At 68.1% G+C, this 225,147-nt stretch carries 229 protein-coding genes, 2 tRNA genes and 1 riboswitch (2 of these 232 cut by a window edge); of the genes, 131 read left to right on the forward strand and 100 right to left on the reverse strand.

Features of this window, described 5'->3' with window-relative positions; translation table 11 throughout:
• The 4 genes from JK358_RS25965 to JK358_RS25980 form a co-directional block, all read right to left on the reverse strand.
• On the reverse strand, positions 1 to 164 hold the 5' portion of the coding sequence (locus tag JK358_RS25965) for a YoaK family protein (protein WP_201951913.1). Its footprint begins 1,345 nt before the window's first position; 164 of the gene's 1,509 nt are visible here — the first part of the coding sequence; it begins with the start codon at positions 162 to 164; the stop codon falls past the left edge of the window.
• Positions 161 to 2,146, reverse strand: coding sequence for a hypothetical protein (locus tag JK358_RS25970; protein WP_201951916.1), 1,986 nt, complete (start codon positions 2,144 to 2,146; stop codon positions 161 to 163). Before JK358_RS25970 ends, JK358_RS25965 begins: the two co-directional genes overlap by 4 nt.
• A gap of 85 nt (positions 2,147 to 2,231) precedes the next feature.
• Positions 2,232 to 2,852, reverse strand: a complete 621-nt coding sequence (locus tag JK358_RS25975; protein ID WP_307817747.1) for an MspA family porin — start codon at positions 2,850 to 2,852, stop codon at positions 2,232 to 2,234.
• A 68-nt stretch (positions 2,853 to 2,920) separates the two neighbouring features.
• Positions 2,921 to 3,136, reverse strand: coding sequence for a hypothetical protein (locus tag JK358_RS25980; protein ID WP_201951923.1), 216 nt, complete (start codon positions 3,134 to 3,136; stop codon positions 2,921 to 2,923).
• A gap of 97 nt (positions 3,137 to 3,233) precedes the next feature.
• Here JK358_RS25980 and JK358_RS25985 point away from each other — a divergent pair, with 97 nt between their 5' ends.
• Both JK358_RS25985 and ilvA (JK358_RS25990) read left to right on the forward strand, forming a co-directional pair.
• Positions 3,234 to 3,671: a nitroreductase family deazaflavin-dependent oxidoreductase gene (locus tag JK358_RS25985; RefSeq protein ID WP_201951926.1), complete on the forward strand. Its 438-nt coding sequence runs from the start codon at positions 3,234 to 3,236 to the stop codon at positions 3,669 to 3,671.
• A gap of 61 nt (positions 3,672 to 3,732) precedes the next feature.
• Positions 3,733 to 5,088 (forward strand): threonine ammonia-lyase IlvA, encoded by a 1,356-nt coding sequence (gene ilvA / locus JK358_RS25990; protein ID WP_201951931.1) that lies wholly within the window; start codon positions 3,733 to 3,735, stop codon positions 5,086 to 5,088.
• An 84-nt stretch (positions 5,089 to 5,172) separates the two neighbouring features.
• Here the strand turns inward: ilvA (JK358_RS25990) and JK358_RS25995 are convergent, their stop codons facing one another.
• Entirely contained in the window at positions 5,173 to 5,862 is a 690-nt protein-coding gene (locus JK358_RS25995) for a response regulator transcription factor (protein WP_201951933.1), read from the reverse strand.
• Between the two features lie 125 nt (positions 5,863 to 5,987).
• Between JK358_RS25995 and JK358_RS26000 the strand changes: the two genes are divergently transcribed.
• A complete protein-coding gene (locus JK358_RS26000; protein ID WP_201951935.1) occupies positions 5,988 to 7,181 on the forward strand; it encodes a T6SS phospholipase effector Tle1-like catalytic domain-containing protein in 1,194 nt (397 codons plus the stop codon).
• 22 nt (positions 7,182 to 7,203) lie between these two features.
• On the opposite strand, the gene treY is transcribed toward JK358_RS26000, so the two are convergent.
• From treY to JK358_RS26015, 3 genes are read right to left on the reverse strand one after another with little or no spacing between them, the layout of a single operon-like run.
• Positions 7,204 to 9,612, reverse strand: coding sequence for a malto-oligosyltrehalose synthase (gene treY, locus JK358_RS26005; RefSeq protein ID WP_201952623.1), 2,409 nt, complete (start codon positions 9,610 to 9,612; stop codon positions 7,204 to 7,206).
• Between the two features lie 11 nt (positions 9,613 to 9,623).
• Positions 9,624 to 11,747 (reverse strand): glycogen debranching protein GlgX, encoded by a 2,124-nt coding sequence (gene glgX, locus JK358_RS26010; RefSeq protein WP_201951938.1) that lies wholly within the window; start codon positions 11,745 to 11,747, stop codon positions 9,624 to 9,626.
• Positions 11,748 to 11,805: 58 nt separating this feature from the next.
• Positions 11,806 to 12,372, reverse strand: a complete 567-nt coding sequence (locus JK358_RS26015; protein ID WP_201951941.1) for a cupin domain-containing protein — start codon at positions 12,370 to 12,372, stop codon at positions 11,806 to 11,808.
• Positions 12,373 to 12,401: 29 nt separating this feature from the next.
• Between JK358_RS26015 and JK358_RS26020 the strand changes: the two genes are divergently transcribed.
• Positions 12,402 to 12,863 (forward strand): MarR family winged helix-turn-helix transcriptional regulator, encoded by a 462-nt coding sequence (locus JK358_RS26020; RefSeq protein ID WP_307817748.1) that lies wholly within the window; start codon positions 12,402 to 12,404, stop codon positions 12,861 to 12,863.
• Between the two features lie 9 nt (positions 12,864 to 12,872).
• Here the strand turns inward: JK358_RS26020 and JK358_RS26025 are convergent, their stop codons facing one another.
• Positions 12,873 to 13,835: a bifunctional helix-turn-helix transcriptional regulator/GNAT family N-acetyltransferase gene (locus JK358_RS26025; RefSeq protein ID WP_201951943.1), complete on the reverse strand. Its 963-nt coding sequence runs from the start codon at positions 13,833 to 13,835 to the stop codon at positions 12,873 to 12,875.
• Between the two features lie 244 nt (positions 13,836 to 14,079).
• Here JK358_RS26025 and JK358_RS26030 point away from each other — a divergent pair, with 244 nt between their 5' ends.
• Entirely contained in the window at positions 14,080 to 15,348 is a 1,269-nt protein-coding gene (locus JK358_RS26030; protein WP_201951945.1) for an adenosylmethionine--8-amino-7-oxononanoate transaminase, read from the forward strand.
• Positions 15,349 to 15,372: 24 nt separating this feature from the next.
• Here JK358_RS26030 and JK358_RS26035 read toward each other — a convergent pair whose 3' ends face one another.
• Positions 15,373 to 15,666, reverse strand: a complete 294-nt coding sequence (locus tag JK358_RS26035) for a hypothetical protein (RefSeq protein WP_201951947.1) — start codon at positions 15,664 to 15,666, stop codon at positions 15,373 to 15,375.
• A gap of 99 nt (positions 15,667 to 15,765) precedes the next feature.
• Between JK358_RS26035 and JK358_RS26040 the strand changes: the two genes are divergently transcribed.
• The 6 genes from JK358_RS26040 to JK358_RS26065 all read left to right on the forward strand — a co-directional run bounded on the left by JK358_RS26040 (position 15,766) and on the right by JK358_RS26065 (position 21,962).
• On the forward strand, positions 15,766 to 16,920 hold the full coding sequence (locus JK358_RS26040; RefSeq protein ID WP_201951950.1) for an 8-amino-7-oxononanoate synthase: 1,155 nt from the start codon (positions 15,766 to 15,768) through the stop codon (positions 16,918 to 16,920).
• Positions 16,917 to 17,612: a dethiobiotin synthase gene (bioD, locus tag JK358_RS26045; RefSeq protein WP_201951953.1), complete on the forward strand. Its 696-nt coding sequence runs from the start codon at positions 16,917 to 16,919 to the stop codon at positions 17,610 to 17,612. The genes JK358_RS26040 and bioD overlap by 4 nt, the downstream gene beginning before the upstream one ends.
• An 86-nt stretch (positions 17,613 to 17,698) precedes the next feature.
• A complete protein-coding gene (locus JK358_RS26050; protein ID WP_201951956.1) occupies positions 17,699 to 18,919 on the forward strand; it encodes a DUF1800 domain-containing protein in 1,221 nt (406 codons plus the stop codon).
• Positions 18,920 to 18,942: 23 nt separating this feature from the next.
• Positions 18,943 to 20,196 (forward strand): DUF1501 domain-containing protein, encoded by a 1,254-nt coding sequence (locus JK358_RS26055; RefSeq protein WP_201951959.1) that lies wholly within the window; start codon positions 18,943 to 18,945, stop codon positions 20,194 to 20,196.
• 37 nt (positions 20,197 to 20,233) lie between these two features.
• Positions 20,234 to 20,701 carry an SRPBCC domain-containing protein gene (locus JK358_RS26060; protein ID WP_201951962.1) on the forward strand — a complete coding sequence of 156 codons (468 nt, stop codon included), beginning with the start codon at positions 20,234 to 20,236 and terminating at the stop codon, positions 20,699 to 20,701.
• A 121-nt stretch (positions 20,702 to 20,822) separates the two neighbouring features.
• Positions 20,823 to 21,962, forward strand: a complete 1,140-nt coding sequence (locus JK358_RS26065) for an alpha/beta fold hydrolase (protein WP_201951965.1) — start codon at positions 20,823 to 20,825, stop codon at positions 21,960 to 21,962.
• A 3-nt stretch (positions 21,963 to 21,965) separates the two neighbouring features.
• Here JK358_RS26065 and JK358_RS26070 read toward each other — a convergent pair whose 3' ends face one another.
• Positions 21,966 to 22,550: a TetR/AcrR family transcriptional regulator C-terminal domain-containing protein gene (locus JK358_RS26070; protein ID WP_201951967.1), complete on the reverse strand. Its 585-nt coding sequence runs from the start codon at positions 22,548 to 22,550 to the stop codon at positions 21,966 to 21,968.
• 104 nt (positions 22,551 to 22,654) lie between these two features.
• Between JK358_RS26070 and bioB the strand changes: the two genes are divergently transcribed.
• From bioB to JK358_RS26090, 4 genes are all read left to right on the forward strand, one after another.
• Positions 22,655 to 23,692: a biotin synthase BioB gene (bioB, locus tag JK358_RS26075; protein WP_201951970.1), complete on the forward strand. Its 1,038-nt coding sequence runs from the start codon at positions 22,655 to 22,657 to the stop codon at positions 23,690 to 23,692.
• 17 nt (positions 23,693 to 23,709) lie between these two features.
• Positions 23,710 to 23,937, forward strand: coding sequence for a biotin synthase auxiliary protein BsaP (gene bsaP / locus JK358_RS26080; protein WP_232851905.1), 228 nt, complete (start codon positions 23,710 to 23,712; stop codon positions 23,935 to 23,937).
• The gene (locus tag JK358_RS26085) at positions 23,937 to 24,659 is read left to right on the forward strand and encodes a DUF2567 domain-containing protein (protein WP_307817749.1); all 723 of its coding nucleotides are present in this window, start codon (positions 23,937 to 23,939) and stop codon (positions 24,657 to 24,659) included. Before bsaP ends, JK358_RS26085 begins: the two co-directional genes overlap by 1 nt.
• A gap of 155 nt (positions 24,660 to 24,814) precedes the next feature.
• Positions 24,815 to 25,006, forward strand: a complete 192-nt coding sequence (locus tag JK358_RS26090; protein WP_201951972.1) for a hypothetical protein — start codon at positions 24,815 to 24,817, stop codon at positions 25,004 to 25,006.
• Positions 25,007 to 25,021: 15 nt separating this feature from the next.
• Here JK358_RS26090 and JK358_RS26095 read toward each other — a convergent pair whose 3' ends face one another.
• Both JK358_RS26095 and JK358_RS26100 read right to left on the reverse strand, forming a co-directional pair.
• Entirely contained in the window at positions 25,022 to 25,222 is a 201-nt protein-coding gene (locus JK358_RS26095) for a DUF5988 family protein (protein WP_201951976.1), read from the reverse strand.
• Between the two features lie 42 nt (positions 25,223 to 25,264).
• Positions 25,265 to 26,086 (reverse strand): NUDIX hydrolase, encoded by an 822-nt coding sequence (locus JK358_RS26100; RefSeq protein WP_307817750.1) that lies wholly within the window; start codon positions 26,084 to 26,086, stop codon positions 25,265 to 25,267.
• 78 nt (positions 26,087 to 26,164) lie between these two features.
• Here JK358_RS26100 and nadA point away from each other — a divergent pair, with 78 nt between their 5' ends.
• The gene (gene nadA, locus JK358_RS26105; protein WP_201951979.1) at positions 26,165 to 27,226 is read left to right on the forward strand and encodes a quinolinate synthase NadA; all 1,062 of its coding nucleotides are present in this window, start codon (positions 26,165 to 26,167) and stop codon (positions 27,224 to 27,226) included.
• A 31-nt stretch (positions 27,227 to 27,257) separates the two neighbouring features.
• On the opposite strand, the gene JK358_RS26110 is transcribed toward nadA, so the two are convergent.
• Positions 27,258 to 27,476, reverse strand: coding sequence for a cold-shock protein (locus tag JK358_RS26110; RefSeq protein WP_201951982.1), 219 nt, complete (start codon positions 27,474 to 27,476; stop codon positions 27,258 to 27,260).
• Positions 27,477 to 27,745: 269 nt separating this feature from the next.
• On the opposite strand from JK358_RS26110, the gene JK358_RS26115 reads away from it, so the two are divergent.
• Both JK358_RS26115 and nadC read left to right on the forward strand, forming a co-directional pair.
• Entirely contained in the window at positions 27,746 to 29,368 is a 1,623-nt protein-coding gene (locus tag JK358_RS26115) for an L-aspartate oxidase (RefSeq protein ID WP_201951985.1), read from the forward strand.
• A 112-nt stretch (positions 29,369 to 29,480) separates the two neighbouring features.
• Entirely contained in the window at positions 29,481 to 30,341 is an 861-nt protein-coding gene (gene nadC, locus JK358_RS26120; protein ID WP_201951987.1) for a carboxylating nicotinate-nucleotide diphosphorylase, read from the forward strand.
• 43 nt (positions 30,342 to 30,384) lie between these two features.
• On the opposite strand, the gene JK358_RS26125 is transcribed toward nadC, so the two are convergent.
• From JK358_RS26125 to JK358_RS26140, 4 genes are all read right to left on the reverse strand, one after another.
• A complete protein-coding gene (locus JK358_RS26125; RefSeq protein ID WP_201951989.1) occupies positions 30,385 to 30,564 on the reverse strand; it encodes a hypothetical protein in 180 nt (59 codons plus the stop codon).
• Between the two features lie 86 nt (positions 30,565 to 30,650).
• A complete protein-coding gene (locus JK358_RS26130) occupies positions 30,651 to 31,136 on the reverse strand; it encodes a tellurite resistance TerB family protein (protein ID WP_201951992.1) in 486 nt (161 codons plus the stop codon).
• 167 nt (positions 31,137 to 31,303) lie between these two features.
• On the reverse strand, positions 31,304 to 32,482 hold the full coding sequence (locus tag JK358_RS26135; RefSeq protein WP_201951995.1) for a winged helix DNA-binding domain-containing protein: 1,179 nt from the start codon (positions 32,480 to 32,482) through the stop codon (positions 31,304 to 31,306).
• 76 nt (positions 32,483 to 32,558) lie between these two features.
• Entirely contained in the window at positions 32,559 to 35,048 is a 2,490-nt protein-coding gene (locus tag JK358_RS26140) for an FtsX-like permease family protein (protein ID WP_201951998.1), read from the reverse strand.
• A gap of 94 nt (positions 35,049 to 35,142) precedes the next feature.
• Between JK358_RS26140 and JK358_RS26145 the strand changes: the two genes are divergently transcribed.
• The 11 genes from JK358_RS26145 to JK358_RS26195 all read left to right on the forward strand — a co-directional run bounded on the left by JK358_RS26145 (position 35,143) and on the right by JK358_RS26195 (position 45,316).
• The gene (locus JK358_RS26145; protein ID WP_232851906.1) at positions 35,143 to 36,102 is read left to right on the forward strand and encodes an NAD-dependent epimerase/dehydratase family protein; all 960 of its coding nucleotides are present in this window, start codon (positions 35,143 to 35,145) and stop codon (positions 36,100 to 36,102) included.
• 123 nt (positions 36,103 to 36,225) lie between these two features.
• Positions 36,226 to 37,140: an arylamine N-acetyltransferase family protein gene (locus tag JK358_RS26150; protein ID WP_201952005.1), complete on the forward strand. Its 915-nt coding sequence runs from the start codon at positions 36,226 to 36,228 to the stop codon at positions 37,138 to 37,140.
• A 229-nt stretch (positions 37,141 to 37,369) separates the two neighbouring features.
• Positions 37,370 to 38,971 carry a serine/threonine-protein kinase gene (locus JK358_RS26155; protein ID WP_201952007.1) on the forward strand — a complete coding sequence of 534 codons (1,602 nt, stop codon included), beginning with the start codon at positions 37,370 to 37,372 and terminating at the stop codon, positions 38,969 to 38,971.
• Between the two features lie 76 nt (positions 38,972 to 39,047).
• Positions 39,048 to 39,653, forward strand: a complete 606-nt coding sequence (locus JK358_RS26160) for a maleylpyruvate isomerase family mycothiol-dependent enzyme (protein WP_201952010.1) — start codon at positions 39,048 to 39,050, stop codon at positions 39,651 to 39,653.
• 133 nt (positions 39,654 to 39,786) lie between these two features.
• On the forward strand, positions 39,787 to 40,080 hold the full coding sequence (locus tag JK358_RS26165; RefSeq protein ID WP_201952632.1) for a DUF6412 domain-containing protein: 294 nt from the start codon (positions 39,787 to 39,789) through the stop codon (positions 40,078 to 40,080).
• 89 nt (positions 40,081 to 40,169) lie between these two features.
• Positions 40,170 to 40,934: a membrane protein insertase YidC gene (gene yidC / locus JK358_RS26170; RefSeq protein WP_201952013.1), complete on the forward strand. Its 765-nt coding sequence runs from the start codon at positions 40,170 to 40,172 to the stop codon at positions 40,932 to 40,934.
• A 97-nt stretch (positions 40,935 to 41,031) separates the two neighbouring features.
• Positions 41,032 to 42,369 carry a histidinol dehydrogenase gene (gene hisD, locus JK358_RS26175; protein WP_201952016.1) on the forward strand — a complete coding sequence of 446 codons (1,338 nt, stop codon included), beginning with the start codon at positions 41,032 to 41,034 and terminating at the stop codon, positions 42,367 to 42,369.
• Positions 42,366 to 43,523, forward strand: coding sequence for a histidinol-phosphate transaminase (locus JK358_RS26180; protein WP_307817751.1), 1,158 nt, complete (start codon positions 42,366 to 42,368; stop codon positions 43,521 to 43,523). Before hisD ends, JK358_RS26180 begins: the two co-directional genes overlap by 4 nt.
• 38 nt (positions 43,524 to 43,561) lie before the next feature.
• Positions 43,562 to 44,176 (forward strand): imidazoleglycerol-phosphate dehydratase HisB, encoded by a 615-nt coding sequence (gene hisB, locus JK358_RS26185; protein ID WP_201952019.1) that lies wholly within the window; start codon positions 43,562 to 43,564, stop codon positions 44,174 to 44,176.
• Entirely contained in the window at positions 44,173 to 44,811 is a 639-nt protein-coding gene (hisH, locus tag JK358_RS26190) for an imidazole glycerol phosphate synthase subunit HisH (RefSeq protein ID WP_201952022.1), read from the forward strand. The genes hisB and hisH overlap by 4 nt, the downstream gene beginning before the upstream one ends.
• A 52-nt stretch (positions 44,812 to 44,863) precedes the next feature.
• Positions 44,864 to 45,316, forward strand: a complete 453-nt coding sequence (locus JK358_RS26195; protein ID WP_201952025.1) for a MarR family winged helix-turn-helix transcriptional regulator — start codon at positions 44,864 to 44,866, stop codon at positions 45,314 to 45,316.
• 16 nt (positions 45,317 to 45,332) lie between these two features.
• Here the strand turns inward: JK358_RS26195 and JK358_RS26200 are convergent, their stop codons facing one another.
• The 4 genes from JK358_RS26200 to JK358_RS26215 all read right to left on the reverse strand — a co-directional run bounded on the left by JK358_RS26200 (position 45,333) and on the right by JK358_RS26215 (position 46,839).
• Positions 45,333 to 45,647, reverse strand: a complete 315-nt coding sequence (locus tag JK358_RS26200; RefSeq protein ID WP_201952028.1) for a hypothetical protein — start codon at positions 45,645 to 45,647, stop codon at positions 45,333 to 45,335.
• Entirely contained in the window at positions 45,640 to 45,855 is a 216-nt protein-coding gene (locus JK358_RS26205) for a hypothetical protein (protein WP_201952031.1), read from the reverse strand. The genes JK358_RS26200 and JK358_RS26205 overlap by 8 nt, the downstream gene beginning before the upstream one ends.
• A 72-nt stretch (positions 45,856 to 45,927) precedes the next feature.
• Positions 45,928 to 46,458, reverse strand: coding sequence for a hypothetical protein (locus JK358_RS26210; protein ID WP_201952034.1), 531 nt, complete (start codon positions 46,456 to 46,458; stop codon positions 45,928 to 45,930).
• 18 nt (positions 46,459 to 46,476) lie between these two features.
• Positions 46,477 to 46,839: a hypothetical protein gene (locus tag JK358_RS26215; RefSeq protein WP_201952037.1), complete on the reverse strand. Its 363-nt coding sequence runs from the start codon at positions 46,837 to 46,839 to the stop codon at positions 46,477 to 46,479.
• Positions 46,840 to 46,999: 160 nt separating this feature from the next.
• Between JK358_RS26215 and JK358_RS26220 the strand changes: the two genes are divergently transcribed.
• The 5 genes from JK358_RS26220 (at position 47,000) to hisF (ending at position 51,231) form a co-directional block, all read left to right on the forward strand.
• Positions 47,000 to 48,208, forward strand: a complete 1,209-nt coding sequence (locus JK358_RS26220; RefSeq protein WP_201952041.1) for a hypothetical protein — start codon at positions 47,000 to 47,002, stop codon at positions 48,206 to 48,208.
• A complete protein-coding gene (locus tag JK358_RS26225) occupies positions 48,201 to 48,833 on the forward strand; it encodes a hypothetical protein (RefSeq protein WP_201952044.1) in 633 nt (210 codons plus the stop codon). The genes JK358_RS26220 and JK358_RS26225 overlap by 8 nt, the downstream gene beginning before the upstream one ends.
• A 72-nt stretch (positions 48,834 to 48,905) precedes the next feature.
• Complete coding sequence (gene priA, locus JK358_RS26230; protein ID WP_201952047.1) at positions 48,906 to 49,637, forward strand: bifunctional 1-(5-phosphoribosyl)-5-((5-phosphoribosylamino)methylideneamino)imidazole-4-carboxamide isomerase/phosphoribosylanthranilate isomerase PriA; 732 nt, start codon at positions 48,906 to 48,908, stop codon at positions 49,635 to 49,637.
• 5 nt (positions 49,638 to 49,642) lie between these two features.
• Positions 49,643 to 50,461, forward strand: coding sequence for an inositol monophosphatase family protein (locus tag JK358_RS26235; RefSeq protein WP_201952049.1), 819 nt, complete (start codon positions 49,643 to 49,645; stop codon positions 50,459 to 50,461).
• Entirely contained in the window at positions 50,458 to 51,231 is a 774-nt protein-coding gene (gene hisF, locus JK358_RS26240; protein WP_201952051.1) for an imidazole glycerol phosphate synthase subunit HisF, read from the forward strand. Before JK358_RS26235 ends, hisF begins: the two co-directional genes overlap by 4 nt.
• On the opposite strand, the gene JK358_RS26245 is transcribed toward hisF, so the two are convergent.
• Together JK358_RS26245 and JK358_RS26250 are read right to left on the reverse strand one after the other, a co-directional pair.
• Positions 51,232 to 51,549, reverse strand: coding sequence for a DMT family transporter (locus tag JK358_RS26245; protein ID WP_201952054.1), 318 nt, complete (start codon positions 51,547 to 51,549; stop codon positions 51,232 to 51,234).
• A gap of 68 nt (positions 51,550 to 51,617) precedes the next feature.
• On the reverse strand, positions 51,618 to 51,977 hold the full coding sequence (locus JK358_RS26250; protein WP_201952058.1) for a DMT family transporter: 360 nt from the start codon (positions 51,975 to 51,977) through the stop codon (positions 51,618 to 51,620).
• Positions 51,978 to 52,048: 71 nt separating this feature from the next.
• Here JK358_RS26250 and JK358_RS26255 point away from each other — a divergent pair, with 71 nt between their 5' ends.
• On the forward strand, positions 52,049 to 52,459 hold the full coding sequence (locus JK358_RS26255; RefSeq protein ID WP_201952060.1) for a MarR family winged helix-turn-helix transcriptional regulator: 411 nt from the start codon (positions 52,049 to 52,051) through the stop codon (positions 52,457 to 52,459).
• Between the two features lie 10 nt (positions 52,460 to 52,469).
• Here the strand turns inward: JK358_RS26255 and mgtA are convergent, their stop codons facing one another.
• The 3 genes from mgtA to JK358_RS26270 all read right to left on the reverse strand — a co-directional run bounded on the left by mgtA (position 52,470) and on the right by JK358_RS26270 (position 56,258).
• On the reverse strand, positions 52,470 to 55,214 hold the full coding sequence (gene mgtA / locus JK358_RS26260; RefSeq protein ID WP_307817752.1) for a magnesium-translocating P-type ATPase: 2,745 nt from the start codon (positions 55,212 to 55,214) through the stop codon (positions 52,470 to 52,472).
• Between the two features lie 10 nt (positions 55,215 to 55,224).
• Positions 55,225 to 55,959, reverse strand: a complete 735-nt coding sequence (locus tag JK358_RS26265; RefSeq protein WP_201952063.1) for a DUF8020 domain-containing protein — start codon at positions 55,957 to 55,959, stop codon at positions 55,225 to 55,227.
• 110 nt (positions 55,960 to 56,069) lie between these two features.
• Positions 56,070 to 56,258, reverse strand: coding sequence for a hypothetical protein (locus tag JK358_RS26270; RefSeq protein ID WP_201952741.1), 189 nt, complete (start codon positions 56,256 to 56,258; stop codon positions 56,070 to 56,072).
• Between the two features lie 292 nt (positions 56,259 to 56,550).
• A riboswitch (M-box (ykoK) riboswitch) is annotated at positions 56,551 to 56,725 on the reverse strand.
• A gap of 107 nt (positions 56,726 to 56,832) precedes the next feature.
• Here JK358_RS26270 and hisI point away from each other — a divergent pair.
• A complete protein-coding gene (gene hisI, locus JK358_RS26275) occupies positions 56,833 to 57,201 on the forward strand; it encodes a phosphoribosyl-AMP cyclohydrolase (RefSeq protein WP_201952080.1) in 369 nt (122 codons plus the stop codon).
• Between the two features lie 18 nt (positions 57,202 to 57,219).
• On the opposite strand, the gene JK358_RS26280 is transcribed toward hisI, so the two are convergent.
• From JK358_RS26280 to JK358_RS26295, 4 genes are all read right to left on the reverse strand, one after another.
• Entirely contained in the window at positions 57,220 to 57,666 is a 447-nt protein-coding gene (locus JK358_RS26280; protein ID WP_201952641.1) for a MarR family winged helix-turn-helix transcriptional regulator, read from the reverse strand.
• Between the two features lie 225 nt (positions 57,667 to 57,891).
• A complete protein-coding gene (locus tag JK358_RS26285) occupies positions 57,892 to 58,503 on the reverse strand; it encodes a permease (RefSeq protein WP_232851907.1) in 612 nt (203 codons plus the stop codon).
• 105 nt (positions 58,504 to 58,608) lie between these two features.
• Positions 58,609 to 59,067, reverse strand: coding sequence for a peroxiredoxin (locus tag JK358_RS26290; protein WP_201952084.1), 459 nt, complete (start codon positions 59,065 to 59,067; stop codon positions 58,609 to 58,611).
• A 93-nt stretch (positions 59,068 to 59,160) separates the two neighbouring features.
• A complete protein-coding gene (locus JK358_RS26295) occupies positions 59,161 to 59,367 on the reverse strand; it encodes a hypothetical protein (protein WP_232851908.1) in 207 nt (68 codons plus the stop codon).
• 273 nt (positions 59,368 to 59,640) lie between these two features.
• On the opposite strand from JK358_RS26295, the gene JK358_RS26300 reads away from it, so the two are divergent.
• From JK358_RS26300 to JK358_RS26355, 12 genes are all read left to right on the forward strand, one after another.
• Positions 59,641 to 61,185, forward strand: a complete 1,545-nt coding sequence (locus tag JK358_RS26300) for an anthranilate synthase component I (protein ID WP_201952090.1) — start codon at positions 59,641 to 59,643, stop codon at positions 61,183 to 61,185.
• The gene (locus tag JK358_RS26305; protein WP_201952093.1) at positions 61,182 to 62,210 is read left to right on the forward strand and encodes a TIGR02234 family membrane protein; all 1,029 of its coding nucleotides are present in this window, start codon (positions 61,182 to 61,184) and stop codon (positions 62,208 to 62,210) included. Before JK358_RS26300 ends, JK358_RS26305 begins: the two co-directional genes overlap by 4 nt.
• A gap of 149 nt (positions 62,211 to 62,359) precedes the next feature.
• Positions 62,360 to 63,178, forward strand: coding sequence for an indole-3-glycerol phosphate synthase TrpC (gene trpC, locus JK358_RS26310; RefSeq protein ID WP_201952096.1), 819 nt, complete (start codon positions 62,360 to 62,362; stop codon positions 63,176 to 63,178).
• 8 nt (positions 63,179 to 63,186) lie between these two features.
• On the forward strand, positions 63,187 to 64,470 hold the full coding sequence (trpB, locus tag JK358_RS26315) for a tryptophan synthase subunit beta (RefSeq protein WP_232851909.1): 1,284 nt from the start codon (positions 63,187 to 63,189) through the stop codon (positions 64,468 to 64,470).
• The gene (gene trpA / locus JK358_RS26320; RefSeq protein WP_201952099.1) at positions 64,467 to 65,267 is read left to right on the forward strand and encodes a tryptophan synthase subunit alpha; all 801 of its coding nucleotides are present in this window, start codon (positions 64,467 to 64,469) and stop codon (positions 65,265 to 65,267) included. The genes trpB and trpA overlap by 4 nt, the downstream gene beginning before the upstream one ends.
• Before the next feature lie 43 nt (positions 65,268 to 65,310).
• Entirely contained in the window at positions 65,311 to 65,544 is a 234-nt protein-coding gene (locus JK358_RS26325; protein ID WP_201952102.1) for a hypothetical protein, read from the forward strand.
• A 117-nt stretch (positions 65,545 to 65,661) separates the two neighbouring features.
• Positions 65,662 to 67,023 (forward strand): glycerol-3-phosphate transporter, encoded by a 1,362-nt coding sequence (gene glpT / locus JK358_RS26330; RefSeq protein WP_201952105.1) that lies wholly within the window; start codon positions 65,662 to 65,664, stop codon positions 67,021 to 67,023.
• Between the two features lie 58 nt (positions 67,024 to 67,081).
• Positions 67,082 to 68,173 carry a prolipoprotein diacylglyceryl transferase gene (lgt, locus tag JK358_RS26335; RefSeq protein ID WP_201952645.1) on the forward strand — a complete coding sequence of 364 codons (1,092 nt, stop codon included), beginning with the start codon at positions 67,082 to 67,084 and terminating at the stop codon, positions 68,171 to 68,173.
• Positions 68,174 to 68,320: 147 nt separating this feature from the next.
• On the forward strand, positions 68,321 to 69,076 hold the full coding sequence (locus JK358_RS40430; RefSeq protein WP_201952111.1) for a transporter substrate-binding domain-containing protein: 756 nt from the start codon (positions 68,321 to 68,323) through the stop codon (positions 69,074 to 69,076).
• Between the two features lie 21 nt (positions 69,077 to 69,097).
• Positions 69,098 to 69,766 carry an amino acid ABC transporter permease gene (locus tag JK358_RS40435; protein ID WP_201952115.1) on the forward strand — a complete coding sequence of 223 codons (669 nt, stop codon included), beginning with the start codon at positions 69,098 to 69,100 and terminating at the stop codon, positions 69,764 to 69,766.
• Between the two features lie 90 nt (positions 69,767 to 69,856).
• Positions 69,857 to 71,278 (forward strand): pyruvate kinase, encoded by a 1,422-nt coding sequence (gene pyk, locus JK358_RS26350; RefSeq protein ID WP_201952117.1) that lies wholly within the window; start codon positions 69,857 to 69,859, stop codon positions 71,276 to 71,278.
• A 29-nt stretch (positions 71,279 to 71,307) separates the two neighbouring features.
• Positions 71,308 to 72,222, forward strand: a complete 915-nt coding sequence (locus tag JK358_RS26355; RefSeq protein ID WP_232851970.1) for an acyl-CoA thioesterase — start codon at positions 71,308 to 71,310, stop codon at positions 72,220 to 72,222.
• A gap of 59 nt (positions 72,223 to 72,281) precedes the next feature.
• On the opposite strand, the gene JK358_RS26360 is transcribed toward JK358_RS26355, so the two are convergent.
• From JK358_RS26360 to JK358_RS26370, 3 genes are all read right to left on the reverse strand, one after another.
• The gene (locus JK358_RS26360) at positions 72,282 to 72,683 is read right to left on the reverse strand and encodes a hypothetical protein (protein WP_201952122.1); all 402 of its coding nucleotides are present in this window, start codon (positions 72,681 to 72,683) and stop codon (positions 72,282 to 72,284) included.
• A gap of 230 nt (positions 72,684 to 72,913) precedes the next feature.
• The gene (locus JK358_RS26365; protein ID WP_201952126.1) at positions 72,914 to 73,606 is read right to left on the reverse strand and encodes an arsenate reductase/protein-tyrosine-phosphatase family protein; all 693 of its coding nucleotides are present in this window, start codon (positions 73,604 to 73,606) and stop codon (positions 72,914 to 72,916) included.
• Positions 73,607 to 73,684: 78 nt separating this feature from the next.
• Positions 73,685 to 74,320, reverse strand: a complete 636-nt coding sequence (locus JK358_RS26370) for a monooxygenase family protein (protein ID WP_201952128.1) — start codon at positions 74,318 to 74,320, stop codon at positions 73,685 to 73,687.
• A gap of 151 nt (positions 74,321 to 74,471) precedes the next feature.
• Here JK358_RS26370 and JK358_RS26375 point away from each other — a divergent pair, with 151 nt between their 5' ends.
• Positions 74,472 to 75,284: a thioesterase family protein gene (locus JK358_RS26375; protein WP_201952132.1), complete on the forward strand. Its 813-nt coding sequence runs from the start codon at positions 74,472 to 74,474 to the stop codon at positions 75,282 to 75,284.
• 32 nt (positions 75,285 to 75,316) lie between these two features.
• Here the strand turns inward: JK358_RS26375 and JK358_RS26380 are convergent, their stop codons facing one another.
• On the reverse strand, positions 75,317 to 76,126 hold the full coding sequence (locus tag JK358_RS26380; protein ID WP_201952135.1) for an inositol monophosphatase family protein: 810 nt from the start codon (positions 76,124 to 76,126) through the stop codon (positions 75,317 to 75,319).
• Positions 76,123 to 76,872, reverse strand: coding sequence for a DUF5919 domain-containing protein (locus JK358_RS26385; RefSeq protein WP_201952139.1), 750 nt, complete (start codon positions 76,870 to 76,872; stop codon positions 76,123 to 76,125). The genes JK358_RS26380 and JK358_RS26385 overlap by 4 nt, the downstream gene beginning before the upstream one ends.
• Before the next feature lie 127 nt (positions 76,873 to 76,999).
• Here JK358_RS26385 and JK358_RS26390 point away from each other — a divergent pair, with 127 nt between their 5' ends.
• A complete protein-coding gene (locus tag JK358_RS26390) occupies positions 77,000 to 77,362 on the forward strand; it encodes a hypothetical protein (protein WP_307817753.1) in 363 nt (120 codons plus the stop codon).
• A gap of 23 nt (positions 77,363 to 77,385) precedes the next feature.
• Here JK358_RS26390 and JK358_RS26395 read toward each other — a convergent pair whose 3' ends face one another.
• Entirely contained in the window at positions 77,386 to 77,841 is a 456-nt protein-coding gene (locus JK358_RS26395) for a nitroreductase family deazaflavin-dependent oxidoreductase (RefSeq protein ID WP_232851910.1), read from the reverse strand.
• A 191-nt stretch (positions 77,842 to 78,032) separates the two neighbouring features.
• Here JK358_RS26395 and JK358_RS26400 point away from each other — a divergent pair, with 191 nt between their 5' ends.
• Positions 78,033 to 78,398 carry a DUF732 domain-containing protein gene (locus JK358_RS26400; RefSeq protein WP_201952143.1) on the forward strand — a complete coding sequence of 122 codons (366 nt, stop codon included), beginning with the start codon at positions 78,033 to 78,035 and terminating at the stop codon, positions 78,396 to 78,398.
• A 149-nt stretch (positions 78,399 to 78,547) separates the two neighbouring features.
• On the opposite strand, the gene JK358_RS26405 is transcribed toward JK358_RS26400, so the two are convergent.
• A tRNA-Leu gene (locus tag JK358_RS26405) sits at positions 78,548 to 78,634 on the reverse strand.
• 218 nt (positions 78,635 to 78,852) lie between these two features.
• On the opposite strand from JK358_RS26405, the gene JK358_RS26410 reads away from it, so the two are divergent.
• From JK358_RS26410 to JK358_RS26435, 6 genes are all read left to right on the forward strand, one after another.
• Positions 78,853 to 79,476 carry an ANTAR domain-containing response regulator gene (locus JK358_RS26410; RefSeq protein WP_201952146.1) on the forward strand — a complete coding sequence of 208 codons (624 nt, stop codon included), beginning with the start codon at positions 78,853 to 78,855 and terminating at the stop codon, positions 79,474 to 79,476.
• Positions 79,477 to 79,754: 278 nt separating this feature from the next.
• On the forward strand, positions 79,755 to 80,933 hold the full coding sequence (locus JK358_RS26415; protein ID WP_201952650.1) for a branched-chain amino acid ABC transporter substrate-binding protein: 1,179 nt from the start codon (positions 79,755 to 79,757) through the stop codon (positions 80,931 to 80,933).
• 94 nt (positions 80,934 to 81,027) lie between these two features.
• Positions 81,028 to 82,077, forward strand: coding sequence for a branched-chain amino acid ABC transporter permease (locus JK358_RS26420; RefSeq protein ID WP_201952149.1), 1,050 nt, complete (start codon positions 81,028 to 81,030; stop codon positions 82,075 to 82,077).
• A complete protein-coding gene (locus JK358_RS26425) occupies positions 82,074 to 83,303 on the forward strand; it encodes a branched-chain amino acid ABC transporter permease (protein WP_201952152.1) in 1,230 nt (409 codons plus the stop codon). The genes JK358_RS26420 and JK358_RS26425 overlap by 4 nt, the downstream gene beginning before the upstream one ends.
• Positions 83,300 to 84,271, forward strand: coding sequence for an ABC transporter ATP-binding protein (locus JK358_RS26430; RefSeq protein ID WP_201952157.1), 972 nt, complete (start codon positions 83,300 to 83,302; stop codon positions 84,269 to 84,271). Before JK358_RS26425 ends, JK358_RS26430 begins: the two co-directional genes overlap by 4 nt.
• 47 nt (positions 84,272 to 84,318) lie before the next feature.
• Positions 84,319 to 85,014 carry an ABC transporter ATP-binding protein gene (locus JK358_RS26435; RefSeq protein ID WP_201952653.1) on the forward strand — a complete coding sequence of 232 codons (696 nt, stop codon included), beginning with the start codon at positions 84,319 to 84,321 and terminating at the stop codon, positions 85,012 to 85,014.
• A 101-nt stretch (positions 85,015 to 85,115) separates the two neighbouring features.
• On the opposite strand, the gene JK358_RS26440 is transcribed toward JK358_RS26435, so the two are convergent.
• Positions 85,116 to 85,373 (reverse strand): hypothetical protein, encoded by a 258-nt coding sequence (locus JK358_RS26440; protein WP_201952160.1) that lies wholly within the window; start codon positions 85,371 to 85,373, stop codon positions 85,116 to 85,118.
• 28 nt (positions 85,374 to 85,401) lie between these two features.
• A tRNA-Trp gene (locus JK358_RS26445) sits at positions 85,402 to 85,474 on the reverse strand.
• Between the two features lie 313 nt (positions 85,475 to 85,787).
• Between JK358_RS26445 and polA the strand changes: the two genes are divergently transcribed.
• On the forward strand, positions 85,788 to 88,523 hold the full coding sequence (gene polA / locus JK358_RS26450; RefSeq protein WP_201952163.1) for a DNA polymerase I: 2,736 nt from the start codon (positions 85,788 to 85,790) through the stop codon (positions 88,521 to 88,523).
• A 179-nt stretch (positions 88,524 to 88,702) separates the two neighbouring features.
• Here the strand turns inward: polA and JK358_RS26455 are convergent, their stop codons facing one another.
• Positions 88,703 to 89,035 (reverse strand): four-helix bundle copper-binding protein, encoded by a 333-nt coding sequence (locus JK358_RS26455; protein ID WP_201952165.1) that lies wholly within the window; start codon positions 89,033 to 89,035, stop codon positions 88,703 to 88,705.
• A gap of 419 nt (positions 89,036 to 89,454) precedes the next feature.
• Between JK358_RS26455 and JK358_RS26460 the strand changes: the two genes are divergently transcribed.
• Positions 89,455 to 89,877, forward strand: coding sequence for a 2-isopropylmalate synthase (locus JK358_RS26460; protein ID WP_201952168.1), 423 nt, complete (start codon positions 89,455 to 89,457; stop codon positions 89,875 to 89,877).
• Between the two features lie 54 nt (positions 89,878 to 89,931).
• Here the strand turns inward: JK358_RS26460 and trxA are convergent, their stop codons facing one another.
• Positions 89,932 to 90,297, reverse strand: a complete 366-nt coding sequence (gene trxA, locus JK358_RS26465) for a thioredoxin (protein ID WP_201952171.1) — start codon at positions 90,295 to 90,297, stop codon at positions 89,932 to 89,934.
• Positions 90,298 to 90,354: 57 nt separating this feature from the next.
• A complete protein-coding gene (locus JK358_RS26470; protein ID WP_307817754.1) occupies positions 90,355 to 90,876 on the reverse strand; it encodes a 2'-5' RNA ligase family protein in 522 nt (173 codons plus the stop codon).
• 93 nt (positions 90,877 to 90,969) lie between these two features.
• Between JK358_RS26470 and JK358_RS26475 the strand changes: the two genes are divergently transcribed.
• From JK358_RS26475 to JK358_RS26490, 4 genes are all read left to right on the forward strand, one after another.
• A complete protein-coding gene (locus JK358_RS26475) occupies positions 90,970 to 92,055 on the forward strand; it encodes an isocitrate/isopropylmalate dehydrogenase family protein (protein WP_201952174.1) in 1,086 nt (361 codons plus the stop codon).
• Between the two features lie 168 nt (positions 92,056 to 92,223).
• The gene (locus tag JK358_RS26480; RefSeq protein WP_201952657.1) at positions 92,224 to 93,105 is read left to right on the forward strand and encodes an ABC transporter substrate-binding protein; all 882 of its coding nucleotides are present in this window, start codon (positions 92,224 to 92,226) and stop codon (positions 93,103 to 93,105) included.
• A 6-nt stretch (positions 93,106 to 93,111) separates the two neighbouring features.
• Positions 93,112 to 94,065 carry an amino acid ABC transporter permease gene (locus tag JK358_RS26485; protein ID WP_201952176.1) on the forward strand — a complete coding sequence of 318 codons (954 nt, stop codon included), beginning with the start codon at positions 93,112 to 93,114 and terminating at the stop codon, positions 94,063 to 94,065.
• A gap of 53 nt (positions 94,066 to 94,118) precedes the next feature.
• Positions 94,119 to 94,871, forward strand: a complete 753-nt coding sequence (locus JK358_RS26490) for an amino acid ABC transporter ATP-binding protein (protein ID WP_201952660.1) — start codon at positions 94,119 to 94,121, stop codon at positions 94,869 to 94,871.
• A 73-nt stretch (positions 94,872 to 94,944) separates the two neighbouring features.
• Here the strand turns inward: JK358_RS26490 and JK358_RS26495 are convergent, their stop codons facing one another.
• The 4 genes from JK358_RS26495 to JK358_RS26510 all read right to left on the reverse strand — a co-directional run bounded on the left by JK358_RS26495 (position 94,945) and on the right by JK358_RS26510 (position 99,106).
• Entirely contained in the window at positions 94,945 to 96,129 is a 1,185-nt protein-coding gene (locus JK358_RS26495; RefSeq protein ID WP_201952179.1) for a hypothetical protein, read from the reverse strand.
• A gap of 69 nt (positions 96,130 to 96,198) precedes the next feature.
• The gene (locus JK358_RS26500) at positions 96,199 to 97,755 is read right to left on the reverse strand and encodes a hypothetical protein (RefSeq protein WP_201952182.1); all 1,557 of its coding nucleotides are present in this window, start codon (positions 97,753 to 97,755) and stop codon (positions 96,199 to 96,201) included.
• A gap of 83 nt (positions 97,756 to 97,838) precedes the next feature.
• Positions 97,839 to 98,678 carry an alpha/beta fold hydrolase gene (locus tag JK358_RS26505; protein ID WP_201952186.1) on the reverse strand — a complete coding sequence of 280 codons (840 nt, stop codon included), beginning with the start codon at positions 98,676 to 98,678 and terminating at the stop codon, positions 97,839 to 97,841.
• Complete coding sequence (locus JK358_RS26510; RefSeq protein ID WP_201952189.1) at positions 98,675 to 99,106, reverse strand: helix-turn-helix domain-containing protein; 432 nt, start codon at positions 99,104 to 99,106, stop codon at positions 98,675 to 98,677. Before JK358_RS26510 ends, JK358_RS26505 begins: the two co-directional genes overlap by 4 nt.
• A 141-nt stretch (positions 99,107 to 99,247) precedes the next feature.
• Between JK358_RS26510 and JK358_RS26515 the strand changes: the two genes are divergently transcribed.
• Positions 99,248 to 99,736, forward strand: a complete 489-nt coding sequence (locus JK358_RS26515; protein ID WP_201952192.1) for a DUF4383 domain-containing protein — start codon at positions 99,248 to 99,250, stop codon at positions 99,734 to 99,736.
• Here JK358_RS26515 and JK358_RS26520 read toward each other — a convergent pair.
• Entirely contained in the window at positions 99,702 to 100,616 is a 915-nt protein-coding gene (locus JK358_RS26520) for a LysR family transcriptional regulator (RefSeq protein WP_201952196.1), read from the reverse strand. The two genes, JK358_RS26515 and JK358_RS26520, sit on opposite strands and share 35 nt — an antisense overlap.
• 71 nt (positions 100,617 to 100,687) lie before the next feature.
• On the opposite strand from JK358_RS26520, the gene JK358_RS26525 reads away from it, so the two are divergent.
• The 3 genes from JK358_RS26525 to JK358_RS26535 all read left to right on the forward strand — a co-directional run bounded on the left by JK358_RS26525 (position 100,688) and on the right by JK358_RS26535 (position 103,267).
• A complete protein-coding gene (locus tag JK358_RS26525; RefSeq protein ID WP_201952200.1) occupies positions 100,688 to 102,058 on the forward strand; it encodes an FAD-binding oxidoreductase in 1,371 nt (456 codons plus the stop codon).
• Between the two features lie 139 nt (positions 102,059 to 102,197).
• Positions 102,198 to 103,082 (forward strand): SPFH domain-containing protein, encoded by an 885-nt coding sequence (locus JK358_RS26530; protein WP_201952202.1) that lies wholly within the window; start codon positions 102,198 to 102,200, stop codon positions 103,080 to 103,082.
• The gene (locus JK358_RS26535; RefSeq protein ID WP_201952205.1) at positions 103,082 to 103,267 is read left to right on the forward strand and encodes a type II toxin-antitoxin system antitoxin; all 186 of its coding nucleotides are present in this window, start codon (positions 103,082 to 103,084) and stop codon (positions 103,265 to 103,267) included. Before JK358_RS26530 ends, JK358_RS26535 begins: the two co-directional genes overlap by 1 nt.
• A 135-nt stretch (positions 103,268 to 103,402) precedes the next feature.
• Here JK358_RS26535 and JK358_RS26540 read toward each other — a convergent pair whose 3' ends face one another.
• Positions 103,403 to 104,977: a serine/threonine-protein kinase gene (locus JK358_RS26540; protein ID WP_201952208.1), complete on the reverse strand. Its 1,575-nt coding sequence runs from the start codon at positions 104,975 to 104,977 to the stop codon at positions 103,403 to 103,405.
• A gap of 39 nt (positions 104,978 to 105,016) precedes the next feature.
• Entirely contained in the window at positions 105,017 to 105,889 is an 873-nt protein-coding gene (locus JK358_RS26545; protein ID WP_201952211.1) for a class I SAM-dependent methyltransferase, read from the reverse strand.
• Between the two features lie 286 nt (positions 105,890 to 106,175).
• On the opposite strand from JK358_RS26545, the gene rpsA reads away from it, so the two are divergent.
• From rpsA to JK358_RS26560, 3 genes are all read left to right on the forward strand, one after another.
• Positions 106,176 to 107,636, forward strand: coding sequence for a 30S ribosomal protein S1 (rpsA, locus tag JK358_RS26550; protein ID WP_201952214.1), 1,461 nt, complete (start codon positions 106,176 to 106,178; stop codon positions 107,634 to 107,636).
• Between the two features lie 106 nt (positions 107,637 to 107,742).
• Positions 107,743 to 108,111 (forward strand): DUF5655 domain-containing protein, encoded by a 369-nt coding sequence (locus JK358_RS26555; protein ID WP_201952217.1) that lies wholly within the window; start codon positions 107,743 to 107,745, stop codon positions 108,109 to 108,111.
• Between the two features lie 27 nt (positions 108,112 to 108,138).
• Positions 108,139 to 108,771, forward strand: coding sequence for a TetR/AcrR family transcriptional regulator (locus JK358_RS26560; protein ID WP_201952220.1), 633 nt, complete (start codon positions 108,139 to 108,141; stop codon positions 108,769 to 108,771).
• On the opposite strand, the gene JK358_RS26565 is transcribed toward JK358_RS26560, so the two are convergent.
• Entirely contained in the window at positions 108,717 to 110,987 is a 2,271-nt protein-coding gene (locus tag JK358_RS26565) for an MMPL family transporter (protein ID WP_232851911.1), read from the reverse strand. The two genes, JK358_RS26560 and JK358_RS26565, sit on opposite strands and share 55 nt — an antisense overlap.
• 196 nt (positions 110,988 to 111,183) lie before the next feature.
• On the opposite strand from JK358_RS26565, the gene JK358_RS26570 reads away from it, so the two are divergent.
• Entirely contained in the window at positions 111,184 to 112,707 is a 1,524-nt protein-coding gene (locus tag JK358_RS26570) for a phospholipase C (RefSeq protein WP_201952224.1), read from the forward strand.
• Between the two features lie 101 nt (positions 112,708 to 112,808).
• On the opposite strand, the gene JK358_RS26575 is transcribed toward JK358_RS26570, so the two are convergent.
• The gene (locus JK358_RS26575) at positions 112,809 to 113,021 is read right to left on the reverse strand and encodes a hypothetical protein (protein ID WP_201952743.1); all 213 of its coding nucleotides are present in this window, start codon (positions 113,019 to 113,021) and stop codon (positions 112,809 to 112,811) included.
• Positions 113,022 to 113,313: 292 nt separating this feature from the next.
• Here JK358_RS26575 and coaE point away from each other — a divergent pair, with 292 nt between their 5' ends.
• A complete protein-coding gene (coaE, locus tag JK358_RS26580) occupies positions 113,314 to 114,267 on the forward strand; it encodes a dephospho-CoA kinase (RefSeq protein WP_201952227.1) in 954 nt (317 codons plus the stop codon).
• Here the strand turns inward: coaE and JK358_RS26585 are convergent.
• Positions 114,264 to 114,788: a ribonuclease FAU-1 family protein gene (locus tag JK358_RS26585; protein WP_201952231.1), complete on the reverse strand. Its 525-nt coding sequence runs from the start codon at positions 114,786 to 114,788 to the stop codon at positions 114,264 to 114,266. The two genes, coaE and JK358_RS26585, sit on opposite strands and share 4 nt — an antisense overlap.
• A gap of 184 nt (positions 114,789 to 114,972) precedes the next feature.
• On the opposite strand from JK358_RS26585, the gene JK358_RS26590 reads away from it, so the two are divergent.
• Complete coding sequence (locus JK358_RS26590) at positions 114,973 to 115,401, forward strand: hypothetical protein (protein ID WP_201952233.1); 429 nt, start codon at positions 114,973 to 114,975, stop codon at positions 115,399 to 115,401.
• A 135-nt stretch (positions 115,402 to 115,536) separates the two neighbouring features.
• Here the strand turns inward: JK358_RS26590 and JK358_RS26595 are convergent, their stop codons facing one another.
• Positions 115,537 to 116,121 (reverse strand): ribonuclease FAU-1 family protein, encoded by a 585-nt coding sequence (locus tag JK358_RS26595; protein ID WP_201952236.1) that lies wholly within the window; start codon positions 116,119 to 116,121, stop codon positions 115,537 to 115,539.
• Between the two features lie 245 nt (positions 116,122 to 116,366).
• Between JK358_RS26595 and uvrB the strand changes: the two genes are divergently transcribed.
• Positions 116,367 to 118,532 (forward strand): excinuclease ABC subunit UvrB, encoded by a 2,166-nt coding sequence (gene uvrB / locus JK358_RS26600; RefSeq protein WP_201952239.1) that lies wholly within the window; start codon positions 116,367 to 116,369, stop codon positions 118,530 to 118,532.
• Between the two features lie 142 nt (positions 118,533 to 118,674).
• Here uvrB and JK358_RS26605 read toward each other — a convergent pair whose 3' ends face one another.
• Positions 118,675 to 119,151: a VOC family protein gene (locus tag JK358_RS26605; RefSeq protein WP_201952242.1), complete on the reverse strand. Its 477-nt coding sequence runs from the start codon at positions 119,149 to 119,151 to the stop codon at positions 118,675 to 118,677.
• A 55-nt stretch (positions 119,152 to 119,206) separates the two neighbouring features.
• Between JK358_RS26605 and JK358_RS26610 the strand changes: the two genes are divergently transcribed.
• Positions 119,207 to 120,064 carry a helix-turn-helix domain-containing protein gene (locus JK358_RS26610; protein WP_201952246.1) on the forward strand — a complete coding sequence of 286 codons (858 nt, stop codon included), beginning with the start codon at positions 119,207 to 119,209 and terminating at the stop codon, positions 120,062 to 120,064.
• A 261-nt stretch (positions 120,065 to 120,325) separates the two neighbouring features.
• Entirely contained in the window at positions 120,326 to 120,778 is a 453-nt protein-coding gene (locus tag JK358_RS26615) for a universal stress protein (protein WP_201952249.1), read from the forward strand.
• Between the two features lie 55 nt (positions 120,779 to 120,833).
• On the opposite strand, the gene JK358_RS26620 is transcribed toward JK358_RS26615, so the two are convergent.
• Positions 120,834 to 121,727: a LysR family transcriptional regulator gene (locus JK358_RS26620; protein ID WP_201952251.1), complete on the reverse strand. Its 894-nt coding sequence runs from the start codon at positions 121,725 to 121,727 to the stop codon at positions 120,834 to 120,836.
• An 89-nt stretch (positions 121,728 to 121,816) separates the two neighbouring features.
• Between JK358_RS26620 and JK358_RS26625 the strand changes: the two genes are divergently transcribed.
• Entirely contained in the window at positions 121,817 to 122,458 is a 642-nt protein-coding gene (locus tag JK358_RS26625; protein ID WP_201952253.1) for a dihydrofolate reductase family protein, read from the forward strand.
• Here the strand turns inward: JK358_RS26625 and JK358_RS26630 are convergent.
• Both JK358_RS26630 and JK358_RS26635 read right to left on the reverse strand, forming a co-directional pair.
• Positions 122,351 to 124,669 carry a HelD family protein gene (locus JK358_RS26630; protein ID WP_372440730.1) on the reverse strand — a complete coding sequence of 773 codons (2,319 nt, stop codon included), beginning with the start codon at positions 124,667 to 124,669 and terminating at the stop codon, positions 122,351 to 122,353. The genes JK358_RS26625 and JK358_RS26630 overlap by 108 nt on opposite strands.
• Positions 124,670 to 124,809: 140 nt before the next feature.
• A complete protein-coding gene (locus JK358_RS26635) occupies positions 124,810 to 126,147 on the reverse strand; it encodes a diguanylate cyclase domain-containing protein (RefSeq protein ID WP_307817755.1) in 1,338 nt (445 codons plus the stop codon).
• A 172-nt stretch (positions 126,148 to 126,319) separates the two neighbouring features.
• Between JK358_RS26635 and JK358_RS26640 the strand changes: the two genes are divergently transcribed.
• Positions 126,320 to 127,507 (forward strand): beta-ketoacyl synthase N-terminal-like domain-containing protein, encoded by a 1,188-nt coding sequence (locus JK358_RS26640; protein WP_232851912.1) that lies wholly within the window; start codon positions 126,320 to 126,322, stop codon positions 127,505 to 127,507.
• 2 nt (positions 127,508 to 127,509) lie between these two features.
• Here the strand turns inward: JK358_RS26640 and JK358_RS26645 are convergent, their stop codons facing one another.
• The gene (locus JK358_RS26645; RefSeq protein ID WP_201952256.1) at positions 127,510 to 129,240 is read right to left on the reverse strand and encodes a sensor histidine kinase; all 1,731 of its coding nucleotides are present in this window, start codon (positions 129,238 to 129,240) and stop codon (positions 127,510 to 127,512) included.
• Between the two features lie 249 nt (positions 129,241 to 129,489).
• Between JK358_RS26645 and JK358_RS26650 the strand changes: the two genes are divergently transcribed.
• Together JK358_RS26650 and uvrA are read left to right on the forward strand one after the other, a co-directional pair.
• Positions 129,490 to 130,317, forward strand: a complete 828-nt coding sequence (locus JK358_RS26650) for a sigma 54 modulation/S30EA ribosomal C-terminal domain-containing protein (protein ID WP_201952257.1) — start codon at positions 129,490 to 129,492, stop codon at positions 130,315 to 130,317.
• A 120-nt stretch (positions 130,318 to 130,437) separates the two neighbouring features.
• Positions 130,438 to 133,455: an excinuclease ABC subunit UvrA gene (gene uvrA, locus JK358_RS26655; RefSeq protein WP_201952260.1), complete on the forward strand. Its 3,018-nt coding sequence runs from the start codon at positions 130,438 to 130,440 to the stop codon at positions 133,453 to 133,455.
• Positions 133,456 to 133,545: 90 nt separating this feature from the next.
• Here the strand turns inward: uvrA and JK358_RS26660 are convergent, their stop codons facing one another.
• From JK358_RS26660 to JK358_RS26670, 3 genes are all read right to left on the reverse strand, one after another.
• Complete coding sequence (locus JK358_RS26660; RefSeq protein ID WP_201952262.1) at positions 133,546 to 133,824, reverse strand: hypothetical protein; 279 nt, start codon at positions 133,822 to 133,824, stop codon at positions 133,546 to 133,548.
• Between the two features lie 54 nt (positions 133,825 to 133,878).
• Positions 133,879 to 134,091 (reverse strand): hypothetical protein, encoded by a 213-nt coding sequence (locus tag JK358_RS26665; protein ID WP_201952265.1) that lies wholly within the window; start codon positions 134,089 to 134,091, stop codon positions 133,879 to 133,881.
• 68 nt (positions 134,092 to 134,159) lie between these two features.
• Positions 134,160 to 134,759 (reverse strand): TetR/AcrR family transcriptional regulator, encoded by a 600-nt coding sequence (locus JK358_RS26670; RefSeq protein ID WP_201952268.1) that lies wholly within the window; start codon positions 134,757 to 134,759, stop codon positions 134,160 to 134,162.
• A gap of 115 nt (positions 134,760 to 134,874) precedes the next feature.
• Between JK358_RS26670 and JK358_RS26675 the strand changes: the two genes are divergently transcribed.
• Positions 134,875 to 135,651 carry an alpha/beta fold hydrolase gene (locus JK358_RS26675; RefSeq protein WP_201952271.1) on the forward strand — a complete coding sequence of 259 codons (777 nt, stop codon included), beginning with the start codon at positions 134,875 to 134,877 and terminating at the stop codon, positions 135,649 to 135,651.
• A 61-nt stretch (positions 135,652 to 135,712) separates the two neighbouring features.
• Positions 135,713 to 136,912, forward strand: coding sequence for an MFS transporter (locus tag JK358_RS26680; protein ID WP_201952275.1), 1,200 nt, complete (start codon positions 135,713 to 135,715; stop codon positions 136,910 to 136,912).
• Here JK358_RS26680 and JK358_RS26685 read toward each other — a convergent pair.
• From JK358_RS26685 to JK358_RS26710, 6 genes are all read right to left on the reverse strand, one after another.
• Entirely contained in the window at positions 136,866 to 137,645 is a 780-nt protein-coding gene (locus JK358_RS26685; RefSeq protein ID WP_201952279.1) for an SDR family NAD(P)-dependent oxidoreductase, read from the reverse strand. The two genes, JK358_RS26680 and JK358_RS26685, sit on opposite strands and share 47 nt — an antisense overlap.
• Positions 137,646 to 137,721: 76 nt before the next feature.
• Positions 137,722 to 138,573: a helix-turn-helix transcriptional regulator gene (locus JK358_RS26690; protein ID WP_307817756.1), complete on the reverse strand. Its 852-nt coding sequence runs from the start codon at positions 138,571 to 138,573 to the stop codon at positions 137,722 to 137,724.
• Between the two features lie 73 nt (positions 138,574 to 138,646).
• Positions 138,647 to 140,626, reverse strand: coding sequence for an ATP-binding cassette domain-containing protein (locus tag JK358_RS26695; protein WP_201952285.1), 1,980 nt, complete (start codon positions 140,624 to 140,626; stop codon positions 138,647 to 138,649).
• Between the two features lie 37 nt (positions 140,627 to 140,663).
• Complete coding sequence (locus JK358_RS26700; RefSeq protein ID WP_201952684.1) at positions 140,664 to 141,836, reverse strand: type III polyketide synthase; 1,173 nt, start codon at positions 141,834 to 141,836, stop codon at positions 140,664 to 140,666.
• A gap of 125 nt (positions 141,837 to 141,961) precedes the next feature.
• Complete coding sequence (locus tag JK358_RS26705) at positions 141,962 to 143,428, reverse strand: fatty acid desaturase (RefSeq protein ID WP_201952288.1); 1,467 nt, start codon at positions 143,426 to 143,428, stop codon at positions 141,962 to 141,964.
• Between the two features lie 224 nt (positions 143,429 to 143,652).
• Positions 143,653 to 144,495: an LppX_LprAFG lipoprotein gene (locus tag JK358_RS26710; protein WP_201952301.1), complete on the reverse strand. Its 843-nt coding sequence runs from the start codon at positions 144,493 to 144,495 to the stop codon at positions 143,653 to 143,655.
• 472 nt (positions 144,496 to 144,967) lie between these two features.
• On the opposite strand from JK358_RS26710, the gene JK358_RS26715 reads away from it, so the two are divergent.
• The 4 genes from JK358_RS26715 (at position 144,968) to JK358_RS26730 (ending at position 150,767) form a co-directional block, all read left to right on the forward strand.
• The gene (locus JK358_RS26715) at positions 144,968 to 145,882 is read left to right on the forward strand and encodes a class I SAM-dependent methyltransferase (protein WP_201952304.1); all 915 of its coding nucleotides are present in this window, start codon (positions 144,968 to 144,970) and stop codon (positions 145,880 to 145,882) included.
• A gap of 6 nt (positions 145,883 to 145,888) precedes the next feature.
• The gene (locus JK358_RS26720; RefSeq protein ID WP_201952308.1) at positions 145,889 to 146,515 is read left to right on the forward strand and encodes a TetR/AcrR family transcriptional regulator; all 627 of its coding nucleotides are present in this window, start codon (positions 145,889 to 145,891) and stop codon (positions 146,513 to 146,515) included.
• A gap of 161 nt (positions 146,516 to 146,676) precedes the next feature.
• Complete coding sequence (locus JK358_RS26725) at positions 146,677 to 148,071, forward strand: SWIM zinc finger family protein (protein WP_201952310.1); 1,395 nt, start codon at positions 146,677 to 146,679, stop codon at positions 148,069 to 148,071.
• The gene (locus JK358_RS26730) at positions 148,068 to 150,767 is read left to right on the forward strand and encodes a DUF7824 domain-containing protein (RefSeq protein ID WP_201952312.1); all 2,700 of its coding nucleotides are present in this window, start codon (positions 148,068 to 148,070) and stop codon (positions 150,765 to 150,767) included. Before JK358_RS26725 ends, JK358_RS26730 begins: the two co-directional genes overlap by 4 nt.
• 74 nt (positions 150,768 to 150,841) lie before the next feature.
• On the opposite strand, the gene JK358_RS26735 is transcribed toward JK358_RS26730, so the two are convergent.
• Positions 150,842 to 151,213, reverse strand: coding sequence for a DUF1844 domain-containing protein (locus JK358_RS26735; RefSeq protein ID WP_201952315.1), 372 nt, complete (start codon positions 151,211 to 151,213; stop codon positions 150,842 to 150,844).
• Positions 151,214 to 151,544: 331 nt separating this feature from the next.
• Here JK358_RS26735 and infC point away from each other — a divergent pair, with 331 nt between their 5' ends.
• The 4 genes from infC to JK358_RS26755 all read left to right on the forward strand — a co-directional run bounded on the left by infC (position 151,545) and on the right by JK358_RS26755 (position 153,840).
• Positions 151,545 to 152,240 carry a translation initiation factor IF-3 gene (gene infC / locus JK358_RS26740; protein ID WP_201952687.1) on the forward strand — a complete coding sequence of 232 codons (696 nt, stop codon included), beginning with the start codon at positions 151,545 to 151,547 and terminating at the stop codon, positions 152,238 to 152,240.
• Positions 152,241 to 152,305: 65 nt separating this feature from the next.
• Positions 152,306 to 152,500, forward strand: coding sequence for a 50S ribosomal protein L35 (gene rpmI, locus JK358_RS26745; RefSeq protein WP_033090982.1), 195 nt, complete (start codon positions 152,306 to 152,308; stop codon positions 152,498 to 152,500).
• Between the two features lie 121 nt (positions 152,501 to 152,621).
• On the forward strand, positions 152,622 to 153,002 hold the full coding sequence (rplT, locus tag JK358_RS26750; protein WP_043650578.1) for a 50S ribosomal protein L20: 381 nt from the start codon (positions 152,622 to 152,624) through the stop codon (positions 153,000 to 153,002).
• Between the two features lie 40 nt (positions 153,003 to 153,042).
• Positions 153,043 to 153,840, forward strand: a complete 798-nt coding sequence (locus JK358_RS26755) for a TrmH family RNA methyltransferase (RefSeq protein ID WP_201952318.1) — start codon at positions 153,043 to 153,045, stop codon at positions 153,838 to 153,840.
• A gap of 3 nt (positions 153,841 to 153,843) precedes the next feature.
• Here JK358_RS26755 and JK358_RS26760 read toward each other — a convergent pair whose 3' ends face one another.
• Positions 153,844 to 154,416 carry a TetR/AcrR family transcriptional regulator gene (locus tag JK358_RS26760; protein WP_232851914.1) on the reverse strand — a complete coding sequence of 191 codons (573 nt, stop codon included), beginning with the start codon at positions 154,414 to 154,416 and terminating at the stop codon, positions 153,844 to 153,846.
• 102 nt (positions 154,417 to 154,518) lie between these two features.
• Here JK358_RS26760 and JK358_RS26765 point away from each other — a divergent pair, with 102 nt between their 5' ends.
• Both JK358_RS26765 and JK358_RS26770 read left to right on the forward strand, forming a co-directional pair.
• Positions 154,519 to 155,973, forward strand: coding sequence for an MFS transporter (locus tag JK358_RS26765; protein ID WP_232851915.1), 1,455 nt, complete (start codon positions 154,519 to 154,521; stop codon positions 155,971 to 155,973).
• Positions 155,974 to 156,064: 91 nt separating this feature from the next.
• Positions 156,065 to 156,568, forward strand: a complete 504-nt coding sequence (locus JK358_RS26770; protein ID WP_201952321.1) for a DoxX family protein — start codon at positions 156,065 to 156,067, stop codon at positions 156,566 to 156,568.
• Here the strand turns inward: JK358_RS26770 and JK358_RS26775 are convergent.
• Entirely contained in the window at positions 156,525 to 156,908 is a 384-nt protein-coding gene (locus tag JK358_RS26775; protein ID WP_201952324.1) for a winged helix-turn-helix transcriptional regulator, read from the reverse strand. The genes JK358_RS26770 and JK358_RS26775 overlap by 44 nt on opposite strands.
• Positions 156,909 to 156,977: 69 nt before the next feature.
• Here JK358_RS26775 and JK358_RS26780 point away from each other — a divergent pair, with 69 nt between their 5' ends.
• The 8 genes from JK358_RS26780 to JK358_RS26815 all read left to right on the forward strand — a co-directional run bounded on the left by JK358_RS26780 (position 156,978) and on the right by JK358_RS26815 (position 165,733).
• A complete protein-coding gene (locus tag JK358_RS26780; protein WP_232851916.1) occupies positions 156,978 to 157,622 on the forward strand; it encodes a nitroreductase family protein in 645 nt (214 codons plus the stop codon).
• Positions 157,623 to 157,771: 149 nt separating this feature from the next.
• Complete coding sequence (locus tag JK358_RS26785) at positions 157,772 to 158,653, forward strand: potassium channel family protein (RefSeq protein WP_232851917.1); 882 nt, start codon at positions 157,772 to 157,774, stop codon at positions 158,651 to 158,653.
• A 91-nt stretch (positions 158,654 to 158,744) separates the two neighbouring features.
• Positions 158,745 to 159,806 (forward strand): phenylalanine--tRNA ligase subunit alpha, encoded by a 1,062-nt coding sequence (gene pheS, locus JK358_RS26790; protein ID WP_201952327.1) that lies wholly within the window; start codon positions 158,745 to 158,747, stop codon positions 159,804 to 159,806.
• Positions 159,807 to 159,841: 35 nt separating this feature from the next.
• Positions 159,842 to 162,343 (forward strand): phenylalanine--tRNA ligase subunit beta, encoded by a 2,502-nt coding sequence (gene pheT / locus JK358_RS26795; RefSeq protein ID WP_201952330.1) that lies wholly within the window; start codon positions 159,842 to 159,844, stop codon positions 162,341 to 162,343.
• Between the two features lie 420 nt (positions 162,344 to 162,763).
• Positions 162,764 to 163,528: an alpha/beta hydrolase gene (locus JK358_RS26800; protein WP_201952333.1), complete on the forward strand. Its 765-nt coding sequence runs from the start codon at positions 162,764 to 162,766 to the stop codon at positions 163,526 to 163,528.
• A 126-nt stretch (positions 163,529 to 163,654) separates the two neighbouring features.
• Positions 163,655 to 164,158, forward strand: coding sequence for a PspA/IM30 family protein (locus JK358_RS26805; RefSeq protein WP_201952336.1), 504 nt, complete (start codon positions 163,655 to 163,657; stop codon positions 164,156 to 164,158).
• A gap of 43 nt (positions 164,159 to 164,201) precedes the next feature.
• Positions 164,202 to 165,239: a hypothetical protein gene (locus JK358_RS26810; protein WP_201952339.1), complete on the forward strand. Its 1,038-nt coding sequence runs from the start codon at positions 164,202 to 164,204 to the stop codon at positions 165,237 to 165,239.
• A gap of 134 nt (positions 165,240 to 165,373) precedes the next feature.
• Positions 165,374 to 165,733 carry a DUF6188 family protein gene (locus tag JK358_RS26815; RefSeq protein ID WP_201952341.1) on the forward strand — a complete coding sequence of 120 codons (360 nt, stop codon included), beginning with the start codon at positions 165,374 to 165,376 and terminating at the stop codon, positions 165,731 to 165,733.
• On the opposite strand, the gene JK358_RS26820 is transcribed toward JK358_RS26815, so the two are convergent.
• From JK358_RS26820 to JK358_RS26830, 3 genes are read right to left on the reverse strand one after another with little or no spacing between them, the layout of a single operon-like run.
• The gene (locus JK358_RS26820; protein ID WP_201952344.1) at positions 165,734 to 166,141 is read right to left on the reverse strand and encodes a RidA family protein; all 408 of its coding nucleotides are present in this window, start codon (positions 166,139 to 166,141) and stop codon (positions 165,734 to 165,736) included. It lies immediately after the preceding gene.
• Complete coding sequence (locus JK358_RS26825) at positions 166,134 to 166,907, reverse strand: IclR family transcriptional regulator (protein WP_201952347.1); 774 nt, start codon at positions 166,905 to 166,907, stop codon at positions 166,134 to 166,136. The genes JK358_RS26820 and JK358_RS26825 overlap by 8 nt, the downstream gene beginning before the upstream one ends.
• A complete protein-coding gene (locus tag JK358_RS26830; protein ID WP_307817757.1) occupies positions 166,904 to 167,938 on the reverse strand; it encodes a sugar kinase in 1,035 nt (344 codons plus the stop codon). The genes JK358_RS26825 and JK358_RS26830 overlap by 4 nt, the downstream gene beginning before the upstream one ends.
• Positions 167,939 to 168,038: 100 nt before the next feature.
• On the opposite strand from JK358_RS26830, the gene JK358_RS26835 reads away from it, so the two are divergent.
• The 5 genes from JK358_RS26835 (at position 168,039) to JK358_RS26855 (ending at position 174,316) form a co-directional block, all read left to right on the forward strand.
• Positions 168,039 to 169,400: a type III PLP-dependent enzyme domain-containing protein gene (locus JK358_RS26835; RefSeq protein ID WP_201952353.1), complete on the forward strand. Its 1,362-nt coding sequence runs from the start codon at positions 168,039 to 168,041 to the stop codon at positions 169,398 to 169,400.
• 13 nt (positions 169,401 to 169,413) lie between these two features.
• Complete coding sequence (locus tag JK358_RS26840; protein WP_201952356.1) at positions 169,414 to 171,024, forward strand: N-acyl-D-amino-acid deacylase family protein; 1,611 nt, start codon at positions 169,414 to 169,416, stop codon at positions 171,022 to 171,024.
• Between the two features lie 8 nt (positions 171,025 to 171,032).
• Positions 171,033 to 171,641: a bifunctional 4-hydroxy-2-oxoglutarate aldolase/2-dehydro-3-deoxy-phosphogluconate aldolase gene (locus JK358_RS26845; protein WP_201952703.1), complete on the forward strand. Its 609-nt coding sequence runs from the start codon at positions 171,033 to 171,035 to the stop codon at positions 171,639 to 171,641.
• A 7-nt stretch (positions 171,642 to 171,648) separates the two neighbouring features.
• Positions 171,649 to 173,181 carry a GntP family permease gene (locus JK358_RS26850; protein WP_201952359.1) on the forward strand — a complete coding sequence of 511 codons (1,533 nt, stop codon included), beginning with the start codon at positions 171,649 to 171,651 and terminating at the stop codon, positions 173,179 to 173,181.
• 415 nt (positions 173,182 to 173,596) lie between these two features.
• Positions 173,597 to 174,316 (forward strand): helix-turn-helix domain-containing protein, encoded by a 720-nt coding sequence (locus JK358_RS26855; protein WP_201952362.1) that lies wholly within the window; start codon positions 173,597 to 173,599, stop codon positions 174,314 to 174,316.
• 4 nt (positions 174,317 to 174,320) lie between these two features.
• Here JK358_RS26855 and JK358_RS26860 read toward each other — a convergent pair whose 3' ends face one another.
• From JK358_RS26860 to JK358_RS26875, 4 genes are all read right to left on the reverse strand, one after another.
• Positions 174,321 to 174,809, reverse strand: a complete 489-nt coding sequence (locus JK358_RS26860; RefSeq protein WP_201952365.1) for a nitroreductase/quinone reductase family protein — start codon at positions 174,807 to 174,809, stop codon at positions 174,321 to 174,323.
• Positions 174,810 to 174,887: 78 nt separating this feature from the next.
• Positions 174,888 to 175,661, reverse strand: a complete 774-nt coding sequence (locus JK358_RS26865; protein ID WP_201952367.1) for an isocitrate lyase/PEP mutase family protein — start codon at positions 175,659 to 175,661, stop codon at positions 174,888 to 174,890.
• A 19-nt stretch (positions 175,662 to 175,680) separates the two neighbouring features.
• Positions 175,681 to 177,288: an LCP family protein gene (locus tag JK358_RS26870; RefSeq protein WP_201952370.1), complete on the reverse strand. Its 1,608-nt coding sequence runs from the start codon at positions 177,286 to 177,288 to the stop codon at positions 175,681 to 175,683.
• A gap of 99 nt (positions 177,289 to 177,387) precedes the next feature.
• Positions 177,388 to 178,095: a cytochrome P450 family protein gene (locus JK358_RS26875; protein WP_201952373.1), complete on the reverse strand. Its 708-nt coding sequence runs from the start codon at positions 178,093 to 178,095 to the stop codon at positions 177,388 to 177,390.
• A 64-nt stretch (positions 178,096 to 178,159) separates the two neighbouring features.
• Between JK358_RS26875 and JK358_RS26880 the strand changes: the two genes are divergently transcribed.
• The 8 genes from JK358_RS26880 to JK358_RS26915 all read left to right on the forward strand — a co-directional run bounded on the left by JK358_RS26880 (position 178,160) and on the right by JK358_RS26915 (position 185,849).
• A complete protein-coding gene (locus JK358_RS26880; protein ID WP_232851918.1) occupies positions 178,160 to 178,975 on the forward strand; it encodes an ArsR/SmtB family transcription factor in 816 nt (271 codons plus the stop codon).
• Between the two features lie 173 nt (positions 178,976 to 179,148).
• On the forward strand, positions 179,149 to 180,207 hold the full coding sequence (argC, locus tag JK358_RS26885) for an N-acetyl-gamma-glutamyl-phosphate reductase (protein ID WP_201952375.1): 1,059 nt from the start codon (positions 179,149 to 179,151) through the stop codon (positions 180,205 to 180,207).
• Positions 180,162 to 181,415: a bifunctional glutamate N-acetyltransferase/amino-acid acetyltransferase ArgJ gene (gene argJ, locus JK358_RS26890; protein WP_372440733.1), complete on the forward strand. Its 1,254-nt coding sequence runs from the start codon at positions 180,162 to 180,164 to the stop codon at positions 181,413 to 181,415. The genes argC and argJ overlap by 46 nt, the downstream gene beginning before the upstream one ends.
• Entirely contained in the window at positions 181,412 to 182,311 is a 900-nt protein-coding gene (gene argB, locus JK358_RS26895; RefSeq protein WP_201952380.1) for an acetylglutamate kinase, read from the forward strand. Before argJ ends, argB begins: the two co-directional genes overlap by 4 nt.
• Positions 182,308 to 183,528, forward strand: a complete 1,221-nt coding sequence (locus tag JK358_RS26900; protein ID WP_201952382.1) for an acetylornithine transaminase — start codon at positions 182,308 to 182,310, stop codon at positions 183,526 to 183,528. Before argB ends, JK358_RS26900 begins: the two co-directional genes overlap by 4 nt.
• On the forward strand, positions 183,525 to 184,466 hold the full coding sequence (gene argF, locus JK358_RS26905; RefSeq protein ID WP_201952385.1) for an ornithine carbamoyltransferase: 942 nt from the start codon (positions 183,525 to 183,527) through the stop codon (positions 184,464 to 184,466). The genes JK358_RS26900 and argF overlap by 4 nt, the downstream gene beginning before the upstream one ends.
• Positions 184,463 to 184,987, forward strand: coding sequence for an arginine repressor (locus JK358_RS26910; protein ID WP_201952389.1), 525 nt, complete (start codon positions 184,463 to 184,465; stop codon positions 184,985 to 184,987). The genes argF and JK358_RS26910 overlap by 4 nt, the downstream gene beginning before the upstream one ends.
• Before the next feature lie 43 nt (positions 184,988 to 185,030).
• On the forward strand, positions 185,031 to 185,849 hold the full coding sequence (locus tag JK358_RS26915; RefSeq protein ID WP_201952391.1) for an acyl-CoA thioesterase: 819 nt from the start codon (positions 185,031 to 185,033) through the stop codon (positions 185,847 to 185,849).
• Between the two features lie 28 nt (positions 185,850 to 185,877).
• Here JK358_RS26915 and JK358_RS26920 read toward each other — a convergent pair whose 3' ends face one another.
• From JK358_RS26920 to JK358_RS26930, 3 genes are all read right to left on the reverse strand, one after another.
• Positions 185,878 to 186,234 carry a hypothetical protein gene (locus JK358_RS26920; RefSeq protein WP_201952394.1) on the reverse strand — a complete coding sequence of 119 codons (357 nt, stop codon included), beginning with the start codon at positions 186,232 to 186,234 and terminating at the stop codon, positions 185,878 to 185,880.
• Positions 186,235 to 186,476: 242 nt separating this feature from the next.
• A complete protein-coding gene (locus JK358_RS26925; RefSeq protein WP_201952399.1) occupies positions 186,477 to 186,743 on the reverse strand; it encodes a type II toxin-antitoxin system RelE family toxin in 267 nt (88 codons plus the stop codon).
• Positions 186,740 to 186,997 carry a type II toxin-antitoxin system Phd/YefM family antitoxin gene (locus JK358_RS26930; RefSeq protein ID WP_201952402.1) on the reverse strand — a complete coding sequence of 86 codons (258 nt, stop codon included), beginning with the start codon at positions 186,995 to 186,997 and terminating at the stop codon, positions 186,740 to 186,742. The genes JK358_RS26925 and JK358_RS26930 overlap by 4 nt, the downstream gene beginning before the upstream one ends.
• A 484-nt stretch (positions 186,998 to 187,481) precedes the next feature.
• Here JK358_RS26930 and JK358_RS39455 point away from each other — a divergent pair, with 484 nt between their 5' ends.
• Positions 187,482 to 187,697 carry a helix-turn-helix domain-containing protein gene (locus JK358_RS39455; protein ID WP_307817769.1) on the forward strand — a complete coding sequence of 72 codons (216 nt, stop codon included), beginning with the start codon at positions 187,482 to 187,484 and terminating at the stop codon, positions 187,695 to 187,697.
• A gap of 89 nt (positions 187,698 to 187,786) precedes the next feature.
• A complete protein-coding gene (locus JK358_RS26940; protein ID WP_201952404.1) occupies positions 187,787 to 188,485 on the forward strand; it encodes a hypothetical protein in 699 nt (232 codons plus the stop codon).
• Here the strand turns inward: JK358_RS26940 and JK358_RS26945 are convergent.
• From JK358_RS26945 to JK358_RS26960, 4 genes are all read right to left on the reverse strand, one after another.
• Positions 188,374 to 189,210 (reverse strand): NAD(P)H-binding protein, encoded by an 837-nt coding sequence (locus JK358_RS26945; protein ID WP_201952709.1) that lies wholly within the window; start codon positions 189,208 to 189,210, stop codon positions 188,374 to 188,376. The two genes, JK358_RS26940 and JK358_RS26945, sit on opposite strands and share 112 nt — an antisense overlap.
• Positions 189,211 to 189,274: 64 nt before the next feature.
• Positions 189,275 to 189,919 carry a disulfide bond formation protein B gene (locus tag JK358_RS26950; protein ID WP_201952409.1) on the reverse strand — a complete coding sequence of 215 codons (645 nt, stop codon included), beginning with the start codon at positions 189,917 to 189,919 and terminating at the stop codon, positions 189,275 to 189,277.
• A gap of 28 nt (positions 189,920 to 189,947) precedes the next feature.
• Positions 189,948 to 190,109: a hypothetical protein gene (locus JK358_RS26955; protein ID WP_201952412.1), complete on the reverse strand. Its 162-nt coding sequence runs from the start codon at positions 190,107 to 190,109 to the stop codon at positions 189,948 to 189,950.
• A 118-nt stretch (positions 190,110 to 190,227) separates the two neighbouring features.
• Positions 190,228 to 190,998: a helix-turn-helix transcriptional regulator gene (locus JK358_RS26960; protein ID WP_201952415.1), complete on the reverse strand. Its 771-nt coding sequence runs from the start codon at positions 190,996 to 190,998 to the stop codon at positions 190,228 to 190,230.
• Between the two features lie 227 nt (positions 190,999 to 191,225).
• Between JK358_RS26960 and JK358_RS26965 the strand changes: the two genes are divergently transcribed.
• Genes JK358_RS26965 through argH form a run of 3 tightly spaced genes read left to right on the forward strand, consistent with a single transcriptional unit; the run spans position 191,226 to position 194,790 of the window.
• Entirely contained in the window at positions 191,226 to 192,428 is a 1,203-nt protein-coding gene (locus tag JK358_RS26965) for an argininosuccinate synthase (protein ID WP_201952419.1), read from the forward strand.
• Between the two features lie 37 nt (positions 192,429 to 192,465).
• The gene (locus JK358_RS26970; protein WP_307817759.1) at positions 192,466 to 193,365 is read left to right on the forward strand and encodes an SAM-dependent methyltransferase; all 900 of its coding nucleotides are present in this window, start codon (positions 192,466 to 192,468) and stop codon (positions 193,363 to 193,365) included.
• A 3-nt stretch (positions 193,366 to 193,368) separates the two neighbouring features.
• Positions 193,369 to 194,790, forward strand: a complete 1,422-nt coding sequence (argH, locus tag JK358_RS26975) for an argininosuccinate lyase (protein ID WP_201952422.1) — start codon at positions 193,369 to 193,371, stop codon at positions 194,788 to 194,790.
• Between the two features lie 31 nt (positions 194,791 to 194,821).
• Here the strand turns inward: argH and JK358_RS26980 are convergent, their stop codons facing one another.
• Positions 194,822 to 195,424 carry a DUF4291 domain-containing protein gene (locus JK358_RS26980; RefSeq protein WP_201952425.1) on the reverse strand — a complete coding sequence of 201 codons (603 nt, stop codon included), beginning with the start codon at positions 195,422 to 195,424 and terminating at the stop codon, positions 194,822 to 194,824.
• An 86-nt stretch (positions 195,425 to 195,510) separates the two neighbouring features.
• Here JK358_RS26980 and JK358_RS26985 point away from each other — a divergent pair, with 86 nt between their 5' ends.
• Complete coding sequence (locus JK358_RS26985) at positions 195,511 to 196,491, forward strand: dimethylarginine dimethylaminohydrolase family protein (protein ID WP_201952429.1); 981 nt, start codon at positions 195,511 to 195,513, stop codon at positions 196,489 to 196,491.
• Between the two features lie 64 nt (positions 196,492 to 196,555).
• Here JK358_RS26985 and JK358_RS26990 read toward each other — a convergent pair whose 3' ends face one another.
• The gene (locus JK358_RS26990) at positions 196,556 to 196,732 is read right to left on the reverse strand and encodes a hypothetical protein (RefSeq protein ID WP_201952432.1); all 177 of its coding nucleotides are present in this window, start codon (positions 196,730 to 196,732) and stop codon (positions 196,556 to 196,558) included.
• A gap of 282 nt (positions 196,733 to 197,014) precedes the next feature.
• Here JK358_RS26990 and JK358_RS26995 point away from each other — a divergent pair, with 282 nt between their 5' ends.
• Entirely contained in the window at positions 197,015 to 197,338 is a 324-nt protein-coding gene (locus JK358_RS26995) for a DMT family transporter (protein WP_201952435.1), read from the forward strand.
• 6 nt (positions 197,339 to 197,344) lie between these two features.
• Here JK358_RS26995 and ilvA (JK358_RS27000) read toward each other — a convergent pair whose 3' ends face one another.
• Positions 197,345 to 198,559 (reverse strand): threonine ammonia-lyase, encoded by a 1,215-nt coding sequence (gene ilvA, locus JK358_RS27000; protein ID WP_201952438.1) that lies wholly within the window; start codon positions 198,557 to 198,559, stop codon positions 197,345 to 197,347.
• A 162-nt stretch (positions 198,560 to 198,721) separates the two neighbouring features.
• Here ilvA (JK358_RS27000) and JK358_RS27005 point away from each other — a divergent pair, with 162 nt between their 5' ends.
• The 3 genes from JK358_RS27005 (at position 198,722) to JK358_RS27015 (ending at position 201,071) form a co-directional block, all read left to right on the forward strand.
• A complete protein-coding gene (locus JK358_RS27005; protein ID WP_201952441.1) occupies positions 198,722 to 199,249 on the forward strand; it encodes a hypothetical protein in 528 nt (175 codons plus the stop codon).
• Positions 199,250 to 199,376: 127 nt separating this feature from the next.
• Complete coding sequence (locus JK358_RS27010) at positions 199,377 to 199,835, forward strand: RrF2 family transcriptional regulator (RefSeq protein ID WP_201952444.1); 459 nt, start codon at positions 199,377 to 199,379, stop codon at positions 199,833 to 199,835.
• 9 nt (positions 199,836 to 199,844) lie between these two features.
• A complete protein-coding gene (locus JK358_RS27015) occupies positions 199,845 to 201,071 on the forward strand; it encodes a globin domain-containing protein (RefSeq protein WP_201952446.1) in 1,227 nt (408 codons plus the stop codon).
• A 57-nt stretch (positions 201,072 to 201,128) separates the two neighbouring features.
• Here the strand turns inward: JK358_RS27015 and idi are convergent, their stop codons facing one another.
• The 4 genes from idi to JK358_RS27035 all read right to left on the reverse strand — a co-directional run bounded on the left by idi (position 201,129) and on the right by JK358_RS27035 (position 204,585).
• A complete protein-coding gene (gene idi / locus JK358_RS27020; protein ID WP_307817760.1) occupies positions 201,129 to 201,710 on the reverse strand; it encodes an isopentenyl-diphosphate Delta-isomerase in 582 nt (193 codons plus the stop codon).
• Complete coding sequence (locus JK358_RS27025; protein WP_201952460.1) at positions 201,707 to 202,579, reverse strand: geranyl diphosphate 2-C-methyltransferase; 873 nt, start codon at positions 202,577 to 202,579, stop codon at positions 201,707 to 201,709. The genes idi and JK358_RS27025 overlap by 4 nt, the downstream gene beginning before the upstream one ends.
• Positions 202,580 to 202,735: 156 nt before the next feature.
• Positions 202,736 to 203,164, reverse strand: coding sequence for a hypothetical protein (locus tag JK358_RS27030; RefSeq protein WP_201952464.1), 429 nt, complete (start codon positions 203,162 to 203,164; stop codon positions 202,736 to 202,738).
• 14 nt (positions 203,165 to 203,178) lie between these two features.
• On the reverse strand, positions 203,179 to 204,585 hold the full coding sequence (locus JK358_RS27035) for a family 2B encapsulin nanocompartment shell protein (protein WP_201952466.1): 1,407 nt from the start codon (positions 204,583 to 204,585) through the stop codon (positions 203,179 to 203,181).
• 502 nt (positions 204,586 to 205,087) lie between these two features.
• Between JK358_RS27035 and JK358_RS27040 the strand changes: the two genes are divergently transcribed.
• Together JK358_RS27040 and JK358_RS27045 are read left to right on the forward strand one after the other, a co-directional pair.
• Complete coding sequence (locus JK358_RS27040) at positions 205,088 to 208,033, forward strand: AMP-binding protein (RefSeq protein WP_307817761.1); 2,946 nt, start codon at positions 205,088 to 205,090, stop codon at positions 208,031 to 208,033.
• Between the two features lie 111 nt (positions 208,034 to 208,144).
• The gene (locus tag JK358_RS27045; protein ID WP_201952472.1) at positions 208,145 to 208,393 is read left to right on the forward strand and encodes a hypothetical protein; all 249 of its coding nucleotides are present in this window, start codon (positions 208,145 to 208,147) and stop codon (positions 208,391 to 208,393) included.
• Between the two features lie 61 nt (positions 208,394 to 208,454).
• Here the strand turns inward: JK358_RS27045 and JK358_RS27050 are convergent, their stop codons facing one another.
• A complete protein-coding gene (locus tag JK358_RS27050; protein ID WP_201952489.1) occupies positions 208,455 to 210,374 on the reverse strand; it encodes a CocE/NonD family hydrolase in 1,920 nt (639 codons plus the stop codon).
• A gap of 118 nt (positions 210,375 to 210,492) precedes the next feature.
• Complete coding sequence (rffA, locus tag JK358_RS27055; RefSeq protein WP_201952492.1) at positions 210,493 to 211,632, reverse strand: dTDP-4-amino-4,6-dideoxygalactose transaminase; 1,140 nt, start codon at positions 211,630 to 211,632, stop codon at positions 210,493 to 210,495.
• A 192-nt stretch (positions 211,633 to 211,824) separates the two neighbouring features.
• Between rffA and JK358_RS27060 the strand changes: the two genes are divergently transcribed.
• The 3 genes from JK358_RS27060 to JK358_RS27070 all read left to right on the forward strand — a co-directional run bounded on the left by JK358_RS27060 (position 211,825) and on the right by JK358_RS27070 (position 215,218).
• Complete coding sequence (locus JK358_RS27060) at positions 211,825 to 214,062, forward strand: putative glycosyltransferase family protein (protein WP_307817762.1); 2,238 nt, start codon at positions 211,825 to 211,827, stop codon at positions 214,060 to 214,062.
• Complete coding sequence (locus tag JK358_RS27065; RefSeq protein ID WP_307817763.1) at positions 214,059 to 214,529, forward strand: GtrA family protein; 471 nt, start codon at positions 214,059 to 214,061, stop codon at positions 214,527 to 214,529. Before JK358_RS27060 ends, JK358_RS27065 begins: the two co-directional genes overlap by 4 nt.
• Before the next feature lie 89 nt (positions 214,530 to 214,618).
• Positions 214,619 to 215,218, forward strand: coding sequence for a class I SAM-dependent methyltransferase (locus tag JK358_RS27070; RefSeq protein WP_201952495.1), 600 nt, complete (start codon positions 214,619 to 214,621; stop codon positions 215,216 to 215,218).
• A 14-nt stretch (positions 215,219 to 215,232) separates the two neighbouring features.
• Here JK358_RS27070 and JK358_RS27075 read toward each other — a convergent pair whose 3' ends face one another.
• Positions 215,233 to 216,336: a glycosyltransferase family 2 protein gene (locus JK358_RS27075; protein WP_201952498.1), complete on the reverse strand. Its 1,104-nt coding sequence runs from the start codon at positions 216,334 to 216,336 to the stop codon at positions 215,233 to 215,235.
• A 274-nt stretch (positions 216,337 to 216,610) separates the two neighbouring features.
• Here JK358_RS27075 and JK358_RS27080 point away from each other — a divergent pair, with 274 nt between their 5' ends.
• Together JK358_RS27080 and JK358_RS27085 are read left to right on the forward strand one after the other, a co-directional pair.
• Entirely contained in the window at positions 216,611 to 218,890 is a 2,280-nt protein-coding gene (locus JK358_RS27080) for a hypothetical protein (protein ID WP_307817764.1), read from the forward strand.
• A gap of 108 nt (positions 218,891 to 218,998) precedes the next feature.
• Entirely contained in the window at positions 218,999 to 219,220 is a 222-nt protein-coding gene (locus JK358_RS27085) for a Trm112 family protein (protein ID WP_201952502.1), read from the forward strand.
• Positions 219,221 to 219,284: 64 nt separating this feature from the next.
• Here the strand turns inward: JK358_RS27085 and JK358_RS27090 are convergent, their stop codons facing one another.
• From JK358_RS27090 to JK358_RS27105, 4 genes are all read right to left on the reverse strand, one after another.
• On the reverse strand, positions 219,285 to 219,884 hold the full coding sequence (locus JK358_RS27090; protein ID WP_201952504.1) for a TetR/AcrR family transcriptional regulator: 600 nt from the start codon (positions 219,882 to 219,884) through the stop codon (positions 219,285 to 219,287).
• The gene (locus JK358_RS27095; protein ID WP_307817765.1) at positions 219,881 to 220,669 is read right to left on the reverse strand and encodes an ABC transporter permease; all 789 of its coding nucleotides are present in this window, start codon (positions 220,667 to 220,669) and stop codon (positions 219,881 to 219,883) included. The genes JK358_RS27090 and JK358_RS27095 overlap by 4 nt, the downstream gene beginning before the upstream one ends.
• Complete coding sequence (locus JK358_RS27100) at positions 220,666 to 221,397, reverse strand: ABC transporter ATP-binding protein (RefSeq protein WP_201952508.1); 732 nt, start codon at positions 221,395 to 221,397, stop codon at positions 220,666 to 220,668. Before JK358_RS27100 ends, JK358_RS27095 begins: the two co-directional genes overlap by 4 nt.
• Before the next feature lie 188 nt (positions 221,398 to 221,585).
• Complete coding sequence (locus JK358_RS27105; protein WP_201952510.1) at positions 221,586 to 223,106, reverse strand: multicopper oxidase family protein; 1,521 nt, start codon at positions 223,104 to 223,106, stop codon at positions 221,586 to 221,588.
• A gap of 218 nt (positions 223,107 to 223,324) precedes the next feature.
• Here JK358_RS27105 and JK358_RS27110 point away from each other — a divergent pair, with 218 nt between their 5' ends.
• Positions 223,325 to 224,494, forward strand: coding sequence for a low temperature requirement protein A (locus JK358_RS27110; protein WP_201952513.1), 1,170 nt, complete (start codon positions 223,325 to 223,327; stop codon positions 224,492 to 224,494).
• 62 nt (positions 224,495 to 224,556) lie between these two features.
• Here JK358_RS27110 and JK358_RS27115 read toward each other — a convergent pair whose 3' ends face one another.
• On the reverse strand, positions 224,557 to 225,147 hold the 3' portion of the coding sequence (locus tag JK358_RS27115; RefSeq protein ID WP_201952514.1) for a DsbA family oxidoreductase. Its footprint extends 129 nt past the window's final position; the window shows 591 of its 720 coding nt (coding positions 130-720); its start codon lies off the right edge, out of view; its stop codon occupies positions 224,557 to 224,559.

Below are 225,147 nucleotides of genomic sequence, written 5' to 3' on the forward strand. Positions count from 1 at the left end.
CCGATATCGGAACCCTGCCCCACATCCTCGGCGAGCTCGAGCCACATATTCCAGAACGCCCCCACCGTGGCGGCCACGACGAGGACGAACCGCACCGCGATGAGCGTGTGCTCGCGCCGGTTCGAGGCGGGGGAGTGGTCCGGGGCGGTCGCGGTGACCGTCATGGCCGTCGGCGGGAGCGCCTGCGCCGCAGCAGGATTCCGGCGGCGATCACGATCCCGACCCCCAGCGCCGCCAGGGCGGCGACGGTGAGCTTGCGGCCCAGCGCCACCGGCGACTCCGCGGTGCGGCCCGGTGTGTACTCCTCGGCGGTGTCCGCCGTCGGGTCGAAGAACTCCGGTTCGCGGTCACCGGCCTGCAGCAGCACCGGACCCGACAGCCGGTAGGAGCGGTCCGGATCGTCGAGCAGCCAGTTCAGCAGCCGGTCCAGATGTTCCGGGGCCTGGGTCGAGGTGGCGACCACGACCATCCTCTGACCGGTCCACACCGCTTGCAGTGAGCCGAAGGTCAGTGGCGGGCGCAGGTCGATCCGGGTGTCGAGTTCGGCGTCGTCGCCGTAGACGATGAGCGTGTCCCCGGTGCGGACCAGCGGCAGGTCGGGCGTTTCGGTCGTGGATCCGTCCGCGGCGATGAGCACGGCGGGCCGATCACCGTGCGCGGCGTCGTCGAAGGACACCAGTTCCGGGCGCAGCGGAACGGCGGTCAGCCGCTGGACGGCGATGAGCACCTGTGCGGCGCGCACGGTGTCGGCAAAGCCCGGCGTCCGCAGGCCGACCCGTACGTCGGGCAGCAGGCCCTGCGGCAGCGCGCCCAGCCCGCCCGGGACCGGCGGTTTCGCGGCCTCGCTGTCCACCTCGCCGTCGGGGTCGATGGTCAGGGTGACCGGTTGTTCGAGTCCGCAGCCGTGCGTCAGTCCCGCCTGCTGCAGGGTCACCGACACGGTGGTGAATCGGGACAGCAGCTCGGACGGGATGGTGACCCATTCGTCGAAGCGACCCGAGGGCCGCACCGGCCAGGCCGCGATCTGCCGGTCGCCGACCGCCACCGCGATCTGCCCGTTGAGGGTGTCGGGCAGCGGAGTGTGGTTGCCGAGCAGGTTGATTCGCACATTCGACGACGGCCGACCCAGCCGGGTCTGGTCGACGGCGAACTCGACCCGCACATAGCCGACGGCGGTGGCGCTGAGCTGATTCTGGCCGAGGGCGCCCAGCGTGGTGTGCTCGGGCGCGAGCTGCGGCGCGGCGGGCAGGCCCAGCACCGTGGCCGAGGGCGCGAGGGCGGCCCGCGCGAGATCGCTGGTGAGCAGGCGCATCTGGGTCGGCAGCGTCTTCTCGTCACCGGAGACGGTGAGCAGCGGGGCCGGTCCGCCGGACAGGCGCAAACCGGTATCGCTCGCCTCCTTGATCACCACCTGACGTTCCAGGAACGCCGGAGGATGGTCGGGAACGGTTGTGCCCGAGTCGATCCGGCGGAAATCGATGGCCACCGGCTGCCGGGTGTAGCGCGCGGTCACGGCGGTGCTGAGCGCGAGCACCGCCGCGCTCTCGGTGCGGCTCGGTTCGGCGGGGGTGTAGACGGTGAGCCGGTTCAGCACCGGCGGCAGGAATTCCGCGACGGTGGCGGGCTGCTGTTCCTCGCCGAAGTAGGTGACCGCGGCATCCGCGAGGGTCATCGGGCGGCCGGTCCAGTCCTCCGGGCACAGTCCGGGTTCGGGCACCAGCGACGAGCTGAGCGCCACGGTGGCCGTGCCGTCGCGAATCTCGGCCCCGGCCAAGGAGATCCGGACGTTCGCGCGGGGATCGCGCGGCAGTTCGACACGATCGAGCAGGCGATCCCCGGACCACGCCTCCAGCACCGCCCGCGCCGCGAGCGGGGGCAGCTGCACCGTCCCGGTGAGCGCGGTGGGCGCGAGTCCCGGCAGGACCGGCAGGTTCAGCGTGAGCTGGTGTTCCCGCCCCGGGAAGCGCAGCACCTTGCCCGCGCCGAGGCTCGGCAGCGACACGGTCTGATCCGCGGGCTCGGCCCAGGCCCTCGGCGGCGCGACGACCGTGGGCAGCAGCGTCAGCAGCGCGCAGGGGACGGTCAGCAGGGTGGCCAGGACGGCGGTGGACGTCCGCGGCCTCGTGCGCTGTGCGGGTTGTGGCATCGGAGCTCGTTGTGGCATCGGGGAACGCCGGGCACGCAGGGTCATCGCGGAGCTCCTGAGCTACGTCGGTGGGCGCGAATTCGCCCTACAGCCAAGTGGGTTCGCCGAATACCGCGCCGCTGTCGTCGACCGCGGGCGACTTCGTGAAGAGATAGGTGTAGTGCCGGATCGCGACCGGTCCGGTGCACTGGTTGACCACGATGTGGAAGTCCCGGATCACGATGTGGGCGGTCGCGCCCGCCATGATCTCCTTTTCGGCGACCGGGACCTCCTTGACCTCACCGGCCGTGAGATTGAGCGTCGCGACGGGATTGGGGTTGGCGCCCAGCACGATCGGCGGCGCGCCGCCCCCGCCCGGCGTGATGGTGGTGCCGATGGTGAGGTCCGGGGTGACGCCGAGGGTGCCCGCACCCGTATTGACCGCGCAGCCCACGTGATAGCCCGTTTTCAGGGTTCCGGTGGCCGGGCCGAGCAGGGTGCCGTAGGCGGTATTGCTGACCAGACCCTCGCGGGTGGTGCCCACCATGTTCAGCGGCGCGATGCGATTGACGCTCTCGTCGCGGTGACCCACGACGAAGCTACCGCTGATCGATTGGAAGGTGCGTTCGTGGGGCGGCAGCGCTTCGATATCGGCGTGCGCCGGCACGGGCAGCAGGAGTGTCGTTGCGGTGATGAACAGGCCGATGGTTCCGAGTTTGCTGTCCACCAGCAAAGGGTAGTAGCAAACACGCATCAAACATTGGTCGACACGCTGCGCTCGGAGGGGTGGGCGGCTCAGCCGCGGGCGAGGCCCACCATCCAGCGCAGCGCGGCCACGGTCGCGGCCGCCAGCACGGCGAGCTGCGCGGATCCGGTGACGAGCGCCAGTACCAGCAGGGCGGCCAGGCCCAGGCCGAGCGCCTCGAGTTTGAATACCGGCCAGGCGGTACCCGCGATGTCGACAGCGCGCGGGGCCGTCCGAGCCATCTTCTGGGGGTGAACCACTGCCATGCAGTCAGGCTACCCGGGCTCCGGAAGTTCGGGCAACCGAACTCTGGTGTGGCGTGGCCGGGGGAACAAGATCGCGGCCGCGCGCGTTCACCCCGGCATGCCACTAACCGGAGAGTACGAACCGAGTACCAGCGCCTGGGCCCGTGAGCAGGCCGAGAAGTTCGAGGCATCCAACGGCGCCGAAGCCAACACCATCCAGGGCAAGCCGATCATCCTGCTCACCACCCGCGGGGCCAAGAGCGGCAAACTGCGCAAGACCGCCCTCATGCGCGTCGAGCACGACGGCGAATACGCGGTGGTCGCCTCGCTCGGCGGAGCCCCGAAACATCCCGTCTGGTACTGGAACATCAAGGCCGATCCGCACGTGGACCTGCGCGACGGCGCCGAGGTCAAGGACTACGACGCCCGCGAGGTCACCGGCGACGAGAAGGCCCTCTGGTGGAAGCGCGCCACCGAGGTGTGGCCCGCCTACGACGACTACACCAAGAAGACCACTCGCGAGATCCCGGTCTTCGTGCTCACTCCGCGCGACTGACAGGCCGGACAAACCCGCCTCTGCTGACCGGGCGTCTCAGGCGTCCGGCTAGCATGTTCGGGTGTCTGATCCGCTTGCTGTAGCCGAGAAAGTGTCCGGTCCGCTGCCCGAACTGAGCGCGGACGAGATCGATGCGGCCGCCAAGCGAATTTCCGACATTATCGAGCCGACGCCGTTGCAGCGCATCGCACGGCTGTCGGCGCTGACCGGGGCCGAGGTCTACCTCAAGCGTGAGGACCTCACCGCCGTGCGCAGCTACAAGCTGCGTGGCGCGTACAACCTCATCGTTCAGCTGACCGAAGCCGAGCGGGCCGCCGGCGTGGTCGCCGCCAGTGCCGGAAACCACGCGCAGGGCGTGGCTTTCGCGTGCCGGGCCATGGGCATCAACGGCCGCATCTACGTACCCCGCACCACCCCGAAGCAGAAGCGCGACCGCATCCGCGTACACGGCGGCGACTTCGTGGAACTCATCGCCATCGGCGACACCTACGACGCCGCGGCGGCCGCCGCGGCCGAGGACGTCCAGCGCACCGGAGCGACCATGGTGCCGCCCTTCGACGATCCGCGCACCGCGGCCGGGCAGGGCACCATCGCCGCCGAATTCCTCGAACAGCTCGGGCACGCACCGGATCTGGTGATCGTGCCGGTGGGCGGCGGCGGCTGCCTGGCCGGTGTCGGCACCTATCTGCGCGAGCGCGCGCCCGGCACCGCGATCCTGGGTGTGGAACCGGCGGGCGCGGCCTCCATGACAGCGGCCCTGGTGGCCGGCGGCCCGGTGACGCTGCCGGAGATCGATCCGTTCGTGGACGGCGCGTCGGTCAAGCGCATCGGCGCGGTGCCGTTCCAGGCGGTGTCGCGGTTCGGCGGGCAGGTGCGCTCGCACGCCTCGCTGCCCCTGCTCACCGCCACCGAATCCGCTTCCGGCGCAGGCTCTTTCCGCATGATGCAGGTGGACGAGGGCGCCATCTGCACCGCCATGCTGGAGCTGTACCAGAACGAGGGCATCGTGGCCGAGCCCGCGGGCGCGCTGTCGGTGACGGCGCTGCCCGAACTCGATATCGAACCCGGTTCGACGGTGGTGTGCCTGCTGTCGGGCGGCAACAACGATGTCTCCCGCTACGGCGAGGTCATCGAGCGTTCGCTCGTGCATCGAGGTCTCAAGCACTACTTCCTGGTGGACTTCCCGCAGGAGCCGGGTGCGCTGCGCCGCTTCCTCGACGAGGTGCTCGGTCCCGACGACGACATCACGCTGTTCGAGTACGTCAAGCGCAACAACCGGGAGACCGGGGCGGCGCTGGTCGGCATCGAACTGGGTGCGCCGTCCGGGCTCGAGGCGCTGCAGAAGCGGATGGACGACGCGCCCATCCAGTGCGAGCGCCTGGATCCGGGTTCCCCGGTCTACCGCTACCTCACCTGATCGCCGGGCCCCGGGCGGGGCGGGGAAGGTGCCCCGCCCGGGACCGGCGTGCACGGTCCCCCCACTGGCAGGACCGTGAGTTCTTCACGCGTGCAGGAGATACCCGTCGGCGGTGTGGTGAATCAGTTGCGGCGCACCGAGTTTGCGATCCAGTCGCGTGATGGTGTCCGGAATCGTCCGCTCCTTGGCCGATGCGGAAGCCTGTGTGTGACTGCAGTATTCGGCGATGACAGCGGGGGAGACCGGGGTTCCGGCGCGGGCCGCGAGCAGTTCCAGCGTGCAGTACTCGCGCGCGGTCACCGTCAGCAGCACGCCGCCGCGCTGTACGCGCCGGCGCAGCCGGTCCACCACCAGATCGCCCACCGTCAGGATCGGTGACGGCCGCGTCCGGCGCGCGCACAGCGCCGACACCCGCGCGGCCAGCTCACCGAGCGAGAACGGTTTGCTCAGGTAGTCGTCCGCGCCGCTGTCGAACCCCGCGGCCCGATCGCCGGGGCTGTCGCGCGCGGTGATGATCAGGGCCGGGGTTTCGCGGCCCGATTCCCGTTGCCGCCGAACCAGATCCAGCCCGTCGCCGTCCGGCAGCCCGCGGTCGATGACCAGGCAGTCGTAGGCGTGGCTGCCGCAGTGCCGTCCGGCGTCGGCCAGGTTGCGGGTCAGGTCGACGGTGAACCCGGCTTCGCGCAGTCCGAGGGCGACCTGCTCACCCAGCCGGTCGTCGTCCTCGCACACCAGTACCCATACGCTGCGGGAGGTCGTTGGCTCGTCGGGCATGCTCTCCACGGTGCCACAGCGATCATGACGGAATCGTGAGCGTTAACAATCGTGCGCATCTCACACGATGAGTCGAGTAGTCCACTACGCGTGAAACCGAACAGTCTGGGCGGGAGGCTCGTTTCATGAAAAGGCTGGTGGTGTGTTGCGACGGCACATGGAAGGCCGAATCCAGCAACACCGTTTCCAATATCGTGAAGATCGCGCAGACGGTCTGCCTCACCGGTTCCGACCGGGACGGCAATACCGTCGGTCAACGCGTCTATTACATCTCCGGGCCCGGGGCGCGCGGGTTCACCACGGATCGGCTGCTGGGCGGGGCCTTCGGTCTGGGGCTGGAGGCCAATCTGTCCTCGGCGTACTGGCAACTGGCGCTGAACTGGGAGCCGGGCGACGAGATCTACATTTTCGGATTCAGCCGCGGCGCGTACACCGCCCGCAGCCTGTCCGGCATGATCGCCCGGCTCGGCATCCTCACCTACGAGGCGTTCATCAACGGCAAATACCCCGAGGCCCTGAAGATCTATCAGAGCAAGAAGGCCCATCCGGATGATCCCGATCCGCCGGAATGGGAGGAGTTCCGGAAGGCCAACTGCTATCCGGATCCGGTGAAGATCAACTTCCTGGGGGTGTTCGACACCGTCGGTGCCATGGGCATTCCCGGGGTCACCGCCTGGCGGCACCGTTTCCACGATGTGCGTCTTTCCCGCATCGTGCACTGTGCCCGCCAGGCGCTGGCCCTCGACGAACGCCGCCGCAATTTCGAACCCTGCCTGTGGGAGGTCCCGGTCGAGCTGGCCGAGAAGTACTACCGCGACGACCGGGTGAAACAGGTCTGGTTCGAGGGCGTGCACAGCGACGTCGGCGGCGGCTACCGCGAATGCGCGCTGTCCGATATCACCCTGCGGTGGATGGTCGCCGAGGCGCAGGCCGAGGGTCTGGCCTTCGACCACGAGCGGCTGGCGACGCTGCTCGAGCACTGCGCGGACGGGCCCGAGCACTACCGGCGCCACGACTCCCTGGGCGTTCCGTACCTGTGCCTGAATGCCCTTCGCCTGCTGCGCAATCCACGCAACCGGCGCTTCTACTGGGACTCCTGGCGGCGGGTGTTCGCCCAGGGCGACCAGAACAGTTTCGTGGCCTCCTCGGTGGACAGGGCACAGAACTACCATCCGGCCAATCTGGCTCGGCTGGAAGGCGAGTCGCTGCTGCCCTATCGGATCGAGCCGACCGATTTCCCGCCGCTGCACGCCGCGCCCGCGGTACTGCCGCGACCGGAGCACAGCGCCTGCCCGGAGGACGACGAAACCGCCGCGTAGGCAACGGTTTCCGCGAGGGCTCTCAGCGCACCAGCAGGGCGATGGGCAGGCGGGCGAACAGCTTCTCCAGCCGGGCACGGCCGGAGAAGGTGTGGCCCGTCAGCCGATCGGTCCAATGTCCCTGCGGCAGATCGAGGACCGTGTCACCCCAGCCGCCCGCCTCGTCCAGGCGCACGCTGTGGCGGGTCGCGGCCACGATCACCTCGGGGGATTCGCCGCCGCGCCCGCGCGCGTAGGAGATCAGGTGCTGGGCCTGATCACCGACCGCGAACAGCGGCGTGTAACTGCCGCCCACGAAGCATTCCGGGCGCTCGCGGCGCAGCCACAGGGCATAGGCCACGATCCACATCTTCACCGCGCCGGACGGATCGAGATCCGGTGTGCCGGTGAGGGATTGCAGCAGCAGCGTGCGATGGGTGAAATCGACCGGACGGCGGTTGTCCGGGTCGACGAGCGAGTCCTCCCACAGTTCGCAGCCCTGATAGATATCCGGAATACCCGGCCCGCACAGCTGCAGCAGCTTCTGCGCGAGCGAGTCCGACCAGGCGTGCGGGGCGAGATCGGTGACCAGCTCGGCCATTTCGGCGCCGACCGGCCCGTCGATGACGCTGTCGATCCAGCGATGGACGGCGGTCTCGAACTCGACATCCGGTTCCTCCCAGGAGGATCGGGTGCCCGCCTCGCGAACGGCCTTCTCCGCGAACTGGTGCAGGCGCTCCCGGAAGCCCGGCACGGTCGCGGCGGGGCGGCCGTCGGCGGGCCAGACGCCGAACATGTTCTGCAGTAGGAACAGTGTGGTGCCGCCGTCGGGGCCGGGCGTGATGTCGTGCCACGCGGTCACCGCGCGCGTCCAGATGGCGGGCACCTGCGACAGCACGCCGATCCGGGCCCGCACATCCTCGCCGCGCTTGGTGTCGTGCGTGGACAGCGCGGTCATGGTGGCGGGCCAGCGCGCCGCGCGCTCGGCGTTCGCCAGATGGAATTCGATCGGCGAGCAGCCGAACCGCGCCGGATCCGTGCCCATCTCCTGCAGCGACACCAGCCGCGCGGCGCGGTAGAACATGGTGTCCTCCACCGCTTTCGCGCTCATGGCCCCGCCCATCTGATGGAAGCGCACGGCGGCCTCGCCATTGGTGGCCAGCGCGGTCACCAGCACCTGCAGCGGCCCGGTGAGTTCACTGTTGCGCCGGGCCACCTCGGCCACCACCGCGCCGACCATGCCCGCCAGCGGCGTGTAGTCGGTGCGGTACACCGGCATGAACGACAGCACCTCGATGGTGGCGTTGGTGAGCGCCATGGCGTCGAAGTTCTCCGCCCGCGCATCGCGTTTGACGGCGGCCACCAGCCGCCGCGTCTCGGGCACCAGCATGGTTTCGGCCACCGCGCGTTTGATGCGGTGCTCCTGCTCGGTGAACCAGGCCCGGTCGCTGCCGTGCCCGGTGAACTGCCGCGACAGTTCGGTCAGCGGCTTCTCGCCCTCCGGGTCGATGAGGACGCCGCCCAGATCCGCGAGCGCGTCGTAGCCGGTGGTGCCGTCGATGGGCAGGGTGGCGTCGAGGGGTTCGCGATTGGACAGCACCTTCTCCACCAGCAGCAGCCGCTGCGGGCCGATGAGGGCGCGCAGCCGCTCCAGATACGCTGCGGGACGGGCCAATCCGTCCGGATGGTCCACGCGCACGCCGTCGATGAGATCGTGTTCGCACCAGGCCGCGAGCTCCCGGTGCGTGATCTCGAAGACGTCGGCCTCCTCCTGCCGTACGGCCGCGAGCTCGCCGACGGTGAAGTAGCGCCGATAGCCGCACAGTCCCGATTTCCAGTTGACCAGGCGGTAGTGCTGTTTGTCGTGGATGCGCAGCGCGTTCTCGCCGTCGGTGCCGGGCGCGATGGGGAAGCGCATATCGCGCAGCGCCAGCATGGGTTCGGGGCCGCTGCGGTCCACGGTGAGCGCCGCCGGATCGTTCTCGTTGGCCAGCACCGGCAGTGCGAGCCGCCCGCCCGCGCCGTTGCCCGGAGTCCAGTCGATATCGAAGAAATGCGCGTACTGGGAGGCTTTGCCGTGCCGCAGCACATCCCACCACCACGGGTTCTGCCGCGGATCGGCGACGCCCACATGATTGGGCACCAGATCCACCAGCAGGCCCATGCCGCGGCTGCGCACCTCGTCGGACAGGGCCTTGAGCCCGGCCGGGCCGCCCAGCCCCGCGGCCACCGTGGTCGGATCGGTGACGTCGTAGCCGTGCGTGGACCCGCGCACGGCGGTCAGCACGGGGGACAGGTACAGGTGCGAAATACCCAGCTGCTGTAAGTATTCGGCGATGGCGCGGGCATCGGCGAAGGTCAGCGCGTCGGGCCGCAGTTGCAACCGGTAGGTGCTGCGGACCGGCGTGGGCCGGGTGAGGGCATCGGTGCGGTGTTCGGGCGTGCTGGTCATGGCTTTCTCGATCATGCCGCACACCGCAGGACGAGCAGGCAGCGTGCGGGGATTTCCACGGTGGCGGAGGCGGGATGGGCGGTGTCGGCGGCCGGGCGGCCGGTGGGCGTGGAGCAGTCCAATTCCACCGACCAGGACGCGCCGTGATCGGTATCGGGCAGGGTGAAGGGCAGGGCGGCGTCGTGCGCGTTGAAACAGAGCAGGAACGAATCGTCGGTGATGTGCTCGCCGCGCGGGCCGGGTTCACGGATGCCGGCGCCGTTGAGGAAGACGGCCAGCGAGCGGCCGAATCCGGTTTCCCAGTCGGCGTCGGTCATCTCCGCGCCGCCGGGGGTGAACCAGGCGATGTCGTCGGGATGGTCGTGGGTGGGGGCGGGACGGCCGTCGAAGAAGCGGCGACGCCGGAACACCGGGTGCGCGGCGCGCAAAGCCACTGCGCGGCGGGTGAATTCGAGGAGGTCGGCATGCGTGTCCAGCAGTGACCAGTCCATCCAGGAGAGTGCGGAGTCCTGGCAGTAGGCATTGTTGTTGCCCTGCTGGGTGCGGCCCAGCTCGTCGCCGTGCAGCAGCATCGGGGTGCCCTGGGACAGCAGCAGCGTGGCGAGCAGATTACGAGATTGCCTGGCGCGCAGGGCGAGTACCTCCGGATCGGCGGTGGGACCCTCCACACCGCAGTTCCAGGAGCGGTTGTAGTTCTCGCCGTCACGGCTGCCCTCGCCGTTGGCCTCGTTGTGTTTCTCGTTGTAGGACACCAGATCCGCGAGGGTGAAGCCGTCGTGCGCGGTGACGAAGTTGATACTGGCCGACGGTCTTCGGCCGGTGGCCTCGTACAGGTCCGAGGAGCCGGTGAGCCGAGAGGCGAACTCGCCCAACGTCGCCGGTTGCCCGCGCCAGTAATCCCGCACGGTGTCACGGTATTTGCCGTTCCACTCGGTCCAGGCGACGGGGAAGTTGCCGACCTGATAGCCGCCCTCGCCCACATCCCAGGGTTCGGCGATGAGCTTCACCTGGCTCACCACCGGATCCTGGTGCACCAGATCGAAGAAGGTGGCCAGGCGATCCACATCGTGTAGTTCGCGGGCCAGGGTGGCGGCCAGGTCGAACCGGAATCCGTCCACGTGCATCTCCAGCACCCAGTAGCGCAGTGAGTCCATGATCAGTTGCAGGGTGTGCGGGTGGCGCACGTTCAGGCTGTTGCCGGTGCCGGTGTAATCCATGTAGTGCTGCGGATCATCGTCCACCAGACGGTAATACGCGGCATTGTCGATGCCCCGGAAGGACAGCGTCGGGCCGAATTCGTTGCCCTCGGCGGTGTGGTTGTAGACGACGTCGAGGATCACCTCGATCCCGGCGGCGTGCAGGGCGCGCACCATGGCCTTGAATTCGGTGACCGCCGCGCCCGGGGTGCGGGTCGCGGCGTATTCGGCGTGCGGGGCGAAATAGCCGAAACTGTTGTAGCCCCAGTAGTTTCGCAGTCCGCGGTCGAGCAGGACGCGGTCGTGCAGGAACTGGTGCACCGGCATGAGTTCCACCGCGGTGACGCCCAGGCCGCGCAGGTGCGCGATGATCGCCGGATGCGCCATGCCCGCGAAGGTGCCGCGCTGTTCCGGCGGCACGTCGGGGTGGGTCATGGTCATGCCCTTGACGTGCGCCTCGTAGATGACCGTCTCGTGATAGGGGCGCTTGGGCGCGCGATCGTCGGCCCAGTCGAAGTACGGGTTCACCACCACGCCGGTCATGGTGTGCCCCAACGTGTTCTGACCGTAGTTGTAGGGCGCGACATCACTGCCGAAATCGCCCTCGAAGGATTTCCCGTACGGGTCCAGCAGCAGTTTGCTCGGATCGCAGCGCAGCCCCGCGGCGGGCTCGAACGGCCCGTGTACCCGGTACCCGTACCGCTGCCCCGGCCCCACCCCGGGCAGATAGGCATGCCACACGTACCCGTCCACCTCGTCGAGCGGAATGCGCGTCTCGCGCCAGTTGTCCTCGATCAGGCACAGCTCCACGCGCCGCGCCGCTTCGGAGAACACCGAGAAGTTGGTGCCGGCCCCGTCGTAGGTGGCGCCCAGCGGATACGCCGTCCCCGGCCAGACACCGAGTGGTGCCGGAACCGGAGTCGCGGAGGGCGGAGCCATGCCAAGACCCTATCGGCCCCGCTGGCAACCCCGATGCGGTGGTCGGTGCCCGCGATGGTCAGTGCGCTCGCGCGCCACCCGTCGTATCGGTCGCGAAATCCGGCAACCAGCGGCGTTCGTATCCGCACCGCCGTGCCAGCCGTGCCAGCCCGCCCAGCACCACCCGCTGCGCCCCCGCCGGAATGCCCGCGAGGTACCCGTCCTGGTAATCCCACAGCAGCGCCAGCGCCAGCGGATTGCGTGGCACCCCGGCCGACGTGGTTTTCCCGGCCGCGTCGAGGGCATGCCACAGCCGGAACATCTCCCAGTGCCGCAGCGGGGGACGAATCACATGCCGTACGACCGTCTCCGGCGTCACACTCCAGAACTCGTGCACCACCCCGCCCGCCGCGACCGCTGAATCACCTTCCCCCGCAAAACTTTCCACCCCGTCGATCCGGAACCGCACGCGGCCCCGCAGCACCGTCCACTCCTCGGCCAGCACCGGATGCCAGTGCGGCCCCGCCTGCCGCTCCGCTCGTGGCAGCAGATGTTCGAGCACGAGGTAGGCCCCCTGCTCGTCGACGCCCTGTTCGACCAGGGTGACGCGTTTGCCGTTGCGGAAGGTCAGAGTGCTGCTGTCCATTCCTCCAATATGAAGGTAACCTTCGTAATGTGTCAACAGCCCGCGCGACTCCGCCGCCCGCCGACCCGAGCCTGCTCAAACTGCTCGTCACCACCACCCGCGCCCTCGAGGACGATCTCAACGAGCGCCTCCGCAATGCCCTCGACCCCAGCCTGCGCCCCGCCCACTACGCCGTCTTCCGCCACCTCGACCCCGTCGGCTCCCGCGTCACCGCCCTCGCCGAATCGGCCGGTATGACCCAGCAATCCATGGGCGAGCTGATCACCCACCTCGAAGCCCGCGGCTACGTGGAACGCCGGGTCGACCCGTCCGACAAACGCGCCCGCCTGGTGGTCCCCACCGCCGCCGGCCGCGCCGGACTGGGCGTCGCCGCAACAGGAATCGCCGATATCGAGAAGCGCCTGCGCAGCGCACTCGGCCGCGACGGCCTGGCCGAACTGCGCGCCCTGCTGGCTCGGGCGCACGCGGCGCTCGCCGACCGGCCCGCGTGATCGGGCCGGTCAGGGCAGCGCGCGGGTCCAGGTCTGGCCGATCAGGTCCGCGCCGAAGCTGTGGTGCGGATTCGCCGCTGTCAGGTGGAATCCCGCGCGTTCGTAGATGTGGCGGGCGGAGGTGAGGACGTCGTTGGTCCACAGGACCATGGTGCGGTAGCCGGCCTCGGTGGCGAAGCGCAGGCATTCGTCGACGAGGGCGGTGCCGACGCCGAGGCCGCGCGCGGTGGGTTCGACCAGGAGCAGGCGCAGGCGGGCGGTGGTGTCGTCCTCGCGGACGCAGTAGACGCAGCCGACGGGAGCGCCTTCGTATTCGGCGATCCAGGCGCGTTCCCGTTGCGGGTCATGGGAGTTCAGGAATTCGGCGACGATGTGGGCGACCAGGGCCTCGTAATCGGAGTTCCAGCCGAATTCGGCGGCGTAGAGCGCGGCGTTGCGCTGGATGACCCAGCCGTGATCGCCTGGGCGCGGCGCGCGGATCGCCACCCGGGCCGGATCCGGTTCGGCGGCATCGAGAATGCCCTCGATGGCGTGCATGGCCTCGATGAGGCGGGTGCGGGCGGCGGGGGAGTGCGGGCCGAGCAGGTCGCCGATATCGCGTTGGGACAGCTCGTCGACTTCGGCGAAGGCGTGCCGCCCGAGGTCGGTCAACTCCACGATCTGGCGGCGGGCATCGGCCGCCGAGCGGCGGCGGGTGATCAGGCCGCGGTCGGCGAACCGCGTCAGAATGCGGCTGAGATATCCGGCGTCGAGATCGAGGTCGGCGCGCAGGTCCACCACTGCGCTGGGGCCGAAATTGGCCAGCTCGAACAAGATACGGGCCTCGGCGAGGGTGAAGTCGGTGCCGAGCAGGCCGCCGCGCAGTACGCCGATGACCCGGGTGTACCGGCGGTTGAACGCGCGCACGGCCGCGATGTGATCGGCGGCCACTGCCGGGGTGGGGCCGCTGCCGCGAGTGGTGCTGGTCGTCATGCCGGACTCCGTTCCCGCTGAGTCGAGTTCGTCCGTCGGGTCGATCCGCCGCCGTCGGCGGTAGTCACCGAAATTCGTTGACTCAGTCAAAGAATACCCCGCCGCAGCCGGTCGCGCACCGGTTCCAGGCATCTGCTCCGCGGGCGGCGGGGGTGACGGACGGGCAGCTCCGGTGATAACTTGAACGGCGTTCAAGCCCGGCCGGGTGCGGCCGGGCAGGACCGTCGCCGAACCGGAGGATTCCGTGGCATTGCACCCCGAGCAGATCACCGCCCTCGACGCCGCACACGTGTGGCATCCCTACGGCGGGTTCCCGGCAACCACCGAACCGCTGGTGGTGGCCTCCGCGTCGGGCACCCGCCTGACCCTGGCCGACGGGCGGGAACTGATCGACGGGATGAGCTCGTGGTGGGCGGCCGTGCACGGATACCGGCACCCCGTGCTGGACGCGGCGCTGCTGGAACAGTCGCGGAAGATGAGTCACGTGATGTTCGGCGGGCTCACCCACGAACCGGCCGTTCGGTTGACGCAACTGCTCGTCGAACTCACCCCGGCCGGTCTCGACAAGGTGTTCCTCTGCGACTCCGGATCGGTGTCGGTGGAGGTCGCGGTGAAGATGTGCCTGCAGTATCAGCGAGCCGTCGGGCGGCCCGATAAGCGGCGTTTGCTGACCTGGCGCGGCGGCTATCACGGCGACACCTTCACGCCGATGAGCGTGTGCGACCCCGAGGGCGGCATGCACTCGCTGTGGACCGATGTGCTCAGCGATCAGATCTTCGTCGCCATGCCGCCGAAAGACTTTGTGCCCGAGTACGTCTCGGAGCTGGAACGGGCCTTCGCCGACCACGCCGACGAGCTCGCCGCGGTCATCGTGGAACCCGTGGTGCAGGGCGCGGGCGGTATGCGCTTCCATCATCCGCGCTATCTGAACGAGCTGCGGCGGCTGTGCGACGAGCACGGCGTGCTGCTGGTGTTCGACGAGATCGCCACCGGATTCGGCCGCACCGGAACGCTTTTCGCGGCCGAGCATGCCGGGGTGAGCCCGGATGTGCTGTGCGTGGGCAAGGCGCTCACCGGCGGCTACCTCACCCTCGCCGCCGCGCTGTGCACCGCTGAGATCGCCGAGACCATCAGCCGGGCGCACGGCGGGCTCATGCACGGACCCACCTTCATGGGCAATCCGCTCGCCTGCGCGGTGGCCGTGGCCTCCATCGAACTGCTGCTCGCGCGCGACTGGCAGGGCGAAGTCCGGCGCATAGCAACGGAACTCGAGGACGGCCTCGCGCCCGCGCGCGACCTGCCCGGCGTGACCGATGTCCGCGTGTGCGGGGCCATCGGCGTCATCGCCCTCGACCATCCGGTGGACATGCGCAAAACCACCCATGCCGCAACGGAATCCGGCGTGTGGCTGCGCCCGTTCCGCAACCTGATCTACTGCATGCCGCCGTTCATCAGCACGACCGAGGACGTGCGGCAGATCGCGGCGGCCATGGTGGCGGCCGCCGCGGTGTGAGCGCCTGCCCGGGGTGAACCGGGCTCAGCGGTTGGCGCGTTTCTCGCGCATACGATCCTGATTCTCGCTGTCCGACAACACTTCCCATACGCGGAACAGGCAGTGGTATTCGTCGGACCAGCCCTTGGCGATCAACATGAAGGTGTCGCCGTCGCGCAGCACGGTGCGGCGGCTGATCAACTTCGGATGATCGGGAATGAATTTCTGAACTAGATCGGGCACCTTTGCCAGAGCCTGCTCACGGGTGCCCATCACCTCGGTGAGAACTTTCGGGGACCAGGTTTTGCTGTCGCCGAAACCGGTCGTCTGCTCGACCACTATCGCCCATCGTGGCATCGCGCAGCCTCCCTTCGCCCCTTCAGGATAATCCCGTCACACCGGTGCTTCCTGAACGCCGTTCAAGTATGCTTCCGAGCTGTGAGTGCTGATCCCTTGAGCTGGCTGGACGAGCGGGCCGCCCAACGCGTCGACGCCGGCCTGCGCCGGGAACTGCGGGCGCGCACCCCGGAATCGCCGTGCATCGACCTGGCGTCCAACGACTACCTGGGCCTGGTCCGCCACCCCGAGGTGATCGCCGGGGCCGTCGAGGCCGTCACCAAATGGGGCGCCGGCTCCACGGGTTCGCGCCTGGTCACCGGAACCACCACCGAACACGAACTGCTCGAAGCCGAACTGGCCGATTTCGTCGGCGCGGAAGCGGGCCTGGTCTTCGCCTCCGGCTACGCCGCGAATCTAGGGGCCGTGACAGCCCTCATCGGCCGCGGCGGCCTGGTGGTCTCCGACGCGGGCAGCCACGCCTCCCTCGTCGACGCCTGCCGCCTCTCGCGCGCCCGGGTCGACGTGGCCCCGCACCGGGACGTGGCGGCCGTCGAGCGACTGCTCGCCGCCCGCACCGAGGAGCGCGCCCTCGTCCTCACCGACTCGGTCTTCAGCGCCGACGGCGACCTGGCCCCGCTCGCGGAGCTGCACCGGGTGACCCGCGCGCACGGCGCGGTCCTGCTGGTCGACGAAGCCCACGGCCTCGGCGTCCGCGGTGCGGGCGGCCGCGGTCTGGTCCACGAATCCGGCCTGGCCGGCGAACCTGACGTGGTCATCACCGCCACCCTGTCGAAAGCCTTTGCCGCCCAGGGCGGCGCAGTCCTTGCCAGCGACCGCGTCCGCGCGCACCTCATCGACTCCGCCCGCACCTTCATCTTCGACACCGGCCTGGCCCCTGCCGCCGTAGGCGCCGCCCGCGCCGCCCTGCGCCTGCTGCGCGCCGAACCCGCCATGGCCGCCCGCGTCCTCGCCCGCGCCGCCGACATCGCCCGCATCGCCGATGTCGCGCAACCGGATTCGGCCGTGGTCTCCGTCGTCCTCGGCGAAGCCCAGGTGGCCTACGACGCCGCCCAGGCCTGCCGCGCCCGCGGCCTCTCCGTAGGCTGCTTCCGCCCGCCCTCGGTCCCCGAGGGCACCTCCCGCCTGCGTCTCACCGCCCGCGCCGACCTCACCGACAGCGAACTGGCGACGATCGCAACCGTTCTCACCGAGGTGCTCGCCGAAGCGCGGACCCACGAGGCGGTAGCCCTGTGAGTCTGCTGTTCATCACCGGCACGTCCACCGATGTCGGCAAGACCATCGTGACGGCGGCCCTCGCGGCAACGGCGCGCGCCGCCGGAGCCTCGGTCGCGGTGTGCAAACCGGCCCAAACCGGTGTCGCGCCGGGGGAACCCGGCGACCTTGCGGTGATCGAACGCCTCGGCGGCGTCACTCGCACGGTGGAGCTCGCGCGCTACCCCGATCCGCTCGCGCCCGACACCGCCGCGCGCCGCTGCGGTCAACCCCTCTTGACGCTGGCCGAGACCGCCGCCGCCATCGAATCCTGTGCCGATGCCGACCTCACCCTGGTCGAGGGCGCGGGCGGGCTGCTGGTGCGGATGGGCGAATTCACCATGCTCGAGCTCGCGCAGAAGATGAGCGCTCCCGTTCTGCTGGTCGCGCATCCCGGCCTCGGCACCCTCAATCACAGCGAACTCACCACGCGCGCATTGCAATCCGCCGGTGTGCGGTGCGCGGGCATCGTCCTCGGCTCCTGGCCGGACCAGCCTGATCTGGCCTCGGAGTGCAATCGCACCGACCTTCCCGCGCACACCGGCGTTGATATCGTCGGCACCGTTCCCGCCGGGGCGGGCTCCTGGGATCCAGCGCGATTCGGCGCGGCCGCACCGAACTGGTTCACCCGGACGTGGGCCGCCGCCCACCTGCACCCCGGCGCGGGCCGCTAGCGCTGCGGCGGTCGGATTCGCGTTCGGTGCGCGGCGTAGCGCCGGTGCGGATGAATTCCGGCTGGTGGCGTGCCAGGCTATGGGGCATGAGCGAGCTTGCCGCTGTGGCGCATGTGCTGCGGCGCACTACTTTCGGGCCGTTTCCGGGGATGGTGGAGGAACTCGCGGGGCGGGAGATCGGCGCGGTGATCGACGCCGTGGTGGGGGCCGCGCCGCTGGTTCCGAAGACTCCGGAGTACACGGGAGACAGCGGGGATCGGCCGAACGGGCCGGTGGCGCGGTGGCTGCGGTTGATGGCCGATCGCAAGGCCGGGCTGCACGAGAAGCTGGTGTGGTTCTGGCACGGGCATTTCGCGACCAGCTATTCGAAGGTGGATACCTGGGAGTTGATGTGGCAGCAGCATCTGGTGCTGCGCCGCTACGCGCTGGGGAACTTCCGGGAGTTCGCGCACGCCATGGTGATCGACGGGGCGATGCTGCAGTGGCTGGACGGCGCCGGGTCGGAGGCGTCCTCGCCCAATGAGAATCACGCGCGCGAGCTGATGGAGCTGTTCACCGTCGGGCGCGGCATCTACTCGCAGGAGGATGTGCGGCAGGCGGCCGTCGCCATGTCGGGCTGGGATGTCACCGATGACGGTGCCGTCCGGTTCGTTCGGGATGCCGGAAATCAGCGGCCTGTCCCCTTTCTCGGTAAGACGGTGACCACCGCGCACGATGTGGTGGACATGCTGTGCGATCGGCCCGAATGCGCCCGGTTCATCGCCGGTAAGCTGCACCGGTACCTGGTGGGCGTGCCGCCCTCCGAGGAGCGGCTGTCGGAACTGGCCGGGATCTTCACCGCCGCCAAGCTGGAGATCACACCGCTGGCGGAGGCGATCCTGCGGCATCCCACCTTCGACGCGGCCGTGCACGCGCGGCCCCGATATCCGGTCGAATGGGTCACGGCGGCAATGGCTGTCGCCGGTGTCGACGATCCGATCGGCGCGTTCTACGCCATGGGCGATCTGGGGCAGATGCCGTTCTATCCGCCGAATGTGGCCGGCTGGCCGCCCGGCACCGGCTGGCTCGACGCGGGCGCGGCGCTGGCGCGCGCCTCGGTGGTGGTGCACGCGCCCGCCATCCCGGAACTGGCCGCGGCCGCGGATCCGGTGGCGGCCATCTTCACCCGCGCGGGCATCTACGCGCCGACACCGGCCACCGAGACCGCCGCCCGCGATCTGGCCTACGCCTTGCGGCACAACAAATCTCAGGCGGTGACGGCGGTGCTCGCCTTGATCCTCACCGCCCCTGAGTTCACACTCGCCTGAGTATCCGGGGATTGGGAGATGCGATGGTCACAGTGAATCGGCGCACCGCACTGCGGGTCGGCCTGGGCGCGGGCGCGCTGGCGGCGGTCGGCGGTGTCGTCGCCCACGATCTGATGAGCGAGCAAGCGCCGCAACCGGTTCCGACGCCGCCGACCTTGCGGGCGGCCGCACCGGACCAGCGCAAGCTGCTCATGATCGAGATGGCGGGCGGCAGCGACGGCCTGTCCATGACCGTCCCCTACACCGACTCCCGGTACCGGGATCTGCGCCCCACCACCGCGATCGCCGCCAAGGACGTGCACCCCATCGACGGCGCGCTGGGCTTCCACCCGAATCTGGCGCGGCTCGCCGCGGGCGGGGCGTCGGTGATCCCGGGCGTCGGCATCGTCAAACCCGATATGTCGCACTTCGAAATGCTGCATCGCTGGCAGGTCGGCGATCCCGACGGCGGGGCGCGCACCAGCACCGGATTCCTCGGCCGCCTCTGTGATCACCTCGGCGACCCCGCCACCCCGGCGGTCGGCGTCGCCCTCGGCCTGGGCTCCGGTCAGGCCCTGGCCTGCGAGCGCGTCAGCACCCTGTCCATCGATCCCGGAAACGACGGCCTGTTCCCGGTTTTCGAGGACGAGAACATCCGTGACGCCTGGCTGGCCGCACAGCGCGCCATGGCCCATCCCGATCGCGCCGATCTGCCGCTGTTCGCCACCTCGCGTGCGGGCAGCGCCGTGGCCCTGAGCTTCTCGGACGTGGCCGCCACCCTCTCACCCGCCGCCGCCGGCTACCCCACCAGTGACCTCGGCATCCAATTGCGCCTGGCCGCACGGCTTCTCGCCGACGAGAACCACGGCCTGCGGGTGGTGCACGTCCCGATGGGCGCCGACTTCGACACCCACGACAAGCACCCCACCCGCTACGTCGAGCTCATGAAGGATCTCGACGCCTGCCTGGCCGCCTTCCGCGCCGACCTCGCGGCCCGCGGTATCGCCGACCGCGTACTCATCGCCGCCTACAGCGAATTCGGCCGTCGCGGCCCGGAGAACAACTCCGAGGGCCTCGACCACGGCTCGGCCGGCACCGCGCTGCTGCTCGGCCCCACCAATCCGGGCGTCTTCGGTGAACTGCCCTCGCTGCGCGATCTCGACCCCGACGACAATCTGCGCGCCACCGTCAATATGACCGAGTACTACGCCACCATCGCCGAGGAATGGTTCGGCATCCCCGCCACGGACGTGCTACACGGTGCGCCACGCCCCATTTCGGGCATCGTCGCGGTATGACCGCGACGGGGCGCGCGCCCGGCGTAGGGTGACGCATGTGACCTCAACCCACGTCGAGTGGTTCGTGAGCACGTCCCGCCCGAATGTCTTTCGCGCCCTGCTGGATGCGCGCTCGGTGCGCACCTGGATGGTCCCCGACGGAATGACCAGCCGCATCCACGAATTCGATCCACGCGTGGGCGGGCGGTTCCGCATCTCACTGACCTATGACCTGCCCACGCAGACCGGAAAGACCACCGCCCGCACCGACACCTTCCACGGCCGGTTCGTGCGCCTCGTGCCCGATACCGAGGTGGCGCAGGTGGTGGAGTTCGAAACCGAGGATCCGAATCTCCAGGGGGAGATGGCGATCACCTACACCCTCGCGGACGCGCCCGGCGGCTGCAAGGTTGTCGCGACCCACGACAATCTGCCGCCGGGGCTCTCCGCGGCGGACAATGAGCTGGGCTTTCGCATGTCGCTGGGGAAGCTGGCCGAACTTGCGGTACGTCACAGCGACGACTGACTCGGCGCGGCCCGGGTAATCCACCGGGTACGTCCAAGATCCAGACACGTCGCCTGCCGCTGGGCGCACCTGCCGCCGACGGCCATTCGGCCGGGCGCTGCAGGCGCGGAGAGGCGGTACCGTGTGGCCGGAGTACCCGAATCCGTCGACTGTCGCCGAGGTCGATGATCGGCGACGGCGGGCTCGCCTGCGCGAAACCGGACTGGCCCACGGGTGCGGCCGGGCGCAGCTGATCGTGTTGCGCGGCAGTGTGATTCCGCTGATCGTCGTCGTGCTGTTCGCGCTCTACCTGAGTGTGGACGTGGCTCCCGAGCGGGCGCGGCTGGCACGGACCGAACCGTCGGTCCTGCCGATCGCCGGGCCGTCGGAGCCGCAGGCGAGCGATACGGCGGTATTCGATCTCGTCGGCCTGGGCGTGCTCGACGCGACCCAGACCGCGCGGGCGCTGCCGTCGCTGAGCCGGCTCGGCTCGGTGTGGGCGGTGCGCTACGACAACGCCGGTATCGACACCAAGGTGATCGCGGACCTCATCGTGAAGGTCACCTCGGCGGCCAAGGCCCCCAACGTGATTCTGGCCGGGCACAGTATGGGCGGGGTCATCGCCCTGGAGATCGCCGAGCATCTCCATATCGAGAGCACCCGCCGGGTGGTCGGCGTGATCCTGGACTGCACACCGGTCGATCTGCACGCCGTGCGCGCCGAAAGCCGCGACCAGGGCGAGAATCTGCTGCGCTGGACCGGCTGGGTGCCGGGCGCGCGCGAAAGCAGGCTGCTGCGCATGATGGTCGAGCTCTACGCGCGCCACGAGCGATTCACCGGCGGCCGGTACTGGATTCGCGGCGACCGGTTCTTCGCGGCGCTGAGCGAAGTGATGCGCGACAAGATCCTGAACACCGACGCCGCCAGCAACGGCCTGATCGAGGCCCAGTTCAAGGCGATCGTGGCCGGCGGCGCGGTGGACGATCTGCGCACCCTGGCCGCACCCGCGAACGGGAAACCCAGGCCCGCCATCGTGTACATCCGACCCCGGGACGCCTACCGGGATCCGATCGTCGACGTCGAGTACTCGCACCGGGCGCTCGTCGAGCGCGTCGGCGGAGTCGACGGCACGCTGCTGGTGGTGACCACCCGAAACACCCGCCACGCCAACCCGATTCAGCAGCCCGAGGAGTACAACACCGTCATCGAACGGCAGATCGTGCCGTTCATCCGCCTCGTCCAGCGCGAGGCCGCCGCCTCGAATTCCGCTGCGGGACGGTGAGTCTCAGCGGATCCGGGTGCCCAGCAGATGCCGCACGCCGCTCACGAACAGCTGCAGGCCGAAGTCGAAGCGCTGGGTGGCGTCGACGGTGTCGTAGAGCGGTGAATCCGCTTCGGCCAGCGCGCCGGCCGAGTCCATCTGCATGCGGGACTGTTCGTCCACGGTCTGGCCGAGGACGTAGTAGAGCAGGGTGAAGGCCGCCAGATCGGCTTCCTCCCGGACCATTCCGGCGCGGATGGCGGCGCTGGCGAGCCGTTCGCGGCCCTTCGAGGTGGTCAGCCGGGAGGCGTAGGTGGCCGAGACCAGCTCCGCGCCGTCCCGGTAGGCGAGCAGGCAGCCGCGCAGCCGGTGCGCCAATTCGGTGATCTGCCTGGACCATTCGGTGGCGTCGATGGGGTCTTCCATCGGGGCCAGGATGCGGTCGGCCACCGCGCCCAGCAGGGCCTGCTTGTTGGGGAAGTGCCAGTACAGCGCACCGGGCTGCACGTGCAGGGAGGTGGCGAGCCGCCGCATGGTCAGATCGGCGAGGCCGTACTGATCGAGGATGGCGATGGCTCCGTCGACGACGTCCGTGCGGTGCAGTTGCACTGGAAAACCCGACCCTTCGTGTTCTGGCTCACTTGCTGCTAGCCTACCCTGAACACCGTTCAAGTTGGTCGGCCACATCGGCCGCACGAAGGGATTTCAGCCCCATGACCCAGGCAACCGTCTCGACCGACGCCGATCTCACGGCCGGCGACGACATTCTCGCGATCGCCCGTGAACAGGTGCTCGAGCGTGGCATCGGGCTGACCCAGGAACAGACTCTCGCGGTGCTGCGGACCGGCGACGACCGCCTCGAGGAACTGCTCGGCCTCGCCCACGACGTGCGCATGAAGTGGTGCGGTCCCGAGGTCGAGGTCGAGGGCATCATCTCGCTCAAGACCGGCGGCTGCCCCGAGGACTGCCACTTCTGTTCGCAGTCCGGGCTTTTCCAGTCGCCCGTGCGCGCCGCCTGGCTCGACATCCCGTCCCTGGTCGAGGCCGCCAAGCAGACCGCCAAGACCGGTGCGACCGAATTCTGCATCGTCGCCGCCGTGCGCGGCCCGGACGCCCGCCTGATGGCGCAGGTCGCCGCCGGTGTGGAGGCCATCCGCAACGAGGTCGACATCCAGGTCGCCTGCTCGCTCGGCATGCTCAACCAGGAGCAGGTCGACCAGCTCGCCGCCATGGGCGTGCACCGCTACAACCACAACCTCGAGACCGCCCGCTCGCACTTTCCGAAGGTGGTCACCACCCACACCTACGACGAGCGCTGGGACACCCTGCGCATGGTCCGCGAAGCGGGCATGGAGGTGTGCTCCGGCGGCATCCTCGGCATGGGCGAATCCCTCGAGCAGCGCGCCGAATTCGCCGCCCAGCTGGCCGAATTGGAGCCCGACGAGGTTCCGCTGAACTTCCTCAACCCGCGGCCGGGCACCCCCTTCGGCGACCTCGAGGTCCTCCCCGCGTCCGACGCCCTGCGCGCCGTCGCCGCCTTCCGTCTCGCCCTGCCGCGCACCATCCTGCGCTTCGCCGGCGGCCGCGAGATCACCCTCGGGGACCTCGGCGCCAAGCAGGGCATCCTCGGCGGCATCAACGCCGTCATCGTCGGCAACTACCTCACCACCCTGGGCCGCCCCGCCGAAGCCGACCTCGACCTCCTGGGCGAGCTCAAGATGCCCATCAAGGCGCTCAACGAAACCCTGTGATCGGTACTGTGTCTCATATGGACGAGCGGTTCGACATGAGCGAGCGCTACAACCCGTTCACGGGGAAGCGGATCGTCGCGGGGCTGGAGGACACCGTTCCCGCCGCCGCTGCCCTGGGGTTGGAGCCGCCGCGGTTCTGTGAGCAGTGCGGCCGTCGCATGATCGTGCAGGTGAGCCCGGACGGGTGGTGGGCCAAGTGCTCGCGGCACGGTGAGCTCGACTCGAAGATGCTGGAACACCGCTAGTGGCAACAGCATCCGTCGCCGAACCGGGTGGGTTCGCCGAGGTCGTCGCCCGTGAGCTGCGGGCGGCGGCCGTGGTGTTCGCCGCTGTCGGATTCGTGAGCGCGCTCGTCGGCGTGGTGTGGGCCTTCCTCGCGCCGGTCGAGCGACTGCTCGTGGTCGATCCCGAGCGGGGTACGGCGCTGACGGGGGAGAGCGCGCATCGTTTCGACGCCGCAGCCGTTTTCGTCCTCCTCGGCGTGGTGACGGCCGTGCTGACCACGGCCGCGGCCTGGCGCTGGAAGCGGGCGCGCGGGCCGATCATGCTGCTGGCGGTGCTGCTGGGTTCATTGGTCGGCGCATTCCTGATGCGGGCGGTCGGTGAAGCGGTCGCCGAGCAGTTGCACCCCCGGCCGGTCACCCCGGCCGTGCACAGCATCATCGAGTTCGCGCCGACGGTGGAGGGCTGGCCGTTCCTGATCGCACAGCCTCTGGTGGCCGTGCTGGTCGTACTGTTCCTGGCCGCCCTCAGCACCTCCGACGATCTCGGCACCGGCGAGTATCTGCCCTTCGGCCGCCTGCGCCCGGAGCCGGTGGTCTACGCGCCCCCGCAGTTCGGATCCGATATCCGCTTCGGCCCGTACTACGGTCCGGGCGCGAACGGGGGAGTGCCGCAGCAGGCCGGTCCTCGGGAACCGGTGGTGCCCTTCGACAGTCCCGTGCCGGAGCAGGACAACTCACGCTGAGCGGTCGTGTGGCGGGGCCGGAATACGCGCCGCCACCTGTGTGTTCGGTGAGGTGGCGCGGTCGGCGTGGCGCGCGGAAAATCGGTGGAAACCGGGCAGCCGCAGCGCGTACCGTGGCGCGTCGGGGATACCGAAACCACGCAGGGGGACCACCCATGAAAACCGCAGCACGGGGCGACCGCGTCCCGGCCGCCGCCGCGGACGCTGCGGCCACCACGGCCGAGCGTCCGGGCCTCACCGCCTGGCGGCAACGCCATGAACTACGCCGATCCAATGCGGCACAACCGATTCCGAGCGCGCGTGGCTATCGCCGCGCCACCAAACACCGCAAGCGCGACCAGGACTGACCGACGAAGGCGCGGCTATTCCGCCACTCTGGTCCGGCCGGACCATTCGTAGATGCGGAGCGGTCCGTCGGGTGTGTCTTCCTCCCGTGCGGTGGCTTCGAAATGCTCGTAGCCGTTGCGATGGGAGATCTTGATCTCTGGTCCGGTGATCGGGACGATGCGTTCGGGCAGATCGTTCGGTCCGCCCACCAGAATTGCCTTGGCTTCGAGTGCCATGTCCCCGAGTATCCGCCGCGAATTCGCTTCCCGGCGTGGGAATCAGGTGGGAGGGCGCAGAGCCGCGAACTCGTCGGTGACGCGGATCTCGGAGTCGGTGAAGCGGTAGACGGCGGCGGGCCGCCCGCCCGCGCGGCCGGGGGAGGCGGTGGCCCCGGTCGGCGTGATCACCTTGCGGCGCGACAGAACTCGCTGCAGGTTCGTGGTGTCCACATCGTAACCCAGTGCGGCGCAATAGATTTCCCGCAGCGTCGACATGGTGAAGCGGTCCGGGGCCAGGGCGAACGCGATATTGGTGTAGGAGAGTTTGGCGGCCAGCCGGGTGCGTGCGTGCTCGACGATCCCGCCGTGGTCGAACGACATGTGCGGCAACGCGGAGACCGGATGCCACCGGGTGTCCGGCGGCAGTTCGGGTTCCGCCGTGAGCGGCACCAGGCCCAGATACGCCGAGGCGATCCGGCGCGGCGGATCGGGCAGTCGATGCGGGTCGCTGAACACCGAAAGCTGTTCCAGGTGCGTCAATTCGCGCACATCCACCTTCTCCGCGAGCTGCCGTGCCGCGGAGGTGTCGAGGTCCTCGTCGTCGCGCAGCCGCCCGCCCGGCAGCGACCAGGTGCCGATGGCGGGTTCGAGCGCGCGCTCCCACAGCAGCACCGCCAGTTCGGTGCGTTCCCCCGGCGGGCAACGCCAACCAAGACCATCGCGTCTGGCGGCCGCATTTTTCTGCGCTGAACCGGGATTCGCATGCCGTGTACCACTGTCCGAGGGGGTGGAAACGCTCTCACCTGCGGTGTAGGTGTCCGGGAAGCGACGAACCTGGAACACCGCGGTGAGCGTTTCGTGGATGGTGCTACTATGGGCCACGTTTTCGATCCTAAGTCGAAAACCGGTTGGATGCGAATCGGCGATGTTGCCGGACCGCATGAGAGAAGGAGCCATGACATGGCTGCACTAGGTGCGACGATGACCCTGGCCGAACAGGTCACCGACGGGCCGTCGGGTTACACGGGTATCGAGGCCACCCCCGACTGGGCGGCCGAGATCAAGCGACTGGCGCGCGAGCGCAATGCCACCATCCTGGCGCACAACTACCAGCTGCCGGAGATCCAGGACATCGCCGACCACGTGGGCGACTCCCTGGCCCTGTCCCGGATCGCCGCCGAGGCGCCCGAGGACACCATCGTCTTCTGCGGCGTGCACTTCATGGCCGAGACCGCCAAGATCCTCAGCCCCGAGAAGACGGTCCTGATCCCCGATCAGCGCGCCGGCTGCTCACTGGCGGACTCCATCACCGCCGAGGAACTTCAGGCGTGGAAGGACGAACACCCGGGCGCGCTCGTGGTGTCCTACGTGAACACCACCGCCGCGGTGAAGGCCCTCACCGACATCTGCTGCACCTCCTCGAACGCCGTCGACGTGGTCGCCTCCATCGACCCCGGCCGCGAGGTGCTGTTCCTGCCGGACCAGTTCCTGGGTGCGCACGTCAAGCGCGTCGCCGGCCGCGAGAACATGCACATCTGGATGGGCGAATGCCACGTGCACGCCGGCATCAACGGCGACGAGCTCAACGAGCAGGCCCGCACGCACCCCGATGCCGAACTGTTCGTGCACCCCGAATGCGGCTGCGCCACCTCGGCGCTCTACCTCGCGGGCGCGGGCGAGTTCCCGGCCGACCGGGTGCACATCCTGTCCACCGGCGGCATGATCGACGCCGCCAAGGCCGCCGCGGCGCGAAGCGTCACAAAGGGCGCAGCCAAGGAGGTCCTGGTCGCCACCGAGGTCGGCATGCTGCACCAGCTGCGGAAAGCGGCCCCCGGCATCGACTTCCAGGCCGTCAACGACCGCGCCTCCTGCAAGTACATGAAGATGATCACCCCCGCCGCCCTGCTCCGCTGCCTGGTGGAGAACCGCGACGAGGTGCACGTCGACCTGGAAACCGCGGCCCTGGCCCGCAATTCGGTCCAGCGCATGATCGAGATCGGCAACCCGGGCGGCGGGGAGTAGGGCGGTGCCCGCCCCTACCGGGGCACGGGTGTCAGTCCTTGCGCACCCGGGTTGCCCGGTACCGGAAGCTGTCCTGCCGGGCGGCTTCGTATTCGAAGGTGACGCGATCACCGGCCTCCAGCATCCGGAAGCCGGTGCCTTCGATGGCGCTGAAATGCACCCACGCGTCCTGGCCGGGCGGCAGCTCCGGGGAGGCGATAGCCCCCCAGCCCTTCTCGGCCTTGAAAAACTTCACGATTCCAGTAGCCATGACTCGATCATGGCCTCCGGCGCGCACGCGCCCGGGAGAAGGTGGCCGACGATGACAACCGTGTCGATCGATGGGGCGGCCGTTGCTTCCCCGATCGTGGTGGGCGGCGAACGGGGCGGCCCAGCGGCTGCTCGCGCTGCGGCCGTACGGTCCGTCCCTACGACCGGGATCGATTGCGGTGCCCGCGCCGGCGTAGCTGCGAGATATGTTGCGCCGGGCCGAATGTCGACGCGCGGCGTCGTGCTTCGTGACAGGGAGGGAGTACACCTGTGAGTATCACGGTGGAATGGGAGGCTGAGGCCGACCTGATCGTGGTCGGTGGTGGCGTCGCCGGTCTTACGGCCGCGCGCACGGCCTCACTGCGGGGGCTGCGGGTGCTCACGCTCAGCAAGGGCGGCCCTACCGACACGTCGACACAGTATGCGCAGGGTGGGATCGCTGTGGTTGCGCCGCATGGGGATTCGGTGGAATCGCATGTGCAGGACACCGTGATCGCGGGGGCCGGGCTGTGTGATCCGGAGGCGGTGCGGTCGATCGTCGAGGGGGGCGTGGACGCGGTCGCCGCGTTGACCGATCTCGGGGCGGTGTTCGATCACGGGCGGGACGGGGAGGTTTCGCGCACCCGCGAGGGCGGGCACAGTACGCGGCGGATCATTCACGCCGGTGGGGACGCCACCGGGGCGGAAGTGCAGCGGGCGTTGAACGCGGCCGGATTGCCGGTGATCTTCGGGGCGGCTGTCGTCGATATCGTCACCGGGCCGGAGGGCGTGCGCGGGGTGATCGCGGTGTCCGACAAGGGATTCGGGGTGGTGCACGCACCCGCCGTGCTGCTCGCCACGGGTGGGCTGGGGCAGTTGTACGCGTGCAGCACCAATCCGGCGGGCGCGACCGCCGACGGGGTCGCGCTGGCGCTGCGGGCCGGGGCTGTCGTCGCGGATCTGGAGTTCGTGCAGTTCCATCCGACGGTGCTGTTCTCGCCCGGCGGGGTGGGGCGGCGGCCGCTGATCAGCGAGGCCGTGCGCGGTGAGGGCGCGGTTCTGGTTGATTCCCAGGGGAATTCGGTGACCGCGGGGGTGCACGAGCGGGGAGATCTCGCGCCGCGCGATATCGTCTCGCGTGCCATCCACGCGCGGATGCAGCAGTTGGGCGCCGATCACGTCTACCTCGACGCCCGCGCGATCGACGGGTTCGCGCAACGGTTCCCGACCATCACCGCCTCGTGCCGGGCGGCGGGCATCGATCCGACCGGCGACCTCATCCCGGTCGCGCCCGCCGCGCACTATCAGTGCGGCGGCGTCGTCACCGATACCCACGGGCGCACAACGGTTCCCGGTCTCTACGCCGCCGGTGAGGTGGCGCGCACCGGATTGCACGGCGCGAACCGCCTCGCCTCCAACAGCCTGCTGGAAGGTCTCGTCGTAGGCGGCCGGGCCGGTGTGGCCGCGAGCGAACGGAGCGGCGCGCAGGCCGGGGTCACCGATATCGGCCCGGTGCACCTACCCCGCGCCGACCGGAAACTCCTGCAGGAGTTGATGACCGCCCGCGCCTCGGTGGTCCGCGACGGCGACGGCCTGCGCGCCGCGATCCTGCGGGTGATGGGCCTGCTCGCCGATCCGGGCGTGGACGCCGCACCGCAGGAGAATCCGGCCGCCGTCATCAGCCGGCTCGAGGACTCCGCCCTCACCCTCACCGCCCGCGCCCTGCTGCTGGCCGCCGCCGCCCGCACGGAAAGCCGTGGCTGCCACACCCGTTCGGACCATCCCGAGCCGCGCGAGGAACAGCGCCGCAGCATCACGGTGCGCCTGGGCTCGGACGGCCGTCCCAAACTGATCACCGACGGCTCGGAGCCGACCGCGCCGTGGATCCGCACCCCCCTGCGGCCCGCGTCGTGACCGCCCGTCCTGCCGCGATCGGGGTCCTGTATCGCATTCGGCTCGACCGGGATTCGGCGCGCCCCGCACGTTCCGCCTACGCCACCACCGTCATCCGAGAAGGAGACTAGCCATGCCCCTCGATTCCGGCCTCGATCGTGACGAGGTGCTGGCCCTCATTCGCACCGCCCTCGAGGAGGATCTGCGGTACGGACCCGATATCACCACGCTCGCAACGGTTCCCGCCGACGCGACCGCCAAGGCGGCCATGGCGTCGCGGCAGCCGGGCACACTGGCCGGGCTGGATGTGGGGCTGCTGGTGCTGGACGAGGTGATCGGCGCGGGCAATTACGAAGTGACCGAGCGGGTTGCCGACGGCACCCGATTGCAGCCGGGGGATACGGTGCTGCGGGTGGTCGCGCCCACGCGGGGGCTGCTCACCGCCGAGCGCACCATGCTGAACCTGGTGTGCCATCTGTCCGGAATCGCCACGGCCACGTCGGCGTGGGTGGATGCGGTGGAGGGCACGGACTGCCGAATTCGGGACAGCCGCAAGACCCTGCCGGGGCTGCGGGCGCTGCAGAAGTACGCCGTGCGGGTCGGCGGCGGCGTGAATCACCGGATGGGACTGGGTGATGCTGCGCTGATCAAGGACAACCATGTGGTGGCCGCGGGTTCGGTGGTGGCCGCGCTGCGGGCGGTGCGCGCGCTGAATCCGGAGATCGAATGCGAGGTCGAGGTGGACAGCCTCGAGCAGCTCGACGCGGTGCTTGCCGAGGATGTGCAGCTGGTATTGCTCGACAATTTCCCGCTGTGGATGACGCAGGCCGCCGTGCAGCGCCGCAATACCCGCTCGCCGGGGACGAAACTCGAATCCTCGGGCGGTCTTTCGCTGGATATGGCGGCCGACTATGCCCGCACCGGCGTCGAGTACCTGGCCGTGGGTGCGCTCACCCATTCGGTGCGGGTGCTCGATCTCGGCCTGGATATGTAGACCACAGCTAGGAATTGCGAATTTTGTCCGATTCCAAGGGAATTCAGCGCTGATAAAAGGTCGGTTCGGCGGTCCATCCGGTGCCGCCGCACACCGAACACCACACCACGTTGTCGTTCACGAACCCCGCGGTGCCGGTGGCGTCGCACATGGAGCAGTACCGCCACCCCCTGTTCGGGGCATACGTGTCGAAAAGGATATTCAGGAACCCTTGAATCGCCATGACTGACAGCACCCCTCGCTCGGACGCCAAACGAACCAAGAGTGCGCCACGAGCAGGGGTAATGTCCAGCGGCTGTTAGAGGGGCTTTACAGTCCGAATTCCTGCGGGTCCAGATGCAGCACCTGACAGGCTTCCTTCACCGCCGCGATTTCCTGCGCGTCGAAATTGCCGTCGGCATTGCCGATCATGATGCCCATCTGCACGACAGCCCTTGCCTCCGTGGGCTTTCCGGTGGCCTTGGCGATCTGCTGCATCACATACGCGCGCCCGAACGCGGGATCCATGGTGATGCGATTGCAGTTGTCCTCGAACAGATTTCGCAATTCATCGGTCGGGAAATGCTGCAGCACCGGATCCGCGCCGATGAGCTGCGCCACCCGCATGCGCTCGGCCGGATCGATCCCGCCGTCGGCCGCGGCCACCAGCGCGCAGATGCCCATGGTGGCGTCCCGGAAGGAGCCGCCGCGCAACTCGTTTCGCTTGGCGAGCAGCTGTTCGCGCCACTTGGGCGCGCTCTCCAGCAACCGGCTGATCGAGGTGGCATTGGAAATCAGACGGTTGAGGAAAGCCATGACACACTCCGACTCGATTTTTCGGACTGACAACCCCCGTGTCCGCGCCCGAACTGTGTTCTGTACGCCCCGACCCTAACAGCCTGCCGCACGGTAGGTGCGGTGAAATCATTCGGACTAACCGCCCCCCGCCCCGGTGGCGGGCAACGGCCCGCTACCGCCCGTGTTCAGGCCGTGAGCTCCCGCTCGAGCGGCGTGCGGAAGCGGGGGATCGGGCGGATGTCGCCGTACCAGGCCCCCATGCGCGCGGCCTCGGATTCGATGAGCGCCTTCGCCTCCGCGCCGACGTCCTCCAGCAGCCGCCACACGATCTCGCCGTCGGCCCGCTGCGCCCAGCCGCCGGCGATGCGGCCGTCCAGCCAGATGGTCGGGCCGACATTGCCATTGCGGTCGAACAGCGCGGGCGCGTGCGGACCGAGATACCAGTCGCGCGACTGCCAGCCCATCGGCGTGGGATCGAGCGCGGGCAGCAGCGCCGCCCAGGGCTCGGGGGCGGGAACCGGCGCGAGATCGTCGGCGAGCACCAGACCTGTCGTGCCGCCCAGATCCACCTCGGCCACGTCGAGTGCCGCCAGGGTCTTCTTGACGTCGCCCGCCGTCCAGCCCGTCCACCACTTGATATCGCTCACGGGGGCGGGGCCGAAGGCGTGCAGCCACTGTCGCACCAGCTCGGCGCGAGCCTGGTCGGCGGGAAGCGCGGGAATGCCGTCCGGCAGCCAGGATTCGATGGGCGACCAGGTGTACTGACTGCTCGACCAGGTGCCGTTCGGCCGCCCGCGCACGATCAGGCCCTCCGCGCCCATCGCGACGAGCACCCACGTGGTGATGTTCGTCGGCTTCGAATACGGCTTGCCGGGTGCGGCGTCGATCTGCGTGCGCAGCCGCGGCACGTCCTTGCTCAACTGCGCGCCGGTGGCACTGCCGCGCGCCAGCAGCGCCGCATGCGTCTCCCGTTCGACATCCGCCCACCAGGCCCGGATATCGCCCTCGATGACCCCGGCCTGTTCGACGTAGCGCCCGTAGGTCTTTCGCTGCTTGTCGGCCAGCGCGTCGGCGCAGGACGCCTGCAGCGCCGGAACCAGTTCGATGGGTGCGACGAACATGGTGCGCCGCATGGCCAGCATGCGCAGCAGTGTCCGATCCTCGTACAGCGCCTTCTCGATATGCCCCGGTTCGACCGTGTGGCTGCGCGCGGCCACCGACAGATACACCGTGGCCGGGTCGGTGGCGTGCAACACCACCAGCGAGCGCGCGATCTCGCTCACCTCGTCGGTGCGCACCCCCGGCGCGAGCCGATGCCGCACCCCCAGCCGTGCCCGCCGCTCGGCCACATCCATCGAACGCATGCGCGAATACTACTCAGAACGGCACCGTGCTGTCGTCAGGGTCCCGCCCCCGTCCTCGGTTGCCCGTCGCCGCGGTTCAGTCCGCGCTCACCGCGTCCACGATATTCAGCCGGGCGGCCCGCAGCGCCGGGGGAATCGAGCCGAGCAGGCTCAAAACCAATGCGGCGGCGGAGAATACGGCCAGCAGCGGTCCGGGGCGCGGGACGATGTCGATGCCCAGCATGTCGGTGGCCAGCAGTCCGTACACGAATTCGTTGATCAGCCCGAACACCGCGCCCAGCGCCGCGCCGACCAGGCCGATTCCGGCCGCCTCCACCAGGATCATGCGCAGCGCGAACCTGCGGGTGGAACCCACCGCGCGCAGGATGCCCAATTCGCGCCGCCGCTCCAGCAGCGCCAGCATGAGCGTGTTCAGCAGTGCGATGGCCGCGATGAACGAGACGATCACCATCATGGCGCGCGCCAGCGCCATACTCTGCTTGATCGAGGCGCTGATGCCGTCCAGCGCGTCCTGCCCGGTGTAGACGAACAGTCCGGGCGGCAACGCCTGCAGCAGATCCGCCCGCAGCCGCGCGATATCCGTGCCGGGCGCGGCGTCGATCTGCAGCGAGGTGGAGCCGCACCGGTCGAACCACTCCCGCATCTGCGCCAGACTCATGGTGACGGTGCCGCCCAGCACCGAGAAGTACGGCACCGTGGTGATCACCTCGGCTCGCTGTTCCCCCGAGGGCGTCTGCACGGTGATCCGGTCGCCGGGTGAAACCCCCAGCGTGCGGGCGAAATCCCGGGACAGCACCACACCCTCGCCCGCCACGACCCGCCGCGCCGACTCCGCGTCCAGCGCCCGGTACATCGAATAGTTGCTCTGCGAATCCACCCCGTAGACAAGGGCTTTGGTGCCGCTGAAGGTGGCGAACGCCATCTGCCCCTCGGCCACCCGCGCGACTCCCGGTACAGCGGCGGCCTTTTCGAGCGCGTCCGGCGGCAGCAGTTCGGTGGGCGTCATGGTCTGCGGGGAGGTCGCCACCCACAGATCGTTGTCGGCCAGGCTCGCGAAGGTGTCACGCGCACCGCGCACCGCGTCCTCGTTGGAGGCGGTGATGGTCACCGTCATCCCCACCGCGATGGTGACGGTCATGAGCGTCGCCCACACCCGGCGCGGCGCGCGGTCGATATTCACCGCCGCCAGCACCCCCGCCGGGCCGAACCGGCGGGTCACCGCGGCGGCCGCGCCCACCAGCCACCTGGCGGCCACGAACGCCAGGCAGATCTGCGCGCCGAGCACGAAGCCCAGCGCCACAGCCGAATACAGGCCCAGATGCGCCCGGATGATCACCGTCGCGCCGAGCAGCAGCACCACCGCCGTCACCGCGGCGGTCACCTGCAACCCGCGCGAGACCTGGTCGGCGCGCCCCACGCCCACGGGTGCGAGCGCCTCCACCGGCGCGACCCGGTACACCTGCCGCGCCGCCACCGCCGACGCCCCGACGCAGGTCACCGCGGACAGCGTGATCGCCAGCGGCACAGCGTATCCGGGCAGCAGATACGCCATCCGGGCATCGACCATCTGGGTGACCGCGGGCGGCAGCCCCTGAACCGCCAACCGCCCCACCTCGATCCCGAGCAGCGCGCCGACCGTCCCGCCCGCCACGCCCAGCAGCATCGATTCGGCCAGCACGTCGCGCACCACGGTCTGTTTGCGCCCGCCGATGGCGCGCAGCATGGAGATCACCGAACGGCGTTGCGCCAGCGCCATACTCATGACGTTGTAGACCAGGAACGCCGAGACCGCGAGCGCCACCGTGGCGCTCATGATCGACATGAACCGCATCATCATGATCGCGTTGCCGCCGGACCCGGCCCGCGCGCTCGGCGGGGCCACCAGCGCCCGCCCGGCCACCGCCGTGGTGATCGCGGATTGCAGCCGCCCGCGATCGGTTCCCTCGGCGGCGACGATGAGCACCGAATCCAGCTGCCCGGTGCGCCCGGTGATCCGCTGCGCCAGACCCAGGGGAGCCAGCACGTAGTGCCCGCCGTTGAGCCGGGCCGCGCGCTCGTCGTCCAGTACGCCCGCCACGGTGACCCGCACCCGGCCCAGCTGGAACTCCTCGCCCGGCACCCGGCCCAGGCCCGGACCCACCAGCACCCCGTCCCGCACCGACAGCAGCGCCGCCGCCGCGTCGCCCTGCGTGGCGCTGCGCATATCGCTGTCCAGCGCGGCGGCGGCCGCGTCCGTGCCGAGGATCAGCAGCCGGTCCCGGCCCTGGCCGACGATGGTGCGCAGCATCGGCACCGCGGCCGCCACCCCGGGCACGGCCGCCACCTCGGCGCGCACCGCCTCCGGGAATCCGGAATCGGTGACGCCCGAGACCTCCAGTTCGGCGTTCCCGGCCAGCCCGGCGGTGAGCCGGTCGATCGATCCGGTCAGCGATCCCGACAGCCCGAGCACCGCGACCGTCAGCGCCGCGGCCACCGCCACCACCACCGTGGTCGCCGCCGTCCGCCCCCAGTGCGTCGCGAACTCACGAACCGTGAACAGCCGCAATCGATCCAACAACGCGATCATGAATCGAGGCTATGTGTCCGGGACAGCGCGCGTCCCCGGTTTCCGAGCGCAGTGACGAGCGCTACCCTCGGCGGGGGGAGATCGGTTCGGCGAGATGGGGTGGCACGCAATGAAGGTCGTGGTGGCGGGAGCAACCGGAGCGATCGGGCGGCCGCTGGTCGCGGCGCTGCGGCAATCCGGGCATCAGGTGTACGCGCTCACTCGCGGCGGGCGCAGTGCGGAACTGGCACGCGCGCTGGGCGCGACGCCGGTGCTCGCCAATGTCCTCGAACGTGAGAGCCTGCTGCGGGCAGTAGCGGGATTCTCCGCCGACGCGGTCATTCACGAGCTCACCGCGTACAGGTACTCGCCGCCCACGCACTACCGGAGCCCGGGGCTGGCCCGCACGAACGCCCTGCGCACCACGGGCAGCCGCAACCTGGTGGAGTTCGCTGAAAAGGCCGGGGCGACACGCTATCTCACCCAGTCCCTGATCCTCGGCTACGGCATTCGCGACCACGGGCCGGAACCGCTCACCGAACTCGACCCGTTCGGCCGCGCCCAGGGCGATGTCAACGATCCCATCCTTTCGGTTCTGTACGAGGCCGAGGAATGGGCCTGGCGGGCCTCGGATATCGACGGAATCGCCCTGCGCTACGGCATCTTCTACGGCCCGGGAGCCTCCGACCTGTACGCCCGGATGCTGAAGGCGCGGGTGTTCCCGCTGCCGAACACCGGCACCGGACATATCGGTTTCGTCCATATCGAGGACGCCGCGGCGGCCACTGTCGCCGCACTCGAAAACGGCCGCGCCGGACAGGCTTACAACATCGTCGACGACGAATCCATCACGTGGGACACCATGTTCGACGCCACGGCCGCCGCGATCGGCGCCGCCCGCCCGCTGCGGGTGCCCGCGCGCGTGCTGCGACTCGGAACGCCGCTGGCCGCCGCCCAGATGCTCGATATGTCCATGCGCGTCGCCAATGCCAAGGCGCGCACCGAACTCGGCTGGAAACCCCGGTACCCCACCTATCGGGAGGGCCTCGCCACCCTGGCCGCCGCACCGCGCTGATCAGCGGGCATCCTGAAGCAGGGAACAGTTTCGCCCGGAACCGGAACAGTTTCGCCCCGGCCCGGGTTGGCCTGAGGCGACGACCCGATCAGCGGGGCGAGCCCGATCAGCAGGAGGTACGCGATGACGACACCGGTGGACCCGTCCTACGCCTGGAACGGCGAGGATCTGGACCTGGACGCGTACCTGTCCCGGATCGGCTTCACCGGCGAGCGCACCCCCACCCTGGCCACCCTGCGCGCCCTGCAGTACGCGCACACCACCGGCCTGCCGTTCGAGAATCTGGAGATCCTGCTCGGACGCGGCATTCCGCTCGATCTGGAATCCTTGCAGGACAAGATGATCCGCCGTCGGCGCGGCGGCTACTGCTACGAGAACGTGGGCCTGTTCGCCGCCGCGCTGGAACGTCTCGGCTTCGGCGTGACCGGACTGGCCGGCCGGGTCAGCATGGGCGCCACCGGTTTGCGGCCCGCCACACACGCCGTCCTGCGCGTCACCACGTCCGACGACGACCGGGCCTGGCTGTGCGACGTCGGTTTCGGCGCGGGCCCGCTGGAACCCATCGAGCTCACTCCCGATCGCGGCGAATTCGCGCTCGGCGCATGGCGTTACCGGCTCGAGCGCGGCACCGGCGACCTCGGTGTCGAGCAGTGGACGCTGTACCAGTTCGGCCGCGACGGCTGGATCGACCGGCACACCGTCCCGATGACCCCGCAGTACCGCATCGACTACGCGGTCGGGAACCACTTCGTATCCACCTCGCCGCGTTCGCCGTTCACCATGCGGCCGTTCGTGCAGCGGTTCCTGCCGGAGGTGCATCACGTGCTCGACGGCACCACCTGGACCGTCGAATTCCCGGACGGCAGCAGCGAGATTCGGGAGCTGGAGGCGGCGGAACTGCCGAAGGTGCTCTCGGAGGTGTTCGATATCGACCTGGACGAGGCCGACGCGGCGGTGCTGGCGCGCGGTGAGTGGCCCGCGGCACACGCGGGCGACGGTGTGGAAACCGACGCGTCGGCATCTAGCGAAGAAGACTGATGGGTATGTTTGCTGGCGGGTGAGGGTCGCTGACCAGCAAATATCTGTCAGCTGTCACATCAAGGTCACACGGCTGCGGTCCAGATCTCACCGAGATCTCGCTCATATCTCACGCTGACGTCGGCGCGACGCCCGGAGCCCGCTACACTCGTGCGGGGAAACACGCGGGCAACCGCCTATTCACAGTCGTCTCGGAGAACTTCGGAGTAGTGCCATCGAAACCGGCCAAGTGATCGCAGGGCATTACCGCCTGGTCGAACGGATTGGTAGCGGCGGCACAGGTGTCGTCTGGCGAGCCGTCGATGAACGGCTCGAACGTTCCGTGGCGATCAAGCAGATCCTCACCCAGCCGAGCCTGTCGCCGGCCGACAAGGACATCGTCCGTCAGCGCGCAGCACGAGAGGCGCGCAATGCCGCGCGCTTCCAGCACCCCAATGCCATCGTCGTGTTCGACATCACCGAACACGAGGGCGACCCGTGCCTGGTGATGGAGTACCTGCCCTCGCAGAGCCTCGCCGTAGTGCTCTCCGCGCAGGGCACGCTCCCGCTGCCGCAGGTCGCGCGCATCGGCGAACAGACCGCCTCGGCGCTCATCGCCGCGCACCGCGCGGGCATCGTGCACCGCGATGTCAAGCCGGGCAACATCCTGCTCGGCGACAACGGCGCGGTGAAGATCACCGACTTCGGCATCGCCAAGTCCAAGGGTGACGTCACGCTCACGGCCACCGGCCTCATCTCCGGCACCGCCGCCTACCTCGCCCCCGAGGTCGCGCGCGGCGCCGAGCCGAGCCCGGCCGCGGATGTGTTCGCCCTGGGCGCCACCCTCTTCCACGCGTTGGAGGGCGAGCCGCCCTACGGCACCAACCCGAACCCGCTGGCCCTGCTGTACGCGGCCGCCAACGGCCAGATCAGCGAACCCCGCAATGCGGGCCCGCTCTCGGATCTGCTGCTCGGCCTGCTCGCCTTCGAACCCGAAGACCGCCCGAGCATGTACGACGTCCGCGACGCCATGGCCGAATTCGCCGAGGTCGGCCCGGATGCCGAGGCCACCCGCGTGATGGCGCACCGCCGCTCGAACGGCCCGCGCACCCCGCAGCCCGTTCCGCAGCGCCCGGCCCCGCCGCCGCGTCCGGTCACCCGGCAGATGGAACGCCGCCCCTCGCAGAACGCCGACATCCCCACCGGCGCCATGAGCGCGGCCATGCTCGAGACCCCGCCGCCGCAGCGTCCGGCCGGTGGCCCGCCCACCCGCTCGCACGCCGCCGTCCCGGACCACTACGACGACGAACCCGCCCCGCCCAAGCGCAAGTTCATCTGGATCGCCGTCGCCGCCGTGGTGGCCGTCGTCGCCGGTGTCGCCATCGCGCTGTCGGCCTCCAACGGCTCGGATGATCAAGGCGCACAGGGCGGTACGACCACGTCCTCGTCCACCGGCTCCACCTCGACCACCAAGGGCAATCAGTCCGCTCTCGGCTCGACCAAGAGCGTCGGCGACGCGGATGTGCTGGGCGCCGCCAATATGATCGACAGCGATTTCTACGGGCAGCTGGTGAATCTCAACTTCTCCGCCGCCTGGGATCGGCTGACCCCGGCCGCGCAGAAGGTGTACGGCAGCGAGCAGGCGTTCGCGGACTACTGGAAGAACAACCGCATCACCGGCTACAGCACCATCGGTGGCGCGCGCGGCTCCGGGACCACCACGAATTCCGATGGCTCCGTGGACATGATGATCGGCAGCGTCACCACCGGCTCGCAGTCCAAGAGCAATATCCAACTGCGCGTGGTGAACTCGGCCGGCGGCCTGCTCATCGACAGCGACACCCAGCTCTGAGCCGCAACGGTTTTCGTCCCCGGTAGATGCGCGATCGCATCTACCGGGACGACCCCGGCGATGGTTAGCTGTTGGTATGAACGTGCGGGGGTTGCTCCAGGCGGAGCGTGCGGAACTGGTCGAACTGCTCCGGTCACTCAGCGATGCGGAATGGGAGACACCGTCGCTGTGCGCGGGGTGGAGTGTGCGGGATGTGGTGTGCCACTTACAGACCGATGCCGTTTCCCTGCAGAGCTATCTGCTGCTGAGCCTGCGCAACCCGTCGATCGATCGCACCAATCAGGCCTTGATCCGCCAGGTCCGCACCCTGTCCAACGCCGAGTTGATCGATCGGCTCGCTGCCGCCGACGGCTGGTTCAGCCGATACCTGCCGCGGATCGCGCTGGCCGACAACTTCGTGCACCAGCAGGACATCCGGCGACCGCTCGGGCGAGAGCGCACGGTGCCCGAGAAACGCCTGCGTGCCGTCCTCGGCTCTCCGGACCCGTTCGCCCTGCCCTGGCGCAACACGCACGGATTGCGCTGGGAGGCAACCGATATCCAGTGGTCGAAAGGCTCGGGGCCACTGGTCCGCGGGCCGGGGGAGGCGCTGGCGCTGGCCATGGTCGGACGGCCCGTCGCACTCGACGACCTGCGCGGGGACGGCGTCGCGGAGCTGCGGCGACGGCTGCTGCCCGACTGATTCAGCCCACCGCCGGATGCGGGCTTGCTCTCCGGCGCGTTCACCGGCGGCCGGACGCGTTCCGGTGTGGGGTGCGACATGTGCGCGACGCGAGCGCGGTGCCGGGTGCGGCGGTACTGTCGTAGGCGTGATCATGCGGATGAATTCGACTGCGCTGCCGGTGCTGGCGCTCGTCGTCTCCGCGTGGGCGGTGATCTTCCTTGCCGCCGAGCCCAATTCGCTGGTGGTGCTGGGCGCGACCGTCCTGGTCGCGTTGACCGCCGCCGCACTGCTGACGCCGCGCGCCCGGCTGCTCGCGGTGGTCGCCGTCAATTCCGGCCCGCCCGAATCGGCGCGCCGTCGTCGCCGCGGCGACTATCTACGGCAGAGCAATCCCGACACCGCCGGGCGTCCACGACCTCGAGCGCCCGGGGCGCTATCCGCCTGACCTCGCTGTATTCGCGCGGGGTCGGGCCGATGCCGCCCTGAATCCCGTTCGCCCGCCCGTGTGCGGGCGCCGCGCAGTGAGGTCCTCTCGTGCTCGATTTCGTCTATTACCCGGTGTCCGCCGTGCTGTGGGTGTGGCACACCACTTTCGCCGCCGTACTCGGTGCGGCCGGCAGCCTGGCCTGGGTGCTGGCCATCGTGTTCCTCGTCATGACCCTGCGGGCGCTGCTGCTGCGCCCGTTCCTGGCCACCGTCCGATTCCAGCGTTCGATCCAGAAAATGCAGCCGCAGCTGCAGGAGATCAAACGCAAATACCCGAAGGATCTCCAGAAACAGAGCGAGGAGATGGCCAAGGTGCAGCAGGAGCACGGCGTGAGCCTGCTCGGCGGCTGCCTGCCGCCGCTGGCCCAGGGCCTGGTGTTCTTCGGGCTGTTCCACGTCCTGCGCTCGTTCAAGAGCGCGGAGGTCGGCAACTACGTGTTCTCCGCCGACCAGGTGGAATCCTTCCTGCAGGCGAAGCTGTTGGGCGCGCCGCTGGTGGCGACCCTGGCCGACGCGGGCGCGGCATTCGGTTCGGTTGCGGTGGTCGCGCTTCCGCTGGCCGTCATCGCCGCGGTCGCCACCCACTTCACCGCCCGGTTCGCCATCGCCCGCCAGCGCGAGGCGGGCACCGAGGAGACCCAGCAGGTGCGCATCATGAACACCCTGTCGCTGTGGGTTTTCCCGCTCGGCGCGCTCGTCTCGGGCGTCATCCTCCCGGTCGGCATCCTGCTCTACTTCGTCACCCAGAATGCCTGGACGTTCGTGCAGCAGCACCTGGTCTATCGGCCGACCCCGGCTCCGGCGAATAAGTGATGGCGCCGACCCGATAGTCTGGTACCTGGTCGCGGGCAGTTTCGGCTGCTCGCAGCACCCCTTCGATGATCAGCACAGACAAGGAATCCACCCAGCTATGACTAGCCGCATCGAGCTCGCCCGCGTGGATCTGCGCGGACGTACGCCCACTGCTGCCGAACTGCGCGCGGCCCTGCCGCGCGGGGGCGTCGACGTGGACTCGGTGCTGCATCACGTGCGGCCGGTCGTGGAGGCCATCCGCGATCGGGGCGTGCAGGCCGCGCAGGAGTACAGCCTGAAGTTCGACGGCGTCCAGCCGCAGACCGTGCGGGTGCCCGCCGCGGAACTCGACAGGGCGCTGGCCGAACTGGATCCGGCCGTGCGCGCCGCCCTCGAGGTCGCCATCGAACGCACCCGCAAGGTGCACGCCGATCAGCGCCGCACCGACAAGACCACCGAGGTGGTGCCCGGCGGCACCGTCACCGAGCGGTGGGTGCCGGTCGAGCGGGTCGGGCTGTACGTGCCGGGCGGCAATGCCGTCTACCCGTCCAGCGTCGTGATGAACGTGGTGCCCGCGCAGGCCGCGGGCGTGGAGTCGCTCGTCGTGGCCTCGCCGCCGCAGGCGCAGTTCGACGGTCTGCCGCACCCGACCATTCTGGCGGCCGCCAAGCTGCTCGGCGTCGCGGAGGTGTGGGCGGTCGGCGGCGCGCAGGCCGTGGCGCTGCTGTCCTACGGCGGCACCGATACCGATGGCGCGCAATTGGAACCGGTCGACATGATCACCGGCCCCGGCAATATCTATGTGACGGCCGCCAAGCGCCTGTGCCGCGGCCTGGTCGGCATCGACGCCGAGGCCGGGCCCACCGAGATCGCCATCCTGGCCGACGCCACCGCCGATCCGGCGCACGTGGCCGCCGACCTGATCTCGCAGGCCGAGCACGATGTGCTGGCGGCCAGCGTGCTGGTCACCGACAGCGTGGAGCTGGCCGACGCCGTGGATGCCGCGCTGAGCGCGCAGATGGCGGTCGTGAAGCACCACGATCGGGTCGCGGAAGCGCTGTCCGGCAAGCAGTCCGGCACCGTGCTCGTGGACGATATCGCCCAGGGCCTGCGGGTGGTGAACGCCTACGCCGCCGAGCACCTCGAGATCCAGACCGCCGACGCCTCCGGGGTCGCGGCCCAGGTGCGCAGTGCCGGAGCGGTTTTCGTGGGCGCGTGGTCGCCGGTGTCGCTCGGCGACTACTGCGCCGGATCCAATCACGTGCTGCCCACCGCCGGATGCGCCCGGCACTCCTCGGGTTTGAGCGTGCAGACCTTCCTGCGCGGAATCCACGTGGTGGACTACTCCGAGCAGGCGCTGCAGGATGTCGCGGGACACGTGGTGGCGCTGGCGAATGCCGAGGATCTGCCCGCGCACGGCCAGGCCGTGCAGGTGCGATTCGGAGCGCTGTCGTGAACGCCGCGCCCGATCCCGCCGTGCTCGCGCCCGGGACCGTACCCGGATCCGCCATCTCCCTCGATGATCTGCCGCTGCGCGACAACCTGCGCGGCAAGAGCCCGTACGGCGCACCGCAATTGACGGTGCCCGTGCAGCTCAACACCAACGAGAACCCGCACCCGCCGAGCAGGGCGCTGGTCGACGATGTGGCCGAATCCGTGCGCGCGGCGGCCGCCGACCTGCACCGCTACCCGGACCGCGACGCCGTGGCGCTGCGCTCCGATCTGGCCGCCTACCTGACCCGGCAGACCGGCGTCGCACTCGATGTGTCGAATGTGTGGGCCGCCAACGGATCCAACGAGATCCTGCAACAGCTGCTGCAGGCGTTCGGTGGGCCCGGCCGCAGCGCACTAGGTTTCGTGCCCTCGTATTCGATGCACCCGATCATCTCCGAGGGCATCGACACCGAGTGGGTCGAGGCCAAGCGCAATGGCGACTTCTCCCTCGATATCGATTACGCGGTGGCGGTGATCCACGAACGCCGCCCCGACGTGGTGTTCGTGACCAGCCCCAACAACCCGACCGGACACAGCATCCCGCTGGCTGATCTGGAGCGGATTCTCGAGGCCGCGCCCGGCATCGTGGTGGTGGACGAGGCGTACGGGGAGTTCTCCAGCGCGCCCAGCGCCCTCGCGCTGATCGACCGGTACCCGGCGAAAGTCGTTGTCTCGCGCACCATGTCGAAGGCGTTCGCCTTCGCGGGCGGGCGACTGGGTTACCTGGCCGCCGCGCCCGCCGTCATCGACGCGCTGCTGCTGGTGCGGCTGCCGTATCACCTGTCGGTGGTCACGCAGGCCGCCGCGCGGGCGGCGCTGCGGCATGCCGACGAAACCCTCGGCAGCGTGGCCGAATTGGCGGCGCAGCGGGATCGGGTGGCGGAAGCCCTGCGCGGCATGGGATTCGCCGTGATCCCCTCGGACGCCAACTTCATCCTGTTCGGCTACTTCGCCGATTCGGGCCGCGCCTGGCAGCGCTACCTGGACGACGGTGTGCTGATCCGCGATGTCGGCATCCCGTCCTACCTGCGCGCCACCATCGGCCTCGCCGCCGAGAACGACGAATTCCTGCGCGTCAGCGCGAAATTGGCGTCCGAAGAATTGATCCAGCGATGAGCGCGGAGGCAAGCCTCCCCAGGAATACGGAAGCGAGCATGGACCGAATCGCCCGGGTGGAACGCACCACCAAGGAATCCAGCATCGTCGTCGAGATCAATCTCGACGGCTCCGGCAAGACCGACATCTCCACCGGTGTCCCGTTCTTCGACCACATGCTGACCGCGTTCGGCCAGCACGGCAGCTTCGACCTGACCGTGCACGCCAAGGGCGATATCGAGATCGAGGCGCACCACACGGTCGAGGACACCGCCATCGTCATCGGTCAGGCGCTGGCGCAGGCGCTCGGAGACAAGAAGGGCATCCGCCGCTTCGGCGACTCCTTCATCCCCATGGACGAGACCCTCGCCCAGGCCATCGTGGACGTCTCCGGCCGCCCCTACTGTGTGCACACCGGTGAACCGGATCACCTGCTGCACACCGTGATTCCGAGCGCGGGCCCCGGCGCGTCCTACTCGACCGTGCTCAACCGGCACGTCTTCGAGTCGATCGCGCTCAACGCCCGTATCGCCCTGCACGTGCGCGTCCTCTACGGCCGCGACCAGCACCACATCACCGAAGCCGAATTCAAGGCTGTCGCACGGGCTTTGCGCGCCGCCGTCGAATTCGACCCGCGTGTCTCCGGCGTGCCGTCCACCAAGGGAACGCTATGACCAAGAGGCTCGCCCTGCTCGACTACGGCTCGGGCAACCTGCACTCCGCCGCGCGCGCCCTGGCCCGCACCGGCGCCGAGGTGACCGTCACCGCCGATCCCGACACCGCCTTGAACGCGGACGGTCTCGTGGTCCCCGGCGTCGGCGCCTTCGCCGCCTGCATGGCGGGCCTGAAGGCCGTGCGCGGCGACCGCATCATCGGCAAGCGCCTCTCCGGCGGCCGCCCCGTCCTGGGCATCTGCGTGGGCATGCAGATCCTGTTCGAACGCGGCGTCGAGTTCGGCGTGGAAACCGAAGGCTGCGCCGAATGGCCCGGCACCGTGGAACGCCTGGACGCTCCCGTCCTGCCGCACATGGGCTGGAACACCGTGAAGGCCCCCGACGACACCGTCCTGTTCGCGGGCATGGACGCCGACACCCGCTTCTATTTCGTGCACTCCTACGCCGCCCAGACCTGGGCGTGGGATCCGGACGGCGGCAGCCAGATCGCCCCCGCCAAACTCACCTGGGCCGAACACGGCGTTCCGTTCCTGGCGGCGGTCGAGAACGGCCCCCTGTCCGCCACCCAGTTCCACCCGGAGAAGTCCGGCGATGCTGGCGCCCACCTGCTGCGCAACTGGGTCGAATCCCTCTGACCCACACCGGCGTTTTGTGGGTAGGGCCAACGAGCATTGCTAGAGTTTCCGCATGGAGATCGCCCATACGGGAGCATCCGGCAAGCTGCGCGCCCTACCCACTCGCCTGGTGAATCAGGTAGCCATCCTTGCCAATCGAGCCACCGACAAGGCGTTGGAAGACACCGGCTCCCGCCGCTACCACTTCGCCCTGATGGTCACCCTCGACGAATTCGGCCCCGCCAGCCAGGCCGATCTCGGCAGGCGCACCCGCATCGATCGCAGTGACGTCGTGGCCGCGCTCAATGATCTCGCCGATCGGGGATTCGTGAAGCGCAGCCCGGACCCCACCGATCGGCGGCGCAACATCATCTCGCTGACTCCGGCGGGCGCCGACCATCTGCGGGACCTCGACGACCGCCTGGCCGCAGCGCAGGACGAACTGCTCGCCGGCTTCTCCATCGCCGAGCGGGCGCAACTGGTGCTGCTGCTCACCCGAATACTGGAGCAGCACGCACCGTCCTGATCACGGGGTGTGGCGCTCACAGGTCGAAGCGGGCGCGCAGGGCGATCTTGAGTTCCTCGAGTGAACCCTCGGCGAGGCGGGCCTGGCGGGCTACGAAGCATTCCTTGGGAAGACCGGCCAGTTCGTGGATGGCGATGACGTAGTCACCCGGGAGCTGGACCGTGAGCAACTCCAGCGAGGGCGGGACATCGCGGAGTTCACGAACCAGGGCGCACAGTACGGTGGGGCGGAGCCGCACCACCGCGTCGGAATCCACGACAACCACCGAGAACTCCCGCCCCGACGGCGTGCGAACCCGCCAGATCTCGCCCTGCGCACCGGGTTCAGTCATCGAGGTTGGGAAGCGCGCCCTCGCGTGCGAACGACATGTCCGGGCCGCCCCGCTCGGCCTCGAAGGCGGCCAGCTTGCGCAGGTCGTCCTCGAGGATCCGCTGCCGGACGGCCCGGGCGATGTACTCGCTCTGCTTCCCCTCCCCGGCAACCTTTTTCAACCGCACCGCGAGCTCGTCGGGCAGGAGAACAGTTACCTTCGTGGCCATACGTACGATCGTACGGCCATAGCGACCGCCTCTCAATCGGTTCGAGACATCGACCCGATCTCGAACGGCGCGTTACGAATACGACCAGCAGGCCGGTTCCGCCGCCGACCACGCGGACAGGCAGAACTGGAGACTGTTGGGCAGTGAACCCTGGGTCGCGCCGGGCAGTTTCCAGGGAATGGCGGGTGTCCGCACCGCGCCGGGGCCGCGCACACATGTGTACGCGATCTCGGAGCCCGGGCCCCAGGTGGCGGTGAGGTATCCGGAGCCGGATACGCCTCGGGCCCACCAGTATTGGGTGCCGTTCGCCTCGGCGGTCCAGATCTGGGCGGTGGCGTCGCCCGCGGTCAGATCGGCGATCTCGTAGCCGCCGGGTAGCGGTTCGTCGATGGCCGCCGGATCGTCGTAGGCGCATTCCGACGCGGCGGCGGTCGGGGGTGGTTGATCGGTGGCGGTGGCGGTGGCGGTGGCCTGGGCCGTGGCCCCGGCGACCGCGGATGCGGTCACCGGGGCCACGACGATCGGACCCTGCTCACCGGTGCACGCGCCGACCGCGAGGGTCAGCAGTGCGGCGGACGTGGTAATCAGGATGGTGCGAATCACTGTGCGCGGCTCCGGAACTCACACGTGGCGCACATCGGAACAGTGGCTCTGATCATTGAAGTAGCAGAGCTTCGCGCCCCAGATTCGCGGATACTTGCGGCGATCGTAGGTGAACTGCCGGGTCTCGCCGTCGGCCTTCTTGATCGACAGCCATTCCGGATTGTCGCGGCCGTTCATGTAGAGCAGCAGCGAAGCGCCGTCGGTATTACCGCGTGAGACCCAGGCCCACCCGGTGTCCGGATCGATATCGGCCCAGCGGCCTCCATCCCAGCCGAAATCGGCGCGGGCCGAGGCGGGTCCGGAGGCGAGGGTGGTGCCGGCGGCCGCGGCGACGGTCAGCAGACCCAGCAGCAGTGGCCGGGTGTAGCGGGTGAGGTTCATGATTACCCCTTTCGACGGCGACCGCGGGGCGGCGCCGGGTGTTCGGTTGATCGGGCTCCAACCTGGCGGGAATCGGTCTGGGGCCGAAAGTGCGGATATCTGCGCGGGTCTGCGGAAGTCTTTGCGAGCAGCGATGATTCGAGCCCGATAAGGTGTTCGCGTGGTGAATGAGAGTGGGGTTCCGGAAGTCTCGGAACCACGCCCGGGGGCGGGGGAAGGTACCAGAAGCGCACCGGCGGAGGCGCTCGCGGCGATCTACCGCTCGGCCGAGAGCGTCGGGGAGACAGGTGATTTCGGAGCGCTGCTGGACGCGGTCGCCGCTCTCGCCGAGGTCTCGCGCGGCGACGTCGGACGAGCCCTGAATCGACCCTCCAGCGTCTACGAGTGGTTCCGGGGCAGCACGATCCCCGCCACCCGCGCCGTCGCCCGGGAACTCGCCGTCCACCTCGACCGCGCGGTCGCCGACCGCCATCCCGACCTCGAAACCGAGATCGGCGACGCCCTCCTCGCCGCCTGGGACCACCTCGCCGAACAGCGCCGCCTCGCCCGCGTCGAACGCGGCCGCTCCCGCCATCGCCCCGCGGCCCCGCCCACCGAACCCGAGACCGCCCCGGGTGCAGGCGAATTCGCGAACGCGACCCCGGAGGAAGCGGCCTGCGCCGGGTCTGCGCCCCCGGTACCCGGACCCGCTACGCCCGCGCCTGCGATATCCGAGTCCGCTACGCTCGCGCCCCCGGTACCCGAGTCCGCCACGCTCGCGCCTGCGGTATTCGAGTCCGCCACGCCTGTGGCCCCGGCATCCGAGCCCGCGACAGCATCGAGGCGTCGCGGCGCGTGGCGGGGATATCGTGGTGTGGTGCTGGCGGCGGTGGTGTTGCTGGTGGGTGCGGTGGCCGGGTTCGCCGGGACGCGGGTGGTGGTCGCGGCGGTGCGGGCGGCGGTGCCGCCGTGCGCGGAAGCCATTGCGCCGCATCATTCCTCGGGCTTCGTGCAGTTGAATATCGGCTACGGCCCGCCGGGGGATCCAATGGCCGCGCAGCGCGTCGAACTGCGCGTGCAGCGGGCGGAGGACCGGTATGAGTGGGCCACAGCGGGGTGGATCGCCTACGCCCACCTGGTGCGCCGGGTTTCCGAGCAGGACGAGGTGTGGCTGGAGTGGCGTTCCGACGAGGACGGTGACGGTGTGGTCGAGACCTACACCTGCCCGGCCACCGAGGTGAACCAGATACTGCAGACACCGGGGATCCGGGTGCGCGACCCCTACGGCGAACGCCGCTGGTTCCGCGCCTGCGCCGCCGTGCCGCAGGAACGCGCGGTGCCCGGCCGCTCGCGCAACAACTGCACCGGTTGGGAGCGCCCCGATGACTGAGCCCACACCCGCGCGGGTCGCACCGGCCGCAGCCCGCGCCGCTGCCGGACCGGCTGACACGCGCCCCCGCGAACCCGTTCCGCCGGACCGCTCGAATGTGCTGCGCCGACTGCGCCTTCCGCTGGCCCTGGGCCTGGGGATCGCGCTCGGGGTGACCGCCGCCCTGATCCGGGACTACCGCCCCACGGTCGAACACGTTCCCGCCGAGTCGCCGCTGATGTCCTATTCGATCTGCGGGGAGGAGCTCACGCCCGATCCCGCGATCGACCCCAGCGTGGAACTCTTCTCCACCGCGTTCGGCACGCCCATCCGTGATCGCCGGGTCGAACTGCGCTCCCAGCGCCATCCCGCGCACGGCCCCATCGTGTGGGCGGAGCTGGTCGCCTCGACCAGCGATCTGGATCGGGTCTGGCTGGACTGGAGCTACCACCGCGACGCGGAGGATCATCAGCTGTGGCAGGACTGCGCGCAGCCGATCACCATGGGCCGCGCCACTCCCGCGCTGAAGGTTTTCGACGATCGCGGTCGCACCCGCTGGTTCCGGGCCTGCGGGCAGGTGCCGCCGCAGGATCGGGGCGCCCGGCCGTCGGGCACCTTCTGCACGGAATGGGGGCGGCCGTTCTGAAACGCTGGTCACATTGCCGCATTTGCCCAGGCCGACGGCCGGGGGAGAAGCGGTAACTACTAAGATGCTCCCGTGAGTCTTGTGCTGCTACCCGCCGTCGATGTCGCCAATGGTGAGGCCGTGCGCCTCGTGCAGGGAGAGGCGGGCAGCGAAACCAGCTACGGTTCGCCGCGTGACGCCGCCCTGGCCTGGCAGCACGCGGGCGCGGAGTGGGTGCATCTGGTCGACCTGGATGCCGCCTTCGGCAAGGGCTCCAATCGCGATCTGATCGCCGAGGTCATCGGTGAGCTGGATGTGAAGGTGGAGCTGTCGGGCGGTATCCGCGACGACGATTCGCTGAAGGCCGCCCTGGCCACGGGCTGTGCGCGGGTGAACATCGGCACCGCCGCGATCGAGAACCCGGACTGGTGCGCGCGCGCCATCGGCGAATACGGCGACAAGATCGCCGTCGGCCTCGACGTGAAACTCATCGACGGCGAGTGGCGGCTGCGCGGCCGCGGCTGGGTGACCGATGGCGGCGACCTGTGGGAGGTGCTCGAGCGCCTGGAACGCGACGGCTGCTCGCGCTATGTGGTCACCGACGTCTCCAAGGACGGCACCCTGACCGGGCCGAATCTGGATCTGCTCGCCCAGGTCGCCAATGCGGCCGAGGCCCCGGTGATCGCCTCGGGCGGCATCTCGGTGCTCGACGATCTGCTCGCCATCGCCACCCTGACCGAGGACGGCGTGGAGGGCGCGATCATCGGAAAGGCTTTGTACGCCGGGCGATTCACCCTGCCCGAAGCCCTCGCCGCGGTCCGATAGCCCCGATGGCCGCCGAACTCGCCGAGCTGCTCGCCATCGCGAGCGACGAACTCAATGCTGTCGCATCGCGTTTCGTGGAGGGAGTCGGCGCGCCGAGCGCGGTGGTGAAGGGCCGCAACGACTTCGCCACCGCCCTGGATCTGGAGCTGGAGCGCACGCTGTCCCAGCGGCTGGCCGAACGCACCGGAATCCCGGTGCACGGCGAGGAATTCGGCGGCCCGCAGTTGACCTCGGGCACCGCCTGGGTGCTCGACCCCATCGACGGCACCTTCAACTATTCGTCGGGGCATCCGCTCTCGGGCATGCTGCTGGCCCTGGTCCGTGACGGCGTCCCGGTGATCGGCCTGACCTGGCTGCCGCTGCTGGGCCAGCGCTACGCCGCCACCGTCGACGGTCCGGTGCTGCTCAACGGCCAGCCGCTGCCGAAACTGGAGCGCGGCAAGCTGTCCGACGCCATGATCGGTTTCGGCTCCTTCAATATCGATGGGGCGGGCCGGATTCCGGGCATATTCCGTTTCAATCTGCTGGGCACGCTGAGTACCCTCTCCGGACGGGTGCGCATGCACGGCTCGACGGGCATCGACCTGGCCTATACGGCCTCCGGAATCCTCGGCGGCGCAGTGGTGTTCGGCCATCACCCGTGGGACAACGCCGCGGGCGTGGCCATGGTGCGCGCGGCGGGCGGCGTGGTCACCGACCTGCTGGGCCGCGACTGGACCATCGAATCGGGTTCGGTGCTGGCCGCCGCGCCCGGAGTGCACGAAGAACTACTGGACATGATCGGCGAGACCGTCGACCGTGTCCGCGGAGAGGTGGAGCAATGACCTTGGCAGTGCGCGTTATCCCGTGCCTGGATGTCGACGCCGGCCGCGTGGTCAAGGGCGTGAACTTCGAAAACCTCAGGGACGCGGGCGATCCCGTGGAACTGGCCGCCGCCTACGACGCCCAGGGCGCCGATGAGCTCACCTTCCTCGATGTCACCGCCTCCACCGGCGACCGCGGCACCATGATCGATGTGGTGACCCGCACCGCCGAGCAGATCTTCATCCCGCTCACCGTCGGCGGCGGTGTCCGCACCGTCGAGGATGTGGATCGCCTGCTGCGCGCCGGTGCGGACAAGGTGTCGGTGAACACCGCCGCCATCGCCCGTCCGGAGGTGCTGCGCGAGATGTCGGAGCGTTTCGGCTCTCAGTGCATCGTGCTGTCGGTGGATGCCCGCACCGTGCCGCAGGGCCAGGCTCCCACCCCCTCCGGCTGGGAGGTCACCACCCACGGCGGTAAGCGCGGCACCGGTATCGACGCGGTCGAATGGGCCGTGCGCGGAGCCGAATTGGGTGTCGGCGAGATCCTGCTGAACTCCATGGACGCCGACGGCACCAAGGCCGGTTTCGATCTGCCCATGATCAAAGCCGTGCGGGCCGCCGTCACCGTTCCCGTGATCGCCTCCGGCGGCGCGGGCAAAGTCGAGGACTTCGCCCCCGCCGTCCAGTCCGGCGCGGATGCGGTGCTGGCGGCCAGCGTCTTCCATTTCGGTGACCTCACCATCGGTCAGGTCAAGGACGCCATGCGCGCGGACGGCCTGACCGTCCGCTGATCAGGCGGCGGCGACCTTCAGCAGTACGGCCCCGGCGATGATCGCCGCGAACGACACCACCTTCGGCACCGTGATCTTCTCCTGGTAGATGAGCGCACCCAGGATCACGGTGCCGATGGCGCCCACACCGGTCCAGATCGTGTATCCCACACCGACATCCAGTGTGCGCAGCGCGAGACTCAGGGTGAAGATGCCGCCCGCGGCCGCGAGCAGCGTGAACACCGACGGCCACAGTCGCGTGAACCCCTTGGTGGCATTGGTGCCCAGCGCGAAGGCGATTTCGAAGAGGATGGCGACGCCGAGGTAGACCCAGGCCATGATGACGACTCCTTGATAATCGAGAGGGAAGTGCGAGAACGGATTTCGGCTGTGGGGGAGCGGAGCGGTCAGACCGCGACGGGCTCGGCGGCGACGCTGCGCCGATTGGCAAGCGTGTCAGCGAGTTTCAGCCCGAGCACGCCGCCGATGATCAGGACGAAGGCCATCGCCTTCCACACGGTGAGCTGCTCACCGAACACCACGGACGCGAAGGTGACCGTGCCGACCGAGCCGATGCCGGTCCACACCGTGTACCCCACGCCCACGTCGAGCGTCTTCAGCGCCAGGCTCAGGAAGAAGATCCCTCCGGACGCGGCCGCCGCGGTGAGCAGCGACGGCCCGAGCACGGTGAACCCGTGCGTGGCATTGGTGGCGAGTGCGAAGACGACCTCGAAGACGGCGGCGACGAGCAGATAGATCCAGGCCATTGGAAACCCCTGTAGTTGTATGTATATGCAAGTAACTTGCTGAGATCGAAGTATGCATGTACAAATAAACGATGTCAACAGGTGATCGTGACGAGCAGATGTGGAACCGCGTCATCGCCCTGCACGCGCAGGTCGAACAGCGGCTCACCGCCGTTCTGCAGCGCACGCACGGCCTCGGCCTGTCCGAGTACCGCGCCCTCGGCTTCCTCGACGCCGCACCCGACGATGAACTGCGCATGCAGGAACTCGCGAATCTCCTGGGCCTGAACCAGAGTTCGGTCACCCGCCTGGTCGGCCGACTGGACGCCGCGGGTTTCGCACACCGCGACCTGTGCCCCGATGATCGCCGCGGCGTCTACACGGTGATCACCCCGGCCGGCCGCGAACGCTACCTCGCCGCACGCGACTCCTACCGCGCCACACTGGGTTCGGCCCTCGACGACGCACCCGAGGGCCCCGCATTGCGCAAGGCCCTCGGATGAGAATCGCGAACTACAGCCAGCTGTGGAACTTGCGGATGTAGAGCGTCTTCGCCAGCTGCGCCACACAGCAGTAGCTGAGCAGCGTCAGCACCAGCCACGGGAAGTAGGTCAGCGGCAGCGCCTGCATCTGCAGTGTGCTCGCCAGCGGCGAGAACGGCAGCCAGATGCCGATGGCCATGATGGTGCCCGTGGTCAGCATGACCGGCAGCGCCGCCCGCGACTGGATGAACGGGATCTTCTGCGTCCGGATCATGTGCACGATCAGCGTCTGCGACAGCAAACCCTCGATGAACCAGCCGGATTGGAACAGCGTCTGATGTTCGGGGGAGTTGGCGTGGAACACGAACCACATGAGCGCGAAGGTCGTCATATCGAAGATGGAGCTGGTGGGGCCGATGCACACCATGAACCGGCCCAGATCCTTGGCGTTCCACTTCTGCGGCTTGCGCAGATACTCCGGATCCATCCGATCCCACGGAATCGTCAGCTGCGAGATGTCGTAGAGCAGGTTCTGCACCAGCAGATGCACCGCCAGCATGGGCTGGAACGGCAGGAAGGCCGAGGCCACCAGCACCGAGAACACATTGCCGAAGTTCGACGACGCCGTCATCTTGATGTATTTCATGGTGTTGCCGAAGGTTTGGCGTCCCATGAGCACGCCCTGCTCCAGAACCATGAGGTCCTTCTCCAGCAGGATGATGTCGGCCGATTCCTTCGCGATATCCACGGCCGTGTCCACCGAGATGCCCACATCGGCCTCGCGCAGCGCCGCCGCGTCGTTGATGCCGTCGCCGAGGAAGCCCACCGTGCGGCCCTGGGCCTGCAGCGCCCGCACGATGCGCGCCTTCTGCACCGGGTTGATCTTGGCGAAAACGCTGGTGCGCGCGACGAGTTCGGGCAGATCCTCGTCCCGGGTGAGATCCAGGGCGGTGCCGGTCACCACCTCGCCGACATCGATGCCGACGTCCTGGCACACCCGTGCCGCCACCAGATCGTTGTCGCCGGTGACGACCTTCACCGCGACTCCGTTGTCCGCCAGCGCTTTCAGCGCCGCCGCCGCGTCCTGCTTGGGCGGATCCAGGAAGGCGAGAAAACCGATCAGCGTCATCTCGGTCTCGTCGGTCACCGCGTAGGTGTCGCGCAGCGGCACCGCCCTGGTGGCGACGGCCAGCACCCGCAGACCCTCGCGATTGTTGGCCTCGGCGATGCTGATGACCTGCTCGCGCATCTGCGGTGTCAGCGGAATCGGGATGTCCCGGTCCAGCGCGTACCCGCACAGCGCGATGACCTCCTCGACCGCGCCCTTGCAGATCAGCTGGTTCTCGTTCGCGTGCCCGAGATTGTCGCTGACCACCACCGACATCCGGCGGCGCACGAAATCGAACGGGATCTCGTCGACCAGCCGGAAGCGGCTCTCGATCACCACCTCCTCGGCCGCGTCCACCCGGTCGATGACCGCGCGGTCCATGAGATTGCGCAGTCCGGTCTGGAAGTGGCTGTTGAGGTAGGCGCACTGCAGCACCTCGTCATCGGGCCGCCCGTGGATGTCCAGGTAGCGGTCCAGCACGATGCGGTCCTCGGTGAGCGTGCCGGTCTTGTCCGTGCACAGCACATCCATGCCGCCCAGATTCTGAATCGCGTTGAGCCGCTTGACCACCACCTTGCGCTTGGACATGGTCATCGCGCCCTTGGCCAGGTTCGCGGTCACCACCACCGGCAGCATCTCCGGGGTCAGGCCCACCGCCACGGCCACGGCGAACAGGAACGCCGAGGCCCAATCCCCTTGATTGAGACCGTTGATGACGAACACCACCGGGACCATGACCATCATGAAGCGGATCAGCAGGAAGCTGACCTTCTTCACGCCGGTGTCGAAGGCCGTCTCCGGATTCGCGCCGACGATGCCGTTGGCCATGGATCCGAAGTAGGTCTCCGAGCCGGTCGCGACGACCACGCCGATACCGGTGCCCGAGGTCACCGAGGTGCCCATCAGCACCAGGTTGTCGGCCTCGGCGGGATTGCCGTGTGCGGTGCCGGTGATATCGCCGGAGATGGTGTCGGCCTTCTCCACCGGCAGTGATTCGCCGGTCAGCGCGGCCTGGCTGAGCATCAGATCCTTGGCCGCGATGAGCCGCATATCCGCGGGCACCATATCGCCCGCGGCGAGCTGCACGATATCGCCGGGCACCACCTCGGTCATGGGGATTTCCGTTGCCGGACAGCGGGTCTCGGTCTCGCTGCGCCGGAACACCGCGGCCGTCGTGGTGACCAGCTTCGCCAGCGCCTCGGCGGCCCTGGTGGAGCGGAACTCCTGCCAGAATCGGATCAGCGTGCTGATCGTGATCATGGTGGTGATGGTGATGACGCCCTTGACGTCCTCGGTCAGGTAGAGGATGAGATCGAGGAACAGCAGCACCAGAATGAACGGATTCCAGAACGCCTTGGCCAGCTGCACGGTCCAGTGCGGCACCCGTTCGTGCGCGATCTGGTTCTTCCCGTACTGGAGCAGCCGCAGCGCCGCATCCTCGTGCGTGAGGCCCTCCCGCGCCGAATCCAGTTCGCGCAGTACCTGTTTGGCGGGCTGCACGCTGATACCGGTGAGCCTGGCCCCCACCGCGCGCGTCTGCGATTCCAGTTCGGCCGCCTTGCGATCACGGCGGCTGGGCCGCTTGCGCTCGGGCGGCAGCCCCGGCGGGGGCGCCAGGGGCAGGGGTGTGTACATGGTCATGAGGTACTCCTCGCGAATGGTGCGCACGACGCGCTCATCAGGCGGCTGCGGTCGGATCCGCGGCGGGCGCGGGCGGATTCGCGATCGTCGTGAAGAACTTGACGGCGCTGGCAATGACCACCGGGCCGCCGACGGCGATGGTGCCCGCGATGACACCGAGCCCCGCACCCGCCACGATCCCGGCCAGGCACCCTCCGGCAGCGCCCGGAATGAAGATCGGCGGCATGAGCGCGGCGCCGACCACCGCACCCGCGACACAGCCCACGCCGGCGCCGAGGACGGTGCCGATCAGGCTACCGACGGCGATGCCGAGGCTGATCTCGTTGTCCGCCGCCTGCACGGCCTCGTCGAAGTTCTCGGTCGCCGGATCGGCGATGGATGTCGCCGACACCGCATCCGCCTCGGAGGCGATCGGAACCGCCTGTGCGCGTTGGGTTCCCGGCGTGAGCACCGCCTCGTTGCCGTGGATCTCGGCGGCGATCGGGTAGCGCAGGCCGCCGAGCTGGTAGTTGAGCGCGACGGCGGAGACCAGGGTGCCGTCGCGATCGAGCACCTGCAGCAGGTTGTTGTGGACGGTCAGTGAGCCCGCGGCGGTGTGCACCACCACCGAGCTGCCGCGGATCTGCGCGGTGTAGTCGATGGCATTCGAAATATCGTGTGCCGCGGCGACTTCCGTGGCACGCGCGGTGTGCGGGTCCGCGGCGGCGACGCCGAGCGCGGTGACCGCCACTCCGAGACAGGCGAGGCGGGTCATGGTGAAGCTGGTGTTCATCGGTCTGTCTTCCTCATCGACGGCAGGGATGTGCCGTGGGAACAGAGCTGAGCCCTCGTGGGGCCGGGGAGATCCGGCCTCGATGCCGCGCACCGAGGCCGGTCGAACAACTAGCGGTGGGTGTGCACGCCGAGTGACGCGCTGACGATGGCCGGCGGGGTGTAGCAGGCCATGAGGTTGGCGCGCTCTTCCGGCGTGAGGTTGCGTCGCGCCCAGAGGCGGTCGACTCCGCGACGGCAGCTGCCGAGCAGGGCGGAGGTGAGCGCCGAGGGGCCGCGACGGGTGGTGATGTAGGTCATGAGAATGCTCCTGAATTCGCGCCGCGACCTACCGCTGAATTCATTCGGAGCGAATTCGCGCATGCCTCGGTGGACAATTGCCGAGGAACAGGCAATTGCCGTGCGGGATTACGCGGACGCGCAGAACGATTCAGTGGGAATGCAGGCCGCGGCCGGGCGAGAGAATGCAGTCGAATGCACTCGGATAAGGACTGTCACCGGTCTTCAACTGTGGTACTCACCTCCTGGCGGCCAGGGCGCACGGGGGCGCCGACGCAATGCACACAGGGGTTGACCAGGGCGAAGAGCCTGGTGGGCACCCCTCTCGTCAAAGTTTCGGCACTACACGACGTGTCCCGGCCGGGGCCGGGAAGCCACTTTGGGTTATCCCTTAATCCGGGAAAACCTGTCCTAACCTTGGGCGTCTCTCGACGTCGTCAGATCAGTGGCCTGTGTTCGTGTAGGAGCCTCACCTATCGAGGTGCTTGGAACGGGTTCGATAATGCTCCACGTTCTCCGGTAAGTCAAGAAATGCGAGATTCGCTGGAATGGGGCGGTCGATCCGGTGGCGCGGATGCCCTGTATAACAGGGGATATGAGCCTCGACCCCGCGATCGCCGCCCGCCTCAAGCGCAATGCCGACGGTCTCTTCGCCGCCATCGCGCAGGAGAAGAGCACCGGCGATGTGCTCATGATGGCGTGGATGGACGACGAGGCGCTGGCTCGCACGCTGGAAACCCGCAAGGGCACCTACTATTCGCGCTCGCGGCAGCAGTACTGGGTGAAGGGCGAGACCTCCGGCCACACCCAGTACGTGCACGAGGTGCGGCTCGATTGTGACGGCGACACCGTGCTGCTCGTCGTCGATCAGGAGGGCGCGGCCTGCCACACCGGCACGCACACCTGCTTCGACACCGATGTGCTGCTGTCGCAGGGGGATGCGCTGCTCACCGACGAAGGCTGAGCCACAAGGCTTTTCGCGTCAGCTCAGCCCGTCGCGGGTGATCGGCCTGCTGGAACGCCCATTGCCCCGGGCGATTCCGTGTTCCATCTGCGCCACCAAGGTCTCACCGAGCTCCAGCAATTGCTTGGTCTGTTCTTTGTCGAGCCCGTCGAATACCAAGGCGCGCACACAGTCCAGATAGCCGGGCGACGCCTCGGTCACCTTCTGGAATCCGGCCTCGGTGAGCACGGCCTGCGCGCCACGCCGTCCGGTGATGGTGACACGCTGAGCCCAGCCGAGCCGTTCCAGCTTGGAGATGACATGCGACAGGCGCGATAGCGATGCGTTTGCCTTTTTGGCAAGCTCACTCAGTTGCAACCGGTGCCCCGGTTCTTCGGACAGCAGAGTCATCACGAAGAATTCGAAATGGGTAATCCCGGACTCACGTTGGAGCTGGGTGTCCAGGGCAGCCGGGAGCCGGGTCATCAGCGCGATGACGGTACGCCAAGCTCGCTGTTCAATCGGATTCAACCACTTGGTCACCGTGCGCGCCCTCTCGTAGCAGCCGAGTGACACGATGTGCTCGCCGGGCAGGCGTGCGGCGAAGCATCAACAACGAGTCACCCGCAAAACAAAGTTTGCCACGATTTCGCTCGGTCGTCACGATGTTGCTGAATGACGTGACATCCATCACGCGTGTCGCGTACGGATTCAGTTCGCGCCGGGTTCCGGCGGCGCTATCGGCTTTTCCACCGGCACGCTCTGGTTTTCCTGTCGCGCCCGCTGCTTCACGGCACGTTGTTTGCGGATTCGCCTGCGCACCAACAGAAATGCGGCGAACAGGAAGAGGGCTCCGGCCACGATCGCACCGGTCAGCGCGGCCCCGCGGAATGCGGGCGCGTCCACATCGAGAATGCGCTCACCGGCATGCGCTGCATTGCTGTTTCCGAGAACGATAGCGAGGGTCAGCAAATTCGGTACTGCCGCAACAACTGCCAGCACCACAGCGGCACCCGCAATAAACGGACCGCCCCGTTTCCGCCACTGCATTCCGGCCAGCAGCAACAGGAAAAGTGGTACAGCCGTGCACAGCACGCCCATCACCAGCCCGTACCAAATGCCTTTGGAGAACGACCCACTCACCATTTCGGCAATGCGCTGCGCCCACCACCGCGGCAGAAACGCGGCCAGGATCAGATACGTCACCCACAGCACCAGCGCCAGCACCACGAGGGCGATGATGCGATTGCGCCACGTGACGAATGAGGACCGCTTGGGCGCAGACACTTCCGCGCCGGGCGTGGTATCGCTGGGCGTAGTCATAGCCCCAGCGTATGCCCGCAGGTACGGCACATCGGTGTCCGCCACTCCGGGCAGTCCGGTGACAGTGGGGCGATCCCGTGGCTACCACGCCGGCCGGAGAGATCCTCAGCCGCGCTTCTTCAGGAACTCCAGGGCCTTGTCGGCGTGCACCTCGGCGCGCAGCTCGCTCGAGATGACGGTGGCGATGGTGCGGTCCGGGTCGATGACGAAGGTGGTGCGCTTGACCGGGACCAGTGCGCCGAGCAGGCCGCGCTTGACGCCGAACTCGGCGGCGACCTTGGCGCCCGGATCCGACAGCAGGGGGTAGTCCAGGCGCTGCTTGTCCGCGAAGCCCGACTGCACGTCCACCGAGTCGGCGCTGATGCCGATCGGGGTCGCGCCGGCGGCCTTGAATTCGCCTGCCAGATCCCGGAAGTGACAGGCCTCGGCGGTGCACACGGGGGTGTTGGCCGCCGGGTAGAAGAACAGCACCACGGGGCCGTCGGCGAGCAGCGACTCGAGCGAGCGGAGGGTGCCGGACTGGTCGGAGAGCTCGAAGTTGGGTGCGGTCTCGCCTGGCTTCATACAGCGCACAGTACGGGAACCTCTGAGGAACGCGAATCGTCCCGTGGGCGGACCCGGCGTTCCGCCCACGGGACGATCGAACGACCGCATCGGCTAGACGCCGATGAGCGCGGCGACCTCCGGATTCTTGATCTCCATGACATCGAGGATGCCGTGCGCCCGCAGGAACGGCTTCAGCTCCCGGATCCGGTCGCTGTGCTCGGCGTACTCATCCGGGAAGCTGCGCGGATCCAGCGCTTCCAAAGCTTTGACATAAGTGACGAACGAGGCGATGGCGCTGTACTTGCCCGCCGTATTCATATTCATCATCCGCGGCGGCTGACCGGGGTGGGACCCCGGGGCGACCTGCGGAGCTGCGTGCCGTGGACCCTCCGGGGCGACCGGTTGCGAGGGGTACATCTGTGTAGAACTCCTCTCGTATCGGGATACCGCGTGCGACCTCTCCTGCACTGCCGAGAGGCAGATTGCCGCGAGTGTAGTGATGACCGCATCGTCTATTCGCAGCAGAGGGGGGTTCGGCTGGGGGAGGAGAGTGATTTCGATACCGAACGCCGGGCCTGGAATGATGGGTGGATGCACGGCGCATCCACTACCTCCACCACCTCCCGCGAACAGTTCCGTGTACTCGCGGCTGATCACCGGGTCGTACCGGTGATTCGAAAGGTGTTGGCGGACTCCGAGACTCCTCTGTCGGCCTACCGGAAGCTGGCCGCGGACCGGCCGGGAACCTTCCTGCTGGAATCCGCGGAGAACGGGCGGTCGTGGTCGCGATGGTCGTTCATCGGAGCGGGCAGCCCGAGCGCGCTGACCGTGGTCGACGGGCAGGCGGCCTGGCTCGGGCAGACCCCGGCCGACGCACCGGTCGGCGGGGAGCCGCTGGCCGCGCTGCGCGAGGCGCTGCAGGTGCTGCGCACCGAACGGCTGCCCGGATTGCCGCCGCTGACCGGCGGGCTCGTCGGCTACCTCGGCTACGACGCCGTGCGGCGGATGGAACGCCTGCCCGTGCTCGCGACCGATGATCTCGAACTGCCCGAGATGGTGCTCATGCTGGCCACCGATCTGGCGGCCTTCGACCATCACGAGGGCGCGATCACGCTCATCGCCAACGCGGTCAACTGGAACGGCACCGACGAGCGCGTGGACGAGGCGTACGACGACGCCGTGGCCCGGCTCGACCGGATGACCGAGGCCCTCGCCGCGCCCGCCGAATCCACCGTCTCGGTCTTCGACCGGCCGGAACCGAACTTCCGCCGCCAGCGCACCTCCGAGGAATTCGGGGCGGGCGTGCGACGGCTGGTCAAGGAGATCGAAGCGGGCGAGGCGTTCCAGGTGGTGCTGTCGCAGCGCTTCGAAATCGAGTACGGCGGAACGCCTCTCGACCTCTACCGCATGCTGCGCGCCTCCAACCCGAGCCCGTACATGTATCTGATGCACATCCCGGACGGCTCCGGCGGCACCGCGTTCTCCATCGTCGGCTCCAGCCCGGAATCACTGGTGACGGTGAAGGACGGCGTGGCCACCACGCACCCCATCGCGGGCACGCGCTGGCGCGGGGCCACCGAGGAGGACGACCTGCTGCTCGAGAAGGGCCTGCTCGCCGACGAGAAGGAGAACGCCGAGCACCTCATGCTCGTCGACCTCGGCCGCAATGATCTCGGCCGGGTTTGTGAGCCGGGCACGGTGCGCGTCACCGAATACCGGCACATCGAGCGCTACAGCCACGTCATGCATCTGGTCTCCACGGTGTCCGGCCGCCTCGCCGCGGGCAAGGTCGCCCTCGACGCCGTCCAGGCGTGCTTCCCGGCGGGCACCCTCTCCGGCGCGCCCAAGGTCCGCGCCATGGAGTTGATCGAGGAGCTCGAACCCACCCGCCGCGGCATCTACGGCGGCGTGGTCGGCTACCTCGACTTCGCCGGTGACGCGGATACCGCCATCTGCATCCGCACGGCCCTGCTCAAGAACGGCACCGCCTACGTCCAGGCGGGCGCGGGCGTGGTCGCGGATTCCGACCCCGACTACGAGGATGTCGAATCCCGCAACAAGGCCATGGCGGTCCTCAAGGCGGTGGCCGCCGCCGAGACGCTGCGGCCTTTCCGTCCCAACGGTGACGGGCGATGACCGACGCGGAGCCGAATCAGGCACCGAAAGATCGTGCGGTACCGGACGACTCGGGCTCGACGCCGAGCGCCGACGCGGTAGCCGCCGCTCGCGCCGAGTCACCCGCGCAGCCGGACGCGAAGGACCAGCCCGAGGTCGATGGCGCGGTCGTCGGCCCCGCCGGGGCGGCGTCCGATATCGCCGAGATTCGGAATCGGGCGATCGCGGCCGATCTGGCCGAAGCCGAGCAGACCGCCGCCAAGGTCGCGGCCGACGCGGCGGCCTCGGAGGTCGACGCGGCCGGAGCCCGGCGCAGACCGGCGGTGGCGGCGCTGCTGCTGGCGGTCGCGGCGGGTCTGCTGTGGGTGTCGTCGCGGATGACGTGGGTCAGCTTCGAGGTCGTCGGCGAGGTCGGGGACGCGCGGACCGTACGCGGCGAGACGCTCAACGGCGGCGAGTGGTTCGGGGCTTTGACGCCGTTGGCGCTCGCGCTGCTGGCGACGGTCGCGGCGGTGTTCGCCACGCGGGGCTGGTTCCGGCGGCTGGTCGGTGTGGTCGTCGCCGTGCTGGCCGCGGTGACGGCCGTTCCGGCGTACGCGCTGCTCCGGGGCGAGGGGAAGACCGCCGAGCGGGCGGCCACCCTGGCCGATCTCCGATCCTGGGAGATCGCGGAGAAAGTGCAGACCACGGCTCTTCCGGCCTGGATTTCGCTGGCCGGGGCGCTGGCCGCGTTCGCGGCGGCGCTGCTGCTGGTGCGGATGCCCGTGGAGGCCGTCGAAGCCCCCGGAAAATACGATAATCCGGCGGCCCGGAAGTCGGCGGCGGCGGATGCCGTGGCCGCCGCCGTGGCCGAACGCGGTACCGAACATCACGCGGAGGCCCAGGACACAGCGCCGGCGTCACACGGCGGCGCGAAAGAGCAGCTCTCGGGCCGGGTGCTGTGGGACGCGCTCGACGAAGGTGTCGATCCGACCGACGATGAAACCAATCGCGGTGCCGCGCACGATGATCCAGGTAGCGGGGGAGCGGGTCGCCCGACTCGCTGAACTGGGGCCGCGATCGAGGTCGCTCGCGGTTCCGCCCCCGCCGTCAGAGGCGGGAACATAGCCATTTACTCTTTATCAGCATCGGTGAGACAGCGCCTGGGGGGATTCTCAGGCAGCAAGTCCGTCTCCCCAGAAAGGATTCGAGCCAGATGACGGTACTCGACTCGATTCTCGACGGGGTCCGCGCGGATGTGGCCGCTCGGGAAGCCCTCCTGGATTTCCAGGCAGTCAAGAAGGCCGCCGCGGCGGCCCCCTCGCCGCGTGACGGCAAGGCCGCGCTGCACAGCGACGGCATCGGCGTCATCGCCGAGGTGAAGCGGGCCAGCCCCTCCAAGGGCTCGCTGGCCACGATCCCGGACCCGGCCGTCCTGGCCCGTGCGTACGAGGACGGCGGCGCGCGCATCATCAGCGTGCTGACCGAGGAGCGGCGCTTCAAGGGTTCGCTCGCGGATCTCGACGCGGTCCGCAAGGTCGTGGACATCCCGATCCTGCGCAAGGACTTCGTGGTCGGCCCGTACCAGATCCACGAGGCCCGCGCGCACGGCGCGGACGTGATCCTGCTGATCGTCGCGGCCCTGGACCAGGACACCCTGTCCGCGCTCATCGACCGCACCGAATCGCTGGGCATGACCGCCCTGGTCGAGGTGCACACCGAGGAGGAGGCCGACCGCGCCCTCGAGGCCGGCGCCACCGTGATCGGCGTGAACGCCCGCAACCTCAAGACCCTCGAGGTGGACCGGGACGTGTTCGCGCGCATCGCCCCCGGCCTGCCCTCGGATGTCATCCGCGTGGCCGAATCCGGCATTCGCGGCACCGCCGACCTGCTGGCCTACGCCGGTGCGGGCGCGGATGCCGTGCTCGTCGGCGAGGGTCTGGTGACCAGCGGTGATCCCCGTGCCGCGGTGGCCGAGCTGGTGACCGCCGGAACCCATCCGTCCTGCCCCAAGCCGGTGCGCCGGGGTCGGTGAAAGAACTGATGACACAGACTGAAGACGTTCTGGCCAAGGACAATTCGCTCCCGCAGATGAGCGCGGGCATCGCCAACAAGGCGCACGAGCCCGACCTCGGCGGGCACTTCGGCGTCTACGGCGGCCGGCACGTGCCCGAGGCGCTCATGGCCGTGATCGAAGAGGTCACCGCCGAATACGACAAGGTGCGCGTCGACCCCAACTTCCTCGACGAGCTGGACCGCCTGCAGCGCGACTACACCGGGCGTCCTTCGCCGGTGTTCGAATGCAAGAACCTGGCCCAGCACGCCGGTGGCGCGCGCATCTTCCTCAAGCGGGAAGACCTTAACCACACCGGTTCTCACAAAATCAACAATGTGCTCGGGCAGGTGCTGCTGGCCAAGCGCATGGGCAAGACCCGCGTCATCGCGGAGACCGGCGCGGGCCAGCACGGCGTCGCCACGGCCACCGCGTGCGCGCTGCTCGGCATCGAATGCGTCGTCTACATGGGCGCGGTCGACACTGCGCGTCAAGCGCTGAACGTGGCCCGCATGCGGCTGCTCGGCGCCGAAGTCGTCAGTGTGACAACGGGTTCGCAGACGCTCAAGGACGCCATCAACGAGGCGCTGCGCGACTGGGTCACCAATGCCGACCGCACCTACTACTGCTTCGGCACCGCCGCGGGTCCGCATCCGTTCCCGCTCATGGTGCGCGACTTCCAGCGCATCATCGGCATGGAGGCGCGGGTGCAGATCCAGGCGCAGACCGGGCGGCTGCCCGATGCCGTAACCGCCTGTGTCGGTGGTGGATCCAATGCCATCGGCATCTTCCACGCCTTCATCGACGATCCGGGTGTGCGGCTCATCGGCTACGAGGCGGCGGGCGACGGTGTCGAAACCGGCCGTCACGCAGCCACGTTCACCGGTGGCACGCCGGGCGCGTTCCAGGGCGCGTACTCGTACCTGCTGCAGGACGAGGACGGCCAGACCATCGAATCCCATTCCATCTCCGCGGGTTTGGACTACCCGGGCGTCGGCCCGGAGCACGCCTACCTCAAGGATGCGGGCCGGGCCGAGTACTACCCGATCACCGATACCGAGGCCATGGACGCGCTGCTGCTGCTGAGCCGCGCCGAGGGCATCATCCCCGCCGTCGAGTCGGCACACGCGGTCGCCGGTGCGGTCAAGCTCGGTCAGGAATTGGGCGAGGGCGCGGTCATCCTGGTGAGCCTGTCCGGACGCGGTGACAAGGATATGGACACCGCCGCCCGCTGGTTCGGGCTGTTCGACAAGCCCGAGGAGGAGCACCAGTGAGTCAGCAGTCCCGCCTCGCCAACACCTTCGCGGCCTGCCGCGAGGAGAACCGCGCCGCGCTGATCGGCTACCTGCCCGCCGGCTACCCGGATGTGCAGGGCTCCATCGACGTGTGCCGCACCATGGTCGAAAACGGTTGCGACATCATCGAAGTCGGCGTCGCCTACTCCGACCCGGTGATGGACGGCCCGACCATCCAGCGCGCCGCCGAACAGGCGCTCGCGGGCGGTGTGCGGGTGCGCGACGTGTTCAAGGTCGTGGAGGCCATCTCCCAGGCGGGCGGCAAGGCCGTCGTCATGACCTACTGGAATCCGGTGCTGAAGTACGGCGTCGACACCTTCTCCCGCGATCTCGCGGCGGCGGGCGGCCTCGGCCTCATCACGCCGAACCTGATTCCGGAGGAGGCCGACGACTGGTTCGTGGCTTCGTCCACGCACAATCTGGACCGCATCTTCCTGGTCGCCCCGTCCTCCACGGAGGAGCGCCTGGTGAAGACCCTCGAAGCCTCGCGCGGCTTCATCTACGCGTCCTCCACCATGGGCGTCACCGGTGCGCGCGACCAGGTGTCGTCCATGGCTCCGGCCCTGTGCGCTCGTATCCGCGCCCACTCCGATATCCCGATCGGCGTCGGCCTGGGTGTACGCAGCGGTGCGCAGGCGGCCGAAATCGCTTCCTACGCGGACGGTGTCATCGTCGGCTCGGCGCTGGTCAGCGCCGCCGCCGAGGGCCTGGGCGCGGTGGCGACGCTGACCGAGGAGCTCGCGCGGGGCGTGCGTTCGGCGGCCGTCGCTTCCTGATTCATCGAAAAGACCGAAAAGACAAGGGCGCGCATCGAACTCGATGCGCGCCCTGCTCGTATACCCGGGAATGCGTAGCGTTCTCACCACGGGTCTGGCGATCGTGCTCGGACTCGCCATCGTCGCGGGCCTGTATTTCCTGGGTCGGCTGCTGTCGATCAACCTGATCGGCATCGTCGGGATCATCTATGCCCTCACGATGGTCGGCGGTGGCTTCGTGCACTGGCGTCGCGGTCGTAAGGCAACCGATAGGCTAACGAACCCTTCGGCGCAATAAAACCGCTAGTCAAGCGGTATTCAGCGCCACATCGGCGGAATTTGCGCATTCAGGTAATTCTCAGTTACCGTCGGGAACCGGCCCTCGACGATGAGGTCCCTCGACTGGGAGGCCGGAATGCTCAGCATCCTCGCGCCCGCACCCCACCGGGAGCGGTTGCCCGAGAACGACATCGACCCGCTCTACAAGCGGCTGCGGTGGCAAATCTTCATCGGCATCTTCTTCGGATATGCCGCCTACTATCTGGTCCGCAAGAACTTCGCGCTGGCCATCCCGTACCTGACCGACGGGACCAACGGCGACTACACCAAAGGCCAGATGGGCCTTGTGCTTTCGGCCATCTCGCTGGCCTACGGCGTCTCGAAGTTCGTGATGGGCCTGATCTCGGACCGGTCCAATCCGCGGGTGTTCCTGCCGCTGGGCCTGATCCTGTCGGCGGCGGTGATGCTGTTCATGGGCTTCGTCGAGTGGTCCACCTCCAGCGTGCTCATCATGTTCGTGCTGCTGTTCGTCTGCGGCTGGTTCCAGGGCATGGGCTGGCCGCCCTCGGGCCGCACCATGGTGCACTGGTGGTCGCAGCGGGAACGCGGCCGCATCGTGTCGGTGTGGAACACCGCGCACAATGTCGGCGGTGGTCTGCCGCCGCTGCTGTTCCTGCTGGGTATGGCCTGGTTCCACGATTGGCGCTCGGCGTTCTACATGCCGGCGTTCCTGGCGATCGTCGTGGCCGTCATCGCCTACATCCTGATGCGCGACACCCCGCAGTCGGTGGGCCTGCCGCCGATCGAGGAGTACAAGAACGACTATCCGAAGGACTACTCGGCCGAGGACGAGGTCGAGCTCACGGCCAAGGAGATCTTCCGGAAGTACATCCTGCCGAACAAGCTGCTCTGGTACATCGCCTTCGCCAACGTCTTCGTGTACCTGCTGCGCTACGGCGTGCTCGACTGGTCGCCGACCTACCTCAAAGAGGTCAAGCACTTCACCCTGGACAAGTCCTCGTGGGCCTACTTCCTCTACGAGTACGCGGGCATCCCCGGCACCCTGCTCGCGGGATGGATGTCGGACAAGGTGTTTCGCGGTAACCGCGGCGCCACCGGCGTCTTCTTCATGGGCCTGGTGACCATCGCGACCGCCGTCTTCTGGATGGCCCCCGCCGATATGCCCGGCGTCAGCATGGCCTGCATGATCGTGATCGGCTTCCTCATCTACGGCCCGGTCATGCTGATCGGCCTGCACGCCCTGGAACTCGTCTCGAAGAAGGCGGCCGGGTCGGCCGCGGGCTTCACCGGCCTGTTCGGCTATCTCGGCGGCTCGGTCGCGGCCAGCGCCGTGGTCGGGTACACCGTCGATCACTTCGGCTGGAACGGCGGCTTCGCGATTCTCATCGGCGGCGGTGTCGGCGCGGTGCTGCTGCTGATCCTCACCATGGTGAGCGAGAAGAAGCACAAGCGGGAACTCGAACTGGTCGACGCGTAACCGCGCACGGTCCCCACCGGGGTGATTCCGCTACGGTGGGGCCGTGACCTTACGAGCCCTGGCCGAGAGCGTCCCGGCTACCAACGTGCTGGCCTACATACCGAGTCCTCCGCGCGGCGTATGGGATATCGCGGGTTTCCCGTTGCGCGCCTACGCCCTGTGCATCATCCTCGGCATCATCGCCGCCATCTGGTGGGGCGAGAAGCGGTGGCAGGAGCGCGGCGGCCAGTCCGGCATGGTGCTCGATGTGGCGATGTTCGCGGTGCCGTTCGGTCTGATCGGCGGGCGGCTGTATCACGTGGCCACCGACTGGGAGAAGTACTTCGGGCCGGGCGGCAATCCGGGGGACTGGTGGAAGATCTGGCAGGGCGGCCTCGGCATCTGGGGTGCGGTGCTGCTGGGTGCGGTGGGCGCGTGGATCGGCTGCCGCATCTATCGAATTCCGTTGCCCGCCTTCGGTGATGCCATCGCGCCGGGCATTCTGCTGGCCCAGGCCATCGGGCGGCTGGGCAACTATTTCAACCAGGAGCTCTACGGGCGCGAGACCACGCTGCCCTGGGGTCTGGAGATCTACACGCGCTTCGATCAGAAGACCGGTCTGCCGTCGCCCATGAACGGGGTGTCCACCGGCGTGGTCGAGAAGATCGTGCAGCCGACGTTCCTCTACGAGATGGTGTGGAACCTGCTCGGCGTGGCGGTGCTGATCTACGTCGACCGCAAGTTCAAGATCGGGCACGGGCGGTTGTTCGCGCTGTACGTGGCGATCTACTGCTTCGGCCGGTTCTTCGTGGAGCTGCTGCGCGACGACGAGGCCACGCATATCGCGGGCATCCGCATCAACTCCTTCACCTCGGCCATCGTGTTCCTCCTGGCCATCGCCTACTTCCTGTTCGCCACCAGGGGCCGCGAGACCGCGGAGCAGGTGCGCGCGGGCGTGGAGCGGCCGTGGCCGTGGCAGTTCGCGGCGCTGCGCGCCTACGGGGCCGGGAAGCCGGAAGCCGTTGCCGCGACCGTCGATTCGGGTGCGGAGACGGAGCAGACCGATACCGCGAAAGACGAGCCGAAGGACGAAGACGCCGAAGATCCCGGCGATGACGCGGTCGAGCTGACCAAGTCCGATTCGGGCGACGCGGACGCCAAGAAGTCCTGACGAGCCGACCGGTCGATATCATCAGAGCGTTCTCCGCACAAGGTTTGCGCGCGCTCTGATGATTGCCGTTCTGTCCAGTTTGTATACGGCGTACTCTGTACCGGTTGTCTGCCGCGTGGCCGGTCCACGCGCGAGGAGAGGTGTTCCGTGCGTCGTCGTAAGCTCTTCGCCGCTGTGCTCGCTGTCGCTGCCACCGTCGGGCTCGCCGCCTGCAGCAGCGGTGACGACGCGAACGTCCTGAAGGTCGGCACCGAGGGCACCTACTTCCCCTTCAGTTACCAGGACAACGGTCAGCTCACCGGCTACGACGTCGACGTGATCAAGGCCGTCGGCGACAAGATCGGCCGCAAGGTCGAGTTCACCCAGGCCCCCTGGGATTCGCTGTTCGCCGCCCTGGATTCCGGTCGCGTGGATCTGATCGCCAACCAGGTCACGATCAAACCCGAACGGGCGCAGAAGTATTCGCTGTCCAACCCGTACACGGTCTCCGAGGGCGTCGTCATCACCAAGACCGGCACCACCGGCATCGCCGGGCTGGCCGATCTGAGCGGCAAGACCTGCGCCCAGTCCGAGACCAGCAACTGGGCCGAGGTCGCCAAGACCGCGGGCTGCAAGGTCGAGGCCATCCCGGGCTTCGTGGAAGCCGTGCAGCTGCTCAAGAGCGACCGCGCCAACGCCACCGTCAACGACACCCTCGTCGCCAACGCCTACATCAAGCAGAACGGCAACGGCGTCATCCAGATCGTCGGCAAGACCGGCGAGACCTCCAAGCAGGCCTTCGCCGCCCGCAAGGATTCGCAGGCCCTGACCGACCAGATCAATACCGCGCTGGCCGAGCTCGCCGCCGACGGCACGCTGGCCAAGATCTCGGACAAGTACTTCGGCCTCGACGTCAGCAAGTAAGCCGGACAGAGCATTTCGACGATGGATGCCTCCACCTGGGACCTGATCCAGCGGAACCTGTGGCCCATGCTGGAGGCCACCATCACCAAGACGCTGCCGCTCACCGCGATCAGCTTCGTCCTCGGACTGGTGATCGCGCTGTTCGTGGCGCTTGCCCGGATGTCGCCGATGCGGCTGCTGTCGTATCCGGCGCGCTTCTACATCTCGATCATTCGCGGCACGCCGCTGCTGGTGCAGCTGTTCATCATCTTCTACGGCCTGCCGCAGTTCGGCATCACCTTCGACCCGTTCCCGGCCGCGATCATCGCCTTCAGCCTGAATGTCGGCGGCTACGCGGCGGAAGTCGTTCGCGCGTCGATTCTTTCGGTGGCGCACGGGCAGTGGGAGGCGTCCTACGCGGTCGGCATGACCTACGCCCAATCGCTGCGGATGATCATCCTGCCGCAGGCCGCGCGCATCGCCGTGCCCCCGCTGTCGAACACCTTGATCTCGTTGGTCAAGGACACTTCCCTGGCCTCCACCATTCTCGTGACGGAGTTGCTGAGAACTGCCCAGTCGGCTGCCGCGATCACTTTCGACTACTTCACCCTCTACGGTGTCGCCGCCCTCTACTACTGGGTGATCTGCTTGATACTGGGCTTCGGACAGACCCGTTTGGAGACCCGGCTGGCCCGGCATGTAGCTCGCTGACCGGCGGTTTGCTGAACAGTATGTGTATATCTTTTCGCAGAGCCCGTGCCCGTTCAGCGGGACATATGTCACAGGACTAGGGTTGTTCCCGTGATGCGACGGACGAAGATTGTGTGCACGCTCGGACCAGCTGTGTCGTCCGAGGACCGAATTCGTGAACTCGTCGAGAGCGGTATGGATGTGGCGCGGCTGAATTTCAGCCACGGCGAACACTCCGACCACGCGGAGAACTACAAGAAGGTGCGCGCGGCCAGTGATCATCTGGGTCGCGCCGTCGGCATTCTGGCCGACCTGCAGGGCCCCAAGATCCGGCTCGGCCGGTTCATCGAGGGCAAGACGGTTTGGGCGACGGGCGAGGAAGTTCGCATCACCGTCGACGACGTCGAAGGCACCCACGACCGCGTCTCGACCACGTACAAGGAACTTTCCAAGGATGCCAAGGCGGGCGACCGCCTGCTCGTCGACGACGGCAAGGTCGGGCTGACCGTGCTGCGCGTCGACGGCAACGACGTGGTGTGCCGGGTGACCGAGGGCGGCCCGGTGTCCAACAACAAGGGCGTCTCCCTGCCCGGAATGGATGTGTCGGTTCCGGCCCTGTCCGAGAAGGACATCGAGGATCTGGAGTTCGCACTCGAACTCGGCGTGGACTTCATCGCGCTGTCGTTCGTGCGCTCGCCCTCGGATGTGGAGCTGGTGCACGACATCATGGATCGGGTGGGCCGGCGCGTGCCGGTCATCGGCAAGCTCGAAAAGCCCGAAGCCATCGACAATCTGGAAGCCATCGTGCTCGCCTTCGACGCCATCATGGTGGCGCGCGGCGACCTCGGCGTGGAGCTGCCGCTCGAGCAGGTGCCGCTGGTGCAGAAGCGCGCCATCCAGATGGCGCGCGAGAACGCCAAGCCGGTCATCGTGGCGACCCAGATGCTGGAGTCGATGATCACCAACTCGCGGCCCACCCGCGCCGAGGCCTCCGACGTCGCGAACGCGGTGCTCGACGGCGCGGACGCGGTCATGCTCTCGGGTGAGACATCGGTCGGCGACTACCCGATCGAGGCCGTGCGCACCATGGCCCGCATCGTGCATGCCGTGGAATCCGAATCCTCCACGCGGGTCCCGCCTCTGACCCACGTGCCGCGCACCAAGCGCGGCGTCATCTCCTACGCCGCCCGCGATATCGGCGAGCGGTTGAACGCCAAGGCCCTGGTCGCCTTCACGCAGTCCGGTGACACGGTGCGCCGCCTGGCCCGCCTGCACACCCCGCTGCCGCTGCTGGCCTTCACGCCGCAGCCGGAGATCCGCAGCCAGCTCGCATTGACCTGGGGCACCGAGACTTTCATCGTGCCGCCGGTCAAGGACACCGACGAGATGATCCATCAGGTGGACGCCTCGCTGCTGTCCATCGGCCGCTACAACAAGGGCGACCTGGTGGTCATCGTGGCCGGATCCCCGCCGGGTACTGTCGGTTCCACCAATCTGATCCACGTCCACCGGATCGGCGAAGAGGACCACTGAACGAGGAGGACCACCGGGTGAGTGCGTCTCTGGAGACGGGAGCCGCGACGGACGCCGTCGCGGATCCCGAAGGCGTCGGGCTATCCGATGATCTGCGGGTGCTGCTGCGCATCCTCGATCTCGAGGAGCACGGCCCCGACATCTTCATCGGCCACCACCCGGAGAAGGTCTGGTCCAGAACCTTCGGCGGTCAGCTGGTGGCGCAGGCCATCATCGCGGCCGGGCGCACGGTCGGACCGGGTCGGCCCGTTCATGCCGTGAACGCGCATTTCGTGCGCGGCGGCGACGTCAAGAAGCCGATCGAGTACCACGTCGACCGGCATCGGGACGGCCGCTCCTTCGCCAATCGCACGGTGACGGCCTATCAGGACGGGCAGGAGCTGTTCGTCATGCTCGCGGCCTTCCAGGACTACGGCAAGGGCCTCGAGCACGGGGTGCCGCTGCCCGACGTCGCGGATCCCGAGGGTCTGCCGCGGGTGGAGGAGTCCTTCGCCGGGCTCGAGGACAAGCTCGAAATGTTCGTCAACGCACCGCATCCCATCGATATGCGGTACACGAACGATCCCGCCTGGATCCTCAAGGACAAGGGCGGCACGCTCGACTACAACCGGGTGTGGATGCGCACCGACGGGCCGCTGCCCGACGATCCGATGATTCACGTTGCGGCGCTGAGCTATTCGTCGGACACCACGGTGCTGGACTCGATCATCACCACGCACGGGCTGTCGTGGGGGCACGACCGCATCCTCGCGGCCACGGTGAACCACTCCATCTGGTTCCACCGGCCGTTCCGGTTCGACGAGTGGGCGCTGTACGCGACCGAGTCGCCGGTGGCGTCCGGTTCGCGTGGTCTGGCGCGCGGGCATTTCTATTCGCGCACCGGGGAACTGCTCGCCACCACCGTGCAGGAGGGCGTGATCCGGCACTTCCCGGCCCGCCGCTGAGCCACAGGATCTCGATCAGGCCGTACCCGTGGCGGGTGCGGCCTGAGTCGTATCCGGCCCTAGATCAGTTCGCGGTTCTCTTCGAGTTCGAAGTTCTCGCGCTGCAGGGCGTGCACGATGTAGGGGATCGGCTCGTCCGCGCAGAGCTCGAGGACCAGTCGCTGTTCCAGCCGGGCAATTCCGGCTTTCGTCAGCTGCCGGGACTCGCCCACCAGGCTGAGCGCGATTTCGTAGGTGCGCCGTTCGCCCGGATCGACCGTGGGATGATCCAGCCGCCACTGTGTTTCGAGCACAGTGTGCGCGGGATCGTCCACCTCGACCGGAAGCGTGAACCGCCACGCGAAGATATCGCGATCGGCCACATACTCGTCCACTACGCGGCAGACGGTGCGCACGACGCGGTCGAGGGTTTGCGGTGTCCCGAAAACATGGAGTGAAACATCCGAAATCCGTTTCGGCATGTCTGTGTCCTGTTCGTGTGTCGAACCACCGGCGGTGTTGTATCCGCCCGCGGGGAGTGTAGCCCCTTACCGGACGATGCGGGCAGACAGTGCTATTGACGCCGTGTCTTTGGCCTCCGCTTCGCTCCGGCGTGTTCGCGGCCCTGTTACCCCGGTCTTCCCTCCTACGCTCCTCCGCTTCGCTCCCCCGCTCCGTCAGTCCAGACCGGGGCGGGCCGCGAACCTGGTATTCAGCTCGCCGAATGTGCGGCTCGTTCAGAGGATTCCGGTGATCGCTCGGGCGTGCCTCCCGCGGCATAGGTGGCGGATTCCGCACGGCCGCCGGGCAGTACGAGCAGTGCCGGGCGCTGCTGCACCCTGGCCTCATCGGCGGCGGGACGAGGGTGGATGGTGGCCTGCGGATGCTGATGCGCGTGCAACGCCAGCAGCAGCGGCACCAGTGCTTCGGCGATGCGATCGCCGACCTCGCAGAAGGCGTGCGGCGACAGCCCCACCGGATCGGCGATGTTCTCCCGGCCCACATACGCGAGATCGTCACGGGCGGCGTGCAACCCGACCACCGAGCGCGCGCCGCTCACCTTCGCGATGCGGTACGCCTCGAGCAGGGTGAAGGTGCGCGCGACGGCCTCGGGCACGAGATCACGCACCTGGTCGCGGATCTGCTCGGTCATGGTGAGCACCAGATCGGCGCGGTGCACCATATCCGGTTTGAGCCGGCGGGCCTTGAAATTGGCGGCGTCCCCGCCGAGGCCCTCGATCGTCTGTGCCGCAAGGGGTTCCACCGGAAAACCCACCAGCGCGCGGACGCCCGCGCTCTCGGCGGTCAATTCCTGTAGTCCGTGTTCAGCGGCTACCGCAAGCGTGAGACGCTCGGCGATGACAGATCGGCAAACATTCCCGCTGCACACGAACAGCACATGCATAGCCCACAACATAGGGCCTGGAAATGGGCTTCGAAATACTTTCGTGACCGGATCACACGTTCAGCAGGAGATGTTCATTCACTGGTCCGGAACCGGTCGCCTGTCGTTCGCTCCCGGGTCCGCGAGCGCGGACTCGCAGCAGGTCAAGGCCCCTGGAATATGCGCATGCTGTTGCGGTGCAGCCGGATTCATATTGTCCGGGCTTCGTCCATTGCCGGCCTCATAGTAAGCGGATTCGGCTATCACCGGCTCGAATTCCGATGTGGTGCCGCGCACTCGCCCGCGCGTGGAGAATAATCGCCCGCGCGCCGGCACCGTCGGCGCGAACCGCGCCAATCCATGCGGCGCCATATCGTCGTACACCGAATCGATTCCCCCGCGCGCGAAATACGCCTCGTGCCAGAAACCGGTCCCGCCCGAATCCCGCAGAAATTCCTGCCACCAGATCCGGTGCGGCTCCGACCGCGTCCACCGCTCCAAACTCTCCAGATCCCGCCAGTACTGCCGCGCCCCCCAGTGCGGCGGGAACATCGACCACACGATGTCCTCGTGCAGCAGCAGCCCGTCGGGCCGGTCGTGATGGGAGCGATACAGCTTCGGACCGACACCCAGCAGCCGCAGCATCCCCTTCGGCCTGCGCACCCGCATGCCCAGCATGATCACGACCAGGTCCGGATACCCGGACAGGTCCGCCGTCAGCCTGTTCACCCGCATGCACGCCTCCGAGCGATCGACTCGTCCTGCACGGAAGTACGAACGAGCCTACGCCGCAGTTCACCGTCGTCGTCTCACCCGGTCACTTCCCGGAAAAACTGAAACATGTTCTAATTCGATCAGATCTTGATCGACTGAACGGAGCACGCCGGTGGCATTCTTCACCGTGGCAGACGGCCGCTACATCCCCAGCGCCTTCACGGCCAGCGCCTGGTCCCCGAACCAGATCGGCGGCACCTTCGCCTGCGCCCTGCTGGCCCGCGGACTGGAAACCCATTCGCCGGGACCGGCTTTCCTCCCCGCCCGTTTCACCGCCGACCTGTTCCGCCCGGTCCTCACCGAGCCCATCGAACTTCGCACCGAAGTGATCCGCGACGGCAACCGCGTCCGCGTCATCGACGCCGCCATCGTCCAGCACGACCAGGTCCGCGCCCGCGCCTCGGCAATGTATCTCGCTGTGGCACAACAGCCCCCGGGTCAGCTCTGGCAGGCCGCGGACACCCTCCCCGTCCCGGACCTGGTCCTCGCCGCCCCCGGCCCGCCCCTGTTCAAATCCGGCCCCGCCGACTGGACCGGCGACTTCGCCTCCGGCCGCAACAGCGCCCGAAAATCCGCCTGGCACAACCTCCCGCCTCTGATCGAAGGCGAACCCATCACCCCCTTCCAACGCGCAGCCTTCGTCGCCGACACCACCAACCTCGTCTGCAACTGGGGCACCGAAGGCGTCGGCTACATCAACACCGATGTAACCCTCACCCTCACCCGCCTCCCCGACGGCCACGAGCTAGGCATCCAAGCCCGAGACCACTTCTCCGCCAACGGTATAGCCAATTCCACCGCCACCCTCTACGATCGCACCGGCCCCCTCGGCACCACCGTCATCACCGCCCTCTCCAACGCCCGCCGCCAAGTGGACATGGCCGCCTTCGCCGACGAACGCGCCATCACCACCCAGCCCGTCTGAGCCGATCGACCGCCTCATCTCTACCCAGGACGTCACCTCCTCCGGGAGGACTGGTCGATGTGGGCCAATAGTTCTTCCGCGATAGCCGGGGTCGAAGCGATTGTGTCGGCGGAGGCCAGCGTGTGGCGATGCCCCTGAGAGTCGGTGACGAGTGCCCCGCTCTCACGGGCGATGAGGACACCCGCTGCGGTGTCCCACGGCTTGTTGGAGAGGATGACGCACGCGTCGGTTCTACCCTCCGCTACCCAGACGAGGTCGAGCGCAGCCGACCCGAACATGCGTACACGCTCCGCGGTGGAGGCAAGCGCTGAGGTGATGGCGACGCGCCGGCGATTCTTCGATTCCGCGTCAGCGCCGACGGCGTAGTCACCAAGGGACACAATGGATTCGCTGATGCTCTTCGCTCGGCTGCACCTGATGCGGTGCCCGTTCGAGTACGCTCCCTGGCCTGCCGTCGCGTAGTACTCGAGCCCGAGCAGCGGCGCGAAGACCACGCCGACCGCGGGTGTCCCATCGCGAACCAATGCGAGCGAGATCGCAGTGAGCGGAAGCCCGTGAACGAAGTTCGAGGTGCCGTCGATCGGGTCGAGGATCCACACCGCCTCTGACGTCTCAGGATCGGGCCTCGATCCGGTGAGTTCCTCACCGAGAAACTCGATCGTCGGTGTCACCTCGACGAGGAAGTTCTGGATTCCGCGCTGGATTCGCAGATCGAGATCCGTGACAAGATCCCGATCCCCCTTCTTCTCCACCCTGCCGGGTTCCGCACTCTCCAGCAGCCCGCCGCCGATCGCGACGGCTCGGCGCGCAATCGTGAGCAGTTCCGTCTCCTCGGGAGTCATTGCGCTCCAACCTCGCGCCCCGAAACCCACAGTGCCTCGAAGACCTGTACAAAGGTGTCGAAAAGGCCCGGCTGATCACTGCGGCGAGCGACGAATGTCGGAGAATCGACGCCCCGAGCGTTCGGCAGGTACGGCTGAACGATGCAGGTCTTCCGGTCGATCACCGTGATGTTGAACCTGATCGGCTCGTCGTAGATTCGAATGACAATGGATCCTGAACTGTTCGAAGGGATCTGGTTCGTCAGCCGGATCAGTGAATCGATATTGATCCGGGTCAGGCCGCTCAGCACGCCGGGACCATGACCTTCCTCCTTCTCCCGGGCAACGACGTGCACACCTGCCGGATCCAGAAACAGGCAACGGAAAGTGCATCCCGCCGCGACCAGCTTCAGGATCTCGCGGTCTGAATGCTGCTGGCACAACAGATTCAGTGACAGTCCAGCCAAATCGATAGTGCCGACGTCCCGGAAGAGTTCTCTGGGCGGCATCGCCTGGTTGAAATCGGCGCGCGTGGCAAATACGGCTGCCACATCCGCGTACTGCCGCTGCGGGGCGACCTCGGGCCAGAGGTACTCCTCGGATTCGTGTAGCAGCGCCGCGAGCGCGTAGCGGTGTTTGGGATAGGGGACGCGTGCTTTCGTGATCCACCGCTCGACCGTCTTCGCATCGACATCGAGGGACCCGGCCACCGTTTGGGGCGTGAGTCCATTGTGCAGAAGTGCGCTTCGAAGCCGTTCGTTAGCCACGATCCACCGCATCGTTGGGGGACATTCAGGGACGAGTGTAGACGTCTCCAGACGTCCTTCGAGGTCCTTTCGGGAGGTGATGATGTCCCTGCGTAACGAGGGAAGCTGGGGACGCCCGATCCGATTCGTGGACGCAGAGCATGGAAGGAGCGAAATGCGTTTCCGGCCAACCGCACTCGGCTATGTGAGATCCGACGTGGCAGGGATTCAACAGGCGCGGGATGAGGCTGAGATTCGTCGTGTAGCCCAGCGTCTGGGCTATGACCTGGCCAAGATCGTTGTCTTCCAGTCGGGTGATGGATACCCACTACGGCGTTTGAAGCGCCTCATCTCCGATCTCGGCGCGGAAGCGGTCATCGTGCCGAACGTGAAGCACTTCGACGCCGAGAAGGTGCCCACGGAACTCGTCCGCCGAGTGGACGTGATCACGGTACGACCGGAGTCGACCCATGCACGATGGTCGACCGGTTTCGTGGACAACGCCGGATAGCGGTCCAAGCGACCGTGGATTCGTCAGACTGTGCGGGCGTCGGGCTCCCAGACCAGTCGCCCGTACAGCGCACTGCGGCCGGTAGTCACGCCCTCGCGGACCACCGCGGGCAGTTCCGCCGAATCAGCCGGAACCACAACAGGATCGATCAACCGGTACCGCCGGCCCCGATGCAGGATCCCCGCGGATCCCGCCGCCACGGTATTGCGTACCCAGTCGGCTCCGGCCCCGTAATTCAGCATCACGGTCAGTGTTCCGCCGTCTACCAATGCCATCACGGGCGTTCGGTAGCCCTTCCCCGACTTCCGCCCGGTGTGTTCGACGACCGCGCAGTACGGCAGGTAGGGAGCCCACCGTCGCTGAATCGGATTGGTGACGTATTTGTTCACCCGCGCGATCACCCGCATCCCGCCTGGCCCGAGCAGCTCCGATATCCGTACGGCACCCACCGTGATCACGTCGGCGATCTTCCCCGCCATGGCGCACCTCCCCGAAGTGGTTCCGTTCGAACACTTCCCGCCGTACCGCCCGTTGTCAACGCCACCACCGGCCGAGTTGCTCCGGACGTCCGCAGTGCACCCGCAGGCCCCGGCACCTGACGGCGTGATCGACTGGGTGCGAACGGTTTTGGGTGTTGTACGCTGACGCGAGCCGAGGGGAGAGGGTTGTGATGTTTGTCAGACGTCTGATCGCGGGTGGGTTGATGGCCGGTGTGGCCGTCCTGGGAAGCGGCACGGTGGCCTATGCGGCGGGTCCGCAGGAGGCCGAGTATCTGGAGAATTCGCGACGCTATACGCCGTCACTCGAGTTCGTGCCCGACGACGGACTCCTCGAGATCGGATATGCGGTCTGTGCCGTGTACGACGGCCGGGGTGTGAGTGCGGAGACGTTACGAGGGATCATCGACCTGGCGACGCAGGACGGGATGACCGAGACCGAGATCCGCAGCGTCATCGCCAGTTCTGCGACCTGGCTCTGCTCGCAGCACGGCGATCCGGTTATGCGCGCCTTCGACGACATGGTCAACAAGAACTGATCCCTGATCGCGGGACATTCACTCCGCCCCGGAACGAGCTTCCACCGCACGGAATGATGTTGTGCCGCAAGGACTTCCCGAAACAGGCCCGCTGCGTGGCCGATGCAGAAAGGGCCGCCCCCGATAACCTCGGAAACGGCCCTCCATCTTGGTGCCGAGTGTGGGACTTGAACCCACACGTCCTTTCGGACAACGGTTTTTGAGACCGTCGCGTCTGCCTGTTCCGCCAACTCGGCGCACCGGGTTCGAATCATAGCGGGTATTGGGCGTGGGAACTAAATCGAGGGGGTCGGGGCGCAGTAGCGTTGTGATACTGGTCGGTTTGCGCTGGGTAGATGGGTTGTGAGCGCGGGTGGACGGTACTCTTTGGTTACTCGGGTGCGTGCCGATCCGTCGAGGGTGGCTTCGGACCGGATGCGTCGGGTGTTGGTAACGGAGCGACAGGGGTTCATCTATGGGAACGACAGCAGGGGGCGGTTCGAAGCGGGATGCTGCGGCGTCCGCCCCCAAGCGGGTGGTGGTTGCCGAGGACGAGGCGCTCATCCGGATGGATCTGGTGGAGATGCTCTCCGAAGAGGGGTATCTGGTGGTGGGTGAGGCGGGTGACGGTCAGCAGGCCGTGGACCTCGCCGAGGAGTTGCGTCCCGATCTGGTGATCATGGACGTGAAGATGCCGCGCCGCGACGGAATCGACGCCGCCGCCGAGATCGCCTCGAAACGCCTTGCGCCGGTGGTCATTCTGACCGCCTTCAGTCAGCGTGATCTGGTGGAGCGGGCCCGTGACGCCGGAGCCATGGCCTACCTGGTGAAGCCGTTCACCAAGTCGGACCTGGTGCCGGCCATCGAATTGGCGGCCAGCCGCTTCCACGAGATCACCGCCCTCGAGGGTGAGGTCGCGAATCTCTCCGAGCGCCTGGAAACCCGGAAGCTGGTCGAGCGCGCCAAGGGTGTGCTGATGCAGACCCAGGGCCTGTCGGAACCGCAGGCGTTCAAGTGGATTCAGCGCACCGCCATGGACCGCCGCACCACGATGAAGGCGGTCGCCGAGGTCGTATTGGAGAACCTCGCCCCCAAGTAGGGCCGAGTGGGCCGAAGGCCGTCCGATCCCCGCATTAGGTTGCCGAGAGAATGCTGTACGCGTTAACTCGCCGGTAACAGAATGCGGGGATTAGTTCGTTGCGATGTCACATGAATGATGCGAATGTGATGCGGAGCTAACGTGGCAGGGATATGTTCTGGTCGGGCCGATAGATGAGGCGGCCTCCCCGGCGAGCCGGGGAGCACAGAACATAGAGGTGAATCGTGCTTGGTTCAATGGCACGCACGTCCTGGCGGCAGTCCCGCACGGCACGAGCGATGGTCATCGGCGCGGCGGCGGCAATCGCACTCGCGGGCTGTAGCAGCAAATCGGATGACGACAAGGGTTCGGGTAGCAACCTGAGCATTGCGCCCCTGGTGCAGATCGACACCGCGGGCAAGGAAGCGGCGGCCAGTGGTTCCACCGCGGCCGCAGACCCCGCCGGCGACGGCAAGGCGACCTGCGCACCGCAGACCATCGCCATGGCCGGTCCGCTCACCGGGCCGAACTCCGCGCTCGGCATCAACATCGTCATGGGTGTGAAGCTGGCCCTGGACAAGCACAACAAGGCCAATCCGAACTGCCAGGTGAGCGTCAAGGAATTCGACACCGAGGGCAACCCGCAGAAGGCCACCCAGGTCATTCCGACCATCATCAACGATCAGAACATCACCGCCCTGATCGGCCCCACCTTCTCCGGTGAGACCAAGGCGACCGGCCAGATCCTCAGCGATGCGGGCCTGCCCGCGCTGAGCGCGTCGGCCACCAACGCCACCCTCACCCAGAACGGCTGGAAGACCTTCTTCCGCGGCCTGGCCAACGACGACCTGCAGGGTCCGGCCGTGGCCAAGTACCTGACGGGTGCGGCCGGCTTCAAGAAGATCTGCGTCGTCCAGGACAACACCGACTACGGCACCGGCCTGGCCAAGGCCGTCAACGAGGGCTTGGGCGCGTCCGCCGACGCCGGCTGCGCCGTGCAGGTGAAGGAGGGCGACAAGGACTTCGCCGCCGCCGTCTCCAAGCTGAAGAGCGCCGCTCCCGACGCCATCTTCTACGCCGGCTACTACGCCGAGGCCGCCCCGTTCGTGAACCAGCTGCGTTCCGGCGGCGTGACCGCGACCTTCGTCTCCGCCGACGGCGTGAACGATCCGCAGTTCGTGCGCCAGGGCGGCGACGCCACCAAGGACGCGCTGCTGTCCTGCCCGTGTGGTCCGGCTCCGGCCCAGTTCACCACCGACTACCAGGCCCTCAACGGCCAGGCGCCGGGCGTGTACTCGGTCGAGGGTTACGACCTCACCACCATCGTGCTGAAGGCCATCGACTCCGGAAAGACCTCGCGCGCCGACATTCTCGAATTCGTCCGCAACTACGACGGAGCGGGTCTGGCGCGTCAGTACAAGTGGGGTAGCAACGGTGAGCTGACCTCCGCGCTGATCTGGATGTACAAGGTCCAGTAGGACAACGGAATTCGCGAGCAGCGTGTGCCGATGCCAGGTGCGGAGATCCCGCGCCGCGCGGCACACGCTGCTGGCTCGATGGCGAGAGTAACGAATGACTGTAACCGCGCTGGCCGACTCGGCCGTGCTCGCCGGTTCGATCGGGTTCGACGTGGGCGGACTCATCGACCGGTTCTGGAGTTTGACCGTAGAGGGTTTGACCTACGGGTCGATCTACGCGCTCGTAGCTGTGGGCTACACCCTGGTCTACGGCGTTTTGCGCCTGATCAATTTCGCGCATTCCGAGATCTTCATGATCGGCCTGTTCGGCCAGTACATCGGTTTGATGCTGCTCGGGTTCGAGCCCCGGGGCAATGCCTACAACCAGGGCACCTTTCTGACCATCGTCTTCCTCGGGTTGGCCATGCTGATCGGCATGGCGATATCCGGCGGCGCCGCACTGGGATTGGAGCGCGTGGCCTATCGGCCGTTGCGCAAACGCGGGGCCAGACCACTCAGCTTCCTGATCACCGCGATCGGAATGTCGTTCGTACTCCAGGAATTCGTGCACTATGTGCTGCCGGAGATCAGCGACAAACTCGGCATTCCCCGCCTGGGCGGTAACAATGCCCAGGAGAAGATCAAGCTGGTCGAGGCCAAGGAGCAGTTCAATGTCTTCGGCGCCTCGGTCACCAATGTCACGCTGATCATCATCGCCGCGGCGGTCGTGCTCGCCGCGATGACCGAAATACTTATCAACCGAACGAAATTCGGCCGCGGTATTCGCGCGGTCGCGCAGGATCCGGATACCGCGACGCTGATGGGCGTCTCGCGGGAGAAGGTCATCATGCTGACCTTCCTCATCGGCGGTGTGCTCGCCGGTGCGGCCGCGCTGCTGTTCAGCCTGCGCGTGCCCGAGGGCATCATGTACACCAGCGGATTCGTGCTCGGCATCAAGGCGTTCAGTGCCGCCGTGCTCGGCGGTATCGGCAATCTGCGCGGCGCGCTGCTCGGCGGCCTGCTGCTGGGGATGGCCGAAATGTACGGTCAGGCGCTGTTCGGTGAGGCGTGGCGTGACGTGGTGGCCTTCGTGCTGCTGGTCGCGGTGCTCATGATCCGGCCCACCGGCATCCTGGGCGAGAGCCTCGGGAGGGCGCGAGTATGACCACCGCACAGGGCAATTGGCCCACCAAGGAGAAGCGCCCCATGCGCGGTGTGGGCGACTCGCTGCGCGGCTGGTGGGATGGACTGTCCCGGCCGCAGCAGTGGCTGGTCGGCATTCCCACGCTCATCGTGCTGCTCGTGCTGCCGCTGTTCCCGCCGCCGATCCTCGATACTCCCGGCTACAGTTTCGGCCTGGTCATGGCGCAGTTCGCCATGTTCGCGCTCATCGCGCTCGGCCTGAATGTCGTTGTGGGACAGGCGGGTCTGCTCGACCTCGGCTATGTCGGCTTCTACGCGGTCGGCGCGTACAGCGTCGGATTGCTGACCAGCCCCGACAGCCCGTGGAACAAGACCGGCGGCATCTTCTCGCCGGAATGGGCGTGGCTGGCCTGCGTGCCGCTGGCGGTGGCGCTGACCGCGTTCTCCGGCCTGATCCTCGGCACCCCGACGCTGCGGTTGCGCGGCGACTACCTGGCCATCGTGACCCTCGGTTTCGGTGAGATCGTGCGCCTGCTCGCCGACAATCTCGGTGATGTCACCAATGGCAGCCTCGGCCTGTCGGGTATCGCCTACCCGCGGGTCGGCGAATCCGAGGAACTGCCGGGCGGCTACTTCTCCTCCGGCAACTTCGGCGATACGAACAGCTCGAGCCTGCTGGACAAGGCCAACAACGGCGTGTGGTGGTACTGGCTGGCCTTCCTGCTGGTGATCATCGTGCTGCTGATCGTCGGCAATCTGGAGCGCAGCCGGGTCGGTCGCGCGTGGGTCGCCATCCGCGAGGACGAGGACGCCGCCGAGATCATGGGCGTGCCGACCTTCAAGTTCAAACTGTGGGCGTTCATGATCGGCGCCGCCATCGGCGGTCTGTCCGGGGCGATCTACGCCGGGCAGGTGCAGTTCGTGAATCCGCCGGTCTTCAACGTCATCAACTCGATGCTGTTCCTGTGCGCGGTGGTCATCGGCGGTTCCGGCAACAAACTGGGCGTGATCGTGGGCGCGTTCCTCATCGCCTGGCTGCCGATCCGGCTGCGGTCGGTGGAGGTCGCGGGCACCTCACTCGGCGACTACAAGTACCTGATGTTCGGCATCGTGCTGGTGGTGATGATGATCTTCCGGCCGCAGGGGCTGTTCCCCGTCCGGCAGAAACTGCTCGCCTACGGCAGGCAGATCACCCGCGCGGTACGCAAGCCGGGCGAGGACACGGGGACGACGGGAGCGCAGCGATGACCGGGCCGGGCGCGGGTGACGCGCTGTTCGACAACGAAGACATGCGGGCCGGGTACACGGGCGAGCCGGAAGCCGAACCCTCGGCGGGCACGGTCGATGTGACCGAGGTGCTGCCGGTGTACTCCGATGCCGCGGTGGTGGCGGAAGTCGTTGCGCCGCACCGGGAAATCCAGACCGCGGTCGGTGAACCGCTGCTGCGCACCGACGGGCTGACGGTCAAGTTCGGTGGTCTCACCGCGCTCGACGATGTGACCTTCGAGATCCGCCGCGGCGAGATCCTCGGGCTCATCGGACCGAACGGTGCGGGCAAGACCACCTGCTTCAACGCCATCACGGGTGTGTACCGGCCGTCCGGGGGCACCGTGTACTTCGACGGGCAGCCGCTCACCAAATCCAAGCGCAACGAGATCACGCGGCTGGGCATCGCGCGCACCTTCCAGAACATTCGCTTGTTCGCGGAGATGACCGCGCTGGAGAACGTGGTCGTCGGCACCGACGCGCGGCACAAGACCTCGGTGCCGGGCGCGATCTTCCGCACGCCGCGTCATCGCCGCGAGGAACGCGACGCCATCGAACGCGGTATGGCGCTGCTGGAGTTCGTGGGCATCGCACCGCGGGCGGTGGAGAAGGCGCGCAACCTCTCCTACGGCGACCAACGCCGTCTGGAGATCGCGCGCGCCCTGGCCACCGAACCCAAGCTGCTGTGCCTGGACGAGCCGGCCGCGGGGTTCAACCCGAGCGAGAAATCGGCGCTCATGGATCTGATCCGCAAGATCCGCGACGACGGTTTCACCGTGCTGCTCATCGAGCACGACATGCGGCTGGTCATGGGCGTGACCGACCGGATCGTGGTGCTGGAATTCGGCCGCAAGATTGCCGACGGGTTGCCCTCGGCCATCCGGGAGGACCCGAAGGTGATTGCCGCCTATCTCGGCGTGCCCGACGAGGAAGTGGGTGAATCCCTGTGACATCACTCGAGAAATCCAGCGGGGCCCCGCTGCTCGAAGTCGAGGACATGGTCGTCAACTACGGCAGAATCCAAGCGCTGCACGGCATCTCACTGTCCGTGCAGCAGGGCGAGCTGGTGACCCTGCTGGGCGCGAACGGTGCGGGCAAGACCACCACCATGCGCGCCCTGTCCGGCCTGCTGCCGCTCAGCGGCGGCCGGATCCTGTTCGAGGGCAAGGACATCACCCGGGTGAAGGCGCACGACCGCGTGGGCCTGGGGTTGATCCAGGCCCCCGAGGGCCGCGGCATCTTCCCCGGTATGACGGTGCAGGAAAACCTCGACATGGGTTGCTACGCCCGCACCTTCAAGAAGAAGACCGAATACACCGAAACCCTCGAGTGGGTCTTCTCCCTGTTCCCCCGAGTCCAGGAACGCCGCACCCAGGTGGGAGGCACCCTCTCGGGTGGCGAACAGCAGATGGTGGCGATCGCCCGCTCCCTGATGGCCCGCCCCAAGCTCCTCCTCCTGGACGAGCCCTCAATGGGCCTGGCCCCCATGGTGATTCAACAGATCTTCCGAATCATCGCCGATATCAACAAGCAGGGCACCACGGTCCTGCTGGTCGAACAGAACGCCCAGCAGGCCCTCACCCGCAGCCACCGCGCCTACATCCTCGAAACCGGCGAGGTGACCAAAACCGGTGCGGGCCGCGACCTCCTCCACGACCCAGCCGTCAAATCCGCCTACCTCGGCGTCGGCTGACCGTCCCGGCCTGAGCTACTCACTATCGGCCCAGATTCCTGCTGATCCGCGCAGAATTCGCCGATAGTGAGTAGCTCAGGCCTCCGGCCCGTCGACCGTGCCTAGGCCGCGGCGATGGCTTCGATCTCGACCAGCCAGTCGGACTCGAGGGTCTGCGCGACGATGGAGGTGGTGGGGATGACGCGGCCGTTCAGGGCGGCTACGCGGGCCTTGGCGTTGGACTCGGCGATCTGTTGAGGTGCAGCGGGTTTCGCTGGAGGCGGGAACAGGGTGTGGTGGGTTCTGTTGCGGCGCAAGGGATTGTGCGGGGGAGCAGACGACTCGGGCGAGGGTGCGCTGAACGACTTCGGGCCGGTCACTCGTGGGAGTGACCGGCCCGAAGATTTGCAGGGGCGACAGGACTTGAACCTGCAACCTGCGGTTTTGGAGACCGCTGCTCTGCCAGTTGAGCTACGCCCCTTGGCGTGGCGTCACGCTACCAGGTGGCGACGCGGGAGCGAAATCCGTTTTCCGGCAAGGCGTTGGGTACCGGCGTCGACCGGGTGGAATGTACTGATCAAGGCCGGTTTCTCCGGCTGCGGTCAGGGGCGGCGCTTGGGGTCGCGGTCTTGGCCACGGGGCGGCTTGTGGCCGTGGTCCAGCGCCGTCGTTCCCGCGGCCCGCCTGATCGCTTGTTCAACGAAGGGATTGACCCGGTTTCTCCGGACACGGCCCGGGCGGCTGCTTCGCGCCCGGTGCCAGCGGATGTCGGTGGTCGTGGCTAGGCTCTGTGCGTGACCTCAGCCTCTACCGATCAGCGTCCGAGTGCCGTCTCCGCCTCCACCTCCGGCGAGCAGCCCACGTTGTTGCTGCTGGACGGGCATTCGCTGGCCTATCGCGCGTTCTACGCGCTGCCGGCGGAGAATTTCAAGACCGCGGGCGGGCAGACCACCAACGCGGTGTACGGCTTCACCGCCATGTTGATCAACCTGCTGCGCGACGAGAAGCCCACCCATGTGGCGGCGGCGTTCGATGTGAGCCGCAAGACCTTCCGTACCGAGGCGTATCCGGAGTACAAGGCCAACCGCCTCAGTACGCCCGACGAGTTCCGCGGCCAGGTGGAGATCACCCAGGAGGTGCTGGGGGCACTGGGTATTCCGGTCATGGCCATCGACGGCTACGAGGCCGACGACGTCATCGCCACCCTCACCACGCAGGCCGTGCCCGAGGGCTTCCGCGTCCTCATCGTCACCGGCGACCGCGATTCGCTGCAGCTGGTGAACGACAACGTCACCGTGCTCTACCCGAAGAAGGGCGTCTCCGAGCTCACCCGCTTCACCCCGGCCGCCGTCGAGGACAAGTACGGTCTGACCCCGCAGCAGTACCCGGATTTCGCGGCCCTGCGCGGCGACCCGTCCGACAATCTGCCCGGCATCCCGGGCGTGGGCGAGAAGACCGCCGCCAAGTGGGTGCGCGAGTACGGCGATCTGGCCACGCTGGTGGATCAGGTCGACAAGGTCAAGGGCAAGGTCGGAGAGGCCTTGCGCGCCAACCTGTCCAGCGTCGTGCTCAACCGGCAGCTCACCGAGATGGTGAAGGAGGTGCCGCTGCCCTACACGCCCGGGCAGCTGGCCGTGCAGCCGTGGAATCGCGAGAAGATCCACCAGCTGTTCGACGAGCTGGAATTCCGGGTGCTACGCGATCGCCTGTTCGACACGCTCGCCCCGGTCGAGCCCGAGGCCGAGTCCGGTTTCGAGATCAGCGGCAGCACCCTGTCCGCGGGCACCATCGCCGACTGGCTCGCCGAGCACGCGAAAGCCGGTGAGCGGCACGGGGTTTCCGTGGTCGGCGTCGGCTCGCCCATCCACGGTGACGTGCAGGCCATCGCGCTCGCGGCCGCCGACGGGGAGGGCGCGTATATCGACGTACACACCCTCACCCCGGAGGACGAGAAGGCCCTCGGCGCCTGGCTCGCCGACGCGGACACGCCGAAAGCGTTGCACGAGGCCAAATCCGCCATGCACGCACTGCGCGGGCGCGGCTGGGTACTCGGCGGGCTCACCAGCGACACCGCCCTCGCGGCGTATCTGATCCTGCCGGGCCAGCGCACCTTCAACCTCGAAGACCTCTCGCTGCGCTACCTGAGCCGGGAACTGCGCGTCGACAACGCCGGCGAGACCCAGCTGTCGCTGCTCGACGACGAGGACCAGGTCGACGCCGAGGCCGCCAATGCGCAAATGCTGCGCGCCCGAGCGGTTTTCGATCTCGCCGACGCCTTCGACGAGGAGTTGAAGCGCATCGAATCCACCGCCCTGCTGGGTGAGATGGAACTGCCGCTGCTGGGCGTGCTCGCCGATCTGGAGCACGCGGGCATCGCCGTCGACTCCGCGCACCTCGAAGAGCTGCAGCGCGAATTCGCCGACCGGGTGGCCGAGGCCGCGAACACCGCCTACGGCGTGATCGGCAAACAGATCAACCTCGGCTCGCCCAAGCAGCTGCAGGTGGTGCTGTTCGACGAACTCGACATGCCCAAGACCAAGCGCACCAAGACCGGCTACACCACCGATGCCGATGCGCTGGAAGGGCTCTACGAGAAGACGCAGCACCCGTTCCTGCAGCATCTGCTCGAGCACCGCGACGCGACCCGATTGAAGGTGACGGTCGACGGCCTGCTCAAGTCGGTCGCCGACGACGGGCGCATTCACACCACCTTCAACCAGACGGTCGCGGCCACCGGGCGACTCTCGTCCACCGAGCCGAACCTGCAGAACATTCCGATCCGCACCGATACCGGCCGCCGCATTCGCGACACGTTCGTGGTCGGCCCCGGCTACGAGTCGCTCATGACCGCCGACTACAGCCAGATCGAAATGCGGATCATGGCGCATCTGTCCAAGGACGAGGGTCTGATCGAGGCGTTCAACTCCGGTGAGGACCTGCACAACTTCGTGGCGTCCAAGGCTTTCGACATCCCGATCTCCGAGGTCGATCCGGAGCTGCGCCGCCGCATCAAGGCCATGTCCTACGGTCTGGCCTACGGCCTGTCCGCCTACGGCCTGTCCCAGCAGCTCAAGATCAGCGCCGACGAGGCGAAGGTCCAGATGGACATCTACTTCACCCGCTTCGGCGCGATCCGCGACTACCTGCACGACGCCGTCGAACAGGCCCGCAAGGTCGGCTACACCGAAACCCTCTTCGGCCGCCGCCGCTACCTGCCGGACCTGGACTCCTCCAACCGGCAGCGCCGCGAGGCCGCCGAGCGGATGGCGTTGAACGCCCCCATCCAGGGCACGGCCGCCGACATCATCAAGGTGGCCATGATCGACACCCAGCGCGCCATCCGCGCGGCGGGCCTGAAGTCCCGCATGCTCCTGCAGATCCACGACGAACTCGTCTTCGAGGTCGCCGCGGGCGAGCGCGAGCAACTGGAAGCCCTTGCCCGCGAACATATGTCGAACGCGATCGAACTCTCGGTCCCGCTCGAGGTCTCGGTGGGCGTGGGCCGCAGCTGGGACGCCGCCGCCCACTGATCCCTTTCGCCGCCCAGGCAGGTTCTCGGCCGGGATCCAGGCGCGATTCTATTGAGCGCGTGTGGATTCCGGCCAAGAGCACGCCGGACTGACGGGGGAGCCGCCCCCGGCATGACCGGCGCGCATGACGGCGCAGCCGCGGCCGGTACGGCGGGGGACGTTGGAACGGCTGTTGCGTCTCAGTGGGTGAGTTGGGCTACCAGTTGGGCGCTGAGGTCGGCGGCGGCGCGACAGGCGTTCGCGCAGGCCGACTCGCCGAGGCGTTCACAGCTTTCGGCGGTGCGGGTGCAGACTTCGGCGGCCAGTTCGCAGAGGGAGGCGGCCCAGGGGGAGTGGCGGTCGAGCATGTCGCCGGCCAGGCGGCAGGTGTCGGCGCAGTCCATGAGGCCGGTCAGGTGGGTGCGGGTGCCGTGGCTGTCGCCGATATCGGCGGATTCCATCATTTGGCGGACGCAGCTGCGGTGGCAGCCGAGCAGGGCGTTCACGGTGCTCTGAAGCTTCGGGTCGGTCATCGCGAGGGCTCCTTTTTCGGGCCGGATGTCCGGTATTCACTGAGAGTTGGCGCGAGCGTCGAGCAGGTGTGCCCATTGTGTCATCCCGGCGTGGCGTGGGCTGCGACACAGGGCGGATGACCTGCGACGAAGTTACTCGTGGGTCGATTGCGAATATGGTTGCCAATGCGTGGGTCTGCCCCTATGCTCGGTGCCGTGCCGAATCCCGCCCACAGCCGCAGTGCTGCGCTTCACGTCGCCGACCGCGACGGCGCCGCGCTCATTCCGCTTACCGCGATGGTGGCTGCTGTGCGAGTACTCGTAGTTCTCCGCCGTAGCGGGGTCTGATTCGGACCGGCCCCTCGCTGCGGCCGTTTGAACTTTTTTTGCGCTGGTCCCCTCTGCCAAATTCTGGGAAGAAGTCGGGAAGACCTAGTTCAATGACCATCACACTCGATACACAGACGTTCATCGCCGCTGCCCCCAAGAGCCTGCGGGCTGAAAGCACCGGCCTGACCCCCGCCGAGTTCCACGAGCGGTACTGCGGTCACGCGGGCCCGATCAAGCTCGGCGAATACACCCACCGCCGCGCCGCGGAATTCACCGCGACCCTCGAATTCGCGGGCCACCTGCGCACCGTGACCGCCACCGGCAGCCCCGTCGCGGCGCTCACCTCGGCGCTCTACGACGAGGGCTATCCGGTCGAGATCCTGGCGTTCCACCAGCGCCGCACCGAGTCGGGCATGGCCACCTTCGTGCAGTGCGAGTTCAACGGCCGTCGCGGCTGGGGCGCCGCCCTCGCCGACGACAGCGCGGAATCCACCGTCCGCGCCATGATCGCCGGTATCAACTCCCTCGGCTGAGCTCAAAACTAATGCGCCGCAATCCTTTCGGGTTGCGGCGCATTAGTGTGCGGCCTACTGGGCCTGCTGCTCGGCCAGCTGCTTGCGGACGTCGTCCATGTCGAGGCCCTTCACCTGGGTGATGAGATCCTCCAGGGCCGCGGGCGGGAGGGCGCCGGGCTGGGCGAAGACCAGGACGCCCTCGCGGAAGGCCATGATGGTCGGGATCGACCGGATGTTGGCGGCGGCGGCCAGGCCCTGCTCGGCCTCGGTGTCGACCTTGCCGTGGATGACGTCGGGATGCTTCTCCGCGGACGCCTCGAAGGTGGGGGCGAAGGAGCGGCAGGGGCCGCACCACGACGCCCAGAAATCGACCAGGACGACGTCATTGCCGGTGACGGTCTCGTCGAAGTTCTGCTCGGTCAGGGTTTGGGTGGCCATGGCATCCTCTCGTGTTGGTTTCGCCCGGTCCAACACCGGGCCATGCGGTTGTGTTCCCTAGGTAATCGACCACTCCTCGCGCCGATCGCCGTCCCACCGCCGTATACCCACAACGGTAGCCCGGTAGTCCCGGTCGGAACCGACCGCGTCCACTGCCGCCTGCAGCTGGCCGGGACGCAAACGCCGGGCAAGCGTGACATGCGGGGTCCAGGCATCGGGGTGCAGGTTGGCGGGGATGCCGGGGCAGTCGGCGATCACGGCGAAAAGGCGGTGCTGCAGGGACAGCAGGTCGGTGGACGGAACAACCGCCCGGACCAGAATCGGCGAACGCGCGCCGAACACCAGCAGACCGCCCAGGCGGATGTCCAAGGGCGCAAAAGTCTGCTGCCCCAAGACTTTATCCAGGCGCGGCCAGATCTCCTGAGCGACTCCGACGGTGATGTGCGGCCGGTGCGCGGGCGACGGCGAGTGCAGTCCCACATCGGCCAGCACCCGCCACTGGCGGTGTACTTCCGCCTCGGACACCTCGTCGAGCACCAGCTCGACCGACTGCACCACGCTCATCACTCCCCACGACACGCCGGTGTCCTGAACTTACGCCGAGGTCTCGAATTGTGCGCGGAAGTGTGCCGTCGATTTGCCGTCTCTGGGAAGTACGCGAGGATAGCGAGTATGAGCGACACCGAGACCCGGCTTCGGCTGGGCCTGATCGAAGGCGACGGCATCGGGCCGGAGATAGTACGAGCCACCCGCGATGTGGTGGACGAGGCCCTGAAGGTGATGGAGCTGCCGCCCGTCGAATGGGTGCCGTTGTTGATCGGGCACGCGGCCATCGCGGAGTACGGCGATCCGATGCCGGAGCAGACGCTCAAAGCCCTCGAGGGGCTCGATGCCTGGATCATGGGCCCGCACGACAATGCCTCCTACGCCGCGGAGTACCGCACCGGGCTGCCGCCCGCGGGCGCGGTGCGCAAGCGCTTCGGGCTGTACGCCAATATCCGTTGGGCGCGAACGCATCCGGATGTGCGATCGGTGGCCGAGGAGATGGATCTGATCATCGTCCGGGAGAACAGCGAGGGCCTCTACGCCGACCGCAATATGTTCGCCGGGTCGGGCGAGTTCCAGCCGACGGCCGACACCGCGCTCGCGGTAGGCGTTTTCACCCGGGCCGCCATCGAACGCATTGCGCACCAAGCCTTCCGGATCGCGGCCCGCCGCCGCAAGAAGGTCACCATCGTGCACAAGGCGAATGTGCTCCCGATGACCATGGGCCTGTTCCGGGATGTGTGCTACGAAGTGGCCCAGGAGTATCCGGACGTGGAAACCCGCGACGAGCACGTGGACGCCATGACCGCGCTGCTGGTGCGTGATCCGGCTGCCTTCGACGTCATCGTGACCGAGAACCTGTTCGGCGACATCCTGTCCGATCTGGCCGGTGAGCTCAGCGGATCGCTGGGGATGGCCGCCTCGCTCAACTCGTCGGACACGCAGGCCATGGCCCAGGCCGTGCACGGGGCCGCACCCACCCTGACCGGCAAGAACCGGGCGAATCCGGTGGCCCTGATGCTGTCCGCGGTGGGCATGCTGCGCTGGCTCGGAACCCGCGATGTGCACAGTGCGCTGTACCGGGTTGCAGATCGAATTGAACACGCAGTAGCGGAGACGTTGCGGGCTGGTGTAGCCACGTCGGATTTGGGTGGGTTAGCATCTACGACCGAATTCACCGAGCAGGTGCGGGCCCGGCTGCACCGCTGGTGAGCGCACTTCCGGGTCCGGGCGTGTATCGGCGTTGCCACACGGTATCGCCGATTAATGTTCGGTAACCGGCCCGCATGGACCGACCGACTCGCCTACATTTCAAACGGCGGGCGGCATCCGGATGTCGCGCACCCGAACTGTGGAGGACCTGTGTCTGTTCGTATTTCAATGCGCGGGCGTGCCGCGCGCGCCCTGGTTGTGCTCGCCGGCGGCGCGCTCGCGCTGACCGCGTGTACCAGCAACACCGAGGGCGGCGACGATGTCGCCAAGGTCGAGGTCGCGAAGGTCGACACCATCGCGGCCAAGGTGCCCGACGCCATCAAGCAGTCCGGCAAGCTGGTCGTCGGCGTCAACGTGCCGTATCAGCCGAACGAGTTCAAGAACTCCGACGGCAAGATCGTCGGCTTCGACGTGGACCTGATGGACGCGGTCGCCAGCGTGCTCGGCCTGACCGCCGACTACCGCGAATCGGACTTCGAGAAGATCATTCCGTCCATCGAGACGGGCACCTACAACGTCGGCATGTCCTCGTTCACCGACACCAAGGAACGCGAGAAGACCGTCGACTTCGTGACCTACTTCCAGGTCGGCACCCAGTGGGCGCAGCAGAAGGGCAAGCCGGTCGACCCGGACGACGCCTGCGGTAAGCGAGTCGCGGTGCAGCGCACCACCGTTCAGGACACCGACGAGATCCCGGCCAAGAGCGCCAAGTGCGTCGCCGCGGGCAAGCCGGAGATCGTGAAGGTCGCCTACGACGAGCAGTCCCAGGCCGCCACCGCGCTGGTGCAGGGTCAGGTCGACGCCATGTCCGCCGACCTCCCGGTCACCATCTACGCCGTGGACCAGAACAAGGACACCATCGAGGTGACCGGCAAGATGTTCGACTCCGCCCCGTACGGCTGGCCGGTGCAGAAGGGCTCGCCGCTGGGCCCGGTGCTGCAGGAAGCCGTCCAGCACCTGATGGACAACGGCCAGGCCCGCAAGATCGCGGAGAACTGGAACGTGCAGGCGGGCGTCATCACCAAGTCCGTCATCAACGGAGCGCAGTAACCGCACATGTCGCAGGACGAGACCACGCCCGCGGCCGGCGCCGCGGCGGTCGCGAATACCGCTGAGCCCGAGCCGATCAAAGCGATTCCGCTGCGTCGGCCGGGCCGGTGGATCGCCGCCGCAGTGATTCTGGTGCTCCTCGGATTGTTCCTCTGGGGCGCCAAGACCAACCCGGCCTACCACTGGGACACCTACTGGAAGTACCTGCGCGACGCGCGAATCGCCAAGGGCGCCCTGGTGACCCTGGAGCTCACGGTGCTCGCCATGACCATCGGCGTGCTGCTGGGCGTGGTGCTCGCGGTCATGCGACTCTCACCGAATCCGGTGCTGCGGTCGGTGTCCTGGGCGTACCTGTGGATCTTCCGCGGGACGCCGGTCTACGTGCAGCTGGTGTTCTGGGGCCTGTTCCCGTCGCTGTACAAGACCATCACCGTCGGCGTGCCCTTCGGGCCGTCCTTCGTGGATTTCGACGTCCAGAACTGGCAGGCGCCGTTCTTCTTCGCCATGCTCGGGCTGGGCTTGAACGAAGCCGCGTACATGGCCGAAATCGTCCGCGCCGGAATCAATTCCGTGGGCGAGGGGCAGCGGGAGGCGTCGACGGCGCTGGGCATGTCGTGGTCGCAGACCATGCGGCGCACGGTGCTGCCGCAGGCCATGCGGGTGATCATCCCGCCGACCGGCAACGAGCTCATCTCCATGCTCAAGACCACCTCGCTGGTCACGGCCATTCCACTCACCACGGACCTCTACGGCCGCGCGCGCGACATCTACAGCGTGAACTTCCAGCCGATTCCGCTGCTGCTGGTCGCCGCCACCTGGTACCTGGCCATCACCAGCGTGCTCATGGTCGGGCAGTTCTACCTGGAGCGGTACTACTCGCGCGGGTCGTCGAAGAAGCTGACCGGCAAGCAGCTCAAGGCCCTGGCCACCATTCAGCGATCGGCGGTGGGAGACCAGTGAGCACCGACATGACCAAGGGCGCAACGGATTCGCGCGCGAAGGCCGACGCGCCGATGGTGCGCGCCGATCGGGTGTGCAAGAACTTCGGCTCGATCAGCGTGCTCAAGGGCATCACCCTGGAGGTGAAACGCGGTGAGGTGCTGTGCCTGATCGGGCCCTCGGGCTCGGGCAAATCCACCTTCCTGCGCTGCATCAACCATCTGGAGCAGGTGAACGCCGGACGGCTCTACGTGGACGGCGAACTCGTCGGCTACCGCGAGAAGGGCGACAAGCTCTACGAACTCCATCCGCGCGAGGCCGCCCGGCAGCGTCGCGATATCGGCATGGTGTTCCAGCACTTCAACCTGTTCCCGCATCGGACCGTGCTCGAGAACATCATCGAGGCGCCCACCCAGGTGAAGAAGATCAAGAAGGCCGACGCGGTCGCCCGCGCCAAGGAACTGCTGGCCCGAGTCGGGTTGGCGGACAAGGCCGAAGCGTATCCGGCGCAGCTGTCCGGCGGACAGCAGCAACGCGTGGCCATCGCGCGGGCGCTGGCCATGGATCCCAAGCTCATGCTGTTCGACGAGCCCACCTCGGCGCTCGACCCCGAACTGGTCGGCGAAGTCCTCGGCGTCATGCGGGAACTCGCGCAGTCGGGCATGACCATGGTGGTCGTCACGCACGAAATGGGTTTCGCCCGTGAGGTCGCCGACCAGCTGGCCTTCATGGACGGCGGCGTCGTCGTGGAGGCCGGTGACCCGCGCGAGGTGCTCGCCAACCCGCAGCACGACCGCACCAAGGCGTTCCTGTCACGAATTCTGTAGCCGGTCGGCGGATTTGATTCCGGCCCCGCTCCGACACTTCGGGGCGGGGCCGGAATCTTTGTGCGGCAGGCGGTTACGGCTGGCCAGGGTGCGGATACGGCTGTGGCTGGGAGGGGTAAGGCCCTGCCTGGCCGGGGTATTGCTGTGGCTGAGCCGGATATGGTTGCGGCTGGCCGGGATACGGCTGCTGTTGGCCGGCATATGGTTGCGGCTGACCTGCATACGGTTGCGGTTGCCCGGGGTACTGCTGCGCCGGGCCGGGGAATTGCGGTGCGGGCGTGGTGGCGGAGTTCGCGAGCAGGGCGATGGCGGTGGCGGCGAGGGACAGCAGTGCGGCGAGGACCAGCAGCCAGAAGCCGGGGCCGGAGTCACCGATCGCGAGGGAGTCGCCGGTCAGGTCGTTCCAGGCATCCAGGATGACGGTGACGGCGGTGGCGAGGCTCAGGCCGCCGGCGATGATCGCGAGACCGTGGATCCGGGTGGTGCGCGACGCCAGGCCGACGAGCAGCAGGAGCGCGACGACGAGCGCGACCGCGCCGCTGACCACGAGTGCCAGACCCTGGCGGCTCGACATGGTCTGGTCGAGGTATTTCATTCCCCACGTGGTGAATTCGATGGTGCCGGGAGCCGACATGCGGAGGAAGGAGCCGGTGATCGCGGTCGTCCCGGTCAGCACCAGGAGTCCGCCCGTGGCCGCGTCCCTGGCGCGATTCGCCGGACCGGGCGCGGAGCGATCGGCGATCAGCCCGGTCACCGCCGCGACGACCGCGACGACCATCGCGAAGGCCGAGATCCAGAAACCGGGACCGTACTCGTACACCATGCCGGGCACCTCGGGCGGGATGACGCCCACGACCACCGTGAGGGCGACCCCCGAACCGAGTGCCGCGGACAGGATTCCGAGCGAGCCCACCGCCCGGCTGCGCGCGCCCAGACCGGCGAGCAGCAGCACGGCCGTCACCAGGGTGGCGAGCGCGGCGAGCGTGAGCGGTAGGCCGAGCCAGTTCAGAATCGACTTCACCCGGTTCTCGCTGGTGTAGCGCAGCTGCCAGGCCGTCGTCCGGACCTCGAACTTGTCGCCGAGCAGGGGCGCGGTCTGGATCTGCAGCGGGAGCAGCAGGGCCAGGAGCAACAGCGACCCCGTCAGAGCCAGCAGGCCGCCCGTGACCCGGCTCAGCGCGGAGTTCGGCGGACCACCGGGCGGGCGGCCGGAACCGTAGGAGTTCTGCAACGGATCGGGGCCCGGAAAACTGGTCACCGTTCGAACCCTAGGGGATGGAGGTACGGCTTGCCCGATCTCCGGCCCCGATACCTACTTTCGGCGGTATCAGCGCGACAGGTTGTCCGGCGGAGGCGGTTCCGGATTGCCGACCTGCTGCCAATCCGGAAGTTGCTGCGGCTGAGGGGGATAGGACTGTTGCGGGGGATAGGGCTGCGCGGGCTGGCCGGGATACTGCTGTGGCTGACCCGGATACTGTTGCGGCTGGCCGGGATACGCTTGCGGTTGGCCCGGGAGTGGCTGCTGTGGCGAAAAAGGCTGCTGCGCAGGGGATTGCGGGGTGGGGCCCCAGCCCGGCTGGGGTCCGGGGGCGAAGCCCGGCGGGTAGGCGGGCTGCTGGGAGGGGGCGGCGTTCGCGATGAGTGTTGCCAGGATCGCAGCGATCGCCAGCAGGACGACGAAGACCAGGAGCCAGTATCCGGCACCGAAATCGCTTGCGTCGGAGGATTCCTCGGCCGTCACGTCACCGGTGGTGGACATGACGATGGTCAGCACCGCGCCGAAGAGCAGTGCGGCCGAGGCGATCGCGAAGGGTCGGGCCATCCGGAGCCGGGGACCGAGACCGGCCAGCAGCAGGGTCGCCGCGACGGCGGCGAGGACGGTGCCGAGCACGAGCGCGACACCCTGGTAGGCGGCGATGTGCTGGGAATCCAGATCGGAGCTGAGGTCGACGCCCCAGGTGGTGACCTTGAACGACTCGCTCGAGGTCAGGTTGAGGAAGGAGCCGATCAGCGCGGGAATCGCGGCCAGCAGCAGCAGAATCGCGGCTATCACATCGTTGGTCCGCTTGACCGGCGCGGCGGCAATGCCCGGCCGGGCCGCGACGAAGCCGATGACCAGTGCGCCCACCGCGGCCACGCCCGCGAGGATGAGCAGCCAGAAGCCCACGCCGTAGGCGTACTCGGCGCCGAAGATGTCGTCCGAGGGCGGGATCAGGCTGACGATCACGGCGACGGTGACGCCCGCGGTCAGCCCCGCGGCGAGGTGACCCAGTGCGGGCACGGCCCGGCCGCCGCGCCCGACACCCGCGAGCAACAGCACCGCCGCCGCCAGGGCGGCGATCGCGGCGAGCGTGAGCGGTACGCCGACCAGCTGCGAACTCGACTCGTGCTGACCCTCGGCGTCGTCGAAGATGACACGCCACGCGGTCCACCGGGTGGTGATGTTGAACTCCGACCCCAGCGACAGGGTCTGTGATCGCAGCGTCACCAGCGAGCCCACGAAGGTGAGCACCGCCGCGACCGCCAGCAGCGCACCCGCGACCCGGCCCGCCGCGGTTCCGGAGCCGGCCGCCGGGCCGCCCTGTGCACCCGGGTATCCCGGATGCGGGGGGTCGCCCTGCGCGCCGGGGTATCCCGGATGCGAGGGACCGCCGTGCGCGCCGGGGTATCCCGGATGCGAGGGACCGCCGTGCGCGCCGGGGTATCCCGGATGCGAGGGACCGCCGTGCGCGCCGGGGTATCCCGGATGCGAGGGACCGCCGTGCGCGCCGGGATAACCCGGATTCGGGAGCCCGCCCTGTGCGCCGGGGTGTCCCGGCGCGCCGGGTGGTTGGCCGGGGCCGTACGGGTTCGGAGACGAATCGGGGCCCGGGTAACTGGTCACCGCCCGAACCCTAGGCGAAACGGGTGGGGTGTGCGGGGAGGCGATCGGCGCGCGCCGTGCCGTGATCGCCGCCCGCAGTGTGGTTACGCCCGCAGGAATTTCGTGACCGTCTCGGTCTGGCCGAGGACGGCGTGGCCGACGCCGGGGAGCACCTCGACGGTCGCGTTCGGGACGGATGCCGTTATGCGGCGGGCGGTTTCGGCGGAGTCCAGCATGACGTCGCGGTCGCCGACGATGACCAGCACCGGCATGGTCAGGGTGCGCAGCTGGGCGTCGGTGAAGACCGGCAGGCGCTCGGTGCGCGGTGTGAAGTGCGTGAAGGTCGACACGATGGTGTCGAGCACGGGCTCCAGGTGTTCGTCGTCCAGGCCGGTGACCAGCCGGGCCGAGCTGCGCACGTCACCGCGACCGGTCAGCTTGGCCAGGATGCTCTTGAACATCCAGCCGTAGCGCTGCCTGCCCACGCCGCCGGGGCACAGCAGCGCCAGCCGGGTGATGCGGCCGGGCCGGCGGATGGCGTAATCGAGTGCGTGCCAGCCGCCCAGCGACATGGCGACCATGGCGGTCTCCGAAATGTCGAGGCCCGCAAGGACATCGTCGAGCCACAGCGCGACGGCCTCGGTGCCGAGTTTCGGTCGTGACGGGGCGCTGCCGCCGGGTTCGCCGACGATGTCGATCGAGTAGGTGCGGAAATACGTTGCCCAGGAAGCGATGTCGCCGAGCCAGTTGGTCGAGTTCGCGCCGGAGCCGTGCAGCAGCACCAGCGGTGGTGCGTCCTCGGGGCCGGAGATCCGGACATAGGTGTCGCCCTCCCGGGTGGGAACGTGGCGTTCCTCGAAGGGAACGGGCCAGGCGCGCAACAACTCCCGGTACTGCTCCTGAACCGCCCGCGCACCGGCCTCGGACTTGTAGATGGTGCTCATGACTCGAGAATTCCCTCCGTGAATTCGAGCAGGCGGGCCGTATCGGCCACGCCGCCGACGAGAATGATCTTCAGGCGTGCGCGTTCCCGATCGTGGATGGTCTGGATGCGCAGGGCCTGTTCGCCGGGGCGGTGATTGCCCGCCGCGGCGGTGAGCAGGGTGATGATCCGATCGGCGGTCGGGGGATCGATGGCATCGATCTCGACGATGCTCGACACCTCGGCGAACCGCGTGCGCCCGACTGATTCCCGCGTGGTGTCCGGCACCGGGAGGCCGGTGAATGCCTCCAGGTCAGCCTGCGCGATGCGGTACTGCTTGCCGATGCGGACAGCGGCGAGCTTTCCGTCGCGCACATAGCCGCGCACGGTGCGAACGTGCAGGCCGAGGCGGTCGGCGACTTCCTCCACTGAGAACAGGCGATCACTCACGTTCACTACCTTAAACATACCTGTGCAACTCTTCAATAGGTATGTATAGGGAAGTTTAGGTAAGGATGCTCACGGTCTTCCGGTTGATCTTCATATCAACTACATTGCGTAGTAGAGACCGAAGAGGTGGGAGGTGTCGCCATGAGCGCACATTCGGTAGGAACGCGTCGAATCAACCTGGCGCAGTGGAGTTTTCTGCAATGGGCCGTACTGGTGGTGGGGGTGGTGCACATCGTCTGGGCGGTGGTGGGCTGGACCGTCAACTCCAGCTTCGGCATCGGTGAGCACGCGCACGCCACCCCGGTCGCGGGGATGGACTACAACGGCTGGCACGCCGTGGCCGGGCTGGCGCTGTTCACGCCGGCGCTGCTCGCGGCCCTCAGAAAATCCTGGTCGGCGTGGTACTGCCTCGCGGCCGGCATCGGCGGCGGCGTGGTGGTCGGCGTCTGGGCGCTGTTCTCGGACCGGGTGCTGATCTTCACCTTCCCCAACCACACGACCGACGCCATCATGCATCTGCTCACCGGCGCACTGCTGTTCGCCCTGGTGGCCGTGCAGACCGCCCTCGACGGCGACCTGCGAAAGACGCTCGGGCTCACGGGGTCCGGGCGGCCCGCTTCGATCGGGTGAGCGCGATCCGCAACTGCCCCAGCAGCACCTTCGCCGCGGGTGCGCCGGGCCGGTCGGTCCGCCAGATGAGGGCGAGCTGACCGCGCAGTTCGGGCGCGATCGGCACCGTCCGGACACCGAAGGCGGCCGCGTCCTCCGGCGTGAGGGCCGGGACCACGGCCACACCCAGGCCCCGCGCCGCCAACTGCAGCAGCAGGGACGGCGCACCGGCCTCGAAGGCGATCTCCGGAACGGAACCCGCTGCGGCGCAGGCTCGTTCGAACCGGCCGCGAATACCCGTGCCGGTGGGCAGGCAGATGAGCGGATGCTCGCACAGCTCGGCCACGGTGACCGACTCGCCGAACCGCTCGTCACCGGCCGGGACGGCGGCCACGATGTGGGTGTCGAGCACGATGTCGACGCCCACGCCCGGATCCAGCTCGGTGGCGGACAGGCCGACCAGGGCGATATCGAGATCACCGCGGGCCAGCGCGGCCAGCATGCGCTCGGAGGTGTCCTCGGTGAGGCTGATGCCGACCTGCGGATGATCGTCGTGGAAGTCGGCCAGGACGGGCGCGATATCGAAATTGTCGACGCCCGCGCCGGTGATCAGCCCCAGGCGCACCTGACCGCGCAGCAGGCCGGTGAACTCGTCGACGGTGTGGGTGATGCGCTCGGCCGCCTCCAGCGCCGCGCGGGCGTGCGTGAGCACCGCCTCGCCGACCGGCGTCAGGGTGACCGAGCGAGTGGAGCGGTCCAGAAGCTGTTGCCCCAGTTCGCGTTCCAGCTGCCGGATCTGTGCGCTGAGACCGGGCTGGGCCAGATGCAGGCGGGCCGCGGCGCGGGTGAAGTTGGCCTCCTCCGCGACGGTGACGAAGTAGCGCAGCTGACGCAGTTCCATAACTGATGATTCTAGTACCTATAAAAACTATCTGTTGGAGTTCTCAATCGGAGCGCGGCACAGTCGAAGACATGACGAAGACAGCGCACACGATCACCGAAACCCCCGCCGTCACCGGCTCGGTCCTGCGGCCCGGTGATGCCGGGTTCGACGCCGAAATCGCCGGATTCCAAACGGCTTACACGCATCGGCCCGCGCTCGTCGTAGCCGCGGTGCACGCCGAGGATGTGCGCGCCGCCGTGGAATACGCGGCGCGGCACGGACTTCCGGTCGCCGTTCAGGCCACCGGGCACGGGCTGTCGGTGGCGGCCGACGGGGGAGTGCTCATCAATACCCGTCGCATGACCGACATCCGGATCGACGCCGCCGCCCGCACCGCGCGTATCGCCGCCGGTGTCACCGCCGGAGCGCTCATCGACGCCGCCGCCCCGCACGGGCTCGCGCCGATCAACGGAACCTCGCTGTCGGTCGGCGTGACCGGATACACCCTCGGCGGCGGCCTCGGCATTCTGGCACGTGAATTCGGTTATGCCGCAGACCATGTGCGGGCCGTGGAGCTCGTCACCGCGGACGGCCGGCTGCGGCGGCTGACGCCCGGCGACGAACTGTTCGGCGCGGTGCTCGGCACCGGCGGCAACTTCGGCGTGGTCACCGCGCTCGAACTCGACCTGGTGCCGGTCACCACCGTCTACGGCGGACAGCTCACCTTCGGCACCCGTCTGGTGGCCCCGGCGGTGGAGGCGTGGCGGCTGTGGACCGCTGAGCTGCCGGAACAGCTGACCTCGGCCATCACCATGATCACCATGCCGGATCTGCCGCAGCTGCCGCCGCACCTGCGCGGAAAGTACACCGCGACAATCAATATCGCCTTCACCGGTTCGCGGGAGGAGGGCGACCGCCTGGTGGCTCCGCTGCGGGCCATCGGCGACCGGCTGACCGATGATCTGCGCGTCATGCCGTACGCGGAAAGCCATGGCATCTACCGGGAACCGGATTTCCCGCACGCCTACACCGCCACCAATGCCCTGCTCGCGGAACTGCCCGCCGACGCGGCCGATGCCTTCCTGGAGGCGACCGGGCCGGATTCGGGCAGCCCGGTGGTGGCCGGCCTCCGGCACCTCGGCGGAGCGCTGCGGCGTCCCGGCCCGGCGGGTATCGCGATGGATCATCGGGACGCCGAATACGTGGCGCGGGCCATCACCATGCCGAGTGACAGCACGCCGGAGCAGCTGCGCGACCGGCTCGCGGGAATCCGGGAAGCGCTGTCCCCGTGGACGATCGGGCAGCACCTGAACTTCCTCTACGGCGGCGGTGCCTTCGCCGGCGAGGAGCAGACCCGCGCCGGATACGCCGCGGCGACCTATGACCGGCTGGCGAAGCTGAAGTCGACATACGACGCCCACAACATGTTCCGCTTCAACCGCAACATCCGTCCGAAGTGACCCGTGGCGACCGGCGGATCCGGCGCGCCCGCTCGGGCGCGCCGGGGCGCGGCATTTCGGGGGCGTAGCTCCTGGGAGTTCCCACCGCGAGCGGTGTCTGCTATCGTCGTGATATCACTTCAATATTGGGAGGATAGCAATGGAGCTTCGGCAGGCCTATCGCAAGAATGGGTTCCTCCTGCTGCTGCTGTGGCTCGCGGTGATCGTCATCGCCGCCGCAGCCGCGGTGGTCGGGATCGCCAAGGCCTCGGACGGGGGAGGCGCGGCGTACGGGGTGCTGGTCGCCGTGGCGGTGGTCGTCGGCGTCGGCGCGCTGCTGGCGCTGAGCGGCCTGGTGATCGTCAATCCGAACGAGGCCCGGGTCATCCAGTTCTTCGGCCGCTACATCGGCTCGGTCAGCGAACCGGGCTTCTTCTGGACCATCCCGCTCACCGACCGGCGGCGAATCTCGTTGCGGGTGCGCAACTTCGAGACACAGAAGCTGAAGGTCAACGACGCCGACGGCAACCCCGTCGAGATCGCGGCCGTGGTCGTCTACAAGGTGGTCGACAGCTACAACGCCGCCTTCGCCGTCGACGACTACGAGCAGTACGTGGAGACGCAGTCCGAGGCCGCCGTGCGGCACCTGGCCACCGTGCACCCCTACGACGCGCACGAGCCCGGCCGCACCAGCCTGCGTGACGGCGCGGAGATCGCCGAGGAACTCACCACCGAGCTGCGCGAGCGCACCATCATGGCGGGTATCGAGGTGGTCGAGGCGCGCATCACGCACCTGGCCTACGCGCCGGAGATCGCCCAGGCCATGCTGGTCCGCCAGCAGGCCGCGCAGGTGGTGGCCGCCCGCACCAAGATCGTCGAAGGCGCGGTGGGTATGGTCGGTCTCGCTCTCGAGCGCCTCGCGGCGGAGGGCATGGTCGAACTCGATGAGGAGCGCAAGGCGGCGATGGTGTCCAATCTGCTGGTCGTGCTGTGTGGTGACCGGCCCACCCAGCCCGTCGTCAACGCCGGATCGCTGTACTCGTAATGGTCAAGCGCGAGCCGAAGAAGGTGCTGCTGCGGCTCGACCCGGCCGTTCACGAAGCCCTGGCCAAATGGGCGGCCGACGACCTTCGCAGCATCAACGCGCAAATCGAATTCGCACTCCGCATGGCCTTGAAACAGGCTGGGCGAGAGCCCAACCGCCTCTCCGGGCCTTCAGTGCCGGACTGAGAGCCGTTCACGATCGAGCACGCGTGCCGCCGGTTGGGTGCCAACCCGATTTCGGGGGTGCCCGACGAGTTACCCGGACCGTACGAAATCAGTTGTCGCGAAACGCATCCCACGGCCTGCCCGTGGGATGCGTTTTCATGGGACGAGTTCGGCGCTGTCGATCAGGAAGCTGTCGCCGTTGCGGACCAGTTGGGCGCGACGGGTTTCGGTGGCGGTGCGGCCGTCGGTGTACTCGAAGGTCAGGCGGTAGGTGACGGTCAGTTTCGCGGTATCGGTGGAGAGGACCTCGGTGGAGACGGAATCCACTGTGGTCCAGAAGGATTGGTAACCGCTGTAGCCGCCGACATAGGTCTGGTAGCGCGGGGTGAGATTGTTCCAGGCGGTCGAGGCACTGCCCGGCAGCAGGGCGTAGTGGTCGCGCACGTAGGCCGAGAGTTGCGCTGAGCTGGGGGTGGCGCCCGTGGTGGGCGCGGGGCTCGTGGTCGTGGGGCCGGTGGTGGTCGCCGGTCCGGGGGGATTCGGCGCGGAGGTCTCGGGATCATTGCCGGGGGGCGGCGACTGCGGTGCGGCGCTGTACGTGCCGGGGTACGCGGAGTTCGGTTTACCGGCGGAGGTGTCGCCGCCCTTCGAATTCTGGTTCAGGACAAACGACACCGCCGCCAGCGCGACGACCAGCACCACGACCACGGTGGCCGCGGCCCAGGCCAGTGCGCTCAACGACCGCTTGGCGGGGTCCGGTCGCGGCGTGGGCGTGGGATCGGGGACCGGGGTGCGCCCGATGGTGGTGTTGCCCGTCCATCCGGAGGGGTGATTCGGGCGCGGGGTGTGTGGCGTCGGCACCGGAATGCGCTGTGTGGCAGCGGTATCCGGATACCCGGGCATGGTCGGCGGCTGCTCGCCGGACAGTGCCGCGCGAGCGGCGACGGCCAGGGCTCCGGCGCTGGGGTAGCGGTCCACCGGGCGTTTGGCCATACCGCGCGCGATCACCTCGTCGAAGGCGGCGGGCACGGTTCCGGTGGTGAAGGACGGCCGGGGCGGCGGGGCCGACAGGTGTGCCGCGATCTGACGCTCGACGCTGGTGCCCGGGAACGGTTTCGACCCGGTCATGCACTCGTAGAGCACACAGGCCAGCGAGTACACATCCGCCCGTGCGTCGTAGCTGCCGTGTTCGAGGCGCTCCGGGGCCATGTAGGCGAAGGTGCCGATGGCCGCGCCGGAGGTGGTGAGCCCGGCGTCCCCGTCGCCGAGCGCGATGCCGAAGTCGATGAGATACGCGAAACCGCCTGCGGCCGTGAGGATGTTCGACGGCTTGATATCCCGGTGCACCAACCCGGCCTGATGTGCGGCATCCAGGGCCGAGGCGATCTGCGCGGTGTAGTCCACCGACGCCTCGGGGGACAGCGCCCCGTGCTCGGTGAGCACCGTGCCCAGATCCGTGCCCTCGACCAGGCGCATGTCCAGGAACAGCCGCCCGTCGATCTCGCCGTAGCCGTGGATCGGGATGATGTGCGGTTCGTTCAGCCGCGCTGCGGCCTGCGCCTCGCGCCGGAACCGCTCCCGGTAGGTCGGGTCGTGCGCCAGTTCCGGGGGCAGCACTTTGAGCGCGACGATCCGGTCGGTGCCGGTGTCGTACGCGCGATAGACCTGTCCCATACCGCCCGCCCCGAGCAGCCCGAGCAGGCGGTAGCGGCCGAACGGGGTTCCCTCCACCCCTGTAGCCCTACCACAGGTTGGCGGTGCGCGGCAGGGTCAGCGTGGTTTCTCGGTGACGAAAATGGCTGTACCGGGGAAGATCTCACCACGTAGCGGACTCCACTGTCCCCATTCGCGATCCAACCATTCCGGCCAGTCCGGTTCGATGATGTCGGTCAGGATCAGCCCCGCGCCGACGATCTCGCGCACCCGGTCGCCGATGGTGCGGTGGTGCTCGACGTAGGTGGCCTCGCCCTCGCCGTCCAGCTCCACATACGGGGTCCGGTCGAAATAGGGGATGGTGGCGCGCAGCCCCTCCGGCCCCGGATCGTCCGGGAAGATCCACCGCATCGGATGATTCACCGAGAACACCCACCGGCCGCCGGGCTTGAGCACCCGCGCCACCTCGCGCATCACCCGCGCCGAGTCGGCGACGAAGGGCACCGCGCCGAACGCCGAGCAGGCCGTATCGAAGGACTCGTCGGCGAACGGCAACTCTTCGGCACCCGCCTGTATAAGAGGAATGCGCGGCCCGCCGGCGTCCATGGCCGCGAGCCCGCGCTCCAGCATCTGCCGGGACAGATCCAGTCCGACGGGCTGTGCGCCGTGCGCCGCCAGCCATCGTGAGCACGGCGCGGATCCGCAGCCGATCTCCAGGATCCGCTTGCCCTCGATATCTCCCAGCAACCGCCAGTCGCCCTCGTGCAGACCCTCCGGGCACCAGATGAACTCACCCGCGGGCGCATCCACGCCCAGGAAATCGGCGTGCGTCTCGTGATAGGCCGCCGCGTCCGCGTCCCACCACTTGCGGCTGGCGCGCTGACTGGCCTCCGAATCGACCTTGGTGCGCGTCACTCCGATGGTGCCGAGCAGGGCGTTGGCTTCGGCATGGCGGGTATCGTCGGAGGTGGCGCGGTGATCTTCGGACATGGCGTCACCCTATCGACCCGCGTACGGGCACCCGTGTTTGCTTGGTACAACACACGTCGCGTACGCTGTTTTCCGCGAGTGTCTTCTGTACTCGGTTTCTTTGCAAGCCGGTTAGAGCAGACAATCGTGCTGTGAGTCCCGCATGCTTCCAGGGCATCGTTGTGCTCCGTCGCAGCGACGTGCTGTGGCATGGCCAACGTTAGTCCCATCGCTGTGTGAGTTCGCAGCAAAACCGAAAGTCCACATGTCCACTACCGACCACAATCCGTCCGGAGCCTCCCAACACATGCCCACCACCGTGACCTCGCCGCAGGTAGCCGTCAACGACATCGGCTCTGCCGAGGACTTCCTCGCCGCCATCGACAAGACCATCAAGTACTTCAACGACGGAGACATCGTCGAAGGCACGATCGTCAAGGTCGATCGTGACGAGGTCCTTCTCGACATCGGTTACAAGACCGAAGGCGTCATCCCGTCTCGCGAACTGTCCATCAAGCACGATGTCGACCCGGCCGAGGTCGTTTCCGTGGGCGATGAGGTCGAGGCCCTCGTTCTCACCAAGGAGGACAAGGAAGGCCGCCTGATCCTGTCGAAGAAGCGTGCTCAGTACGAGCGGGCTTGGGGCACGATCGAGGAGCTCAAGGAGCGTGACGAGGCCGTCAAGGGCACCGTCATCGAGGTCGTCAAGGGCGGCCTGATCCTGGACATCGGCCTGCGCGGCTTCCTCCCGGCGTCGCTGGTCGAGATGCGCCGTGTCCGCGACCTCCAGCCGTACGTCGGCAAGGAGATCGAGGCCAAGATCATCGAGCTCGACAAGAACCGCAACAACGTGGTTCTGTCCCGTCGCGCCTGGCTGGAGCAGACCCAGTCCGAGGTGCGCAGCGAGTTCCTGCACCAGCTGCAGAAGGGCCAGGTCCGCAAGGGCGTCGTGTCCTCCATCGTCAACTTCGGTGCCTTCGTGGACCTGGGTGGCGTCGACGGCCTGGTGCACGTCTCCGAGCTGTCCTGGAAGCACATCGACCACCCGTCCGAGGTTGTCGAGGTCGGCAACGAGGTCACCGTCGAGGTTCTCGACGTCGATCTCGACCGCGAGCGTGTCTCCCTGTCGCTCAAGGCGACCCAGGAAGACCCGTGGCGTCAGTTCGCCCGCACCCACGCCATCGGCCAGATCGTGCCCGGCAAGGTCACCAAGCTGGTTCCGTTCGGTGCGTTCGTGCGCGTCGAAGAGGGCATCGAGGGCCTCGTCCACATCTCCGAGCTGGCCGAGCGCCACGTCGAGGTGCCGGACCAGGTCGTGGCCGTCGGCGACGACGCCATGGTCAAGGTCATCGACATCGACCTCGAGCGTCGCCGGATCTCGCTGTCGCTGAAGCAGGCGAACGAGGACTACAACGCCGAGTTCGACCCGTCGAAGTACGGCATGGCCGACAGCTACGACGACCAGGGCAACTACATCTTCCCCGAGGGCTTCGATCCCGAGACCAACGAATGGCTCGAGGGCTTCGACAAGCAGCGTGAAGAGTGGGAAGGCCGGTACGCCGAGGCCGAGCGTCGCCACAAGATGCACACCGCTCAGATGGAGAAGATGGCGGCCGACGCCGCGGCCGAGGCTGCCAACGGCGGCCCGTCCAACTACTCCTCGGAGAGCGGCTCGCAGGCTGCGGCTTCGTCCGAGCCGGCCGGTGGCTCGCTCGCGAGCGACGCCCAGCTGGCCGCGCTGCGCGAGAAGCTGTCGGGCAACGCCTGATTCGCTGCTCCCGCGGTAACGCGTAAGCACTAGGGAAGCCCCCGGGTCCATCAGGACCCGGGGGCTTTTCCGTTGTCCGGGGTGCGTGCGGCGTACGGTGAGAACCATGGCCGATGTCGCGCAGACAGTGGACGAATTCTTCGCCGGATCCGACGCCGGGATCGCCATCGCCGAGGCGGTGCGCGGGGCGATCGACGCGATCGGTCCGGCCGATATGCGAATCACCAAGAGCCAGATCGGTTTTCGGCGCAAACGCGCGTTCGCGCAGCTGTGGAAACCGGGACAGTACCTGAAGTCCGAGGTGCCCGCCGTCCTGACCCTGGAGCTACCGCACGAACTGGATTCGCGGCGGTTCAAAGAGGTCACCCATCCCGCCGCACAGCACTGGACCCATCACCTCGAACTGGCCGGAGCGGGCGAGGTCGACGACGAGGTGCGCGGCTGGCTCGCCGCGGCCTATGACGCGGCCGGGTGAAGCGCCCCCGGTATCCTCGAACCTGATATGTCCCAGTCCTCCGTGAAATCCCCGGCCTCCCTGTGGGAGAAGCGCAAGGTAGAGGCCATGAGCCGCATCCAGCGGGTGGCGCTGGAACTGTTCGACCGGCACGGGTACCGCGAGGTCACCGTCGAACGCGTGGCCACCGCCGCGGGCGTGTCGCCGAGTTCGATCTACCGGTACTTCGGGACCAAGGAGATGCTGGTCCTCTACGACGAGGTCGATCCGGAAGTCCTGGAGGTGCTGCGCGAGGCGGGCAACGGCGAAACGCTGGAGCTCGCTGAATTGGTCGCCATCGCCCGCGCACTGGCGCCGGTCGCGGTGGACACCATCATCACCGCGGACGTCGAACGGCGCACGCGCACGCGCATGCAGTACGTGCGGGCCATCCCCGAGGTGCGGGACCGGCAGGTGCTGCAGATGCGCGCCATGGAGGAGCAGTTCCACGCGCTGTTCGCCCAGCGCAGCGGCCGCGACGCCAACGATCTGGTGATCCGGGTCGCGGCCGCCACCGCCATCTGGGGTTGTATGGCGGCGCTGGACCATTGGGCGGGAACGGATTTCGAGCGCCCGCTGCGCGAGGTCTACGGCGCGGTGGTGGAATCGGTGCTGGCGGCGCTGACCGCGATCACCGGCTGAGCCCGGCGCGCGCCGAGGGACGGCAGCCACCAGTTCCAGCGGCCGAACAGCTGCATGAAGGCGGGCACCAGGATGAGCCGCACGACCACCGCGTCGATGGCCACCGCCACCGCGAGCGCGAAGCCGATCTGCTTGAGCTCCAGGACATCCGCGGTCAGGAAGCTCGCGAACACCGCCACCATGATGGCCGCCGCCGCCGTGATCGGCCGGGCGGTGCGCTGCAGGCCCTCGGCGACCGCGGCGGCATTGTCGCGATCGCGGTCCCACGCCTCCTTCATACGCCGGACCAGGAACACCTCGTAATCCATGGAGAGGCCGAACAATACGGCGAACACCAGCATCGGCAGATACACCTGCAGGAACCCGGCGCTCTGGAAACCGAGCAGCGAGTCGCCGTAACCGTTCTGGAAGACCGCCACCGTAAGCCCCAGTGCCGCACCGGTTGCCAGCAGGTTCAGCACGATCGCCTTGAGCGCCAGCACGATACTGCGGAACGCGAACACCAGGAAGGCCAGCGACACCGCCAGCACCAGCGCGATCACCCACGGGAAGCGCTCGGTGATGCGCTGGGAGATATCGGCGAAGGCGGCCGGCATACCGCCCACCAGTACCTCGGCGGACTCGACAGTGCTTGCGCGGGAACGGATATCGGTGGTCAGCGCGGCCACGGTGGTGGAGTCGAAGGAATCCTTCGGGATCACCAGGGCCAGCATGCGGCCGTCGGCCTGCTGCGGCAGCACCTGCGCGACCCGGGGATCACGGGACAGCTCGGCGACGAAGCGGTTGGCGTCGACGATCCCGTTGCCGGACAACGCCGTATCCTCCGGTCCGGTGGCCACCACCTGAATGGGGGACAGCAGACCCGGGCCGAAATTGTCGCGCACCAGCCGGGTGGCCTCCCCGGAGGGGAGCTTGCTCAGCGACCCCAGCCCCATATCGATGCCGTAGCGCATACCGGTGATCGGTAACGCGGCCAGCACCAGCAGGATCACGCCGATCCCGCCGAACAGCACCGGGCGGCCCATGACGGTGTGCGCCCAGCGGGTCCAGCCGGAGGAGGTGGTGGCGGTGCGGGTTTCGGCGGGACGCAGTCGCGCGGGCAGCGCACCCCTGTTGATCGCCGGGCCCAGCGCCGCGAGCACCGCGGGCAGCAGTGTGAAAGCCGCTGCGAGCGTGGCGGTCACGGCGGTGACCACACCCACCGCGACGCCGTTGAGGATCGGGATGCCCACCGTCACCAGTGCGCACAGCGAGATCATGACGATCAGCCCGGAGGCCAGGATGGTGCGCCCGGTGGTGTCCAGGGCCGCGCCGACCGATTCGTCGATGTCCTTGCGCGCCCGTCGATCTCGCACGCCGCGCCTGGTGAGTTCCTCGTTGAATCGGCTCACGATGAACATGGCGTAGTCGATGGCGGTGCCGGTGCCGATCATGGTGGCGACCGACAGCACCAGCGAACTGAAGGTGAGGAAGGTGGTCAGCCCGAACAGCACGCCGACGGCCACCGCGATCCCGGCGGCGGTCACCGTGATGGGAATGGTCGCGGCCACCGCGGCGCCCAGGGCCAGCACCAGCACGAGTGCCGCGACCGGCAGGCCCAGGCTCTCCCCGCGCTGCATATCGGCGGTTTCGGCCTGCATGAGGTCGGCTTCGATGGGCGCGTATCCGGTCACCGACGCTCGCACGCCGGTGTCGGGGATGTCGGCCAGCAGTTCCTGGAGCCGGATGGCCACATCCACCCGCTCGGACATATTGCCGTCGATGCCCACGATGCCGAAGGCCGTGTGCCGGTCCGCTGAAATCTGCAGTGCCGCATTGCCTTCGAAGGGGCTGATCGCGCCCGCCACCCCGGCGGTGCTCCGGACCGCGGCGAGCGCGGAATCGACCGCGGCCCGGAATTCGGGGGCGTCGGCGGTGTAGCGTCCGGAGTGGAAGACGATCAGGTCCTGTTCGGTGCCGAACTGCGAGAAGTGTTCGGCGGCCAGCTGTTCCACCCGATAGGAGTCGGAGGTCGAGACACTGTAGTCGGGTGCGCCGAGCCGTTCGTGCAGTACCGGATAGGTTGCCGCGCAGGCCGCCACCAGCAGCAGCCAGATGCCGATGACGATCCGGCGGCGGCGGGCCATGAGCTCGCCCCAGCGGCCGAGCGCGCCGAGGCGCTCGGCGGGCCGGGATTCGGGTAGGTCCGGTTTCTCGGGTGCTGCGGATCTGGTCATGGTCCCCTCCGGTTCGGATACCTGATAGTGACTGTCAGGTATTGCCGCTCAGCCTAGGATCGGCTATCCAAACCTGCAAGTGACTGTCACAAATCCGCCGATGCCGTCACACTCGCCGAATGTCGATCCTGGACCGTCCACTCGGTTCGGTTACTCTCGGGCGATCTTTGTCGCCGAGGAGAGGTCCGCTGGAGTCATGGGTGCGTTCGCAGGTATCAATCGACGGGAATTCCTGGCGAAGGCGCTGGCCGCCGGTGGCGTGGGAGCCCTTGCCTCCTGGGCGAATCCGATCATCGACCGCGCCTACGCGGCCGACCCCATGGGCATGGGCGGCTTCGGCGATATCGAGCATTTCGTGCTGCTCATGCAGGAAAACCGTTCCTTCGACCACTATTTCGGCACCATGTCCGGCGTTCGCGGGTTCGGTGAGTCCTCGCCCGCATGGCAGCAGTACGGGTACGCGCCCGGCGTCGGCCCGACCCCGGACGGGTTCATCGTGCCGTTCCGGCTCGACACCGAACGCGGCGCGACCCTCGACGGGGAGTGCGTCAACGATCCCGATCACGGCTGGGTCGGCATGCACCAGGCCTGGAACAACGGCGCGAACGACGGCTGGATGCCCATGTCGATCGCCGCGGTCGGACCCGGAAACGCCGCTGCCGCAATGGGTTACTACACCCGCGCCGACGTGCCCGTGCACCATGATCTCGCCGACGCCTTCACGATCTGCGACAACTACCACTGCTCGGTGCTCGGCCCCACCGACCCGAACCGGCTGTACTGGATGTCGGGCACCATCGATCCGGACGGCCGGCACGGCGGACCGCTGCTGGAGACGCCCACGCTGATTCCGCAGAACGCCTACAGCTGGCGGACCATGCCGGAGAACCTGTCCGAGGGCGGGGTGAGCTGGAAGATCTACAACAACCGCGATCTCGGGCCGATCTCCTCGGTGATCCTGGACGGGATGATGGGCTGCTTCACCCAGGCCGCCGATCCGAATTCCGAACTGGCGCGGCTCGGCAAGGCTCCGACCTACCCGAACGACTTCGCCGCCGACGTGGCCGCCAACCGCCTGCCCGCGGTGTCGTGGGTGATTCCGCCGCTGTTCAACTGCGAACATCCCGCGCTGCCGCCGGCGCTCGGCGCGGTCGGCATCATGGCTGTGCTCGACATCCTCACCTCGAATCCGGCGGTGTGGGAGAAGACCGCGCTCATCATCAGCTACGACGAGAACGGCGGCTTCTTCGATCACGTCACCCCGCCCACGCCGCCGCCCGGGACGCCGGGGGAGTACATCACCGTGCCGGTGGATCCGAAGTTCGCGGGGATCACCGGGCCGATCGGGCTCGGCTATCGCGTTCCGTGCCTGGTGATCTCGCCGTACAGCCGGGGCGGGCTGGTCGCCTCGGAGACCTTCGACCACACCTCGCAACTGCGGCTGCTGGAACGGCGCTTCGGGGTGGAGGTGCCGAATCTGACGGCCTGGCGGCGCGGTGTCACCGGCGATATGACCTCGACCTTCGATTTCGCGTCCCGGCCCGATACCGTCGCACCCGTCTTCGCGCCCGCCGACCGGAAAGTGAATGCGGCGCTGGCGCAATGCGGTCCGAACATTGCCCTGGGTACGGCAAACGCGGGCGTTCCGTACCCGGTGCCGCCCAACGCGCTGCCGGTGCAGGATCCGGGAACGCGTCGCCGGCCCAGCGGAATCGTCTGAGGCCCAGCGCGACTGCCCGATCGTGCGCGCGATGACCTGATCGCGCGCACACAAGAATGGCCCGGTCCTTCGGACCAGGCCACGGGAGCGGCGCAGGCGGATCAGCCGGCGGTGGCGGGCACCCAGTGGACGGCGGCTTCGGCGGAACGTTTTCGCATGGCCGCGAAACTGTGCCGGGCGGGGCTGATGAGGGTGGTGAACCATGAACGGCGGTGCTCGGCCAGCGCCGCCGCGACGGCGGGAATCTCGATGCAATGCATCGTGCCCGCCAGGCCCAGACGGTGCCGACCCGTCTGGATGTTTCTGGTGCCCAATGGTGTTCCTTCTCTTGCGTGTTAACCGGCCTAAGATCGCCTGCGGCGAACCTTAGCCGAACAAAAGTGTGTGCCACCGTATTTTGCGCGACATACTCCCCGGCGTGTCGGAATGTTGCCGACGCCTGGTCGGTAATTGCCGAAAAAGTTGCGGAATGGTCTCGCGAAAATCACGGAATGAGAACTCTGTTCGGGTCATGGGTGGAATTGCCTGCGCGACTGGGTAATCAGCACTTTCCGCTGCTATCGGGGTGCGTCGAGGGTCGATCCGACTGGATGCGAGACTTGTGCAATGTTGCGAGTTGGTCTCACCGGAGGCATGGGAGCGGGCAAATCCACCGTGGCGCGGATTCTGTCCGAACAGGGTGCCGTCCTGGTGGATAGCGATGTCATCGCGCGCGAAGTGGTCGCGCCCGGCACCGAGGGATTGGCCGCACTGGTGGCCGCATTCGGCGCGGAAATTCTGGCCGAGGACGGCAGTCTCGATCGACCGGCCCTGGCCGCCAAGGCATTCGCCAGCGACGAGGCCCGCGCGACCCTCAACGGGATCACGCATCCGCTGGTGGGCAGGCGCACCACCGAACTCATCGCCGCCGCGCCGGCCGAGGCCATTGTGGTGCAGGACATTCCACTGCTGGTCGAGAACGGACTCGGTCCCTTCATGAACCTGGTGGTGATCGTCGACGCCGCCGAGGAGCTGCGGATACAGCGGCTGGTGGAATTCCGCGGGATCGACGAGGCCGATGCCCGCGCCCGCATCGCCGCCCAGGCGACCGATGAGCAACGCCGCGCGGCCGCCGATGTCCTCCTCGACAACAATGGCGCGAATGCGACGATCGAGGCCGAGGTGCACCGGCTCTGGGAGGAGCGCCTGATTCCCTTCGAGCGCAATCTGCGCACCCGCACCCCCGCGCCGCGACCCGCGGAAATGCCGGTGGTGGACGGGAATCCGGATTGGCCCGCGCAGGCGCGGCGGCTGATCGCGCGGCTGCACGTGGCCTGCGGCGCGGACGCCCAGCGCATCGAGCACATCGGCCCGACCTCGGTGGTCGGCAAGCCCACCGAGGACGTCCTCGATATCGAGATCACCGTCGCGGATGCCGCCGCGGCCGAGGGCCTGCGGAATCGGCTGGCGGACGCCGGTTTTCCGCGCGTGGAGACCACCGGCGAGGAATGGCGGCACGCCAATGCCGATCCGGGCCGTCCGGTGAATGTGATTCTGGCCGTGGCGGATCTGCCGGTCTAGCGCCAGGTCAGTTCGATACCCTGTGCGCCCAGCCAGGATTCGAAGCTGTGGCCGTGCGCGGCGATGCCGTCGATGGTCGCGGTCGCGGTTTCGATGGCCCGCTGTGCCTGTGCGGGATCCAGGTAGCCCGCGGCGTGGGCGGCGAGAAGTTCGTCCACGTCGAGGAGTTCGACCTCGCGGCCGGTGCGCACCACCAGATCCAGGTAGTGGTCCACCGAGCGCCAGGTGACGGTGTCGACCTGCGCGAATTCGCCGATGTCGAGGTAGTAGTCCTGATCGCGCAGGTCGGCCGGGGTGAAGTGGAAGACCGTGGCGCGCAGGGACAGCGTTGGCAGCAGCCAGGATTCGATGTAGTGGAACTCGGGATGGTCGGAGTGCCGGGCCATATATAGACCCCACGGTTCGACCTGATAGCGCTCGACCGGCCGCACGAAGCCCTTCGGGTCGACATTGGTGCGCTCGTCGACATTGAAGTACTCCACCTTGGGCCGGTGCAGGTGCACCGCGGGGGCCTGAGTCATGTTCTCAGCATCGCTGCTCGGGCGGCAGTCGTCCAGCGAACTGTGGCGGAGTCGGCAGGCAGATCGCACGCCAGGTATTTGCCGGACGAATCTTCGCCAAAACCGTAATGTGAAACGCAGCCTTCCGTTACGGTGCGGCTATCCACACGTTGCGTGGGTGGCACAACTAAGGGAAGTACCAAGGATGAACGTACAGAAGCCCCGCGCCGGCCGGGTCGGGATCGGGCTGACCACTTTCGGTGCGATGGCCGCGACCATCGTGCTCACGGCGCCTCAGGCCAGCGCGTGGGTCGGCAACCTCGAGGTCTCGGGCACCGGCCACAAGGTCGGCTGCCAGTACACCCTCACCGCCTCGGTCGAGATCGACCGGCTCTCCACCGTGAAGTTCACCGACAACGGCACCGACATTCCGGGCAGCCCGGTGAGCCCCTCGCTGCTGAGCAACAAGGTCAGCATCAAGTGGACCCCGACCACCGCGGGCTCGCACACCCTCTCGGCGCGGCAGCTGCTGATCAGCGACTCCATCACCGTGCAGGTGGCCGCGAGCAGCGGTAACTCCGGCAGCTCCTGCGGCGGCGGCCTGGGTGGTCTGATCCCCAGCCTTTCCGGCTAGTCGGAGGGCGGAAAGTCGGTCGGGACCACGACCGTGAAACGGTGAATGCCGCTCGGCCCGTGCGCAAGTCGGGCCGAGCGGCATTTCCATTATGAGCTGCGGGGATCGCCGGTGCGCGGTGTTGCGCGGTGTTGCTCAGAGCCAGGTCAGCCGGACGCCCTGGGCCGCGAGCCAGCGGTCGACATCGTGCGCGCAACCGGCGAGGCCGTCCACCACGGCCGTGGCGCGCTCGATGGCGCTGTGGGTCTGCGCGGTATCGAAATGCCCGGCGGCGTGCGCGGCCAGCAGTTCGTCGATGCCGAGCAGTTCCGGAACCTGGCCGGGGCGGGCCACCACGTGCAGATAATGGCCCTCGGCACGCCATTTCTTGGGACCAACTGGTCCGTAATCACCGATATCGAGGTAATAGGTCTGGGCGCGGTCGTGACCGGGGCGCAGATGATACACGGTGATCCGCAGCCCCTGTGCGGGCAGCAGCCAGGATTCGATGTAGTGGAAGCGGGGATTGTCCACTTTCCGTTCCATGTACAGACCCCACGGTTCGGCGTGCAGCCGTTCCACCTGATGCAGGTACCCGTGGTGGTCGGTCCAGGACAGCTCGGCCAGATTGAAGAATTCGAGTCTGGGCTTGTGCGGCGCCGCCGGATGTGAATTGCCTCTGATTCTGAGTGGATCCGCGCCAGTCACGGAATTCCGCTGCGGCGTATGGAGATCGGTCATCACCCTCGCCCTTCTCGACTCGTCCGACCGAGCTCAGGTTACACCTGCGACGACGCGTGTAAACCATCGTGAGGGAACCGGAATTCGAGTGTCGCCGGGTAGGCATTCTCACCAAGATCATTGTGCGGGGAGGCGTTTCAAAAACGACCGACCGGAATGTAATTTTCTCCGGCTCGCCGGGTGCCGGTGACCGGGTCCGCGGCGGTGCGCGGAACCTGTCGGTGGTCGGGCCTAGGCTGTGCAGCATGGCTTTCGCAACCGAGATCCCGGACGATCTGCCGCTGGCGCATTCCGAGCACCGCCCCATCGGCGCCGTCGAACGGATCGAGGGGCAGTTCCAGGTGGTCAGCGAGCATGTGCCCGCCGGCGACCAGCCCGCCGCCATCGAGGAGCTGGAACGGCGCATCCGCTCGGGAGAGAAGGATGTGGTGCTGCTCGGCGCCACCGGCACCGGTAAGTCGGCCACCACGGCCTGGCTCATCGAGCGGCTGCAGCGGCCCACCCTGGTCATGGCTCCCAACAAGACCCTCGCGGCCCAGCTCGCCAACGAGCTGCGGGAGATGCTGCCGAACAACGCGGTCGAGTACTTCGTCTCGTACTACGACTACTACCAGCCCGAGGCCTACATCGCGCAGACCGATACCTATATCGAGAAGGACAGCTCGATCAACGACGATGTCGAGCGGCTGCGGCACTCGGCCACCTCCAGCCTGCTGTCGCGGCGCGATGTCGTGGTGGTGGCGTCGGTGTCGTGCATCTACGGTCTCGGCACGCCGCAGTCCTATCTGGATCGGTCGGTGCAGCTCGAGGTGGGCGCGGAGGTCGAGCGCGACAAACTGCTGCGGCTGCTGGTGGATGTGCAGTACACCCGCAACGACATGGCCTTCACCCGCGGGTCCTTCCGGGTGCGCGGCGACACCGTCGAGATCATCCCCTCCTATGAGGAGCTGGCGATCCGCATCGAATTCTTCGGTGACGAGATCGAGGCGCTGTATTACCTGCACCCGCTCACCGGCGATGTGGTGCGGCAGGTCGATATGTTGCGCATCTTCCCGGCCACGCATTATGTGGCGGGCCCGGAGCGAATGGAACGCGCCGTCCGCGATATCGAAGCCGAGCTGGAGACGCGGCTCGCGGATTTGGAGAAGCAGGGCAAATTGCTGGAGGCGCAGCGGTTGCGCATGCGCACGAATTACGACCTGGAAATGATCAAACAGGTCGGATTCTGCTCGGGTATCGAGAATTACTCGCGGCATATCGACGGGCGTCCGGCCGGTTCCGCGCCGGCCACGCTGCTCGATTACTTCCCCGAGGATTTCCTGCTCGTCATCGACGAATCGCATGTGACCGTGCCGCAGATCGGCGGTATGTACGAGGGCGATATGTCGCGCAAGCGCAATCTGGTGGAATACGGGTTCCGGCTGCCGTCCGCGGTGGACAACCGGCCGCTCACCTGGGAGGAGTTCGCCGAGCGCATCGGGCAGGCCGTGTACCTGTCGGCCACGCCGGGGCCATACGAATTGGGCCGGGCGCAGGGCGAATTCGTGGAGCAGGTGATCCGCCCGACCGGTCTGGTGGATCCGCAGGTGGTGGTGAAGCCGACCAAGGGCCAGATCGACGATCTGGTGCACGAGATCCGGCTGCGCACCGAACGCGACGAACGCGTCCTGGTCACCACGCTCACCAAGAAGATGGCCGAGGATCTCACCGACTATCTGCTCGGCCTCGGCGTGCGGGTGCGCTACCTGCACTCGGAGATCGACACGCTGCGCCGGGTGGAACTGCTGCGGCAGCTGCGGCTCGGTGAATACGACGTGCTGGTCGGCATCAACCTGCTGCGGGAGGGCCTCGACCTGCCCGAGGTGTCGCTGGTCGCGATCCTCGACGCCGACAAGGAAGGCTTCCTGCGCAGCAGCACCAGCCTGATCCAGACCATCGGCCGCGCGGCGCGCAATGTGTCCGGTGAGGTCCACATGTACGCGGACAAGATCACCGACTCCATGCGCCAGGCTATCGACGAGACCGAACGCCGCCGTGCCAAGCAGATCGCCTACAACGAAGAGCACGGCATCGATCCGAAACCCTTGCGCAAGAAGATCGCCGACATCCTCGACCAGGTGTACCGCGAGGCCGAGGAGACCGAGGTCGAGGTGGGCGGCTCCGGCCGCAACGCCAGCCGCGGCCGCCGCGCCCAGGGCGAACCGGGCCGCGCGGTCAGCGCCGGCGTCTACGAGGGCCGCGACGTGAAGTCCATGCCCCGCGCCGAACTCGCCGACCTGGTCAAGGACATGACCGAACAGATGATGAACGCCGCCCGCGAACTCCAGTTCGAGCTCGCAGGCCGCCTGCGCGACGAGATCGCCGACCTGAAGAAGGAGCTACGCGGCATGGACGCCGCCGGCCTGTCATGAACCGAATGCCAGCGTGACAACTGATGCCAGCGTGACAACTGATTTCGTGACGGTGCGGGTAACTCGCCGGGGACGGCCAGAATCGGTTCCGCACCCGGCCGCCAGCACGGGTCGCCAGCTGTCAACGGCACCCGGCTGTCCGCTAAAGACTCGGAGAGGCGGAACGAGCCATCCATTCGTTGACTCGGCGTTCGGCTTCCTCGCGCGGGACGTCTTCTACCCGGGTCATGATCACCCAGCGGTGGCCGAAGGGGTCGATGACCACGCCGTAGCGGTCGCCGGTGACGAAGGTGGCGGGTTCCTCGACGGTGCGCGCGCCGTGCTCGCGGGCGCGGGCGGCCACCGCGTCCACGTCGGGGCAGTAGTGCACGATGCTGGCGGTGACGAAGCCGTCGGGGGCGCGCAGGCCCATTTCGGGCAGTTCGAGGCCGGTTTGGAAGGTGGAGTCGCCGAGCAGCAGTTCGGCGTGCGCGGGCTGGCCGTCGGGCAGATCATTGCGGCTGACGACCTCCGCGCCGAAGACGGCGGTGTAGAAGTCCAGGGCCTTGTTGCCGTCGGTGACCGGGAGGAAGCAGGTGATGGAGTGGTAGTTCTCCGGGATCGGGTGCACTGTAGTCATACCGAGTACTCTGCTCGCCCAGCCGTTTTCGGTCTTGTAAGAAGGCGACAGCCCCATGCCCGATGAGGAGTTCCGGCCCCGGCCGGTGCCGCCGCCCGAAACGGCGAAGGGCATCCTGCGTCCCCGCGATCAGATCCGGGTCAGCAATCATGCTCGACTACCCGCGGGCGAGCAGGTCTGCCGCTATGTGGAGTGGTACTGGTCGGTGAGCTGGGATCGGCGCGGCATGCCGCCCTTCCGGGCCGAGGTGCTGCCGTATCCGTGCGTGAACATGACCTTCGAGCGTTCGCATGATCGCACCGGTGGCTTCCTCACCGGCGTGTGGACCACCAAGTACGTGCGGGAACTGGTCGGCGAGGGGGAGACCTTCGGCGTGAAGTTCCAGCCCGGCGGCTTCGGCGCGTTCACCGGCTTGGACGTGGGCTCCTTCCGCGACACCGCGGTACCGCTCACCGACGTGCTGCCCGAGGCGCAGGGCCTGGCGGATCGTGTTCTGGCGACCCAGGATTCGGCACAGCGCCGTGATCTCGTGGAGGAGGTGCTGGTCAAGGCGATCGAGCAGCGCGCGGTCGCCGACGACACCGCCTACCGCCAGGTGCTCGGCATCATCGACGCGATGGAGCACGACCCCGCTCTGCTGCGCGTCGACCAGGTCACCGAGCGGTTCGGCATTCCGGTGCGCACCCTGCAGCGCCTGTTCCGCCGCTACGTCGGCGCGAGCCCCAAATGGGTGCTGCGCCGCTATCGCCTGCAGGACGGCGCGCATCTGCTGGCCGAGGGCCGGGTCACCGATCTGGCGGCGCTCGCGGTCGAACTCGGGTACTTCGATCAGGCGCATTTCTCGAATGAGTTCGCCAAGGAGATCGGTATGCCGCCGCTCGAGTACGCGCGCATCAACACGCCGGATTTGTGACTTGTGACGAATGTCCCAGCGGCGCAACAGGGTTGAAGTTTTCCCGCCGCGCGCTGCGGCACTGGAAAATTCGCTGGTAATCGGTGTTGTTCGGGGTCACATCGGCGAATGTGCGCCAACGCCCCTGGGCGACGCGGATGTGATGTGTTGCGATATCGAAAATTTCCGCCTGTTATGCCGCTATTGTCAGGCGGAGTTGCCGCTGCCGCCTCCGAACTCACGTGGGCGCATCGGCCCCCGACCCTTGTACTTGGAGGAGAAATGACCGCCTACCGGACGATCGTCGTCGGTACCGATGGCTCGGACTCGTCGTACGTCGCCGTCGAGCGGGCCGCGGCTCTGGCCGGCGACGAGGGCGCCACGCTGTACATCGCTTGCGCGTACTACCCGACCGACGACCGCGATGTGGCCGCCGCCGCCGATGTCCTGAAGGACGAGGCCTACCAGGTCCGCGGCTCCGCCCCCACCAGCGAGATCCTGCGCGTCGCCCGCGACAAGGCCGTCACCGCCGGTGCGGTGAACGTGGTCGAGAAGGCCGTCGTCGGCGAGCCCGTCGAATCCCTGCTCGCCCTCATGAAGGAGGTCGACGCCGACCTCCTCGTCGTCGGCAACCGCGGTCTCAACACCCTCGCCGGCCGCCTGCTCGGCTCCGTCCCCTCGGACGTGGCCCGCAAGTCCCGCGCCGACGTCCTCATCGTGCACACCGTGCGCTGAGGTAACCGACGGACCGAAGCGGCCGTGCCCGGAAAGGGCACGGCCGCTTCGCTGTTCACAGCGGCTGCGCGACCTCCTGGACGATCTCGAGGAAGGGGCGGACGAGAGGGTTCTTGGTGGCGGTGGGCCACATCAGGCCGTAGTCGATGGGCGGGGCGTCGCGCAGGGGGACCCAGACGATGCCGGGGCGGGCGTGGAACTGTTCGGCGCGGGCGGCCACGGTGCTGACGCCGACGCCCTGGCTGACGTGTACCAGGACCTCGGGCCAGTAGTTGGTGGCGGGGCCCTGCGGGATGGGGCGGCCGGAGGGGGTGCGGCGCGGGAAGTAGTAGTCCATCCAGTAGCGGGGGATGCGCTCGTCGTCGAGGGTGACCAGGACGGTGTCGGCGAGGTCTTCCAGCTCCACCGAATCGCGCTGGGCGAAGGGATGCTCCGCGGGCACCATCAGGCAGCGGGGCTCGGAGAAGAGGATGGGGCCGGTGGAGATATCGGGTTCGGCGATGGGGAACTCGGTGATCTGCAGATCGACCGCGCCGGAGCGCATCCGGCCCAGCGGGTCGACCAGCTGGATCTCCTCCACCTTGACGACGGCGTCCGGGTAGCGGATGCGCGTCAGGTCCGCCGCCCGCACCAGCAGGTTGCCGGCCCACGCACCGGAGAAGCCCACGGTGATGGCCTTCTTGCTCTTGCTGCCCAGGCTCGCCGCGGTGAGTCCGGCGCTGATGGCCTCGTAGGCGGGCAGCAGGTCCTCGCGCAGCTGTATGCCGACGGGGGTCAGGGTGACCATGCGGCTGTTGCGTTCGAAAAGCTGTGCGCCCAGGCGGCGTTCGAGCGCGCGGATGGTCTGGCTGATGCGGCCCGTGGATACGTGCAGGCGTTCGGCTGTCCTGCCGAAATGCAGCTCCTCGGCCAAGGTGAGAAAAGCTTCGAGTTCCAGCCGTTCGAGCATTCCAGTCCTTCGATCGTGCAGTGGGCCTAAACGTAGCGTGCCGGAATTCGGCATTGGTGACCACGGGGCGGGTCGGCCACTGTGGGAGGGTGAGCAATGTCGTTGTCGTGATGCATATGTCGATCGACGGCGTCGTGGAGCGGCACAACTGGACCGGGCCCTTCCACGACGAGCAGGAGGCCAGGTTCCAGCACGGGCGGCTGCGCGAGAGCCGGGCGCTGCTGCTGGGCCGGGTCGCCTTCGAGGAGCTGGCCCGCGCCTGGCGGGCGGGGGACCGGACCGACCCGTACACCGCGCTGCTCGATCGCATCCCGAAGTACGTGGTCTCCAGAACACTCGAACAGGCCGAATGGAATTCGATTCCGGTGGACGGCGACATCGTCGAGCGGGTGGCACAGCTGCGTGCCGAACCGGGCCGGGATCTGCTGGTGCTGGGCGGTCTGGATCTGGTGAACCACCTGGTCGGGCACGAGCTGGTGGACGAGATTCAGGTGATCGTCCACCCGCTCCTGCTGGGCGCCGGGCGTCGCGTCTTCGCGGAGGTCCCGGCGAGCCGCTGGCAGCTCACCGGGACACAGGTATTCCGTTCCGGCGTGGTCGCTCTCGAATTCCGGCCGCAGCGGTCAGCCGAGTCGGCTCAATACCCGGGGGAGCTCGGCGGTGTGCACCACGGCGAGTCGCTGGGTGGCGCGGGTGAGCGCCACGTACAGGTCGTTCAACCCGCGCGGTGATTCGGCCAGCATGGCATGCGGTTCCACCAGGATCACGGCGTCGAACTCCAGGCCCTTGACGTCGTGCACGGTCAGCACCCGCACCGAATCCTCGCTCAGGTGCGCGAGTTCCGCGGCGAGCTCGTGCGGTGCGATGACCGCGGTGGTGCCCGGATGTTCGGCTTCCGCGGTGAGCAGGCGCTTGACCTCGGCGGCCAGTTCGGCGGGTGCGACGCGATGGGCTCGCGGCTCGAATCCGGAGTCGCGGACCGAGCGCGGGGCCGGAGCCGACGGGTCGATCTCGGCCAGCACGTCCGCGGCGACCGCCATGATCTCGGCCGGGGTGCGGTAGTTGACCGTCAGCTCGGTGAGCTTCCAGCGTTGCGCCACATAGGGTTCCAGCACCTCGTTCCAGGAGGACGCGCCCGCCGGGTCGCCGGTCTGGGCGACGTCGCCGACGGCGGTGATCCAGCGATTCGGGATGCGGCGCATCACCATTCGCCAGGCCATCTGCGAAAGCTCCTGCGCCTCATCGACGATGACATGCCCGTAGGTCCAGGTGCGGTCGCCGGCCGCGCGTTCGGCGGTGGTCTGGCTGGTGCGGACCTGCTGTCGCTCGGCCAGCTGGGAGGCGTCGATGAGGTCGTAGGCCATGAGCAGTTCGGGATCGAGTTCGTCCTCGAGATCCTGTGGCGCGGAACCGGTCAGGATGTCCAGGGCGTCCTGCGCCTCGGCCAGCTGGGCGCGCCAGCGGCGGCGGGCGCGCTCGCGCTCCTCGGTGTCGTCGACGCCGAGCAGTTCGGCGAGTTCGTCGAGCAGCGGCGCGTCGGCGGCACTGAACTCGCCGCTGTCGGGGCGGTGCAGTTCGGCGCGGTCGGCCTCGCTGAGATGTCCCGCGGCGGTGGCCAATCGCTTGGGATCGGCCCACAGGCCGGCGAGGACGTCCTGCGGGGTGAGCAGCGGCCACAGCCCGGCGATGGCGCGCTGGATCTCGGTGTCGGCGCGCATCTCGTCGCGGATTTCGGTGAGATCGGTCTGGCTCAACAGGTTCCGGCCGCCCAGCGGGTTCGCGCCGATGGCCTGTGCCAGCTGATCGGTGAGCGCGTCCACCACGGCGGCGGCGAAGATCGGCCGCGCGAGGTTGTGCGGGCGGCGCGAGGATCGGGCCCGGCCGCGCGCCTTGGTGACGATCTTGCGGTCCAGGGTCAGGTGGTGCCCGTCGAAGTACAGGCGCACCGGTTCGCGCGGCACGTCCTGCCAGTCGCGCACCGCCTTCTTCAGGATCTCGAGCATATCGAGCGAGCCCTTGAGTTCACCGGCGCGCAGCGAATCCTCCAGTGTCGCCCGCACTCCCGGATAGAGATTGCCGACGGTGGACAGCAGCACGCCGGTCTCGCCGAGTGAGGGCAGCACCTGGCCGATGTAGTCGAGGAAGGTGGAGTTGGGGCCGATGATCAGCACACCGGCCTTGTCCAGCTGCTGCCGGTAGGTGTACAGCAGATACGCCGCACGATGCAGTGCCACAGCGGTTTTGCCGGTGCCGGGACCGCCCTGCACCACGAGCACGCTCTTGTGCTCGGAGCGGATGATGGCGTCCTGTTCGCTCTGAATGGTTTCGACGATGTCGTTCATGTGGCCGGTGCGGGCGGCATTGAGCGCGGCCAGCAGGGCGCTTTCGCTGCCGACGCCGCCGTCACCGTCGATGACACCGGCGTGGCGGGCGGTGTCGAGGTCGAGGTATTCGTCGTTGAGCGCGGTCACCCTGCGGTTGCGCGAGCGGATGTGGCGGCGGCGGGTGACACCGTCGGGCGCGGCCGTGGTGGCGAGATAGAACGGACGGGCAAGGGGCGCACGCCAATCCAGCAGCAGCGTCTCGTAGTCGCGGTCCTCGTCCAGGATGCCGATGCGGCCGATGTAGCGCTGGGTCTCGCCGTCGCCGTTCTCGGATAGGTCGATGCGGCCGAAGCACAGGCCGTGCTCGGCGGCATCGTATTTGGTGAGGTCCTCGGAGTAGAGCTGCGTGAAGGATTCACGTTCGCTGCGGGCCTGCGGCGTGCCGCCGGTTTCCAGCAGCACGGTCTTCAGGCGGCGCTGCGCGTACTCGCGCATCCCGTCGAGCCGTTCGTACAGCACATCCAGGTACTGCTGCTCCCGTTCCAGATCCGCCGTCGCGGGATCGGAAGAAGCCGCGCCCGCTTCGTCGGCAGGGCGCTCCTCAGTGAGGTCGGGCAAAACGGAACTCCTTGTCACCACGCCTGGCAAAAAGTGCGAGCAAGTCGCGAACAGAGTTGTCGAGTCTAGTTCGCGAAACGGCCGCGCGCCGTAATCGCAGGTGAACCGTGACGACGGTCCTATCCGACCAGCGCTGGCTCTCAGGAGGCGTGTGTCGAATCCGAGCGGCGGCTCAGGGCGGATTCGCGGGGACCGGTGGGCTTGGCGCGGTACATGGCCAGGTCGGCGTCGTGCAGGACGGCCTCGGGGGTGCGGGAGTCGCCGGGGTGCAGGGGGGTGACGCCGATGGAGGCGTTGACCTGGATGCGGTGGCCGCGCGCGATGATCGGCTCGGCCATGGTCTGGCACAGCCGGTTGATCAGGCCGTCGAGGTCTTCGCCCAGGGTGCGGCCGGACAGCAGGACCAGGAATTCGTCGCCGCCGATGCGGCCCACCACGTCGTCGGCGCGCAGACCGCGCTGCAGCCGCTGGGCGACGATCTGCAGCACGGTGTCGCCGATGGCGTGCCCGAGCGTGTCGTTGATGGCTTTGAACCCGTCCAGGTCGATGAACAGCACGGTCGAGACCGGCAGGTCCTCGGTGGTGCCCAGGGCTGCCGCCAGCCGGGACAGCACGAGCGCCCGATTGGCCAGCCCGGTCAGCGGATCATGGGTGGCCTGGTACTCCAATTGCCTTCGGCTGGCCCGGAATTCGGTGATGTCGTTGAACGAGGACACCGCCGGAGAATCCGGATCCCCGGGCGTGAGAAGCCGGCTGCTGCACGACAGCCAGCGGCGCTGCCCGTCGGGCCGATCCACCCCGAACACGAAGCGGGTCACGGTCTCGCCGGTGGCCATGGTGCGCGCCACCGGATACCAGGACGACGGCATGGGTTGCGCGTTGGCGTCGAGCAGGGTGAGCGGGAGTTCGTCGATGCGGGTGCCGATGAGGTCCTCGGCGTCGTAGCCGAAGATGCGCCGCGCGGCCGGATTGGCGGATTCGATGCGCCCCTCCCGGTCGATCACCACCACGCCCTCCTCGAGCTGTGACACGACGGTGGTGAAGAACTGCTCGGCGCGCCGCTGGGCGGCCTCGGCGAGGCGCTGCGGGGTGAGGTCGTGCAGCACGACCTGATAGGCCAGCCGGTCGTGCCAGCGGGTGAGCACGGACACCGTCTCCACGTCCACGGTGCGGCCGTCGCAGCGGCGCAGCGTCATCTCCGCGGGTTCGGAGGCGGTGCCGGCGATGGTGAGCCGGCGGATGCGTTCCAGCATGGGCCCGACCGAGGCGGGTTCCACGAAGTTGGTGAGGGGCTGCCCGACGATGTCGTCGACGCCGGTCGCACTGAGCAGCCGCACGACGGCCGGATTGGCGTACACGACGGTTCCCCGCTCGTGCACGACGATCCCGTCCGGGCTGAACTCCACGAGAGACCGGTATCGCTGGGCCAGCTGTTCGGCATCGGTCGGGGTGTTTGCCCGATCGTTACCAACTTCCACCTCATGCACCCCCTGGTCGTCGTTGAAATACGTCGATGGAGCACGGCACCATTCTGGTATCGGCAAGGTTGCTGTGAAACTGCGGCGAGCTATTGAATCGATCACAGTCCCGCACAGCATCGGGCCACGCGTAGTAGTCATTACAGGCACCGGCTCTGGAAGGAGCGATGCTATGACCGGCACCAACCTGGAATCAGGTCAGCACCAAGATCATATGACTATCGCCGGGATCGGCGCCGTCACCGGTTACGGCTGGGGCCGTGACGCCCTCTGGGAGGGTTTGCTGAGCGGCAAGTCCGCGGCCCGGCTGTATCCAGGGTACGGCCTCGAGCGCGACCACCAAGGCTGGGTCGCGCGTGTCCCCGAAGGCGGCGATCCGGATGTCGGCGGTTCCCGCTACGGGCGGGCCGTGCGGGAGGCGGCCCGCGAAGCGGTGGCCGACGCGCAGGCGCGCGGCTGGCGGCCGGGTCGCACGGTCGGGGTGCTGCAGGCCATCGTGCTCGGCGACGCCTACGACTGGCGCGACTTCTACATCAACGACGGCGGCCGCCGCCGCAACCGTGACTTCATCCGGTTACTACCCTCCACGCCCATCTCGATGTTGACCCAGGAGTTCGGATTTCACGGTCCGACCATGGATGTGGTGTCCGCGTGCAGCTCCGCCAATGTCGCGCTGATCACCGCGAAACTGTGGCTGGACAACGGATTCGCCGACGACGTGCTGGTGGTGGCCTCGGACCTGTCGGCGCTGCCGGACCTTGTGCAGCCGTTCGTCCAGGCGGGCGCGGCCGTCACCGAGGTGGAACCGCTGCAGGGGTGCCGCCCGTTCCAGGAGGGCAGCCGCGGATTCGGATTCGGTGAGGCGGCAACGGCATTCGTGGTGTCGCGGCAGGTGGATCGGCCGTACGCGGCCGTGCTGGGCGGGGCCATGACCAATGACGGCTATCACGTGCTGTCGGTGGAGCCGTCGCATCAGCACATCTTCGACTGCGTCCGGATCGCGCTCGCCAATTCCGGGGTGAGCGCGGACCGCGTCGACTATCTGAACGCGCACGGCTCCGGCACCAAACAGTGCGATGACGCCGAAACCGCTGTGCTGCGACAGATTTTCGACGAGCGCCCGCAGGTGACAGCGCTCAAACCGCTGGCCGGGCACTGTCAGGCGGCGGCCGCCGGGGTCGAGATCGCCGCGTCCGCCATCGGATACGAGCAGGGGCTGGTGGTGGCCGCGCCGATCGTGGCGCCCGCGCACGTGAACCTGCTCGACGGGCCGACGCCGATGACCGGCGAGATCACCATCAAGACCTCATTGGGCATGGGCGGCAACAACTCCGCGGTGGTGCTGGGCCCGGCGAGCTGAGCTCAGTGCAGCGGCACCGACCAGTGCAGTTTGGTCCCGGTCTCCTCGCCCTCCGGGTCGCGGCGCGGGTACACGGCCAGCCGTCCGCCCGACTCCTCGGCTCGCCGTGCGAGATTCGTGAGCCCGCTGGGGGTGATGCCGTCCGGAATCCCGCAGCCGTTGTCGGCCACCACGATGGTGAGATCGTCGGCCACCCCGATGTCGATGGTGATGGTGTCGGCCCCGGAATGCCGGACCGCGTTCGAAACCGCCTCGCGCACCACGGCTTCCGCGTGATCGGCGAGCCCGGGTTCCACCACCGACAGCGGCCCGGCCACATGCATGAGCGCCCGGATCTCGGTATTGGCCGTCTGCTGTTTCACCGCGCGCTCGATGCGCTGCCGCAGCCGGGTGGAATGCCCGTTGCCGCCGTGCAGGTCGAAGATCGAGGTGCGGATCTCCTCCACCACATCCTGCAGATCGTTGATGGCATCCGAAAGTCGTTGCCGCACTTCGGGAACCCGCGCTCGCGGCACGGTGCCCTGCAGTGACAGCCCGATGGCGAACAGGCGCTGGATGACATGGTCGTGCAGATCGCGCGCGATCCGGTCGCGATCGGTGAGGATGTCGAGTTCGCGCATCCGCCGCTGCGCCACCGCCAGCTGCATGGCCAGCGCCGCCTGATCGGTGAACGCGGCGATGAGCTCCAGCAGTTCGTCGGTGTAGGGCGCGGATTCGGCCGAGCGCAGCGTGATCAGCACGCCGAGGGTGGAATCCGGGGTGTGCAGCGGCAGCACCAGCGTGGGGCCGAAGTCGTGCAGCGGGCTGCCGAGATCGACTTTGCGGCAGTCGTCGAAGCGCAGCGGATTGCGCGTGGTGAGCGCCTCGCCGACGGCGGTGCCGGTGGTGCGCACCATGGTGTCGGCCGGCGCGGTGCCGGGCCCGGACCATTGCGCCACAACGAGTTCGGTGATCTCCTCGGGTGCGGCATCGGGGTCCGGCACGACCGCGAGCAGGGCGCGCTGGGAGCCGGTGAGTTCCCGGGCGTGCTCGACCACGTGCGCGAGTACCTGCGCGGGATCGGTGTCGGCGAGGAATTCGGTGGCGATATCGCGAGTGGCCTCGATCCACGCCTGGCGGGTGCGCGCGGATTCGTAGAGCCGGGCGTTGTCGACGGCGATACCGGCGGCCGCGGCGAGCGCCTGCAGCAGCACCTCGTCGTCCTCGGTGAAGGGGTGCCCGCCGGATTTCTCGGTGAGGTACAGGTTTCCGAAGACCTCGCCGCGGATGCGCACGGGGACGCCGAGGAAGCTGCGCATGGGCGGATGGTGGGGCGGGAAGCCGACCGAGGCCGGATGCCGGGCCAGATCCTCGAGCCGCAGCGGTTCGGGCTGGTCGAGCAGTACGCCGAGGACGCCGTGCCCCTCGGGCAGATTGCCGATGCGCGCCCGGGTTTTCTCGTCGATGCCGTGGAAGATGAACCGGGTGAGCTGCTCGTCGTGTCCGCGCACTCCCAGCGCACCATAGCGGGCGTCGACCAGGACGGTGGCGGCGCGGACGATTGTCCGTAATGTCTGATCCAAGTCCAGACCGGACGTCACGGCCAGCATGGCCTCGACCAACCCGTCGATGCGATCGCGGGCATCGATGATCTGCTCCACGCGGTCCTTCACCTCGGAGAGCAATTCGCGTAATCGCAACTGCGACAGCGTTTCACGCACCGAGTACGGACCCGTGCGATGGGCGTCGTGCATGGTTGACCTGCTGTCTCGCCGCTGTGCGCGCGGCATCCGGATTTTACGCGCGGGCACGTTGGCGATCGGTTGTTCCGGCGAACGTGGCTATCCCGCTTATGGTTTCGCGGTTCGCGCGCGGGCGCGGCTATTTCTCGGAAACTTTTCCCAAAAAGTGGTCCGAGTTGGGACTTTCGGCACTGTCGGTACCACTGCGCCGCATGTTGCCATGAGATCCGGGTTGCCGGGTCGGATGGGAAGAGGGCGGCTATGGGCGCGTTCGACGTGTGGACGAGTGGAATCGATCCGGATTTCGTGGTGACCACACAGGGACCGGTCCCCGCCGCCGAAGTGACCCGCGTGGTGCGTGGACTCGGCCGGATTCTGCGTCGCCACGGGGTGGAAGGGCCGGTGCGGGCACGCCTGCACTGGCCCGACACCGCGACCGGTCCGGACGATCACGACGACTGCGCCGTGGTGCAGGTGGCGATTCGGGCGTTGGGGAAGGCGTACCGGGTACAGGTCACCGGTCCGGGCCGGTTCGCATCCACCTTCGCGCTCGAACGTCTCGATCTGCGCTTGAGCTGCTCGCCCGAGGAGATGTCGCGCAGCTGGCCCGATCCCGCGCGGCCGATGCTGTCGCGGGTCAGCGCGCAGCGGCCGATCGTGCGGCGCAAGGACTGTCGCCTGCAGGTGGCCACGCCCGCGGTGGCCGCGCGCGTACTCGACAGCATGGACTACGACGCGCACCTGTTCATCGACGCCGACACCGGATCGGACGCGGTGGTGTGCTGGACCGGACCGCTCGGCGTGCGCACCCTGCGCCAGCAGCGCGACGCCGTGCCCGCGCTGTTCGACGACGAGGCCGCGGCCCGGCTGTGCCTGGGCGGACTGCCCTATCTGTTCTATCTCGACCCCGACACCCGGCGCGGGCGGCTGCTCTACCGTCGTATCGACGGGGATCTGACCTTGGTGACGGCCGCGGGCTACGAGGAGCGCACCCGCGACCGGGATCGGGGGCTACAACCCCGGGTGATCGCGGGCTGCGTGCGCCGGGCCCTGCCCAGTGGCGTCGGCGTGGTCGAGAAACTAGCCTGACAGTATTCCCGAAACATCGTGTGACCAGCGTCTAGGTGCTGATGGCCAAACTTGTCGGTGGGTCCGCCTAGCATGGCGTCGGGGGTAACTCTGGATGCCGAAACGTTGGAAGGATGGCCGGTGGCGGATCGCCTGACGGTGCGCGGAGCGCGGGAGCACAACCTCAAAGGGGTCGATCTGGACCTACCCCGCGACAGCCTCATCGTGTTCACAGGCTTGTCCGGGTCCGGAAAGTCCTCGCTCGCCTTCGACACGATTTTCGCCGAGGGACAGCGTCGCTATGTCGAGTCGCTGTCGGCGTACGCGCGCCAGTTCCTCGGTCAGATGGACAAACCCGATGTGGATTTCATCGAGGGCCTCTCGCCCGCGGTCTCCATCGATCAGAAGTCGACCAACCGGAACCCGCGCTCGACCGTGGGCACCATCACCGAGGTCTACGACTATCTGCGCCTGCTGTTCGCGCGCGCGGGCACCCCGCACTGCCCGGTCTGCGGCGAGCTGATCGCCAAACAGACCCCGCAGCAGATCGTCGATCAGGTGCTCGCCATGCCGGAGGGCACCAAGTTCCAGGTGCTCGCGCCCGTGGTGCGCACGCGCAAGGGCGAATTCGTGGACCTGTTCGAATCGCTGAACTCACAGGGCTATTCGCGGGTCCGGGTCGACGGCGTGGTGTACCCGCTCACCGATCCGCCCAAGCTGAAGAAGCAGGAGAAGCACGACGTCGAGGTGGTCGTCGACCGGCTCGCCGTGAAGCCGAGTTCCAAACAGCGCCTGACGGATTCGATCGAGACGGCGCTGCGCCTGGCCGACGGCATCGTGGTGCTCGACTTCGTCGACCGCGACGAGCACGCCCACGATCGCGAGCGCCGCTTCTCCGAGCGGCTGGCCTGCCCGAACGGGCACCCCCTCGATATCGAGGATCTGGAACCTCGCTCCTTCTCCTTCAACTCGCCCTATGGCGCGTGCCCGGATTGCACCGGTCTCGGTATCCGCAAGGAAGTGGATCCGGATCTCGTTGTGCCCGATCCGGAGTTGAGCCTCGCCGACGGCGCCATCGCGCCGTGGTCGCGCGGGCAGACCGCCGAATACTTCACCCGCCTGCTGTCGGGTCTGGCCGACGCGCTCGGCTTCTCCATGAAGACGGCGTGGCAGGATCTGCCGCCCAAGGCGCGGAAAGCCGTGCTGGAGGGCAGTTCCGAGCAGGTGCACGTCTCCTATGTGAACCGGTACGGCCGCAAGCGTTCGTACTACGCCGATTTCGAGGGCGTGATGCCGTTCCTGCAGCGGCGCATGGAGAGCACCGAGTCCGAGGCCATGAAGGAGCACTACGACGGGTACATGCGGGATATCCCGTGCCCCGTCTGCAATGGTGCGCGCCTGCGGCCGGAGATCCTCGCGGTGACGCTGCCCTCCGGTGGCGAGCATCGGTCCATCGCCGAGATCTCGGACCTGTCCATCGGTGACGCCGCCGACTTCCTGAACGCGCTGACCTTGGACGAGCGCCAGGCGGCCATCGCCGCGCAGGTGATCAAGGAAATCCAAGCGCGCCTGGGGTTCCTGCTGGATGTGGGTCTGCAGTATCTGACCCTGTCGCGTGCCGCCGCGACGCTGTCCGGCGGTGAGGCGCAGCGTATTCGCCTGGCCACCCAGATCGGTTCCGGCTTGGTCGGCGTGCTCTACGTGCTGGACGAGCCCTCCATCGGCCTGCACCAGCGCGACAACCGGCGGCTGATCGAAACCCTCACGCGCCTCAAGAGTCTCGGCAACACGCTCATCGTGGTCGAGCACGACGAGGACACCATCCACGCCTCGGACTGGGTGGTCGACATCGGCCCGCTCGCCGGCGAGCACGGCGGCCAGGTGGTGTACTCCGGCCCCTACAAGGGGCTGCTCGAGGACAAGCGATCCCTCACCGGCGCTTACCTTTCCGGCCGCGAGCGCATCGAGGTGCCGCTGATGCGCCGCCCGATCGACAAGAAGAAGCAGCTCACCGTGGTGGGCGCGGTGGAGCACAACCTCCGCGGTATCGACGTGCAGTTCCCGCTGGGCGTGCTCACCTCGATCACCGGCGTCTCCGGCTCCGGCAAGTCGACCCTGGTCAACGACATCCTGGCCACCGTGCTCGCCAACAAACTCAATGGCGCACGCCAGGTTCCGGGCCGCCACACCCGCGTGAACGGTCTCGATCACCTGGACAAGCTGGTCCAGGTCGACCAGTCACCCATCGGCCGCACCCCGCGCTCCAACCCGGCGACGTACACGGGCGTCTTCGACAAGATCCGCACCCTGTTCGCCGCCACCACCGAGGCGAAGGTGCGCGGCTACCAGCCCGGCCGCTTCTCCTTCAATGTGAAGGGCGGCCGCTGCGAGGCGTGCTCCGGCGACGGCACCCTGAAGATCGAAATGAACTTCCTCCCGGATGTTTACGTCCCCTGCGAGGTCTGCGGCGGCGCTCGCTACAACCGCGAAACCCTGGAAGTGCACTACAAGGGCAAGACCATCGCCGAGGTCCTGGACATGCCCATCGAGGAGGCCGCCGACTTCTTCGAACCGGTCACCAGCATTCACCGCTACCTCAAGACCCTGGTGGATGTCGGCCTCGGCTACGTCCGCCTGGGCCAGTCCGCCCCGACCCTGTCGGGTGGTGAGGCCCAGCGCGTGAAGCTGGCCGCCGAACTCCAGAAGCGCTCCACCGGCCGCACCATCTACATCCTCGACGAGCCCACCACCGGCCTGCACTTCGAGGACATCCGCAAGCTGCTCACGGTGATCAACGGCCTTGTCGACAAAGGCAATTCGGTCATCGTCATCGAACACAACCTGGATGTCATCAAAACCTCCGACTGGGTCATCGACATGGGCCCCGAGGGCGGTTCCGGCGGCGGCATGGTCATCGCCCAGGGCACCCCGGAAGATGTCGCGGCCGTCCCCGACAGCTACACCGGCCAATTCCTGAAGGACGTCCTGGAAGCGGCCGACGCCCCGGCCATCTCCTCCAACTCGAAAAAGCCCGCCGCCGAGAAGAAGCCGACCACGGCCAAGAAGTCGGTAGCCAAGAAGGCCCCCGCCAAGAAGGTCGCGGAGCCCGACGCGAAGAAGGCCGCCGCCGCCCGCCGCAAGGCCGCAGCCCTGCGCTGACGATCGCGCGAGGCCAGAAGCATCGATGCCCGCACTCCGATCGGGGTGCGGGCATCGTGTTCCGGACAGCTGACGAAGTCGCTGTGCCTGCTACAAATCCCAGCGGTGGCCGAGCAATGTGACGAACTCTTCGAGAGCGTCGCCGCTCAACGTTGATTCGAGCCGGGCGAACTTTTCGCGGTCCACGATCTGATTCCGGTAGGACAGCACCATCCGGCCGTCAGGTAGCTCCATGCCCAGCAGCGCGAGTCCGGATAACAGTTCGCTCTTGGTCGCCACCAAAGCGACAGCGATTCGTGGTCGTACGGCCGCGAGTCGGTCAGGGTCCATCACGATTGCCGAGTATTGCTGCCCAGACAGCGTATTCACTGTCCAGATCTCCCCGCGATTCTGTGGTCCGTAACCCGGTTCGGGTGGAGTCACTCAGATCTCACCGTCGCCGTCGAATGCGGTCTCGAAATCAGCTTCTGGACCGTTGCTGTTGGTGGCCTCGTACGCGGCGATGGTGGCTAGGTCCAGTGCCAGGAGCTCGTGCCTGATGGCGCGGGCGACGAACTCGGACTGCTTGCCATTTCCCGCGCGGCGGCGCATGGCGATCATCAGGTCATCGGGTATCACGAACGTTGCCTTGGCCATGCGGCAAATTGTATGGCCGTTCGTATGGTGTGGCCACGGGGCAGGTCCGGACACCGTCATGTCCGGGATCAGGGGAGGGCTGGGCCTCGGAAGCCGACCTCGAAGACGGTGCGTAGCAGGAGATCCACGTAGGTTTCCGAGAGTTTCTCCGGGGTCAGGAGGAAGACGAAGTAGAGGGGGCCGTAGAGGACGGCGACGGCGGCGTCGAGGTCCAGGTCGGCGGGGAGTTGTCCTGTCTGCCTGGCCTTTTCGAGGCGGTCGACGGTGCGGGCGGCCTGCGGGGCGATGAAGCGGTCGTAGAGGGTCTGCGCCACCGCGGGGTCGTGCTGGGCCTCGCCGACCAGTGCGGCGTAGAGGCGGTCGTAGGGCGGGCTGGCCAGCAGGCGGATGGCGGCGATCATCTGTTCGCGGAGGTCGGCGATGATGTCGCCGGTTTCGGCGTAGCCGATATTCGGTTCGACGGTGGAGAGCAGGGCGTCGAGGAAGATCGCGCCCTTGGAGGGCCAGCGGCGGTAGACCGTGTGTTTGCCGACGCCCGCACGGGAGGCGATGGACTCGATGCTGAGCCGGGCGTAGCCGACCTCCTCGGCGAGTTCGAGGGTCGCCTTCATGATGGCGGCGGTGCGGTCGCCGGTGGGTGGGTCGGTCTTCGCGGGCGGGGGAGTCACGACACCACTGTAGCGGCACGGCACGTGCCGTGTTGACAAAGGGGGCGGGGGTTCGCAGAATCTGTCAACGGCACGGCACGTGCCGTTTCATTCTCTGACCGGAAAGGTCGTTCTCATGCCTGCTGTTTCGCTTCCCGGCACCGTCGTCGACTACGCCGTCGATGGCGAGGGGTCCGCGCTCGTGCTGGTGCACGGCGTGGGCGGTGACGCCGATCGCGCCTTCGGGAATGTGGTCGCGCCCCTGTCGGACACCCGGACCGTCGTGCGGCCCAACCTGTCCGGCAGTGGTGCGACCACCGACGACGGCGGCCCGCTCAGCGTGCAGCACTTCGTCGCACAGGTGGCCGGGACCATTCGGGACACCGCCTCCGAACCCGTTGACCTGCTGGGCTTCTCACTCGGCGCGGCGATCGCGGCCGCCACCGCCGCCACACATCCGGAGCTGATCCGCCGGCTCATCCTGGTCGGTGGCCTGGTGCACACGACGGGGCCGCACGATCGGTTCAACTTCGATTTCTGGCTCGATCTGCACGACACCAGCTTCGAACTGTTCAAGCGGTTCGCGGCGATCCAGGGGTTCAGCCCGGCCATGCTCGACGTCTTCGGGCACGAGGGGCTGGCGGCCGCGCTGAAAGACGAATGGCCGCACGGACTTCGGCGGCAGATCGAGGCCGCGACCCGGGTGGACGTGCGGGCGTACCTGCCCGCCGTCACCGCGCCGACGCTGGTCATCGGGTTCACCGGCGATCAGGTCACGCCGATCGCGGCGACGCGGGAACTGGCTGCGGGCATCGCCGGCAGTCGCCTGGTGGAGATCGCCGACGAAGGGCATATGGACTGGTTCGCCGATCCGAGCCGAATCGTGGCGCTCACCGAGGAATTTCTGTCCTGATCTTGTTGCTGGGTTGGGCTGTGTGTTCGACCCTGCTCGCTGACTATCTCGGAGTTGTGTTGTGACTACCTCTATTTCGGCTCCACCCGCACCGGAGCGCGCGGGTGCGCGCGCCTGGGCCGCGGTGCTGTCGGTGACGCTCGGCATCTTCACCCTGGTCACCGCGGAAATGCTGCCCATCGGGCTGCTCTCCCCGATGAGCTCCGCCCTCGGCGTGAGTGAGGGCACCGTCGGCCTGCTGGTAACCGTACCCGGTGTGGTGGCCGCCGTGAGCGCCCCGCTCGTCACCGTGCTGGCGGGCACCGTCGATCGAAAGCTGTTGCTGTGCCTGTTGATCGGCGCGGTGTCACTCGCCACCCTGGCGACGGCGCTGACCTCGGCGTTCGCGGTGGCGGTGCTGGCGCGCGTCGTCTTCGGCATCGGGATGGGCGGATTCTGGGCGCTGGCAGGCGGATTGGCGCCCCGTCTGGTGCCCGAGCCCCAGGTGGGCAAGGCGACGGCCTGGATCTTCTCGGGTGTCGCGGCCGCCTCGGTCCTCGGTGTCCCGGCCGCCACGTTCATCGGTGACGTGAGCTCGTGGCGCACGGCCTGCCTCGCGGTGGCCGGACTGGGCTTCGTGGTGCTGGCGGCCTTGGCGCTGTATCTGCCCGGCCTGCCCGCGCATCACGCGGTGCGGCCGCGCGAACTGGGTGTGCTGGTGCGCCGCAATCGCGGCGTCGCAGCGGGTCTCGTCCTGATTCTGCTGCTGGTCACCGGGCACTTCACGGCGTACACGTTCGTGCGGCCGATTCTGGAGGATCTGCACGGTGTCGGCGCGGGAGCGCTCAGCGCGCTGCTGTTCGGCTACGGTGTCGCCGGCATCACGGGCAATTTCCTCGCGGGCAACCGGGATCCGCGCCGCAGCCTGCTGGCCATCACCCTCGCCCTCGCGGTGGTCACCGCCGCGCTGGCGCTGACCGGTGGCCCGGTGATCGCCGTGGCGCTCATGCTGATCTGGGGGCTGGCCTACGGCGGCGTCTCGGTGAGCATCCAGAAGGTGCTGCTCGGTGCCGCGCCGGAGTCGCCCGAAGCCGTGACCTCGGTGTTCGTGGCGGTGTTCAATCTGGCGATCGCGGCGGGCGCACTGATCGGCGGTCGTGCCGTCGACCTGATCAGCTTGCCCGCCACGCTCTGGATCGCCTGCGCCGCAACGGCTCTCGCGGTGGTGGTGGTGCTTACATCAGGGCGGCGGGAACGGCCGCAACCAGCCCGCCGTCGATGATCAGGTCCTGCCCGTTGATGTAGGACGCCTCGTGCGAGGCCAGGAACGCGACCGCGTCGGCCACGTCGTCCGCCGTACCCAGGCGGGCGGCGGGGACGGCGGCGACCACCTCGGCGTGCGCCTCGTCGGAGACGTTCGCATGGAACATCGGGGTTTCGATGTAGCCGGGACTGACCGAGTTGACGCGAATTCCCTTGGGCGCCAGGTCGGCGGCGAGGGTGTGCGCCAGGTTGTGGACGGCGGCCTTGTTCGCGGCGTACAGGCTCGCGCCCGGGATGCCGCGGTGCAGGGTCCAGGAGGCGTTGATGACGATGGACGAGCCGTCGGCCAGCAGCGGCAGGGCGCGCTGAATGGTGAAGTAGACGCCCTTGAAGTTGATGTCCACGACACGGTCGAATTCGTCGAAGGTGACCTCTTCGAGGGGCTGGAAGGAGCCGACGCCCGCGTTGGCGAACACCACGTCCAAGCGGCCGAAGCGGTTTCGGATGACGTCGATCAGGGCGTCGAGGTCGGCTTCGACCGCGACGTCGCCGGGCACCGCCAGGATGCGGTCGGCCGCGGCGGATTTCGTCAATTCGGTGACGGCGGCGTCGAGACGGGACTTGTCGCGGCCGGTGATGATCACGCTCGCGCCCTCGGCCAGCAACCGGCGGGCGGTGGCCAGGCCCATGCCGCTGGTGCCGCCGGTGACGAGGGCGATCTTGTCGGTGAAGCGGGATGCGTTGTTCGTCATGAGAACAACTCTCGTCACCGTGCGCGGTCGCAAACAGTGTGCGATCAACCTGGGTGCGGCACCACCAGGCTGATGCTCACGCCGAGGCCAGGGCGGGGGAGTCCATCAAGCGTGCCAACCGTTCGCCCGTGCCGGTGCCGGGGCGCGGGTTGTAGAACTCCAGATACCAGTCCGGCTGGTCGATCACGGCCATGGTGGTTTTGTCGAAGATGAGGTCGCCGACCTCGCGGTGGTGGACGGCCTTCATGGATTGGGTGGGTGCGGCGACGTCGTGCCGGGCCCATAGTTCCGCGAATTCCGGGCTGACCGTGGTGAGTTCGGTGATCACGCGATCGAAGGCCGGATCGCCCGGGGCGTGCGCGGCGTCGGCGCGGTAGGCGGCGACCACCTCGGGGGCGATGGCCGCCCATTCGGTGTGCAGGTCGCGGTACATCGCATTGGTGAAGAAGGAGATCAGGCAGTTGTGGTCGCCGTGGTCGTAGCCGAAGACCGCGCGGGTGCCGTCGTTGATGGCGATCAGATTCCAATACCGGTCGCGCAGAATGGCCGGATGCGGTGACCAGGTGTCGAGCAGGCGGCGCAGTTCGGGCGCGACCGTCGCCGACGGAAGACCGTGCGGCCGTGGCGGTCTCAGCCCCGCGAGCACGAACAGGTGGGCGCGTTCGGGTTCGCTGAGCCGCAGCGCCCGGCTCACCGCGTCGAGCACCTCGTCGGAGACGTTGATGTCGCGGCCCTGTTCGAGCCAGGTGTACCAGGAGACGCCGACCCCGGCCAGCTGTGCCACCTCTTCGCGGCGCAGGCCGGGGGTGCGGCGGGTGCCGGTGGAGATCAGGCCGAGTTCCTCGGGCGTGATCCGCGCCCGCCGGGTGCGCAGGAAGTCGCGGAGTTGCTCGCGTCGTAGCTGTTTCGCCGCCGCTGAAGTGCTCACCATGCCCACGGTAACGCCGACGGACCCGCCGCTACTCCGGGTGGAGTGGCGACGGGTCCGTCGATACCGTGTGCTAGTCGGCGGCTGCCACCGGCTGGACGGCGTTCTCGACCGAGACCACGCGCCCGAAATCCAGTTTGACCAGCTGATCGGCGAGGCCGAAGTAGCGGTCGTCGTGGGTGATCACGATGACGGTCTTCCCGCGCGCCTTGAGGTCGGCCAGGATCTCCCGGTAGAAGACCTCGCGGAAGCGCGGATCCTGATCGGCGGCCCACTCGTCGAAGAGCAGGATGGACCGATCCTCCAGCAGCGCGGTGAGCAGGGCGAGCCGCTTGCGCTGACCCTGCGACAGGTTGATGGTCGACAGTTTCCCGTTCTCCACCGTCACCTTGTCGGCGATCTGCAACTCGTGCAGGTACCTGCGCACCTCGCCGTCGAGGTCGGGCCGGTTGAACCCGAGGTAGTCCTCGAACAGGTGGAAATCGGTGAAGATGGCCGAGGAGTTCTGCCGGAACCACTCGATATTGTCGTGGCCGATGCGTTCGCCGTTGAGCGTCAGGTGGCCGTCACGCGGGACGTAAAGGCCCGTGATCAGTTTGGCCAGCGTCGATTTGCCGCTGCCGTTGCCGCCCACGATGAACGTGATCTGCCCGGGTTCGAAGCTCAGGTCGATCGGGCCCAGCTGGAAGCCGGTGCCGTCACCACCGGGCGGCGGACCCATCGGCACCGGCCGCCGGTCCTGCCCGGAATGGCTGAAGAACCTGTGCCCGTTGACATCCGGCTGCAGCACATTCGGCCCGCCCGCACCCGGCGCACCGGGATGCTGCGGATGCCCGGCCGAATCCGGGTGCCCACCATGACCAGGATGGCCGCCGGGACCGTGCCCGGGATGACCACCGGGGCCGTGGCCCGGTTGGCCGCCGTGCCCCTGCTGCCCCGGATTTCCTTGTCCCGGACCGCCGTTCGGTCCCGGACCGGGATGTGATCCCGCGCCCGGCGGGCCTTCGCCCGGTCCCGGCGGGAACGGCGACGGCGGCTCGGACAGGTATCCGTAGCTCACCCCCGTCAGCTGCAACCGCGCCTCGGTCGCCGCCGGCCGCTCCACGTACGGCAGCGCCGCCTCGTTGTGCATGGCCGACATGGACAGGTTCATGTCCTGGATCTTCGACAGCGCCACATCACCGCGCAGCAGGTCCGGGATCCGGTGCATGAAGTTCTGCATCGGCATCGACAGGAAGGTCGTGACCAGCACGTAGCTGATCATGACGTCCTGCGGCAGCTTCAGCGCCTTCGCGAGTACGAACAGGATCAGGCCCATGGTGACCAGCTGCAGCGTCTGCCCCAGCCCCTGGCCGATCGAGAACTTCGACCCGGCCTCGGTGTTCTGCTGCTTCAGCGTGTCCGCGGTGCCCAGCAGGTGCTTGTCCATGAAGTCCTGCCGACGGCCGCGGTGCAGCTTGAGCTCCTTGATGCCCAGGGTGACGGCCTGGAACGAGTGCAGCAGCGCGTCCTCGTTCTCGCGGGCTTCGCGGTACAGCTTGCGCACCCGCTTGAGGAACAGTTCGACACACGCGATGCCGAGCAGAGTGCCCGCCACCGTGATGGCGAAGACGGTCCCCGACACCACCCACAGCCAGATGAAGCAGCCGACGATGGTGGCGACGTCCACGACGATGCTGGGGATGGCGGTCACGGCCTGCGACAGCGACCGCACATCCTCGGTGAGCGTGGCCATCAGCCGGTGCATGCCCAGCCGTTCCAGATGCTCGAGCGGCGCCGAGACGATGCCCGAGCTGAGCTGCGCGCGCAGCCGGAAGATGGCCTCCTGGGCCAGGCGGATCAGCAGCACCTGCGACAGCACGCCGCCGACCAGGATGACCGCGCCCGTCACGGCGAAGGCCTGGACGGTGACGCCCGGCTGCGGTTCCGGTGACACGACACCTCTGATCAGGGTGACCAGGTAGGTGTTCGCGACGCCGGTGACGAGACCGGCGGCGACGACTGCCGCGATCCGCGTCCACGAGATGGAGACGAGGAATCTGATGAGTTGCATTTGCTTGCTGCTTCCTGAAACGGCTTGTCCGGCAGCGTCAGTGGCGCACGATGTCGAAGACGATGCCCTCGAGCGTGACGCCGGGCGCGAAGGAGAAGGCGATGCCGGTGGACAGCGGCTTGTCGCCCTCTGCCTGCGCGATCATCTGCTCCAGCACGAAGATCAGCGAAACGCTCAGCATGTTTCCGTGCTGGGCCAGGATGTCCCAGGACGGCGCGGCGACCTCGGGCTCGAGGCCCAGCGACGCGATGGAGGATTCGATGATCTTCGGACCACCCGGGTGGATGGCCCACAGGTCGATGTCCGACTTCTGGATCCCGTTGTGCGCCAGCACATCCGAGATGGCCGGGCCGACACCGTCGATAATGTACTGCGGCAGCGCCTCGGCGAGATCGCAGGTGATGCCATTGTCGTTGACGCCGAGCACGATGCCGTCCTCCGCGCCGTCGAACAGCATGGAGAAGCTGTCCCGGATCACGATCTTGCCGGCGTCCAGCGGCTGCTGCGGCTGGCTCGCGCCGATGACGACCGCGCCGCACCCGTCGCCGAAGAGGCTGTGGATGATCACGTCGTTGATGTCGTCGGCGAAGACCGCGTTCACCGAGCTCAGCTCGATGGCGATGACCAGCGACTTCTTATCCGGATGCGCCCGGACGTAATCGGTGGCGGTGCGGATGCCGTTCATGGCCGCGGCGCAGCCCATGAAGTTGATGGTGACCCGGTTGACGGTGGGGGACAGGCCGAGCTGCTTGACCACGGCCACGTCCACGCCCGGGGCGATGAATCCGGTGCTGGTGACGAACACCAGCTGGCCGATCTCCTCGCGCGGGTTCTCCAGCCCGGCGACGGCGCGCCCGGCCACATCGACCGCGAGCGGTGCGGCATGCTCGAAGAACAGGTTCATGCGCTCGCGGATGGTGCCGCGCTTCGCGCTGAACTCGCGGAACTCCGGAGCCATCGGATCGACGGCCAGGCGGCGGGTGTCGATGCGAGTCTTCTTGTACACCCGCGGAATTCGCACCTGCTGGGCCGGATCGTCGAACAGTGCGGCGACCTGCTGCGCGGCCTCGTGCTGATCGAAGATCGCGGCGGGTGAACCGGTGGCGATGGATTCGATCACGGCGACGGTGGTCGGCGGAGTGGGCGGCAGCATGGGCTGTGCGAGGCCGTAACCCTGTTCGGTGCCAACAGCATTCAGCGCGGCCGGCATGGGCGCGAAGCCCCCCTCATCGATGGTGACAGACACGAAATCTCCCCTACTTTCGAAATTATGGTGCTCGAGCTGTTTGCGGATGGGCTCGAGCACCTGTCAATCAACTACGTTGCGAAACGGGTTCAGACCGTTCCGATTCCGGTGAATCCCTGTGCGGTGTAGACGACACAGGTCTTCAGGGCCAGTGGCGAGAAATGCTCCTTGAAGAAGCCCCAGTTCCGTTCCTTCGCGTCATCCGAGGGCGCCAGGATGTACGTCTGGATCTGCTTCGGGAAACGGTCGGTGAAGAAGCTCTTCGCGGGATGCCATTCGACGCCGAATTTCGCTGACTCTTCACGCAATACGTCTTCGGTGGCGATATTGGCGAAGCCGCTGCGCTGATACGGCAGCACATGGTGGACACGGTGCGAGCTCAAGCCCGCGGACAGGAAGCAGTCGACGTACTTGTTGCCGACCACCTTCAGGTCGTAGGCCTGCTCGATCTGGTTGATGGCCCAGTCGTCGGTATTGGACTCCAGCTCCTCGGTGTGCACCTCGAAGTCGTGCGACGCCACCACCAGGAAGGTGGAGACCCACAGGGTGAACACGAATTGCAGTGCCCAGGCCCAGAAGTCGCCCGCCAGCGTGAACACGATCAGCTCGCCCAGCAGCAGGAACCGCACGCCGAAGGAGCCGATGAAGTGCGGCAGCGCCCCGCCCCAGGTGCCGTACATATCCTTGATGCCCACCTTGCGGGTGAGGCGGCAGACATCCAGCAGGCGCATGATCATGCCGGTGACCGTGTGCCCGAATTTGTGCGCGGTGTGCACGGGAATCCGGAACAGGCGCGGAATGCGCATCATCATGGTGAAGACGTTCTTCTTGATGTCGACTTCACTCTGGGTGTGCGGGTGGTGCAGTAGTGCGTGGCCGTCGGCGGTGACGAAAGACAGTGCGACGTAATTGAAGTCGAAGGCGTTCGTCCAGATCTTGTTCCAGCCCTTCTGGGCCCGATGGATGCCGTAGTGGCCGAATCCGGCCAGCGAGCTGCGCAGCAGCACCATCAGAATCACGAAGAGCGGCAACGGCATCCAGCTGGTGTCCCACAGTCGCAGGCCCTGCACCGCGAAGTACGCGACGGCGAGGGTGGCGGTCACGATGTTGAAGATCGTGTCCATCTTGCGGATGCGGGCGGCCAGCTCGGGATCCTTGAGCCGGGCCTTCACCTTGTGGAGCAGGTCTTCCTTGTCCGTGGTGAAGGAGTATTTCGGGGTATCGCGCCAGGAGTCGAACCCTTCCTTGAACAGGAAGTCGGGCGCGTTGGCCTTGGGGTGGATGTCCTCGGGCAGGGCCTGCCGGTCCAGCGAGTACTTCTTGATGATCTTCTCGATCGCCTCCGGGTTCTTGTGGTACGAACCCACAATGGAGGTGATATCCCGGTTTTTCGTTCTGCCGATGAAGAATTCACCGCCGGGATGCTTGGAGATCCAGTCGCTGAGGTCGTAGGCTTTGCCGTTGTAGATCCACACATTGGACAGCGGAGGCGGACCCGAGGGGTCCGGAGGCGGCCGACGGAACTCCTCTTCCACTTCGGGGTGTTCGGTCGTCATGTCATCCCTCCGGCATTCACCATCGTGTTCGAGCTGTCGGACCTTAGAGTCCGTGCAACGCCTTGCATTTCACTGAACAATCTCTTAAACAGATATCTTCGTCGGCCGAGCGTGCCGCCCGGCCCCGGAAACGGCAGAGCCGGTCCGGGGGAGTGGGGCGACAAGTGTTGTCGCCCTTGAGGTTTCCCCGGACCGGCTCGATGGCCGAACGCCAGGCGAGGGGATTACCCCGCGGGCTTGACCGCCTTGACTTCCTTGCCCCAGTCGGACAGCGTCACCTGGATGGTGCCGGAGCCCTTGGTGACCACGGCGCGAACCAGGTTCGGGCCGTCACCCGGGGAAGCGGCCTCGGACGGCAGGGTGGTGCCGGTACCGCTGGCCGGCGGCGCGACGTCCTTGATGTACACGACGATGGGCAGCGTGGTGGCGCCCTCGCCGGACTTGGGGACGATCGGGTCGATGACCGACGCGTCGATGGTGCCGGAGACCTTCACGACATCGACGCCGTTGACCTTCTCGCGGCCCTCGGCCTTCGGGTTCTGGATCTTGCCGATGACATTGGCCAGACCGCGGTCCTTGTCCAGGATTACGCCCGGATCGTAGACCTGCTCGGCCGGGCCGACCTCGGCGTAGTTCGAGTTGCCGCCGATCTTCGCGTAGAGCTTCTTGTCGGTGACGATGAACTTCGTGTCCGTGGCCGCCTCTTCGGGCTTCATGCGGACCTTGGCGTCACCGATGGCGTAGCCCACGCCCTGCGGCTGGTTGGTCACATCGGCCTTGACGGTCTCCACCGGCAGGTTCGGCACGTTGGTGACGGCCAGATCGAGGTGCACCGACTGCAGGGTCTGCGTGGTCTTGGCCGACTCCTGGATGATCTGCGAGCCCTCGGGCAGCGCGGTGCCGGCGGGCACGCCGGTCGACGACGTGGTGCCGCCGTCCTTGGAATCGTCGCTGCTGCACCCGGTGACGAGTGCGGCGAATACGGAGGCCGCCGCCACGGCAGCCAGGCCCGCACGCTTCGTGCGAATCCGGCCGCTGGCGGGCCTCCGCGAAATCAAGTCTTTCATCTACAACCCCCGTTGAGAGTGTTTCGACCCGGTGTAAGGAACGATGGGCACCGTTCCGCGTCGTAGTATGCAGCACTTTTGCTCGGTGCGGCAGCTACCGGCGATGATCATAAGCCGCACAGCACATTCCACGACCGGTACCCTCCGATCCGCGAGAAACCTACTCGCGCAGGGTTATCCACCACCACTCGATTCTTTGTTAACGTAAATCAGCACATTTTTGGCAATCTCTTGCGAACGTTGTGGCGATGTGTGTGAGCTATCGAAGAGAAAACCCGGAAATGGTGTGCAGGGCGCTGGGGCGGATGTCCAGGTGAGCCATTTCATCGAGTGGGGGCGGCCGCGAGGGCGGCGCGCAATCGCGCCGCAACTGTCGGTCGTGCGGCGAAGGGTTCGTGCTCTTGACCGGGGCGACTGTGCGCGTTCATTATGAACACACGTTCATGAACATGCGTTCATATAGGAGGCGGGCATGTCCCGAATCGTCAATACCGCCCAGTCCCAGGCGTGGAACGGCTACGAGGGCACCCACTGGGCAGACCATTTCGACCGCTACGACGCGATCAACGCGGGTTTCAACGAATCTCTCCTGTCGGCGGCGTGTCTCACCGCCGACAGCCGGATCCTCGACATCGGCTGCGGCACCGGCCAGTTGACCCGCGAGGCCGCCCGACGGGCCCCGCGCGGCATCGCCACGGGCATCGACCTCTCCGGACCGATGCTCGCCCGCGCCCGCGAACGCGCCGGATCCGAAGGCATCGCCACTATCGCCTTCGAACAGGGTGACGCGCAGGTCTTCCCCTTCCCCGCAGGCGAATTCGACGCCGCCCTGAGCCGCTTCGGCATCATGTTCTTCGCCGACCCGGTCGCCGCCTTCAGCAATATCGCCCGCGCCCTGCGCCCCGGCGGCCGCCTGGCCTTCGTCACCATGCCACCCATGACCGGCACCGATCTCGGCACCGTATTCGGGGCCGCCGCAACCCATCTGCCCACCTTCGAGATCAGCCACACCCACGGCCCGCTCGCCGACCGGGACGGCATCCGCGCCCTGCTCACCGCCGCGGGCTGCACCGATATCGCCGTCGACTACCTGGAAGCCGACGGCATCTGGGGCCGCGACATCCCCGACGCGACCGAATTCATCATGGGCTGGGGCCCGGTCCGTCATCACCGCATGCTCACCGATCCGGCGTTCGCGGGCTCGGCTCGCGCCGTCACGAGTCCCGTCGCGGCGAATTCGGGCCCGCCCAGCAGCACCGAAGTCTTCGCGATCGACGATCAGGTCCGCGCCGCGGTCGCCGCCGCCCTGGCCCCTTTCGCAACTCCGGACGGCATCCGCCTGCGCGGCACCGCCTGGCTGGTCACCGCCACCACGCCGCTACCGTGAACAGCCATGTCCCCGAGAAAGGCCGCGGCCCTGCGTGACAGCGCCGACGACCGCGGCCTCCGCGATCACCTGCTCAGCACCGCCCAGCGCCTCATAGCCGAGCAGGGCGCGGCGGGCCTCACCGTCCGCGCCATAGCCCGCGCCGCGGGCGTCGCCGACGGCGTCCTCTACAACCACTTCACCTCCAAGGAGGACCTGCTGCTCGCGGCGGTGCGCGCCCACGTCGACACCGCCCACCGTGAACTGGGTCCCCTCCCCACCGCCGGTGACGCGACGGTCGCGGAGAACCTGCACACCTACCTCCGCGCCGGCCTGGCCCTGCACCAGGCGATCCTTCCCGTCTTCGCGGGCCTGCTGGCCACTCCCGCAATACTCGCCCGCTACACCGAAACCCCTGGCGATGAACAGGCTTGGCGCACGCGCCTGACCACCTACCTCGCCGCCGAACGCGCGCTGGCCCGGCTCGCCCCCGCGACCGACATCGACGCGGCAGCGGCACTGCTGGCCGGCATCTGCCATGACCGGGTCCTCACCGCCCTGCTCCCCACCACACCGCCGCCGACCGCCGATATCGACGCCGTCATCACCGTTCTGCTCGCGGGCATCGCCCCACACGGCTCCGGTGACGAGTAGCGCCGATCGATGGACCAGCGCGCTGGTGCCCGGTCCGCGGTGTGGGGTGACGAGTGGCGGCGGAGGCGAAATCGGGGAGCGTATCGCGTTGGGGTGACAGGGAATTCGAGGGAACCCCGCGAATCCCGGATTGTCGGTGGGGCGCTCTACGGTCCTGGGCCATGACGACTACCGAGCAGGGCTACCGATACGCCCGATCCTCTGGTTTCTGGTCCGGGCGTTTGGGTTTGGCCACCTCGGGTGGTGTGACGACGACCGGTCCGGCGGCGCATCCGCACTTCTTCAGCGGGCTGCTGACCCAGGCCGCGCCGACGGCGGCGGGGCTGCTGGCGCTGGCGGATGTGGCGCAGGCGAGTTATCCGAATCCGGTGCCGCCGGCCTGGTCCCGGGATCCGGTGATCACCTGCGCGGGGGATCGGCTGCAACTGGAGTCGTTCTCGTCGTGCTGCGGGGTGTACGCCCGGCTGACGGTGCTCGGGAACGCGCTGGACGGAGAGATTCTCACGCACGGCACCACGAACGTGGATGTGAACGGGCCGCTGCGGGAGGCGCTGGCGCGAGTGGGTGGGAACGATCCGCTGCACTTCGCGGTCGGCGACGACGAACTCGCGGTGACCACCGGGGACGGCGCCGTGGTGGAGAAGAAGGTGCCGCTGCCCGATCGGTGGCTGCGCGGCTTCGCGGAGGTGCAGGTGGCCGCCGTCGCATTCGATCTGCGCGCGGAACTGCCCGCGGGCGAGGCCGTCCGGTTCCTGCGCTCGCTGCCCAAGGGCAGTCGTGAGGTCATGTGGGCGGTGCCCGCCGGACGCGGCCTGCGGATCTCCCCGCGTCCGCAGAACGGGGCCGTATGTCTCAGCGGCAGCAGACGATTGGGCACCATGCTCCCGCTGCTGCGCTTCGCCAAGGCCCTGCGGGTGTACGGCCCGGTGGTCGGTGCGGGCTCGGAACCCGTCGCCAGCGCCTGGGAACTGGAGCTGCCCGGTATGCGCTACGTGCTGACCCTCTCACCCGAGGTGTGGCGCGGATTCTCCGGCGAGGGCGGCGTCCTCGCCGACCTGGCCTCCGAGGAAGCCGCGGGCGACGCCGAACTGCTCGGTGCGCTACTGGACTTCGAACCCCATCTGGAACCCGACCTGCTCGCCGAACGCTCCGGCCTGGACGCCGCCCGCGTCCGCTCGGCCCTCGTCCAGCTGGGCACGGCGGGCCGCGTCGGCTACGACGTGACCGAGGCCGCCTACTTCCACCGCGAACTGCCCTACGACGCGAGCCGCGTCGCCGAACTGAACCCGCGCCTGCGCTCGGCGCGCGCACTCGTCGCCGAGAACCGCGTCGTCTTCACCGGCCCCGACACCGCCGTCGTCACCGCGAGCGAAACACCCAGGCAGGTCCGGTTCTCCGCCGACGACGCCTCCTGCACCTGCCCGTGGTGGACCGACACCCGCGGCGGCCGCGGCCCCTGCAAACACGTCCTCGCGGTCCGCATGCTGCGCGCGGCCGACACCCCCGCAGCCGCTGGTGAACCGAACCTCACCATCGGAACAGGCGGCGCGGCATGAACCGGAATGTGTTGGCCGCCAGTGGCATCGAGGGAAGCGGTTCGAGCTGGGAGGAGCTGCGACGCGCGATCGAGGGAGGTGCCGCCGAGCCGGTCGTGACTGCGCTGGCGGGGCTCGACGAGGGCGGGCGAAAAGCGGCCGCGGCGGGGTTGCCGAAGCTCATCGTGCCGTGGCGTGACGTCTCCGATTGGAACGGGTGGCAGCGCACCAATGCGAATCTCCTCATCGCGGGCGCCGCCTGCCTGTCCGGGCCAGCCGCCGCCGCGACGTGGCTCGCGCGGACCAATCTCGAAATCCAGTGGCGGACCGACCTGCGCACGCTGGCCCGCCGCGTCGCTGAGGTGACGGCTTTCCGCGGGGTCGAATGGCAACTGGAATTGGCGCGGCGGCTGTCCGGGAAGTTGCGCGGCACGCCGGCGCGGGCCGATCACGAACTGCGGATCTGGTACATGGCCGCCGAGATCTTCCTCCGCACAAAGACAGACCCGCCCACCGAGGACGGATTCGTGCTGCTGTGGGTGCGCGCCACCGACTGGCCCGCCCTCGCCGCGGACCCGTTCCGGACAGTGCTGGCCCCGAAGCTGTTCGACGTCGACGCCGTAGGCCCGATTCTCCAGTGGGAGAACAAGGACGAGGCCCCCCGTGCCGCCGCGCTCGCCCGGCTCGCCGCCACCGGTGAACTCGACCGCCCCGCGCTGATCGACGGGTGCGTGCGCCGCCTGCTGCGCGGCGGCAGCGCCCAGCAGCTGCGCTGGCCCCTGCTCGCCCATCAACTGCTGGCCCCCACCCTCGACGAGACCCGCTCGTACCGGCGCGACTACCTGCGCCTGCTCCCCACCGCGCCGTCCACGGTGGCGGACATGGCTTTTCGCGTCGTGAAGCAGCTGGACGACGCGGACGGGCTGGACCCGGCCGAGGTCGAGGAGGCCGCCTCCGCCCTGCTCTTCCGCACCGAGAAGAAACTGCTCACCGCCACCCTGACGTGGCTGGACCGCACCGCCCGCACACGCGATCGCGTCGACGCCACCGTGTCGGCGGTGTGCGCGCTGTTCTCCAGTGAGTCCCTCGATCACATCGACCGGGCGACCGCCCTCGCCGTCGAATACGAACCGGCGGTGAGTCCGCACATCCGCGAAGCGGTCCGGGATGCGGCGGTCTCGCTGCCGCCGGCCTACGCGGGGCGCATCGCCGCCGTCTACGGCGGCGAACTCACCGAGGTGGAAAACGCCCCCGCCGCACCGGATTTCACGACCGCCCCGCTGCGCCCGATCGCCTCGCTCGAGGAACTGGCGGAGGCGATGGCCGAAACCCACGGCGACGAGGTCACCGCCGATGCCGAACGCCAGCTCGCCGCGCTCGTCGAATTCACCTACCGTGACCGAGAACGCGCGAAAACCGTTCTGGCAGAAGCGCTGCAGTTCCTCCCCTACGCGAGCGCCGGCCCGCACCTGGTGGCCCGCGCCCTGCTCGACCCCGAGGGCACGGTGCACCAACCGCCCTACCGCCACTACGAGGCCATCCCCGCACTGGCATTCACCGACCGCTGCATGGAGATCGCGCACGCTGTCGCGCGCGGCAACCTCCCCGTCCTGCTCGCCACCCCGACCGAGACCAACGGCCTCATCGACCCCCGCACCCTGCTGGATCGCCTGCGCCGCTACGAGGAACTGGGCATCGAACCCGGCCCCCTCGATCTGAAGCAGGCCCTGCTCCGCCTGCCTCCCGCCCCATCGGGTGCCGGAATCGATACGGCCGCAGGGGAATCCGGCGACGAGGCCGGCAGCGCCGCCGAGCGTGCCGAACTTATCGCGGCGGCAGGGCGGTTCACCTCCGATGCGGCCCGGACAGTAGTCGAGTGGTTGTCCGGTGCGGTCGATTTGACGCCCGAAATCCTGTGCGGCCCCATCACTCCCGCGCGTAAGGCGAAGCCGTGGCGCTTCCACGAGGAGAGCGGCTACTACCATCATCGGCCGCCGGGCACGCACATCCTCGCGGTGGTTCGTACGCCTGAACTGGAGTCCTCGGAGCGGGTGTGGTCTCGAATCCTGGGGCGGCGCAACCGGGTCGATGCCCTGGACGAGTTGTTCCAACTGCCCGGTAAGCACGGCCGGAACTATCCGCGCGGTTGGTATGCGGCCGGGGCGGCCTCGTGGCCGAGTGTGCTGCCCTCGCATCCAGAGGTGATCGCCGCCCACCTGCTCGCGGGCGGTGGTGACAGGTCGGCTGCGCTGCCGGGTTTGGCGCTCTCGGCCGGGGAGTTCGGTGCGGCTACCGCGACGGTGCTCGCCCACGGCCTGGCGAGTGCGGAACTGGAGCAGCGGACGGTGGCGGTGGACGCGTTGCTCACCTTCGTGGCCCGCGACCGTCTCCCCGCCGTCGAATTGGGAACGGCCATCGGCCTGCTCGCCAAGCATGAGCCCGAGTTCAAGCTCACCCGGCTCGCCGCATCCCTCGGTGATGCCGTGCGCTCGGGTGCGGCGGCGGCGCTCTGGCCGACCTTCGCGGTCGCGCTGCCCGCGTTGATCGCCGGCGCGCGTCCGGGTCTGCCCGATCTGATCGCGCTCGCCACCCAATCGGCCATGGCGGCCGCCGCGTGGCAGCCGATCGCGGAGATCACCGAACTCGCGAACCGGTCGGGTTCGAGCCGTGTGGTTCGCGAGGCCAAGCGCCTGCACGCCCAGCTCGAAGCGCGCTGAGCACGAGGCGGAAACAGCTGCGGCGGCGAACCACCGGTTCGCCGCCGCACTCTGTCCATACGTGGGTCCGTCCCTCAGTACACCGGGCCGGTGTACTTCTCGCCCGGTCCCTGCCCCGGGGCGTCGGGATGTGACGACGCCTCGCGGAAGGCGCGCTGCAACGACTGCAAACCGTCGCGGATGGGTCCGGCATGCGGGCCGAGGTATTCGACCGAGGCCGTGACCAGGCCCGCGAGCGCGGTGATGACGCGCCGCGCCTCGTCCAGATCCAGGTGCGGGCTGGCCGAGGGGTCGGCGTCGCCCAGGCCCAGCTTCTCGGCCGCGGAGCTCATGAGCATGACGGCGGCGCGGCTGATGACCTCGACGGCCGGAATCTCGGCCAGTTCGCGTACCGTGGCCTCACCGTCGATGAGTCCCGAATCCTGGTTCGTAGTCGCCTCGCTCATGGGGTAGAGCATGGCAGCGCGCGGGTTGCCGCTGGTCGTGCGGGTACCCGATTCGGAGTTATGCGGAAGGGCTGTTAGACTTTCCTGCGACGACCGCCCCAGGGTGATCCCTGTGATCAGCTCCGGGGCATCAAGTGGAGCCCGACTCCCACCGTCTGCCGGTCACAGCACCAGGTTTCGACGGTCCGGTCGCTCATCCTTAGCGGGATGGGTTCTGTGCGTGGGTTCGTCCTGCGTGCGGTGCGGTGCGAGTTGTTCGCGCCGAAGATCGGTCGACTCGGGCCCCGTGGTGGTGAAATACCAACACGGGGCTTTCGTGTTGAAATTGGGGTTGCATTTATTGCTTGCGGTCGTTGACGAACCGCTTGACCTAGGAGGCCCCATCAGCACTGAGACCCGCATCAACGATCGCATCCGCGTCCCGGAGGTTCGACTCATCGGACCGGGTGGCGAGCAGGTTGGGATCGTGCGTGTTGAAGATGCACTACGTGTCGCCCAGGAGGCTGACCTCGATCTGGTCGAGGTCGCACCGGACGCACGCCCGCCGGTTTGCAAGATCATGGATTACGGCAAGTTCAAGTACGAGACCGCGCAGAAGGCGCGGGAATCTCGGAAGAACCAGGTGCAGACCGTGATCAAGGAGCAGAAGCTCCGCCCGAAGATCGACGATCACGACTACGAGACCAAGAAGGGCCACGTCCTGCGCTTCCTGCAGGCCGGCTCGAAGGTCAAGGTCACGATCATGTTCCGCGGCCGCGAGCAGTCGCGTCCGGAACTCGGTTACCGGCTCTTGCAGCGGCTGGCCTCCGACGTCGCCGAATTCGGTTTCGTCGAAACCTCGGCCAAGCAGGACGGCCGGAACATGACCATGGTCCTCGCCCCGCACAAGGGCGCGAAGACGCGGGTGAAGGCCCAGAACGAAGCGAGCTCCACCCCGGCGCGCAACAGCGCTCCGGCTGCGGCTCCCGCTCCGGCTGACGCCCCGGCTGCCGAAGCCGCTGCTCCGGCTGCCGACCCGCAGCAGTAATAACGACCAGCATTGGCGGAGGCGCGGATGTCGCGCGCCTCCGGCACGAGAGATTGAGAGAATCCATGCCGAAGATGAAGAGCCACAGCGGCGCCTCGAAGCGATTCAAGGTGTCCGGTTCCGGCAAGCTCCTGCGTCAGCAGGCGAACCGCCGCCACCTGCTCGAGCACAAGCCGACCACCCGGACTCGTCGTCTGGACGGTGTGGAGGTCGTCGCGAAGGCGGACGTCGCTCGCGTCAAGAAGCTGCTCGCCAAGTAAATACGGGCTGAGCCAGCCGCAAGCGATCCGTTCGCGGAACGCATAATTCGACCAACTCGGGCGCACACCCCCGGTGTCTACGCGAAAGACCCTGCGCCCCCTACCGATCAAGGACTGACAAGTGGCACGCGTCAAAAGGGCCGTCAACGCTCAGAAGAAGCGCCGTTCCGTTCTCGAGGCCTCCAAGGGCTACCGCGGTCAGCGGTCGCGCCTGTACCGCAAGGCCAAGGAACAGCAGCTGCACTCGCTCACCTACGCCTACCGCGACCGTCGCGCGCGCAAGGGTGACTTCCGCAAGCTGTGGATCGCTCGTATCAACGCCGCGGCGCGTCTGAACGACATCACCTACAACCGCTTCATCCAGGGCCTGAAGGCCGCGGGTGTCGAGGTGGACCGCAAGATCCTCGCCGAGCTCGCCGTCTCCGACGCCGAGGCGTTCGCCGGCCTGGTCGCGGTCGCGAAGGCCGCCCTGCCGGCCGACGTCAACGCTCCGGCCGCCTGATTCGGCCTGCGTGACAACGCAACAGCATTCGGAACGACCCGTGGACGCGCTCTCCGAGCGCAATCCGCGGGTCGTTTCCGCTGTCAAACTGCACCGCGGCCAGCAGCGCCGCAAGACCGGACTGTTCCTCGCCGAGGGCGCGAATTCCGTTGCGGCCGCACTGGATACCGAGCGCGTGCGGGAACTGTTCTACTCCTCCAGGGCCGCCGGACGGGAGCACGAACTCGTCGCCGGGGCCGCCGCGCAGGGCGTGCGCACCACCCTGGTGAGCGACCGCGCCGCGGAAATGCTGGGGGAGACGGTGACTCCGCCCGGTCTGGTCGCCGTCTGCGATCAGGTGGACGTGCCGCTGGGCGGCATCCTCGCGAAGTCTCCGCGCATGCTGGCCGTCCCGGTCGGGATCGCCGACCCCGGCAACGCGGGCACCCTGATCCGTGTGGCCGACGCCGTCGGCGCGGACGGCGTCGTACTGGCCGGTGATTCGGTCGACCCGCACAACGGAAAATGCGTACGCGCCTGTGCCGGAAGCCTTTTCCACGTCCCGGTCGCCCGCGAACGCGATATCGAGGCCACCCTCGCGGCGCTGGAAGGCGCGGGTATCGCGACCCTGGCCACCACCGCCAAGGGCGAGGTCGACCTCGACGACGCCGACGAACTGCTGCGCGGCCCGGTCGCCTGGCTCTTCGGCAACGAGGCGCACGGCCTGGATCCGGCCATAGCCCGCCGCGCCACCCACCGCATCCGCATCCCCATCCACGGGCGCGCGGAAAGCCTGAATCTCGCTGCGGCAGCGGCTATCTGCCTGTACGCGGGCGCACGGGTGCAGCACCGGGGCTGAGGCTCAGCAGGTCTCGGTCTCGTCGAGATTGGTCATGATCTCCTCGGCCCAGTCGGTGTGGACGGCGTCCGCGCCGATCACCCGCATGGCGGCCATCATGGTCAGCAGCATGCCGGTGGCGAAGAATTCGCGGGCCTGCACCGGTGAAGCGCCGGTCAGCTCGCGCAAGAGGTGGTACATGCTGCCGTAGCGTTCCCGGACGGCGTCGCCGATGACGGGATCGGCGCTGGCGGCCATGCCGTGCATGAGCACCAGCGGCAGATCCCGTTCCAGCAGGAGCGCGCGGTAGCCGTCGCCCATCGCCGCCATCCTGGTCTCGGTATCGGCGTCCGGGCCGACGGCTTCGACACCGGCCCGGAAGATGGCCTCGACGCGTTCGCAGACCGCGCGGGTCGCGGCCAGGAACAGTTGCTGCTTGGACCCGAACAGCCGGATCACATACGGCTGCGAGACGCCCGCCCGCCGCGCGATCTCATCGGTTTTCGTCGCGGCGTAACCGGATTCGGCGAAGGCGCTGACGGCGGCGGCCAGCACCTGTTCGCCGCGCTCGCTCGCTGTCATCCGGGTCCTGGTCATGAGGATCAGCTCCTTCGCGTCGGTGCGGTCTTGACATGTTATCAGTCGATGCATACTCTTCGATCCATAAGTTATCAGTGGATAACAACAAAGGATCTGGGCATGACTTCCACACTCTCCGCCGAACCGCCCGCGACGGGCCTGGCGAAACCGAAACCGCTCGCCGCTGTCATTGCGGCCGTGGGCATTCCGATGTTCATGGTGACCCTCGACAACCTGGTCGTGACCAATGCATTGCCAGTCATCCGGACCGAGCTCAACGCCTCACTGACCGACCTGCAGTGGTTCGTCAACGCCTACACGCTGGCCTTCGCCTCACTGCTGCTCACGGCCGCCGCGCTCGGCGACCGGATCGGGCGGCGGCGCATGTTCCTGGCGGGCATCGCGCTGTTCACCCTCGCTTCGGCGGCGTGTGCGCTGGCCACCGAGCCGTGGATGCTGATCGCGGCGCGGGCCGCGCAGGGGTTCGGCGGGGCGGCGGTGCTGCCGCTGTCGCTGACCCTGCTGTCGGAGGCGGTGCCCGAGAAGATGCGCAGTGCGGCCATCGGCATCTGGGGCGGCATCACCGGGCTCGGCGTGGCGCTGGGGCCCGTGGTCGGCGGCGCGGTCGTCGAGGGGCTGAGCTGGCAGTGGATCTTCTGGCTGAATGTGCCCATCGGGATTCTCGCGGTGCCGTTCGCGGCTCGTGTACTGAGTGAATCCTTCGGTGGCGCACGGCAATTGGATCTGATCGGGCTGGTGCTGTCGGCGGGCGGCGTACTGGCCGTGGTGTGGGGCGTCGTGCACGGCGCGGACGACGGCTGGACCTCCGGCCCGGTGCTGGGCGGATTGCTCGGCGGCGCGGCGCTGCTCGCGGCATTCATCGTCTGGGAACTGCGGAGTCCGGAACCCATGCTGCCGCTGCGGTTGTTCCGTTCCCGCGGCTTCAGCGTGATCAACACGGTGATCCTCACCTTCTCGGTGGGCGTGTTCGGCGCGATCTTCCTGCTGGCCCAGTTCTTCCAGGTGGTGCAGGGATACTCGCCACTCGAGGCGGGTGTGCGGACGCTGCCGTGGACCATGGCCCCGATGGTGGTGGCCCCGATCGCCGGGCTGATCGTGGACCGGGTCGGACCCCGTGTCCTGGTCGCCGTGGGGCAGGCGCTGCTGGCGGTAGCCCTGGCGTGGATGGCGCTGGTCTCAAGTGTCGACATGGCTTACAGCGCACTGGTGCTGCCGTTCGTGCTGGGCGGCGTCGGCATGGGCCTGACCTTCGCGCCGAGCGCCACGGTCGTCATGGCCAGCGCCGCGCCCGACGACCGTGCCATGGCCTCCGGAATCAACAGCACGCTGCGCGAGGTCGGTGTGGCGCTCGGAATCGCGGTCCTCGCTTCCGTATTCGCCTCCACTGGTTCGTATCTGACCCCGCAGAGCTACGTCGACGGGCTGGTGCCCGCCGTGTGGGTGGGGGCGGTGATTGTCGCGGTCGGCGCGGTGATCGCACTGTTCCTGCCAGGTCGCAGCGATATCGCGGCGGCGAGCGAAAGCTCCGGTGACACACCGGCCTTCGTGCACTGATCAGATTCGGCACCGGGACCACCCCGGTGCCGAATCCATTTCCACGACCGAACCACGATCGAACCACAGCCGAAATACCCGGAGCCCCATCATGTTCGAGACCCTGCTGCTCCTGATCATCCCCACCCTGGCCCTCCGTGTGCTCGGCGCCCTCGGCGTCGCCCGCTTCGGCACCTGGCGCGTCTCGGCGGCGCACGGGCTGGCCTTCCTGCTCCTCATGACCGGCACCGCCCACTTCGTCCCCGACACCGTCACCGTCATGCCCTCCCACGACGACCTGACCGCCATGGTCCCGACCTTCGTCCCGTTCCCCGACTTCATGGTCTACGCCACCGGCGTCCTGGAACTACTGGGCGCACTCGGGCTGGTGATCACCGCGACCCGCACCCTCGCGGGCATCGGCCTGGCCGTGCTGTTCGTCCTCATGCTCCCCGCGAATATCCATGCGGCCGTGAACGATATCGGCCTGGACGGCGACCCGGCCACACCCCTGTGGTTCCGGATCCCGGAGCAGATCGTCTATATCGCGGTGGCCCTGTGGGCCGCGCGCGTCACGCTCCGCCCACGGCAGCCCGCGCCCGCTCGATCTCGTTGATGTTCTCCTCGGTCCACAGCCGCAGCGCCCGGATCAGTCCGGCCAGGCTGTGGCCGAGATCCGTCAGCGTGTACTCCACGCGCGGCGGAATCGTGGGATGCACTGTGCGCGTGACGAATCCATCGGACTCCAGCCCGCGCAGGGTCTGCGTGAGCATCTTCTGCGACACCCCGCCGATCCGGCGGCTGAGATCGGTGTAGCGCATGGTGCCGTGCTCGAGCAGCGCGTCGATCACCAGCATCGTCCACTTGCTCGCGATGTGGTCGAGCACCTGGCGGGTAGGGCATTTGGGGGAGAACACATCCGCGGGCAGACCGGACGATTCGACAATGGTTCGCACCTTTTCGAGCCTAACGCACTTTCAGGTGCCTTCTTCCCAATCGAGAGTCACTCTCCAATAGTTAGTGGCATGACCACGATGTCCGTCGCCGAAGCGATCAACACCCGCCGCACCGTCCGCCACTACCGCCCCGACCCGGTCCCCGCCGACCTGCTCGACACCCTGCTCGCCCTCGCCGTCCAGGCCCCTTCCAGCTGGAACCTGCAGGACCGCTCGATCGTCGCGGTCACCGATCCCGCAGTGCGCGAAGGACTTACCTGGGCCACCGGCGGCCAGCCGCAGCCGCAGGAGGCCCCCGTTATGCTGGTCTTCGTCGCCGAACCGCAGAGCTGGCGCACCGACCGCAGCGACATCATCGCCCAGGGCCGCGATACCGGAGCCTGGACAGAGGCGTTCGCCACGCACTTCGCGGCGGCTTCCGCCGAATTCCAGCAGAGCCTCGACGAGCGCGGTCTACTCCGCGAGTACGCCGTCAAGAACGCCATGATCGCCGCCTCCTTCACCATGCTCGCCGCCACCGAACTCGGCCTGGCCACCTCACCCATGAACGGCTGGGACGAGGCGAAGGTGAAGAAGGTCATCGGCATCGAGGACCGCGAGGATCTGGCCATCGCCCTGCTCATGTCCGTCGGATACGCCGCCGAGCAGCGCATCCACCCCGGGCGGCGGCCGCCGGCCCGGACCGTCCACCGCGATCGGTACGCCGCGGCCTGATCCGAGCCCGGCCCGGATGTAGCGGCTGGTCGGTCCGATTCCGATTGAAGGGGTAGTCGCGGCGGTGGGTGCGGGTATCGTGCGACGTCCGAGACCCGCACATGCTCCGCAGTGACCCAGGTCAGCCGGAATCGACCCAGGTGAGCACGATGTCTTTTACTGAACACCCGCAGGCGGCGGTCGCGGCCGAAGCTACTCCGGACGCTGTTGCCGCCGGATCCCCGCGGATGTCGGAGGCGGTCGAATCCGGGTCGCCGCGGGGCGAGGATCTCCGGCTCGCCGCGTGGGAGCGGGCCTCCACGATTCCGCTGGCCGTGCTGGCGGTGGTGTTCCTGGGCGCGTACGCGTGGCATGTGCTCGATGGGGGGCGGCATCCGGCGTTGGAGACGTGGCTCACGCGGGTGGACATCGCGGTGTGGGTGATCTTCGCCGCGGATTATCTGGGCCGGTTGTGGATTGCCGCGGATCGCCGCCGGTTCTTCCGGGGCAATCTGGTGGATCTGGTGATCGTGCTGCTGCCGCCGTTGCGGCCGCTGCGGTTGCTGCGGGCCGCGCTGCTGGTGATCGAGGCGATCGATCGGCACACCCGGTTCCGGGCGCGGGCGCGGATGTCGGTCATGGTCGGGGTGAGCTCGGTGCTGCTGATCCTGCTGTGCAGTCTGGCCATGTACGACGCGGAACGGGATGCGCCGGAGAGCAATATCCAGAATTTCGGTGATGCCGCCTGGTGGTCGGTGGTGTCGGTGACCACGGTCGGGTACGGGGACCGGTATCCGGTGACGGTCGAGGGCAGGCTGGTGGCGCTGGTGCTCATGACCTTCGGCATCGGCCTCATCTCCTTCGCCATCGGCACCACCACCAGCTGGGTGATGGACAAGCTGAAGACGGTCGAGGTCTCCGCGGAGCGCACCGATCGGGAGATCGCGGTGCTGGTCGAGGAGATCCGCTCGCTGCGCGCGGAGGTCAGCGCGCTGGGCGCCGAGCGCCCCGCGGCCGGTCGGGACGACGGGGACGGTCGGAAACCCATGTGAGCCGGGGTGTGTGCATCGCCTACCATTCGACCAGGAAGAATGTGGGCGGGCAATCAGCCCGGACTCGTACCAGCAGGGAGAGACGACCATCGTGGCCGATGACATCGACCGTGCCGAGCAGGATGCGGCTCTGAGTGAGGAATCGCTCGCCGCTGCCGCGGAAGCGGCCGAGAAGGCCTTTGCCGCCGCGTCGACTTTGGACGAGCTCGCGGCCGCGAAGACCGAGTATATGGGTGGTAAGTCGCCCATCTCGCTGGCACAGCGGTCGCTGGGCACCCTGCCCAAGGATGCGAAGGCCGAGGCCGGTAAGCGCGTGAACGTGGCGCGCGGCCGGGTGTCTTCGGCATTCGAGGCCCGGCAGCAGGAGCTGCTGGCCGAGCGTGACGCCGCGGTGCTGGTGGCCGAGGCCATCGATGTGACGGTTCCGGCGCGCCGGGGTGCGCTGGGTGCGCGGCATCCCATCGCCGTGCTGTCGGAGCGGGTCGCCGATGTGTTCGTGGCCATGGGCTGGGAGGTCGCCGAAGGTCCCGAGGTCGAGACCGAGCATTTCAATTTCGACGCGCTGAACTTCCTGCCGGATCATCCGGCGCGCACCATGCAGGACACCTTCCATATCGCGCCGGAGGGTTCGCGGCAGGTGCTGCGCACGCACACCTCGCCGGTGCAGGTGCGGTCCATGCTGTCGCGTGAGCTGCCGATCTATGTGGTGTGCCCGGGGCGGACCTTCCGCACCGACGAGCTCGATGCCACGCACACCCCGGTGTTCTCGCAGGTCGAGGGTCTGGCCATCGACAAGGGCCTGACCATGGCGCATCTGAAGGGCACGCTGGACGCCTTCGCGCGGGCGCTGTTCGGCCCGAACACCACCACCCGCATGCGGCCGTCGTACTTCCCCTTCACCGAGCCGTCCGCCGAGGTGGACGTGTGGTTCGAGGACAAGAAGGGCGGTCCGGGCTGGGTCGAGTGGGGCGGCTGCGGCATGGTGAACCCGAAGGTGCTCATCGCCTCCGGGATCGATCCCGAGGCGTACAGCGGTTTCGCGTTCGGCATGGGTCTGGAGCGGACCCTGCAGTTCCGCAACGGCCTGCCCGATATGCGCGACATCGTCGAGGGCGATGTGCGCTTCACGCTGCCGTTCGGCATCCAGTCCTGACCCGATCCCCTTAATCAGAGGAAGCGAAACGTCAAGTGCGAGTAGCGCAATCCTGGCTGACGGAAATCCTGCGGCGCACCACCCCCGAGTGGTCGGTCACCGCGGAGGAGCTCGACGCCGGTTTCGTCCGGGTCGGGCTGGAGGTCGAAGAGGTCGATCCGCTGCACCGGATCGAGGGCGATATCGAGAAGCCGCTGGTGGTCGGCCGCGTCGCCGAGATCACCGAGCTGACCGAGTTCAAGAAGCCGATCCGGTTCTGCAAGGTCGATGTCGGCAATCCGGAGCTGCAGGAGATCGTCTGCGGCGCACGGAATTTCGCCGTCGGCGATCTGGTCGTCGTGGTGCTGCCGGGTGGCGTGCTGCCCGGTGGATTCCAGATCAGCTCGCGGAAGACCTACGGGCACACCAGCAATGGCATGATCTGCTCGGTCGCCGAACTCGGCATCGGCAAGGATCACAGCGGCATCCTGGTGCTCGAGCCCGGCACCGCCGAGCCCGGCGCGGACGCCAATGAGCTGCTGGGCCTGGACGATACGGTCATCGAGCTGGCCATCACCCCCGACCGCGGCTACGCCTTCTCGGCGCGCGGCCTGGCGCGGGAACTGGCCTGCGGCTTCGACCTGGAGTACAGCGATCCGGCCGTGCGGCTGCTGCCCGACTCCGAGGCGCAGGCGTGGCCGGTGAAGCTCGAGCCCGAGTCGCTGTGCACCCGGTTCGCGGTGCGCCGCGTCACCGGCATCGACCCGAAGGCCGTCAGCCCGTGGTGGCTGCAGCGCCGCCTGCTGCTCTCGGGCGTGCGGCCCATCTCCCCGGCCGTCGACGTCACCAACTACGTGATGCTCGAGCTCGGCCAGCCGCTGCACGCCTTCGACGCCTCGAAGGTGCACGGCGGCTTCGTGGTTCGCCGCGCCAACAAGGGCGAGACCCTGCGCACCCTCGACGACGCCGAGCGCGTGCTCGACGCCGAAGACGTTGTCATCGCCGATGATTCGGGCGTCATCTCGCTCGCGGGCATCATGGGCGGCGCGAGCACCGAGGTCGGCGCGAACTCCACCGACATCCTGCTCGAGGCCGCGACCTGGAATCCGGTCGCCATCGCGCGCACCACCCGCCGCCACAAGCTCGGCTCCGAGGCGAGCCGCCGCTTCGAACGCGTCGTGGACCCCGAGGTGAATATCGCCGCGCTCGACCGTGCCGCCACCCTGCTGGCCGAAATCGCCGGTGGCACAGTCGAATCCGTGCTGACCGACGTGCGTGTGCCGGTTCCGGCCGCCGCGCCGATCAATATGAACATCGACCTGCCGGATCGCACCGCGGGCGTGCAGTACGCCCCCGGCACCTCCAGCCGTCGCCTGCAGCAGGTCGGCTGCTCCGTCGATGTCGGCGTCAGCGACGCCGGGCACGCCCAGCTGGTCGTCACCCCGCCCAGCTGGCGGCCCGACCTCACCCAGCCCGCCGATCTGGTGGAGGAGGTGCTGCGCCTGGAGGGCCTCGACAAGATCCCGTCGGTGCTGCCCACCGCCCCCGCCGGTCGCGGCCTCAGCGCCGAGCAGCGCCGCCGCCGCGCCGTCAGCAAAGCGCTGGCCTTCTCCGGCGCGGTCGAGGTCCCGTCCCCGGTCTTCATGTCCGCCACGGTCTTCGACACCTGGGGCCTGCCCGCCGACGACGTCCGCCGCAGCACGCTGAAGGTGCTCAACCCGCTGGACGCCGAGCGCCCGGACCTGGCCTCCACCCTGCTGCCCGGCCTGCTGGAGATCGCCGCCCGCAACATCTCCCGCGGCGAACGGGATATCGCGATCTACTGCATCGGCCAGGTCGTGCTGCCCACCTCGGAGACGGTGGCCGTGGCTCCGCTGCCCGTGGATGGCCGCCCCACCGAGGCCGAGATCGACGTGCTGCTGAAGTCCCTCCCGGATCAGCCCGTGCGGGTCTCGGCCGTCCTCACCGGCCGCCGCGAGCCGCGCGGGCCCTGGGGTCAGGGCCGCGCCGTCGAGGCCGGTGACGCCTTCGCTCTCGTCGACGCCATCGCCGACGCCGCCGGCGTCACCATCGAGCGCCGCTCCGCCGCCCACCTCCCGTGGCATCCGGGCCGCTGCGCCGAACTCCTCGTCGACGGCGTCGTGGTCGGTTACGCGGGCGAACTCCACCCGGCTGTCCTCGAGCGCTCCGGCCTCCCCCCGCGCACCTGTGCCGTGGAACTCGACCTGGATGCCCTCCCGCTGCGCGAAATCCGCCCCGCCCCGGTGGTTTCCGCCTTCCCGGCGGTCCTCCAGGACGTGTCGGTCAGCGTCGAGAAGTCCACCCCCGCCGCCTCGGTCGAATCGGCCCTGCGCAAGGGTGCGGGCGAACTCCTGGAGAGCATCTCCCTGTTCGACGTCTACGAGGGAGCCCAGGCCGGCGAGGGCCGCAAATCCCTCACCTACGCCCTCCGCTTCCGCGCCACCGACCGCACCCTCACCGAGGACGAGGCCAGCGCCGCCCGCGATGCCGCGGTAGCCACTGCGGCCACCGCTGTCGGAGCGGTTCTGCGCGGGTAGTTTCGCTGATTGCGGCTCGTCGCGCGACACACCGGGAACGGTGCCGCGGCGGGCCGCTTTCACGTACGATCGAGGACATCACTTCGGTGATGGGTTGAGAAGGGAAGAGCGCCGCCGCTTACGACGCCCTCCCCGTTGCGGGTTACCTAGCCCGGCAAATCAACCGGACCAGGTACAGGACCCCGGCGGCTGTGGCAGCGCCCGCAACGAACGAAGCCCAGTCAACCGGGGTTTCCTGTTTCAAGGAATGTTTCCCCATATCCCGCCTCACCTCCTCTCCGGGGCGGCGTGGACCAGGTCCCTGCGCCGCCACCCCCCTGTGAGAAGAAGCTGCAGTCACGATACTTGTCCGCTATGGATCTGCGGGTTGCTTTGGCGTGCCTTGTTTTTCGAGACCTTGTGGTCGGGTAGGAAGGGGATATGCAGCATCCAGCCACGCCGATCTTGAATGTGCTGACGTATCTGCCCGAGCGGCGGATCGTGTCCACGCCCGCGATGTTCGGGGTGGAGTACGAGGATCTTCGGCTGCCCACCGGGGATGGGGAGACCGTCAACGCGTGGTTTGTGCGGGCGGTGGGGAATCCGGTGGGGCACTTGTTGTTCGCGCATGGGAACGCGGGGAATATCGGGGATCGGTCGCCGGTGCTGGCCATGCTGGCGGCGGTGGGGTTCGATGTGCTGATCTTCGACTATCGAGGGTATGGGCGCAGTACCGGGCGGCCCAGTGAGCGGGGGACCTATCTGGATGCTCGGGCGGCTCGGGCGGCGCTGTTGGCGCAGGAGGGGGTGGAGGCGGAACGTGTTGTGTACCTGGGGAAGTCGCTCGGTGGGGGAGTGATGTTGGAGTTGGCTACCGTGTATCCGCCTGCGGCGCTGGTGCTCATGTCGACTTTCACCGGGTTGAAGGATGCGGCGAGAGCTGTATATCCGTTTCTGCCAAAGGTTTTCGTGCCGGGGGCCTATCCGAGTCTGCGGCGGATCCCGGAGTTGCGGTGCCCGGTGCTGATCATGCACGGGGACAGTGACGAGCTGCTGCCGGTGCGGATGGGGCGGGCGCTGTTCGAGGCCGCGCCGGAGCCGAAGGAACTCGTCATCTATCCCGGGGGTGGGCACAACGATCTGATCGGGATGCCGGGGTGGGCGGAGGGGGTGGCCGAGTGGGTGCGGCGCACGCTGGATGGGTGAATTGTCCGGGTTAACGGCGTTCTCAGGGGTGGGTGCGTAGCCTGGCTGCATGAGCGAGCGTAGCGAGCGAATAGAAGGCACAGCGCGCATCGCGCATGACGGCGCCGAGCGAAGCGAGGGGCCGTCATGAGCGATTCCACGGGGTTGGCGGGGGAATTGGCGAAACTGTCCGATGCCGAGCTGGCGGCGGTGGTGGAGGCCGCGACCGACGGCCGGGCCGGGCTGGCGGCGCTGCACGCGGTGGCCGCGTCGGTGGCGGCCACGGTGGGTCATGCGCCCGCGGCGGTGATTGTGAGTAGTGACACTCCGATCGATGCGGAGGTGGTGCCCGCGGTGACGCCGGGCACATATGGGCAGGTCGGGGCCGTGCCGGGAGTGTCTGGGTTACCGGTGGCTGGGACAGGTGTGCCGTCCGGGGCGGATGGTGGCGGGTATACGACATCCGGCGTCCCTACTTTCGAGTCAGTTCGCGATAAGGTCGAGCAGCGCTACGGCACGGCGCAGGGGATGGGCGAACTAGATCGGCAGACACCCACCGGCCGTAGCGCCGACGAACAGTGGGATGCGCGGGCCAAAGCCGCGCGGGAGCGTCTGGAACAGATACGGAAATCGGTGCACGGCAACGATTGACGGCTGGTCCCGGCGGTCCGTTTTATCGAATGGGCGGAAACCTGTGACCGAACCGCGCGAGATCGCCGAACGGCTGCTCGACCTGCAAGTGGACTACATCGTCGCCGAGGTGACCGGCGAGCGCTTCGCCGAGGTGATCGCCCGCGACACCGACGCGGTGATCGGTATCGCGGACACCATCATCTTCCGTGACGTGGTCGAGGTCGAGCAGGCCAAGCAGACCGTCGCGAATGTCATCGACCACATCGGCGGCAGCCCGGTGCTGCGCGAACTGGTCGGCACCTTCGCCGACTCGATCTACGACAATATCGCCGAGAACAATGAGTACACCCTCGGTGACGTCGTCGAACGCGAGCCGGTCGAACAGCTGCTGGAGAAGATCTTCGGCATGCACCAGGCGCAGGAGCGCATCCTCGAGCGCCTCACCGACAGCCCGCTGGTGGCCACCGTCGCCTCCAAGTTCGTCGATCATCTGATCAACGACTTCATGGAGACCAACAAGCAGCTCGCGGGCAAGATCCCGGGCGTCGGCTCGCTGGTGTCGCTGGGCACCTCGGCCGCCAAGCAGGCCCGCAAGGCCGCCGAGAAGGCCGCCGGCGAAGGCAGCTTCCTCGGCGAAATGGCAGGCAAGGGTGCGGCTTTCGCGCTCAAGCGCACCAACAACGCCATTCGCGACATGCTGCGCAACGCGCCCGTGCACGACGCCGCCATGGAGTTCTGGGATCTGCACGCCGGTGAACCGGTGAGCGGCCTGAGGGAATACCTGTCCCAGAAGGATCTGCACGAGCTGGCGCTGATCATCTACCAGATCGCCGTCACCACCCGCGAGAAGGAGTACTTCAGCGAGCTCGTGGCCGAATGCGTCGAGGTGTTCTTCGACAAGTACGGCGACCACACGCTGGCGGCCATGCTGCCCGAACTGGGCCTGTCCAATGAGACCATCGCGAACGAGATCCTGCGCTACGGCCCGGCCGTGGTGGAGGCCGCCAAGCGAAACGGCGTGCTGGCCAAGCTGATTCGGGAGCGGCTGGAACCGTTCTTCCTCTCCGAGCCGGTGCTCGCGGTCCTCGCCGGCAACTGAGTCCCATGGCGAATCCGGGCCGGGCGCCGATCTGGTGCCCGGCCCGTGTCCTATCCGTGGTCCCGCGACTCGCCGCGCAGGCAGTGCGCCTGTGGGGCACAGTGGTATCAGGCGGCGCCGAAGGGAGGACCACCGTGGAACTGCCCCTCATCGGTCAGCGCCTCCGGGTCCGGTCCGCCGATCCGCTGCTGATCGTCGAGGCCGGGGACTACGAACTGCACCTGGAAGGCGAACTGGCCGTGCACAGTCCGGATGCGCCCACCCTGCACCGGATTCCGGGGGAACCGCACACCGAGGAGCTGCTCGAGGCGCTCGACGGTGAGATCACCTATGCCGCGGCCACTTCCGAGGGGCAGTTGCGCATCGATCTGGATTCCGGGCATCGGATCGTGGTGGAGCCGGATCGCTTCTTCGAAGCCTGGACCGTCACCGCGCCCGGCCGCTTCCTGGTGGTGTGCATGCCGGGTGGCGAATTGGCCCGCTGGTCGGAGTGATCAGTCCGCGACGATGGCGATGCCGTCGATCTCGACGAGCATCTCCGCGCGCGGCAGTCCGGTGAAAACGGTTGTGCGGCTGGGCAGGACGTCACCGGTGGTGTGCTCGGTGACGAATGCGCCGTAGGCGTCGTTCATGATCGGGAAGTCCTCCCGCTTGGTGAGGTAGACGCGCAGCATCACCACATCGTCGAAGCTCGCCCCGCTCGCCTCCACGATCGCCTTCACATTCTCCAGCGTCCGAATCGTCTGCGCGGCAACATCACCCGGGTACAGGTAGTCGTTGGTGACCGGGTCCACCGGCCCCTGCCCGGACACCTGCACGAACGGTCCCTTGCGCACGCCCTGCGAGAACGTGTGCGCGGGCGCGGGGGCGGCGGTGGTGCGGACGGCGATCTTCTCACTCATGGTCGGCCTTTCGTTGACGGATGCTCGGGCTCCAGCCGAGCTCGGCGGATATGGCATCGGCGGTGGCCCGGACCTCGGGCAGTTTGCCCAGCACCTGGTCGTGGTCCAGCAGCATGTCCGGCACCGACATGGACAGCGCGGCCACCACCGCGCCGGTGCCGTCGTGAATCGGGACGCCGACGCAGTTCACGAAGCTCTCGTGCTCCTCGTGGTCCTCGGCGAAGCCCTGCGCCGCAACGAGTTCCAGCTCCTTCAGATACTGGTCGGCATCGCGGATGGTGCGGTCGGTGAAGGGCCGGTAGTCCAGTGCTTCGGCGATGGCGCGCCACCGGGCGCGCGGCTGCGCGGACACCAGCACCTTGCCGACGGCCGTGCAGTGCAGCGGCGCGGGTCGCCCGATGCGCGAGTACATGCGCACGCTCTGGGTGGCGTCGAGCTTGTCGATGTAGACGGCCTCGCCCGACTCGTAGGTGGCCAGGTGAATGGTCTGCCCGGTGGAGGCGTTGAGCGCCACCAGATGTGGCCGCGCCACCGTGCGCACGTCCCGGCTCTCCAGCGAATGGTTGGCCAGTTCGAACAGCCGGGAGCCGAGCCGGTAGCGATGCTCGGCGTCATGGGTGACGAAGCGCTGCGCCTCCATGGTCTGCAGCAGTCGCAGCACGGTCGACTTGTGCACCGACAGCTGGGTTGCCAACTGGTCCAAGGTTTTCGATTCCTCGCCGAGGGCGGTGAGGATGGTCAGCGCGCGTTGCAGGCTCTGGCTCATGAGGCCACATTCTCGGCTATGCGCCCGTAGTGCAGTGCACCCCATTCGTTCTCGGGTAGCGCGGCGTACGCGGCGAGGGCCGGCAGGGGCGGCAGGGCCGCGAAATCGCCGGTGCCGGTGAGGGCGGCGGCCGCGCAGAGGTGTCCGAAGCGCAGCAGCTGTTCGTGCGGGCGGCCCTGCAGCAGTGCGGCCAGGTAGCCGCCCGCGAAAGCGTCTCCCGCGCCGATTCTCTCGGTGATCTCCAGGGTGAGCGCGGGCACCTCGAGATGGTCGTCGCCGAGGAATCCGGTGACGGAGTGCTTGTCGTTCTTGACGATCAGGTGCCGCGGCTGCGGGAAGAGCTTGCGTAGCCGTGCGGGATCTCCGGTGCCGAAGACGATTTCGGCCTCGTCCGCGCCGACGAAGGCCACATCGCAGGTGCGCAGATGCCGGGCCAGCACGTCGGCGGGGGAGTCGGTGCGCCGATTCCACAGGGCGGGACGGTAGTTCAGGTCGAAGCTGAGGAGCCGTCCGCGTCGCGGCAGCCAGCCCAGCGCCTCGGTCAGCGCGGTGGCCGTGGGGGAGAGGGCCGTGGTGATGCCGGTGGTGTGGATGAGTTCGCAGCCGTCCAGCAGATATCCGGCGGCGTCGAGATCGCCGGGGGACAGGGCGCTGGCGGCGGATCCGCTGCGGTAGTACAGCATTCGGCTCGCTCCGGCGGCCAGATCGTGCGGCAGCCGGGAGCCGCTGCCGCGCTCCTTCACGTACACGGCGGTGGGCCGCTCCGAATCCACGGTCACGGCGGCGGTGTTCACCCCGCGCTCGTCGAGCTGACGGCGCAGGTACCGGCCGAACCCGTCGTCGCCGACGCGGGAGACCCACGCGGTGGGCACCCCCAGTTGCGCGAGGACGGCGGCGACATTCGCCTCCGCGCCGCCCGCGCCGCGCTCGAAGACGGGGGAGTCCTCGAGCGGTCCGGGACGGGCGATGAGGACGGCGAGTCCTTCGCCGACGGTGACCGCGCGAGGGCGGGCCGGCGTAGGGCGGGTCACACGAATCTCCTTCGATTCCTTGCGGCTGTCGTGGTCAGTGTGCACAATAACCACCAGAAACAGAATACGCAACGAGTGTTGCAGAATATGCAATGCAGAGATGCTATTGAATTCTGCGGAAGCGCAATCGACTGGAAGGAGCGCCGTGGCCATCGACAAAGACGTCGTCGCAGCGCTGGACGAGCGAATTCTCGGCCCGGAACACAAATCGCTGCCGCCGACGGCCTGGGGTCGCACGGTCCGCGAATTCCTGGACTCGGCACCGGCCCTGGCGGATCTGGAAACCCCGATCCTCACCATCGACCGGACGGCCATGGAGTCCAATCTCGCCGTCATGGCCGACTGGGCCGCCGCCGCGGGCGTCCGCCTGGCCCCGCACGGCAAGACCACCATGGCCCCGCAGCTGTGGGCCCGCCAGCTGGAAACCGGCTCCTGGGCCATCACTCTGGCCACCATCTGGCAGGTGCAGGTGGCCCGCTCCTTCGGCGTCGGCCGCGTGGTCCTCGCCAACACCCTGGTCGACCCCGTCGGATTGCGGTGGCTCGCAGGAGAACTCGCGAAGGACCCGGATTTCGAGTTCCTCAGCTGGGTCGACGGCGTGGCCACCGTGCGCGAGATGGAACGGCATCTGGCCGCCGCCCCGGCGGGCGTGCGCGTGCCGGTGATCGTGGAACTCGGTGGCCCGCACGGTCGTACCGGTGCGCGCGGGCTGGCCGCGGCACTCGAGGTGGCCGAAGCCGTCCATCACTCGCCCCGGCTGATCCTGGCCGGAGTCGGCGGCTACGAAGGCGCGCTCGCACACGACCGCTCACCGGAAGGTCTCGCGGCCGTGCGCGACTACCTCGAGGAGGTCGCGCGGCTGCACCGTGAACTCGCCGCGGCGGGGCGCTACGCGGACCGCGACGGAAGTCCCGCTGTCGTGACGGCCGGCGGTAGCGCCTACCCCGATCTGGTGGTGGAGCACCTGGCCGGGCTGGCCGATGAGGAAGGCGCGCAGGGCGTTCCGACCGCGGTGGTGCTGCGGTCGGGCGCGTACCTCATTCACGATGACGGCTTCTACTCCGGCATCTCGCCGCTGGCGGACGGGCACACCGACCGGCCGCTGCGGTCGGCCATGCACGGGTGGGCGCGGACGGTGTCGCGTCCCGAACCCGAACTCGCCCTGCTGGATGCGGGCAAACGCGATCTGCCTTTCGATGAGGGGCTGCCGGTCCCGCAGCGTATTGCGGGACCGGCAGCGGCAGAACTGAATTCGGCCGCGACGGTGTCGGCCCTCAACGACCAGCACACCTTCCTGCGACTGCCCGGCGGCGCGGAAGCCGAGGTGCCCGTGGGCAGTGTGGTGCGGCTGGGGTTGTCGCATCCGTGCACGGCGTTCGACAAGTGGCGGCTGATCCCGGTGATCGACAGCGCGGACGCCGAGTCGCCGCGGGTCGTCGATCTCGTGCACACCTTCTTCTGATCGGCGGAAACACATGGCCGACTTGCTTATTCGTGATATCGACATCATCGACGGCAGCGGGGACCTGCGCTATCGAGGCGATGTCCTGGTCGACGGCGGCCGGATCGCCGAGATCGGTGCGCCGGGGACGCTCGGCGGCGCCGACCGGATCATCGCGGAACCGAATCTGGCGCTCGCGCCGGGCTTCATCGACATGCACGCCCACTCCGATCTGCATCTGCTCACCGAACCGGGGCATTTCCCGAAGGTGAGCCAGGGCATCACCACCGAGGTGATCGGGCAGGACGGTTTGTCCTACGCACCGATCGACGACGCCGCGCTGGCGGTGGTGCGGCGGCAGATCGCCGGGTGGAACGGCAATCCCGCCGGGTTCGAGGTCGACTGGCGCACGGTCGGTGAGTATCTCGACCGGCTCGACGCGGGCATCACCCCGAATGCCGCCTATCTGGTCCCGCAGGGCACCCTGCGCATGCTCGTGGTGGGCACCGAGAAACGGCCCGCCACACCGGAAGAGATCCGCGCCATGCGGGAGCTGCTGGCGCAGGGGCTGGCCGAGGGCGCGGTGGGCATGTCGAGCGGCCTCACCTACACCCCCGGAATGTACGCGGACACAGCCGAACTGGCCGCCCTGTGCGAGGTGGTCGCCGAGGCGGGCGGCTTCTACGCCCCGCACACCCGCTCCTACGGTGCGGGCGCGCTGGAGTCCTATGCCGAGATGATGGGCCTGGCCCGCAGCACCGGCTGCGCCCTGCATCTCACGCACGCCACCATGAACTTCGGCGTGAACCGCGGGCGCGCACCGGAATTGCTCGATCTCATCGCCGAGGCGCGCGCCGAGGGCTGTGACATCACCCTGGACACCTACCCGTATCTGCCGGGCGCGACCACGCTGTCCGCGCTGCTGCCGAGCTGGGCCATGTCCGGTGGCCCGGATGCCGCGCTGGCGCGGCTGGCCGATCCGGAGCTGCGCGAGCGCATCGTGGCCGATGTGAACGTGCACGGCTCCGACGGCTGCCACGGCGTCACGGTCGAATGGGAGACCATCCAGATCAGCGGCGTCGGCAATCCCGAACTGTCGGAGTATGTGGGCCGCACGGTGGACGAGATCGCCGCCGATCAGGGGCGTCCGCCCACCGAGGTGTTCTTCGACCTGCTGGCCCGGGATGAGCTGGCCACCAGCATCCTTCAGCATGTCGGGCATGAGGAGAACGTGCGCGCGATCATGCGCGATCCGGGGCATATGGGCGGCAGTGATGCCCTGCTCGCCCCGGCCCGCCCGCACCCGCGGGCGTGGGGCACGTTCCCGCGCTACCTCGGCCACTATGTGCGCGAGCTGGGTCTGCTTGGTCTCGAGGAGTGCGTCAACCACCTGACCGCACGCCCGGCCCAGCGCCTGCGGTTGCGTGATCGCGGCCTGATCCGTGCCGGACACGCCGCCGATCTGGTGCTGTTCGATCCCGAAACCGTCATCGACACAGCCACTTTCGACGACCCCAAACAGCAGTGTCGCGGCATCCCGTACGTGATCGTCAACGGCCGGATGGCCATCGACGGCGGCAAGCCCACCGGCGTCCGCGCCGGGCGCTCGCTGCGCATGAATTCCAGTGAAAGGCAGACACGTTGAGTACCGCCATGGATGTCATCCGCGCCGACCGCGTGCTGACCGTGGTTCGCGCGCCCGAGATCCCGGATCCGGTGGCGCTCGCGGAAACGCTGGCCGAGAACGGAATCCGGGCTCTGGAGCTGACCTTCACCACCCCCGGCGTGCTCGACTGCCTGCGCAAGGCGGCGGCCGTCGAGGCGGCCGTGGTGGGCGCGGGCACCGTGCTCACCGCCGAGCAGGCCGCGGCCGCCATCGACGCGGGCGCGCGCTTCCTGGTCACCCCCGGCATTCGGGAAGAGGTCGCGGATGTGGCCGCCCGCAACGACATTCCGGTCGTGATGGGCGCGTTCACGCCCTCGGAGGTGATGCGCGCCGTCGATCTCGGCGCGGACGCGGTCAAGATCTTCCCGGCCAAGGCGCTGGGCCCCGGCTATCTGAAGGATCTGCACGGTCCCTTCCCGGACGTGGAGCTGATTCCCTCCGGCGGCGTGAACGCCGCCAATGCCGCCGAATTCCTCGCGCACGGCGCGGTGGCCGTCACCGCCGGCACCGATGTCGTCGCACCCTCCGATGTCGCGGCGGGCCGGTGGTCCGAGATCGCCTCCCGCGCGGCGTCTTTCGTTCGATCCCTGAAGTGAGGTAACCATGGGCGCCACCATCGACTGGCTGCGCACCACCACCCCCGGACTGCTGGTGCTGTGCGGGCTCTCCGTCGCGGTCCTGCTGCTGGCCATCATCCGCTACAAGATCGAGCCGTTCATCGCGCTGCTGCTCACCGGTCTGGGCCTCGCGCTGGCGGCGGGCCTGCCGGTGGTGAAGATCGTCGGCACGCCGTTGAAGGCCGGAGAATCATTGCTGGAGACCGGCTTCGGCGGCATCCTCGGGCATATCGCGGTGATCATCGGTCTCGGCACCGTGCTCGGCGCGATCCTGGAACGCTCCGGCGGCGCGGATGTGCTCACCGAGAAACTGCTGAAGGTGTTCGGGGAGAAGGGCGCTCCGTTCGCGATGGGCCTGCTGGGCCTCATCTTCGGCATCCCGGTGTTCTTCGATATCGGCATCTTCGTGCTCGCGCCGCTGGTGTACGTGGCCGCCAAGCGCGGCGGGCGCTCGCTGGTGCTGTACGCCATGCCGATGCTGGCGGGCCTGTCCATGACCCACGCCTTCCTGCCGCCGCACCCCGGTCCGGTGTCGCTGGGCGGCCTGCTGGGCGTGAGCCTGGGCTGGCTCATCATCATGGGATTCGTCTGCGGTCTCCCGGGATTCGTGGCCGCGGGTCTCGTCTGGGGCACCTGGATCGGTAAGCGGGTGCACGTCGAGGTGCCCGCCGAATTCCTGGTCGCGGGGCGCGCCAACGGCTCCGCGACCGACGGCCCCGCCGACGACGTGACCGCCGCCGCACCGGTGTCCACCGCGAAGACGCCCGGTGACGGACCCGGCACCCCCGCGGATCCGGGCGCGGGCACCCTCGCGGCCCAGTCGGCCACGGTGACCGAGGTGAAGCCGCCGTCGGTCGGCCTGATCGGCGGCATCATCGCCATTCCGCTGGTGCTGATTCTCGGCGCGACCTTCGGAAGCCAGCTGCTGGAGGCGAATTCGAAGCCGCTGCAGGTGCTCACCTTCCTCGGCACGCCCGCCGTGGCGCTGCTGATCGCGGTCCTGATCGCGTTCTATGTGCTCGGTGTGCGGCGCGGGTCCAGTCTGCAGGAGCTGAGCGGCCTGATCTCGGAGTCGCTGCGCCCGGTGGGCATGCTGCTGCTGGTGGTCGGCGCGGGCGCGTTCTTCGGAAAGGTGATCGCCGCCACCGGAATCGGGGCGGCGCTGGCCGAGACCATGTCCGCGGCCGGGCTGCCGGTGATCGTGCTGGCGTATCTGATCAGCTGTGGTCTGCGGATCGCGCAGGGTTCGGCGACGGTGGCCATCGTCACGACCGGTGGCATCGTGGCTCCGCTGGTGGCCGAGCACGGCTACTCGCAGGTGGCGCTGGCGCTCATAGCCATGGCCATCGCGGCGGGATCGATCATCCTGAGCCATGTGAACGACGGTGGTTTCTGGATAATTGCCAAGTACTTCAACCTGACCGTGAAGCAGACCCTGCAGACCTGGACGGTGCTGGAAACCGTGTTGTCGGTGGTGAGTTTCGCGGTGGCGGCGCTGCTGTTCGCGGTGCTGGCGTGAGGTCTCCGGGACGATAGGACCGAGGCCGCGGCCGATGGCTGCCCCACCGGGGTGTGCCAGCGGCCGCGGTTTCGGAATACCACGAGGTCCCGGTGTCAATCCGCCGCGTTGCGTCGGTATCTCTCGGCGCGTGCCCCAGGGTGTGTCGCCGATCGGCGACAGGTGGCGCTGGGTTCGTGCCGTCCCCTCCCCGGCACCCGTGGTGGCCGGACCGGATTGGTCGGCGTCGAAAGCATCGCGGTCGAGCGGGTGCGTCGTCAAGGCGGCGTTCTGTCCCAATTTGTCCCAGTTGGAGGGTGTCTAAAAGTTTGCTGTCATTACTCGGATGGACTACCGGGCACACGGACCCCCGCGTGGGGCGGTAGGTTTCTGGGACACATCGGACACCACAGCGTGAACCTTCCAGGAGGCAGGTATGACGGCCCGCTCGGGGATTGCCGGCTATCTACGTGAGCGCAGGACGGCCACCGGCCTGACGCGCGCGGAGCTGGCCAAGCGAGCGGGGGTGTCCGAGGCGCTGATTCAGAAGATCGAGCAGGGTACGCGCACCCCTACGTCCACCGCCCTGGGCGCGCTGTTCGAGGCGCTGGAAGTGCCTGTGCAGTTCCGGGAGCACGCAGCCACCATCCTGCAGTCGGAGCTGACCAAACTCGGATCCGAGTGGGGCGCACCGGAACCCGCCGAGCTGGACTTCCTGAACGGATTGGCGCACCCGGCGTGCTACCAGGCGATGCCGGAGATGGACGTGATCGCCGCCAACGAGGCGTATGTGCGGGCGTTCCCCGGGCTCGAACCCGGCACCAACATCATGGTGTGGATGCTGACCGATCCGGCCGCTCGGGTGGCCATCGGCGACTGGGAGCGTGAGGCGCACCTCCAGGTGCGGGGCTTTCGCCATATGGCTCCGGGCCTGGTCGCGCCCGAGCGGATCGAGGAGATCTCGCGGCTGTGCAGCGCGTCCCCCGACTGGGATCGGTTGTGGAGCACGGATATTCCGCCTGCCGACATTCCCCGCCGCCCGATGCGCGTGCGCGACCCGGATTCCGGCGAATGGGTGGCGATGCACATCCAGATGTTCCGGTTCGAGGTGCCGCGCCGACCCTGGTGGATGTACGCCCTGGTGCCGATTCGCTGAGGGCTCAGGCGCGGCTGAGCACCGCGATCGGGAAGGTGCGAGTGCTGAGCGCTCGGTAGGTCGCGAAGTCCGGGTAGCCCGCGACCAGCGTGCGCCAGTGCTTTTCGTATTCGGCGTCGTCGGTGACCACACGGACCTGCACGGCCCAGGTGTCGCGTCCGATCTGCACCTGCGGCTCGGCGGTGGCGAGCAGGTTGTGCCACCAGTTGGGGATGCCCGGGTGGCCGCCGTTGGACCCGCAGACCAGCACGTCGTCACCGTCGCGGACGAGCATGAGCATGACCGGGCGGGGTTCGCCGGACTTGCGGCCGGTGACCAGCAGCCGGAATACCGGTTTGCCCTGCAGTGTGGTGAAACGGGTGCCGCCGAACCGGGTGTAGAGGCGACTGTGCAGGCGGGCGTAGAAGTGGGCGACCGGGGCCAGATAGGTGCTGGAGTAGTGGTTGAACCGCCCGCTCAGGCTGAGCTCGGTTCCGGAACTGTTGGCAGACATATGCATCCCTGTGCGTGCGCGGTGCGGACGCGACTCACAGTACAGACTGTCAAGTGAGTCGTCTCGATGGCCAATGAGTCAGTTGATGAGCCTCAGAATCTCAGTGTACGGCGGGATATCCGGGCTGAGCGGGCCGCCGGAACTCACCGCCCGGACGGTGCGCACGGCCGCGGCGAGGGCGGCGCGGTAGAGCAGCGACCCGGTGCTGACCCGGCGAACGCCGAGGGCGGCGAGTTCGGCGACGGGAAGTCCGTTGGGGGAGAACAGGATGTTCAGCGGTGCGGTGAGAGCCTCGGTGAGGGCCCGTATTTCGGCGGCCTCCGTCACGCCCGGTACGAAAATGCCGTCCGCGCCGCATTTCTCGTAGTGCTGGGCGCGGGCGAGGGTGGAATCCCGGTCGGTCCCCAGCCAGTAGGTGTCGGTGCGGGCATTGACGAACAGCTCCGGGGTGCGGGCCTTGACGGCGGTGATGATCGCGCCGTGCGTCTCCCGCGCCGCGAGCGTCGTATTGTCCCGGCTGTCTTCGAGATTCACGCCCGCGATCCCGGCTTCGGCCAGTTCGGCGCAGAATTCGGCGACCTCGTCCGGGTCGGTGCTGAACCCGCCCTCGACATCGACCGTGACCGGAATCGGGAGGCGGCCGAGTTGCCGTGCGAGGGTGAGCGTTTCGGCTCGGGTCGAACCGGTGCCGTCCGGCCGTCCCGCCGCCGCGGCCACCCCGAGGCTGGTGGTGGCGACCGCCGGGAATCCCGCCTGCGCCAGGAAGGCGGCGGAGCCGAAATCCCAGGCGTTGGGCAGGATCAGCGGTTCGTCGGCGTGATGCAGAGCGTGGAAGATCGCGGACCGGGTCATGGCGCTCCTGTTCCGGCGGTCAGTTCACGCAGGGAATGCCGCCTCCGATCGTGGTGGTGACGGGCTTGCCCGCGTCGGGGCTGTCGCTGGTGGTGGTGGTCGTGCGCGGGGTGGTGGTGCTCGTGGTGCTGCCGGTGGTCGCCGCGGCCGGGTCGAGGGCCTCGGGGAGCGTGAAGTCGCTGCCGAGCACCAGTTTCACATAGCCGGGCGAGACGTCGGCCGACTGTTCGACCGGGATGCCGCCCAGCAGCTCCGACAGCTGGTCGGCATCGGTCTTGGCGCCCGCGCCGTACCGGATGACCGATCCGGCATTGTCGTAGGAGGTGGCATTGCTGACGTCCCCGGCGGTGAATCCCTTGGCGGCCAAGGCCTTCGACACCTTGGCTGCCATGCCTGCCGCGCTGCCCGCGTTCACCACGTCCAGGGTGGAGATCGGCGTCGTCTTCAGGGTGGTCGGGGTTTGCGGCTCTTCGACACCGAACGCCGCCCGCACCTCCTTGCGGATGGCCGCCGGGTCGATGATGTTGACGTCCTGGCCGTTGATGTTGTCGTAGCGCAGCACCGGCAGGGTGCGGAACTCGACCTGCGGGGAGTCCGCGCGGCCGAGCGTGGTGAGGAAGTCGGTCAGGTTCCAGCCGTCGGACAGCACGATGTCCTGGTGCGCCACATCCATCAGCTGCTTCATCTTGCCGACGTTGGTGAAGGTCCCGGAACTCTTGAGCGAGTTGGCAACCGAGGTGAGGAACGCCTGCTGCCGGTGCGTGCGATCCAGGTCGCCATTGGGCAGCCCGTGCCGCTGGCGGACGAAGGCGAGGGCCTGTGCGGCATCGAGATGCTGTCTGCCCGCGGGGAATACGGCGCCGGAATAATAGCTGTCGTCTACCGCGTTGTTGAGGCAGACGTCGACGCCGCCGAGCGCGTCGGCCAGATCGTAGAATCCGGCCAGGGAGACCTCCGCGAACCGGTTGATGGGAACGCCGGTGAGCGCCTTCACCGTTTGCACGATGGATGCTCGACCGGCCTCGCGGCCCTTGCGCTCCAGTTCGATCTTGTCGGTAACCCCCTGCGTCTTGAGCTTCTCCTCCTCGCTCCACTTCTTCAGGCCGTACGCCTCTTTGATCTTGATATTGGTGTAGCCGGGAATCCCGGACACCTGCACCCAGTCGTCGCGCGGGATCGAGAAGGCGACGATCTTCTTCATGTCCTTGGGAATGTGCACCAGGATGAGCGAATTGGCGTTGTAGCCGCCCTCCGAGCCGTCGCCCGCGTGCAGCTGATCGAGGATCTCCTTGGGCAGATCGTTGCCGTTCAGATCCTTGCGGGTGTCCAGGCCGATCAGCAGCATGTTGATATCGCCGTCGAGCTCGGCGTCGTCGGTGGCCGCGTTCGACCGCGTGAAGCCGCCCTCGAGGCTGTTCTCCCCGAACCAGACGACACCGGTGACCGTAATGATCGTGACCGCCGCCAGCGTCATGAACCCGCGCCCGGCAACACGTAGCCACCGAGTCTCCCCGCGCTTGCGATGCGAGCCGCGCCGGCGAGGGCGCGAGGCGGGAGAATCGGCTGCTCGGGGTTTGCGGGCGTGACCGCCGACCACCGGGAGCTCTTCGGTCTTGTCGTCGTACATGGCCCTGTCGAGTGTGCCGGAGCAACGGCCCGCTGTCAGATTCTCTTTTGGTCACCCGGCCGGTATCCCCCCGCCCGGGGCCGTGCACTGTGGCTGATTTCACTCGTGATCTCCCCGCCGAGCCGCCCGCCCCGCGAGCATCCCGGTCGCCAGCGCGAGCGCCGGATCGCGCCCGGGACAGGCATGCGGCCCCGCTCCGAACGGCAGCCCATCGAGATCGACCTCCGCGACCACCCCGCCGATCATGCGCCGCGTCCGCCGAATGGGCGGATCATCACGCAGCGTCCGATCCAGCACCTGCTCGGGACTCCCTCCGCCCGCGCACCGTTCGGCATTGCCCACCAGCGCCCGCACCGAAGCACACGCCTGCACCAGCACGCAGATCCGCGCCGCCGTCCGCTCATCCGCCACCCCGCCGCAGGCCCGAACCAGTTCGGCCACAGCCTGATCCGCCGCGGGCGTCGGCGCGGCAGGCGGAAGATAGTGCGCCCCCACGACTTCCACCGCCTCCGGCGAAACATCGCTCAAACCAAGGCAATCCGCCAGCACCCGAATATGCGCCAGCGGTTCGGCGGCCAGCGCCCCGGCCCGCTCCCGCAAGATCGCGCCATCGAGCCGATCGAGCTCGGCGACCACCAGCGCCCGGCGGCGCACATGCGCCGATCCATCGCAGAATCGCGCGACATGAGCACGCAGCCAATCGATTCCGATCCCCGCCGGGTGGCGCTCGACGGGCGGTATCGGAGCGCTCCCCAGCACCTGCACGACCCGATCCGAACCTGTGACGAAACCAGTGTCCACGACCATGGCCCGACGGTATGCCCGAAACACTTCGGCCCGCACCGAACTGTCACCGCGCGACAATGGACCGATGACAGCCCGCACCTCCGCCCCGGCCTCCGGGCGCACGGTCATGAGGCCCGTGCGCGCCGCCTCGGCGACCGCGGGCGGAGCCGAGCTCGCTGCTTTCGCGGCCCTGCTCGCCGAGCGAACGCGCGCCGAGATCTGCCTGCTCTTGGTGGACGGGCGCGCCTGGACGGCCGGTGAACTGGCCCGCGCCACCCGCATCGCGCCGCCCACCGCGACCGAACACCTGAACCGCCTGATCGCCGGTGGCCTGCTCACCGAGTACCGCCAAGGCCGGCACCGCTACCTCCGCCTGGCGAATCGAGAGGTCGCCGCCCTCCTCGAAACCCTGCTGGCCCACATCGGCCCGCCCGCCACGCGCCCGTCTTCGCTGCGCGCCGCCACGGTCGAAGCGGCCCTGGCCAGCGGCCGCACCTGCTACGACCACCTCGCGGGTCGCCTGGGCGTCACCCTCACCGAAGCCATGATCGTCCGCGGCCTCCTCGACGAACCCAACGGCCTAGCCCTCACCGACCAGGGCTCCCGCTGGTTCGCCGGCGACCTCGGCATGGACCTCTCCCGCCCCGCCCGCAATCGCCGCCCCCTGGTCCGCCCCTGCATCGACTGGACCGAACGCCGCCCCCACCTCGGCGGCGCCGCCGGAGCCCACCTCTACCGCCGAGCCCGCGACCTCGAGTGGATACACCCCACAGGCACCGGCCGCGCGATACGCGTAACCCCCGCAGGCCGCACAGCCTGGGCGACCCTACTCGGCATAGATCCCCAAACCTGGGACCAATCCACCCCAACCCCCACTCTTCCCCGAGAACGTGACAACTGATTTCGCAAGATCCGGGTAACTCACCGGGTACGCCCAAAATCGGTTCCTCCCCCGACCGCACCACGCGTGTAGGACCGGCAACGGCTCCCAGCCGTGCGCTGAAGTCTCGGAGAGGCGGGACAGAGAGGTGGGGCAGCTCTGCATGGGATTGCATGGTCGTGCATAATCATCACATGGCGGATACCTCTGGTGGGCCCACGGTGCGGGTCGCGGTGGCTGGTGCGAGCGGATATGCGGGCGGTGAGGTCCTGCGGCTGCTGTTGGCGCATCCAGCGTATCGAAGTGGGCGTCTCGAGATCGGGGCGCTGACTGCCGGGTCCAATGCCGGGACGCCGCTGGGGTCGTTGCAGCCGCATCTGCTGCCGCTGGCCGATCGGGTGCTGAGTGCCACCACCGTCGAGGAACTGGCGGGGCATGACGTGGTGTTCCTGGGGCTGCCGCACGGGCAGTCGGCCGCGCTCGCGCAGGCGCTGCCGGAGTCGACGGTCATCATTGATTGCGGGGCCGATTTCCGGCTCACCGATGCGGCGGCGTGGGAGAAGTACTACGGCAGCCCGCACGCGGGCAGCTGGCCGTACGGGCTGCCGGAGCTGCCGGGTGGGCGGGAAAAGCTCACCGGCGCTACCCGGATCGCGGTGCCGGGGTGCTATCCCACCGTCGCGAGTCTCGCGCTGGCACCGGCCATCGCCGCCGGGATCATCGAGCCCACCGTGAATGTGGTTGCGGTGAGCGGCACTTCGGGCGCGGGCCGGAAGCTGGACGTTTCCCTGCTCGGCTCCGAGGTGATGGGGTCCATGCGCGCGTACAGCATCGCGGGCGCGCACCGGCACACCCCGGAGATCTCACAGAACCTGAAGGCGGCCGGCGGCGTCGACGTGGCGGTGTCGTTCACGCCCGTGCTGGCTCCGCTGCCGCGCGGCATTCTGGCCACCTGCACCGCGCCGGTGCGGGTGGATGCCGCGCAGGCGCGCGCCGTCTACGAGAAGGCTTACGCCGACGAACCTTTCGTGCATTTGCTGCCGGAGGGGGTGTTGCCGCAGACCGGTGCGGTACTCGGTTCCAATGCGGTCACCCTCCAGGTGGCCGTGGACGCCGACGCCGGACTGCTGGTGGTGATCGGCGCGATCGACAACCTGACCAAGGGCACCGCGGGGGCCGCGGTGCAATCCATGAATCTGGCTCTCGGATTCGACGAGACCGCAGGACTTTCCACCGTAGGAGTGGCACCGTGACAACGAGTAACGACGGCAAGCTGGTCCGGACCCAGGGCGTCACCGCGCCACTGGGTTTCCGCGCCGCCGGTATCGCCGCGGGCATCAAGAAGAGCGGAAAGCCGGACCTGGCACTGGTTTTCAGCGAGGGCCCGGAGTACGCGGCGGCCGGTGTCTTCACCCGCAACAAGGTGAAGGCCGCGCCGGTGCTGTGGTCGCAGCAGGTCCTGAAGGACGGGCAGCTGCGCGCCGTCATCCTGAATTCCGGTGGCGCGAACGCCTGTACCGGTCCGGGTGGCTTCCAGGACACGCACGCCACCGCCGAGGAGCTGGCGAAGGCGTTGAGCAACTGGGGAACCGAGACCGGTGCGGGCGAGATCGCGGTCTGCTCAACGGGTCTCATCGGTGACCGGCTACCCATGGACAAGCTGATCCCGGGCGTCACCGAGATCGTGCACGAGATGGGCGGCGGCCTGTCCGGCGGCGCGGAGGCCGCGCGCGCCATCATGACCACCGACACCGTGCCGAAAGAGGCGGCGTTCCACCACCGGGACAAGTGGAATGTCGGCGGTATGGCCAAGGGCGCGGGCATGCTCGCCCCGTCGCTGGCCACCATGCTCGTCGTGCTCACCACCGATGTGGTCGCCACGCCGGAACAGCTGGACACCGCGCTGCGCAATGCCACCCGCATGACCTTCGACCGCCTCGACGTGGACGGCTCCTGCTCCACCAACGACACCGTGCTGCTGCTCGCCAACGGCGCGAGCGGGGTGGCCCCCAGCCAGGCCGAACTCGACGCCGCCGTGCTCGCGGTCTGCGACGATCTGGCCGAGCAGCTCATGGCCGACGCCGAGGGCGTCACCAAGCGCGTGCACATCACCGTCACCGGCGCGGTCAGCGAGGACGAGGCGCTCATCGGCGCCCGCGCCCTGGCCCGCGACAGCCTGGTCAAGACGGCGTTCTTCGGCTCCGACCCGAACTGGGGCCGCGTGCTGGCCTCCATCGGCATCGCGCCCATCGAACTGGATCCCAACCGGATCACGGTGTCGTTCAACGGTTTCCCGGTGTGCGTCGACGGCGCGGGCGCGCCCGGCGCGCGCGAGGTGGACCTGTCCGGCCCCGATATCCAGGTGCGCGTGGAACTGAATCTCGGCGACGGCGAGGCCACCGTCCGCACCACCGACCTCTCGCACGGCTACGTCGAAGAGAATTCGGCCTACAGCTCATGAGCGCCGACATCTCCGGTCTGACCGCCCTGGACAAGGCGCACGTCCTCGCCGACGCGCTGCCCTGGCTGCAGAAGTTCCGCGACAAGATCGTGGTCGTGAAGTACGGCGGCAATGCCATGATCGACGACGAGCTCAAGCGCGCCTTCGCCGCCGATATGGCCTTCCTGCGCACGGTCGGCGTGCACCCGGTGGTGGTGCACGGCGGCGGCCCGCAGATCAGCGCCATGCTGAAGAAGCTGGGCCTGCAGGGCGAATTCCGCGGCGGTTTCCGCGTGACCACGCCCGAGGTCATGGATGTGGTGCGCATGGTGCTCTTCGGTCAGGTCGGCCGGGAACTGGTAGGGCTCATCAACGCCCACGGCCCGTACGCGGTCGGCATCTCCGGCGAGGACGCGGGGCTGTTCACCGCCACCCGCCGCACCGTGACCGTGGACGGCCTGGCCACCGATATCGGCCTGGTCGGCGACGTCACCGAGGTCAACCCGGACGCGGTGCTGGATCTCATTGCGGCGGGCCGTATTCCGGTGGTGTCCACCATCGCCCCCGACGCGGACGGCGTGGTGCACAACATCAATGCCGATACCGCCGCGGCCGCGCTGGCCCAGGGCATCGGCGCGGAGAAACTCGTCATCCTCACCGATGTCGAGGGCCTGTACACGAATTGGCCGGACCGGTCCTCGCTGACCACCCGCATCGACACCGATGATCTGGCCAAGTTGCTGCCGAGTCTGGATGCGGGCATGGTGCCCAAGATGGAAGCCTGCCTGCGCGCTGTGGAGGGCGGCGTGCCCACCGCGCACGTGATCGACGGCCGGGTATCGCATTCGGTGCTGTTGGAACTTTTCACCGGGGAGGGCATCGGCACGATGGTCACCCCACCTCAGGAGATCAAATGAGCACAGCCGACATTCAGCAGCGGTGGTCCACCGCCCTGATGAACAACTACGGCACCCCGAAGGTGGCGCTGGTGCGCGGCGCGGGCGCGGTGCTCTACGACGCCGACGGCAAGCGCTACATCGATTTCCTCGGCGGCATCGCGGTCAACAGCCTGGGCCACGCGCATCCGGCGATCCTCGAGGCCGTCACGCAGCAGCTGGGCACGCTCGGCCATGTGTCGAATCTGTATGCGAGCGAACCGGTTGTCGAGCTGGCGGAGCGGCTGCTCGCGCATTTCGGTGACGGTCACGGCAAGGCGTTCTTCTGCAACTCGGGCACCGAGGCCAACGAGGCGGCGTTCAAGATGGCGCGCCTCACCGGCAAGACCAAGATCGTCGCCTGTGAGGAGGCGTTCCACGGACGCACCATGGGCGCACTGGCGCTCACCGGCCAGCCGTCCAAGCGCACGCCGTTCGAGCCGATGCCCGCCGGTGTCGTGCACGTGCCCTACGGCGATGCCATGGCCCTGGAAGCCGCCGTCGACGACGACACCGCCGCCGTCTTCCTCGAACCCATGATGGGGGAGAGCGGCGTGGTGGTGCCCCCGGCCGACTATCTGGCCAAGGCGCGGGCGATCACCAAAGCCCATGGCGCACTGCTGATCCTGGACGAGGTGCAGACCGGTATCGGCCGCACCGGTGCGTTCTACGCGCATCAGGCTGCGGGCATCGTGCCCGATGTGATCACCCTGGCCAAGGGGCTGGGCGGCGGTATGCCGATCGGCGCGGTGCTCGCCCAGGGTCCGGCGGCTGATCTGCTGCAGCCGGGGATGCACGGCACCACCTTCGGCGGCAATCCCGTCTGTGCCGCAGCGGCTTTGGCCGTGCTGCGCACCATCGACGAGGAAGGTCTGCTCGCGCATGTCGAATCCGTCGGCAAGATCATTACCGGTGGTATCGAGGAGCTCGGGCATCCGCTGGTCGATCATGTGCGCGGTGCGGGCCTGCTGATCGGCATCCAGCTGACCGCCGACGTCTCCGCCCAGGTGGAGCAGGCGGCCCGGGAAGCCGGGTATTTCGTGAATCCCGCCAAGCCCAACGTCATTCGACTAGCGCCCCCGCTGGTGCTGACCGAGACCCAGGCCGAGAATTTCGTGTCCGACCTGCCCGGCATCCTCGATGCCGCGCAGGCCGCCGCGTCGCACGCGAATTCGAACACCGCGGAGGAGAGCAAGTGACCATCCGGCATTTCCTGCGTGACGACGACGTCACCCAGGCCGAGCAGAACGAAATTCTCGCTCTCGCAGCGGAACTGAAGCAGGCCCCGCTCTCGCGCCGCCCGCTGGAGGGTCCGCGCGGTATCGCGGTCATGTTCGAGAAGAACTCCACGCGTACGCGTTTCTCCTTCGAGATGGGCATCGCCCAGCTCGGCGGCCACGCCGTCGTGGTGGACGGCCGGGACACCCAGCTGGGCCGCGAGGAAACCCTCGCCGACACCGGCCGGGTGCTCTCCCGCTACGTGGACGCCATCGTCTGGCGCACCTTCGAACAGGTGCGCCTGGACGAGATGTCAGCCGCCGCAACGGTTCCCGTGGTGAACGCGCTCTCCAACGAGTTCCACCCCTGCCAGGTCCTGGCCGACCTGCAGACCCTGAAGGAACGCAAGGGCGATCTCGTCGGCCGCAACCTGACCTATCTGGGCGACGGCGCGAACAATATGTCGCACTCGCTCATGCTGGGCGGCGTCACCGCGGGTCTGAATGTCACCATCGCGGCCCCAGCGGGTTTCGAGCCGCTGCCGTGGATCGTGGAGGCCGCCCAGAAGCGCGCCGCCGAGACCGGTGCGAAGATCACCATCACCAATGACCCGCTGGCGGCGGCCGACGGCGCGGACGCCCTGGTGACCGACACCTGGATGTCCATGGGCCAGGAGAACGACGGCCGCGACCGCGTCGCCCCCTTCCGCCCCTTCCAGGTGAACGCGGCCCTGCTGGCCCGCGCCGCCGCGGATGTGACCGTCCTGCACTGCCTTCCGGCGCACCGCAACGAGGAGATCACCGACGAGGTCATCGACGGCCCGCACAGCGCGGTCTGGGACGAGGCGGAGAACCGCCTGCACGCCCAGAAGGCGCTGCTCGTGTGGCTGCTCGAGAAACACCTCGGCGGCCGCGCATGAGCAGCGGCGAGCGACGCGAGCGATCGTCGGCCAAATCCGGTCCGGCGATCGCGCGCACCCGCGCGGGCCGCCAGGCCCGCATCATCGCCATCCTGTCCCAGCACGAGGTCCGCAGCCAGACCGAACTGGCTGCCCTGCTGTCCGCCGAGGGCATCGAGACCACCCAGGCCACCCTTTCCCGTGACCTGGACGAACTCGGCGCGGTCAAACTCCGCGCCGCCGACGGCGGCGCCGGCGTCTACGTGGTCCCCGAGGACGGCAGCCCCGTCCGCGGCGTCACCGGCGGCACCGAACGCCTCTCCAAACTCCTCGGCGACCTGCTCGTCTCCACCGATGCCAGCGGCAATATCGCCGTCCTGCGCACACCCCCGGGCGCGGCCCACTTCCTGGCCAGCGCCCTGGACCGCGCCGCCCTCCCGGAAATCGTCGGCACTATCGCCGGTGACGACACCATCGCCGTCATCGCCCGCGAGCCCATGACGGGTGCCGAACTCGCTGCCAAGATCGAACAGTTAGCCTGAGCAAGCAAACCGGTTCGGTTGCCCAGGTAGCGAGGAGTGTCCAATGACGTCGATCAGCACCCATCCGTTCGACAGTGCGACCGGACTGACCGCGCTGGGGGATGGCCGGTACGCCGGGCACACCGAGGCCGGGTACGCGAATATGGTGGGGCCGTTCGGCGGGATCACGGCGGCGACGCTGCTGAGTGCGGCGCTGCATGATCCACGGCGGCTGGCTGATCCGGTGGCGCTGACCGTGAATTTCGCGGGGCCGGTGGCGGATGGGGCGTTCGAGATCGACGCGCAGCCGGTGCGCACCAACAACGCCACCCAGCACTGGATCATCACCATGACCCAGAACGGCGAGGTGACCACCACGGCCACAGCGGTTTTCGGGCGACGCCGGGACGCGTGGGGCAGCACCGAGGTGACGCCGCCCGCGGTGCCGTCCGCCGCGGACGTGCCGGTCACGCGGGCCCCCGGATTCCCGGCCTGGCTGAACAACTACGAGATGCGGTTCGTCGAGGGCGGCGGTGACTTCCTCGACCCGGACGCCGGGGAACGCCCGGACTCCACCACCACGCTGTGGGTGCGCGACAATCCCGTTCGCCCCCTGGACTATTCGGCGCTCGCCGCACTGTCCGACGTGTTCTTCCCGCGGGTCATGCTGCGTCTGGGCCGGATGGTGCCCGCCGGAACCGTCTCGCTCACCACGTATTTCCACGCCGACGCCGAACTGCTGGCCGAGACCACCGAATCGATCCTGGGCACGGCCCGGGCCCAGCACTTCGGCAACGGATTCTTCGACCAGACCGCGTCCCTGTGGACGGCGGCCGGTGACCTGCTCGCCACCAGCCACCAGGTCGTCTACTACAAGGCCTGAGCGCCACCGGGTTTCATACCACCGGGTTTCACTCGGCGAACGGGGCCATCCGGATCAGCTGCCGGAAGCCCGCGGTCGTGTTCATCCACTTGACCCGGCCCCCAGGAATATTCGTCGCCTCCTCGGTCAACGCCGCGATCATGTGGCGTTTGAACTCGAGTCGCGGGTGCCGGGCCAGCAGTTCGTCGACCCAGCTCCGATCCAGATCCCACAGGCGATCCCCGATCACATCCACCGCCGCGCCTGCGGAGACGAACCCGAGATCGCCCAGGTCGTCGGCCACGCCGACGGTGAGGTGCGCGGCGATGCCCGCGCCGATGACGCGCACGCCTGCTCCGGCGTCGCGCCCGAGGCCGGAGCGAAATCCATCGCCCGCTCCGGTCACCGCGAATCACCGTCCCGGAGTGGGGTGTCCGAGGTGCAGGTCGTGCAGCAGACAGGAGACGTAGGCGAGTTCGTCGTCGTAGGGCACGCCGTCGAGTTCAGCGAGCGCGCAGCCGAAAAAGCAACTGTGACAGGAATGTTCAAGCAGATGCGGGCGAGGTATTCGTGGGCTTCGGTTCCGCGGCCTGGCCAGTCCGAAATCCCGCAGGCGCAGTGTGTTGGACCACGCTCGTTCCCATCCGACTACAGGTCGCGGTAGATGTCCCGCCGCCACCCGACTTTCACGACCAGGATCACCAACTCGCCGTTGTCGACCCGATAGACCACCCGGAAGCGGCCGACGCGCAGGCGGTAGCCGTCGTATCCGGTGAGTTTCCGCACGTCCAGCCCTTCGGCGTAGGGGTCGTCGCCGAGGGCGGTGAGTGCGGTGAGGATGCGCATGGCATCTCGCTGGTCCAGACCGCGCAGTTCTCGCCGGGCCGATTCGAGAAATCGGAACTTGTACTTCATTCACGGCCCTCGGCGAAGATGTCGGCCAGCACTTCGGCCATGGTGTAGACCTTTTCGCCGCTGTTTTCGCGGGCAGCGGCCTCGCGGGCCAGTAGTTCGTCCTCGGCATGGTCTACGGCTTCCACCACGGACAGGGGGACGAGCGCGGCGGCGGGGGTGCCGTCGCGGAGGATGATCACTTGTTCACCGGCCTCGGCGGCATCGAGGTATTTCGCCAGGTTGGTGCGTAGTTCGCGGGTGCTGATCTCGGACATGACCATAGTGTACGCGTAAGTGTGTACACGCGTGGTGATTGGGCGCCCGGTCCAGTCGGTCCGGAGGACGAATCGTATGCGTGCCACGTCTGCCCCGCTGTGCCCGGTCCTCGCCACTACACACCAGGCGTTCTGCGGGAAGTTCGCCTGCGCGCCTATCCTGTGATCCGGGGTGGGTCACCGGACCGCCGTGCGTCGACGAAGGGGAACATCCTCACTTCGGCAGGACTGTCCGCTGGGGATCTGTGCCTGCACATCGTGCGCCGCGAACTGGGCGCGGCCGTGGCCCCCGATCTGGCCCGCTGGAATGTCCGCCCGCCGCACCGCTCCGGCGGGCAGGCCCAATACATTCCGAACTCGGTGCACGCCAAGGATATTCGAGGCCGTCTCGCCGCGACCCTGGAGTGGGCCGCCGCCGATCCGGCCCCAGAACTGGCCGTGCCCGCGCTGGCCGAGCACGCCCTCATGAGCGAGCGCACCTTACATCCGCGCTTTCAAGGCCGAGGTCGGCACCACCCCGCGCCGCTGGCTCGACGCACAGCGCACCGCACGCGCCCGCGAACTCCTGGAAACCACCGACCTTCCGGTGGAGACCGTCGCGAGCCGCTCCGGCTTCGGTAGCGTGACCGCGCTGCGCGTACATCTGCGCGCCGCCACCGGCACCACGCCCGCCGACTATCGCCGCACGTTGCGGCGTTGAGCCCCCTTTCCCGAATCGTCTCGGGGTCTTCCGGTCCCGGCACGCGGGCGTACCCTCGAACACAGTCGACCCGTAGCGAGGTACACGCCATGTGTGAAGGCGGAAGACATATCGCATCCTTCGACGCCGGAACCCTCGAGCGCCCGGCGGTGCCCGAGCTCATCGCGCCGAGTCTGCGGCAAACCGATGACGGCCGGTGGGTGGTGTGGGCGCACAAGGTCGCGCGCGCCACGCCGGACGGCAATTTCGTGCCACTGCGCGGCTATCCGCCCTATCCCGCCGACGCCGTGGCCGTCTGCGGGCGGGGCAAATCCCACCCGGCCCCGGATCTTTTCTGCACCTGTGGATTTCACGCGGTCACCGAACCACTGACGCATCTGTACGGTGGCGCCTTCCAGCATTTGGAGGTCGCGCTGTCGGGACGGGTGCTGGCCTTCGACTGGCTCGGCACCGGCACCCTGTTCCGGGCCGAACGTCAGACCGTCATGTTGCGCCGGGAAGCGCCCGTCCCGGTGCCGATGCCGTTCTTCGCACCGGACGAGACACCGCCGCCGCCACCGGATCCCAGTGGCCGCACCGCCCGCCTGCGCCCGCCGCGTCCCCGCGACCTCGATCAGGCGGGGCTGCGGCTACCGGTCGCACCGCCCCCGCATATCCGTCTGGTCGACGACGCGGGCTACTGCGGGGTGGCCGCGCCGGGCCGCCGCGGGAACATGGCGGGTGCGTTCACCGCGGACCATGCCGCGAAAGTGGTTGCGGGACGGCCGGTCACCGCCTCGAAGGTCTGATTGGGCACCGGCGGGTGCGCGGCGAACGCGCCGAGCACCTCGTCGACGTACCACTCGGCGGTATCGCCCATCAGGGGCGTGAAAACGGCGATGGCCTCCTCGCGCGACACCTGGCGGAACGGGATCTCGTAGCCGAGGGACGCACCGAGCTGCCGCACCAATTCCGTGCGCGTCAGGGCCTCGGGGCCGGTGAGCGAGTAGGTCTTACCGGCATGCCCGTCCTCGACCAGCGCGGTCGCGGCGATGGCGGCGATATCGTCCATGGCGATGGGCGTGCTCGCGGAGTCGGGATGCGGTTCGCGCACCACGCCGGTCGCCTCGATCTGCGGCGCCCACATGCCGGTGTTCTCCATGAAGTCGCCCGGCCACAGGTGCGTCCACTCCAGCCCGCTGGCCTCTACTGCCGAAGTGACCGTGCCCCACCAGCTTTCGGGTTCGCCGTCGAGTGCCACCACCTGCCGGACACCGGCTTCGCGGGCGAGTGCCAGCACCTCGGCGGTGGTATCCGGGCTGGGCGCGAGGTACATGCGCTGCACGCCCTCGAAGGCGTCACCCAGCGTCTCCGGCCGGCCGATGTACCCCCGGCGGACCTCGACCTCGGCGGGCAGCGCCGCCGCGGCCGGTTTGGCGGTGAGGGCGCGAATATCCTTCGCGCCCTGGGCGAGTAGATGATCGACGACCTTGCGGCCGATATTGGCTGTTGCTCCGGTGACGAGGATCTTCATATTTCCGATCGTGCCGAGAATCGAAGCCGATTTCATATGTAAATTCTCAGCAATCCGAGGGATGTCACAACCCGAAGTCGGTGAAGACCTGGTAGCCGGTGGGATCGCCGGTCATCTTCCAGTGCAGTCCCTGGAGGAAGAAGCAGGCCACGAAGTTGCTGGCGGCGAAAACCAGGAGTACGCCCGGTGTGACGGCGGCAGCCTTGCGCAGCGCGGCGGAAAGGGCTGCGGCAGTGCCGGGTTCGGCGAACGGGGTCAGGAACAGCGCGATGGCGGCGGCGAGAACCGCTGCGAGGAAAGCGATCAGCGCCCAGGTGTAGAGGTGCAGTCCGAACAGCGCACCGGCGTACCCGGGGTCCGGCGGCACGATGTGCATGAGCACCTGCGAGGCCGAGACGATGCCGCCGAGGACGGCGGCCATGATCGCCCATCCCCAGCCGGAGGCGTATTCGCGGGTGGTCACGACGCCGGTCCGCGACCGGACGATGATGTAGGCCGGTCCGATCGCACTGAGCAGGAAGAACATTCGCTGCAGCAGGCACATGGGGCACGGGTACTCGCCGAGGCCGAACTGGAAGGTGTAGGCCCCGGCGAGGGTGGCGCACATGCCGAGCACGTAGGCGTGTGCGAACCAGAGTCCGAGGCGGTGCCCGAGTGCCCCCGCCGACGGGGAGATCTCGGCCGATGCGGGTGCGGTGACGGTGGTCATGACAGTGAATTCCTTGGGAGAGTGCGGCTTACAGTTCGATGCCGAAGGGGCGGCCGACGACGTGGGGGAGGAAGGCCAGTACGGACAGCCCCAGGGTCGCCGAGCACAGGGCCATGACGTAGCCGCGCGGCCAGTCGCGGATCACTGCCGCCACGCACAGGAGGATGAGGAGGAACAGCAGGGTGTACATGGGTTCGGTCCTTGGCTTCGTCGGTGAAATCTTCTCGATCTCACTGTCGTCCCGTCGGATCCGCGCAGGTAGTGGCCGCGCGTCGATGCACCCATAGATCCGGGCTATGAGTGTTCGATCAGGTCAGGCGGGTGCCCATGATGAAGTGGATGTGATCCGAGTGGCCTTCGGAGGTGGCGTGGAAGGTCTTGAAATGGATGCGTTCGAGCTTTCCCGTTGTCGGGCAGCGGTGTTCGGCGCGGCGCTCCCAGATGAAGGTGACCTCGCCCCGATCCCACTTGCGGCGGAAGTCGGGGTAGGCGCAGAACTCGTCGAGCAGTCCGGGCAGCCAGCCCGCGCGGCTGTGCTTGCCGAGCCAGCCGCGGATGGCGGCGACGACGAGGTCGGTCTCGTGCTCCCAATCGTCCAGCAGCAGTTTGGCATTGGGGTTGGTGAACAGCCAGCGCAGCAGGTTGCCGTCCTCGGCGATGCCGGGGAAGGTGTCGGCGAAGGATTGATTGCAGGCCAGCACGTACCAGCGGGTTCCGATGTAGGCCACCGGATTCGGCTCGTGCAGGGTGAGGGCGGCGAGCATGCCCTCGGTCAGTTCGGCGCGCAACTCGTCGGGGGAGGGGAGTTCGTCGTCGAACAGGTCCGCCATGTTCATCAGGTGGCGGCGTTCGGTGGGGGTCATCGGGCGCGCGTGGTTCAGGCAGCGCATGAGCGCGTCCATGATCGCGGGTGCGGGCCGATCGCGTTTACCGCCCTCGAGGTGGGTGATGTAGCTGGCGCTCACCCCGGCGGCGAAACCCAGTTTCTCGCGCGACAGCCGGCGGTCGCTGCGTAGCCGCCGCAGCATGCCACCGAGGGTGGGCAGCTCCGGGGCTTTCGTATCGATGCATCGTTCCATAAGACTCGGTTAACGATAACAGCAGGTCAAGCTATCTATTTACCGGGCCGTAACCTGCGGCTCCGATGTCGGGCGCAGGTGACGGACCCCCGGTTATGAATGGGCTTGCATCGTCGTGCATAATCATTTGCAGGACGACGGCGGCGGGCCGCCGGGTTGCGCGGCGGCCGGGATCCCGGCCGGTCGAGACCAGACTTCATACGCACTATTCGAGGAGCACACGGACTATGACCAAGCGGGTCGTACTCGCCTACTCCGGCGGGCTGGACACCTCCGTTGCCATCAGCTGGATCGGCAAGGAGACCGGTGCCGAGGTGATCGCCGTCGCGATCGATCTCGGCCAGGGCGGCGAGGACATGAACGATGTGCGCCAGCGCGCACTCGACTGCGGTGCCGTCGAATCCATCGTGGTGGACGCGCGCGACGAATTCGCCAACGAGTACTGCCTGCCCACCATCCAGGCCAACGCGCTGTACATGGGCCGCTACCCGCTGGTGTCGGCCATCTCCCGGCCGCTCATCGTCAAGCACCTCGTCGAGGCCGCCGAATACCACGGCGCGGACACGGTGTCGCACGGCTGCACCGGCAAGGGCAACGACCAGGTCCGCTTCGAGGTCGGCATCGGCGCGCTCTCGCCCGATCTGAAGGTCATCGCGCCCGTCCGCGACTACGCCTGGACCCGTGAGAAGGCCATCGAATTCGCGGGTGAGAACAACCTGCCGATCAACGTCTCCAAGAAGTCGCCGTTCTCCATCGACCAGAACCTCTGGGGCCGCGCCGTCGAAACCGGCTTCCTCGAGGACCTGTGGAACGCGCCGACCAAGGACGTCTACGACTACACCGTCGACCCGACCGTCAACTTCGAAGCGCCCGACGAGCTCATCGTCACCTTCGACAAGGGTGTCCCGGTCGCCATCGACGGCCGCCCGGTCTCCATGTTCGAGGCCATCACCGAGCTGAACAAGCGGGCCGGCCGCCAGGGCGTCGGCCGCCTCGACATGGTCGAGGACCGGCTCGTCGGCATCAAGTCGCGCGAGATCTACGAGGCGCCCGGCGCCATCGCGCTGATCACCGCGCACCAGGAGATGGAAGCCGTCACCGTCGAGCGCGAACTGGGCCGGTACAAGCGGCAGGTCGAGCAGCGCTGGGGCGAGCTGGTGTACGACGGCCTGTGGTTCTCGCCGCTCAAGCGCGCGCTGGACGCCTTCGTGGCCGAAACCCAGCAGCACGTCTCCGGTGACGTCCGCATGGTCCTGCACGGCGGCAACGTGGTCGTCAACGGCCGTCGCTCCGACGAGTCGCTCTACGACTTCAACCTCGCCACCTACGACGAGGGCGACACCTTCGACCAGTCGCTGGCCAAGGGCTTCGTGCAGATCCACGGCCTGTCCTCCAAGGTCGCGGCGCGCCGGGATCTCGGCAAGAAGTAGCCTCGAATCCGGGCGTCGAACCCGGAAGGAGGCCGTTGTGCGCAGCGACGACGACAGCTGGGACATCACCGAGAGCGTGGGCGCGACCGCACTCGCGGTCGCGGCCATGCGGGCGGCCGAAACGCGCCGCCCCGACGCGCTGTTCGACGATCCCTTCGCGGAGACCCTGGTGGCCGCCACCGGGGCTCCGGCCTGGCAGCGCATCGGGCGCGGCGAGTTCGCGCCCGACGCGGGCTCGGCGTACGCCAGGCTCGGCGATCTGATCGTGGCGCGCACGGTGTACTTCGACGAGTACTTCCAGGACGCGCTGGCCGAGGGCGTGCGGCAGTTCGTGATCGTGGCCGCCGGGCTGGACGCTCGGGCCTACCGGCTCGAATGGCCTTCCGACGCCACGGTTTTCGAGATCGACCTGCCGAAGGTGCTGGCATTCAAGGCGGCCGCGCTGGCCGGTCGTGTGCCGGCCGTGGATCGCCGGGAGGTGGTGGCCGATCTGCGGCAGGACTGGCCGAAAGCCCTGCTGGACAAGGGTTTCGACACCTCGCGGCCGACCGCATGGCTGGCCGAGGGGCTGCTGCGCTACCTGCCCGGCGATGCGCAGGACCAGCTCTTCGACGAGATCGCCGCGCTGAGCGCGCCCGGCAGCCGGGTGGCGCTCAACATGTCCGGCAAACGCACCTCGGCCGAACTGCACGCCGACGACACCCGGTCGAGATTCATGGCCTCCCAAGGCATCTCGATCAACGTCGACACGCTCTGGTATCCCTTCGAGGGCCGCACCCACCCCGCCGACTGGTTCCGCGACCACGGCTGGACGGTGCACCCCGGTGACCTCAACGCGCTGCTCGCCGCCCGCGGCCGGCGCGCCGACGAGCTCGGGACCACCGAAATGACCCCGCACATCATCCTGACCGCCATCCGACCCGGAGGAGACAGCTAAGCCATGACCGAGCAGCACGGCACCAACGAGGGCGCGCTCTGGGGCGGTCGCTTCGCATCCGGACCGGCCGCGGCCATGGCGGCACTGAGCAAGTCCACCCACTTCGACTGGGTGCTGGCTCCCTACGACATCCGCGCCTCGAAGGCGCACGCCCGCGTCCTGCACAAGGCCGGGCTGCTGTCCGAGGGTGACCTGACGGCCATGCTCGCGGGCCTGGATCAGCTTGCCGCCGACGTGAACTCGGGCGCGTACGCTCCCGCCGACTCCGACGAGGACGTGCACGGCGCCCTCGAACGCGGCCTCATCGAACGGGTCGGCACCGAACTCGGTGGCCGCCTGCGCGCGGGCCGCTCCCGCAACGACCAGGTGGCCACCCTGTTCCGCATGTGGCTGCGCGACGCCGTTCGCCGCGTCGCCGCCGGCGTCCTGGACGTCGTCGACGCCCTCGTCGATCAGGCTGCCGCTCATCCGGATGCGGTGATGCCCGGCAAGACCCACCTCCAGGCCGCCCAGCCGGTGCTGCTGGCCCACCACCTGCTGGCCCACGCCCACCCGCTGCTGCGCGATATCGACCGCCTGCGCGACTTCGACAGGCGCGCCGCCATCTCTCCCTACGGCTCCGGCGCGCTCGCCGGCTCCTCCCTCGGCCTCGACCCCGAGGCCATTGCCGCGGACCTCGAATTCGACGCCGCCGCGGCGAACTCCATCGACGCCACCTCTGCTCGCGACTTCGCCGCCGAGGCGGCCTTCGTCCTGGCCATGACCGCCGTGGACCTCTCCCGCATGGCCGAAGAGGTGATCATCTGGAGCACCCCGGAATTCGGCTACATCACCCTGGCCGACGCCTGGTCCACCGGCTCCTCGATCATGCCCCAGAAGAAGAACCCCGACGTCTCCGAGCTGACGCGTGGCAAGGCGGGCCGCCTCATCGGCAACCTCACCGGCCTGCTCGCCACCCTCAAGGCCCAACCCCTCGCCTACAACCGGGACCTCCAGGAAGACAAGGAACCCGTCTTCGACTCGGTAGCCCAGCTCGAACTGCTCCTCCCCGCCATCGCGGGCCTGGTCTCCACCCTCACCTTCCACACCGACCGGATGGCCGAACTGGCCCCCGCGGGCTTCACCCTCGCCACCGACATCGCCGAATGGCTTGTCCGCCAAGGCGTCCCGTTCCGTGTGGCGCACGAAGCCGCCGGCGGCTGCGTCCGCGCCGCCGAAGCCCGCGGCGTGGGCCTCGACGAACTCACCGACGCAGAGTTCGCCGCGGTGGATCCCGCCCTCACCCCGGCCGTACGCGAAGTCCTGACAGTCCAGGGCTCCATCGCCTCCCGCAACGCCCGCGGCGGCACCGCGGGCGTCCAGGTGGCGAAGCAACTCGAGGAAGTCCGCAGCACCGCCGCCGAACAGCGCACCTGGCTGAACTGAGGTCGCGCGCCGAACGGCCCGTACCCCGGTCTCATCGCGTAAACAACTCCGCCCCTATCTTTTTCGCGAGATTCTCCGGGATCGGGTAGCGCTTCTCCGGGGGGAGGAGGTCCTTGGCGCGGTCCACTCGGCCCTCGCGCAGGTGGGCGGAGATCTTGTGGGTGAGGGGGGTGAGGTCGCGGATCTCCGTGGTCCAGTCGTCCACGTAGCGTTGAACCATGCTGCGGGACAGGCCGACCTGGATGCTTCGGTGGTCGAGCTTCACGTTGCGGATCGAGTATTCCGGATCCCATTGAACGCGGACGGCGGCGTGCGGGTGCTGGGCACGCCAGTCGGCGGCGTCGGCGTATACACGGCGTTCGGGGCTGGTGAGGACCGCGTGGTCCAGCGCCTCCTCCCAGCCGGTGCGGGTGATGCGCACGGCGAGGATGCGTTCCTGGCCGGGGCTGCGCGCCCAGTTGCTGCGGTGCATGAGCCAGCGGTAGGACGGTTTGATCCAGGTCATGCGGGTGAGCGAGAAGGGGGCGACGAATCGTTGCGCGTCGAGCGCGGCGGTGGCGATGGCGGCGTTGAAGGCCTGGTACACGACGATGGTGTCGCGGTCGAAGTCGGCGCGGATCTCGTACTGATTCATAACGCGCGCAACAGTAATGGTCGAGGACGGCGGTCACCAGCGAGTTTTCCGGTTCTGCCCGGGCTCGGACGGGTAGGGTCCGGCTCATGGTTGCTAACAGTTTGCAGGTACGAGTCGAGAGTGAGTTCGCGCCCCTTCGCACCGTGGTCGTATCCCAGAGCGAGTTCCACGCTCCGGCGCGCGCCGACATCCTCGGACATTCGATGCCGGTGGAACCCGGCGCGGTCGACATCCTGGAAGCCGTGTGGGGCAAGGACTTCGGTGAGGTCTACCCCGACAAGCAGCGACGTTTCGAGGCCGAGCGCGAGGAACTCGCCGCGGTGCTGCGCCGTCACGGCGTCGAGGTGCTGCGACCGCGACTGTTCACCGACGTCGAGAAGCGGGCGGCCGGGGACGCCGGATACGCCAACTTCTTCGTGCGCGACCCCTGGTTCACCGTCGGTGACCATGTCATCGAGGGTGTCCTGCAGTTCCCGCACCGCCGCATGGAAGTGCTGCCCAGCCGGGATCTGCTGTGGGAACACGTGATGCCGTCGGACGCGCACTACACCGCACTCCCGCAGCCGGGCCTCGCGCCGCTCGGCCACGCCGGGCCGGGCCCGTTCCTGGAGGGCGGCGATGTGCTGGTGCTGGGCAAGCACGTCTTCGTCGGATTGTCGGGTATGGCCAGCAACGGGATCGGCTACCGCTGGCTCGCGAAATACCTGCGGCCCTTCGGATTCGAGGTGACCCCGGTGCGGCTGCCCGCACACGTCCTGCACCTGGACTGCGCCCTGAGCCTGGTCCGCGACGGGCTCGTGATCGCCTGCCCCGAGCGGCTGCCCGACGGCCTGCCCGCACCGCTGCGCGGCTGGGAGGCCATCGAGGTCGGTGAGGACGAGGCCGCGGCCATGGCTACCAACGGCCTGCCCATCGACTCCGCCACCTACATCACCGACCCCGAATTCACCCGCGTCGGTGAGCAACTGGCGGCACGCGGCATCACCGTCGAATACATCGACTTCTCGGTGTCGCGACTGTTCGGCGGGGCGTTCCGCTGCTCGACCCAGCCCCTGCTGCGCGCCTGATCCACCCAGCCGTGGGCCGATACGCTGTGGCGCCCTGAAAGACAGGGCGCCACAGGCGCTTCGGTCAGCCTCTGCGGTAGTTCTGGTGCTTGGCGGCGGGCACCGAGGTGCGGCCGGGGCCGTGCACCTTGCCGCCCAGCGGCTGTTGCTTCTCGACCTTGCCCCGGCGTTCCCTGCGGGAGAGGGGGCGGTCGATGTGGTCGAGGGATTGCGGGTCCGGGGTGTGGGAATGGGTACGCATAAGTCCTCCTGGAAAGACAGGACCGACTCACCGGAGCGAAGCCGGTCGGAATCGGAAAGCTCAACCACGGCAGGCGAACAGACGCCCGACGGGGTGGCGATGGGAATGGTGCCCCGGGCCTACGGTGTCATCGAGGACAGGTGGCGCGGGCGGGCACGGGTTCAGGAGAACAGCTGGATCCACATGCCAACCACCATATCCACGAGTCGCGGGAATGTGCACGCTATTTTTTCGAGGCCACCGGGACGGGGTGCGCACCCGCGTGCCAGCTATCCTCCGGCAATGACTTTGCTGCTATTGGGGTTGGCCATCGTGTTCGAGGTGACGGCGACGGTGTCGCTGAAGATCTCGGAGGGGTTCAGCAAGCTGGTGCCTTCGATCATCGTGGTGATCGGGTACGGGACGGCGTTCTTCTTTCTGGCGCAGGCGCTCAAGCGGGGGATGCCCGTGGGGGTGGCCTACGGCATCTGGTCGGCGGTGGGGGTGGTCGCGGTGGCCACCATCGGCGCGCTGTTTCTGGACGAGCACGTCACGCCGGTGCAGATCGGCGGGATCGTGCTCGTCATCGCCGGGGTGCTGGCGCTGGAGCTCGGCGGGTCACGCTGAGGGTGGTCAATCCTGTACGCGCACAATGTATCCGGCGTCGGCCAGGGCGGTGAGCACATCGTCGCGGTGGGCGGGGCCACGGGTTTCCAGGGTGAGCAGGACCTCCACCTCGTCGATGGCCAGCCAGGCGCCGGTGCGCGAGTGCGCCACGTCGAGGACGCTGGCTCCGGTGCGGCCCAGTTCGGCCAGCAGGCGGCCGAGGCTGCCGGGGCGGTCGGAGATGGTGACGCGGGCGGCCAGGTAGCGGCCCGCCGCGCTGAGACCGTGCCCGATGACGCGGGTCAGCAGCAGGGGGTCGATATTGCCGCCGGACAGGATCGCACAGACCGGGCCGCGCAGGCCCAATTCGGCGGGGGTGCAGGACATCAGGGCCGCGACGGCCGCCGCGCCCGCCGGTTCGACGATGAGTTTGGCCCGCTCCATGCACAGCAGCAGCGCCTTGGACAGCGCCTCCTCGTCGACGGTGAGGATGTCGGGGGCCAGGTCGGCGATGTGGGCGAAGGGCACCTCGCCCGGCAGGCCGACCGCGATACCGTCGGCCATGGTCGACATCTGTTCCAGGCGTACCGGTTTCCCCGCGGTGAGGGAATCCGGCCAGGCGGCCGCGTCGGCCGCCTGCACGCCCACCACGCGCACGTGCGGAGCGCGTTCGCGCAGCGCCACCGCGACCCCGGCGAGCAGTCCGCCGCCGCCGGTCGGCACCAGCACCGTGCCCACATCCGGTATCTGATCGAGGATTTCGAGCGCCACGGTGGCCTGCCCGGCCACGATGTCCGGGTGGTCGAAGGGGTGCACCAGCGTCGCGCCGGTCTGTGCGGCGAACTCGTGTGCGGCGGTGAGTGATTCGTCGATGGTCTCGCCGACCTGATGCACCGTCGCCCCGTACGCCTTGGTGGCCACCAGTTTCGGCAGCGCCGCACCCACGGGCATGAACACCGTGGATTCGATCCCCAGTGAGGTGGCCGCCCACGCCACCCCCTGGGCGTGATTGCCCGCGCTCGCCGCCACCACGCCCCGAACCCGTTCGGCCGCAGACAGATTGGCGATCCGGTTGTAGGCCCCGCGTGGTTTGAACGAGCCGGTGCGCTGCAGGTTCTCGCATTTGAGCCATACGTCGTGCCCGGCGCGGTCGGCCAGCACCCGGGACGCCACCACCGGGGTCCGGCGGATCACCGGTGCCAGCAGGGCCGCCGCGGAGTCGATCTGCGCCATCACGTCCATGGCGGCCATGCTGCCAGGAGTTCGCTGACCTGTCTCGTGCCACTCCGCACGACACTGGACTGCTCCGCGCTGGTTCCACGGTTTTGTCCGGAATGTGAACTAAGTTCGTCTCAGTCGTGCCGCTCGTGCTCCACCTCCACCTTCCGGAAGCGAGGAGACGCTGTGCCGAAAGCCGGGAAAGTCGCCCTATCGCTGGTCGTTTCGACTGTTTTCGGCGCGGCCGCACTGGCCGCCGCACCCGCGGTCGCCGAGCCGACGGGCGGCGTCGGCAGCTGCACCGGCGGCGACTTCCGCTGGACCGCCGTGGACGGGGCCATCGGCATGACGCCGCGGCTGCTCACCTTCACCTCGGTCGGCCGGCTCTGGGACTGCTGGGGCGTGCCGGGCGTAACCGGCGGCACCTTCACCGGAGTCCATGTCGCGGTCTCGGACTGCATGCACCCCGCCGACGGTCCGCTCACCGTCGACATCACCTGGTCCAACGGTGATTGGTCGCGACTGTGGGGACCGTGGCCGGTCGGCATGATGCAGCCGACCATCGGCCCCCTGGAAGTGGTCGGCGGTTTCGGGCAGGGCGGCCGGGTCCGGGTCAGCGCCTGGTACGAGATGATGACGCCGGAGATGGTCGGCGGCTGTATGGGCTCGGGAATCACCACCGGCATCGGCCGGATGACCGCCGACATGATGTGAACCCCTAAGTTGCTGAAGGCTCCCCTAATTCGCGGAATGTGATCTGGAAAATACACACGAAATTGTGTATTTGAACGCACGCGCCGCAAATATGCGTTTCACAGGCGGAAATTAGTACCGTGGAGTCATGCAGCTCTCCCGGTTCACCGACCTCGGTTTGCGGGCGCTCATGCGGCTGGCTGTCAGTGACGGCGCCGAGGAGCGAGTCACCACCAAACTCATTGCCCGGCAAGTCAATGCCTCCGAGAACTACGTCGCCAAGGCGGTCTCCCGGCTGGCCGATCTCGGCTATGTCGAATCGCAGCGCGGTCGCTCGGGAGGAGTATTCCTGACCGATGCCGGGCGCACGGTCACCGTCGGACGCATTGTCCGAGAACTCGAAGGTGATTGCGAAGTCATCGACTGCGCGGGCGACAATCCGTGCCCATTGGCGGGTGCCTGTCGTTTGCGCGGCATTCTCGCGGGCGCGCAGGAAGCGTTCTATCGCGAACTCGACCGCTATGTGCTCGCCGATCTGGTGACCCCGCGCACCGTCGAGCTGCTGTACCGGCCGGTGTTCCCGGCACGAGAACTTGTCAACGATTAGGAGACAGCAATGACGATCGCACCGGACTCCGCGCTGTACACCGTTCCGGAACTGGAACCGGAGCACGCCGAGATCATCCGGGCGACGCTGCCCCTGGTGGGCTCGCGTATCGACGACATCACCCCGCTGTTCTACCGCTCGATGTTCACCGCCCATCCAGAACTCCTGCGCGACCGGTTCAACCGCGGCAATCAGGCCCAGGGCGCGCAGCAGCGGGCACTGGCCGCCTCCATCGCCACCTTCGCGACGCACCTGGTGGATCCGGCGCTGCCGCATCCGCGCGAACTGCTCTCCCGCATCGGCCACAAGCACGCCTCGCTCGGCGTCACGGCTGCCGAATACCGGATCGTGCACGAGCACCTGTTCGCCGCGATCGTGGAGGTGCTGGGCGCGGAGGTGGTGACCGCGGAGATCGCTGCCGCGTGGGATCGCGTGTACTGGCTGATGGCCACCACGCTCATCGACTTCGAGCGTGAGCTCTACAACGCGGCCGGGGTGGAACCGGGTGACGTGTTCCGAGAGACCGTGGTGATGGAGCGCGTCGACGACCCCTCCGGAGTGGTGACCTTCGTCCTAGCCTCCGCCGATACGGCCCGGCCACTGCCGGAGTTCGTTCCCGGGCAATACATTTCGGTGGGCGCGGACCTTCCGGACGGCGCGCGGCAACTGCGGCAGTACAGCCTGGTGAACCGCTCCGGCGCGGGCCGGCTGGCCTTCGCGGTGCGACCGGTCGCGAGCGTCGCCGACGCGCCCGCCGGGGAGGTCTCGAACTGGTTGTGCGACAACATCGGTGCCGGTGACCGGCTCCAGATCACCCTGCCCTTCGGCGATCTCGTGATCGACACCGAGGCCGCCGACCCGCTGGTGCTGATCTCCGCCGGTATCGGCGTGACGCCCATGGTGGGCATCCTCGACTACCTGGTGCACCACACGCCGCAGCGCCCGGTCACCATCCTGCACGCCGACCGCTCCTCGGCTACGCATCCGCTGCGCGAGCAGGTCGTCGACGCGGTGGGTGTGCTGCAGAACGCCTTCTACCGGGTCTGGTACGACACCGCCGGCGGTTTCATGAACCTGAAGGAGGTTCCGTTGCCGCCGGACGCCGACTTCTACCTGTGCGGCGGCAACGGCTTCCTGCAGTCGGTGCGCGCGCAGCTCATGGCTGCCGCAATCCCCGCTGAGCGTGTGCATTTCGAGCTGTTCTCGCCCAACGACTGGCTGCTCGACGCCGAGTAACCGCACAGCACAGCGGCGTCCGCCGGGCCGGCGGACGCCGCTGTGTACTGCGAGACCCTAATTCGTTGTGCGGTAGGCGCTTTCGGCGATGTCGAGCACCTGCGCGAACCACGGTGTGTACCCACTCGGATCAGCGGTCATCCCCGCCCGCAGTTCCCCGGTGGGCAGCCACGCGATGTCCTCGACCTCCGCCGGATTCGGCCGCAGCGAACCGCCGTCCAGCCGCCCGATGAGCACATGGTCGAACTCGTGCTCGACGCGGCCGGTGCTCGGATCCGACGCCTGGTACTGGAAGGTACCGACCTCGGTCAGATCCGCCGCCGCCACACCCAGTTCCTCGCGCAACCGCACCGCCGCGGCCTCGGCCACCGCCTGACCGGGGGCCGGATGACCGCAGCAGGTATTGGTCCACAACAGCGGGAACCGGGTCTTCACCGCGGCGCGCTGCTGCATCAGCACCCGTCCGGCATCGTCGAAGAGCAGCACCGAGAACGCGCGGTGCAGCCGACCGGGCGCGGTGTGCGCGGCGGCGACCGATTGCGATCCGGCCGGGCGGCCCTGCTCGTCCACCAGCTCGACGAGCAGGGCCTCACGGTCGGGGGCCTGCGGAGTTTCGGAGGTGTCGAGGGTGCCGGTCACCTCCCCACCTTATCGGCGGCGATCATGAGGTATTGGAAGCTGCCCTCCTTGTACGAGGTCAGGAAGGGCTTCTCCACCCCGGTGGCCAGTTCCGAATGGGTGCGCAGCTCCCAGTACGGGATGGTGGTGGGCGTCAGGTCGGTGACCGCGACGGGCACCAGACTGTTGGCGGCCATGGCCTTGAAGTACTCGCTGCGCGGATGGATATTGCAGCCGTAGTGGGCGTCGATCCAGCTGACCGAGGCCGAGCGGGCGCCGAACACGTCGTTGGAGCAACCGGTGATGACCACATACCGGCCGCCCGGTTCCAGCAGCCGCGAAAACTCGGCGAACAGCTCGAAAAGGTCGACGTACATGGTGGTTTCATTGGTCCAGATACCGCGCATGGACCCGGCGTCGAAGCCGGTGTCGAGCATATTCTTGAAGTGGAAGGTCACCTTGTCGGTGACGCCGCGCTCCTTGGCCTGATCATTGGCGAACCCGGCCTGGTATTCGGAGATGGTGACCCCGTCCACCTGGCAGCCGAACCGCTGATTGGCCATGAAACTGGTGCCGCCGCGCCCGGATCCGCCGTCCATGAGCCGGTCGCCGGGGCGGACGTCGCCGAGTTGATCGAGCAGGTAGTCGGCCTGCGCGGTCTCCAGGCGGTGCAACTCCTTGACGAGCCGGTCCTGCCGGGTGTCCTCGGGGCCCTCCAGAACCGAGAGATCGGGCGCGCCGATGCCGTAGTGGTGGTGGTAGAGGCCGTCGACCTCACCGAGCTTGGTGTTGACCCGGTCGTCGTTGGGGTTGTTGTTCCAGTACGCGGCGACCGACTTCTGATAGTCGGTGCGCAGCACACCGCCGGCCTCGGGGTGGAGCACGGTCATGGCAGATCATCCTCTCGATCGGTAATGGAAGGCTGGGACGCCGCTGAGGGGCGGTCGCGGGCTGAGGTCCGGTCGCGCGCTGGAACGCACCGTTCGGCCCGAACGCACTGCCGCGCACGGGAAACCGTGGGAGGGCGGCTCCTTTCGTTTCGGCGCTCAGGTCCGGCGACGGAGCGCGGACGTCACGCTGGTGCGTCGCTGCCTGGTCGGAATGCGCGGCGCGGCAGTAGAATCCGCTGCCGACCCGGAGGGTCGCAGGCGTGCCGCACGGGCGGCGTCGGTTCCGATTCCGGTGGGGCCACGCGGGATTCGGCTCACCGATGCGGCGGTGGAGAGCGACTGCGGGGCGGGCTCCGGGCTCGGTGCGACAGGCGCGGCGGTCTGCGGGGCCACCGGTGGCGGATCCTGCGGCGCCGGTGCCGGCAGCTCGATGAGCAGGCTCGCCGAGCCGATGCCCTGCGGGCCCAGTAGACGTTTCGGGGCCGCCGCTTCGGGGGTGGTGGTCGCGTCGGCCAGGAGGGCGGCCACGGCCGCCGCCACCTCGGGGGTGGCGGGCGGCGCGACGGCGCGGGGAAGCACCGACATGGCTGGCGCTCCGGTCAGTCCGACTGCCGGGCGACCAGGACGTTGTCCAGGATGCCGAGGGCGTCGGGAACCAGCACCGCGGCGCTGTAGTAGCAGCTGACCAGGTAGGAGATGATCGACTGGTCGTCGATGCCCTTGAACCGGACGTTCAGGCTGGGCTCGTACTCGTCCGGAATCCCGGTCTGGTGCAGGCCGATGACGCCCTGATCCTTCTCGCCCGTGCGCATGGCCAGGATCGAGGTGGTCTGGGTGTCGCTCACCGGGATCTTGCCGCAGGGGTAGATGGGCACGCCGCGCCAGGCGGGTACGCGGTGGCCGTCGATATCCACCGGATCCGGATAGATGCCGCGCCTACTGCATTCGCGCATGAGGGCGGCGATCGCCTTCGGATGCGCCAGGAACAGTTTGGTGCTGCGCCGCATGGAGAGCAGCTCGTCCATATCGTCCGGGGTCGGCGGGCCGGACTCGGTGTAGATGCGCTGCTTGAGATCGCAGTTGTGCAGCAGGCCGAAGTCCGGATTGTTGACCAGGTCGTATTCGCGGCGCTCGTAGAGGGCCTCGATGGTCAGGCGCAGCTGCTGTTCGATCTGATCCATCGGATCGTTGAACAGGTCCGCGACGCGGGTGTGCACGCGCAGCACCGACTGGCCGAGGCTGAGCTCGTATTCGCGCGGGCGATCGTCGTAGTCGACGAAGGTGCCGTCGAGCAGCGGCTCCCCGGAATGGCCGGAGGCGATGAGGATTTCGGCCTCACCGTATTTGTTCTGCGCCTTGGCCGGGGCGGCGGCGACCGCGTCCAGATGGGAGCCGAGGGCGGGGATGTTGTCCTTGAGCTCGGCCAGGGTCGGCTTGGCCAGCACCAGCACCGTGGTGGGGGTGACGGTCTTGACGGTCACCGGCCAGAAGGCGGAGTCGTCGGTGAGCATCTCGTCGCCGAAATAGTCACCGCCGGAGAGCATTCCGAGTTTGGTGGTCTCGCCGTACTCGCCGGTGCCGATCTTGCTCAATTTGCCGTGCACGATGAGCAGGACCTCGTCCATGCTGTTGCCGAATTCGGCGATCACCGTGCCGGGCGGCAGGTCGCGCTGTTCGAAGCGGCCGGCGATGGTGCTCAGGGCCTCTTCGTCGTCGAAGCCGCGCAGCTGCGGCAGTTCCTGCAGTTCGATCGGGATGACGCGGGCGTGCGAGCCGTCGATGATGAATTCGACCTCGCCGTTGCCGAGGGTGTGGGTCAGGCGGCGGTTGACGCGGTAGATACCGCCCTTCACCTGCACCCACGGCAGGCTGCGGGTCAGCCAGCGGGAGCTGATCCCCTGCATTTGAGGTTCGGATTTGGTGGTGTGCGCCAGCTGGTGGGCGGCGGTGGTACTGAGACTCTTCCGAGTGCCGTTTTGGAGTTCGACGGGCAATTCGATAGTCATGCTGCGGGTCCTCACCTCGAAATGGGCCACCGCGATGGGGAGAGCGGTGGAGGCCACGGCGATACAGCAGGTCCGAAATGGATCTGCACAAACTAGACAATTGAGTGAAAAGACAAGCGCGACAGTGCGTTCCAGCGCCCTCGATGGTAGGCCGGACGCTCATGCGGGCGCAGCGAAATGCATAAACATGATTTCTGGCGCATAGCTGTAACCGCAGTTCCGGCGTTCGCCGCATCGCATATCGGCCCGGTCGTGTCGCAAACCGGTGGTTACGGTTTGCGATCTGACCGGCCGAGCGCGGCGACTGGCACGGCATTCGCAGAGTTCACAGCCGTTCGGGCTGTGCAGTGCATAAAGACTGGGCGGTTGGTTGGCTTCATTAGCTCCCATGGTGCTGGTCACAAGGCCAGCGCAGTAGGCTGGCCCTATGGCAAGCTCATCGGGACGCGTCGGCAGGGGAGACGCAGGTCACGAGCAGCTGGGATCGTCTGGGAGTGAAGCCGTGAAATTGAATAAGAGGTCCGTTGTGGGTCCGATGCAGCGCCTGGTGGCGACCGCCCAGAACGGACTCGAGGTGATCCGGTTCGGGGGCCTGGTTCACGATATCGAGTCGTCGCCGTACGAGGTGGTCGAGCGCAAGCGCATGTACCGGTTGCGCCACTACTTCCCGGACGATGTCGCAACGAACCGACCGGTCGTGGTTCTCGTGCCGCCCATCATGGTCACCGCCGAGATCTGGGACGTCAATGGGGAAGACGGAGCGGTCGGCATCCTGCACGAAGCCGGAATCGATTGCTGGGTCGTAGATTTCGGCTCACCCGCCACCGAAGAGGGCGGCTGGGACCGGGATCTGGCCGACCATGTGCTCGCCGTCAGCAGCGCCGTCGACACGGTCAACGAATTGACCGGCCGCAGCGTGCATCTCATGGGCTACTCGCAGGGCGGCCTGTTCGCCTACCAGACCTCCGCCTACCGCTACGGCAAGGGCATCGAGTCCATCGTCACCTTCGGCAGTCCCGTGGACGTGGTGGCGGGCATGCCCTTCGGGCTCCCGCACGGCCTCGCCGCCGATGTCGCCGACTTCCTCTCCGACCATGTGCTGCCGCGCCTGCCCATCACCGACTCCATGGTGAAACTCGGCTTCCAGGCGCTGGATCCGGTCAAGACCGCCAAGGCGCGCCTGGACTTCCTGCGCCAGCTGCACGACCGGGACGCCCTGCTGCCCAAGGAACGTCAGCGCCGCTTCCTGGGCGGTGAAGGCTGGCTGGGATACCCCGGCCCGGCGCTCACCGACCTGCTCGACCAGTTCGTCAAGCACAACCGGATGATGCTGGGCGGCTTCGTGATTCGCGACCAGCCCATCTCGCTGGCGGAGATCAAGTCGCCGATCCTGGCCTTCGTCGGCGAGGTCGACGATATCGGCCAGCCCGGCGCGGTCCGCGGCATCGTGCGCGCCGCCCCCAATGCCGACGTCTACGAAGCCAGCGTGGTGGCAGGACATTTCGGCCTGGTCTCCGGCTCGGTGGCCACCCGCAACACCTGGCCGCTGGTGCGCGACTGGGTCAACTGGCTCGCCGGACGCGGTGAACTGCCCGAGCAGATCGAGCGCATGAACGAGCATGTGGCGCGCAACCGGCCCAGCTCGCCGCTCACCCGCGTCGTGCACGCCGTCGGCAGCCTGGCCGAGGCCGGGACCGGACTGGGCAAGACCATCGAGGGCGTGACCGCGCAAACCCTGCGCGGCACAGTCGAACTCACCGGCGAGGCCGCCCGCGCCCTGCCGCGCCTGACCCGGCTCGGCATGATCCAGCCGCACACCCGGGTGTCGCTGGGCCGCCTGCTCGCCGAGCAGGCGCGGCGCGGGCCGTCGCGGGAACTGTTCCTGTTCGACGACCGCGTGCACACCACCCAGGCCGTGAACCAGCGCATCGACAATGTGGTGCGCGGGCTCATCTCCGTCGGGGTGCGCCCGGCCACCCGCGTCGGCGTCGTCATGGAGACCCGCCCGAGCGCCCTGGCCGCCGTCGCCGCCCTCTCGCGCCTGGGCGCGGTCGCGGTGCTGCTGGCCCCGGGCGGCGAACTGTCCAAGGTCATCGAATTGACCGGGGCCAAACTGCTCATCACCGATCCGGAGAACCTGCACGCGGCCGCTGCCACCGGCACCCGCACGCTGGTGCTCGGCGGCGGTGACGCGCGCGGGCTCGACATTCCGGCGGGCACCGATGTGATCGACCTCGAGCAGATCGATCCGGCGCAGGTGCAGCTGCCCGCCTGGTACCAGCCGAATCCGGGCCTGGCGCGCGAGCTGGCCTTCATCCTGGTCACCGGCACGGGCGACAAGTTCGACATCAAGTACGTCACCAACCACCGCTGGGCGCTGTCGGCCTTCGGCACCGCCTCGGCGGCCGACCTGGGCCGGCGCGACACCGTGTACTGCCTTGCGCCGCTGCATCATTCGTCCGGGCTGCTGGTGAGCCTGGGCGGCGCGGTGGCGGGCGGCAGCCGTATCGCGCTGGCCCGCTCGCTGGATCCGGCGCGCTTCGCCGAGGAGGTGCACCGCTACGGCGTCACCGTGGTCACCTACACCTGGACCATGCTGCGCGACATCCTCGACGCCGACACCTTCCCCAACGGGCATCCGCATCCCATCCGCCTGTTCATCGGCTCCGGCATGCCCGCCGGACTGTGGCGGCGCACCCAGGAGCGCTTCGAACCCGCCCGCGTGCTGGAGTTCTACGCCTCCATCGAGGGAGATGTGGTGCTGGCCAACGTCTCCGGCGCGAAGGTGGGCAGCAAGGGCCGCCCGGTGCCCGGCACCGCCAAGGTCGAACTCATCGCCTACGACCCACTCACCGAGGAAATCCTCACCGAGGAAACGGGTTTCGCGCGCCGCTGCGCCGACAACGAGGTGGGCCTGCTCATCGGCACCGTCCCCGGCAGCGCCGACATCTCGGCGGGCGGCCTGCGCGGTGTGTTCACCGCCGGTGACGCCTGGATGCCCACCGAGAACCTCTTCCGCCGCGACAGCGACGGCGACTACTGGCTGATGGATCGCCGCGACACCGTCATCCACACCCCGCGCGGGCCGGTCTACACCCAGCCCATCGTGGACGTGCTCAACGACATCACGGCCGTGGATCTGGAAGTGGCGTACGGACTTCCGGCCGGAGACCGGATGCTCGCGGTGGCGGCGGTCAGTGTGCGCGGCGGATTCCGTTTGGAGGCAAAGGATGTCGGCGAGGCCCTGCGTGCCCTCGCCCCCGACCAGCGTCCCGACCTCATCTACGTGGTCGACGACATTCCGCGCAGCTCCACCTTCCGGCCCTCCACCCGGGCCGTGCAGGCGGCGGGCTGCCCGGAGCCGGGCGAGCGCACCTGGTGGTACAACCGGCAGTCGGATGCCTACGAGGTGCTCACCGCGGACCTCGCGGCGCGATTGTTCCTCTGAGCAGCCACTTTTCGAGCCTTCGACAACGTTCACAAAATAGTCACGATCGGCTTGGTGAAGTAGTGCCCGAAGCGATCGCCACCCGGCGATCCGAACCGAAAGGGTCCACCAATGTCGATCATGAAGAAGGCTCTGGCCGCCACCGCTCTGACCGCCGGCGCGGTCGCCCTGGTCGCCGCCCCGGCCCAGGCCGAGGAACTGATCGTGGACGGCAGCTACGCCACCTACGGTGACTGCGACCTGGACGGCGCTTCCGGCTCGTTCCAGGCCGGCGGCGTCGAGCTGCGCGGCCAGGACGGCTGGCTGTACCGCTGCGATCAGGGCGCGGACGGCCGCTTCTACATGACCATCTTCCGCTGATCCACCGCGGCGACGCAGGCCCCCGGCGATTCGCCGGGGGCCTTGTCGTATGGCCGGACGCTCAGGAATCCGCGGGGGAGTCCGCTGCCGGGACCGCCAGGAAGGTCAGGTGGCTGGGGTGGTCCGGATCGAGCACGACGGCCTGGCCGTCGATCTTGCGCTTCACCCGCGGGGGCAGCCAGTGCCGGGGGAAACTGCCCGCCGCCACCGCGACCCGCAGCCGATGGCCCGCGCGCAGCACCGCCTCGGTCGGGTTGATCTCGATGTCCAGGTCGAACGGCACGCCCGGCTCCACCGGCAGGATGGAATCCGCGCGCAGGGTGTGCACCGCGAACAGCAGATCGTCACCGACGTAGGTGCTGTTCTTCTCGTCCAGGGCGCGCAGTGAGGACAGCAGCGCGCCACGTGTGAGGGTCGCCGACGCCCCGTCCGGCTCCACATCGGTGACCGTGACCGACCAGAAGGCTTCCGTCCCACCGGCTTCCACGCGCAACCGCAGATTCATCGGGCCGGACAGCACCAGATCGGTGTCGAACGGCTCGGTGGTGAAGGTGACCGCGGTGGCTTCGGCCTGGCGGTCGTCGGAGCCGAACCGGCGGCCCAGCAGCGTCGTGACGCCGGTCGACATGACCGCACTGTTGTTGGAGGCCATGCTGTTGCGCCCGGAAGGCAGGGGCAGATGGGTGCTGTCGGTGGGCGGCGTGTCCGACAGGGCGGCATCGGTGCCGGCGTGCCGGGCCGAACCGGTCGGCTCGGGGCTCAGGTACAGCCGCCGCACCTCCGCGGCCGGGTCGGGGAAGGTGGATCGGGTGACCCACCCGCCGCCGCCCTGACGGCGCACCGTGATCGGGCCGTAGCCGTTGATGCCGTTGTCGATTCCCTTGAGCCACTTGTCGAACCACGCGCACTGCAACTCGTCCAGGGCGGGCGGGTTGCCCGCTTCGCCGAAGCCGCTGCCGATGCTGATGTGGTAGCCGTCGTCGACCAGCACCTGCTTCGCGCCGTCCGGCAGCGAAAGCCGGTCGTACATGCGGAAATTGGAGCGGTTGTAGACGTCGTGCCAGGCCCCGTGGATCCAGGTCGGCGCGGCGATCTGCTCGAAGTTCGGGAGGCGCTGCGCCCACTGGTCGTTGAGGTGGGCGTCCTCGTGGCCGTCGACCATGGCGATGTCGTAGGCGCGGCGCAGCCAGGAGGGGCCCGGATTGCGCAGGCGGTCACGGAGATACGGGCCGAGCACGCGATTGCGGATCATGCCGCGCGGGGAGGGCAGCAGTTTGGCGGCATTGACGGCGGCCATCCAGGCCGCGATGAACGGTGAGGGCACGCCGCCGGTCAGGCCGAGTTCGCGCACCGGGTCCTCACCGGCCACGATGGCGAAGACCGCGTCCAGGCCGTCGGGCCGCTGCCCGGCCGCGATCAGCGCGGCGATCGCGCCGTAGGAGACGCCGGTGACCGCCAGATGTCCATCACACCAGGGTTGTTCGCGCACCCACGCCAACACCTCGGCGTAGTCCTGATGTTCGCGCGGTCCGAAGAAATCCCAGCTGCCGGTGGAGGATCCGGTGCCCCGCACATCCACCACCAGGGTCGCGTAGCCGCGTTCGATGGTGGTCCGGTTGGTGGCGAACACGTCCAGTGCGCCGCCGGCCAGCGTGTGCACCAGATCGCGGCCCCGGAAGCGCTGTCGATCCGAGCCGGGCACCCGGCGTCCCAGTCGCCGGCCCGCCCGTGCGAACCGCGCGCTGGACCGATTGCCCATCCGGTTGTAGGGCGTGAAGTTCACGATCACCGGGAACGCGCCGGACGCCGGTTCGGCGCGGCGGTAGGCGGGCCGGTTCAGGTCGGCGCACAGCACCGCGCCGTCCGAGAGCGGGATGGTGACCGTGGTGTCCAGGTGCACCGCCGGATACTGCGCGGGACCGATATCGAATCGGGCGTCCGGCGGTAGTGGCACCGGGGTGGGAAAAAGGGGTGTGGCCATAGGAAATCCTCCCGACAACGTTGTCCCAGAGCGGATCAGCGTGCGACAGGATCACCGTACGGTTGGTTGGACGGGGGTGTCCAGAGTTTCCGGAAAATTGTCTCAGACGGACAGCGACTCAGACCGTGAAGGAGGTGACGCCGTCGATCACGCGCGCCACCTGCTCGTCGCTGAGCCCCGGCCAAAGCGGCAGGCGCACAACGGTTCCGGAGAACTCGGCGCTGCGCACGCAGGGATGCGGCGTGCGGCCCAGCTTCAACCCCGCCGGACTCGAATCGAGCGGGATGTAGTGGAACGGCGCGACGATCCCGAGCCCCGCCAGATGCCGGATCAGGTCGTCGCGGCGGTGCTCGGTGGGCACCCGCAGGTAGTACAGGTGCGCGGTGTGCTCGCGATCCTCCGGCACCGTCATGAGCCGAACCTCGTTGCGGGCGGCCCACTCCGGGAGCGCGGCGGCATAGGAATCCCACACCCGGTGCCGGTTGGCCTGGATGGTGTCGAACTCGGCCAGCTGCGCGTCCAGCACGGCGGCGTTCAATTCACTGGGCAGATAACTGGATCCGATGTCCTGCCACGAGTATTTGTCCACCGCGCCGCGCAGGAACCGCGCCCGGTCGGTGCCCTTCTCACGAATGATCTCCGCACGGCCCATGAGGATTTCATCGGTGAGCAGGATGGCCCCGCCCTCACCGCAGTGAATGTTCTTGGTGTCGTGGAAACTCAGCGCGCCCACGGTGCCGATGGTGCCCAGGGGCTGCCCGCGCCAGCTGCCGCCCAGCCCGTGCGCGTTGTCCTCGATGAGGGCGATGCCGTGCGCGTCCGCCAGCTGCCGCAGGCCCGCCATATCCGCGCCCACGCCGCCGTAGTGGATGACCACGACCGCCTTGGTGCGCTCGGTGATCGCCGCCGCCACCGACTCCGGATCGAGATTGCCTGTCGCGGAATCGATATCGGCGAACACCACGGTGGACCCGCGCAGCGCCATGGCCGTCGCGGTGGAGGTGAACGCGAAACTCGGGACGATCACCTCGTCCTCGGGGCCGAGTTCGAGCAGCAGGCCCGCCATCTCCAGCGCCGAGGTGCACGAGGTGGTGAGCAGGGCGTGTGGAGCCGCGGTGATGGCCTTGAGCTTGGCGGTCGCGGCGGCGGTGAACTGGCCGTCACCGTGGCTGTGATCGGAATCCAGCACGGCCTTCAGATTGTCCAGTTCGCGTGCGGCGCGGAACGGGCGGCTGAAGATGATGCGGTCGGTGCTCACCCGGAATGGTTCCCCTCGCGGCGGTCGGTAGGCCCTGCCTGCTCGCCGAACGGCGAAGCCAGGCGCTCGAACTCTAACATCGTACGCACTCGCACCCGGTTGGCAGCGGTGGCCGCGACCACACGGCAGCACGCGCGCAATCGCATGCCAGTGACCCCTGTGACCGGTGTGTCCATGTAGGGTCTGGAACTCGTGGTCGACGTTGCAGGTACCGATAATCGGCGTGCGGTTCTCCGCTGGGGCGGCATCACCGCGGCCGGCGTGATCCTCGGCTATGTGGCCGTACTGCTGGCCGATATCCGTCACTTCTATACCGACGACACCGAATCCCAGTACGCGCCCATGTGGGTGATGATCGGCCGCGCGCTGCGCGACGGCCGCTTCCCGGTGCTCGCCCCCGAACAGTGGATGTCGGGCAACTACACCATGGAGGAGGCGGGCCTGTTCAACCCGCCGCAGCTGCTGATCGATCTGATCGCGCCCTCGGTGCCGAACCTGGCCCTCTACGCCACCCTCGTCAAACTGCTGTTCTCGATTCTCGCCGGACTCGGCGTGTACCGGGTGTGCCTGGCCTACGGCGCGCGCCCGGAATGGTCCGCGGTGGCGGGCGTGGCGTTCCCGTTCTCCGGGTTCTTCCTCTTCTTCGACACCGCCAGCTGGATGACCGCGCTCACCGGCACCGCCTACATGCTGCACGCCTGGGCGTCGTCGGTGCGGTACGTGCGCGGTAGGGGCGGGCCGATTCCGGTCTTCGTCTTTCTCTACCTTGCGATTTCGGTGCAGTACATCTTCCCGGCGGTGGAGTCGGTGCTCATGCTGGCCGCTGTCGCGGTCGGCGAACTGGTACTGCGCAAGGACAACTGGAAAGCGGTGCTGCGCCTGGCGGTGGCCGCCGGATGCGCCGGGCTCGCGGGCCTGCTGACCTTCCTGCCGTCCATGCTCTCGGCCAAGGTGACCTGGCGGGGGACAGCGCAGATCAATAACGACCAGTTCCTCACCGTGCCCTGGTCGGAATCGCTGAACGCCAGCCTGCCCAGCACGCTGCCCGCCTTCAACTCCTGGTGGGGTTATGTGCAGCCGCTGCCCATGACCTACATCGCCTGGTTCCTGATCCCGGCGCTGGCCTTCGTGGATTGGCGTCGCGCGCGCGAACAGTGGAAGGAGTTCATCTCCATCGCGCTGTTCGCGATCATGGCGCTCATGTGGACCGCCGGACCCGGCACCATCGGCCCGCTGCGCTGGCCCGCGCGCGTGCTGCCCATGCTGGCCATCGGACTGCTGGTGCTGGTGTGCGTACTGCTCGGGCGTTTCGGCACGGTGCGGGAGTGGCGTCATCGCGGCATCGCCGCGGGGGTTCTGATCCTGGTGCTGTGGGTGCGCACCTTCTCCGCCGATCCGCACGATGTGATCAAACATGTGATCGCCGCACTGGTCGTCGGCGCGCTCGTGGCCGGTGTCGTCTGGCTGGCCCGGCATCGAGGCGGTGCGGCGGCCGCGCTGCTGACCATGGCCGCGATCTTCCCCATCGCCTGGTACCAGGTGCACAGCATTCAGCCCAACCTGATGCAGTGGCATCTGCCCGCCGACCGCCAGGAAGCCATGGCGGCCTTCCCGGACTTCCAGGGCACCACCCTCCAGCTCGGCGACCGCGGCCTGCTCGGCCCGAACGACAACAGCCTCGACCGCGCCTACGGCTCCCTGGTCTTCGGCAACTACGCCAAGGACCTGGAACTGAACTACGTGCAGGGCTATACGCCCAACGGGCACTTCTACTTCGGTGAAATGCTGTGCATGCGCTGGGACGGCAGCACCTGCCCCGACGCCTACCGCCGCCTGTTCGCCCCCGATCCGGCCACCGGCCGTCAGCTCGTGGACCTGATGCTGCTGGATCGAATCGTGCTGCAGCGCGCCATGTTCCCCGACGCCCGCAACCAGCCCGCCCCCGACGGCTGGCACTGGGCCGACTACCCCGGCCACGAGCAGTGGATCTCGGTGCTGGAACGCGACAGCGGCCTGATCACCACCGTGAACGGCCGCGTCGCCGACGCCCAGGGCGTCACCGCCACCTCGCTCGGCGAAACCCCCACCAGCAGCACGGTTCGCGTGACCTCGGAGAACGGCGGCCGCGTGGTGTTCGCGCGCCTGGGCTGGCCCGGCTACCGCGCCACCCTGAACGGCAAGCACGTCGACATCGACACGGTCTCGAAAGTCTTTGTCGCCGTGAACATCCCCGCGGGCACCAAGGACGCCGAACTGGAACTCACCTGGCGGCCGCCGGGCTGGAAGGTCGGCATCGCCACCGGCGTCGCCGGACTCGCCGGTATCGCGGTCCTGCAGTGGCTCTACATCCGCTCGCGCCGACAGGACGACGACGAAAACGGCGCGGAGCCCACCGCATCCGAACCCGCGCTGGCAGAATCGCACTCGTGAGCGCCGCGGAGATCTCGCCGGAGCTGGATCCGGCGATCGAGGAACCTGGTCTGCTGCTGCGCCTGGTGCGTCGGCAGGAAGTCGCCTTCGCTCTGGTCGGCGGGTTCAACACCGCCCTGGGCATGGTGCTCACCGTGCTCTGGCTATCGGTGTTCGAGGGGCATGTCGGCAAGTCCGTGGCAGCGGCGCTGTCGCCCGCGCTGGCCTACGCGATCAGCATTCCGGTGGCCTTCGTCCTGCACCGCACGCTGGTCTTCCGGGTGCGCGGGCACGTGCTGCGCGACTTCCTGGCCTTCGTCGGCGTGAATTCCGGTGGTCTGCTGCTGAATACGATCCTGCTGCAGATCGCGGTCTCGCTGCTGCACGCACCACCCAAGCCCGCCGCCGTGGTGGTCATGGGGCTGGTGGCTGTCATGAGCTTCTTCGGCCACCGGCACATCTCGTTCCGCCGGAATCCCGACGGATGAGATCCACGCCACACGGGCAGCGGCGCGGCTGACTACCTGGCAGAGTTGAAGCCAACGGAAGCCGTTGTCCCACAACTACCCAGGAAATCGTGAGTACCAGCTTCATCTATCGGCACGGGTCCATCTACGAACTGCTGATGCGAGGCTTGTACGGGCGGCACTACGGTGCCCGGTTCCGCGCCATCGCGGAGCTGATCCCCGACGAGGCCGACGTACTCGACCTGTGCTGCGGGCCGGCCACCCTCTACCTCCGGCACCTGCGCCGGAAATCGGTGCGCTACACCGGACTCGACATCAACGAGGGCTTCATCGCCGGGCTGACTGCCGCGGGCGGCACCGGGCAGGTGTGGAATCTGCACTCCGACGAGCCGCTGCCCGCCGCCGACTACGTGATCATGCAGGCCAGCCTCTACCACTTCCTGCCCGATCCGGAACCGGTCATCGACCGCATGCTGGCGGCGGCGCGGGCACAGGTGATCATCGCCGAACCGGTGCGCAATCTGACCACCAGCCGCAATGGCGTGATCACCCGGCTGGGCGGGCGATTCACCAATCCCGGTGACGGGGAACAACCGCGGCGCTTCACCGAGGAAACCCTCGACGAACTGTTCCGCGGGTATCCCGAACACGTCGAACAGCGCACCCTCATCGCGGGCGGCCGGGAGAAGCTGTACGTGCTGAAGGCGTGACGCCGCAGCGGCTTTCAGCCGCTGACGCGCTCGCTGTCGGTGGCGGTAGCCGGATCCAGCGGGGTCTCGATCGGGCGCTCCCGCCGCGGCGTCGGCGAATCCACCGTCAGATACAGCGGTTTGCCCACCAGAATGTGCAGGGCCACACCGAGATACTCGGCGATCAACCCGAGCGAGAACAGGATCGCGCCCGAACACAGCAGCAGCACCACGATGGTGGAGGTCCAGCCCTCCGGCGCCCAGTCGTCGAGCGTGAGCGCCTCGTAGACGATGAACCCGGCCATCGCCACACCCGCCAGCGCGAGGGTGCCGCCCAGCAGGCTCACCAGGCGCAGGCCGCGAGTTCCGCTGCACAGCACCATCTTCCAGAACAGCGAGAACAACCGGCGGTAGTTGTAGCCGGACTCCTCGCGGCCCTCGGCGCGCAGCGTCACCGGCACCTGGGCGACGGTGTCCACCACCCAGGTGAGCGCCACATCCAGGTACACGCCGTTGGAGGCGACCTCGGCCAGCTGCCGGCCGATATCGCCGCGAATCAGCCGGAAGCTCTCGAACCGCGTCGAATCCGGGAAGGCGAACACCGTGGCCAGCACGATCTTCGCGCCGCGCGAGGTGATATTGCGCAGGAAGCCGTGCGGGCGGGTGTTGATCGGCTTCGAATAGATCAGGTCCGCGCGCTGCTCCAGCGCCGCGTCCAGGAATCGGCCGATGAAGGCCGGATCGTGCTGACCGTCCTCGTCCATGGTGACGATCCAGTCGCCGCGCGCCGCCGACATCCCCGCGATGGTCGCCGCGTCCTGCCCGAAATTGCGGCTCAGCCACACCGGGCGCACTTCGCCGTAGGAATCCGCGAGCTGCCCGAGCACCACATCCGAGCGGTCCGGGCCGTGATCGTGCACGAGGATGATCTCGGAAACCACGAACGGCACGCCGCCGGGGGAGGTGGCGGCCTCGGTCAGCTTGTGCAGTTCGGCGACGAGATCGCCGATGGTGTGCTCACCCCGGTACACGGGTACCACGACGGACACCGCGTGCGGCCGGTCGATCCCGGGGCGGGACGGCTGGGCGGTCGAGGCGTCGACGTCGGAGTGATACATACGTCGGGAGGGAATCGGCATCAGCTGGATCGACTTTCGAAGACGGTGCGTGCCGGCGCTCCTCAGGGAACAGCAGAGCCCGAGCGGCGTGAACTCTAGCACGGCAGGCGATTCGGTCCGTTGGTGCGCTCGTCATGAACGCGTCACGGCGTGTTCCGGCGGCCGCGGACGGCGCTGCCGAACCGGGCATTCCGCTGTAGGTTGGGGACTCGTGACGGACAGTGCACTATCGACGCCGTCGGCCGGAGACGCTCCGGTTCGGGAAGTCGCCACTCCGGAGTCGGAGCCAGCCGCCGTGGAATCCCCTTCACGCCGGGACGTATTCCGCTGGGGAGCGGTCACCGTCGTCGGCGTGATTCTCGGGTATGCGGCGGTGTTGCTGGCCAATGCGCGGCACTTCTACACCGACGACACCGAATCCCAGTACACCGGACTGTGGGTGGGACTGGGCCGGGCGCTGCGGGCGGGCGAATTCCCGGTGCTGTGGCCCGAACAGTGGATGTCGGGCAACAACACCATGGACGACGCCGGGCTGTTCAATCCGCCGCAGCTGCTGATCGATCTGATCGCGCCGTCCTTCGACAATATGGCCGTGTACGCGACGCTGGTGAAGCTGGTGTTCTCGATCATCGCGGCGCTCGGCGTGTACCGGATCTGCCTGGCCTACGGCGGCCGTCCCGCCTGGTCGGCGGTGGCGGGCGTGGCGTTCCCGCTGTCCGGGTTCTTCCTGTTCTTCGACGAGGCCAGCTGGATGACCGCGCTCACCGGCACCGCCTGGCTGGTGCACGCGTGGGCGTCGTCGGTGCGGTACGTGCGCGGCACCGGCGGGCCGATCCCGGTGTTCGTGTTCCTCTATCTGACCATCTCGACGCAGTACATCTTCCCGGCGCTCGAGGCCGCGCTCATGCTGGTGGCCGTCGCGGTCGGCGAGATGATCTCGAGCGGGCGGGCGCCGGGCGGTTCGTGGAAGTCCTGGGCTTCCTGGCGGTTCTGGCTGCTGTCCTGGGCTCCGATCGGTCGGCTGGCCGCCGTCGCCCTGTGTGCGGGCCTGGCCGGACTGCTGACCTTCCTGCCGTCCATGCTCTCGGCCAAGGTGACCTGGCGGGGGACGGCGCAGATCAATAACGACCAGTTCCTGACCATCCCGTGGTCGGAATCGCTGAACGCCAGCCTGCCCTCGACGCTGCCCGCCTTCACCTCGTGGTGGGGATATGTGCAGCCGCTGCCGGTCACCTATATCGCGTGGTTCCTGATCCCGGCGCTGGCCTTCATCGACTGGGACCGGGCGCGTTCGGCGTGGAAGGAACTGAGCTCGGTCGCGCTGTTCGCGATCATCATGCTCATGTGGTCGGCCGGACCCGGATCCATCGGACCGCTGCGCTGGCCGGTGCGGCTGCTGCCCATGCTCGCCATCGCGCTGCTGGTGCTGGTGTGCGTGCTGCTCGGGCGGTTCGGGAGCTTCCGGAACTGGCGGGCGCGCGGAATCGCTTCTCTCGTACTGATTCTGGCGCTGTGGGTGCGGTCGTTCTCGGCCGATCCGCACAACTGGATCCGGCATGTGCTGGCCGCCGGGCTGGTGATCGCGGTGGGCGCGGGCGTGCTGTGGCTGATGAATCGCAAGGGCGTGGCCGCCGCGTGCGCGCTCGTGATCGCGGCCATGTTCCCCATCGCGTTCTGGCAGGTGGAGGCCGCGCAGCCGACGCCCATGAGCTACAACATGCCGACGAACCGGTCCGAGGCCATGCGGGCTTTCCCGGATTTCCCGGGCACCACCATTCAGCTGGCTGATCGCGGGCTGGTGCAGCCGGGGGACAAGAGCCTCGAAGGCGCTTACAGCGCACTGGTTTTCGGCAACTACGCGAAATCCCTGGAGCTGGACTACGTCAACGGCTACACGCCGACCGGGCATTTCTACTTCGGTGAACTGCTGTGCATGCGCTGGGATTCCAGCGTCTGCCCGGACGCCTACAAGCGGCTGTTCACCCCCGAGGCGAGCACCGGACGACCGCTGGTGGACCTCATGAAGCTGGATCGCGTTGTGCTGCAACGGGCGCTGTTCCCGGACGTGCGCAACCAGGCCGCTCCCGAGGGCTGGACGTGGGTGGACCTGCCGGGGCAGGACCGCTTCATCTGGGTGCTCGAGCGCGAGAACGGGCTGACCTCCACGGTGAACGGCCGCGTCTCGGCGGAGAAGAACGTCACCGCGACCTCGCTGTCGGAGACCGACACCACCAGCCGCGTGCGGGTGTCCTCCGCGTCGGGCGGGCAGGTCGTGTTCGCGCGGCTGGGCTGGCCGGGGTATCGGGCCACCCTGAACGGGCAGCCGGTGCCGATCAAGACCGTCGCGAAATCCTTCGTGGCCGTGGATGTTCCGGCCGGGACCCAGAATGCCGAACTGGTGCTGACCTGGCGGCCGCCGGGCTGGAAGATCGGCATCGCCACGGCCGCCACCGGACTGGCCGGGTTGGCGGTGCTCCAATGGCTCTACATCCGGTCCCGCCGCCGGGCGGGTGAAACGGCGGCCGATGAGCCGTCGGGTGAGCCGGAACGCGAACTCGCGGGCTCGGTGTCCTAGTCGGCGGGGTACCGGGCCGGGGTGGATTTCCGTGCCCGGCCCGGCGGGGCGGCGATTCGGCCGAGGTGGCCGTGCGGGCCGGTGAACCGGACCGGTAGGTTGTGGTTCATGTCGGAGGAAATCCTGGACGCCACCCTGCTCGGCCTGCTCGCCTGCCCGCAGGACAAGGGCCCGCTGCTGCTGGTTCGCGACGACAACGGCGACAGCGTGCTCTACAACCCCCGGCTGCACCTCGCCTACCCGATCGACAACGGCATCCCGGTGCTGCTGGCCGATGAGGCACGCGCGGTGTCGGAGCCCGAGCACACCGGCTTCCTGACCCAGGGCTGAGGTATTCGGCCCACTCGCCGGGCATTCCCGGGGCGCGGTGGCGTCGTTCGCCGGTGGGACGGCGTCAGAGTTCGCCGGTGAGATAGCGCTGCAACGTCGGGCCGACGATCGCGGTCAGCTCGTCCACGGACATGGACGCCAGCGGTTCCAGCTGCACGATCTTGCGCATCACCAGCAGGCCCGCCAGTTGGGACGCGGCCAGGGTGGTGCGCCGCGCGCCGCTGCCCGGCGGCGAATCCACCCGGGGCCGAACATCTTTCAGAACGACCTCGAGCAGGAAGGCGCGCGCCAGCGCCGGATCGCCGCTGCCCAGCAGGGTGCGGAACGCGGCGACGGCCTGCACGCCGAGGGGGGAGTCCCACACCGTAAGCACCGTGCGCACGATGGTCTCGCCCAGCTTCTCCACCGGAGCGGCCGCGATCTGCCGGGTGACCACCGCCGGATCCAGCGGCAATTCCAGTGCGGCGGCGAACAATTCCTGTTTGGTGCCGAAATAGTGGTGCACCAGCGCCGGATCCACGCTCGCCGCCGTCGCGATCGAGCGGATGGACGCCTTGTCGAACCCCACCTGTGCGAAACGCACCCGGGCGGCGTCCAGAATCGCCTCCCGGGTGCCGGAGCGGCCGGGTCTGCGGCCGCTCCGTGTTCCGTTCTGTTCCGTCACGCGGTCCGCCGCCGTAGCGTCGCCGCGCCCAAAGCCAGTGCCACAATGGCGAATCCTGCCACGATCGCCAGATCCCGCCACATCTCACCGGTCACGCCGCTGTGCATGGCCACCTGCTGCAGCGCGTCCACGGCGTAGCTGAGCGGCAGCACATTGCTGATGGCCTCCAGCCAGCCGGGCAGCTGCCCGCGCGGCACCAGCAGCCCGCACAGGAAGAACTGCGGCAGCACGATCACCGGCATGAACTGCACGGCCTGGAATTCGGTGCGCGCGAACGCACTTGCCAGCAGGCCGAGGGCCACGCCCAGCACCGCGTCCACCACGGCGATCAGCACCACCAGCAGCGGACTGCCCGCGGATTGCAGATCCAGCAGCCAGAACGCCACCACGCAGGCGATGATCGCCTGACCCATGGCCGCCGTCGAGAACGCGGTGCCGTATCCGGCCAGCAGATCGAATTTCGACAGCGGTGTGGTCATCAAGCGTTCGAGCGTGCCCGAAACCCGTTCGCGCTGCATGGCGATGGCGGTGATGAGGAACATGACCACGAACGGCAGCACCCCGAGCATGGTGATGCCCACCCGGTCGAACAGCCGTGGCTGCCCCGGCATGGTCGGATAGTTCTGGTACACGAAGTACAGCAGCGTCATGAGCAGGGCGGGCACCACGAGAATCATTGCGACCGTGCGGTGGTCGGCGCGCAGCTGGCGCAGGATGCGCACGGTGGTGGCGGTGTAGCAGCGCAGCGGTTGCGCGCCGGCGGGCCGCGAAATCGTGGCGGTCACAGCATTTCTCCCTTGCGGATCAGGGCGAGGAAGGCGTTCTCCAGACTGGATTCGCCGGTGTCGGAACGTAATTCGTCGGGGCTGAGCTGGGCCAGCAGATGCCCGTCGCGCATGAGCAGCAGCTGATCGCAGTGTTCGGCCTCGTCCATGACGTGACTCGACACCAGCAGGGTGCGGCCCTGTTTCGCCAAGGCGTGGAACTGTTCCCACAGATCCGCGCGCAGCACCGGATCCAGGCCGACCGTCGGCTCGTCCAGCACCAGCAGCTCCGGATCGGCCACCAGCGCGCAGGCCAGCGAGACCCGGGTGCGCTGCCCGCCGGACAGTTCGTCCCCGCGCTGCCCGGCGTGGCCGCTCAAACCCACAGCGGCGATGGCGGTTTCGACGTCACCGGCCGAACAGCCGTACAGCGCACCGAAATACGAGACATTGGCGTGCACGGTGAGGTCGTCGTAGATGCTCGCGGCCTGCGTCATATAGCCGACCCGCCGCCGCAGCCCGGCCGATCCGGCCTCCTCGCCGAGCACCGCGACGCTACCGGAGGCGATGACCTGGGTGCCCACGATGCTGCGCATGAGCGTGGTCTTACCGCAGCCGGAGGGGCCGAGCAGCCCGGTGATGCTGCCGCGCGGGACCGACAGCGAGATGTCGTGCAGCACCTGCCGTCCGCCGCGGCGGACTTCCAGATCGTCGATGGCGATGGCAGGTGGGGAAGCGGATGCCGTCATGGCCCCCTCAATTCATCGAGTGTTGAATTCACTACGTGATGAATTCTGCGCTGAGGGGCATCAAGATCGCAAGACAGGCGACGTGAAACGCGGCGACTGATTTCGTGAGGTCCGGGTAACTCCCGGGGTACGTCCAGAATCGGTGTCGTCCCCGGCCGCCGGCGCGCGTGCGAAACAGGTGACGGCAGTCAGCCGTGCGCATGAGGCACGGAGAGGCGGGGGAGCCCTCCTGGTTCGACTACTACGAACTGGCCCATCATGCCGGCGTCCTCATGCCAGAGCAGGTGGCAGTGGAACATGTACGGGGTGTTCGGGTCAGCGGGACCGTCGAAGCGCACCGCCACCTTCATCTCCGTCCCCGGCGGCAGGAACACTGTGTCCTTGGCCCCGCTCAATGCCACCGACGGCGGCTGCCCGTTCACCTCCGCCACCGCGAACTGCACATCGTGGATGTGGAAGTTGTGCGGCATACCGTCGCTGTTGCGGACCGTCCACAGCTCGGTCTCACCCCGGGTGACGGTCTCGTCGATCCGGCCCATATCCATCTCACGGCCGTTGATCCGGGCGAAGGTGAGGGCGAAGGTGCGCTCCCGCACCGCATCCCGCGCCTGCGCGGTCTCCGGCTCGGCCAGCAGTGCGGGCAGCGCGGGCGACGGGCGCAGCGTCTGCGCGGCGCGCAATTCGAGAAGGTCGAAGGTGTCGTCGCCGCCATTGAACCGGGTGCCCCAGAAATCCATGCCTATCTCGATTTTGTTGCTGCGCAACACCACTCGCTCACCGGCCCGCATGCGCACCACGATCTCGGCGCGCTCGCCCGGGGACAGCTGGATCCCGGTCAGCTCGGCCGGCGCGCGCAGCAGGCCGCCATCGGTGCCGATGAGCGCGAAGGAGCGATCATCGGAGAAGCCGAAGTTGTAGGTGCGCGCCGTGGACGCGTTGAGCAGCCGCAGCCGCACCAATTCGTCGCCCACGGTCCGGTACGGCGCGAGCACCCCGTTGACCATCGTGCGGTCCCCGAGCGCCCCGGTGTCGGAGAAGATCGCGCGACTCGAGTCGAACCCGGATCCGCGAAACCGCACGTCCTGCACGATGATCGGCAGATCGTCCACCCCGTAGGCGCTCGGCAGCGCCAGCCCCTCGGTGGCGGTGTCGTCGAGCAGGAACATCCCGGCCAGCCCACGTCGCACATGAGATTCGGTGGCCCCGTGCGGATGTGGGTGATACCAGAGCGTGGCCGCGGGCTGATCCACTGTCCACTCCGGGGTCCAGGTACCCCCGGCGTCCACCGGTTGATGCGGCCCGCCGTCCATCACCGCCGGCACATGCATTCCGTGCCAGTGCACCGAAGAGGCTTCGTCGAGACGATTGTTCACCTGTACCCGCACCTTTTCACCGCGCTTCGCGCGCAGCGTCGGTCCCAGATAGTCGCCGTTGAAGCCCCAGGTCTCGGTGACCTGACCCGGCCGGAACTCCCTTTGCCCCGTACGCATTTCGAGCTGGAACACCCGCGTCCCGTCGGCCTCCACGCGGGAGTCGGCGAGCGGCGGCACCGTCAGTTCCTCGGTGAAATCCACTGCGCCGATGGTGGATACGTCCCGGGACGTGAACGCCCAGGTGACTCCGCCGCCCACCGTGAGCGCCAGCACCACGAGAAAAGCCCCGAGCCCGACCAGAATTCGCTTCGGCCACGATCGCCGACCTATTGCCATGCGTCAGACAGTATGGATATCCAACGCTCCGCCATATCCGGTAGAGACCCCATATTCCACTGGCAGAACCCATCCGGGACTAGGGGAGAACCATGAACGCCCCCTCCCGCCCGAGCCGTACATCGCCCGGCCCGGATCCGTATACCGGCTGGTCCCGGGCTGTTCCGCTGGGCGATTCGACGACGACATTCGCGGCTTTCGGTCCTACTCTTGCGACCGTGACCAATGAATCACCGGACACGGCCGAGCGCGAGGCCGAAGGCGGACAGCTGCGCGCCTCGACCCTCGAGCTCTTCTTCGACCTCGTCTTCGTCTTCACCATCACCCAGCTGACCCACGCCTTCACCCATCACCCGGGCTGGGAGGCGGTCGGGCAGATCGCCATCATGTTCGGCGTCATCTGGTGGATGTACGACGGCTACGTGTGGCTCACCAACGAGGTGGCCCCCAACAGTTCCAGCCGCCGCACCTTCCTGCTCGTGGGCATGTTCGGGTTCTTCGTGCTCGCGGTCTCCATCCCGGGCGCGTTCACCGGATCCGGACTGGCTTTCGGCCTGGCCTACGTGCTGGTGAACACCGTGCACACCGGGCTCTTCGCCGCCTCGGGCGGCAGGGCCGCGTACTCGGCCGTGCTGCGTCTCGCGCCGCTCAACGCGCTCTCGGCGGGACTGGTGCTGGCGGGCGGGCTCATCCACGGCTGGCCGCGCTACCTGCTGTGGTCCCTGGCGCTGCTGGTCCAGATCGTCACGCCGTATCTGATGAACCCCGGCGGGTTCACCATCCGCGCCAGTCACTTCTGCGAACGGCACGGCCTGGTCGTCATCGTGGCGCTGGGCGAATCGGTGGTCGCCATGGGCGCGGGGCTGGCGGGCATGGACATCACCGTCGGCCTGATCGCCATGGTCGCGGTCTCGCTGACTCTCGGATATGTGCTGTGGTGGGCCTACTTCGGCCTCGACGGCGAGCGCGGCGAGCACGCCCTGGCCGCCCTGCCCGGACCCGAACGAGCGCGCCCGGCGGTACTCGCCTACGGCTACTCGCTGTATCTGGTGATGCTCGGCATCATCCTGACCTCGGCCGGTATCGCCATGACCATCGCGCACGGCAACGAACCCGCGAGCAAGGCCGCGGCGCTGGCGCTGTCCGGCGGTGTGGCCGTGTTCTTCCTGGGGCAGTGCGCTTTCCGGCTCACGCTGAAACTGCCGCGTCCCTGGTTCCGCCTCATCGGCGCGGTCGCCGTGCTGGCGACCGCCGCCGTCGGCGTGCTCTGGGTGGCATGGGCGCAACTGGTGGTGCTGGTGGTCGTGGCCTACGCCTTCGTCATCGCCGACGACATGTTCAGTCTGCGCTCCGGCGACCGCAGCGCCTATCTGCCGCGGTCGGCATAGCTCGAATCATCAACGGGCGCGCGTGATTCCGTTCGCGCGCTCCCCGTTTCCGCGCGTTGCGGTCAGTTCCGCTCGGGCAGTGCGCAGCCGTCGGGGCCGCACGCGTCGCCGTCGCCGAGGATGTCGAGCTGCGGGGCGTGCTCACTCCACGCCTGTTCCAGGGCCTGCGCGAACACCTCCGGCGGCTGCGCACCCGAGACGCCGTACTTGCGATCCAGGACGAAGAACGGCACGCCGCGCGCGCCCAGACGGGCGGCCTCGGCCTCGTCGGCGCGAACCGCGTCGGCGTAGGCATTCGGGTCGTCGAGCACCGCGCGCACGCCCGCCTCGTCGAATCCGGCTGCGGCCGCAACCTTCACGAGCCGCTCGGTATCGCCGAACAGCGCCTGATCCTCGGCGAAGTTGGCGGCGTACAGTGCGTCCAGCATCACGTCCTGCCTGCCGAGCTCCAGTGCGTAGTGCAGCAGCCGGTGCATGTCGAAGCTGTTGCCGAAGTCGCGGCCCTCGGTCCGATAGGTCAGCCCCATGGCCTCGGCCTGTGCGCCGATACCGCGCTCATTGGCCGCCGCCTGCGCCTCGCTGATCCCGTACTTCTGCGCGATATGCGGCACCACGGCATCGCTGTGGCCCGGGGGCAGGGTCGGATCCAGTTC

This window comes from Nocardia acididurans (genome assembly GCF_016741815.1).
In the GTDB taxonomy this organism is placed as follows: Bacteria; Actinomycetota; Actinomycetes; order Mycobacteriales; family Mycobacteriaceae; genus Nocardia; species Nocardia acididurans.

Coding starts and splice junctions, on each gene's coding strand:
- JK358_RS26215 (WP_201952037.1), bottom strand. CDS start 46,839: ATGAACCTCACCCGCTACACCCGGCCACTGCTGCTGGGTCTGCTGACC.
- JK358_RS26995 (WP_201952435.1), top strand. CDS start 197,015: ATGACTTTGCTGCTATTGGGGTTGGCCATCGTGTTCGAGGTGACGGCG.
- trpB (WP_232851909.1), top strand. CDS start 63,187: ATGACACAGACTGAAGACGTTCTGGCCAAGGACAATTCGCTCCCGCAG.
- JK358_RS26855 (WP_201952362.1), top strand. CDS start 173,597: ATGACGGCCCGCTCGGGGATTGCCGGCTATCTACGTGAGCGCAGGACG.
- JK358_RS26860 (WP_201952365.1), bottom strand. CDS start 174,809: ATGTCTGCCAACAGTTCCGGAACCGAGCTCAGCCTGAGCGGGCGGTTC.
- JK358_RS26250 (WP_201952058.1), bottom strand. CDS start 51,977: ATGGCCTGGATCTATCTGCTCGTCGCCGCCGTCTTCGAGGTCGTCTTC.
- trxA (WP_201952171.1), bottom strand. CDS start 90,297: ATGGCCACCCAAACCCTGACCGAGCAGAACTTCGACGAGACCGTCACC.
- JK358_RS26665 (WP_201952265.1), bottom strand. CDS start 134,091: ATGGCCAAGGCAACGTTCGTGATACCCGATGACCTGATGATCGCCATG.
- JK358_RS26990 (WP_201952432.1), bottom strand. CDS start 196,732: ATGCGTACCCATTCCCACACCCCGGACCCGCAATCCCTCGACCACATC.
- nadC (WP_201951987.1), top strand. CDS start 29,481: ATGCCCCTCGATTCCGGCCTCGATCGTGACGAGGTGCTGGCCCTCATT.
- JK358_RS26985 (WP_201952429.1), top strand. CDS start 195,511: ATGGTTGCTAACAGTTTGCAGGTACGAGTCGAGAGTGAGTTCGCGCCC.
- hisB (WP_201952019.1), top strand. CDS start 43,562: ATGGACCGAATCGCCCGGGTGGAACGCACCACCAAGGAATCCAGCATC.
- JK358_RS26025 (WP_201951943.1), bottom strand. CDS start 13,835: ATGACGACCAGCACCACTCGCGGCAGCGGCCCCACCCCGGCAGTGGCC.
- JK358_RS26555 (WP_201952217.1), top strand. CDS start 107,743: ATGGCCGATGTCGCGCAGACAGTGGACGAATTCTTCGCCGGATCCGAC.
- JK358_RS26820 (WP_201952344.1), bottom strand. CDS start 166,141: ATGAGTGAGAAGATCGCCGTCCGCACCACCGCCGCCCCCGCGCCCGCG.
- JK358_RS26570 (WP_201952224.1), top strand. CDS start 111,184: ATGGGTGCGTTCGCAGGTATCAATCGACGGGAATTCCTGGCGAAGGCG.
- JK358_RS26520 (WP_201952196.1), bottom strand. CDS start 100,616: ATGGAACTGCGTCAGCTGCGCTACTTCGTCACCGTCGCGGAGGAGGCC.
- JK358_RS26110 (WP_201951982.1), bottom strand. CDS start 27,476: ATGGCTACTGGAATCGTGAAGTTTTTCAAGGCCGAGAAGGGCTGGGGG.
- JK358_RS26695 (WP_201952285.1), bottom strand. CDS start 140,626: ATGCAACTCATCAGATTCCTCGTCTCCATCTCGTGGACGCGGATCGCG.
- hisH (WP_201952022.1), top strand. CDS start 44,173: ATGACCAAGAGGCTCGCCCTGCTCGACTACGGCTCGGGCAACCTGCAC.
- JK358_RS26800 (WP_201952333.1), top strand. CDS start 162,764: ATGCAGCATCCAGCCACGCCGATCTTGAATGTGCTGACGTATCTGCCC.
- JK358_RS26735 (WP_201952315.1), bottom strand. CDS start 151,213: ATGAGCGAGGCGACTACGAACCAGGATTCGGGACTCATCGACGGTGAG.
- JK358_RS26205 (WP_201952031.1), bottom strand. CDS start 45,855: ATGGCCACGAAGGTAACTGTTCTCCTGCCCGACGAGCTCGCGGTGCGG.
- JK358_RS26095 (WP_201951976.1), bottom strand. CDS start 25,222: ATGGCACTCGAAGCCAAGGCAATTCTGGTGGGCGGACCGAACGATCTG.
- JK358_RS25995 (WP_201951933.1), bottom strand. CDS start 5,862: ATGCCCGACGAGCCAACGACCTCCCGCAGCGTATGGGTACTGGTGTGC.
- JK358_RS26435 (WP_201952653.1), top strand. CDS start 84,319: ATGGTCGTCAACTACGGCAGAATCCAAGCGCTGCACGGCATCTCACTG.
- JK358_RS26675 (WP_201952271.1), top strand. CDS start 134,875: ATGCCTGCTGTTTCGCTTCCCGGCACCGTCGTCGACTACGCCGTCGAT.
- JK358_RS26145 (WP_232851906.1), top strand. CDS start 35,143: ATGGGGTGGCACGCAATGAAGGTCGTGGTGGCGGGAGCAACCGGAGCG.
- JK358_RS26255 (WP_201952060.1), top strand. CDS start 52,049: ATGTCAACAGGTGATCGTGACGAGCAGATGTGGAACCGCGTCATCGCC.
- JK358_RS26910 (WP_201952389.1), top strand. CDS start 184,463: ATGAGCAGCGGCGAGCGACGCGAGCGATCGTCGGCCAAATCCGGTCCG.
- JK358_RS26720 (WP_201952308.1), top strand. CDS start 145,889: ATGTCCCCGAGAAAGGCCGCGGCCCTGCGTGACAGCGCCGACGACCGC.
- JK358_RS26430 (WP_201952157.1), top strand. CDS start 83,300: ATGACCGGGCCGGGCGCGGGTGACGCGCTGTTCGACAACGAAGACATG.
- JK358_RS26545 (WP_201952211.1), bottom strand. CDS start 105,889: ATGTCCGAAGATCACCGCGCCACCTCCGACGATACCCGCCATGCCGAA.
- JK358_RS26880 (WP_232851918.1), top strand. CDS start 178,160: ATGACAGCCCGCACCTCCGCCCCGGCCTCCGGGCGCACGGTCATGAGG.
- JK358_RS26865 (WP_201952367.1), bottom strand. CDS start 175,661: ATGACCCGGTCCGCGATCTTCCACGCTCTGCATCACGCCGACGAACCG.
- argH (WP_201952422.1), top strand. CDS start 193,369: ATGACCGAGCAGCACGGCACCAACGAGGGCGCGCTCTGGGGCGGTCGC.
- argC (WP_201952375.1), top strand. CDS start 179,149: ATGGCGGATACCTCTGGTGGGCCCACGGTGCGGGTCGCGGTGGCTGGT.
- JK358_RS26610 (WP_201952246.1), top strand. CDS start 119,207: ATGCCCGATGAGGAGTTCCGGCCCCGGCCGGTGCCGCCGCCCGAAACG.
- rpmI (WP_033090982.1), top strand. CDS start 152,306: ATGCCGAAGATGAAGAGCCACAGCGGCGCCTCGAAGCGATTCAAGGTG.
- JK358_RS26160 (WP_201952010.1), top strand. CDS start 39,048: ATGAACGTGCGGGGGTTGCTCCAGGCGGAGCGTGCGGAACTGGTCGAA.
- JK358_RS26870 (WP_201952370.1), bottom strand. CDS start 177,288: ATGTACGACGACAAGACCGAAGAGCTCCCGGTGGTCGGCGGTCACGCC.
- JK358_RS26015 (WP_201951941.1), bottom strand. CDS start 12,372: ATGGACAGCAGCACTCTGACCTTCCGCAACGGCAAACGCGTCACCCTG.
- JK358_RS26490 (WP_201952660.1), top strand. CDS start 94,119: ATGGTGCGCGCCGATCGGGTGTGCAAGAACTTCGGCTCGATCAGCGTG.
- JK358_RS26945 (WP_201952709.1), bottom strand. CDS start 189,210: ATGAAGATCCTCGTCACCGGAGCAACAGCCAATATCGGCCGCAAGGTC.
- uvrB (WP_201952239.1), top strand. CDS start 116,367: ATGGCTTTCGCAACCGAGATCCCGGACGATCTGCCGCTGGCGCATTCC.
- JK358_RS25980 (WP_201951923.1), bottom strand. CDS start 3,136: ATGGCAGTGGTTCACCCCCAGAAGATGGCTCGGACGGCCCCGCGCGCT.
- JK358_RS26505 (WP_201952186.1), bottom strand. CDS start 98,678: ATGAGCACCATCTACAAGTCCGAGGCCGGTGCGCGGGCGGTTCAGGAG.
- JK358_RS25970 (WP_201951916.1), bottom strand. CDS start 2,146: ATGCCACAACCCGCACAGCGCACGAGGCCGCGGACGTCCACCGCCGTC.
- JK358_RS27100 (WP_201952508.1), bottom strand. CDS start 221,397: ATGACGGCATCCGCTTCCCCACCTGCCATCGCCATCGACGATCTGGAA.
- JK358_RS26130 (WP_201951992.1), bottom strand. CDS start 31,136: ATGGCTTTCCTCAACCGTCTGATTTCCAATGCCACCTCGATCAGCCGG.
- JK358_RS26460 (WP_201952168.1), top strand. CDS start 89,455: ATGACCATCACACTCGATACACAGACGTTCATCGCCGCTGCCCCCAAG.
- JK358_RS26850 (WP_201952359.1), top strand. CDS start 171,649: ATGGGCGCCACCATCGACTGGCTGCGCACCACCACCCCCGGACTGCTG.
- JK358_RS26620 (WP_201952251.1), bottom strand. CDS start 121,727: ATGCTCGAACGGCTGGAACTCGAAGCTTTTCTCACCTTGGCCGAGGAG.
- JK358_RS26650 (WP_201952257.1), top strand. CDS start 129,490: ATGGGCGCGTTCGACGTGTGGACGAGTGGAATCGATCCGGATTTCGTG.
- JK358_RS26565 (WP_232851911.1), bottom strand. CDS start 110,987: ATGACCAGATCCGCAGCACCCGAGAAACCGGACCTACCCGAATCCCGG.
- JK358_RS26605 (WP_201952242.1), bottom strand. CDS start 119,151: ATGACTACAGTGCACCCGATCCCGGAGAACTACCACTCCATCACCTGC.
- JK358_RS26700 (WP_201952684.1), bottom strand. CDS start 141,836: ATGCCGGCCGCGCTGAATGCTGTTGGCACCGAACAGGGTTACGGCCTC.
- JK358_RS26165 (WP_201952632.1), top strand. CDS start 39,787: ATGCGGATGAATTCGACTGCGCTGCCGGTGCTGGCGCTCGTCGTCTCC.
- JK358_RS27025 (WP_201952460.1), bottom strand. CDS start 202,579: ATGACCGTGCTCCACCCCGAGGCCGGCGGTGTGCTGCGCACCGACTAT.
- JK358_RS26475 (WP_201952174.1), top strand. CDS start 90,970: ATGAGCGACACCGAGACCCGGCTTCGGCTGGGCCTGATCGAAGGCGAC.
- JK358_RS26725 (WP_201952310.1), top strand. CDS start 146,677: ATGACGACTACCGAGCAGGGCTACCGATACGCCCGATCCTCTGGTTTC.
- argB (WP_201952380.1), top strand. CDS start 181,412: ATGAGCGCCGACATCTCCGGTCTGACCGCCCTGGACAAGGCGCACGTC.
- glgX (WP_201951938.1), bottom strand. CDS start 11,747: ATGGCTCCGCCCTCCGCGACTCCGGTTCCGGCACCACTCGGTGTCTGG.
- JK358_RS27105 (WP_201952510.1), bottom strand. CDS start 223,106: ATGGCAATAGGTCGGCGATCGTGGCCGAAGCGAATTCTGGTCGGGCTC.
- JK358_RS26840 (WP_201952356.1), top strand. CDS start 169,414: ATGGCCGACTTGCTTATTCGTGATATCGACATCATCGACGGCAGCGGG.
- JK358_RS26055 (WP_201951959.1), top strand. CDS start 18,943: ATGGTCACAGTGAATCGGCGCACCGCACTGCGGGTCGGCCTGGGCGCG.
- JK358_RS26235 (WP_201952049.1), top strand. CDS start 49,643: ATGGCCGCCGAACTCGCCGAGCTGCTCGCCATCGCGAGCGACGAACTC.
- JK358_RS26960 (WP_201952415.1), bottom strand. CDS start 190,998: ATGGAACGATGCATCGATACGAAAGCCCCGGAGCTGCCCACCCTCGGT.
- JK358_RS26305 (WP_201952093.1), top strand. CDS start 61,182: ATGACCGACGCGGAGCCGAATCAGGCACCGAAAGATCGTGCGGTACCG.
- JK358_RS26715 (WP_201952304.1), top strand. CDS start 144,968: ATGTCCCGAATCGTCAATACCGCCCAGTCCCAGGCGTGGAACGGCTAC.
- JK358_RS27015 (WP_201952446.1), top strand. CDS start 199,845: ATGACGATCGCACCGGACTCCGCGCTGTACACCGTTCCGGAACTGGAA.
- hisD (WP_201952016.1), top strand. CDS start 41,032: ATGACTAGCCGCATCGAGCTCGCCCGCGTGGATCTGCGCGGACGTACG.
- hisI (WP_201952080.1), top strand. CDS start 56,833: ATGAGCCTCGACCCCGCGATCGCCGCCCGCCTCAAGCGCAATGCCGAC.
- JK358_RS26915 (WP_201952391.1), top strand. CDS start 185,031: ATGACGTCGATCAGCACCCATCCGTTCGACAGTGCGACCGGACTGACC.
- JK358_RS26360 (WP_201952122.1), bottom strand. CDS start 72,683: ATGCCGAAACGGATTTCGGATGTTTCACTCCATGTTTTCGGGACACCG.
- JK358_RS26295 (WP_232851908.1), bottom strand. CDS start 59,367: ATGAATACGGCGGGCAAGTACAGCGCCATCGCCTCGTTCGTCACTTAT.
- JK358_RS26640 (WP_232851912.1), top strand. CDS start 126,320: ATGACCGGCACCAACCTGGAATCAGGTCAGCACCAAGATCATATGACT.
- JK358_RS26845 (WP_201952703.1), top strand. CDS start 171,033: ATGGATGTCATCCGCGCCGACCGCGTGCTGACCGTGGTTCGCGCGCCC.
- JK358_RS26685 (WP_201952279.1), bottom strand. CDS start 137,645: ATGACGAACAACGCATCCCGCTTCACCGACAAGATCGCCCTCGTCACC.
- JK358_RS26770 (WP_201952321.1), top strand. CDS start 156,065: ATGTTCGAGACCCTGCTGCTCCTGATCATCCCCACCCTGGCCCTCCGT.
- JK358_RS26535 (WP_201952205.1), top strand. CDS start 103,082: ATGGTCAAGCGCGAGCCGAAGAAGGTGCTGCTGCGGCTCGACCCGGCC.
- JK358_RS27035 (WP_201952466.1), bottom strand. CDS start 204,585: ATGACTATCGAATTGCCCGTCGAACTCCAAAACGGCACTCGGAAGAGT.
- JK358_RS26410 (WP_201952146.1), top strand. CDS start 78,853: ATGGGAACGACAGCAGGGGGCGGTTCGAAGCGGGATGCTGCGGCGTCC.
- JK358_RS26955 (WP_201952412.1), bottom strand. CDS start 190,109: ATGTACACCCTGCTGTTCCTCCTCATCCTCCTGTGCGTGGCGGCAGTG.
- JK358_RS26195 (WP_201952025.1), top strand. CDS start 44,864: ATGGAGATCGCCCATACGGGAGCATCCGGCAAGCTGCGCGCCCTACCC.
- JK358_RS26415 (WP_201952650.1), top strand. CDS start 79,755: ATGGTCATCGGCGCGGCGGCGGCAATCGCACTCGCGGGCTGTAGCAGC.
- JK358_RS26270 (WP_201952741.1), bottom strand. CDS start 56,258: ATGACCTACATCACCACCCGTCGCGGCCCCTCGGCGCTCACCTCCGCC.
- JK358_RS27085 (WP_201952502.1), top strand. CDS start 218,999: ATGTCGGAGGAAATCCTGGACGCCACCCTGCTCGGCCTGCTCGCCTGC.
- JK358_RS26380 (WP_201952135.1), bottom strand. CDS start 76,126: ATGACTCCCGAGGAGACGGAACTGCTCACGATTGCGCGCCGAGCCGTC.
- JK358_RS26900 (WP_201952382.1), top strand. CDS start 182,308: ATGAGCACAGCCGACATTCAGCAGCGGTGGTCCACCGCCCTGATGAAC.
- JK358_RS26150 (WP_201952005.1), top strand. CDS start 36,226: ATGACGACACCGGTGGACCCGTCCTACGCCTGGAACGGCGAGGATCTG.
- JK358_RS26645 (WP_201952256.1), bottom strand. CDS start 129,240: ATGCACGACGCCCATCGCACGGGTCCGTACTCGGTGCGTGAAACGCTG.
- JK358_RS26455 (WP_201952165.1), bottom strand. CDS start 89,035: ATGACCGACCCGAAGCTTCAGAGCACCGTGAACGCCCTGCTCGGCTGC.
- JK358_RS26965 (WP_201952419.1), top strand. CDS start 191,226: ATGACCAAGCGGGTCGTACTCGCCTACTCCGGCGGGCTGGACACCTCC.
- JK358_RS26125 (WP_201951989.1), bottom strand. CDS start 30,564: ATGGCGATTCAAGGGTTCCTGAATATCCTTTTCGACACGTATGCCCCG.
- JK358_RS25985 (WP_201951926.1), top strand. CDS start 3,234: ATGCCACTAACCGGAGAGTACGAACCGAGTACCAGCGCCTGGGCCCGT.
- JK358_RS26140 (WP_201951998.1), bottom strand. CDS start 35,048: ATGATCGCGTTGTTGGATCGATTGCGGCTGTTCACGGTTCGTGAGTTC.
- JK358_RS26875 (WP_201952373.1), bottom strand. CDS start 178,095: ATGGTCGTGGACACTGGTTTCGTCACAGGTTCGGATCGGGTCGTGCAG.
- treY (WP_201952623.1), bottom strand. CDS start 9,612: ATGACCAGCACGCCCGAACACCGCACCGATGCCCTCACCCGGCCCACG.
- JK358_RS40435 (WP_201952115.1), top strand. CDS start 69,098: ATGGATGCCTCCACCTGGGACCTGATCCAGCGGAACCTGTGGCCCATG.
- JK358_RS26300 (WP_201952090.1), top strand. CDS start 59,641: ATGCACGGCGCATCCACTACCTCCACCACCTCCCGCGAACAGTTCCGT.
- JK358_RS26265 (WP_201952063.1), bottom strand. CDS start 55,959: ATGAACACCAGCTTCACCATGACCCGCCTCGCCTGTCTCGGAGTGGCG.
- JK358_RS26000 (WP_201951935.1), top strand. CDS start 5,988: ATGAAAAGGCTGGTGGTGTGTTGCGACGGCACATGGAAGGCCGAATCC.
- JK358_RS27050 (WP_201952489.1), bottom strand. CDS start 210,374: ATGGCCACACCCCTTTTTCCCACCCCGGTGCCACTACCGCCGGACGCC.
- JK358_RS26705 (WP_201952288.1), bottom strand. CDS start 143,428: ATGACGACCGAACACCCCGAAGTGGAAGAGGAGTTCCGTCGGCCGCCT.
- JK358_RS26925 (WP_201952399.1), bottom strand. CDS start 186,743: ATGAAGTACAAGTTCCGATTTCTCGAATCGGCCCGGCGAGAACTGCGC.
- JK358_RS26530 (WP_201952202.1), top strand. CDS start 102,198: ATGGAGCTTCGGCAGGCCTATCGCAAGAATGGGTTCCTCCTGCTGCTG.
- trpC (WP_201952096.1), top strand. CDS start 62,360: ATGACGGTACTCGACTCGATTCTCGACGGGGTCCGCGCGGATGTGGCC.
- hisF (WP_201952051.1), top strand. CDS start 50,458: ATGACCTTGGCAGTGCGCGTTATCCCGTGCCTGGATGTCGACGCCGGC.
- JK358_RS26285 (WP_232851907.1), bottom strand. CDS start 58,503: ATGACTACGCCCAGCGATACCACGCCCGGCGCGGAAGTGTCTGCGCCC.
- JK358_RS26780 (WP_232851916.1), top strand. CDS start 156,978: ATGACCACGATGTCCGTCGCCGAAGCGATCAACACCCGCCGCACCGTC.
- JK358_RS26765 (WP_232851915.1), top strand. CDS start 154,519: ATGACTTCCACACTCTCCGCCGAACCGCCCGCGACGGGCCTGGCGAAA.
- JK358_RS26515 (WP_201952192.1), top strand. CDS start 99,248: ATGAGCGCACATTCGGTAGGAACGCGTCGAATCAACCTGGCGCAGTGG.
- JK358_RS26395 (WP_232851910.1), bottom strand. CDS start 77,841: ATGGCGGGGAAGATCGCCGACGTGATCACGGTGGGTGCCGTACGGATA.
- JK358_RS26400 (WP_201952143.1), top strand. CDS start 78,033: ATGTTTGTCAGACGTCTGATCGCGGGTGGGTTGATGGCCGGTGTGGCC.
- JK358_RS26560 (WP_201952220.1), top strand. CDS start 108,139: ATGTCCCAGTCCTCCGTGAAATCCCCGGCCTCCCTGTGGGAGAAGCGC.
- JK358_RS26485 (WP_201952176.1), top strand. CDS start 93,112: ATGTCGCAGGACGAGACCACGCCCGCGGCCGGCGCCGCGGCGGTCGCG.
- JK358_RS26200 (WP_201952028.1), bottom strand. CDS start 45,647: ATGACTGAACCCGGTGCGCAGGGCGAGATCTGGCGGGTTCGCACGCCG.
- glpT (WP_201952105.1), top strand. CDS start 65,662: ATGCTCAGCATCCTCGCGCCCGCACCCCACCGGGAGCGGTTGCCCGAG.
- ilvA (WP_201952438.1), bottom strand. CDS start 198,559: ATGGACGTGATGGCGCAGATCGACTCCGCGGCGGCCCTGCTGGCACCG.
- JK358_RS26245 (WP_201952054.1), bottom strand. CDS start 51,549: ATGGCCTGGGTCTACCTCGGCGTCGCCATCCTCTTCGAAATCGCCTTC.
- JK358_RS26290 (WP_201952084.1), bottom strand. CDS start 59,067: ATGAAGCCAGGCGAGACCGCACCCAACTTCGAGCTCTCCGACCAGTCC.
- JK358_RS27045 (WP_201952472.1), top strand. CDS start 208,145: ATGTCGATCATGAAGAAGGCTCTGGCCGCCACCGCTCTGACCGCCGGC.
- JK358_RS26225 (WP_201952044.1), top strand. CDS start 48,201: ATGACTGAGCCCACACCCGCGCGGGTCGCACCGGCCGCAGCCCGCGCC.
- JK358_RS26760 (WP_232851914.1), bottom strand. CDS start 154,416: ATGACCAGGACCCGGATGACAGCGAGCGAGCGCGGCGAACAGGTGCTG.
- JK358_RS26090 (WP_201951972.1), top strand. CDS start 24,815: ATGAAAACCGCAGCACGGGGCGACCGCGTCCCGGCCGCCGCCGCGGAC.
- JK358_RS26325 (WP_201952102.1), top strand. CDS start 65,311: ATGCGCGCCCTGCTCGTATACCCGGGAATGCGTAGCGTTCTCACCACG.
- JK358_RS26425 (WP_201952152.1), top strand. CDS start 82,074: ATGACCACCGCACAGGGCAATTGGCCCACCAAGGAGAAGCGCCCCATG.
- bsaP (WP_232851905.1), top strand. CDS start 23,710: ATGGACGAGCGGTTCGACATGAGCGAGCGCTACAACCCGTTCACGGGG.
- coaE (WP_201952227.1), top strand. CDS start 113,314: ATGTTGCGAGTTGGTCTCACCGGAGGCATGGGAGCGGGCAAATCCACC.
- JK358_RS26525 (WP_201952200.1), top strand. CDS start 100,688: ATGACGAAGACAGCGCACACGATCACCGAAACCCCCGCCGTCACCGGC.
- JK358_RS26615 (WP_201952249.1), top strand. CDS start 120,326: ATGACCGCCTACCGGACGATCGTCGTCGGTACCGATGGCTCGGACTCG.
- JK358_RS26930 (WP_201952402.1), bottom strand. CDS start 186,997: ATGTCCGAGATCAGCACCCGCGAACTACGCACCAACCTGGCGAAATAC.
- JK358_RS26950 (WP_201952409.1), bottom strand. CDS start 189,919: ATGACCACCGTCACCGCACCCGCATCGGCCGAGATCTCCCCGTCGGCG.
- nadA (WP_201951979.1), top strand. CDS start 26,165: ATGGCTGCACTAGGTGCGACGATGACCCTGGCCGAACAGGTCACCGAC.
- JK358_RS26585 (WP_201952231.1), bottom strand. CDS start 114,788: ATGACTCAGGCCCCCGCGGTGCACCTGCACCGGCCCAAGGTGGAGTAC.
- JK358_RS27075 (WP_201952498.1), bottom strand. CDS start 216,336: ATGCCGATTCCCTCCCGACGTATGTATCACTCCGACGTCGACGCCTCG.
- JK358_RS26280 (WP_201952641.1), bottom strand. CDS start 57,666: ATGACCCGGCTCCCGGCTGCCCTGGACACCCAGCTCCAACGTGAGTCC.
- JK358_RS26365 (WP_201952126.1), bottom strand. CDS start 73,606: ATGCATGTGCTGTTCGTGTGCAGCGGGAATGTTTGCCGATCTGTCATC.
- JK358_RS26835 (WP_201952353.1), top strand. CDS start 168,039: ATGCTATTGAATTCTGCGGAAGCGCAATCGACTGGAAGGAGCGCCGTG.
- JK358_RS26805 (WP_201952336.1), top strand. CDS start 163,655: ATGAGCGATTCCACGGGGTTGGCGGGGGAATTGGCGAAACTGTCCGAT.
- JK358_RS26980 (WP_201952425.1), bottom strand. CDS start 195,424: ATGAATCAGTACGAGATCCGCGCCGACTTCGACCGCGACACCATCGTC.
- bioB (WP_201951970.1), top strand. CDS start 22,655: ATGACCCAGGCAACCGTCTCGACCGACGCCGATCTCACGGCCGGCGAC.
- JK358_RS26420 (WP_201952149.1), top strand. CDS start 81,028: ATGACTGTAACCGCGCTGGCCGACTCGGCCGTGCTCGCCGGTTCGATC.
- JK358_RS26595 (WP_201952236.1), bottom strand. CDS start 116,121: ATGACCGATCTCCATACGCCGCAGCGGAATTCCGTGACTGGCGCGGAT.
- JK358_RS26940 (WP_201952404.1), top strand. CDS start 187,787: ATGTGTGAAGGCGGAAGACATATCGCATCCTTCGACGCCGGAACCCTC.
- JK358_RS27030 (WP_201952464.1), bottom strand. CDS start 203,164: ATGTCGGTGCTTCCCCGCGCCGTCGCGCCGCCCGCCACCCCCGAGGTG.
- rpsA (WP_201952214.1), top strand. CDS start 106,176: ATGCCCACCACCGTGACCTCGCCGCAGGTAGCCGTCAACGACATCGGC.
- JK358_RS26480 (WP_201952657.1), top strand. CDS start 92,224: ATGCGCGGGCGTGCCGCGCGCGCCCTGGTTGTGCTCGCCGGCGGCGCG.
- JK358_RS26370 (WP_201952128.1), bottom strand. CDS start 74,320: ATGCGGGTGAACAGGCTGACGGCGGACCTGTCCGGGTATCCGGACCTG.
- JK358_RS26730 (WP_201952312.1), top strand. CDS start 148,068: ATGAACCGGAATGTGTTGGCCGCCAGTGGCATCGAGGGAAGCGGTTCG.
- JK358_RS26785 (WP_232851917.1), top strand. CDS start 157,772: ATGTCTTTTACTGAACACCCGCAGGCGGCGGTCGCGGCCGAAGCTACT.
- JK358_RS26710 (WP_201952301.1), bottom strand. CDS start 144,495: ATGAAAGACTTGATTTCGCGGAGGCCCGCCAGCGGCCGGATTCGCACG.
- JK358_RS26135 (WP_201951995.1), bottom strand. CDS start 32,482: ATGCGTTCGATGGATGTGGCCGAGCGGCGGGCACGGCTGGGGGTGCGG.
- JK358_RS26590 (WP_201952233.1), top strand. CDS start 114,973: ATGAACGTACAGAAGCCCCGCGCCGGCCGGGTCGGGATCGGGCTGACC.
- JK358_RS26050 (WP_201951956.1), top strand. CDS start 17,699: ATGAGCGAGCTTGCCGCTGTGGCGCATGTGCTGCGGCGCACTACTTTC.
- JK358_RS26825 (WP_201952347.1), bottom strand. CDS start 166,907: ATGAGCCAGAGCCTGCAACGCGCGCTGACCATCCTCACCGCCCTCGGC.
- JK358_RS27010 (WP_201952444.1), top strand. CDS start 199,377: ATGCAGCTCTCCCGGTTCACCGACCTCGGTTTGCGGGCGCTCATGCGG.